This is a genomic window from Pseudoxanthobacter soli DSM 19599 (genome assembly GCF_900148505.1).
In the GTDB taxonomy this organism is placed as follows: domain Bacteria; phylum Pseudomonadota; class Alphaproteobacteria; order Rhizobiales; family Segnochrobactraceae; genus Pseudoxanthobacter; species Pseudoxanthobacter soli.
In genome coordinates this window covers 858,678-1,062,706 of sequence record NZ_FRXO01000001.1, presented here as the reverse complement: position 1 = coordinate 1,062,706, position 204,029 = coordinate 858,678, and the positions used below count along the sequence as shown (strand labels likewise).

Genomic DNA, 204,029 nt, shown 5'->3' with positions numbered 1-204,029 from the left:
GCGCGTTCCATCAGGGCGGCGATTGTGGCGGCGGCGGCGGTGTTGCGGCCGACGGGCTCCAGCACGACGGCGGCGGGCTCGACGCCCATCTCGCGCAGCTGCTCGGCGATGACGAAGCGGTGCTCGGCGTTGGTGATGATGACGGGGCTGCGATAGAGCGCGGGATCGGCGCAGCGGCGCACGGTTTCCTGGATGAGGGTGCGCTCGCTCGTCAGCGGCAGGAGCTGCTTCGGATAGGCCTCCCGCGACAGCGGCCACAGCCGCGTTCCCGTGCCGCCCGACAGCACCACCGGCGTCACGGACCCGGCCGCATCATCCGAAAGCCGCTTTCCCTCTCCAGACATCACAGCATTCCCTTCCGACAGACCCGAAGGCGTCGGCTCAAGGCGACGCCACTTCAAGAGCGCCGCGGACCATAAACCGGCCCGGCCGATCACGGAAGCGCCGAAGGCGGACCCGGCGATGACGCGGCAGGCCAAGGCCGCCCGCCGGCGCCGCCGCAGAGATCCCGGGCGCACGTCTCCCAAGCAGCCGGCCCGTCTCAGAGAGCCGGCGCTTGAGAGTCCCGGATCGAAGATCCAGGGGCATTGGTCCCCGCGCGGCGACGCCATGCTCAGATCCTGGCTGCAGACCCCTGCCGCCGATCCCAAGCCACAGATCTCACACCTCTTATTCCGGGGCGCCAATCCCGGTCGGCGTGCCAATGCGCGCAGGAGAACGCGACGTCAGTACCGGCGCAGCAGGGCGACGAGCTTGCCCTGAACGCGCACGCGGTCCGGCCCGAAGATCCGGGTCTCGTAGGCGGGGTTCGCCGCTTCGAGCGCGATGGAGGCACCCTTGCGGCGCAGCCGCTTCAGCGTGGCCTCCTCGCCGTCGACCAGCGCGACCACGATGTCGCCGGTGTCCGCGCTGTCCGAACGGCGGATGACGACGGTATCGCCGTCGAGGATGCCGGCCTCGATCATCGAGTCGCCACGCACTTCGAGTGCGAAATGCTCGCCCGGCGGCAGCATCTCGGACGGCAGCGTGATGCTGTGGCTTTGGGTCTGGATCGCGGCGATCGGCACGCCGGCAGCGATGCGGCCCATGACCGGTACGTCCAGCATGTTGACCGCGCGCTCCGGCTGCGCCCGTGTCGTGACGGGCGGAGGCGCGGGCTCGGGCGTCCGATCCCGCGCACCGGAGATGACGCTCGGCGAGAAGCCGCGCGGCCGGGCGGCCGGGCTTTGCGAGACCGAATCGGGTAGGCGCACCACCTCGAGCGCGCGGGCCCTGTTCGGCAGGCGGCGCACGAAGCCGCGTTCCTCGAGAGCCGTGATCAGCCGGTGAATGCCGGACTTCGAGCGCAGGTCGAGGGCCTCCTTCATCTCCTCGAAGGAAGGGGGAACGCCGCTTTCCTTGAGCCGCTCATGGATGAACATCAACAGCTCATATTGCTTGCGCGTGAGCATCTGCCCCTCTCGGCATGAGATCAGAACGAACGGCGGCACGTCGCGCGCGGAGATATGGACGACTGTCTTCCCCGCGCGCAGCCTTTGATCCGGAGCGGGGACGATTCAAGTCCGAGTCAAGATCGAAGGGTGTACAAATCAGGAACGAACGTTATTCGTTCCAGTTGTGTTCCGCAACGGTTAATTTCCGGTGTTCTTCAAGACGTTGTGGCTCGTGACACGCGTGAGCGGGACGTTTCGGCCGCGGTCGCCCTCATTCGCGCGAGTAGACTGATTTCAAAGAGGAATTTTAGATCGGGCGACGAGACGACGCGGCGCACGGCACAGGCTGTCAGTCGGGCTTCGGTTCGGCGGGTTGCCGAAACGTGGGTTTTCCAAGCGCACACGTCCCGCCATCCCGCCGTGGCTTTGAGACGCCCTGCGCAGGAAAATTCCGCCCCCACTTCCGGTCGCGCTGGCTTATCCTCCTCGTTCGTGCGGCGAAGGTTCACGCGCATTCGGGCTGCGATCGGCCAACAAGGGGGAAGGTGCTTCGATGGCTACGGCGGGGGTAATCCGCGGCCTGTGGCCGGATGCGCTCTCGATCGATATTGGCTGGCGGAACGTCGTTTACGCATTGCGGACAGCAGTGGCGGGGCTGGTCGCCCTCGCCATCGCTTACTGGCTCGGCCTGCAGGATCCGCAGTGGTCGATCCTCACCGTCTATCTCCTTGCCCAGCCGACCGCCGGCGCATCGATCGCAAAGGGTTTCTATCGGATCGCCGGCACGATCGCCGGGGCGATCGCCGGCCTCGTCGCCGTCGCGCTTTATGCGGAGGCTCCCGTCGCACTCGTCGGGTGTCTGGCCGTGTGGTACTTCGCCACGACATATGCGGCCACCAGAGCCCGCTACTTCGCGGCTTACGGCGTTCTCCTTGCCGGCTTCACTGCGCTTCTCGTCGGTTTCGAGGGCGCAGCCGCGCCAACGACCGCGTGGACCATCGCGCTCGATCGCTCGACCGAGATCATTCTCGGCATCCTGTGTTCGACAGCGGCGAGCGTGCTGGTCATGCCGCGCTATGCGAGCGACGTGCTGCGTGCCGCGCTCTATGCCAACGTCTCCGGGCTGGCTGCATTCGGCGTCGCCGCGCTGCAGCCGGGCACGCCGTTCGACACCCTGATGCGGATGCGGCGGCGGATGGTGGCGGATGTCGTCAAGTTCGATGCGCTGCGATCTTACACCGCGTTCGAGGGGCCGGACCGGCGCGTCGACGATGAGACGCTCCATCGGGCGCTCTCCGAGTTTCTCGCCGTGCTGGCCGTGGTGCGCGGTCTCTATGTCCGGCTGGAAGATATCCGCGGCGCACAGGACGAGGCGATCAACGACCGGCTGGAACCGGCGCTCCGCGATGTCCAGCGAGTGCTGCGGACGCTGTCAGACGACCTGCCGCGGTTCAGCGGCGCGAGGGAGGTCCGCCAGCGACTGCGCGACGCCCATCGAGATGTCGCGCAGGCCGCCGCGGATCTCGAAGGGCATGCCGGAACGTGTCCCCTTGAGCCGCTGGCGAATGCGCTCCTGATCCTGCGGCGTACTGGCGAGATGGTCCATGGGCTCGCCATGGTGATGACGGCGGAGGCGGCGAGCATGCGCGCGGCGGCACATCCCAAGCGCGGGCCTGCGCGCTCCAAGCCACGCGCGCCCGTCGACGACCGCGAGGCGATCCTGCAGGGACTGCGGGCGAGCCTCGGGCTCGTCGCGGTTGCCCTGTTCTGGAGCGCGACAACCTGGACCGCCGGATTCTCGGCGCTCGAGGGCTTCGGGATCATGATCTTCTTCGCGATCAACCAGGACGATCCCGCGCGGATCGGCCTGCCATACACCCTGTTCGTGGCCTGCGGGCTCGTCATGGCCTATGCCTACATGGTGCTGGTGCTGCCGTCCCTCGAAGGCTTCCTTTCGCTTTCGCTGGCACTGATGATCGTGCTCGTTCCGGCCGGGCTCGTCATGGGGACGCCGCGATACGCCTTTCCCGGCGCCGGGTTCACGTCGTTCTTCGTCGCCTACATGGGCAGCGGCAACGTCTACCGACCCGAACCCGGTGTGTTCGCGAACTCCGCCCTGGGGCTGCTGTTCGGCTTCGGCATCGGCCTGGTGTTCTTCAATCTCGTGCCGGTGACGTCGCGGCCCGCGCGGCGCAGGGCACTTGCTGCCGGCATGCGCCGCCTCGCCGCCGTGGCGGGTGGACGGGCGGCTCCGCGCAGGGCGCACCGCGAGGCGCTCGAAGACCTCGCCGCGTTGCTGCCTCGCCTCGATCTGGACCGGCCGGGCGACGAGACGTTTCTGCGCGGTTCGCTCGGCGTGGCCTCGTCCTGCCTTGAACTCGGCCTGCTGCGCCGCTTCATGAGCGATCCGGCGATGCCGCCGGATGGCCGGAGGGCGATCGATGCGTGCCTCAACAGCCTCGCCGCGGCGTTCGCCATGCTGGCGGACGCTCCCGCCGACGCCGATGCGGTCGTCTCGCGGGCCGAGGCCGCGGTCGCCGAAATGCGTGCGCGGCTGGCAGAGGTCGCCTTGGAACCGGCGTCCGATATGGCGGCGAGCGTCCTGCGCGCAGCCTCCTCGCTGCGCTTCATCGCCGACCGCTTCGGCTTCGACCGCCCCTATCTGCTGCGCGCATTTCCGAAGGATTGAGAGCAGACCCATGCCTCTCGCCGCAACGTCACCGCCCATCGCACCTTCGGCCGCCCTGCCGGTCGAGGTTCCACCATCAGTCTCCTGGTCCTGGCTGGAGCCGGGCAATTTCGGCAACATCGACCTGTTCGGCTTCTATCTCGCGCCGATGATGCTCTGGCTGGTGCTGGCGCTCGTGCCCTTCGGTCTCGCGCGACTAGTGCTGAAGCGGACCGGGTTCTATCGCTTCGTGTGGCATTCCACACTGTTCGATACCGCGCTTTACGTGCTTGCTCTGGGCGTGACAACGCTGGCGGGAGGTGTGCGATGGCTGTGACGAGCCGGGGCATTCGTATGGTCGTGACGCTCGTCGTGGTCGCGGCGGCCGTCCTCGTCGGCTGGCGGCTCTGGGCGTTCTACACGCTGGCGCCATGGACACGCGACGCCCGCGTGCTTGCGAACGTCGTGGAGATCGCCCCGGACGTCTCCGGCCTGATCGACGCGATCAACGTGAAGGACAATCAGGAGATAAGGAAGGGCGACGTGCTGTTCGTCATCGACCGGCAACGCTTCCAGGTGGCGGTTCAGCAGGCCCAGGCCGCCGTAGCTCAGCGTCGGCAGGCCCTGACGCTCGCCCAGGACGACGCCGACCGCGACTCCCGCCTGCGTGCGTCCGATACCTCCGCGATCTCGGTCGAGAATGTCGAGAAGTCGACGACCAGGGCCGCGGAGGCGGGCGCCGATCTGGCGGCGGCCGAGGCGACGCTCGCGAGCGCCGAGATCGACCTGACGCGGGCGGAGGTACGTTCGCCGGTCGACGGCTATGTCACGAACCTCACGGCGACGGTCGGGGACTACGCGCGCGTGGGCAACGGCGTGCTCGCGGTCGTCGACCGGCATTCATTCTATGTCTACGCCTACTTCATGGAAACGAAGCTTCCCTTTATCCGCGTCGGCGATGCCGCGACCGTGACGCTCATGGCCGGCGACGCGCAGATCGAAGGAAAGGTTGAGGGGATCAGCCGTGCCATCGGCGATGCCAATGCCACGGCGGGACTTCTGGCGAGGGTCGATCCGGAGTTCGAGTGGATCCGGCTGGCGCAGCGCATTCCGGTGCGCATCCGCCTGGGCGAGGTACCGGAGGGCGTCCCACTGATTTCCGGCCTGTCCGCGACCGTCGTGGTGCATCCGGGCGGTACAGGTCCGCAAGTGGCGGAGTGAAGCAAGCGGCGGAGTGAAGCGACCGCGAGGCGGGATCGAGCACGCCTGAAAGCGAAACTGCCCCCCGGATCGGGCGATCCGGGGGACAGTTTCATGCGCATCCACGTCTAGCGCGGTGTCCCTCAGTCGGGGCATCGCTGCGGACCGTCTTCGGAGCCCGGCGGGTTCCTGGGGCGGCCAGTGGCGCTCAGAAGAACGAGCGCCGCTGCCACCAGCCGGAGCGCTTCGGCCGGTCGTCGACCTCCGGTTCGGCGGCGGGTGCCTCGGGAGCCGGCTCCGGCGCCTCGGAACCGCTATCCCCGGCGTGGTGCTGCTCGGGCGCGTCGTTCCAGGATGCGGCCTCTTCGCTCGCGGTGGAGGTGTCCTCGGCCGCCGCAGGTGCTGCGGGCTCGGGTTCGGCAGGCGCGGACTCATGCGACGCTTCGGCTGAAGGCGACTCGGTCGCCAGTTCCGCGGTCTCCGGCTCCGCGGTCTGCGCCGCTACGACCTCGTGACCTTCTTCGGCCGGCGCCGCAGCGACGGTCTCGGGAGTGGCATCGTGCACGGCCTCCGGTGCGACGGCCTCGGCCGGCGTCTCGTCGGCAGCCGGGGAGGTGGCCAGGGCCGGTTCCTCGCCGCCCTGCACGGTCGCGGCGTTCGTCTCGGCAGCGTCGGTCTCTTCGGTCGTCTCGCGACGGCGGCGTCCGCCGCGACGACCGCGACGACGACGCGCGGCCGCGGCATCCTCTTCCGAGACCTCGGCAGACTGAGCTTCGGCTTCGGCGTCCGGGGAAGCGGCACCGGAAGGCTGACCTTCCGAAGCCTCGCCTTCCGACGACACGGTCTCCGCCGACATCGTCTCCGATGGGACGGCGATGTCCGGCGATGCCGGTGCCTCATCGGCATCCGTGTCTTCGGCTGTCACCGTCCCGGTTTCGATCCCGATGGCGGCCGTCTCGACGGCTTCGCCTGCGATCCCGGCCGGAGCGTGCTCGTCGCCCTCGTCGTCGCCGTCGTCTTCACCCTGCTCGACTTCACCCGAGGCGTTGGCCTCGCGGGCGCCGTTCTCGCCGCCACGACGGCGGCGGCGACGGCGGCGGCGCTTACGATTGCCTTCGCCGTTCTCGGAACCGGCCTGCTGGGGCGACGGCTGCTCCGGCGCCTCTTCGGCGACGTCTTCCGCCTCCTCCGGCTCCTCCTCGATCAGGGCATCCGGATCGACCGAATCGACGTGAACCACCGACGAGAGGCCGGGCGGGGGCGGCAGGTTCGGGTCGCGAACCGCGAGCTCGCCCTTTTCGACGGCGTGATGGTGCGTGCCGAGGCCCTCGTCAGCCGAGATGCTGATCTGGACACCGAAACGGGCTTCGATGTCGGCAAGGTGGCGGCGCTTCTGGTTGAGGATGTAAAGCGCGACGGCCGTGCGGGTGCGGACGTTGAGATTGTGCGCGGCGCTCTTCAGAAGCGCTTCCTCGATGGTGCGCAGCACATGGAGCGCGACCGATTCCGTGGAGCGCACGACGCCGGTGCCGAAGCAGTGCGGGCACACCTGGGTGGAGCTTTCCACCACGCCGGTGCGGATGCGCTGGCGCGACATCTCCATCAGGCCGAAATGCGAGATACGGCCGACCTGGATGCGGGCGCGATCGGACTTCAGCGCCTCCTTCAACCGGCGTTCGACTGCGCGGTTGTTCTTGTTCTCCTCCATGTCGATGAAGTCGATGACGATCAGGCCCGCGAGGTCGCGCAGACGCAGCTGGCGCGCGACTTCGTCCGCCGCCTCCAGATTGGTCTGGACGGCGGTGTCCTCGATGTTGTGCTCGCGGGTGGAGCGTCCCGAGTTCACGTCGATGGAGACGAGCGCCTCGGTCTGGTTGATGACGATGTAGCCGCCCGACTTCAGTGTCACCTGGGGCGAGAACATCGCATCGAGCTGCGCCTCGACGCCGAAGCGCGTGAACAGCGGCGAGGGGTCCTTGTAGGCCTTCACGTTCTTCGCATGGCTCGGCATGAGCATGCGCATGAAGTCCTTGGCCTCGCGATAGCCCTCGTCGCCGCCGACCAGGACCTCGTCGATGTCCTTGTTGTAGAGGTCGCGGATCGAGCGCTTGATCAGGCTGCCTTCCTCATAGACGAGGGCAGGGGCGGAGGAGCGCAGCGTCAGGTCGCGCACGTTCTCCCACAGCCGCAGCAGATACTCGAAGTCGCGCTTGACCTCGACCTTGGTACGGCTGGCGCCTGCGGTGCGCAGGATCACGCCCATCCCCTCCGGCACCTCTAGATCGCTCGCGATCTTCTTCAGGCGCTTGCGGTCCTGGGCGGAGGTGATCTTGCGCGAGATGCCGCCGCCGCGGGCGGTGTTCGGCATCAGCACGGAATAGCGGCCGGCGAGCGACAGATAGGTGGTCAGCGCCGCACCCTTGTTGCCGCGCTCCTCCTTCACGACCTGAACCAGCAACACCTGGCGGCGCTTGATGACTTCCTGAATCTTGTAGGTGCGGCGGTTGCGCTGCGGGCGGCGCTCCGGCACCTCCTCCAGCGCATCCTCGGCGCCGACGGACTCGACGATCTCTTCCTGTTCGCGAACCTCGCGAATCTCGCCATGGCCGCCGTCCTCGCCGTTGTCGTCCTCGGCATGGACGTCGGACGACACGGCGTCACCAGCGGCTTCAGAGGCGGCGACCTTCTGGGCTTCGGCCTTCGCAGCCTTGGCGGCGGCGCGTTCGGCGGCGCGCTCGTCCTCGGCTTCATCCTCGGCCTCGGCGTCGATCAGCGCCTGACGGTCGGCAAAGGGGATCTGGTAATAGTCGGGATGGATTTCGTTGAAGGCGAGAAAGCCGTGCCGGTTGCCGCCGTAATCGACGAAGGCTGCCTGCAGCGACGGCTCGACGCGGGTTACCTTGGCGAGATAGATGTTGCCGCGAAGCGGCTTCCGGCTTGCGGACTCGAAATCGAATTCCTCGACGCGATTACCGCGGACGACGACCACCCTCGTCTCTTCCGAGTGGGTGGCATCGATAAGCATCTTGTTGGCCATTGAAGAACATCTCCACGGCAGCGACGTGCCATCGCCGGCGAGAAACGCCGTGACGAGGCCCGGTCGGACATGCCGTCATAGGGGGTATGGAAAGAAGGAAAGAGGTCGGTATCGGAAAAAGCCTGGGCCGGGTGAGGCCGGGTCGTGCGCGTCGGAGCCAGGGTCACGGCGACGCCCGTCACGGCGGCACTGTCTGCCGTCGCGATATGCGGGGTGCGGAACCAGGCGAACCGGATCATCGAAATGCGCGCTCGAACCCTTTTTCGGCCCGTGAGGACCGGAAAATCGAAAGCCCGCGAAACGACGCAATGCCGCCTCTGCAGGCATGAACCGCGCCGGCCTGCGAAAAACCGCCTGCGGCACTGTCTGGCAATCGCACCGGATATCCGGCGGCCACATGTGAACGGCCCGGCGAAGGACACGAAGGTGGAACCCGCCGCCCGGAGGCCGCGCCGCCTGCAAGAGGCTGGTCCGTCCAACGCAGGCGCGGCACCCGACCTTTGATGTCCGAGCCGGCCGATCGGAAAGCCGCCGTGTCCACACGGATCTTCCGGACATCGGGATTTGTCTGCGATCCCCAGCGGCGTCGAAACGTAAGGCCGACACGCGCGGGCAGGATCAGGCAGAAGCCCTCGTCGCTGTGATCCGGTGCGATGGTGCTGCCGACGATGAATCGAGATACACCGGGACAGACGAGACTTATTTACGGGTGCGCACCTCTCTTGGCAAGAGTTCCGAGGCAGTGGCGCCGGCGTGACGGCACCCGGATACCAGTTTTCTGCCATGGGTTTGGCCGCGGATCCGCCTTCGCGCGCGACCTCGAACCCGCGACTGTGCCGGCGGGGCCGGATCAAAGGCGGCTATCGATCCGCGGTTCAGGCGCGCCAGGGCGTTCCATGCCGACTTCGGCGGCCACCGCCTTGCGGACGCAGCACAGCAGGTCGCTGGATCAGCGTACGAGACTGGCTTGTGACATCCGCTTGCGAGAACAAAAAAAGAACATATACTCTTGAAGCATCGTCGCGACGTGACCGTCCGATGGCCTTGCGAGCCCGCGCGCGGCGGGCGCTGTGGAAAAGACCGCCTTGCCCGGCGGTTTTCCACGGGGCGAGGGCCGTGCCTTTGGGGCCGGGGTGGTGTAGGAGTGTCGTTAACGAAACGTTAGCCGCGTCGGTGCCCGTTGTGAGCGCCGGTTGTGCTGGCGTCCGTCGGCTTTGCCGGCAACAGTTCGCCGGACCGACAGGTGTTCGCCTGAGCGGACCGCAAAAAAAGCCGTCGCGCCGCTGGCCGGGCCGGATACCTCGCCGGCGCGGCCGGTCACGATGGTCTCCGGCGACCGGTCCCACGCTTCGGCTTGGCCGTCGGCTGTGCGGTTGGTGCCGTCGGAATGCGGAATGTCTGAAATCATGCGGGTGCGGCGGGATCGATGGCCGCGTCCCTGCGAATCTGGAGGCTGATGATGGCCGGCAGCGTCAACAAGGTGATCCTCGTGGGCAATCTCGGAGCGGACCCCGAGGTGCGGCGCACCCAGGACGGGCGGCCGGTGGCACGGCTCAGGATCGCGACCTCGGAGAGCTGGCGGGACCGCAACAGCGGCGAGCGGCGCGAGAAGACCGAATGGCACACGGTCGTCATCTTCAATGAGGGCCTGTGCAAGGTCGCCGAGCAGTTCCTGCGCAAGGGCTCCAAGGTCTATCTCGAAGGCCAGCTTCAGACCCGCGAGTGGGAAGACCAGTCCGGTGCGAAGCGCTATTCGACCGAGGTCGTGCTGCAGGGCTTCAACTCGCAGCTGACCATGCTCGACGGGCGGGGCGAAGGCGGCGGTGCCATGGAACGCTCCGGCGAGCGTTCCGGCGGGGGCGATTTCGGCCGCTCTTCGCCCATGGAGCGCGGCGGCTTCGACCGCGAGACGCCGGCCCGCGGCGAAGGCGGCAGCCGTGGTGGCAGTGGCGGCGGCGGACAGTCGTTCTCCCGCGAACTCGACGACGAGATTCCGTTCTGATCGCCGTTGCGCGAATCTGTTCGTCCTGAGGTGGCGCGGCCTGGAGCGGAAGGAAGGCCTGACCCGCAGGCGTGTTCCGAACTGCGCCGGGGATCTCTGGCAGAGGAGGCGTCTTTTGAGCCTCGAGCCGCTTCTGAATGCCTCGTTGGCGATCCGCATCCATGCCTTCACGGCGTTCCTGGCGTTAGGTGTCGGGATCGTGCAGCTCTCGGCGCCGAAGGGCACCATTCCCCACCGGCTGGTCGGCTGGGGCTGGGCGGCGCTGATGATGGCCGTCGCGATATCCTCGTTCTGGATCCACGAATTGCGGATGATCGGGCCGTGGAGCCCGATCCATCTGCTGTCGCTCTGGGTGCTGATCGCGGTGCCGCTCGCCGCTTATTTTGCCCGTATCCACGCGGTCGAGCGCCATCGGCGCTTCATGCGTCACCTGTTCATGTGGGCGCTGGTGCTGGCCGGGCTGTTCACGTTCTATCCCGGACGGATCATGCACCAGGTGGTGTTCGGGTCTTAGATCGCTTCCCGTGCGGATGGACGGACATGACCGGCGCGGAAGCGCGGCCGGCCGGTCAGGATGGTCCGGACATCTGCCGTTCAGGTGGCCGTCGGGCCGGATCGCGAACGGGGGCGCATCACAGGCGATCCGCCAGGGGCTGGGACGCGACGCGGTGGTTCAAGGCCCGGTCTGCCGGCTGGTTGCCAGCGCCCCGCTGTCCTCGGCGAGATAGCCCTCATAGGTTTCGCGGCTGACGGGGCGCCGTGCGGCTGCGAACAGGATCGCGATCGAGAACGCCACCAGCAGGATGGTATCGAGGCCGCGCGGCAGGATGCCGACCCCGCCATAGGCGCTGCAATAGGAGGCGATGCCGAGCCCCGCGCAATAGGGCAGGAGCCACCAGGCCTGTGCCAGGTCGAGATCGTGAAGCCCGTGCTTCAGGCCGCGGCCGAGGAAAAGGACGAGGCCGACGAGAAGGCAAAGGCCGAGCCGCCAAACCGTGTCCCAGCCGCCCCAGTAGATGACGAGCGTCGCGACCGCGAAGGCAGCCGTCGCGACGATGGTTCCGGCCGGCACCCGGAAGGGCCGCGGGCGGTCGGGATCGATGCGGCGCAGGCCCAGCAGCACGACGGGTCCGACCGCGAACGACAGGGTGACGGCCGCGCCGCAGATCTGCAGCAGTTCCTCGAACGGGATGAACAGGAACATCAGCGTCGAGACGACGAGGTTGAGAAGCAGCGCCGCACTCGGGACGCCGCGGTCGGACAGGGTTGCGATGCGGCGCGGAAAGAAGCCGTTCTCGCCCAGCGCATAGGACAGGCGCGCATTGGAGCCGACGGAGACGAGCGCGCCGCCGAACGGCCCCACCACCGCGCCGAGATTGATGAGCCGCGCGACCCAGAGGAGCCCGAGCCCGGATGCGACCGCGCCGATGGCGCCGAACGTGCCGGTGACGTTGAGCTTGTCCCAGCCGTTGGCGATGTCCGCGGGGTTGAGCGCGCCGATGAAGGCGAGTTGCAGCCCGCCATAGACCAGAAAGCAGATGACGACCGACAGGAGCAGCGCGACCGGCACGGTGAAGCCGGGATTGCGGGTTTCGCCGGCGAGATCGATGGTGTGGCGGAAGCCGATATAGGACACGATCACGCCGCCGCTCGAGACGGCGCTGAACACGCCCTGCATGCCGTGGGGCGCGAAGCCGCCGGCGGCGGTGAAATTGGACGGCTCGAAGCTGGTGATGATCAGCATCACGATGACGACGACCGGAATGACCAGCTTGATCCAGGTCAGTCCCGAATTGATGCGGGCGAACAGCTTGACGCCGTAATAGTTGATGAGCGTGAACAGGCCGACCATCGCGATGGCGATCGTGAGGCCGAAGCCGGAAAGGCTGTCCGATCCGGCCTGCTGGAGCGCCGGAAAGTGCGGCCCGAGATAGCGCAGGGTCGCCTCGACCTCGAGCGGCGCCGTCGTGCTGTAGCCGACCCAGGCGCTCCACCCCATCACCATCGCCACCGTCTTGCCATGGCTGAACTGCGGCAGCCGGCCGAGCCCGCCCGCGACCGGCAGCATGGCCGAAACCTCGGCGAAGGTGAGCGCGAGAAGGAACATGGCCGCGCCGCCGACCACCCAGGCGAGGATCGCCGCCGGCCCGGCGAGCTGCACCGCCTGGAGCGGTGCGAACAGCCATCCCGAGCCGATCACGCCGCTCACGCCGATGAAGGTCAGGCCGAGAAGCCCGATCTCGCGCTGCATTTTCATCGCTGACTGTCCCAATCGCCCCGGCCCACGCGCCCCGGCACACGCGCGGCCTGGCGGGTCCCTTCGCCGTCACCTTAGTCGCGGCAACGCATCCCGTCGGCGCCGAAATTTGGTGGGATGGGCGTTCAAGACTGAAGAAAGGCGCGGACGCCATCGGCGACGATCTGCACCGCCAGCGCGGCGAGCAGCACGCCGAGCAGCCGTGTCGCGATCACGCGGCCGGTCTCGCCGACGAAGCGGTCGACCGGGGCGGCGGTGCGGAAGATCGCGTAGGTGATCGCCATCGTCAGCACGATGATCGCGATCAGCACGCTGAGACCGAGAATGCCGGGGAACTGGGTCGCGAGCACCACCACGGCGGAGATCGCGCCCGGGCCGGAGAGCAGCGGAACCGCCAGCGGAAACACCGCGATGCGGCGCAGTTCGTCGGCGCGGCCGGCCTGCTCGATAATGGGGGCCTTGGCGCGGTCCTCCCGACTGGAGAACACCATTTCGAACGCGATCCAGAACAGCAGCAGCCCCCCGGCGACACGGAAAGCCGGCAGGCTGATGCCGAGCAATCGCAGGATCGCCGAGCCGGCGACGGCGAACACGATCAGGATGATCCCGGCCGTCACCACCGCCCGCGTCGCGACCTGACGCCGTTCCCCTGGTTGCGCCCACGACGTCGTGGCGAGGAAGATGGGCGCCAGAGCCAGCGGGTCCACGATCACGAACAACGTCGTGAACGCGCTCAGCAACGCCTGCAAATCCATGTCTTCAGCCCCCGCCGGATCGTGCCATCTGGCCACTGGTAGAGACGATAGGACGAACCGCCGGCCCGCGTCGACGGCAGGCGGCGGAGGATGCTGCGGCGCATTGGCCGTCGCGCCGCCCCATCCCCGCCGCAAAGCCCCGTGAGCGGCTCTCGGCGTCGCCGATAAAATATTGAAAGTGATCGAATTTTTTCCTTAGCGGGCGTCGTCCGCAATATTTGGCCCCGGCGCCTGAATCGGCTATAAGGCGTGCGACCTCAAACGACGACGGAATAAGAACTTGGCCGATCCGGACAAGCCTGCACCGGAAGCTGATCCCTCCGACATCAGCCCGATCTCGATCACCGACGAAATGCGCCGGTCCTATCTCGATTACGCCATGAGCGTGATCGTGAGCCGCGCGCTTCCCGACGTGCGCGACGGACTGAAGCCCGTGCATCGCCGCATCCTCTATTCGATGCACGAGATGGGCTACGAGTGGAACAAGCCCTACCGCAAGTCGGCCCGCGTCGTCGGCGACGTGATCGGTAAATATCACCCCCATGGCGACCAGTCGGTCTATGACGCGCTGGTGCGCATGGCGCAGCCGTTCTCCATGCGGGTGCCGCTGATCGACGGGCAGGGCAATTTCGGTTCCGTCGACGGCGATCCGCCCGCGGCGATGCGATATACCGAGGTTCGCCTCGAAAAGGTCGCGCAGAACCTGACCGAGGATCTCGACAAGCAGACCGTCGATTTCCAGGAAAACTACGACAATTCCGAGCGCGAGCCGGTCGTTCTGCCGGCGCGGTTCCCGAACCTGCTCGTCAACGGCGCGGGCGGCATCGCGGTCGGCATGGCGACCAACATCCCGCCGCATAATTTGGGCGAGGTCATCGACGCCTGCATCGCGCTGATCGACGATCCCGCGCTGACGGTCGAGCGGCTGATGGAGATCGTGCCGGGCCCGGATTTCCCCACCGGCGGCATCATTCTCGGCCGCTCCGGCATCCGCCAGGCCTATCTCACCGGCCGCGGCTCGATCACCATGCGCGGCAAGGTGGCCGTTGAGACGATCCGCAAGGATCGCGAGGCGCTCATCATCACCGAGATCCCCTATCAGGTGAACAAGGCCTCGATGGTGGAGAAGATCGCCGATCTCGTGCGCGAGAAGCGCGTCGAGGGCATCTCTGATCTGCGCGACGAGTCCGACCGCGACGGCATGCGCGTGGTGGTGGAGCTGAAGCGCGACGTCGTCGCCGACGTTGTGCTGAACCAGCTCTACCGGTTCTCGCCGCTCCAGACCACGTTCGGCGCCAACATGGTGGCGCTCAACGGCGGCAAGCCGGAACTGATGAACCTCCGCGACATGCTGACGGCGTTCATCGCCTTCCGCGAGGAGGTGATCGGCCGGCGCACCAAGTACCTGCTCGGCAAGGCGCGTGACCGCGCCCATGTCCTCGTCGGCCTTGCCATCGCCGTCGCCAATATCGACGAGGTGATCCGGCTGATCCGGTCCGCGCCCGATCCGGCTTCGGCCCGCGCGGCGCTGATGGAGCGGAACTGGCCGGCGAAGGACATGGCCCCGCTGCTGACGCTGATCGACGATCCGCGCCACAAGCTGGCGGAGGACGGCACGTACAGACTGTCCGAGGAGCAGGCCCGTGCCATCCTCGACCTGCGCCTGCAGCGTCTGACCGCGCTCGGCCGCGACGAGATCGCCGAGGAACTGGAGAAGCTCGCGGTGGAAATCCGCGACTATCTGGAGATCCTGCGTTCGCGCGCCCGCGTGCTGGAGATCATCACGAACGAACTGACGGCGATCCGCAGCGAGTTCGCCAAGCCGCGGCGCACCGAGATCGTCGAGGGCGGCGCCGACCTCGAGGACGAGGACCTGATCCAGCGCGAGGACATGGTCGTCACCGTCAGCCACGCCGGCTACGTCAAGCGCGTGCCGCTGGCGACCTACCGGGCCCAGCGCCGCGGCGGCAAGGGCCGTGCGGGCATGGCGACGCGCGAGGAGGATTTCGTCACCCGCCTGTTCGTGGCCAACACCCACACGCCGGTGCTGTTCTTCTCGTCGCTCGGCCAGGTCTACAAGGAGAAGGTGTGGCGGCTGCCGCTGGCGGCGCCCCAGGCGCGCGGCAAGGCGCTCGTCAACATCCTGCCGCTGGAGCCGGGCGAGCAGATCACCTCCATCCTGCCGCTGCCGGAAGACGAGGCGAGCTGGGCGTCGCTCGACGTGATGTTCGCCACCCGGCGCGGCACGGTCCGGCGCAACAAGCTGTCCGACTTCGTCCAGGTCAATCGCAACGGCAAGATCGCGATGAAGCTCGACGAGGGCGACGGCATCGTCGACGTGCAGGTCTGCACCGAGAATGACGACGTGCTTCTGACCACCGCCGCCGGCCAGTGCATCCGCTTCGCCGTGACCGATGTGCGCGTGTTCAAGGGCCGCGACTCGGTCGGCGTGCGCGGCATCACGCTCGGTTCCGACGATACGGTGATCTCGCTCTCCATCCTCCGGCACTTCGAGGCGAGCCCGGCGGAACGCACCGCCTATCTCAAGATGAGCCGTGCGGTCGCCGGCGAGATCGAGGACGGTTCCGAAGCCGAAGCGGAAGATGCCTCCGCCGAGGCGAGCGGCGGCGCGCTGGCCGAGGAACTCGGCGGCGAGCGCTATGCCGCCATGAGCGCGGCGGAGCAGTTCATCCTGACCGTATCCGAGTACGGCTACGGCAAGCGCACCTCGTCTTTCGGTTACCGGATCACCGGACGCGGTGGCAAGGGCATCGTCGCCATGGCGGTGAACGAGCGCAACGGCCGCCTCGTCGCCTCCTTCCCGGTGGAGGAGAGCGATCAGATCATGCTCGTCACCGACGGTGGCCAGCTGATCCGCTGCCCCATCGCCGGCATTCGCGTTGCCGGCCGCGCCACCCAGGGCGTCACCGTCTTCAATACCGGCGGCGAGGCCAAGGTGGTCTCGGTCGAGCGCGTCAGCGAGGACGAGGACGGCGAGAGTGACGACATCGCCAACGGCGGTGCCGAGGGAGATATCCCGGAATAGGCGTCACCCCCGCGCATGTGACGGGCAGGGCTTTGGCTGTCGCCCGGCAAGCGGGCCAGACGGAAATCGAGTTGGAATTTTGCCAGGCGCGGGTGCGAAGCATCCGCGCCCGGTTTCGTTTCAGCATCTATACGCCTTTCGGAACCGGCTTGCGCAGGGAAGAGAGCGGTTCTTCGGAAATGGTGACCATCTTATAAGTCATTGTTTTATAAAGATTTTTGTTGACAGAAGTCCTGGAAGGGCGCAGTCTGATTTGGACATCAGAAGGCTGTGCTGGCTTTAAGAAGCGGACGCGACGGTAGTCTATGTTCCGGATGCCGGCGTCATTTCGATGCCTGGCGCCGGATGCGCATGTGCATGCGCTTTTGCGGGTATGGTCCGATTTGCCGCTTTGGCACGCCTCACATGCTTTGGAGCCTTGGAGCATCCGGCTGAAAGCGAGCCGATCGTCGTACATCGGCCGCGCGCGATGGCCGCAAGCGACTTGGCCGCAAGCGACTTGGCCGCCTCGATAGACGGCAGCGTTGAGCGGGGCGTCGTGCATCGTGCCGGACAGGTGCGGCTTCGCTGTCAGACACCGTCGATGTTCGCTCGGCACCCCGCGGAGGGCGCGTCGGGCGGGGAGGACCGTGCGGCGGGAGGGGACCGGCGCGCTTGTCTGCCGGTGTGCTGATGATCGGTCTGCCGACGTGCTGGTCCGCTGTCTGCCGGTGGCCGGGAGGCCGGTCAGGTCAGCCAGAATTCCTTCGGCGTCAGAGCGGGCGGCAGATCGGTGCGGCCGAGGGCGGCGAGAAGGTCGATCTCGATGCGGCGGCAGATGGCATCGAGCGGCAGGTTGTTCGGCATCATTCCGAACGGCTGTTCGATCTCGTCGCCGAGCGCGTCGAGGCCGAAGATGGTGTAGGACACGATTCCCACCACGAACGGCGTCATCAGCCCGGTGATCCCGGCAAGGCCGAACGGCAGCGCGAGGCAATAGAGATAGGCCGTGCGGTGCAGCAGCAGCGAATAGGCGAACGGCAGCGGTGTGGTCTTCAGCCGTTCGCAGCCGCCTTGGTCGGCGGCGAGCGCGGTCAGGCACCCCTCGATCGAGGCGACGTTCATCGGATCGATCCGTCCCTCCGCCGCCGCCTGCGCCAGTTCCCGGCTGATCAGGCCAAGGGCGGCATCGGGCGGGTTTGCGGCACCGGAGATAGAAGCGGCGATGTCGGCCGGTAAGAAGGCGCGGCCGTCGGAACCGCGGGCGTCGCCATCGGTGCCGTCCCGGAGGTGGCGCTTGAGCAGATAGGCGAACGCCACCAGCGCCATCGTCATCCGCTCGGCCTGTGCCGGGTCTCGGTCGGAGGGGTGGAGGTGCGACAGGATCAGGCGGGTGGCGGAGCGCGTTCGGATCACGACGTCGCCCCACAGTTTGCGGCCTTCCCACCACCGGTCGTAGCTCGCGCTGTTGCGAAAACCGAGGAAGATGGCGAGCGCCAGCCCGATCAGCGTGAACGGAACCGTGGTCAGCGTGAAGATGCGCGATGACGGCAGCAGCCAGTCGAGGCCGACGACAAGGCAGGCGAGCGCCATGCTGAGCGCAAGCTGGCACTTGATCCGCGGCAGCACGGAACCGCGCACGGTGAACAGAAGGTCGTAGAAGCCCGGGCGGTCGCGGATGATCATGGCGGTACCGGCAAGCGACGGCGGACGCGGCGGCATCTGACGCGCGGTGCGCCCGGACGCCGCGATCCGTCCGGGCAACATCACACCCCAGCGGGCAGCGTCGGCCTCTTGCTGTCGTCCGGATCGCCTCGATCCGGACCTGCCGTCATCTAGCGCGCGCGCCGGCGACGGCGGAAGGCACGCCGGGGCATGGCGGGGATGTCGGTTCGGGGGAGGTCAGTGCGGAGAGCGGCCGGGCGCTCCGGCTTCGCCATCAAGGCGCGCCTTAGGTCCCCGCGACCCGGCGGAGCGACGCCCACGACACCTGATCCCCCTTCACCACGGCTTGCCGCAATCGTCCCGCGCGGGCCGGTCCGCGAACCGTCCGGCGATCCATTCGGCGATGGCCGTTCCGTTCGACAGCGCGATGACATAGTGGTTCCGGGCGGGCTGGTAGAGCACCTCGACCGCCCGGCCGTCTGCGCAGGCCCGCTCGACATAGGTGCGGGTCTGGATGGCGGGAACGATGTCGTCCTCGCCCCCTTGCAGAATGAGCAGCGGAACGGCCTTCGGCAGCGGCTGCGCTGTGTTGCGCGCCAGCAGGCCCGGCCACGGCGCATGGCCGAACACCGACATCCCCGTGAAGCCGAGCAGATCGTCCGCGTCCGCGCCGGCGATCCGCTCGATCCGGGCGAGATCGTCGGCGGTCTCAAGGCAGCCTTCGAGCACGAGATCGGCGAAGGGTTTCGGGAACCGGCCGAGGATCGTGTGCTCGTCCAGGTGCTCTCCGCGGTAGACCCGGCTCCAGGAGGCCAGCGTCATGCCGATGATGGTGCGCCCGAGCGCCGTCTTCCGGCTCGCCGAAAGGGCGCTTTCCATGAGCGTGACGGGCGCGGCCGCGACGACGCCCTTGAGGTCGAGCTCCGGGGCGTAGCGCGCGGCGAGGAGGCCGGTGAACAGCGCGGCCTGACCGCCCTGCGAGTGACCGAACACGGCGAAGGCATCGCCCGCGCCGCTCCCGGATAATGAACGAACCGCTCGGACGGAATCGAGCACGGCGCGGCCTTCGGCATCCCCGACGAGATAGGCGTTCGTGCCCGGCGTTCCGAGCCCGGGATAGTCGGTCGCGACCACCACGTTGCCGGCGGCGATGAGTTCGGCGAGACCGGGAATGGTGCCGGCCAGGGCCGCGTCCCGCAGCGAGGGCGCGCAGGTTCGCGAGATGCCGGTGGTCGGATGCGCCCAGGCGACCACCGGACGCGGCTCGGCCGCTGGCGCGTCCGGCAGATAGGCGACCCCCGAGGACGCGATCGGCGTGCCGTTGATGCCCGTGGTGACATAGAGCAGCCGGTAGGCCCTTGCGCCGGGAAGGCCTCCGTCCATCGGCTCGGCGCGCAGCAGTTCGCCGGCGCGCGCGTTGAGGGACAGCGACGGTGGATCGTAGAAGGCCGTGAGCCTGGCCGCCGCTGTGGTCGCATTCTCGCCCGCGTTTCGCGCCGCGACCTCGCCCGGTCTCCAGAGCACGAGAACGACGAGAAGAGCGGCGGCGGCGTTGAGAGCCGGGCGGAAAGGGCGGCGGATTGCGGGCAAGGTGCGCCTCGGAGGACAGGGATATCGGCGGGGCGGGACGGGTTGGGAAGAGACGGGTTGGATGAGACGGATTGGGCGGGTTGCGTGGCATCCTGCATGGCCGGGCCACCATTGTCGACGACACGACGGCTCGCGCGGGGCGTCGCAATGCCGCTCTGAGGCAAGCCTGTGTCCGCTATCGGCATTTTGCCTTTGCCGTGGTCCTGACGCATGATCCGTGACGCGCGCCACACCGGGAGCGCGCGTGTAGCGTGACATGAAGGTGTGCCGTGGAGACAGGACGAGGCCAGAGCGACGTTCCGCAGGGGAAGGCCGAGACCGCCGTTGTCTGCGATCCACCCCCGGCGGCCTGGAATGCGTTCGGCCAGCCGATCGGGGTCGCCGTGCCGGGCTGGGTGACCCGTCCCCGGCCGCCGCGCACCGCCGTCGCCGGCCGCGTGGTGTCGCTGGAGCCGCTCGATCCCGCCCGCCATGGCGACAGTTTCTTCGCGAACCAGTCGCTCGACCTCTCCGGCCACAACTGGACCTATCTGTTCACCGACCAGCCGGCAGACCGCAGCGCGTTCGATCAGTGGCTTGCGGCAGCGTCGACCTCGGAGGATCCGCAGTTCCACGCCGTCGTCGACAATGCCAGCGGCGAGACGGTCGGCGTGCTGTCTCTGATGCGGATCGACCCGGCGAACGGTGTCATCGAGGTCGGCAGCATCAATTTCACGCCCCGTCTGCAGCGCACCGTGGGCGCGACGGAGGCGATCTTTCTCCTGATGCGCCGGGTGTTCGACGAACTCGGTTATCGTCGCTTCGAGTGGAAGTGCGATCACCTCAACGCCCCCTCGCGGGCCGCGGCGGCGCGTTTCGGCTTCCGTTTCGAAGGCATTTTCCGCCAGGCGCTCGTCTACAAGGGACGGAGCCGCGATACCGCCTGGTTCTCGATCCTGGACGGCGAATGGCCGCCGCTGAAGGCCGGGTTCGAGGCGTGGCTCGATCCAGCCAATTTCGACGCTGCGGGCCACCAGCGGCGGCCGCTTGGCAGCTTCATGCCCCCGGAATAAGAAGACGCTAACCAAACCGCCACGAGGCGCGGGAAAATCCGCCGTTCCGCTCCTGTTTTCCCTTGGACGCACAATATAATCGGTTCGAAGATCTGCCGACAGACTGCCGTGCCCGGTCCCGCCGGCGCTCTGTACGGTCCGGGCGAGAGCCGACCGCGAACGGGACCGCCGATCCCGGCGACGAGAAGACTGGGCTGGAGACCCTGACGATGACCAATCATCTCGCCTCGTCGATGCGGGAGCGGATGCCGGGGCCGGGAAAGATCTTCATCGATCCTGTGGGCGGCCGCCGTCTGACCTATGGCGACCTGATCGGCCTGTCCGGGCGCATGGCGAATGCGCTGGTTGATTATGGCGTGCGCCCCGGCGATCGCGTCGCCGTGCAGGTCGAAAAGAGCGTCGAGGCGATCGTGCTCTATATCGCCTGCGTGCGCGCGGGTGCCGTGTTCCTGCCCCTCAATCCCGCCTACACGCTGGTCGAACTCGATTATTTCATCGGCGATGCCGAACCGAAGCTCGTGATCGGCGCCCCCGGGGCCGAAGCGGGCCTCGAGACGGTCGCGCTCGCCCGCGGCGTCGATGCGGTCGCGACCCTCGGCACCGAGGCGGACGGCTCGCTCATGGAGCGCGCGGCGCACTTTCCGGCGGCGTTCGAAGATGTGGCGCGGGGGCCCGACGACATCGCGGCCCTGCTCTATACCTCCGGCACCACCGGGCGCTCGAAGGGCGCGATGCTGACCCACGACAATCTGTTGTCGAACGCGCTGACCCTGATCGACGCCTGGCAGATCGAACGGTCAGACGTCCTGATCCACGCGCTCCCGATCTTCCATACTCACGGCCTGTTCGTCGCCATCAACACGGTGATGATGGCCGGGGCGTCGATGCTGTTCCTGCCGAAGTTCGACGCGGGGGAGATCATCCATCTGCTGCCTCGGGCGAGCGTGCTGATGGGTGTGCCGACTTTCTATGTGCGGCTGTTGCAGCATCCGGGCCTGACCCGCGAAGCGGCCCGCCACATGCGACTGTTCATCTCCGGCTCCGCGCCCATGCTGCCGGAAACCTTCCAGGCGTTTTCCGAGCGCACCGGCCACGCCATCCTCGAGCGCTACGGCATGACCGAGACCGGGATGATCACCTCGAACCCCTCCGAGGGCGAGCGGATCGCCGGCACGGTCGGCCTGCCGCTGCCGGGCGTCTCCGTGCGCATCGCCGACACCGGCACCGGGCTGCCGGCCCTGCGCGGCGATATCGGCATGATCGAGGTGAAGGGGCCGAACGTCTTCAAGGGATATTGGCGGCTGCCGGAGAAGACAAAGGCGGAGTTCCGCGAAGACGGCTTTTTCATCACGGGCGATCTCGGCCGCCTAGACGACAACGGCTATCTGCGCATCGTCGGGCGCGGCAAGGACCTGGTGATCTCGGGCGGGCTCAACGTCTATCCGAAGGAAATCGAGGCCGAGATCGACCTCCTCGACGGCGTGGTCGAAAGCGCCGTGATCGGCGTCGCCCATGCCGATTTCGGCGAGGCCGTCGTCGCCGTGGTGGTGCGCGCGGAAGGCGCCGTCATCGACGAGGCCACGGTCATCCACGCGCTCGACGGCCGCGTCGCGCGCTTCAAGCTGCCGAAGAGGGTGGTATTCGTCGAAGGTCTGCCCCGCAACGTGATGGGCAAGGTTCAGAAGGCGAGCCTCCGCGAAACCTATCGCGATCTGTTCGCCAACGACCAGAAGGCCTGAGCACACGCGTTCACAGCGTGAACGCGACCTATGATGGTCTCTTTCCGCCGGCGTCTTCTATAGCGCCTGCTTTTCTCCGGGCAGAAGCCGGCGGCCAGCCTGGCGTGCGAAGGCGCCGGGCGTCAGGCCCGTGGCCTTTCGGAAGCGTTCCGTCAGATGGCTCTGGCTGGCGAAGCCGCAGGCTGCCGCCACGTCCGCGAGCGAGATGTCCCCGGGGCCGGCGATCATCTCGCGGGCGCGCGCCGTGCGCCGGGCGAGCACGAACGCATGGGGGCTCATCCCGGCCGTTGTGCGGAACATGCGGGCGAAGTGGAACGGGCTGAGCCCGGCCACGCCGGCGAGATCGCCGATGGTGATCGCTTCGGCGAGATTGGCCTCCACGAATGCCACCACCCGCGCCATGACCGTGGGCGCGAGGCCGCCCCGGACGGCAAGGGGCCTGCGCCGGTCGGTAAAGCGCGCGGCAAGGTAGGTGAACAGCATTTGCGCCGCTTGGGACACGGCGATGCGCTCGGCCGGTTCCTCCCAGTCGAGATCGAGGACGGCGTGGCGGATCACGTTCTCGAGCGTGGCGTCGCGGAAAAAGGACTCGTCCCTGAGTTCGACCGTGGCCGGATCGCGATCCAGCGTCTCCTCAACCAGCCGGTCGAACGCCGGCTTGGCGGCATAGAGGTGGAACAGCCGCACATGGCCGTTCACGTCCCAGTCCGTGGTGACGTCGCCCGGCATCAGGCACAGCGCGCCGGCGCCGGGCCCGGAAATGCGGTTACCGCCGCGCAGGCGCTGGATGCCGTCGCCGCCTTCGACATAGAGGCTGAGGGTATGATGGTTCGGCGCGAGATAGCGGGTGACCGCCGTCTCGTTGCGGTCCCACAACGCCGCGCCCATCGCCGGGCCGAAGCGGGTCGAGGCGCGAAGCGGCACGCCCGCGCCGTGCAGGTGCGCGAACACGCTGAAATCCGCGAGATCGGTCGCCGCGCGGGGCGCAATCGCGTCGCGCCGCCGGGCGGCCTCGCTGTCGGTTCGGTCGTTCATCGATTGCGGCTCGGATGTCCACCCCGGCGGACGATGCACGGAAGGCCCGGACGATCGCGAAAACCACATCACGGCATCGCCGCCGGCGCAAGGCCGGCCGCGCGCTTTCAAGGCCGGCGGCGCGCTTTGCAGCAAGGTTCTGACAAGCGCCGCACGGATCTGGAAGCGGGGCCATGCCGTTGTAGGGGATAAGGCGGTGAAGCCATCTTTCGCGCCGGTGCCGCAGCCGGCGACGCCCGCGGCCCGGACATGAATCGGGCTCCGGCCCCGGGGGCCGACGACTGGAGCCAGCGACCGCGATGAGCCGCAATTCCGTTACCGTCCTCCTCTTCGTCGTGATCGTCGTCGTCTGGGGACTGACGTGGTTCGCCATCCATCTCCAGCTCGGCACGGTACCGATGGAGGTTTCGATCCTGTGGCGTTTCACGCTGGCCGCGGTGGTGCTGTGGGGGGCACTGGCGGCGACCGGTCGGCTGCGCCGTGCACGCCTCGCCGATCACCGCTGGTTCTTCGTCCTCGGCGTGACGCTGTTCTCCGCCAACTTCATCTTCATGTATTCGGCGACGTGGTTCGTCGCGAGCGGCGTCGTCTCGGTGGTGTTCACCATGGCGACGGTGTTCAACGCCCTGAACCAGTGGCTGTTTCTTCGCCGGCAACCCTCGCTCCGCACGCTGGCGGGCGCCGGGCTCGGCCTCGGCGGCATCGCGCTCCTGTTCGCGCACGACATCGCCGGTGCCGGTCTCGGGGGCACGACCGTGATCGGCATCGGGCTCGCGCTCGGTGGCACCTATCTGTTTTCCCTCGGCAATCTCGCCTCGCTGCGCGCCACGGCGGCCGGGCTGGACCTTCCCAATGCCGTCGCGCGCGGCATGACATGGGGCGCGGTCCTGCTGGCCGCGGTGGTGCTCGCCCGCGGCGAGCGGTTCACCATCGATCTCTCCCCGGTCTATCTCGCCAGCCTGGTCTATCTGGCCGTGCCGGGCTCGGTGATCGGCTTCCTGGCCTACCTTTCGCTGGTCTCGCGGGTCGGCGCGGACAAGGCGGCCTATGCGACCGTGCTGTTCCCGGTGCTGGCGCTCGCGGTCTCGACCGCGTTCGAGGGATATGGCTGGACGCCGGAAGCGTTCGTGGGCCTCGCGCTGGTGCTTGCCGGCAACGTGGTGGTGTTCGCGCGTCTTCCCACGCGTCGCCCGGCCGCTGCCTGAGCGCCGCCGCGCCAGCCCGAACGCGCGCATCCGCGCTCTCGCCTTCGTCGCGGCGGACCGCTCTACTGTCGGCGCGGACAGTCTTCTGATTCGCACCGGTCCACCGCAGGGGAGAACAGCCGATGCCGACCATGCCCGCCATCCGAACGGCACTTGCCGCCGCGTTCGCCTCCGGGCTGAGAGCAGTGCGCGGCGCGGTGCTGCCGCTCGCGATCCTCTCGGCGGCGCTGGTTCCGGCGGTCGCGCTCGCGCAGGCGGAAGAGGACGGGCCGGCCGTCATCAGCCCGCGCGACCCCTCGGAGGAGAAGGCAGACGCGGTCTTGACGAGAATGTCGGATTTCCTGGCGGCCCAGCCGGGCTTTGCGTTCCGGGCGGCGAGCTTCTTCGACGTCGACACCAACGGCGACCTCGTCAAGCGCTTCGTGCTGCACGACGTGAAGCTGAAACGGCCGAACCGGGTCTATTTCCGCTCGGTGTTCGACGACGGCAACATCATGGAGGGCTGGTTCGACGGCAGCCGCTTCACGCTGGTGCATCCGTTGCAGAAGACCTATTCGGTCATCGACATCTCCGGCACCGTCGACGACCTCATTCTCTTCCTGCAGGAGCGCTTCAACATCCGCATTCCTCTCGGCGACGTGCTGTTCTCCAACTTCATGGAGCAGCATGATCCGTTCATCCTGCGCACGCGCTTCCTTGGCGAGCGCACCATCGAGGGGGCGAAGGTCGATCAGGTCTCGGCGGAGCTTCAGGAGGCGGACTGGCAGATCTGGATCACCGGCGGCGTGCAACCGGTGCCGGTGCGGTTCCTGACCACCTATCTCCGTCCCGCCTCCCGTCCCGAATACATGGTCACCTTCCTCGACTGGAAGTTCGGCGCCGGCCCGGATTCCGACTATGCCGGCAAGATTCCCGCCGACTTCAAGGAAACCGACATCGACGAGTGAGGGCGCCGCGTCGGCGCCTCCCGGATATCAGCCGGAGCCGTATCGCGACGCGTCGTCAGATGCGTCGATGGAACGAAGCGGAGGCTGGCGTGTTCAATGTTCAGTTCCTGTTCATGAAAACGCTGGCCTTATCCTGCCTCCAAGTGTGGCGCTGATACCGGGAGACAAATCGATGAAGAAGCTCGTTCTGGCCGCGGCCCTCGCGTTGGCTGTCGCTGGCTGCACGCAGGAGCAGACCAATCGCGGTGTCGTCGGCGGCGCGGTCGGCGCAGGTCTCGGCGCGGCCACCGGCGCGCTCATCACCCACGATGCCGGCGGCGCGCTCGCGGGCGCAGCGATCGGCGGCGTTGGCGGTGCTGCGATCGGCGCGGGCACGGCGCCGAAGCGGACCTGCACCGCCTATGACGCCTATGGCCGGCCCTATCAGGTTTCCTGCTGATCGGCTGCTTCCTCCGCGCGGGTGCCCCCCTATGACCAAGCCCGCTTTGACCCCTCCCGCCCAAGAGAATGCCGGCCGCTGTGCCGGCGTTTCTGCGCCTTCGTAGGCGGGGATGGTTCGGGCGCCGCGGTCTTCATCCCGGCCGCGGTTGCCACTGCCTGTACGCCGCGCTCCGGCCAATGTGAAAGCGCGGGCGGGGCGTGTGCTTTTCGAACAGAACCGAGCGGGATATAGCTGTGCCTGACGGGTGCGTGTCCATTGAACGGCCGCGTCCTCCCGACGAAAATTATTCAGACCACCCCGAATGGAACAGGATTCCGGGAGCGGTTGGAGCCGGTTGAACGGTCCGCCCGCCGGAGCTGGAGACAAAATCGATGAAGAAGCTCGTTCTGGCCGCCGCCCTTGCCCTCGCCGTCGCCGGCTGCACGCAGGAGCAGACCAATCGCGGCGTGGTTGGCGGCGCTCTCGGCGCCGGCCTTGGCGCGGCCACCGGTGCCCTGATTACCGGCGATGCCGGCGGCGCGCTCGCGGGCGCGGCCATCGGCGGCGTCGGCGGTGCCGCGATCGGTGCCGGCACCGCGCCCCAGCGCACCTGCACGGCCTACGACGCCTACGGCCGGGCCTATCAGGTCGCCTGCTGATATCGGCGCCGCGGGCGCCGTCTCGGCAGATCGAGCTATCGCGTGAATTGACGCCCGGCTGAAAAGGCCGGGCGTTCTCTTTTTTCGGCCGTGGGGCCGCTGAACCGCAGGGGAACACCGGCGGCGGTCTGGGTTGACGCGGCGGCGCCAAGCCCGGACCTTGCGAAACGAAGGCGGCGGGATATAGCTTGGCCCGGCGGGCGGCGGGCCTCTTTCGAGGTGTGGCCGGGCCCGTCAAGCATCATGCGGGCAGACGACAACCGGGCGGCAACAGCCCGGAAGCCGCCGGCTTCGAAGACATGGCGGAGCACGATCACCCGGCACCGGCCCGATTTCCGGGTGTGGCCCGCAGCCGTCGCGCCGGGGTGCCGTTCGTCTGCCGCTGAACAGAGGAAACGCCGTGAATTCCGTGTTCGCCGACCTGCCGACGACCATCTTCGAGGAGATGTCGCAACGCGCCCGTGACAATGCGGCCATCAATCTCGGCCAGGGTTTCCCGGACGATCCGGGTCCCGAGGATGTGCGCCGCAAGGCGGCCGAGGCCGTGCTCGACGGCTACAATCAATACCCCTCCATGATGGGCACGCCGGAGCTTCGCACCGCCATTGCCGCCCATTACGGCCATCATCACGGCGTGACGCTCGATCCGATGAGCGAGGTGCTGGTCACCTCCGGTGCGACGGAGGCACTCGCGGCCTCGATCCTCGGGCTGGTGTCGCCCGGCGACGAGGTCGTGCTGTTCGAGCCGGCCTACGACGCCTATCTGCCGCTGATCCGTCAGGCCGGCGGCATCCCGCGGATCGTCAAGCTGGCGCCGCCGGACTGGCGTTTCCGGCGCGAGGATCTGGCGCGGGTGATCGGCCCGAAGACGGGCCTCGTGATCATCAACAATCCCAACAATCCGGCCGGCGCGGTGTGGCCGCGCGAAGATCTCGAGGCGCTGGCGGCCGCGATCGCCGACACGCCGGCGATCGTGGTCTCGGACGAGGTCTGGGAGCATGTCGTGTTCGACGGCCGCTCCCACGTTCCCGTTCTGGCGGTCCCGGGCCTGCGCGAGCGGTCGGTGAAGATCGGGTCGGCCGGCAAGATCTTCTCGCTGACCGGCTGGAAGGTCGGGCTCGTCGCGGCGGCGCCGCCGATCCTCAAGGCCGTCGCCAAGACGCACCAGTTTCTCGCCTTCACCACGGCGCCGAACCTGCAAGCGGCCGTCGCCTACGGCCTCGGCAAGGACGATGCCTATTTCGCGGCGATGCGGCTGCGCCTCCAGGGACTGCGCGACCATTTCTCGTCCGGCCTGCGATCGGCCGGCTTCACGGTGCTGCCGAGCGCCGGCACCTATTTCGTGTGCGCCGATCTCGCCCCACTCGGCGTTACCGACGACCAGGCGTTCTGCCGCCGGCTGGTGAGCGAGGCCAAGGTCGCCGCGATTCCGGTCTCCGCGTTCTATTCGGGCGATGCCGTCCGCCATGTGGTGCGGTTCTGCTTCGCAAAGAACGAAGCGACCCTCGACGAGGCGATCGGACGGCTGGTGCAGGCGGCGCCGGCCCTGGCGGCCTGACCTACCCGGCGCATGCGGCTCCGGCCCGGCAAAGCAAAGGCCCCGGCAGCGGTTCTGCCGGGGCCTTGTTTTTCAGGGATCTTGTCTGAACGCAGCTTCTATGCGGCGGCCCGCAGGTGGCTGACGGGGCGGGCGCGGCGCAGCCGGCGCACGGCGCGCTCGGCGGCGAGTGCATCCGGGAAGCTCTCGCCTTCGAGCGCGCTGAACGAGGCATCGACGGCATGGAAGGCGAAGCTTCCGGTCGTTCCGCGGATCAGGATGCCGGCGGGATCGTCATCGATTTCGACAAGATACGTATTGAAAGTCGACATGGGCTCTTATCCTCTCGGTCGCGGGCCATAAACGCGCGGCGACGCAGGGTGTTCCATCTTCGAGGGGCTCGAAGAAAAGTCGGGTGACGGTTGGCAGCGCGGCGTCAGCCGCGTCGACAGCGCGTTCGACAACACCGCATTCGCGAGGCGGTGCGATCCCGGGAACCCAGCGTCCCGGCATCCGCCGGGCAGAGGACATGGTGCATTTCAATCATCGGCGGTCTCCAGACCGGAGCCACGACGCCGTCGTGACGCTTTAGCGTTTGGTTTCGCGGCGCAAGCTGCAGGTCAAATCACCGCGGCGCCGGATGTGTCCGGCGCGATCTCATAAGACGACAGATCGACGCTTCCCGCGAAGCATGGCGTTGCTTTTTTGGGCGGGTGTGCAGCAGATCATGCCACCGGCGGCTGCCTTCGTGCCGCGGCGGTCTCGGCTGCATTGCTACCCCGCATTGCAGGGCCGGCGGGCGGATGCCGATCGCCCAAAAGAAAACGCCGCCGGATAGGCACCGGCGGCGTAGCGAAGTCCGATCCGGGGGCTGGATCGAGTGCTTCAACCAAGTGGGGTTTTTATCAGTTCGGCAACTTGTCGTCGATGCCCTTGACGTACCAGTTCATCGACAGGATCTCCTTGTCGGCGAGATCCTTGCCGGCCGGGATCACTTCGGTGCCGTCCTGCTTGTAGATCGGGCCCTTGAACGGCTTCAGCGCACCGGAACGGATGTCCGCCTCGGTCTTCTCCGCGAGCGCCTTCACGTCGTCGGGCATGTTGGTGTAGGGGGCCATTTCGAGCATGTCGGAGGCGAGACCGCCCCAGGTGTCGTCGGCCTTCCAGGTGCCGTCGATTACGGCCTTGGCGCGGTCGACATAATAGCCGCCCCAGGTGTTCACGATGGCGGTGAGCTGGGCCTTCGGACCGAACTTGATCATGTCCGAGTCCTGGCCGAACGAATAGATGCCGCGGGACTCAGCGACCTGGGTCGCGGCCGGGCTGTCGGTGTGGGTGACGAGCACGTCGGCGCCCTGGTCGGCCAGCGCCTTGGCGGCATCGGCTTCCTTGCCCGGGTCGAACCAGGTGTTCACCCACACGATCTTGACCTTGAGATCAGGGCGGACCGACTGCGCGCCGAGCATGAAGGCGTTGATGCCGGACACCACTTCCGGGATCGGGAAGGAGCCGACATAGCCGACGATGCCGCTCTTCGACATCTTCGCGGCGAGCACGCCCTCGATATAGCGGCCTTCATAGAAGCGGCCGGAATAGATGCCGACGTTCTTGGCCATCTTGAAGCCGGTCGAGTGTTCGAACTTCACGTCCGGATGGCGCTTCGCCACCTTCAGCGTCGGCTCCATGTAGCCGAACGAGGTGGTGAAGATCAGCTTGTTGCCGTCGCGCACCAGGCCCTCGATCACGCGCTCGGCGTCGGGACCCTCGGGCACGTTCTCGACATAGCTCGTCTCGACTTCGGCGCCGAGCTTCTCCTCGAGCATCTTGCGGCCGACATCGTGCTGGTAGGTCCAGCCGTAGTCGCCGACCGGGCCGAGGAAGACGAAGCCGACCTTCAGCTTGTCCGCGGCCATCGCCGGGTTGAAGCTCGTCGCGGCGAGCGCCAGCCCGAGGCCGAGCGCGACGCCCTTCAAGAGGGTCTTCATGGATGGAGGCTCCTTGGTTGATGATGGGGGCGGCGCCGGCGGCTCGCGAGGCCGCTCAGCGGTCGGGAACGAAGGGAATGCCGAGCGTCGCCGGCGCACCGGTCCGGCTGCGGACACCCGAGATCAGCACCAGCACGAGGATGGTGGCAAGATAGGGCAGGGCCGACATCAGCTGGGACGGGATGCCGAGCCCCGTGCCCTGGGCATAGAGCTGCAGGATGGACACGGCGCCGAACAGATAGGCGCCGATGACGACGCGGCCCGGCAGCCACGACGAGAACACGACGAGCGCGAGCGCGATCCAGCCGCGGCCCGCCGTCATGCCCTGCACCCAGAACGGCGTGTAGGCCATCGACAGATAGGCCCCGGCGAGCCCGGAGCAGGCACCGCCGAACACGATGGCGAGGAAGCGCACCTTTAGCACCGGATGGCCGAGAGCGTGGGCGGAGACGTGGCTGTCGCCGACGGCCCTGAGCACGAGCCCGGCGCGCGTGCGGTTCAGGAACCACCAGACCAGCGCCACCAAGGCGAACGAGGCGTAGACGAACGCATCCTGGCCGAACAGCACCGAACCGACGAGCGGAATGTCCGACAAGCCGGGGATATGCAGCTTCGGCACGGCGCCGATCTGCTGGCCGACGAAGCTCGTTCCGATCAGCCCGGAAAGGCCGAGGCCCATGATGGTGAGCGCGAGGCCCGATGCCACCTGATTGGCGGCGAAGGTCAGCACCATCACGGCGAACAGCATTGCCATGAACACGCCGCCGGCGATGCCGGCGAGGACACCGACGGGAGCGGAGCCGGTCATGACGGTGGCGGCGAACCCGCACACCGCGCCCATCACCATCATGCCCTCGACGCCGAGATTAAGCACGCCGGAGCGCTCGCAGACGAGTTCGCCGATGGCGGCGATCAAGAGCGGCGTCGACGCGGTGATAACGGTCAGGAAGACGGCCTCAAACATGTCCACTGGACACCTCCGTGCCCGCCGCGGGCGTGACCTTGACCGGCTCGGGTGCCCGGGCGACCGGACGGGCGAGCTTGATGCGGTAGAGAATGAGCGTGTCGCAGGCGAGCACGTAGAACAGCAGCGATCCCTGAACGACCTTGGTCAGGTCGAGCGGGATGCCCATGGTGATCTGGGCCTGTTCCCCGCCGAGGAAGGTGACCGCGAGCGCGATGCCCGCGATGAGGATGCCGACCGGATTGAGGCGCCCGAGGAAGGCGACGATGATCGCGGTGAAGCCGTAGCCCGGCGAGATCGTCGGCAGCAGCTGCCCGATCGGGCCGGCGACCTCGATCAGTCCGGCGAGCCCCGCCAGCGCGCCGGAAAGCGCGAAGGTGGCGATGATGGTGCGCTTGTCGTTGAAGCCGGCGAAGCGCGCGGCGCGCGGCGCCTGACCGACCACCCGCACTTCGAAGCCCTTCAGGGTGCGGTTGAGGACGAAAGCGCCGACGATGACCACGACCAGCGTGATGAGAACGCCGACATGAAGCCGTCCGCCGTCGAGCAGCAGCGGCATGGTGGCCGCTTCGTCGAAGGTGGCGGTCTGGGGGAAGTTGAAGCCCATCGGGTCGCGCCACGGGCCGCGCACCAGATAGTCGATCAGGAGCTGGGCGACATAGACGAGCATCAGGCTCGTCAGGATTTCACTCGCCCCGAACACCACCTTCAGCAGCGCCGGGATCAGCGCACAGGCGGCGCCGCCGACCGCGCCGAGGACGAGCATCAGCGGCAGCACCCACCATTCGCCGCTCGGCCCGAACGTGAGCGCGGCCCATCCGCCGAGCAGCGCGCCGCAGATATATTGTCCCTCGGCGCCGATGTTCCAGTTGTTGGAGAGATAGCAGAACGCCAGCCCGACGCCGATCATCACCAGCGGCGATGCCTTGACCGCGAGTTCCTCCAGGCTCCAGACGCTCGTGAAGGGCTCGACGAAGTAGGTATAGAGCCCGCTGAGCGGTGACACACCGACAAGCGCCAGCAGGATCGCCGCGGTCACCACGGTCAGCACGACCGCGATCACCGGCGACAGCAGCGCCATCCTGCGCGAGCGCTCGGCCCTTTTCTCAAGCTCAATGCGCAACGGCCGCCTCCATGGTGTCCTGCTCGGGGTGCGCGCCGCCCATCAGCAGGCCGATGCGCTCCAGCGTCAGTTCCGCGGCAGGGTAGGTGTCGGACAGGTGGCCGTGGGCGATCACGGCGATGCGATCGGCGATCTCGAGGATCTCGTCGAGATCCTGGCTGATGACGAGCACGGCGGCGCCGCCCCGCGCGAGGTCGATCAGGGCCTGGCGGATGACGGCCGCGGCGCCGGCATCGACGCCCCAGGTCGGCTGATTGACGATGAGCACGCCCGGCTTCGCCAGCACCTCGCGGCCGACGACGAACTTCTGCAGGTTGCCGCCGGAGAGGCTGCCCGCCTCCGGGTCGCGTCCGCCCTTGCGGACGTCGAAGGCTTCGATCACGGCCTGCGACATCTGCCGGGCGGTGTTGCGCAGGAGCACGCCGCCCTTGATGAGGCCGGCGGTGGCGTAGCGCGTGAGCACGAGATTGTCGGAAAGCCGCTGGCGCGGCGCTGCGCCGTGTCCGAGGCGTTCCTCCGGCACGAACGCCGCGCCGCGCAGGCGCCGTTCCGTGATGCCGAGCGTGCCGGCCGGCTTGCCGTCGATGAGGATCGCTGCCGCCGGGCTGCGCCGCTCGCCCGAGAGCGCATCGAAGAACTCGCCCTGACCGTTGCCGGCGACGCCGGCGATGGCGACGATCTCGCCGCCGCGAACATCGAGCGAGACCGACTTCAGCGCCGTGCCGAACATGTCCGGCGGCGGCAGCGACAGGTCCTTGACCTGAAGCCGGATGCGGCCGCCGGCCGCCGAGGCCGGGCTGCGCTCGATCTTCTTGATCTCGCTGCCGACCATCAGCCGGGCAAGGCTCTTGGCGGTCTCGCGGGACGGATCGACATGGCCGACGACCTTGCCGTGGCGCAGCACCGTTCCGCCGTCGCAGAGCACACGCATCTCGTCGAGGCGATGGGTGATGTAGAGGATCGAGCGGCCCTCCGCGGCAAGCCGGCGCAACGTGGCGAACATCTGCTCTGCCTCCTGGGGCGTCAGCACCGATGTCGGCTCGTCCATGATGAGGAGTTGCGGGTCCTGAAGCAGGGCGCGGACGATCTCGATGCGCTGCCGTTCGCCGACCGAAAGGTCGTGGACGATGCGCGTCGGGTCCAGCGCCAGGCCGAACGAGGCCGAAACCGCCTCGATCTCGCGGGTGATGTCGGCGAGCGTGCGGTCGCCGGGCATGCCGAGCGCGACGTTCTCGGCGACTGTCAGCGCCTCGAACAGGGAGAAATGCTGGAAAACCATGCCGATGCCGAGGGCGCGCGCCTCGGACGGATTGGCGATGACGACGGGCGCGCCATGCCAGCGGATTTCGCCCTCGGTCGGCTGCAGGGCGCCGTAGAGGATCTTCACCAGCGTCGACTTGCCGGCGCCGTTCTCGCCGAGAAGGGCGTGAATCTCGCCGCGATGGATGGTGAGATCGATCGAATCGTTCGCGGTCAGCGCACCGAACCGCTTGGTAATGCCGCGTGCCTCGAGGATGACCGGTCGCTGGTTCTCCCCGGGGCTTGCCCCCTCAGCCATGTCACCATCCCTCCCACTCCGATTCGATCTTAATGGAGCGGAATTGAGCATGCCAACGGTTTGAGCAGTGCCGGATGCAGACTGCGCCGATTTGCGCGGGGAACGCGAACCCGCTCAGGGCGCGCGCGGGTTCGCGTGCTCCCCCGCGTTCAGGCCAGCGTCCTCAAGAGCCGCCTTCAGGATCGCGCGGGTCGTCCACCGGCAGAGATCGCGGATGCCGCTGTCGTCGAGATCGCAGACGTCACGTGCGACGATCACGGTCTCGACGCCCGTCAGCAGCGACAGCGAATGCAACACACGCTCGGCGAGTTCCGCGGGGAGAAAGGCGAGATCGGGGGCGACCGCTTCGTGCAGCCAGTCGCGCCGCCTCTTCCCGCGGACCTTGCTTTCCTCGCCGATGATGTGGGTGTGCAGATAGGAGCGGAACAGCACTTCGTGGGCGAGCATCATGTCGACGATCCGCACGACGAGCAGTTCGATGTGCTCGTCCCACGCCTCGGGCCGTGCGATGGCGAACTCCGCCTTCAGGGCCTCGACCCCGCTGACGACGCCGGACAGCGCCGCTTCCTGATAGAGCACCGTCAGGTCCGAATAATACCGGTAGGAGGTGGCGCGGGAAATGCCGGCGTGGTCCGCGATCTCCTGCAAGGTCGGCTGCTGGCCCGCTTCCAGCAGAGCCCGCGCCGCTTCGACAAGGGCGGTGCGGGTTTTGGCCTTCTGTGCCGCGCGGGAGCTGCGAGACGCGCCCATGGGTCAACCATCCTGCGATGAACGTCCGGTCGGTGGCCGTGTGCCGCCATAACGACATCGCGCGTACGGCCCCAACCCTACGCGATCATTTCCACGGGCGACGATGTGTTCCGGGATCAAAAGCGCCGGAGATCCCGGATCCATGTAGTCACGTCAAAATTCAGCGATGTGGAGTACCGCAGGATGCAGCGTCTTGCTGACGCGCTTATTGAGCGAAATTCAACAAGTACGGCAGAACGGGCGTCGTTATTCGGCTTCAGGCTTCAGGCGAAAACACCGCCACCTCGACAGTGTGCCGAGGCGGCGGTGCTTCGTCGTTCATGGACGTCAGATACAGGCGCGGCCGCGTTTCGTCTTGCGAGATCGAAGCACGGCCGCCGGGCGGTTGAACTGGAAATGGAACCGGCGGCGTCGGCCGCCGGTGCGGATCGTTGTGCTCAGGCTCTGGAAGCCGCGCCGGTGCGTCTCGACGGGACGATGCTGGCGACCGGGCAGCGCTCAGAGATCGAGTTCGCGGCGCAGGGCCTCCAGCCGGTCCATGGCGACGACGCCGTCGGCGATGGTCGGCGCAGGCGTTACCTCGCCGCACAGGGCCGGAACCACGTCGGCGAGCAGCGAATGGTAGCCTTTCGGGTCTTCGTTCGCCGCCGCGGTGAAGTTCGGCTTCCAGGTCAGGCTGTCGACCGCGTCGTCGAGCGTCGCGCCGGGGTCGTCGATCTTGAAGGGCGGGTTTCGGTGCCACCGGATCTCGATGACATCGTCGACCTCGATGCGCTGGTGGTCGCCCATCAGTTCGATCCGCTCCACCGGGGTGCCGCGGGACTGTATGGTGCCCATCGCGATGTTGCCGATGGCGCCGCATTCGAACTCGAATCCGACGTGGAACAGCACCCGGCCGGGTGTCTTCTCGACCTTGCGGGCCGACAGCGTCTTCACCGGCGAGACCAGGAACGACACGAGATCCATGTAATGCACGCAGTGGTGCAGGAAGAAGCCGGTATAATCGACGTTTCCGGCGAAGTAACCCGGTGCCGTCATGTAATAGCCGGTGAGCCCGAGAACGTCGCCGAAGCGGCCGGAGCGGACGATATTGGCCGCCATCCTGTTGCCGACCGAATAGCGCTTCATGAAGCCGACCAGCACGGGCTTGCCGGCCTTCTCCGAGGCGGCGAGCAGTTCGCGCGCGCCTGCGGCGGTACCGGCCGGCGGCTTCTCGATGAACACGGGCAGGCCGCGTTCCAGCGCCTTCTTGCCGAAGGCGAGGTGCTGGTCGGGGCCGACCGCCATGCCGATGGCATCAAGGCCGGAAGTGGCGAGCAGCGTCTCGACATCGGTGGTGAGATTGGAGACGCCGAACTGCCGGCCCGCACCGGCGAGCCGCTGGCCATCGATGTCGCACAGCGCCGCGATCTGCACATCGTGGCGCACGAGTTGAGGAAGCAGCATCTGCGTTGCATGGACGCCGCAGCCGATCCAACCGATCTTGAGGGTCATCGACGGTATTCCGTGAGCGTGAGGTGCGACTTCATGAAGGCGACGCTGGCCGAGAGGCGGTCGCTCTCGTCTTCGTGCGGCGCGCGCCACTGGGCGAAGGGCACGCCGAAACGGTCGTCGCGGCGGCGGAACGGTTCGAGGGAGATCGGGCCGGTGTAGCCGATCTCATGCAGGGCGCGGCACACGGCGACCCAGTCGGTGGCGCCGGTGCCGGGAAAGCCGCGGTGGTTCTCGTTGGCCTGGAAGTGGGCGACACGATCGCCCGCGAGCAGGATCGCTTCGGCGATCGAACTCTCCTCCATGTGCATGTGGAAGGTGTCGAGCATCAGCTTGACGGCCGGATGATCGACTGCATCGAGCAACTCGAGGCCTTGCTGCGTGGTGCAGAGCACGTCGCTCTCGAAGCGGTTGAGCGGCTCCACCGCGAGGACGATGCCGGCCTTCGCCGCGTAATCGCCGGCCTCGCGCAGCCCGTCGACGCACCGCTGCTTGCGGGCGAGACGCTCGCTTTCCTCCACCGGCTGGGGCGGGCGGCCGGCGAACACCAGCGGATTGCCGGTGAGCGGCCCGCCAACGACGGTGGCGCCGAGGGCGACCGCCTGATCGACGGTGTATTTCAGGTACTCGATGCCGGCGCGATGGGCGTCGGCATCCGCCGAGGCGAGGTTGCGCTGGAGATTGACGCGGGCGGCGAGCACGATGCCGAGCCCGGCCTCGTCCAGTGCCCGGCGGGCAGCGGCGGCGTCGATCTCGCCGACTTCCGGCACGAGCAGCTCGACGAAGTCGTAGCCGTGCTCGCGCATGGTGGCGAAGAGCGGGAAATGCTCGGCCGTGAACGGCCTCGCATATTGCATGGAGATCAACCCGATCGGGTTCATGACACAGGTCCTTGGGTATGGTCCGTCGTGGGGTCGGTGGGAGCCGAGCGCGGTCAGCCCTTCACCGCCCCCTGGGTGAGGCCGCCGATGAGCCGGCGCTGGACGATGAGGAAGAGGAGTGTGGCGGGCAGCGCGCCGACGACCGCACCGGCGGCGAGCAGACCCCATTCGATCTGGTATTCGCCGATCAGGGTCTGGATGGCGACGGTGACGGTGCGGACGTTCCGCCCGCCGAGCGTCAGCGCGTAGAGATATTCGTTCCAGGCGGTGATGAAGATGTAGATGCCGGTGGAGATGATGCCCGGCATCATCAGCGGCAGCACGATGCGCCGCAGCGTCGTCAGCCGCGAGCAGCCGTCGGTCATCGCCGCCTCGTCGAGGCTCTTCGGGATGGCGCCGACATAGCTCGTCAGCATCCACACCGCGAAGGGGATCGCGACGGTGGCGTTGGCGAGGATCAGCGCGAAATGGGTGTCGAGCAGGCCGAGCCGCCGCATCAGCACGAACAGCGGCAGGATCAGCAGCACGACCGGGAACATGTTGATGAGCAGGAACTGCAGCATCAGGAAACGGCGCCCGACGAACCGGAAGCGGGAGAACGCATAGGCCGCGCTGACCGCGACGGCGAGGCCGACGATCATCGTGCCGCCCGCCACGATCAGGCTGTCGAGCATGTTCTTCAGGAACGAGGTCTGCTCGAACAGGCGGACGTAGTTGTCGAGGCTCCAGCCCGACGGCGACAGCGACACGCCGCTCGCCGCGATCTCCGCCGAGGGGGTGAGCGAGGTCAGCACCATCCAGGCGAACGGCGCCATGGCGAAGAGGACGATGGCGGCCACCGGCAGGTCGGTGGTGAGGATGCGGCGCAGGGTGGACGGGCGGTTCATTTCTCCACCTCGCGCATGGTGCGGGCCAGATAGACGGCGACGAAGGCCCCGAGCAGGATCGTGAAGGTCACGGCGAGCGCGCTGCCGTAGCCGAAATCGAGGTTCTGCCGCGCCTTGATGAAGGCGTAGAGCGGCAGGGTGTGGGTGGAGTAGCCGGGGCCGCCGCCGGTCATCACGAAGATGACGTCCATCGAGTTCGCGACCCAGATCACGCGCAGCAGCCCGGCAGTGGCGAGCACCGGCATGATGCCCGGCAGCGTGACGTGGCGGAACTGGCGCCAGGCCGAGGCGCCATCGAGGGCCGCGGCCTCGTACTGGCTCCTCGGAATGCCCTGAAGGCCGGCGAGGATCATCACCGCGAAGAACGGGAAGCCCTGCCAGGTGAGGGTCGCGATGATGGCGTAGAGCGCCACATGCGGATCGGCCAGCCAGGGAACGGCCGACTGAACCACCGACAGATAGACCAGCAGGTCGTTGAGCACGCCGGTGTTGGGGTCGTAGATCCAGCGCCACATCAGCGCGATCACGACGCTCGGCAGCGCCCAGGGAATGATGACGAGCGCGCGGGCGAGACCCCGCCACGGGAATTCGCGGTTGAGCAGGATCGCGGTGACGAGGCCGAGGCCCATCTGCAACGGCACTGTGAGGCCGATCCAGATCACCGTGTTCCACAAGGCCACCCAGAACACCGGATCGGCCCAGAGCTTGACGTAGTTGCCGAAGCCGACGAAGCGGCTGGCGTTGGGCCGGAACAGCACGAGATCGTAGAAGCTCGTCACCACGGCCTGCGCCATCGGCAGGAACACGATGACGGCGGTGACGATCACGGCAGGCGCCAGCAGCCAGTAGGGCGTGACCCGGGCGCTGCGCCAGGACGGCACGGCCTTGCGGACCGGAGCGGTTGGACGCGGGCGGGCCGGCCCGGACGCGGGTATCGTTGAGGCGGCAGACATGGCGGTCTCTTCAGGTTCTCGCCGTGGGGCGCGCGCAAGGGGCATGTCGGTGACAGCGGCGCGCGGAGGAGAGAGACGGCACCCGGTTCGCCCGGGCGCCGTCCGACGGCGTCACTGCGTGAACAGCGTGTTGAGCTCGTCCATCATCTGCTGCGAGGTGATCTGCCCGGTCAGCGCCCGCTGCATCTGGGTCTGCCAGGCGGTGTTGACGAATTCGGAGGTCGCGGACGTCGCCGGCAGGACGTGGGCGAACGGCAGCGACTCGATGGTGGCGTCGACGAAGCGGCGCTCGTGCAGCTTCCAGTCCTTGGCGCCGGACTTGGTGACCGTCATCTGGCCGGTGGCGCTGTTGAAGTCGACATTGTTCTGGCCTTCGGCCAGGAACGAAATCCACTTCCAAGCCGCATCCTTGACGGTCGAAGAGGAGAAGATCGCCAGCGACTCGTCGCCATAGGAGGTCCAGCGGCCGTCCTCACCCTCGCCGCAACGCGGCACAGGCACGGCCGAGACCTTGTCGCCGAGCGCAGCGACGAGATCCTTCGACGAGCCGATGTGGTGGATCGTCATCGCGGTCTTGCCGGACTTGAAGGCGGCGATGATCTCCTGGAAGCCGTCGTTCGGGGCGGAGGGCGGGATTACCTTGTCCTTCTGGAACAGGTCGATGACCCACTGGTTGGCCGCGACCGCCTCGGGCGTCGTCAGGCCGCCGGCCTTGAACTTCGCGCCGCGCGAGAACACGAACGAACCCCACTGGTCCCAGCCGCCCTTGCCGCCGCGCAGGCCGAATCCGTAGCGCTCCGGCGCGTGGGTGAGCTTGATGGCCGCTTCGCGGAACTCGTCGCAGGTCGCCGGCGGCTTCAGGCCGGCTTCGGCGAACAGATCGGTGCGGTAATAGAGATAGAGCACGACATATTGCACCGGCAGATAATACTGCACGCCGTCCGGCCCCTTGTTGAGGGTCAGCAGGTTGTCGAGCAGGTCCGCCTTGCCCGGCCACGCGTCGATGCGGTCGCCGATCGGCTCAAGCGCCCCCATCTCGACGAGGCGCGGCTGGGCGAACAGCTTGACCATCGCCGCGTCCGGCGCATTGCCGCCGATCAGCGCCGTATAGAGATTGTCGTAGTAGCTGTTCCAGGGAACGTTCTCGGCTTCGATCTTGATGCCGGGATTGGCCTTCTCGAACTTCGCAACGAGATCCGACATCGGATTGGCCGGATTGTCGAAATGGTACCAGAAGCGGACCGTCTCGGCGCTGGCGGTGCCGGCGGCGAGGCCGGTCGCAACGGCCGCCGCGACGGCGAGACCCTTTGCGAGGCTTTTGAGGCGCGCGAAGCGCGTCGGGCTCTTCATGGTCGTTTCTCCCGTGTGAATGGCCGTTTTCGGCCTTGATGGTCTGTTGGCTCAGGCGAAGAAGCCGCGCGCGGCGCGCCCGGCGGCAGCGAGCGCCACGCGGGCGGCAGCGAGGTCGCGGGTGTATTGAAGGAAGCCGTGGACGACGCCCGGCACGATGTCGAAGCGGTCGTCGCGTCCGAGCGCGGCGAGGCGAGCGGCGAGGCGCGCCGTGTCCCCGAACAGCGGATCGACGCCGGCCGCCATCAGATAGAGCGGGGGCAGAGCGCCAAGCGCGGCATCGCCGGCATCGAGGGGGCAGGCGAGGGGATCACCGTTCAGCGCGCGTCCGCCGGCATACCAGGACCAGTAGCGGCCCATGCGGGCGGTGGTGAGCCCGGGCCCCTCGGCGAAGCGCACGTAGGCCTCGCCCGAGAGGTCGGCCGTGTAGTTGCCGTAGAACAGCAGCCCTCCGTCGGGCAGGGGGCGCCCCTCGCGCTCTTCGTGCAGCATCGCGGCGAGCGCGAGGTTGGCGCCGGCGGAATCGCCGGACACCAGCAGCGGCGCGGGGGCGACGGACGCCACCGTTCCCGCGGCAAGCGCGCGAAAGGTGGCGACGACGTCAAGTAGCCCTGCGGGATAGGGGTGCTCCGGCGCAAGCCGATAATCCGGCAGCACGACCGTCATGCCGGCTTCCAGCGCGAGCACGCGCGCACAACGCTCGTGGGTCTGCGGGCTGCAGAAGGCGAAGCCGCCGCCATGGACGTAGAGGATCGTTCCGGCGCCGGCATCCGGCGGCGTGATGATGAGAAGCGGCACCTCGGCCGAGCCGAGTGCGGGATTGGCCGGCACGCGGGCATTGGTCACGGCAGCCATCGGCGGCAGATCCACGTTCCAGCGGGCATTGGTCCGCGCCGCGAGAGCGCGGCCTTCGGCCGGCGGAAGAAGCGTGCCGTCCGGCACCGGTCCCGTTTCGGCCGCCACCGCGTCGAGCAGGGCGCGCATCTCCGGTGAGAGGATGCCGGGATCGGTCGAGCCGTCTCCGCGCGCGCTCATTGATTCGACCCCGGGAACAGCTCTGGCCCGAGATCGACGATGGTGGCGATGTGGTGCCGCATGGCCGCGCTGGCCGCGGCGACGTCGCCGCCGGCGATGGCGTCGATCAGGGTGCGATGGCGCATCGCCGTCGCGGTGAGGTTGCGGACGCCGAGGCTGCGGGAAATCTTGAAGCGGTGATTGTGGATCAGGCAGCGATGCAGGATCGGATCGAGCGCGGGAAGCCGCGCGTCCTGCAGGATGCGGCGATGGAAATCCCGGTCGATCGCAGCGAGCTGGAGTTCGTCGTCGGCTTCCGCCGCCCGCAGCATGTCGCCCAGCATGGCCTCGAGATCGGGAATGAGCGTCCGGCTCGGCGCCGCCATCGTGCGGGGCAGGCCGGCACTCTCGATGTGGTCGCGCAGGCGGAACATTTCCGCCGCCTCGTCCTCGGTGCAATCCGACACCTGGGTGCCGCGGTGGCCGCGGCGGTGGACGAGTCCTTCCTCCTGCAACTGCAGCAGCGCCTCGCGCACCGTGCCCTGGCTGCAGCCGAAATGGGCGGCGAGGTCGAGTTCTGTCAGACCGGCACCCGCCGGCAGCGTGCCGAGCATGATGTCGCGCTTCAATGCGTTGAACGCGGTGCTGGCCTTGGGCGGGCGGCCCGCCGACCTGCTCGTTGACTTGCCGGAAAGATACACCATGCGGACGGACCAGATCGCGGGTTGCCGGCTGTGAGCGGGGGTTGCCACAGGATCGGAATATCATTATCGATAATGATAACGATAATGCAGTCAAGCCCTAAACGGCGACCTTGGAGGAAACGGGATGTCAGCGATCGCTCTGAAGGGCGTGCGCAAGGCCTATGGCGACGTGGAAGTGATCCGCCGCATCGATTTCGAGATCGAGAGCGGCGAGTTCCTGGTGCTGGTCGGTCCGTCCGGCTGCGGAAAGTCCACGCTGCTGCGCATGATCGCCGGGCTGGAGGAGATCACCGGCGGTGATCTCGATATCGCAGGCGCCCGGGTGAACGACCTGCCGCCGGCCGAGCGCAACATCGCCATGGTGTTCCAGGATTACGCGCTCTATCCGCATATGAGCGTCGAGGAGAACATGTCGTTCGGCCTGAAGATGCGCGGCGCGAACGAGAACGAGATCGGCCGCCGGGTGGCTCACGCCGCGGGCATCCTCAAGATCGAGGACTTTCTCGGCCGCCGCCCGTCGCAACTCTCCGGGGGGCAGCGCCAGCGCGTCGCCATGGGCCGGGCGATCGTGCGCGAGCCGGCGGCCTTCCTGTTCGACGAGCCGCTTTCCAATCTCGATGCGGCGCTGCGGGTCGAGATGCGGCTCGAAATCGCCAAGCTGCACAACCGCATGAAGGCGACCACCGTCTATGTCACCCACGACCAGGTGGAGGCGATGACGCTCGCCGACCGGATCGTGGTGATGAATGCCGGCCACGTCGAGCAGATCGGGGCGCCGCTGGAGCTCTACCATCGTCCTGCGACGCTGTTCGTCGCGCGTTTCATCGGCAGCCCGACCATGAACACGCTGCCGGCCACCGTCGCGGGGCAGGGAAGCTCGCTCGCCATGCTGGGCGCGACCGTCGCCCTTCCCGACGCGGTGCGCCCGTTCCTGCGGGAGGGACAGAATCTCGTCGCCGGCATCCGGCCGGAGGACCTGGAACTCTGCGGTCCGGACGAGGCGTGGTTCGCCGGCGAGATCGCGGTCGCCGAGCGGCTCGGCAGTCAGACCTATGCCTATGTCGAGGTCGGGCATACGAGGATGCTGACCGTCGAATGCCCGCGCGCGGCCGATATCGCCGCCGGCCAGCGTGTGCATGTGCGCGGCGCCCCCTCGAAGCTGCACCTGTTCGATGCCGCAGGCGGTGCTCGAATCGGCTGACTCCGGCCGTCCGGGCCGGACGGTCGGGTGCGTTCCGAGATCGCACTCGAACCGACGCGGCCGCTCTCACCTCAGGGTGTCTGAGGCCCGGTCGCGGCAGGCAGGTGGTCCAGCGGTAACGCCCCGGCTGCCTTCACCGTCTGGATGGCGAAATTGCTGCGGATGTCGCTCACGCCCGGCAGCCTGAGCAGCGCATCGAGCAACAGGCGCTCGTAGGCGGCGAGGTCGGGAACCGCGACCTGGAGGAGGAAATCGGCCTCGCCGGAAACGAGATGGCATGAAATCACCTCCGGCAGCGACTGGACGGCCTCGCGGAAGGCCGCGGCCGCCTCGTCGCGATGCTGCTCGACCTTGATGCCGACGAACACCGTCAAGCCGAGGCCGATACCGCCCCGGTCGAGTGCGGCGTGGTAGCCGCGGATTACGCCCGCTTTCTCCAGCATCCGGACCCGCCGCAGGCAGGGCGACGGCGAGAGGCCGACTTCCTCGGCGAGTTCGACATTGGTCAGGCGGCCGTCTCGCTGGAGCGCGGCGAGGATTCGGCGGTCGATGGCATCGAGCTTCAATATTGGCATCTCCTGGCGAAATGGACCGTTCCTGCTGGCATGATATGCCAACAACAGGCCATTTCGAGGTGATATTCGCAAGGACTCACCATCGCATTCCCGGGTACGAACGTCTCCGTCGAACAAAGCGGAGGAAGTGAACGATGGCTGGCTTATGGGTCTTCGCCGGCGCGCTCTGCCTTGCCTATCTCGTGCCCGGGCCGGACATGGTGCTGATCCTGCAGACGAGCGCACTCAGCGGCAGGACCCACGCCTTCGCGGTAGCGGCAGGACTTGCGGCAGCCCGCGCGACGCATGTCGGCCTTGCCGCCGTCGGTCTTGCCGCGCTGCTGCAAGCGGCACCGACATTGTTCGATCTCGTGCGCCTCGCCGGTGCCGCCTATCTTGTCTGGATCGGTATCGGGATGCTTCGGGCTTCGGACTTATGGCGCGAAGCGGGCAGCCTGCGGGCGGCGGGAGCCCGCCGATCATGGACCGCGTCCCTGCGCCGGGGCCTGCTCACCAACCTGCTCAATCCCAAGGCGCTTCTGTTCTGTTCGGTTCTGCTGCCGCAATTCATCCGCGCCGATGATGGCAACTCTGCGGGGCAGTTCCTGATGCTGGGGGCAATCCTCGTCGCCGTCGGCCTTGTCTTCGACCTCGCCTATGCGGGCGTCGGCGCGGCGCTCGGGCGGTGGATGGCGAGGCACCCGATCGTCCAGCGCCTGCAGAAGTGGATCTTCGCCTGCGCGCTGATCGGCTTCGGCCTGCGGCTGGCACTCGGCCACCGTTCGTCGTGATGCGCGAAGGTGGCCTCCGTCCGGTTCCGGACGGCCATTGCCGGCGGCACACTACGCGGCATGACGCGGCCTTCGGTGCCTCCGCGTCGTCGACGGGCGTGCCTATGCCGCGGCATCTGGCGGCGCGGACGGGCAAATGGCCACGCATACCGGACTTCCGATGGCGAAAGGTCCGCCCAAAGGCGAGATAGCCCCTGTGTCGGGCTCAATCCGCAGGACGGTCAGCGAATGGCTGTCCTGATGGGCGACGATCATCGTTCGCCCATCGTCGGAGATCGCGAATTCACGCGGAGTGCGGCCGCCGGTCGGAACCGTGGCGAGAAACACCGGCAGGCCGGACGCGGTCTGCGTGTCGAAGACCGCGATGCTGTCGTCGCCCCGGTTCGACGAATAGAGAAACCGTCCCTCCGGGTGCAGCCGGATCGCGGCGGAGCTGCTCGGGACGGCATGTCCCGGGGCGAGCGTCGGGACGTGACCGAGAAGTTCAGGGCCCGACGGCCCGAAACGCCATGTCGAGACCAGATTGCCCAACTCGCTGACCACGAACAGCCGCGTACCGTCCCGTGAAAATGTCATATGCCGCGGCAGGGAGCCGGGAGGAGCCCGCAGCACAAGATCGGGTTCCGCCGCGACAGCGCCACCCTCCGTGAGCGGGTAGCGCACGATCTCGTCCGTGCCGGCGTCGCAGATCCACACGTGGGTGCCGCCGGTTGAGGCGAGGGCGAAATGCGCGTGCGGTCCGTCCTGCCGCTCGGGGTTGGGGCCGCGGCCCGTGCGACGCAGAACGGTGGGCGCGCCGTGGGGCAGGCCGCCTCCGTCCAAAGGCCATGTGACGAACGAGCCGTCGAGATAGTTCGAGAGAAACAGCCGCGTGCCACCGGCATCGAGGCCGATGTGACAGGGCCAGGCGCCATGGGCCGGCACCTTCGCCCGCTGCGCCAGCCGCGCCGCCGCCGTGTCGCAGGCGAACACGGTCAGCGTCGCTTCGTCCGCGTCCAGTTCCTCGACCGCGTAGAGAAGGTCTCCGTCGAGTTTCAGATAGCTGGGGTTCCGGATGTCGGGATGCGACGCCACCGGGGTGAAGCGGCCCGATTCCGTGTCCAGGTCGACGAACGAGATGCCTTCACCGCGGGCCTGCACATGGGGCAGGGAATGGGTGTAGGAGCCGATGATCAGGCGAAGCGTCCGGGTCATGGATCAGTCGAGTCCCTTCTCGAGGTGACGGTAGATGTCGTCCTGTGGGGCATAGCCGAGATGGCGGCGCGCGGCTGTCAGGCTCCAGTCAGAACCGGAATTGTCGGACACGCCATTGACGATCAGGCCCGGCGCCGGCCAGCCGGCGTCATCGGCCGTCAGGGCTGCGATCACCAGGCGTTCGAAATCGCCGTTCGAGATCCACATGTTGCGGAACCAGCGCAGGGCCCGCGCCTCATCGGGCGCCGCAGCCTCCGTCGCGCCTTGGCCCGTCGGCGAGCCGGAAACGCTGATGTCGCGCGGGTCGTTCTCGCCGGGCAGCGCCCAGCCGATCCGCAGAGATACCGCGGTCATCCGGCCCTCCGATTGCGCGGCGAGCATCAGGAAGAAGCGCTCGGCGATGGCCTTCGAGGCGCCGTAGGGCGTCGAATCGAGGTCGATATGCCCATTGTTCCAGCGCGTGCCGGGGGCCGGCGGCAGATCCTCGCTCATCCTGCCCCCGGAAACCGTCTCGGCGAGCGGCGCATCCTTGTAGCCGCCGATGGCGTGGTTGGACGAGCAGTTGACGAAGCGACCGACGCCGGCGGCAAGGGCGGCCAGACCGAGGTTGAAGGTCATGTCGGACGAGGCCATGGCGTCGGCCCAATCGCTTTCGGGTACGGGATTGACCGCCGCGAAATGCAGCACGGCATCGACACCGTCGAGATGGCCCCGCCACTCACCTTTGGCATCGGTCAGATCGGCGCCATGGGATGTGACCTTGCCGGAGGGCGGCGGGGGAGGCCGGCGCGGCGAGTGCAGGGCGGTGATGCGCCGGCACCATGGCAGGCGCGAGAGCAGCGCCACGGATTTGCCGCCGAGATTGCCGCCCGCGCCCGTGACAAGGACATGGCCGGGGAGCTTATGAATGCGGGTCACGCTTGCCCTCCGGAAATCGAATTGAAGACAGGGCGAAGGACTTCAGGGCCAAGGTTCCGGATGTCGGTGCATCCGAGCAGGGCGAGGACGCGGTCCACTTCCTGCGTCAGCAGGTGAATCGCCCGTGCCGCGCCCTTTTCGCCGCCGGCCGCGAGGCCATAAAGCGTCGCGCGTCCGAGGAGGACGGCGTCCGCCCCAAGGGCGCGGGCCTTGACGATGTCGCTGCCTCTGCGGAAGCCGCCATCGATCAGAACGGCCACGTGACCTTTCAGGAGGGCGGCGACGTCCGGGAGAATTTCCATCGGAGAGATGGCGCCATCCAGTTGCCGCCCACCGTGATTGCTGAGGATCACGCCATCGACGCCGAAATGCCGGGCCTGCTCTGCATCATGCGGGTCGAGAATGCCCTTCACGATCAGCTTTCCCGGCCACAGGTCGCGCAGCCATGCGATGTCCTGCCAGTTCAGCGAGGGGTCGAGCTCGCGCGCCAGGATGGCGGAGGCACCGGCCGCATGGTCCTTGCCCGGCGGCAGCAGGTCGCCAAGGTTGCGAAATCTCGGCATTCCGTCGGGCAGGAACACGTCGCACAGCCAGCGCGGATGACAGGCCGTGTCGATCAGGTTGCGAAGCGTGAGCCGGGCGCCTGAGCGGAAGTTGCGCGCATCCCATTCGCGATTGCCGTAGGCGGGGAGATCTGTTGTGACGATCAGTGCCTCGAACCCCGCACGCTCGGCGCGCTTGGCGATATCGTGCACGAATCGGCGAGACCGGTAGAGATAGACCTGCATCCAGAGACGGCCGCCCGCCTTGTCCGCGATGTCCTCGAGCGCGGTGTTCGAAACGTTGGAGAGGGTGAACGGTATCCCCGCGGCGGCGGCGGCGCGGGCCAGAGCCAGATCGCCCCGCCGCGTCAGCATGCCGTTGAATCCGGTCGGGCCGATCAGAAAGGGCGAGGCAATCGGCTGCCCGAACAGATCGACGGACCGGACGCGCCGGGTCACGTCGACCAGGGTCCGCGGCAGGAAGGCCCATCCCTCAAAAACGCTGCGGTTGCGCCGAAGTGTGACTTCGTCCTCGGCGCCGCCTTCCAGATATTCGCGGCAGAAATTCGGGATGCGCCGCATCGCCATGCGGCGCAGTTCTTCGATGCTGCGGGCGCGCTCCACATCGTGGCCGGAATAATAGCGTCGCATGTCAGGTGATCAGATAGCCGCCGTCGATCACCAGCACGGCGCCGGTGACGAAACTGGAAAGCGGAGAGGAGAGATAGGCCACGCCGCCCGTCAGTTCCTCGGGTTTGCCCCACCGCTCCATCGGCGTGCGCGACAGGATGGCGCGCGCCCGGCCTTCGTCCTGCTGAAGGGCGCGGGTAAGCGGCGTGTCGATCCAGCCCGGCGCGATGGCATTCACGCGAATCCCCTCTTTCGCGTAGGCGATCGCCAGTGATTTCGTCAGTTGGGCCACACCGCCCTTCGACGCCGAGTAGCCCGGCACCAGCCCGCCGCCGAAGAAGGAGAGCATCGACGCGGTGTTGACGATGGTCCCGCGGCTCTGCGCCAGCAAGGGCCGGGCAGCGGTGCAGGTGCGCATCGTTCCCGTCAGGTTGATATCGACGACATCGGCGAAGACCTCCGGCTCGCATTCGTCGCCGCGCCGGATGATGCCAGCGCAGTTCACCAGATGATCGAGGCGGGGCAGAGCGGCGAACAGAGCGCTCACGGCTGCGCCATCGCGAACATCGAGAACGCGGGCGTCGATACCGGGCATCTCATCGCGGGCGCGGGCGACCTCCGCCTCGGTCGCTCCGGTTACGACGACGCGGGCGCCTTCGCTCTGGAAGCCCCGGGCGATGGCGGCGCCTATGCCCGACGTCGCGCCGGTGACGACCAGAACCTTGTCGCGAAAACAATCGATCGGCCAGATAGCCATGGGTTCACCTCTCGCTAGAACGCCTTCCGATCTGATGGGATCATCGGATCGACAAGAAATCGCTCCAGCTTCAAAAGCTTGATCATATCCTTGCCGTTCAGAGCGGTTTGATCTGAACGGGACATGATCTGACCGGATTCAACGGATGAAACGCTCGACATAGTCGGAGCCAAGACCGACCTCGTCGAAGTGCTTTCGGCACATGTCGATCTTGGTGAAGACGTCTTCGTATCCGAGAACCTTTCCCCACGGGTCGACGTAACACATCACGCCATTGACCTGGAAATAGGTGATCATCTCCTCGACATCGTCGGGCACAACGAGCGTGTGGGTCTCGCCGGGCGGCTCGTAGACGTAGCCGCCTTCTTCTGCGACCCAGTCGTGTTCCAGATAGTACCAGCGCCCCTTCAACACCCAGCCATGGACCGGCTGCGGGTGACGGTGGCGGGAGAGCACACCCGCTTTGCGCACCTTCAGCAGGTTCATCCAGTATCCCTGCGAACGGTTGAGACAGAGCGGGCGGAACCACACGTTTTCGGCCTGCGGCACCCAGAGCCGTTCGTCGCAGTTTACGGCGTTGGGTATGACGATCTCTTCCAGCGCGTCCTTGGGAAAGGGGAGCTGATAGGGAGTTCTGGGATTTTCGTCTTTTTCCTGAAGGCCCATTTTTCTGCCCTTGTTGTGATAGGTAACAGGTTAGTTCAGGTCGCGTCTCGCTATCGCGTGGCCGTCTTCAGCCGGTTGCGAGAAACGCCTCGTAATAGGTTTCGGTGTGCTCCACATGCTCGCGCAGGATCGACTGCAGGCCCGGCAGATCGGCAGCGACCACGCGATCGCGAATTTCCTGATGCTGGCGGATGGAGAATTCGTTGTGCGGCCGCGCCTGGGAAAAGCGGTTGCGCAGCGCCGCGAAGGCCGACGAGACCCGCGCGCGGTAGGTCTCGTAAAGATAGGGGGAATCGGCCAACTCGAAGAAGATCAGGTGCAAAGCGGTGTCGAGCTGGTGGTAAGTGTTGCTGTCATCCCGACTGAGCGCCACCAGCATCTGCGCGTAATTCTCCGTCACCAGTTGCGATAGACGAAGCGGGGCGCGCTGTATCGACAGTCGGGCGGCCTCCAGCTCCAGCGCGATCCGCAATTCGCACAGGGAGCGCAATGCTTCATGGGTCGGGCGGAAGACATACGTCCCGGACTGAGGACGGATCTCCACCAAGCCCTCGGACTGCAGGCGTCCATAGGCGGCGCGGATCGGTGCCTTGGTGACCTCATAGGCATCGGCAAGCTGCTGTTCGGAAATCTTCTCTCCCAGTTGCAGGACGCCGTTCACGATGTCGTCGCGCAGGCGCTCGAGGACGATCTCGTTGATTGGCCTGGGGCGTTCGATCTTGCGTGAAAGGTTCATTGCGAAAGGTTCCCGTGTGGTCGCTCGCCGCGGGCCGGATCAGCCGACCATAACCGGCCGGTTGACCCGTCGCTACGCCGCAACCCAACCGGTTCGTTCCCGTTCCATCATCTCGCTTGAAATGTAAGATGTAACATGTCAGATGTGCAAGGCCACATCGCCGCTATCCCGGATTTTGTTCCGGATGACAGCCGGCGGGGAAGCCGGGCCCGTCGCGGCAGGCTTCACGACCAAGGCAATAAGGGAGGACATCATGAAGCTTTTGAAATACGCCGCCCTCGCGCTCGCCCTTTCGGCCGGAGCCGCCCGGGCCGATGACATCTCCATCGCCGGCGTCATCTTCCAGCAGGACATGTTCATGCGCAGCGTGGAGCTCGGCATGAAGGCCGCCGCCAAACAGGCCGGCGTCGAGATCCTGACCGCCAATTCCGACAACAAGCTGGAGAAGGAGGCCGCGCTGATCGACACCTACATCGCCCGCGGCATCAAGGCGATCGTGATCGCCCCGCTGGGTGAGGAGGCGTCGATTCCCGCCCTGAAGCGCGCCGTCGATGCCGGCATCAAGGTGGTAACCTGGACCACGGGCGTTAAGTCCGACCTGCCGGTCGCGACCGTCGGCTCTTCCGGCACCAACATGGGCAAAGGTACGGGCGAAGCTGCCGCCGCCTACATCAAGGATCATCTCGGCGGCAAGGCAAAGGTCGCGCTGATCGGCTTCCGCGCCCAGCTCGCTTCGCTCAGCGATGAGCGGACGAACGGCTTCCTTGATGCGGCCAAGTCCGGCGGGGAACTCGACATCGTGTCCCGGCAGGACGCCTGGCTCGCCGAGCAGGCCGTCCGCGTGGTGACGGATATGCTGACGGCCAATCCGGACATCCAGATCATCTACGCGGCCAACGAAGGCGGGACCGTCGGGGCGGTGCAGGCGGTGATGCGCGCCGGCCGTCAGGGCGAGGTCTATGTCTTCGGTACCGACGGCTCGGAGCAGATCGTCCGGTTCCTTCAGGACGAGAAGGGAGCGCTCTACGCCACCACGGCGGCCCAGCCGAAACTGATCGGCGAAGATGCCGTCCAGGCGGCTATCGCCGCGGTGAAGGGGGAGCCCGTCGAGCGTCACATCGAGGTGCCGGTCATTCCCCTGTCTCGTGCCAATCCCGAGGCCATCGCGGCCTATGCGGCGACGCTGACGAAGACCAACTGATGCCGCTGTCCGCCCCCGATTGCCCGAGGTGCCCATGACAGAGGCAAATTCCATAGAACTGCGCGGAGTCACAAAGGCTTACGGCGAGAACATCGCGCTGCGTGACGTCTCGCTGTGTTTTGGCGCCGGGCGCGTTCACGCCCTGATGGGCAAGAACGGCTCGGGGAAATCGACCCTGATCGAGATGATCGCCGGCTCCATCTCTCCGACGATCGGAGAGCTGTGGGTCGGCGGTCGCCGGGTGGAGCTGACGGGTCCCGGAGACGCGCTCGCGGCCGGGATCGCGACCGTCCATCAGGAATTGTCGCTGGTGCCGTCGCTGACCATCGCCGAGAACATCTTTCTCGGCCGCCTGCCCAGGCGCCGCCGGTTCGGGGTCAATTCGGTGGACTGGTCGCGCATCCGCCGCGAGGCGGCCGTCCTGCTGGCCGACATGGAGGTCGATCTCGACGCCGATCAGCGCGTCGACCGGCTGACCGTCGGCCAGCAGCAGGCGGTCGAGATCGTCAAGGCGGCGGCGAGCAATCCCAAGATCCTGCTTCTGGACGAGCCGACATCCGCACTTGCCGGCCATGAGGTCGGGCAGCTCTTCGCGCTGATCCGGCGTCTGCGCGACCGGGGCGTGACCGTCATCTACATCTCGCATCGCATGAACGAATTGTTCGAGATCTGCGACACCTGCACCGTCCTGCGCGACGGCATGCTCGTGGGTGCGGTCGAACTCGCGCGGTCCAGCCCCGCCGAGATCGTCTCGATGATGTTCGGCGAGCGGGCTACGCACCGCATCGCCCGGTCCGATGTGGTGCGGACGACGCCGGTCCTCGAAGTGCAGGGGCTGGGGCGCGGAGGCGTCTTCTCGGACGTCTCGTTTTCGCTCTATCCCGGCGAGGTTCTGGGCTTCGCCGGCATGCTCGGATCGGGTCGGACCGAGGTGCTGCGCGCAATCTTCGGGGCGGATCATCCCGACCGCGGGCGGATCGTGCTGGACGGGCGGGAGGTTCCAAACCCGACGCCGCGGCGAATGCGCGATCTGGGGCTGGCCTACACCCCCGAGGATCGAAAGCACCAGTCGCTGGTGCAGATCGCCTCCATTTCCGACAATCTCGTCCTGGCCAACCTGTCGCGCATCGCACCCGGCGGGATCCTGCAGCCCCGGCTGCAGCAGGGTCTGGTCGATCGCCGCATCCTCGATCTGCAGATCAAGGTCGCCGATCCTGGCCTGCCGGTCTCCTCACTTTCAGGCGGCAACCAGCAGAAGGTGGTGGTCGGCAACTGGCTGAACACCGGGCCGCGCGTCATCTTCTTCGACGAACCCACCCGGGGTATCGACCTGGCGGCCAAACAGCAGATCTTCGACATCGTCGCGGCGCAGTCGGCGGCAGGCGTGGCCTCGGTGTTCGTCTCCAGTGAACTGGAAGAAGTGCACAGCATCGCGCACCGGATCCTCGTGCTGCACCACGGGCGGGTCGTGGGCGAGGTCGATCCCGGCCGTGTCAGTCTCAGCGATCTCTACAGCTATTGCATGAAAGGAACCCTCGATGTCTGAGGCGGCGACCTTTCAGGGGCCGCCGCGCGCACGGCGCGGCTGGTCCCTGCGTTTCTACATCATGGAAGTCTGCCTGGTGGCGCTGATCGTGGCGCTGTTCCTGCTGGCGCCCGGCTTCGGCAGTTCGGCGAACCTGCTGAACGTGTTCCGCAGCGTGTCGATGCTGGGCATCATCGCCTTCGGCATGACGGCGGTGATCATCAGCGGCGAGATCGACCTGTCGGTGGGATCGGGCGTCGCGCTGGCCGGCTGCTTCGCGGCGTGGGCGGTGGACCTTCTGACGCCGGTGACGGGCGATGTGGCCGCCGTATCGCTCGGTGCCGTGGGCGCGCTGGCGATCTGTATGGCCTGCGGTCTTTTCACCGGCACGCTGCGGGCGCGGTTCAACGTGCCGAGCTTCATCACCACGCTCGGTCTCTTCACGGCGATGCGCGGTGCCGCCAACCTGCTGACCGACGGCTTTCCGCTGGCCAGTTTCCCCACCTGGTTCGGCTTTTTCGGCAACGGCAGCGTCTACGGCATTCCCTTTCCCGTCTTCGTGTTCGTGGCGGTGTTCGCGGGGATGCACTTCCTGATGTCCCACACGGCCTTCGGCCGCGCGGTCTACGCGGTGGGCGGCAATGCCGAGGCGGCGCGCCTGTCCGGGATCCGGGTGGGCGTGGTCAAGACGATGACCTTCGTCATCACAGGCGGCCTGACGGCGATCTCGGGACTGCTCATCGCCTCGCAGATCGGGTCGGGCACGGGATCGACCGCGGCAGGACTCGAGCTCGATGTCATCGCGGCGGTGATCATCGGCGGCACCAATCTGTTCGGCGGACGCGGGCGAATTACCGGCACGCTGATCGGCGTGCTGTTCCTGGGCTTCATCGGCAATGGAATGACGCTGATGAACGTGTCGGACTATTGGCAATATGTCGTGCGGGGAGGGCTGATCGTGGGCGCGATCTTGCTCAATCAGGTGCTTGAACGCCGCTGAGCACGCTGATGCTCAGCCCTTCGTGATGTCCTCCACGCCGATCTCATATGTCTCCTGGGTGCGCGCCAGATGCGCATCCAGGATCGCCGAAAGCCGCTCCATGTCGCGATCACGCACGGCGGCGACGATCTGCGTGTGCTCCGCCAGCGACAGCGATGTGTGCTGGGGCCTTACCGCGAGATGGGTGCGCAAAGCCGCGATCTTGCCCGAATAGAGCGCGTAGGCGCTCTGCAGATAGGGATTGCCGCAATGGGCGAAAAAGGCCAGGTGAAAGGCGGTGTCCAGGTCCAGATAGCGCCTCACGTCGCCTTCGCCGAGCGCCCGCAGCATCTCCCGTTCGATCCGCTCGAGATCGGCGAGCAGCGCGCCGGCATTTTCCGCCATGGCGAATTGCAGGGCCGCATTTTCGGTGACCCGGCGGAAGGCGCAGATCGCGCGCACCTCGCGTGAGCTGAGGGTGAAGACCCGCACGCCCGACTGGGGCACGATCGTCACCAGCCCTTCATTGCGCAACTGAGCCAGAGCTTCGCGCACAGGGGTCTTCGATACCTTCAGCTCCGCCGAAATGCTGCGCTCGGAGATCGACGCGCCCAGCGGCACTTCGCCCCGCACGATCATGTTGCGGACGTGCTCCGTCACCAGAGCCGTCAGGGATCTCGGGCGTTCGAGTTCGGTCATGGCGCCTCCTTTGCCGCACATCTAGTCGTACTTGGTGCACCAGATGTCAATTCTTCCCGCCGTTCGAGCTGTTTCCCCAACGATCTCAAGAAAAGCGTCCAGACAGACAGCTGCGAATTGACATCTGGTGCACCAGATGGCAGTTTGCATTCAGCAAGGGACGCGCAGACGTTCCGCGCGAATAATGGGAGGAAATTCATGTTGAGAACGGTCCGGGCCGCCCTTCTGGCGACCCTGTGCTTCGCTGCGCCCGCCTTTGCCCAGGACGTCAGCCTGATGGACGGAATGGTGCCGCGGGAGGGTGTGAATCCGGTCATCCCGGCCGGCAAGTTCACCAAGGCCCCTCCCTGGAAGATCGGATTCAGCATCTGGGGGTTCGGCAACACCTGGATGATCCAGATGGCGCAGGAGGCCGAGTACGCCGCCTCCCAGAATCCCAATATCCAGGAGTTCATCGTCACCAACGCCGATTCCAATCCGACCAAGCAGATCGCCGACATCGAGGACCTGGTCGCGCAGGGGGTCGACGCGCTGGTGGTCGCGCCGATCAGCCTCACCGCCGTCTCGCCGGTGATCGAGAAGGCGACGGCGGCGGGCATTCCCGTGGTCGTCCACTCGACTGCGGTGGATACCGACAAATATACGGTTGAGCTGCAGGGCGACCCCATCCATTTCGGCAAGGTGATGGGCGACTTCATCGTCCAGCAGTTGAACGGCAAGGGCCGGATCTGGGTGCTGCGCGGACAGGCGGGCGTTTCGGAGGATCAGCTGCGCTATGACGGGCTGGTCGAGGCGCTCAAGGGCACCGATATCGTCATCTCGTCCGAACAGCACGGCGACTGGTCCTACGACAAGGGCAAGCAGGTCTGCGAAGCGCTGGCCCTCAGCGATCCGAATCCCGATGGCATCTGGTCGTCCGGCGCGGCGATGAGCCATGCCTGCATCGAGGTGTTCCAGGAGCTTGGCCAGCCGATCCCGCCGATATCGGGCGAGGGCAACAACGGGTTCTTCGGCGTCTGGAAGGCGGCGAACGCGACGTCGATGGCCGCCGTTTTCCCGCCCGAGCAGGGTGCGGCCGCGGTGCGGGCGGCGGTGGCGCTGCTGGAAGGCAAGCCGCTCTATCACCGCTATGTCGGGCGTCCCGCCCCGATCCTGCAGGAACGTCGCGACAGCTTCTATCGTCCCGACCTGAACGACAACCTCTGGTTCCCCACCAGTCTTCCTGAAGAGAAGCTCAAGGAAATCTTCAAGAAGTGAAGCGCCGGCGCAGGCGGCTTCTGCCGCCTGCGCGGATGCCGACCGTGGAGGGGACGATGTATCTGCTAGAGGCGAGAGGCCTGACCAAGGCCTATGCCGGGGTGATGTGCCTCGGCGACGTCACGCTGCGGGGCCGTGCGGGCTCTGTCCACGCGGTGACCGGAGAGAATGGCGCGGGCAAGTCCACGTTGATGAAGATCATCGGCGGCGTGGTGCGCCCGGATGCGGGCAGCATCCTTCTGCGCGGCGCCGAGGTGGCCTTCGCTTCGCCGCTTGAGGCGCTGCGGGGAGGCGTCTCGACGGTCTTCCAGGAGCTCTCGCTGATCGAGAACCTCACGATCGCCGAAAGCCTGTTCCTGGGGCACGAACCCGCCACCTGGTACGGGGCGCTCGACCGGGCGCGGATGCTGCGCGAAGCGCGGCGTGTGCTCGAAGAGGTGGGGCTCGATCTCGATCCACGCCGCTTCATCGCATCGCTGACGGTCGCCGAACAGCAGATGGTCGAAATCGCCCGCGGCGTTTCGGCCAATGCCGATATCTTCATCTTCGACGAGCCGACGGCCGCGCTGGGCGCGGAAGACGTCGTGAAGCTGAAGCGTCTGATCCGCGACTTGCAGGCTGCGGGACGTCTGATCTTCTACATTTCACACCGGCTCGACGAGATCTTCGACCTCTGCGACACCGTGACGGTGCTAAAGGACGGCCGGCTGGTCGACACCCGGCCGGTCGCAAGTCTCGACCGCGACGGCCTCGTGTCGATGATGGTGGGGCGCAGTCTCGAGGATTATTTTCCGGGCGCCGGAACGGCGACCAATCAGGCCGCGCTGCGGGTGACGGACCTGCGCCTGCGGGAGGGGGTCCCTCCCGTCTCCCTGACGGTGCATAAGGGCGAAATCGTCGGACTGGCGGGCCTGGAAGGGCAGGGCCAACGCGAAATCTTGCGGGCTCTTGCCGGTGCCGAACCCTGCGCGGGCGTGACGGTCGAGACCTTCGCGGCCGATGGCGGTCTCCGTCGCCACGATCCCGCACGCGGGGTGGCCGCCCAGGTCGCGGACAACATCGTCTTCATGCCCGAGGATCGCAAGAAGGAGGGGCTCTACCTCTCGCTTCCCATCGACGAGAACATGGCCCTCGGCCTGCACCAGAAGCGGGGACTGGGGGCGGTGGCGCGCAGCCATGGCGCCGGCGTGGCAGGGATGATGCGGATGCTGCACGTCAAGGCCACCTCCGCCGTGCAGCCGGTTGGGACGCTATCGGGCGGCAATCAGCAGAAGGTGATGCTGGGCCGCTGGCTGATGTCGGGCGCCCGTGTCCTGCTGATCGAGGAGCCGACCCGCGGCGTCGACGTCGGGGCCAAGGCCGAGATCTACGCGATCCTGCGGGACTTCGTGGCCCAGGACGGCGGCGCGATCCTCCTGATGTCGCGCGAGATGAACGAACTGATTGGCCTTTGCGACCGCATCCTGGTGGTCCGCGGCGGCCGGATCGTCGCCGGGTTCTCTTCTGGTGGGGTGACCGAGGAAAGCATCCTTCATGCCGCCATCACCGACGGGCCTCATGAACCGCAGAGGAGGGCGTCGTGATGGCTGTGCTTTCGGCAGTGCGGCAGGCGCTTCGGGGTCAGGCTCGCTCACGCCGCGGCGCGCAAGGACTGGCGCTCCTCCTGCTCGTCATCGTTGCGCTTTTTCTGGCCGCGGTCAGTGACCGTTTCACCAGTGTCGCCAACCTGTCCAACCTGCTGATCCAGGCGGCGCCCCTGCTGCTGGTCGCGCTCGGGCAGACGGTGGTGATCCTCGCCGGCGGTCTCGATGTGTCGGTCGGTGCGGTAGTGGGCCTTGCGACCGCCATCGTCGCCAGCCCGCTGCCGCCCGAAATCGCCGTGCCGCTGGCGTTGGCGGCGGGCGCGGCGGTCGGCGCCGTGAACGGCATTCTGGTTGGACCTTTGCGGCTTCACCCGATCGTCGCCACGCTGTCGACGGGCTCCATCGTCACGGGGCTTGCCCTGACCCTGCGTCCCACACCAGGCGGGAATGTTCCCGGCTTTCTGATCGCCAGTGCCAACGAGCGGTTTCTCGGCATCCCGCTGGCGGTCTGCTGGAGTGCCGTCGGCCTTTTCGTAGCCTGGTGGATCCTGTCGCGGACACGTCTCGGGTTGCACATCCTGTCTCTGGGCGGGTCGACTGCGAATGCGCGGCTGAACGGCATTCCCGTCCAGCGGCGGGTGATCGCCGCCTATGTGATCTGCGCGATCTTCGCAGCTTTCGGCGGGTTGCTGCTGGCCGGCCGCATTTCGTCGGGCGATGCGACGGTGGGGCTTCCCTTGACGGTCAGCTCGCTCGCCGCGGTGGCGCTCGGCGGCACGCAGATGACCGGCGGGATCGGCGGAGTACTCGGCACCCTGATGGGCAGCCTGCTGCTCGCCATGCTGGCCAACGGCATGAACCTGATGAACGTCTCGCCCTTCCTGCAATCCATCCTCAACGGCGTGCTTCTGCTGATCGCGATCAGCTTCACCCGCCGTCGCCAGTTCGGCCTGTGAGGGAGACGATGATGGCCATGACAGAAACGGCTCCCGCCGCGCCGCGGCAGATTCGCCTCGTCGGTCTCATGCAGATCTGCCCACCATCCATCTGGTTGGTCGCCGGCCTGATCGCGGTGTCGCTGGCATTGGTGCCGACATTGCTTTCATCCCATTTTCAGTGGGTGATCCTGCGGCAGGCTGCCCCGGTCGGCTTTGCCATCTGCGCCCAGCTCCTGCTGATGCGGTGCAACAGCATCGACCTTTCGCTCGGCGGCATCTTTCTCCTGACGAACTACCTGACGACCAGTTCGCTCTTGTCGCAGATGAACACGGTGACGGTCGTGGCGGCGCCGCTTCTGGCCGGGATGCTGGTCGGCGGCGTCAACGGCTACTTCATCGCCGTCCGGCGCGCGTCCTCCGTGGTGGTGACGCTGGCGATGGGCACGATCCTGACCGGGCTGGTGCTCTATCTCTCCAGCGGCAATCCACCTGGGTCGGCTCATGCAGCCGTGGTTTGGCTCGGGCGCGATCGGGTGGCCGGCGTTCCCGTCGCCGTCGTCGTCTGGCTGGGCGTCATGGTCGTGATGGCGTTGTGCCTGCGCTGGCTCGTCTATGGCCGCATGGTTCGCGCCATCGGCGCCAACCCGACGGCAGCGCTGATTTCCGGCCTTCCGGTGGCGCGCACCTACTTCGCGTCGCATGTGCTGGCGGGCTTGCTCGCCGCGATCGGCGGACTGTTGCAGGCCGGCTATATCGGGATGGGCAGCGTACGGCTCGGCTTCGACGTGGTGATGGTCTCGATCGCCGGCGCGATCCTGGGCGGGGTCACCTTCGGCGGCGGACGGCGCTCGATCGTTGGGGCGGTCGCGGCAGCCTATGCGCTGATGTTCCTGATCAATCTCATGACGGCTCTGCGCTTCGCCGAACCCAGCAAGCTGATCCTGCAGGGTCTCGTCATCGCCGTGGCGGCGATCATCGCCAACCTCTCATCGCGGAACAGGGGCTGACATGGGACACGAGCAGTTCGATCACATCGTCATCGGCAGCGGTCCCGGCGGCAGCCTCGCGGCCAGCCGGCTTGTGACTGAAACAGGCGCGCGCGTCCTGCTGCTGGAGGCCGGGCCGAGGGACAAGGGCGTTCTGTTCCGAATTCCGGCCGGCTTCCTCAAGTACTACGTCACCAATCGCTTCTACTGGCCCTATGCCGGTGAACCCGAGCCGCAACTCGCCGGCCGTGCACCGCGCCTTCAGAACGGCAAGGTTCTGGGCGGCGGCAGCTCGGTCAATGCCATGGTCCACGTCCGCGGCAATCGCGGCGACTTCGACCTGTGGGAGGAAATGACGGGTGACGCGGCATGGGGGGCGGAAGCCGCCTGGCGCACCTATGCCGCCCTTGAGGCGAACGAGGTTCTGGGCGCGCCCCACCATGGCGTGAGCGGGCCGCTGCATGTCTCCAATCCCCGATACACGGACGTTCTGAGCCGCGCCTTCGTGGCGGCGGCACAGGGGGCGGGCCATGCCTTCAATGCCGATTTCAACGGCGAACGGCAGGCGGGTGTCGGCTTCTATCAGCTCAATACGCGCGACGCCCGGCGGTGGAGCGCAGTGGACGCCTTCCTGCGCCCGCTGGCTGCCGATGGCAGGCTGACCTTGCGCACCGGGGTCGAAGTGCAACGCATCCTGTTCGAGAAGGGCCGCGCCGTCGGCGTCGTGTACATCCGCGACGGCCAGCCGCACGAGGTGCGATCGCAGGGTGACATCATCCTCTCCGCGGGGGCGATCGCCTCGCCGAAGCTGCTGATGCTGTCCGGCATCGGTCCCGCCGATCACCTGCGCGCCAACGGCATTTCGGTCCTGCACGATCTGCCCGGCGTGGGCGCCAACTTCATGGATCACGTCGAGGCGCCGGTCGCCGCCTTCACCCGGGAGCCGCTGGGTTACTACAAGACCGACAGCGGCTGGCGCAGCTGGCTTGCGGGCCTGCGCTATCTCCTGTTCCGGGACGGCCCGGCCTCTTCCAACGGTGTGGAGGCCGGAGGCTTCATCCGGTCCGATGGAACGGCCGCGGAACCGGATCTTCAGCTCTTCGCGGTTCCGGGCATCTATCTCGACAAGGACACGCCGAACCCGCCGAAGGGCTACGGCATCACGCTCAACGCGTGCCTGCTGCGCCCCAAATCACGCGGCCGGATCGAACTTCGATCGGCCGATCCAGCCGACACGCCGCGCATCTTCACAAGCTTCCTCAAGGATCCGGAGGATATGGAGACCATGCTGCGCGGCCTCGGCCTCGTGCGGGAGATCCTGCGGCAGGAGCCACTCGCCTCGATGCTGCGCGCCGAGGCCCTGCCGGGTGCGGACGTGACCGGTCGCGAGGCGCTGATCCGGCACATCGGGGCGTTCGCCAAGACCGTCTACCACCCGATGGGGACCTGCCGGATGGGACGCGCCGACGATCCGATGGCCGTGGTCGACCCCGATCTGCGCCTGCGTGGGATCGATGGGCTGAGGATCGTCGATGCCTCGGTTATGCCCGGACCCATCAGCGGCAACACCGCCAGCGCCACCTATCTCGTCGCCGATACCGCCATGCGAAAGATGCTGGGCCGGAGCGCCCGCTCGGAGCGGGTCGCGGCATGAAGGAGGTCGTCGCGCTTCAGGCGGTCCCTGTGCTGGACTGCGCCAACCGCCACGGGGAGGGCATTCTGTGGAACCCCGCGGATCGCCGTGTGTGGTGGACCGATATCCACGGGCAGGGGATGTGGTGGTTTCGCCCCGATGACGGCCTTTCCGGGCGCGTCGCGCTGCCTGGCCGGCTCTGTGCGTTTGCGCCGCGGGCCCAGGGCGGCTGGATCATGGCGTTTGCGGACGGTTTGGAGCTCTGGTCGGCCGATTTCCGCTGCGAGAGCCGGATCCATGCCTTCGAGCCGGGCAACCCGCACACCCGGCTGAACGACGGCCACACCGACCGTGATGGCCGCTTCGTCGTGGGTGGGATGAATGAGGGAACCGGCGCGTTCGATTCCTCGGTCATCCGCGTCGACGCCGATCGGTCGGTGGAGGTGCTGTTCGGCGGGGTCTCGTGTGCCAATTCCATATGCTTTGCGCCCGATGGAGCGACGATGTTCTTTGCCGACTCGCCCCGGCGCCGGATCGAATCCATCGCCTATGACGATCTGGCGGCGCGCCGCGTGTTCGTCGAGATGCCGGGCATTCCCGACGGATCGTGCGTCGACGCCGAGGGCGGCCTCTGGAATGCCGTCTGGGAGGGTGCGGCCGTGATGCGCTTCGATGCGCAGGGGCGGGCGACCCACCGGATCGACCTTCCCGTGCGCCGGGCCACCTGCTGCGCCTTCGGCGGCGACGATCTGGCGACACTTTACATCACCACCTCGCAACTGGGCGCCGACGCAACGGAGCGCGCCGAGACCCCGCTGGCGGGAGGGCTGTTCGCCGCCCGCCCCGGCCTTGCCGGGCTCGCGGAGCGGCCCTTCGCCGGCTGATCGGACTGGAGATTTCACATGGACATGAAACTGAGCGGAAAGCGCGTCCTCGTCACGGGATCGGCCTCCGGTATCGGGCGGGCGACGGCAGAGACCTTTCTGGCAGAGGGTGCCGAGGTCATCCTGCACGGGCTGACCGAGGCCGAGGTGGCGGCCGTCTGCGAGCGGCTTTCCCCGCTGGGGCCCGTTTCCGGGCAGCACGCGGATCTCGGCACAGCCGAGGGCGCCGATGCGCTGATCGCCTTTGCATCCGGCCGCGGCCCGGTCGACATCCTCGTGAACAATGTCGGCATCTTCTCGGTCAAGGATTTCGCAGCGCTCACCGACGAGGATTGGTTTCACTACTTCAACGTCAACGTCATGACCGCGGTCCGCATGAGCCGCGCGCTTCTGCCGGAGATGCTGGCGCGCGGCACCGGTGCCGTCGTCAATCTCGCCTCTGAGGCCGGGGTGAAGCCGCTTCCGCAGATGATCCACTACTCCGTCACCAAGACGGCGATGATCGGACTGACCCGCGGCATGGCCGAACTGACCAAGGGCACCGCCGTCACGGTCAACGCCGTGCTGCCCGGACCGACCTGGACCGAGGGCGTCGCGGCCTATTTCGAGGGGCTGGCAGCCGCCAAGGAACAGCCCGTCGACGGCATCATCGACAACTACTTCCGCAACGACGAGCCGACCTCGCTGATCCAGCGCTTCGTGAAGGCCGAAGAGGTCGCACGCATGATCGCGTTCGTCGCGTCTTCCCCCGCCTCGAACGGTGCGGCCTACCGCATCGAGGGCGGCATCATCCGTAGCATTCTTTGACGTCAGAAAAGGGAGCCTTCCATGGCCGCCGTCACCTTCAGCCATATCGGGATTACCGTCCCGGACATCGAACGTGCCGTCGAGTTCTACTCGAAATGCTTTGATTTCTACGTGATCATGCCGCCGACAACCGTTCACCACGACGAGAGCGCCATCGGCCAGATGTGCGACGACGTCTTCGGTGAAGGCTGGGGCAGCTTCCGCATCGCCCACCTGGCCACGGGCGATGGCATCGGGATCGAGCTGTTCGAGTTCCCCACCACCGTTCAGGAAGAGCGCCCGTTCGAATATTGGCGCAAGGGCCTGTTCCACTTCTGCCTGCAGGACGAAAAACTGGAAGAGCGTGTCAAGCTGATCGAGAGCATGGGCGGTCGGCAGCGGATGCAACAGGTCCGCCACTACTATCCCGGCCAGAAGCCCTACCGCATGGTCTATGTCGAAGACCCGTTCGGAAACGTCTTCGAGCTCTACAGCCACTCGTACGAACTGACCTATTCAGCCGGCGCCTATGTTTGATCGGGTGCAGCGATGACAGCAAGACCGAAAGTCGTCATTACCGACTATGACTACGGCGACGTCGAGATCGAACGATCCATTCTCGAACCTGTCGGGGCGGAAATCGTGGCCCTGCAGGCAAAGTCGGAGGACGACCTGATCGAGGCGGCGCGCGACTGCGACGCGATCATGAACCAGTATGCCCGCGTCGGCGCACGCACCATCAGCGCCATGGAAAACTGCAAGGTGATCGCGCGCTACGGCGTGGGCGTCGATATCGTCGATGTCGCGGCGGCGGCCGAGAAGGGCATTCTCGTCACCAACGTGCGGGACTATTGCACCGAGGAAGTCGCCGATCACGCCATCAGCCTGTGGCTCGCCCTGGCGCGGGGGCTTTTTCCCTACGACCGTGCCACCCATCGCGGCATCTGGCGCTGGCAATCCGCCGCCCCGCTGCACCGGCTGCGGGGGCAGACGGTCGGCATCGTCTCCTTCGGCAGGATCGGGCAGGCGATCGCCACCCGCGCCGCGGGCTTCGGCGTCCGGATCGTGGTGTGCGATCCCTATCTCGCCCCCGGTGTCGCCGAAGCGCACGGTGCAAGGCAGGTCGACAAGGCCGAACTCCTGCGCATCTCGGACGTCGTGATGATGCAGGTGCCGATGACGGCGGAGACACGGCATTTCCTGTCCGAGGCGGAATTCCGGGCGATGAAGCCGACTGCACTGGTGATCAATACCGGGCGTGGGCCGACCATAGACAACAAGGCGCTCTACCGCGCCTTGACCGAAGGATGGATCGCCGGCGCCGGCCTCGATGACCCGGAAGAGGAGCCGGCGAAGAGAGCAGGGTGGAACCCCGCCGACAACCCGATCTTCTCCCTGCCGAACGTGATCGTCACGCCCCACGCCGCCTACTATTCCGAGGAATCCATCCGCGCCGCCCGCGAGATCGCGGCGTCGGAAGTGGCCCGTGTCCTGACCGGGCAGCCCCCTCGCAACCCCGTCAACGCCGCCGCCCTGGCACTCCGCGCCTGAGGAAGACCATGCTGAAACAATTCAACGACTTCGAGCGTCGCCCCGACCTTCTGGCCCGGTTCGACGCGGTCCTGTCCTGCTATTCCGCCGCAGCGGTGTTCGCCGACGTGCAGTACCGCACGGGCGTCATGGACAGCGGCATAAAGCCCGCCTTCCGCGCGAAGATCTGCGGGCAGGCAATCACCGTGCAACTCTCGAAAGGCGATCTCGTCGATCCGTTGCGGGCGCTGGAGATGGGCCATCCGGGCGACGTTATCGTGGTGGATGCCGGTGGCGACGTGAACACATCCGTCTGCGGCGCACTGATGGGCGGGCTCGCCCAGAATCACGGCATCCGCGGCATGGTCATCGACGGAGCCGGACGCGACACCGACGAACTCGAAGATCTGAACTGGCCGATCTGGGTGCGGGCGATCACGGCGCGCGGCACGCACACGATGTTCTCCGGCCGCAAGGAGGAGCTGTCGATCAACGTGCCCATCGCCTGTGGCGGCGTGGTGGTGAACCCGGGCGACTTCATCGTCGCCGATCTGATGGGCGTCGTGGTCGTTCCGCTCGCGCGAGCGGAAGAGGTGGTGCAACTCGCCTCGGAACAGGCGACGCGCGAGGAGCAGACACGCGCATTGGTGAAACAGGGCAAGACGGTCGAGGACCTTCTGGCCGAATTCGGACGGATCTGAACGGCGGCAGCGCGGATCGCCACGATCCGGAGACGATGTGTTGAAACCGAGCAGTCGGATCGGAGGAGACAGGCTCCCTCGGTTCAATCTGCGCCGATGTCCGTTCGCGTGAAAGCGTCGCGCGAGCGGAACACGCGATAGGTGCCCCGGCGGAGCCTTGCATAGGCTCGACCGGGGTGCCGGTGCGCGATCTTGAGGCCGCTCACACGTCGGCCGCGCGGAGACTATTGCGCTCATATCGCGCGTGTTCTCGCGCGGTTGGCCCGTCACCACTCCCGGCCTCTTCGGCATCGGCAAGAGGTTCCTGGCGATCGCGACGGCCGAAGCGTTTCGCCCGCCTTTCAACAATGCCGGGGGAAGGCGGAACCCCTCTCAAAAGCACACCTGGCTGCGGCGGGTCTCCGCATGCTCGATTGGTGGTGCGTGCCGGCTGACGACGCCGGTCAGAGAACGGTCTCTAGGTCCGAATAGATGATCGCGGCCGTCTGCGTGTAGTGCTCCTGCAGGAGAGAGACCGCGCGTTCAGTGTCCCGGTCGATGACGGCCTGGAGGATATTCGCGTGCTCGTCGCTGACCTTCCGCACCCGGAAGGCTTTCAGGATCGACATCATGCGATAGCGGTAGAGACGGTCCGCCAGTTGCTGGCAGAAGCCGATGAGCGGGCGCGAGCCGCACAGGCCGATCAGCGTGGCATGAAACGCCGCATGATGGGCCTCCCACTCCGGATTGTTCTCGAACTGCTCGTCATTGCGGGAACGCGGCGTTCGCGCCAGCCGATGATGGGCGACGAGCAACGACTCCTCCCACTCCCGGGTGGCGTTGTGCATGGATTCCCGCAGTGCGACGGCCTCGACCCAGCAACGCGTCTTGGTCAGTTCCTGCAGTTCCTCCCGGCTCACCGGCTTCACGTAGAAGCCGCGCTGCTCCATGCCGACCACGAGATCCTCGGTGGTCAGGCGATTGAGCGCCTCCCGCAGCGGCGTCTGGCCGACATTGTAGTGATCCATGAGGAAGCGCGACTGCAGCTTGCGCCCCGGTTCGAGCCGCGTGGCCAGGATGTCGGCCTTCAGCCGCTCATAGATGCTGGTCGCCATCGTCGCCGGGGCGTCCGCCTTCCGGTTGGTCAATTCGATGCTCATTGCAGTCCGTTCGCTTCGCGGGCGCTGATTTTATACACCACGCGACATCAGTCAGAAATTTATAAATTCCGGCTTTACGGAGCGATTTCTCCATATTATGGAATCCCATAAGGGAGAAACGCCATGCAACAAGCGCGGTCCGCCGATAAGAGCCGAAGCGCAAAGCCATGTCCGGGATGCGGGCTCGACGTGCATGCGCATGTGGTGCCGTCGTCCTTTCCGTCCGCCCGGCGCTCGCCGGCGCCGGCACACTGGCCGGCCATGGCCGCGCACGACGCCTGCCACGCGACGGTGACGATCGACGGGCGTCCCTATCGCACCGTGAGCGATGCCTGCTGGGTCGCCGAGCGCCGCATCGCGGCGATGGATGCGGCTGATATCGCCATGCAGGCACTGTCGCCGATGCCGGAGCTATTCAGCTACTGGATGGAAGCCAGGCCGGCGGCCGATCTCGTGCGCTACACCAATGACGTGATCGGCGCGCTGGTCGAGGAAGGCCGGGGCCGCTTCATCGGCCTTGGCGGCGTGCCGCTCCAGGATCTCGATCTTGCTGTGGACGAACTGCGCCGGCTGGTCGAGGTGCTGGGCTTCGCCGGCGTCGAGATCGGCAGCAACGTCAACGGCATCGCCATCGGCGACGCGCGGTTGGAGCCCTTCTTCGCCGAGGCGGAGAGGCTCGGCGCAGCGGTCTTCGTCCACGCGGTGCGCCCCACCGGCATGGATCGCCTGGTTGGACCTCCCCCGCTCCAGCAGGTGCTCGCCTATCCGACCGATGTCGGCCTGGCGGCCGCGTCCGCCATCACCGGCAACCTTGCGAAGAAGTTTCCCCGGCTCAGGATCGCGTTCAGCCATGGCGGCGGTACGCTTGCCATGCTCCTGCCGCGGCTCGAACAGGGTTACAGGCGCTTCCCGGCTCTGCGCGACGCCCTGCAGGCCCCTCCCGCCGAGCAGGCCCGCCGGTTCTATTTCGACTCGCTCGTCTTCGACGAGCCGACGTTGCGTCACCTGATCGCGCTGTTCGGCGAAACGCAGGTGATGATCGGCACCGACTACCCGTTCAGCTTTCAGGAGGCCGCACCGGTCGCACGCATCGAGACGGCCTTTGACGACCCGCTCCTGCGTAACCGGCTGAAATGGCAGAACGCCGCGACCTTCCTCGGACTGGAAGAGGAACCCTGATGACCGCCTTTCCCGTCACCGCCCTGCGCAGCGTGGAGATGTCGACGCCGGACCTCGTGCGGTCCATCGACTTCTACACCAAGATATGGGGGCTCGATTTCGCAGCCGAAGCCGATGGAAAAGTCTTCCTGGCCGCGACCGGCAGCGATTTCCATGTGCTGGAGCTGAAGGCCGGCGACCATCCGGCGCTGAGGAAGGTCACCTTCCGGGCGCGCTCGCATGAGGACCTTTTCGATCTCCATGCCCGGGCGCGCGCTGCGGGTTGCGTGGTGTTGCGCGAACCGGGGCCTTCGTCCGGGCCGGCGGGCGGGCAGAGCCTCGTGGTGCGCGAGCCGCAGGGCTGCTGCCTCGAATTCGTCTACGGCGACCGTCGCAAGGCCGGCAAGGTCGTGCCGGACCGACCCGAGCGCCTGGCGCACGTGAACATCAATACCGCCGACATCGACGCCCTCTCGTCTTTCTATCACGACGTCGCCGGGTTTCGCCTGACAGACCGGTCCAAGATGATGGCGTTCCTGCGCTGCAACCACGACCACCATGCGGTGGTGCTCGCGGAAGCGCCGGTCAACGGCCTCAACCACATCGCCTTTCTGGTGCCCGATATCGAATCGGTGATGCGTGCCTCGGGCCGCATGATCGACCACGGCTTCCCCATCGGCTGGGGCGTCGGGCGTCATGGGCCCGGCGACAACGTGTTCGCCTATTTCGTCGATCCGACCGGCGTCGTCATCGAATACACCGCCGAGGTGCTGCAGGTGGACGACAGCTATCGCGTCAAGGGGCCGGACGAATGGGTCTGGCCGCCCGGGCGGACCGATCACTGGGGCATCGCCCCGCCCAAGACCGAGCACTGCAAGAAGGCTCAATCGTCCGTCCCGTTCGCCGTGCCCCGCCGCGCGTGATCGACGAGGGAAGGGGAGGATTATGCGCATGAACGATCTTCGCAGAGATGAAGAGAGCTTCGATGTTCTCGTCGTCGGCTTCGGCCCGGCCGGCGCCACCGCTGCCGGCATTCTGGGACGCATGGGCCATCGCACGCTGGTCGTGGACAGGCTCGAGGGAATTTACGAAAAGCCCCGCGCCATTGCGCTCGACCATGAAATCTTCCGGCATTTCGACAATATGGGCATCGCCGAAGCGGTGGTGCCCCATGTGGCGCCCTTCACTGCATCGCAGCATTTCGGCGCCGAGGGGCAGTTGATCCGCCGGATCGACATGGTACCCGAGCCCTATCCGCTCGGCTACACGCCAAGCCTCGTGTTCACGCAGCCGCCTGTGGAAGCCGAACTGCGACGCCATGCGCAGAGCTTTCCCTCTGTCACGGTCGAGATGGGCGTCGAGCTCGTCGGCCTGTCGGACAGGGGCGGCCATGTCGAGGCGAGACTGCGCGGTGGGGATGGCGGGAGCCGCACCGTGCGAGCGCGCTACGTGCTCGGCTGCGACGGCGCATCCAGCAGCGTGCGCGAACTCGCCGGCATTCGGCTGGAGGATCTGATCTTCGACGAACCCTGGCTGGTCGTCGATGTGCTGGTGGACGACCTGGGTCTCGCGAAGCTGCCACAAACGTCCGCGCAGTTCTGCAATCCCGCGCGTCCCACCAGCTTCGTGATGGGACCGAAGAACCATCGGCGTTGGGAGATCATGCTCCTGCCGGGAGAGGACCCGCGCCGGATGGAGCAGCCGGACCAGGTGTGGGCGCTGCTGGCGCCGTGGCTGGAGCCCACGGACGGCACGCTGTGGCGTGCCGCGGCCTACCGCTTCCATGCGCTCGTTGCCGATGACTGGCGCCGCGGCCACATCCTGATCGCGGGAGATGCCGCGCACCAGCAACCACCCTTCTTCGGTCAGGGCATGTGCCAGGGTCTGCGCGATGTCACCAACGTTCTCTGGAAACTCGACCGAGTCCTGCGTGGTGCCTCGGACGAGGCTCTCCTCGACACCTACACCGCTGAGCGCAAGCAGCACGTGATCGAGCTGACCGGCAAGATCAAGGCGGTGGGGCGGTCGATATGCGAGCGCGACCCCGAGGCGGCGCGTCGCCGCGATGCGCAGGTTCTCGCCGAAGGCGGCGGGGCAGCACTCACCATCACCCGCCAGGAAATCATCCCCCCGCTCCGGGACGGCTTCATCGCGGGCGAAGACGCCCCGGCACGGGGGACGCTGTTCGTCCAGCCGCACATAAAAGCCGCCGCAGGGTGGCAGCTGCTCGACAGGGTCGCCGGTGCGGGTTGGCGCGTCATTCTGGACGGGCGCCGGGTCGCGCCCGGCTCGGTCGGTTCGCTGCCGGCGGGACTGGGTGATGTCGTCGTGAAGGCGGTCGCGCCGCCGGACCTCGCCTCGGCGGGTCAGGATCTCCTCATCGAACGCGACGGTGTCCTGGCCGACTGGTTCGACCGCCACGGCGTCGTCGGCGCGCTGATACGTCCGGATCACTACGTGTTCGGCGCCGCGCGGTCCGTGAGCGAACTCACGGGGCTCATCGAGGAAGCCGCGCGGCGCCTGGTTCCCGACCCGGCCCTCGCCGGCGCCCCGGCGCGCAGGGCAGCCGGCTGAGCCGGGCCCCATTGGTCATTTTCTGCAAGAACCTGGAGATGCAGCATGAAGCTGGCAACGGTCGCCATCGCCGGACGTGTCACATGGGGGCTCGTCGAAGCCGATCTGTTCTACGACGTCGGCGTGGCGCTGAGAGAATTTTATGCCGATCTGAAGGCTGCGATCTCCGCCGGCCTGGCAGGCGTCGCGGAGGCCAGAATCGGTGCGGCGGCGACGCCACTGACCGAGCTGACCTGGCTGCCGGTCCTGCCGAACCCGGACAAAATCCTGTGCATCGGCCTGAACTACGAAATGCATCGCCAGGAAACCGGTCGCACCGTTGTCGACAATCCCACGGTCTTTACCCGTTTCGCGAACAGCCAGACTGGGCACCTCGCCCCGATCATCCGGCCCAAAGTATCGACCGAACTGGACTATGAAGGTGAACTCGCAGTCATCATCGGCAAGAGCGGCCGCTATATCTCGCGCGATGACGCCATGAGTCATGTCGCCGGCTATTCCTGCTACAATGATGGCAGCATCCGCGACTTCCAACGTCATACGCATCAGTTTGCACCCGGGAAGAATTTTCCGGAAACCGGCGCATTCGGTCCCTGGATGATGACGCCGGACGAACTCGGCGATCTGTCCGACCTGTCCATCCAGACCCGCCTCAACGGTCAGGTGGTGCAGGAAGCCAGATTCAGTCAGATGATCTTCGATATCCCCCGGCAGATCGAATACTGCTCGTCCTTCACTCGGCTGGAGCCCGGCGATGTCATCGTCAGCGGTACGCCGGGAGGCGTCGGCGCCAAGCGGACCCCGCCCTTGTGGATGAAACCCGGCGACATCGTCGAAGTGGAAGTCGAGAACCTCGCCGTTCTCCGTAACCCCATTGTGGATGAAGTCCGCTGAGCGGCAAACCCGCGCCGATACGGTGATCAACGCACCGCATCTGAAGAACGGGTCCGCAATTACTTCCGGGAGGGAACGCCATGAACACCAGAGCCGACGTGCGGGACATCAGCGATCAATCGTCCACACAGCAGGTGACATCATCTTATCACAAGCTGGTTATCGCTTCGTCGCTGGGATCAGCGATCGAACACTATGACTTCTTCATCTATGCCTTCACCGCTCCGATCGTCTTCGACCGTTTCTTTTTCCCGAAGATGGATTCCGTGGCCAGCATGCTGGCGGTCTATGCGACCTTCGCCGTCGGGTTTGTCGCGCGGCCGCTGGGCGGGATCGTCTTCGGGCACTTCGGCGACCGCTTCGGCCGAAAGGCCATGCTGACCATCACCTTCGCCATGATGGGGGCCGCGAGCTTCATGATCGGGTGTCTGCCGAGCTATGACAGTATCGGCCTTCTGGCACCCATCTGCCTCGTGGCGCTCCGCTTCCTCCAGGGGTTCGCCTTCGGCGGCGAATACATGAACGCCGTCGCCTTGACGCTGGAAAATGCCCCATCGCGCAGACGCGGTTTCTTCGCCTCGTGGATCAACGCCTCCGGACCGGTCGGCGTGATCGCCGCGTCCGGCCTGATCGCACTTCTCGGCGTTTTCTTCAGCCAGGAAGTTTTCGCGAGCTGGGTGTGGCGGATTCCTTTCGTGTTGAGTTTCGTGCTCGTGCTTCTCGGCAGCTACATCCGACTCCAGGTCGATGAATCGACGCTGTTCAAGGCGACGCAGCGCGCGGGCCAGGGGCAGAAGGCACCGCTGCTGACCGTGCTCCGCTCCTGGAAGAAGCCTGTTCTGTTCGGATGCCTGGTCAACATGGCGCACAGCACCTTTCAATATATGAGCACTGTATTCGTACTCGGCTATGCGGTCAGAACTCTGTTGATGCCGCAATCGAGCGTCACCTTCGGCACAATGCTGGCCAATGTTCTGGAAATGTTCATGGTTCCGGTCATTGCTTATTATTCTGATCGGTTCGGTAGGCGCCCATTCATCGCGGCGGGTATCATTCTCGCGGCCCTCTGGTATCCGGTCTTCTTCCAGTTGCTGGCCACGAAGGATCCCTTGCTGCTCATCCTCGGACTGGTTGTTTCGATCGGCTTCATTCATGCGCTGATGTTCGCGCCGGAGGCCGCGTTCACCTCGGAGCTTTTTCCGACCGATGTGCGTGTCAGCGGTTCCTCTCTCGGCAAGCAACTCGGCATCATCCTGGGTGGCGGCATCGCTCCTTTGGTGGGAACGGCGCTGATAGGCTCGACAGGAAACTTCAGCAGCGTGATCGTCTACTTCGAAATCATCGCCGTTCTCGCGCTGATCGGCATTCTGTTCGCCCCGGAGGCATCGAAGAAGGCGCTATCGTGAGCGTTTAGACGCGCTCCCCGCTGATGCCGGATACTTGGAGTTCACGGGTCTGGAACCGTGTTCGGCGACGGCTCTGTGGTCGGGGCGGCAACGCCCCGCCCGCGATTGGTCCGCAGCTTCGCCTTGACCCGACGCTTGATGCCTTGGTTTGCGTGCCTCGGATTGGGCGCCTTGCCCCGGAGTTGCGGGCCTAACTCATTGCAGCCCCTTCGAGTCCGCTTCTGATTGGCGGGCCAGCCCTCGCGCGGGAGCAGGACGTCGACACAGCGACAGCCATAGTGGACGCGGGTCTCGCATACCGCCTTGATCCCGACCGCCAAGGGGCCCGGTCGAGCCGGTATGATTTGTAAGGGGCCGCCGCACGCCGGCGTGATCAGGGCAAGCTGGCCTGTTTCGGGCAGCTCATGCGTCAAATATCATCGAAGTCGAGGTGTCGTTCCGCAAAGCCTCTCTGCGGTCGCAGATCTGTGCGGTCTACATCGACCAGCACGTCGTCCGTATCAACGGATCAAGCATGGTGCTGAAGCCACCTGTGCCGCCAACCAAGCCACCCATCCGGGTGTTCGCGGTTTTGTCCGGAAGTGGCGCGCCCTAGGGGAATCGAACCCCTCTCTCCACCGTGAAAGGGTGGCGTCCTGACCGATAGACGAAGGGCGCTGGGAGAAGGGCTAGCCCTTCAAGCCGGTGCGGTGCGCGTTATAGCAGGCATTTCCAGCGGGGCAAGACGGCCCATGAATTTCGTTCTGGAAAACCTGTCTTTCCAATCGGTGCCGGCCGCGGCGCCGCCTGGAATCGTCTGCCGCCCGCCCGGCAGCCGGGCAGGCGGAGATTGAGGCTGCGCTTGGCAGCCGCGCCGCGATCACCAGTGGCCGGTGTTCGGCATCGAGGCCCAGGGCTCCGCCGGGGCGAGCGCGCCACCCTTCTGCAGGAGCTCGATGGAGATTTTGTCCGGCGAGCGGATGAACGCCATGTAGCCGTCGCGCGGCGGCCGGTTGATCGTGACGCCTTCCGCCTGAAGCCGGGCGCATGTCTCGTAGATGTCGTCGACCTCGAAGGCGAGATGGCCGAAATTGCGACCCTCGCCATAGGCCTCGGGGTCCCAGTTGTAGGTGAGTTCGAGACAGGGTGCCGCGCCGGCGCGGGCCGAGGCCTCGTCGCCCGGGGCGGCGAGGAAGACGAGCGTGTAGCGCCCCTTCTCGTTCTCGGTCCGGCGCACTTCCTTCATGCCGAACACGCGGCTGTAGAAGTCGAGCGAGGCATCGAGGTCGGAGACGCGGACCATGGTGTGGAGATAGCGCATCGGTGGGGTTTCCTCAGGATGGACTGTGTACCGCGACGGATAAGGCGGAAAGACAGGGCCGTCACCGCGCCTGCCGTGAAGCGGCGGATGCGGGGCATCCGCATCATTCGAGCCGTCGCATTCTGCGCCTGGGCGCCGCGGGGGCAAACGCCACCGGCCCCATCTCGTCTTTTAGACAGAAAGACGACGTTTGCGCGACGAAATCGGCAAGAAAACGCTGGCCGGGCCGGTTGTGGATGTTATCCTGCTTAACGGAATCCTAACCATCCGCCTTCGTGTCGAGGGGAGTGGAAAAAGTGGGGACGCAGCCGTGCAGATGGGGGTAAAGATCTCCGACGTCAATCTGCGAGACGCAGGCGTGACGTCCTCCGATTTGGCCGGTCGTGCCTGCCCTTCCGAAGGCTATGGAGACGATGCGTTCGCCGAGATGGGCGGGCAGCTGATCGAAGTCTCCGGTGTCATCAAGTGGTTCGACATCGCCAAGGGCTACGGCTTCATCGTGCCGGACAACGGCATGGCGGACGTGCTGCTGCATGTGAGCTGCCTGCGGCGGGACGGCTTCCAGACCGCCTATGAGGGCACGCGTATCGTCTGCGAGGTGCTCGACAGGCCGAAGGGGCTGCAGGCGCTGCGGGTGCTGTCGATGGACGTCTCCGAGGCCCCGCATCCGGCACAGCTTCCCCCCCAGCGCACCAATGTCCAGGTGGTGCCGACCAGCGGGCTGGAACGGGCCAAGGTGAAGTGGTTCAACCGCGTCAAGGGCTTCGGCTTCCTGACACGCGGCGAGGGAACCGAAGACATCTTCGTTCACATGGAGACGTTGCGCCGATTCGGGCTCACCGAGCTGCGGCCGGGTCAGGCGGTGCTGGTGCGATACGGCACGGGCCCGAAGGGCCTCATGGCCGCCGAAATCCGGCCCGAGAGCGGCGCCGCCATTCCCTCTTCCCACTGATATCTTCGCCGGACCAGGCGAGGCTGCAGCCGCGGATTCGCGTGCATTTATCCGGGGTTACGTCTATCTGGAGCCACTTCATTCCGGAGCGACGTCGTTCCGGAACCACGTCGGCATTGGCTCAGCCTGCGTAACGGAGCGGCGCATGGTCGCCGCCGCACCGGATACCCGGTGTCTGCCGCGTTCCAGCCCACGTCCGTGGTGAGGGCGCGATTCCCTCGCGTTGCCGCCTGCGGCGATCGCGTCCCACCCTTCAACTTTTCGAGGACATCAATTAAGCCGGTGGCGCGGCGTGACCGCGGGTTCGATTGAGGTTTCACGAAATGCGATCGCTGTCGGGTTTCGGGCGCGCCATCAAGGTTGCGCCGGCGCGGATTGTCGGCTTCTTTGCGGCGCTGGTTATCGCCGCGTCGCTCGTGATTACGGCCGTTGCGGCGGCTTCCGCGGACGAGACACTGGCGGTTTCCACCGCCAAGGGCCGTGCGACCATCACCGCCGAGATCGCGGACGATCCGGCCACCCGTGCCCACGGCCTGATGTTCCGCGAAAGCCTGCCCCAGAACCACGGTATGCTGTTCGATTTCGGTACCAGCGATGACGTGTCGTTCTGGATGAAGAACACGCCGCTGTCGCTCGACATGATCTTCATCCGCGAAGACGGCACGGTCGCGCGCGTCGTTCCGAACACCGTGCCCTATTCGACCACGGCGATTCCCTCCGGCGATCCGGTTCGCTTCGTGCTGGAACTGGAGGCCGGAAGCGCTCGCCGGCTCGGTATCGTGGCCGGCACCCGTCTGACGGGGCCTCGCTTCGCGGCCGACGGACAATGAGGGTTAAGTCGTCCAAGCGGCGGGGCTTGCGATGATTGCGCCGCCCGGCGGGATGGCCTATCTAGGGCGCGGGCCGGGAGATTTCCGGTCCGCTGGTCACGGGGCATAGCTCAGCCTGGTGGAGCACCGGTTTTGGGAACCGGGGGTCGCAAGTTCGAATCTTGCTGCCCCGACCAGTCCGCGGGCCTCTTTGGTGTCTCGCAGATTCCGGGCGGAACCATACGAGCTCCGATGAATTTTTGCCCTGTTTCGCGTGTTTCTCGCGCCAATGTGTTTCGGCCGGATCGATCCGGAATCGGCAGGATGCGGCCCTCTACGAGATGAAGCTCTCGAATCGTGCCGCACCTGCCGCGATGGCATCCTCGTATAAGGGCGCCATCGTTCGGTCGACCGGGCCGGCGCGGGGCGGGCTTGCGCGCTTCTTGGTCGCGTTGCGGTCGGGGGCGTTCGATCCCATAACAGGGCGAACGCGACGGAGTCGCCTTTTTGACGTTTCGGAGGAACCGCGGCCATGGTCGCACGCATCTACAAGCCGGCGCGCAACGCCATGCAATCGGGGCGCGCGCGGACGCATCGCTGGGTGCTCGATTTCGAGCCTTCGGAGCCGAGGACGGTCGAGCCGCTGATGGGCTGGACCTCGACGTCGGACGTGAACGGCTTCGTGCGGCTGAATTTCGCCACCAAGGAAGAAGCGGTCGCCTATGCCGAGCGCTACGGCATCGCCTACCAGGTCGCCGAACCCCACGAGGCCGCGGCGAAGAAGATCTCCTATTCCGACAATTTCCGCTCGGACCGCGTCGCGCCCTGGACCCATTGAGGTCGGCCCGGAGGCATCGCCTCCGGGACAGAAGCCGGGCCAGAGGCCGCCGCAGCCGCTTTAAGGCGCGCGGCCTGTGGACCGGACACCGGTACGAAGCCGGAATTCAACACAGCCGCAGCGAAGACGACCGGCTTATCGCGACCTGAGGTTCGCGGGTCTGGTATCTGGTGGCCGGTCGATCCGCAGCGTCTGCAAGGTCAGGGCGTCGTCGGGATGGACGAAGCGGGCCTTGTTGTGCCATTGCATCTTGCGCGCACGGCCTCTCGGTGTCCGCGCCGCTTGGCCCCGTAGCTCAGATGGATAGAGCACCAGCCTTCTAAGCTGATGGTCGCAGGTTCGAGTCCTGCCGGGGTCGCCAAAAGCCTTTATAATCAAAGGTTTGCGTCAGTTTGCATCGATGCGGCCGTTCGTGGTGCGCGAGGCGGCACTCTGCGCGAGCAACGGGCGGCGCCCCGTCGACAGCCGCCGTTGCCATGTGCGCAATTCCCCGTCCTCTGAAAGCCCTGCGAGCTGAAGAATGGCTCGGCCGGGTATATCCATGATACGGCGGATGGCGCGCAAATCGCCGGGCCGACAGCATGTTCCGGCTGTTCTGTCGGCCCGGGTGACGAACGTTCAGCGGGCGGGGTTCACTGCGGGCCGCAATTTGCGGGCAGAGAAGACCTGAAGCCCGGCCGCGACAAGCGCAAAGAGCGTGCCGAGCACGCTGACCGGCAGCCATCCCCCGGCATTCCACGCCAGTGTCGCCGTCGCGGAGCCGATGGAGCCGCCGAGAAACATCGTCCCCATCAGCACGGTGTTGAGCCGGGCACGCGCTTGAGGCCGCAGTGCGAACACGATGTGCTGGTTCGAGACGAGTGCGCTCTGGATGCCGAAATCGAGCAGGATGACGCCGACGATCAGGCCCGTCATCGATGTCCAGACGCCGAATACGACCCACGAGGCGAGGGTGACGATCGCGCCGATCACGACCACGCGGGACGGGCCACGCTTGTCGGCGAAACGCCCCGCGAGCGGTGCCGCCAGGATGCCGACGGCTCCGACAAGACCGAACAGGCCGGCGACCTCCGCGCCGTAGCCGAACCGGGGTTCGGCCAGGCGGAAGGCGAGGATCGTCCAGAACACCGTGAAGGCGGCGAACAGCGCGGATTGTGTCAGCGCCGCAAGCCGCAGGGCGGGAAATTCACGCCACAGATGCCAGATCGAATGCAGCAGGCGCGGATAGCTCATCTTCGAATCCGGGGCGCTGTGCGGCAGCACCGCGGCCATCAACCCGGCGGCCGCAAGCGACATCGGCACCGCCAGCCAGAACATCTCGCGCCAGCCGCCATGGCTCGCGATGAAACCCGCGAGCGTGCGGCTGAGCAGGATACCGGTGAGAAGCCCGGCCATGACGGTGCCCACCGTCGCGCCCCGCTTCGCCGGGGGCGCATGGTGGGCGGCGAACGGCACGATCTGCTGCGCCACGGTCGCCACGAGGCCGACGATGAGCGACGCGGCGATGAGGAGCGCGGCGTTCGGCGCGATCGCCGCCAGCGCCAGCGCCGCGGCCAGCAGCAGGAACTGCACCACGATGAGCCGGCGCCGCTCGACGAGATCGCCGAGGGGCACGAGCAGGAACAGTCCGACCGCGTAGCCGAGCTGCGTGGCGGTGGGAATCGCGCCCGTCAATGGACCCGGCAGGTCCTGCTCGATCAGTTCGAGCATCGGCTGGTTGTAGTAGATATTGGCGACGGCCAGGCCGGCGGCGGCGGCCATTGAGAACGTCGCCACCGCGCCGAGCGCGGGGCCGGCGTGTCCGCCGCTGGCTGCATTGTGCTTCGTGGTCATCTCTGCACCGTTGTCTGGGGTCGGTCGCTGCGGGCGCGAAGGCCTGCTTCATGTTCAAGAATGGCGATCAGGCTCTCCGCGTCGCGAGGGCCGTCGTAGCGCAGGCCGTTGACGAACAGGGACGGTGTGCCGTTGACGCCGCCGTGCAGGCCCCCGTCGAAATCCCGGCGGATCCTGTCGTCGTAACGGCCGTCGAAGCCTGCGAGCAGCAAGGCGCGGTCGATGCCGAGCTGCGTGCCGTAGCGCACGAGATCGGCGTCTTCGAGCGCGTCCTGATGCTCGTAGAGCATATCGTGCGCCTCCCAGAAGCGCCCTGCCGCGGCGGCGGCTTCGGCGAACCGGGCCGCGTTGCCGGCATGGGGGTGCATGTCGGTCAGCGGGAAATTGCGGAACACGAACCGCAGCCGCGCACCGAGCGCCGTCTGCACGGCCTTCAGCACCGGGTAGGCTTCACCGCAATAGGGGCATTCATAGTCGCCGTACTCGACCAGAGTGATGGGCGCATCATCCGGGCCCGCGCGGTGGTCGGCAGCGCCGACAGGGGGAATGGCGTGGCTCATGCTTCGGCTCCCTCGCTTCGGGCGGGTGCGGCGATCGCCTCAAGCGCGTCGAGAATGCCGTCGGCGCCCGGATTGATGCCGAGGGGCGAGACATGGTTCCAGCGGACGACGCCTTCGGCGTCCAGAACGAACAGCGCGCGCTCGGAAATGCCGTCGGCGGCGCGATAGACACCATAGAGGCGTGCGACGCGGCCCTTCGGTTCGAAGTCCGCGAGCAGCGGGAAATGCAGCTTGCGCGCCTCGGCGAACGCCGCGTGGCACCAGACGCCGTCGGTGGAAATCCCCACGAGCTGTGCGCCGAGCCGCTGAAACTCTGGCAGCACCTGGTTGTAGAGGCCCATCTGATCGCCGCAGACCGGGCTCCAGTCGGCCGGATAGAACGCGAGAATGACGGGGCTGCCCCGGAGATCCGATAGCGAGAGCTTCTGATCTGGGGTGGCCGAGAGCGTGAACTCGGGCGCCCGCTCGCCGGGTTGGATCGGACCGTTCGGCCCTGATTGCGATTGATCGGTCATCTCCATCTCTCCTCGTGGCATCTGCGCGTCGTCATGACCGGCTGGACGGCCCGCCTGGCATCGAACGCCGTGGCGGCAGCAAAGGGAGGGGGGCAGACCGGCGGTCCACGGCAACGCCTCCCGCGATTTCTGGTTCATGCTGGACGGCGCGGCCCGTTCGGGAAATCGGCCATTGGCATGGCGGGTTCATACGTTCGTTTGCGCGCCGCCATCCGGGCGGTCGATAAGGGCGTGACTTGAAGAAAACGCCGTGGAGACAAGGTGTTACGGCCGGGTGTGACCGGGGGCGCAGACGCTGGATACACCCGGCGGCCTCGGCCGCCGCCATCGCCATCCGCCGGCGCCGGCCAACGCCATACGAGTGTATGGTTTCCCGAGCGGTGCATTTCACGGACAGAGAATGCGGACGTCCGGCCATGATGCGGCGTCCGCCTGCAACACCAGCCGGCCGCAGCTCGACAGCGCCCGGCGACAAGGGAGCCCTGTCATGAGCCCGCGCATCCTCATTGTCGGCGGATCCATCGGCGGCCTGTTCGCCGCCGTGCTGCTCCACCGGGCCGGCTTCGACGTCACCGTCACAGAGCGTTCGGTGCATGGCCTCGAGGGACGTGGCGCCGGCCTTGTCGCTCAGCGCGAGGTGTTCGCCATCCTGCGCGAGGTCGGCTTCGAGCATCTCGCCCGCATCGGCGTCGTTGCCCATGAGCGGATCTATCTCGATCGCGAGGGCGCCGTGATCCACAGCCAGCATACACCGCAGACGCAGCTTTCCTGGGACGTGCTGTTCCGCAGCTTTCGCGCGCTTCTGCCGGACGAACGCTATCTCATCGGCCGGCAAGCGGTCGAGATTTCGCAAAACGACGCGGGCGTTCATGTTCGCTACGCCGACGGCGGCGAGGAACGGGCCGACCTTTTGATCGGCGCGGACGGAATCGGCTCCGCGGTGCGCGTGGCCGTCTCCGGTGCGCACTCCCAGCCCGACTATGTCGGCTACGCGACGTGGCGTGGCCTCGTCCCCGAAGAGACCGTGCCGCCGACCGCTGCCGGGCAGTTGTTCGAGCGCTTTGCCTTCTTCGAACTGCCGGGCTCGCACATTCTCGGCTATCTCGTCACCGGTCCGGACGGTTCCACCGCCGTCGGCCGCCGCCGGTATAACTGGGTCTGGTATCGCCGGTACACGCGCGCCGAACTTGATGACGTGCTTACCGATGTCGACGGCGTTCGCAGGCCGTTCTCGCTCGCTCCCGGCCGCGTTCGCTCCGATGTCGCAGCAACCATGCGGGCCGATGCCGGGCGCTTGCTTCCACCCTCGTTCGCCGCCGCCGTCGCTGCGGAGCCGCGCCCCTTCGTGCATGCCATCTTCGACTATGCGCCGGCGCGGATGGTGGCCGGCCGCATCGCGCTCATGGGCGATGCCGCGTTCGTGGCGCGGCCGCACACCGCGATGGGTGTCGCCAAGGCGGCCGGCGACGCGTTCGCGCTGCGTGACGCCCTTGTCGGCACGCCGGACCTCGATGCCGCGCTCTCCACCTACGAGGCCGCGCGTGAACCCGTGGACCGCGCGATCGTCGTCTACGGCCAACGCCTCGGGCAGTCGCTGGGCTGAGCGGCTGCCGTCAAACCAACGTATGACAGTCGACATCGGGCGTATAATTCCGTCTTCCGCGCGTTCCTCTATGGTCGGTTAAAGATCAGCATGTTCCCGCCCGGGAGGAAGATACGATGAGCGATCAAGACTATATCGGCTCCCGTGGCTTGCATGGCATCGCCGAGCCGGTGGAGAAGATGCTCATGCTCCTGTTGCCTTCGGCGCCGCGCCTGATGTTCGGTCTCCGTCTCGCGGCGTCGGTCTCTCTGGCGCTGTTCGTCACCTATTATCTGCAATTGCAGAACTCGTTCTGGGCGGCGACGACCGCGGCGATCGTCTGCCAGCCCAACCTTGGCGCCTCTCTTCAGAAGGGCCGCTTCCGGGCCATTGGCACGATCGTCGGCGCCTTCGTGATGGTCGGATTGCTGGCGATGTTCGCGCAGGACCGGAATACGCTGATCCTCAGCCTCGCGCTCTGGTGCGGCCTTTGCGGGTTCGCGGCGATCATGCTGCGGAACTTCGCGTCCTACGCCGCGGCACTGGCGGGGATTACGGCCACGATCATCTTCGCCGATACGATGAACGATCCGACCAATGCCCCTTTCCTCGCCATCATCCGCGTCAGCGAGATCTGCATCGGCATCGCATCCGCAGCCCTTGTGATGCTCGTCACGGATTTCGGCACCGCCCGGCGCCAGCTTGCCGGCATGCTGGCTCATTCCGCGATCCAGTTGTCCCGCGGGTTCCAGATGACCCTGGCGGCCGAAAGCGACACCCCTGCCACTCATGCCGCGCGATGCGAGGTCGTGCGCTCGCTCGGCCTCATCGAAACGGCGACCGATGCCGCAATCGGCGAATCCTCCTATCTCTATTCCCGTGCCGGCAATCTGCGCGCCGCTCTCGCCGCGCTGATGGACGCCCTGGTCGGGTGGCGCAATGTCGGCAATCACGACGATGCGGCGAGCGGATCTGCGGTTGCCATCAAGCGCGAAGTGTCTCCCATCCTCGCGCGCATCGACGCCACGCAGATCGAGCGCGATCCCCGCCGGTTCCGTGATGTCTGCCTTGAAGCCGCGTCGCAGATCGCTGCGATCCGCACGTTCGACTTTGCGAGCTGCATGATCGTCGATGCCGCGCGCGACGTTGCGGCGAGCCTCGCGAGAACCGCAGACAGCATCCTGCTGCTTGACGGCAAGGACGCCGCGCGGGTGCCGGGACCGGCGCGGAGGCCGATCGTCGCCGATCCGCTGCCTGCGGTGCTGGGCGGCGTGCGGGTGTTTCTCGCTGTGCTCTTCACGGCCACCTTCTGGGTTGCGACCGCGTGGCCGGGCGGCGCGTTCGCGGTGGTGTTCTCGGCTGTCGCGACCCTGATCTTCGGTTCGTTCGGCGATCAGGCAAGCGTGCTCGCGAGGGATTACACGCTCGGCGCGGCACTGATCGCGGTGATCGGTGGGGGGCTTTATTTCGGCGTGCTGCCGTCCCTCAGCGGCTTCCCGGCGCTGGCGGCCCTTCTGTTCCTGCTCTTTGTGCCGCTCGGGTACATGCAGGCCGGCAAGTGGCACAGCGTCGTGTTCCTCGCGATGTCGATCGCATCGCTGCCGCTGCTCGGTCTCGGCAATCCGATCACCTACGACGCGTCGGGCTATTTCAATCTGGCGCTTGCTGTGATCACGGGCAGCCTCGCCGGCACCCTGTTCTTCACAGCCCTGCCGGTGGTCGGTCCTGCCGTTCGCGCCCGGCGCCTGCTCGCCCTGTCGCTGCGCGATCTCCGCCGGCTGGCGGTGCAGCCGCTTCGGCGGGCAGCGCCGGTCGACGGCGCCGAAACCCTCGCCGATATCGGAACGGGCGTCCCGACAGCCGCGAACCCGGCATTCTTCGCACCCGTCTCGAGACCATCCGAACTCCATCACTGGAACGTGCTGATGGGGCGGCGCATCGAGGCGCTCTCGCCCCAGGCGGTCATGGAGGAGGCGGGAAACATGATGACGATCCTCGCCCTCGGGCAGGCCGTGATCTATCTCCGGCGCAACGTGGCCAGCGATGCCGGGCGGCGTCTGCTGACGGAGGCGCTCCACCATCTTGCCGCGGCACGTCTGACGGCCGCCGGCAAGGCATTCACGGCCCTCAGCCATGCGGCGGCGGAAGCCCAGCACCGGTCTGCCGAAACAGGACCATCACGCCCCGTTCACGTCCGCGCACAGGTCGCCGTCATCCTCGACGCGCTCGATCGCCACGCCGATCTGCTTTCGGCGCGGGCTACGCCCTGGCGTGTCCTGTTCCCGGCCGCGGCTTGAGAGGGCAGGGCGCATGTACACGGAAATCAACCTGTTCGGCGTCTACGTCGCACCGTTCATGGTGATGATGGTGATCGCCTGGTTCGTCACCATTCCCCTCAGGATGGTCGCCAATCGCTACGGCATCGCCCGGAAGGTCTGGCATCCCGGCCTGTTCAACCTCTGCATCTACATCATTGTTCTCTCCCTCATCGTCCTCGCCGCTGGAGGTCGCCTATGAGCGCCGTCGAAGCTTCCGGAAGCCGGGCCTCCCGCCTGCGCGGGCTTCTTCCCTTTGTTTTCACGCTGGTCGCGCTCGGCATCGCCGGCTTCCTCGGCTGGAAGATGTGGCAGGCTTACATGGCGACGCCGTGGACCCGCGACGGGACGGTTCGGGCCTATGTGGTGACCGTGACGCCGCAGGTCTCGGGCCGGATCGTGGACCTCGCGGTGAAGGCCGACCAGTTCGTGCACAAGGGCGATCTCCTGATGGAGATCGAGCCTGCCGACTATCAGAATGCGCTTGCCGACGCCGAAGCGGCGGTTGCGCGCGCCAAGGCCGATTTCGACAACAAGCAATTGCAGGCGCAGCGCCGCGCCGAGCTGACCTCCGTCGCCGTCTCGAAGGAGGAACAGCAGACTTTCGCCGCTGCGGCGGATATGGCGGGGGCGGTGTATCGGCAGGCCGTGGCGACAAGCGATCAGGCGGCGCTTAATCTCAGCCGAACCCGGATCGTCTCGCCGGTCGACGGCTACGTCACCAACCTGCTCATCCAGCCCGGAGACTATGCCCGATCCGGGCAGAGCGCGCTGTCGGTCGTCGATTCGAACAGCTTCTGGGTCGACGGCTATTTCGAGGAAACGGCGCTTCGCACGATCCGGATCGGGCAGCCCGCCACTGTGTCGCTGATGGCCTATCCTGAAACGCTGAAGGGCCGGGTCGAGGGCATTGGCCGCGGCATCACCGTTCCGAACGCGCAGGCCGACGCGTCGGGGCTGGCCACCGTCAACCCGGTGTTCACCTGGGTTCGCCTCGCGCAGCGCGTTCCCGTCCGCATCGCGCTGGACGATGTGCCGCCGTCCATCACGCTCGCGGCAGGGCTCACTGCGACGGTCACTGTGGACGCCGGGAGCGCGGTGGAGACTCAGGCGGTGGATGTGGCCGACGACGAGCGATAGGGCGATTCCATCGCGCGAGGGCGAGATCGGCCGGCGGCGCAGGTTCGCGCGCCGCGTCGAGTGTCCGATTTCCGCAGTCGATGAGGCAAAAAAAAAGACCGCAGCGAACGAGCGCGCGGTCTTAAGTCTGGGAGGAAACGCCCAAAGAGGGCACATCCTGTATATCGCGGTGCAGCAAGGAGTGCCATGCCGAATGCGGCAATGCAGCCATGTGATTTGTGCGGAGCAGCGAAAGACGAACTGACGGTCAAGCGCGGCCGGGAAGGGGACGCGCGTCGTCGAGCGCGGCAAGCTGAGCCATTCCGGCGAATCCGGCCATCAGTCAGGCAAAAAAAAGACCGCAGCGAACGAGCGCGCGGTCTTAAGTCTGGGAGGAAACGCCCAAAGAGGGCACATCCTGTATATCGCGGTGCAGCAAGGAGCACCATGCCAAAGCCGACAATGCAGCCATGTGTTTAGTGCGGAGCAAAGTGCACACTGTGTCTCGCGGGTGCCTTGGCGCGGCGCGACGTGGGCGGTCGGCATTTTTGAAAAGGACCCGCCGTGCAACCGATCCCGGAGGTGGCGGCGGGAAGGCGTGCCGCGCCCCAGAGTATGGTCGATCGAGGGGAACGCCTTCATCTGACGGAAAAATCCTGGTGCGGACGGCGGGGCTCGAACCCGCACTCCCTTTCGAGAAGCAGATTTTCTTGCCACTTCGGCTTTCGCCGCCGCCGGCTGCTGCCGGCGTTCGTGGTCTGGACTATCCCTTCACCATGGCCGGCGCATGGAGCACCGGCGGTAGGCGCCGCCCGTCTAGTCTCTACACCTTCCCGGATCGAGCCGGGGCATATGCCGGGCGGATCGGGCTTGGCTCGGGATTGGCCTGGGCGCGTGCGCCTTTAGCGTTCCCCGAATTTGGGCGGTTCTACGCCGCGGATTTCCCCGCGGGCACTCCAATTCAAAGTCTGCTGCGTCTACCGGTTTCGCCACGTCCGCTTCAGGTTGTCATCGCACCGGCCTCTACCACGGGGCGGCCGCGGTTGCGAGCCCGGCCGCCGTGTTGCCCGGAGAGGCAGGGAGAAAACGCCCCGGCGGGGAGCCGGGGCGGTCTCGTCAGACGGCCGCGATGACGGCGATCTCGACGGTGAAGGCCGGCGCGGCGAGCTTCGCCTCGACGGTGGCGCGGGCCGGGGCGTTGCCCTCCGGCACCCAGGCGTCCCACACGGCGTTCATCTCGGCGAAGGTGCCGATATCGGCCAGATAGATGGTGGCCGACAGGATGCGGGTCTTGTCGGTGCCGGCAGCTGCGAGCTGCGCGTCGATGCTGGCGAGCACCGAAGCGGTCTGCTCGGTCACGCTCTTGCCGGCGGCGGCTTCGCTCGCGACCTGGCCGGCGAGATAGGCGACGCCGTTATAGACGACGGCCTGGCTCATGCGGCGGCCGGTCTCGATGCGCTTGATGGACATGGGCGGAATTCCTCGGCGTTTGCAGGCGGGTGTTCCAGGGTCGGCTAGCGGAGCCGCCGTCGGAACAAGGTGCGGGCCGAGGCATAATCGCTCGGCTGCGCGCTGTCACCCATCGCATTGCGGCCGGCGGCGGTTTCGATGCGATCTGCCGATACGGCGGACGATGACGTTCGTCCGCGTGCCGCGCTCGGCCCGCTCAGGCGGCGGCGGGTATCGCGCTGCCGCAGAAGCCGGCGAGCGTCTCCGCGAGCCGCATCGCGGGCTGTCCCGCGCCGGGCGCAATCATCAGCGCCAGCTCGGCCGGCTCCACCGGTGGGAAGCCGTCGCGACCGTCGAGCACGCGATGGTCGGACGTCAGCACGCGGCGGTCGAGCAACGCGACGCCGAGCCCACCGGCGATGGCTGCCTGGATGCCGAGCAGGTTTGGGCTTTCATAGGCGACCGTCCAGCGGCGTCCAGCGGCCTCGAGCGCGCGGATCATCCGGTCGCGGTAGATGCAGCCTTGGGGAAACGCCACCAGCGGCACCGGATCGAGCGTCGCCGGCGCATCGTGCAGACGGCTCGCGATCCACACCAGGTGTTCCGGCCAGGCCGCGAACGCGGTGCCGGCACCCGGCTTGCGCTTGATCAGCGCCACATCAAGTTCGCCGCGTTCCAGCGCCGCCGTGAGCTGAACCGATAACCCGCACCGCACTTCCAGTCGGCAGTCCGGCCGGCTGCGGGCGAAGGCGGCGACGGTCTCGGTCAGGGGCGTGATGGAGAAGTCGTCGGGAATGCCGAGCCGCACCACAGGGGGCGGCGGGTCGCTGGCGAGCGCGGCGCGGGCCTCTCCGGCCAATTCCAGGATGCGGCGGGCATAGCCGAGCAACCGCTCGCCTTCCTCCGTCAATTGCACGGTGCGGCCGTCGCGGAGGAAAAGCTGCCGGCCGAGATCGTCCTCCAGGCGCTTGATCTGCTGGCTGACGGTCGACTGCGTGCGGTGGACCCGCTCGCCTGCCCGCGTGAAGCCGCCGGTATCCGCGACGGACACGAAGCTGCGCAACAGGTCGAGGTCCAGCATCCGGGCAACCCTTCGATCGGATGTCCTGCTTGAGATCGTCGGGCAGGGCGGACGCCCTCCAGCCGATCATCGCAGCGTGCTTGACGCGATCCTGCAGGTCAACCGGCTCGCCGTGGCGTCATCCGCCTGACGAGGTAGGCAAGAAGAGGCGGGCAAGACGAGGGGGGCAAGTGGAACTCCGTCCGCCGACAATATCGTCGGCGGACGGAATGAGACTGCACGGCCGCGACGCGAACGCAGGACAGATCGCGTCACGGCCTGCTGGCGCCGACCGCAAGGTCGCGGCGGGCGCCGATCCAGGTCATGCTGCGCGGACGGAGTCTACGAATTTGCGAACCTCGGCGCGCAGGGTCTCAGACTGGCGGGAGAGTTCGCTCGCCGAGGACAGCACCTGCGTCGCCGCCGCCGCCGACACCTCGGCCGCCTGGCTGACGCCGGCGATGTTGGCGGTCACCTCGCTGGCTCCGAGCGCCGCCTGCTGGACGTTGCGCGCGACCTCGGCCGTGGTCGCGCCCTGTTCCTCCACCGCTGCGACGATTGCCGCTGCAATGCCGCTGATGTCGCCGATGGTGCGCCCGATGCTTGAGATCGCGGTCACCGCCTCGGTCGTCGAGCCCTGCATGCCGCCGATCTGGGCGGAGATCTCGGCGGTTGCCTTCGCCGTCTGCTCGGCGAGGCTCTTCACCTCCTGGGCGACCACCGCGAAGCCTCTGCCTGCCTCGCCGGCGCGCGCCGATTCGATCGTCGCGTTGAGGGCGAGGAGGTTCGTCTGGGCGGCGATGTCGCCGATCATGCCGACGACGGCTCCGACCTTCTCGGCGTCGACGCGCAGGTTGCCCATCCGCGCGTTGGTCTGGTCGGCCTCGCCGACGGCGCGGCCGGCGATGGCGGTCGACTGCGATACCTGCTCGCCGATCTCGCTCGCCGAGGCCGACAGCTCCTCGATCGCCGCGGCGACCGTCTGCACGTTGACCGCCGCTTCCTCGGCGGCCGCGGCGACCGCCGCCGCCTGGGCCGTGGTCTGCTCGGCGGTCGCGGTGAGGTTCTGGGCGGCCGCCTGCAGTTCGGTGGACGCCGACGATACCATCTCGACGATGCCGCCGACCGCCGCCTCGAAGCGCTCGGCAAGTTCGTTCATCTCCGCCTTGCGCTGCGCCGCGGCGGCGCGCTCCGCTTCCGCCCGCTCCTGACGCAGCCGCTCCGTCTCGGCGAGGTTGTCGCGGAACACCGCGAGGGCGCCGGCCATGTCGCCGATCTCGTTGCGGCGTCCGTCATATGGGATCTCACGGGCGAGGTTGCCGCCGGCAACGTCCGTCATGGCGGAGGTCAGCCGGGAGATCGGGGTCGTTACGCCGACAATGATGTAGGCAAGGGTGCCGAGGCCAAGAAGCGCCACTACGCAAGTCGCGATGACCGTAATCGCCTGCACCGACGATGCCGTCACGACGCTCTGTTCCCGCGCGGCGGCGGCGCTCTTGTCGTTGAGTGCAACGAGGCTCTCGGCTGTCGCCATCGCCTCGTCGAAGGTGGCGCGCAGCTCGGTCCGGAACAACGCCGCGGCCGCATCATTCTGATTGGCGCGTGACAGATCGACGAGCGCGGCGCGGCGATCAATGTAGGCCTGCCACTGCTGGCTCAACCGCTCGTAGGTCTGGCGCTCGAAATCGGAGGAGATGAGGCGCTCGTACTTGGCGCGAACGGACGCGACGCGGGCGGCGGCAGCATCCATGTCCTTCTCCGCCCGCGCCATCTCTTCGATCGAGGTCGACATGACGTGGGCGCCCTCCGCGATACGCATCGCGGAGATCGCGACCTCAAGCTCTGTCACAGCCTTGACGCTCGGGAGCCAGTTCTCGGCGATCTCGTTGGTGTCGTCAGCCAGACGCGCCGTGCCGTGCAGCGCAGCCCACGCCAGACCTCCAGTCGCGGCCAGCAACAGAACTACGGCGGAAATCAACAATCTCTTCACCGTGAAGCGCATTATATAGACATCCCTATATTCATAAAAGTCGCGAAGCTCTTTGTATTATAATCGTATAGAAACGAATACAATACAGAAAGTGAAATAATACTAACGGTGCAATACCTTATTACTAATGAAAATTTGTTGACTATAAAACGAGGAAATTCTGGAATGGGGCATCATATCTTCGGCGCTGGATGTCGAAGAGGGGGTTTTCTCTATCATGTTCAAAGGCGTGACGATCAGGTCCATGGCGAAGCTCCTCGGCCAACTCTGCGCATCGACCTTGTCCGGGGGGCGGGCGGAGCGTTACCCTGTCCGAATTCACCTCGCGTCTCGGTCGCCGGAAAAACACATGAGACGTCGTTTCGCACCGGTCAATTTGGATCCATTCCAATTTGGATGCGGAAATGTCCTGCGCGCGTCGGGAACGCTTACGGCTACGCGCAGCGCCGCATCTCGGAGGTGGCATGGCGCGGCTGCAAAAGAGCCGATTCCATCCATTTTGGAGCAGATCGGCGGGAGATACCCTTCGAACCGGAAGCAACTCCCCCGGCTACGGCATGCAAATCCTCTACGTTTGTCGACGTCTGCGCCCAGTCTACGCCACCGGCCGCCGCGCGACGGCGAGGTGGTCGACATCTGTCCCGCGCGTCGTTCGATGGTGCGCGCCGACCCGGCGAAGGCACCTGAAACCGGAGGTCGGTGCCTTGACGTTCATCATCAGGCTCGCTTGCCTGTTCGCCATCGTCTTCGCCTGGACGGCCAACGCCTCATCGCAGGAGATCACGCTCGAATGGGCCACGGCCGACGGGCAGTTGCTCCAGTCGGAGACCCTCGACATGGCGGCGTTCGAAGCGCTGCCACAGACGACCGTTCAAACCGAGACGCCATGGACGAGCGGCGTGCAGACCTTCACCGGGGTGCTGCTGTCGGCGCTCGCCGAGCGCGGCGGGCGGCCGGTACGGGAGGCGCGCCTCGTTGCCCTCAACGACTACTCGGCGACCGTTCCGGCCGCCGACTGGAAGGCCTACGGTATCGTCATCGCCTCTCGCCACAATGGCGCGCTGATGCGCATACGCGACAAGGGGCCATTCTGGGCGATCTATCCGATCCACGATTTCTCGAAATTAGACCAGCAGATCTATCATGCTAGAATGGTATGGCAGATCAAATCCATTCTATTCATTGTGGAATAGATCGGTGCGACTGGGTAGCCGCGTCATTTTCGCGTCATTGTTGGCCGTAACCGTCGGGCTTTTTGCCGCGACCATGATGCTCTATTCATCCCTCATCCAGCAGCGCGCGTTGCTCGCGGTGACGGTGCGTACCTCCGGCTGGGTCGCCTACCAGGCTCAGCTTGAGTACGTGAAGGCGATGGCGGCGCTGGAGCATGCGTCTCATGATTCCAAGCCGGAAGCGCTGCAGCAGGTTGTGCTGCGACTGGAGCTGCTGAGTTCGCGCCTTGCGATCCTCTACGAATCGGAGGAGGGACGCATGCTGCCGGACATCGAGAGCTACGTTCCAACGCTGCAGGCGTTCGAGGCGCGCCTCGACGCCCTGCTCGCCGCTGCCGAAGGAATCGCGCCCGGCGACGCCGGGACGGCATCGACGCTGCGGACCTGGGTGAACGATCTCGTGCCGCTCGGCGTCCTGCTGCAGAAGCTCCTGATGACCTCCGTCGCGTACAACGAGGAACTCTACGCCCGGGAGCGGGAGCTTTCGACGACTACGGTGGTCGTTCCGATCGTCCTCATATTTCTTTGCGGCAGCGCCCTCGTCAGCATTCTGCTTGTCCAGGCTGCCCGCGACCGGCGGCACTTGCGCGAGGCGCTCGCGGCGCGTGCCGAGGAATCGGTGACGCGGCGCAGCCTCCGGGCAGCCCTCGACGCAATGCCGGCGGTGATCGTCATCTTCGACCCGGCCGACGACAGGGTCTCCTACGTCAACCCCGCTGCTGCCGAACTGGTCGACGGTTGCATCGAGCATTTCGCCTGGGCTCAGTTCATCACCGCGTGCAAGGAGCAGATGTCGGCGAGAGGCGAGGTGCCGTGGGGGGCGATTTCCGCAGCCGTGACATTGCCGAAAGGCGAAGTCGCCTCGCTGCGCGGGGCAGCACGCGAGATTTCCTGGGAGGGCCGCAACCGCGTCATGCTGGCGCTCGCAGACACGACCAAGATCCGCGACGCGGAGCTGCAAGTCATGCAGGCGGCCAAGCTCGCGACTCTTGGCGAGATGGCCTCTGCCATCGCCCACGAGCTGAACCAGCCCCTCGCCGTCATCAACATGGCGGCGGCGAACGCCTTGCGGCTCGTCACCGGCGGGGCGGAGCCCGCCGCCGTGGTTGCCAAGCTCAACCGTATCGCCGAGCAGGTGGAGCGTGCTCGCCGCATCACCGACCAGGTCCGCCGCCATGGCCGTATGCCCGCCCAGCACGCCGTGCCGTTCGCCCTTCGGGCGGCGATCCTCAACGCGATCGGCTTCGTCGCCGAGCAGTATCGCCTCGCCGGCATCCGACTGGAGATCGCCGTGGATCTTCCGCCCGATCTGCTCGTCCGTGGCGAACAGACGATGTTCGAGCAGGTGATCGTCAACCTGCTCGTCAACTCCCGCGATGCGCTCGTCGAACTCGACGGGCGCGAGACGAAACCGCTCGCTCGCATTGCCGCCACGACACACGCGGACCAAATCACCGTTACCGTCGACGACAACGCCGGCGGTATCCGCGCCGATATCATGGACCGGCTGTTCGACCCGTTCACCACGACGAAGCCCGCCGACAAGGGCACCGGCCTCGGGCTCGCGCTGTCGCGCACTGTCGTACGCGACATGCAAGGCACCATCGATGCTGCGAATCTCGGCGCGGGCGCCCGCTTCACCATCGTGCTGCCCGTCGCCGGAGACACCAACCGACGGGGCATGGTTGCATGACGGGCCACTCGATGCTGCTGTGCGACGACGAGCCGGCGCTCGCCGAGGAGATCGCCGAGTTCTTCACCTCGCTTGGCTGGAGCGTGCGGACGTGCGCCGATGGACTGGCGGCGGAGCGGCTGCTCAGCGGGGGGCTGGCGCCGTCTTGCCTCGTCACGGACCTGCACATGCCGGGCGGCGGCGGCGAAACGCTGCTCGCGGTGGTGCGCTCGTTGCCGCCCGAGAAACAGCCGGCCGTGGTCGCTGTGATGACCGGGCACGCGCTCGAAGGCACGACCGCAGCCGCCTTCGGCGCCGACTTGCTCTACCGCAAGCCGGCCGATCCCTTCGTCATGGCCGAGGATCTCGCCAGCCGGCTGCGGGCTTCGGCGATCCCGCCGTCGCCGCCAGCCGGCGCCGAACGCTCGATCCTCATCATCGAAGACGATCCCATGATCCGCAAGGAGCTTGCAGCCTTCCTCGAGGGGTTCGGGCATCAGGTCGCGACGAGCGCGGGCGTCGACGCACTTGATCAGCGGCCGCAAAGCGCCTTCGATGTCCTGATCCTCGACCTGCATCTCGTCGAGACCGATGGGCTCAAGATTCTGCACGGACTCCGGGACCGCGCGGTCGTTCCAGACGTCCTGCTGCTGAGCGGCCACGGCGAATCCGTGCTGAAGGCGGCGACCACCGTCGCCGAACGTCTGGGGCTCACTGTGCTCGGCGCCTACGGAAAGCCCGTCGATCCCGATGCGCTTGCCCGCAGTGTCGCGCGGCGCGGGCTTGACGCTGCGCCGCGCGACATCCGGACGAGCGATCCGGATGCGGTCCGTGGCGCTCTCGTCGCGGCGCTCGATGCGGGCGGCATTCCGATCGCCTTCCAGCCGAAGATGTGCGCCCGCACACTGGTGTTCGCAGGTGCGGAGGCGCTGCTTGCCGGAACTCTGCCGGGATTGGACCCGGTGCGGCCGCAGGACATCGTCGCCGCCGCCGCGGCCTCCACCGAGCTTCTCGTCCGCCTCACCCTTTCGGTCCTGGAGCAGGCGGTGGGCGGTTGCGTCCGTTGGCGGCATCTCGGCTGGCAGGGGCCGGTGAGCGTCAACCTACCCGTGGAGGTCCTGCTCGCGCCCGACGCGGTCGGCACTCTCGAGCGTGTCACCCGCGCCGGCGGCCTTCGTCCCGCCGACGTGACGTTCGAACTCATCGAGGACGCAGTCTACGATTCGTCCACCGCCGCGCTCGCGGCGCTGGCGCAGCTGCGCCTCGCGGGCTTCGGGCTTTCCCTCGACGATGTCGGCCGCCGCCAGAGCGGCCTGCTGCAACTCGCCAACCTTCCCGTCTCGGAAATCAAGATCGACATCGAGATCTTGCGGCAGGCCCGCACGTGGGGGAAGGCGCGGGAGATCTTCGCCTCCCTCGCCGCGCTCGGCCGCCGTCTAGGGGTCGCCGTTGTCGCAGAAGGCGTCGAAGAGGACGTGGATCTAGCGCTCGTCCGTGCGCATAGCGTGGACTACGTGCAGGGTTTCCTGATCTCGCCGAAGCGACCGCTGGACGATATGCTGGCACTCGGCCTAGAATTCGAGCAGCTGCGGCGACGCTATTGCGACGGCCGCGAAGCGGCGGGGGACGAAGATTGGGACAGCCGACGCCGGTGAATGAGCCGCGCCTGCTTCTGGTGGACGACGAGCCTCTGGTGCTGGAGGAGCTCAGCGAGGGATTGGCGGCCCTTGGCCTGCCGTGCAGGACCGCCGGCAGCGCCGCGGAAGCGCTTGAGCTGGTGCAGCGTTTCCCGAGCCTCGATGTCGTCGTCACCGACGTACAGATGCCGCAGATCGATGGCATCGAGTTGCTGCAGAAGCTTGCCGTCCGTCGCAGGGCGCGGCCCCTCGCCGCGATCGTTATTTCCGGCCGCGCCGCGCTCGACCGGGCCGTCGCGGCGCTGCGCCTGCATGCAGTCGACTTCCTGCAGAAGCCCTTGACGCCCGAGGAGGTCGCTCTCGCGGTTCGGCGTGCCTTCTCGATCATCGAGGACGCGGCGCCGGGCGCCGCGCCGGTGCAGAGCCGGCCGAAATATCTCGAGGCGCTCGTCGCCGCCCGCGCCGACCGCCAGGCCCTGTTCAAGGGCGACCTATTCTCCGATCCCGCCTGGGACATGCTGCTCGATCTCGCCCTTTCGGAGGCCACGGGACGGCAGATCTCCGTGACGAGCTTGTGCATCGCCGCCGGCGTACCGACGACGACCGCGATGCGCCGTCTTGAGGACCTGCAGACGGCCAATCTCGTCGAGCGGACGCCGGATGCGAACGATCGCCGCCGCATCCTGGTGCAGCTTACCGAGGAAGGGCGCCGGAAGATGGATGCCTTCCTCGAGCGTCAAGCGTCGCGCATGGGTGTCCGGCTCGGCTGACCGGCCAAAGCTGTCCGTCGAACGTCAGCCTACGAAGCAGTATCCGAGGCGGCGTCTACAGTCGATGACGTCGTGACCGAGGCGCTGGCGCAGGCGACGGCGCAGCTTGCTCACGTGCGACTCGATGACATAGTCGTCGACGCCGGTGGCGAGCGGGCCGTACAGCGCCTCGAAGACCTGGCGCTTGCTCATTCGCCGGCCGGCGTTCGCAACGAGATATTCGAGAATGTTGCGCTCTCGCCGCGGCAGGCAGAACGTCTCGCCGTCGATCTGCGGATCACTGCCGTCGGCAAAGACCGTGAGCCTTCCCTTGCGGACGCCTTTCTCCTCCCCTTGCGAGCGGCGCCAGACCGCATCGATGCGGGCGACGATCTCCCGCCCATGCGTCGGGAGCGGCAGCACGTCGTCGGCCCCGGCCGAGAGCCAGCGCAGCGTCTGTTTGAGGTCCTTGCGAACCACAACGGTCAAGACCGGCGCCCAGCTCGCCATCCTGATGCGCCGCAGGTCGTCGTCACACACCGCCACACCCGAGACGACGAAGCCCCGCACCGAGGCGATTTCGTCTGCTGCCGGCTCATCGAGCCATCGCGTCAGGTCGTGTCCGCTGAATTTTGCGATATCGGCCCCGGAAGATTTCAGATCGGAGCAGATGTTCGTCATCACTCGACATTCGTCATCGACTACTATGTACATCTTATTGATCCGGGGTATTAATTAGAGAATTTCGCCATGATTTATTGGATATTTATGCTTGTTAGATCATGGCGGAACAGTATTTTTTAGATTCATTTCAAACAAGCGCTGAAATGCACTGGGATGGAACCAAACATCCACCGAATTGGAGGGATCTCGGTCGTGGCGAGCGAGGCTGAATTGCGGGAAATGGCACGGAAGGGAGTTTTGTGACCCGAGATGCCGGCACGGCGGGGGCTGGCAGCGGATGATCGCCGTCTTGCGGTCATCTGCGCGAGCCTGTGACCGCCGCGGTGCTGACCGAACCGATCGGCCCGCAAACCGCGGCGGCCGACACCGCAAGTTCGGCCCGCGAACCAGCTCCTAGAGTGCTTTCCGAGCTGATGGATTCGCCGATTGCAGTCGCATCGAATACGTCTTCGGCGCGATCACCTGCTCAAGCCGGATCACGACCTGCTATGACGCGACCGCGTCCGGCTTCCCCGGTTCCATCCAGCGTACCGCGCCGCCAACGAGAAACAGGTTCGTCCACCCGATCGTGCGCGGGCTCGTGGGAAAATCAACGGCGCGGGTGATACGTCGTTCCGGCGTCGCTTGTGTGCGAACAACCTTGCCTGCGGAGAACGCGCGGTCGCATACACTTTCGCGCCATGCTCTTTCTCTGCGCAGATCTGTGACGATCTGCCCATATCACAATCTCGACGCAATTCGCCGGAGATGCGAGTTTCAATGACGCCGCCGGATATCGTTCGGGGTGCGGTGTTCCCGATTCCCGGGCCGCCGTCGCCGGGCCGGGCAAAAACAAGCGTATGTACCAGAGAAGAGCGGTTCAAAATGGGTAAGCACCGGCTGACGTTCTATATCGTCGTGGCCATGATCCTCGGCATCGCCGTCGGATATGCAAATCACAAGCTCTGGCCGGATCCGCAGACCGCCGCCGAAATCGCCGACCACATTTCCCTGGTGACGACGATCTTCCTTCGCCTCATCAAGATGATCATCGGGCCGCTGGTTTTCACGACGCTGGTGTGCGGCGTCGCCCACATGGGCGACATGAAGACGATCGGCCGCGTCGGCGGCAAGGCGATGCTGTGGTTTGTCTCGGCCTCGCTGGTGTCGCTCACCATCGGCATGGTGATGGTCAACATCCTGCGGCCCGGCGCCGATCTCGGGCTGCCGCTGCCGGCAATGGATGCCAAGAGCGGGGTTCAGACGACCTCGTTCAGCTTTGCCGACTTTATCAACCACATGATCCCGCAGAGCGCGGTTGGCGCGATGGCGGAGAACGAGATCCTCCAGATCGTGGTGTTCTCGGTGCTGTTCGGGCTCGCCGCGGCTTCGCTCGGCCCGAAGGCGCGCGGCCTCGTGCTGATGATCGAGGAAGCCTCGCATGTCGTCCTGAAGGTGACGGGCTATGTGATGGCACTGGCGCCGATCGCCGTGTTCGCGGCCATGGCCGCCACCATCACCGAGCATGGCCCGGGTATCCTCGTCACCTACGGCCGCTATATGGCGAGCTTCTATTTCAGCCTCGTGATCCTGTGGGTGCTGATGTTCGCCGTCGGCTACGCGCTGATCGGCAAGACGGCCCTTCGGGTCGCCGCGCTGGTGCGGGCCCCGTTCGTGCTCGCCTTCACCACAGCGTCCAGCGAGGCGGCCTACCCCGCGATGATCCGGCAGCTCAAGAAGGTGCCGGTGAGCGAGAAGATCATCTCCTTCGTGCTGCCGCTCGGCTATTCGTTCAACCTCGACGGGTCGATGATGTACTCGACCTTCGCGACGCTGTTCATCGCCCAGGCCTATGGCATCGAGATCCCGATCGAGCAGCAGATCGTCATGCTGCTGGTGCTGATGGTGACGAGCAAGGGGATGGCGGGCGTGCCGCGGGCCTCGCTGGTGGTGGTCGCGGCCACGCTGCAGATGTTCAACCTGCCCACCGCTGGCCTGCTTTTGGTGCTCGGCGTCGACCAGTTCCTCGATATGGGCCGCTCGGCGACCAACGTGCTCGGCAACGGCATCGCCACGGCTGTCGTCGCCAAGTGGGAAGGCGAGGACATCGATGCCGTTGTGCCGGACGAGGATGAGGAAGACATGCCCGCTGCGGCCTGAGAGGGCCGATCACGGAGCCCCGGACGTTGCCGTCCCGCCCGGTCGTAGAACCGCGGCGGGACGCGCGAGATGGGCAAGGGCAGGGGCGTTCAGGCGCCTCAGTGCGAGTCCCGATCGAACGGCGAGTCCCGATCGAACGGGCGCCGCGCGTGCTCAGGCGGCGGCGACCCGAAGCAGGAAATCCTCGATGGTGCGGCCGAGATCGGCGGTGCGCTGGTCGACGTGGCCCGACGCGCGTTCGACGTCGGTCGCCGAGCGACGGGTTTCCGAGACGGAGTTCGCGACACCCGCCACCCCGTCCGAGACGAGCACCGTGCCTTCCGATGCCCTCAGTACATTGGTGCTGATTTCCGCCGTCGCCGCGCGCTGCTGCTCCATGGTGGCGCTGACGGCGGCAGAGAAACGCTGCACCTCGTGAATCCGCTCGGAGATCGCCGAGATCGCGGCGACGGCGTCGGCCGTCTCGCGCTGGATCTCGGCCACCTGCCGGGCGATCTCCTCAGTCGCCTTGGCCGTCTGGCCGGCGAGTTGCTTCACCTCGCTCGCCACAACGGCGAAGCCCTTGCCCGCCTCGCCCGCCCGGGCGGCCTCGATGGTCGCATTGAGAGCGAGAAGGTTGGTCTGACCGGCGATCGCCTGGATCAGGCTGACGACGTCGCCGATGCGCGAGGCGGATTCCGCCAGCCGGCCGATCGTGGCGTCGGTCTCCTGAGCCCCCTCCGTGGCCGCTTCGACGACCTCCGTCGTGCGTGAGACCTGGGTCGCGATCTCCTCGATGGAGGCGACCAGTTCCTCCGTCGCGCTGGCGACGGTGTTGACGTTGTGAGAGGCCTCCTCGGATGCGTCCGCGACGGTGCGGGTCTTGCCCTCGGTTTCCACGGCAACGCGGCCGAGCGCCTCAGCGGTGGTTCGCATCTCCGTCATCGTGTTGCCGACCGAGGCGATCAGGGCGGTGGCACCGGCGCGGAACTCGCCGATCAGCCGATCGATCTCCGCCTGTCGCTCGGCCTTTGCGGCGCTCTCCTCTGCCTGCGAGGCCTCGAGTTCGCGGCGGCTCGCCTCGTTGTCGCGAAACACGGCGACCGCGCGCGCCATCTCGCCGAGTTCGTCGCCCCGTTCGGTCTCCGGCACCGGGGCGAGCTGGCCAGCGGCAAGCGCGGCCATCGCGCCGCGAAGCCGGCCGAGTGGACGGGTGATGCCGGTCGAGATCAGGAACGAGCACGCGGCGCCGCCGGCGACGATCGCGACGATGCAGACGGCAAGCGCGACCGTGATCCAGGAGCGCACCTCGGCGAGCCGTGCCCGCGCCAAATCCGCGCCCGCGCGAGCACGCTCCAGAATCGCGTTGGCGGAGGGGTCGGCGACATCGAAGGTGAGCAGCACGGTTTCGACGAGCGGCATCCGCGTGGCGACGAGCTTCGAATAATCCTCGAATGCCTTGCCGTAGGCTTCGGTCGAGGTCTTGAGGCTGTTCTTGATGGCCTCGTCCATGTCGATGCGGTCGACGGCGCGGGTCAGCCGGCTCGAGGCCGCGACGAAATTGCCGCTGCTGATGTCGTTGAAGGTCAGGGCGTACTGGGCGCGGGCCAAATCCATTTGCGCAAGAGCGGCGCCGACCTTGATGCCATCCGGGCCGAACAGGCCGCCCGGAACTTTCTTGACGTCCTTCGCGAGCGCGGCCGAGGCGGCGTCCATCTGCCCCCAGAGGCCGCTCTGGCCATCGAAGCCGATTTCCTTGTCCTTCTGCACCAGCTCGCCGAACAGCGGTCCCGCGGTCGCGATCATCTTCGCGAGCGTCTCGACCTCCTGGCCGGCATCGCCGACGGCGGCGAGGTTGGCGCGCAGGGCGGCCACCGCGGTGTTGATCTCCGCGAACCGCGCCTGCGCCGCCGCGGCTGCTTCCTGGCTCGGATCCGCGAGATAGGCCCTGACCGCGGCGATCGTGCCGGCCGTCGATCGGCCCATCACCAGCGCGGAGCGGGCGACCGTGCTGTAGGCAGCATCGTCTGCGACCGCGCGTGCGATCTCCTGCTCGCCGACCATGTAGCTTCCGACTACCACCACGAGCCCGACAAACCAGAGAATAGAGAGAGCGGCAATCCGTGTGCGGATCGACAGCGAACCGAGCCTCCGCGCGAGCGTCTTACCCGGCGCTGCCGGCTGTATGCCCGCCCCCGCATGTTCGACTTCGCTTGACGCAGGCGGCACGTGGACGATGGATGCGGCAGACGACATCAGACACGCCTTTCGACTGCTTGTAATCGTCCAATTTAAGCGCATGCCTATAAACGCGGCAAGGTGGGGTGATTACATCATTGCCGGAAATTTCACATAGCTAGCATGTCGATCTGATGACGGAAAAAGCATATCAGAAATAATATATTGAGCCCATATTGCTGGATAAATAAAAGATAAAATCTTACATAATTCTGGTGTGAATTTAGAGGTTTCAATCAATATATAATTATGGAAGTCTAATTTCGATGATGTTACAATTTTCAACGCTGTTAAATGCCGTCGTTGGGGCTGTCATGCTCGCCTGCTCAGACGCGCGTCGGCGCGAGCGCCCGCCGGCAGGCCCTGAAAGGCCGCTTCTTTCGCCGCCGGCAGATCCGTTCTGACGATCTGCCAGAGTGCGACCACAGATTGCGTTGGTGCGCGGTAAGGGCTGGCGATTTGGCGAAGGCGCGAGGCCAGAGAAAGGTCCGAAACTTCGTTGGTCTCGGCAGGCACGGCATCTCGATCAGTGAAACTCGCCCGCGTGCGCTTTAATCCTGCTCAAGCACCGAAGCGTTGAGGAATATGCCGAAGACGCGAAAAGCTCCGTCTTTCACCGCGCAGATGGATTCTGTGCTCATGAATATTGCGGTCCGGCCGGTAACCGCATCGGGAACGCGCCGCGATGCCGCAGCCGGCTAGCACGAAGGTAGCCGCGCGCGGACCTGCCTTCATTCGCTTGGGTCCGCACGTTCCGGCCTATTGTCTCGAATGCCGGCCCGCTCAGGGTACAGCGACGAGCGGCACCGTCGCGTAGCGCAGCAGCCGCGTGAACGCGGTGCCGAACACGAAGCCCGACACCGTTCCCATGTGGTGGGAGCCGGCGACGAGAACCTCGCCCTCGATCCAGCCGGTCGCCGCGATGGCCCGCTTCCAGTCGGGCCCGTCGCCGATGGTGGCGAAGGCCTCGATGCCGTCGGGCAAATCCTCCAGCGCGCGCTGCTGCGCTTCGACGGCCTGAACGCGCCAGGCGTTCGAGACGATGTTCTCCACGTCATAGCCGGCCGAGGTCGGGTACATCTGCTTGTCGCGCACCACGAAGGTGACGAGGCGCAGCGGCACTCCGTGCCTGAGGCTGAGATCGACCGCCGTGGCGAGAGTACGATGGCCCTCGCCGTCGTCGGTATAGGCGCAGGTAATGCGCCGCAGCCGTTGCGCGGCGTTCTGCTTGAACGTGCGCGGTGCGAGGACGACCGGCCGGTCGGTCAGCGCGAGCACTCCGGCGGCGACGGACCCGAGCGAGCAGCGCATGGTGCGGCCGTCCCGAGCCGAGCCGAGCACGATGAACTCTGCCGAGATGTCGTTGGCGACTTGCGAAAGGCCGAGCGCCGCAGTCCTTGCAGCCCGCGCGATGAACGTGGCCGGAACGTCCGGCCCGAGGGCGGCGCGGGCCTTCTTCAGGGCCTTGGCGGAATAGGCGTCGAGAAACGCCTTGTACTCCGCCTCGACATTGGCCGGCGAGGGATAGCCCCAGGTTTCCGGCACCACCATGCACACCGTCAGGTCAACGTCGCCGCTGGCGGCGAGCATGCGTCCGAGGGCGAGGGCATCGCCGCCGCTTCGGTCGGGCGCGTAGCCGACGAGATATGTCATCGTCTGCTCCTTATTGCCCGCTGCGGCCGAGCACCGAATTCCGGTGAGAATAGCCGAAATAGATGATCATCGCCCCCGTGAGCCACACGGCAAACAGGGCGTAGGTGTCCCAGGGCAGTTCGATGATCAGATAGACGCAGAAACAGACGCTGATGATCGGAATCACCGGGAACAGCGGCACGCGGAAGCCCCGCGGCAGATCCGGCCGCGTGCGGCGCAGGATGATGACACCGAGCGAAACCACTGCGAAGGCAATCAGAGTGCCCATGCTCGTCAGATTGGCGAGCACGTCGAGCGGGATCATCGCGGCCAGTACGGCGATGAAGACGGCCACGATATAGGTGTTGTAGGTGGGCGTCATTGTCCGTGGGTTCACCTTCTGGAACAGCTTCGGCAACAGGCCGTCGCGGCTCATGGCGAACAGGATGCGGGTCTGGCCGTACATCACCACCAGCGTCACGCTGAAGATGGAAATGATGGCGCCCACGCAAAGCACCAGCGACGGCCAGTCCGAGCCGGTGACGTTGCGCATGATGACCGCGAGGCCGGCATCCTGTCCGGCGAACTCGGTCCAGGGCTGCGCGCCGATGGCGGCGAACGCGACCAGCACATAGGCGGCCGTCACCAGCAGCAGCGAGATGATGATGCCGAGCGGTAGCGTCTTCGCCGGGTTCTTCACCTCTTCGCCCGCCGTCGAGACCGCATCGATGCCGATATAGGAGAAGAAGATGGTGGAAGCGGCAGCGCCGACGCCGAGCCAGCCCTTCGGCGTGAATGGCGTGAGGTTGTCGGCCTTGAAGGCCGTGAGCGCCACCACCACGAACAGCGCCAGCACGCCGAGCTTCACCACCACGAGGATCGCGTTGATGGTGGTCGATTCGCGAGCGCCGCGCAGCAGCAGCAGCATGCACATCGTGACCAGGATCACCGCGGGCAGGTTGAAATAGCCGCCGGCACCGGGCGGCTGACTGATGGCGTCCGGCATCTGCCAGCCGAAGATGTCGAGGAACAGCTCGTTCAGATACTGCCCCCAGCCGACCGCGATCGCGGACGCCGAGACCGCGTATTCGAGCAGCAGGCACGCGCCCACCACGAAGGCGACGAACTCGCCGAGCGTGGCGTAGGCGTAGGAATAAGACGAGCCGGAGACGGGGATCGTCGAGGCGATCTCGGCATAGCAGAGCGCCGTCAGCGCCGCGGTAATGCCCGCGACCATGAACGAGACGAGGACGCCCGGTCCGGCCTCCGGAACCGCGGCCGTCAGCGCGACGAAGATACCGGTGCCGATCGTGGCGCCGACGCCAAGCATGACGAGTTGGAAAAGCCCGATCGAGCGCTCCAGATGAGCGCCGCCGTGGGCGGAACTGCCGTCCGACTCCTCTACCAGCGAGCGAACAGGCTTGCAGCGGAAGAGGCTGCTGCCGAACGAATCCACCGAACTCATGAACGGGCCCCCAACTCTGGCGAGTGTCTGGAATTATTGTATGTAGACGTCTGAAATCATCGCCGCCCGCCCCAGTGTTTCCCCGGCTACCGGCGACGATAAACAGCAATCCCCATGCCAACGATAGAACAGGATCGCCCGGACGAGGATGGGCGACTGGTCGCAGGGCGAAATTTAAGCCGGCTTTGTCTTGCACGGACCTCACCCTGGTGCAGCTGATCGGGACTCGGCCGCGCCAAGGCAAGTTTTAGGGCCGACCGCGTCCGAGTGGCCGCGTCACGCGATCGCAGACCGGACGCCGCTTTCCGAGGCACGAGGCGAGCATTGCCCGCGCCCCTTGCGCCGTTGCACGCCTCTTTGCTGCTCAATCCGTTAGCAGCTTGCCTTTTCGGTCCGCCAGGGGCACGGCGCCTGCGATTTTGCCGATCACCTTGCCCGGCCAGGCATAGGTCTGGCTGTGGCGGGCGAACAGCACGCCGTCGGTCGCCGCTGCGACGGGGACCGATTCCCCGAGGGGGTCGATGACGTCGGCGACGATCTCACCGAGGTAGATGAACTCGCCGAGGCGGCGGCGGTAGCAAACCACGCCGGCGGCGGGCGACTTGATCTGCTGCATCGCCTCGAGCGGCGTCGCCTCGCAGAGAAGCTTCGGCAGCGTGCCGCCGCTTCCGGAAATGACGCCGCGCCGCTCCAGGAAGCGGTAAAGCGCGCGGGCGTCGTCCTCCGCCAGCCGGTCGTCCACGTCGTCGTTGGAGCGCAGCTCGATGGTGGCGGACAGGCAGGCCGGCGGGATCGGCAGGCCGGGATAGCGCTTCGCGAGCGCCCACCATAGACCTCCGCAGGCCTCGTCGAACGGGTTGCCGCCGGAAATCTCGGCGAGAAGGACGGCCCGGGCGTCGATCTCGCTCGCAAGGTCGAGCGCCGAAGGCCACAGCGGCGTGCCGACATAAAGGTGCAGCGCCGCTTCGTTGTCGGCGTGAAGGTCGAGCACGAAATCGGCATCGTGCGCGAGCGTCAGCAGGTGGTGGCGGAGCACGTCGACGGCGGTCGCTGGCGTGAGGCCCGCCAGCGCCTCGGCCATCGCCGCGCGAATCGCCGCCACGTTGGATGCTTCATCGTCGCCGAGTTGGCCGTCGAGCGAGGACCCGATCAGTGCGGCGAGGTCCGGATAGTCGCGGTTGTAGTTGCCGGCGGTCGCGAAGTCGTATCGCCCGAGCAGGAAGCCATTGATCTGCTGGCCGAGCCCGATCGGATTGGCCACCGGCACCACCACGATCTCTCCTACGATTTCGCCGCGCGCGGCGGCTTCACCGAGGCGCGCGGCGAGATGGCGCAGGGTCAGCATGCCCGGGAACTCGTCGGCGTGCAGCCCGGCCTGCAGATAGGCCTTCGGCCGTGCGCCCGGGGTGCCGAAGCGCAGCACGGTCAAGGCCCTGCGCGTGCCGGGCGAGGTGACCGGCAGCTCGATTTCCGTCCGGGTCGTGGGATTGGGGGCGATGTCGGTCATCGGACCGGGCCTCTCTGTCAGGCGTAAAGGCGGGGAAGGGTGTCCGCTTCACCGGGCGGGACGGGACAGCCTGCCGCTTCCCGCGCAGGCATATTGCTAGGCCGTCTTAATCCGGTCTAGTCTCCGCTCAGGGGCATGCCTTTCGACGGGAATGAGCGTTTGCTTGGGGAATTTGCCGACGGGGCCAGCGGTCGCGGGATGATCTTCCGCCACCGGACATTGCCGGATCAGTTTTTCGAACTACCAAGCGCAGCTTTGCTCGCATCGCACAGATCCGTCTTCTTCGAGCCTATACGGTGCGCCATCCTCCCAGACGCGCCGTCGACGGCTCGGTCATCGTCCGCACGCTCGCGCGTGTTCTCTAAAAACCACAACGACAAAACCTTCATGACAGTCCAGCCCTGATTCATCAGGGCACGGGCGAGAGACACGATCTTCTCGTCCAGGTTCGGGGAAAACGTTTATGGATATCGTCTCGACTTCCGCCTATGTCGGCCCGAATGTGTATGCAAAGCTGCCGCTGATCCGCCTCACGGTGGACCTTCGGCACCGGTCGACAGCCTCCGTCGCGAGCTACGGCGAGAGCGTTCTTGAGACGCTGACCAAGCTGCTGCCCGGTCTCGCCACCGACAAGCTGCCCGATGGCAGCCTGTGGCTCGACCGCGCGCGCACGGCGGAGGATTGCGGTCTCGGCGAACTCATCGCCCATGTCGCGCTCAACCTGCAGCGACTGGTGGGTTCGCCGACGGCGTTCGCCCAGGCGATCCCGGTTCCCGATTCAGACGATGTCGAGGTGCTGTTCGGCTACGAATCCGACGAGATCGGCCTGGAGGCCGGGGACCTCGCCTGCGATATCCTCATCGAACTGGTGGCGCCGCGGGAGTCCGACGACGAGGCCTACGATTTCGACGGCGAGATCGCGCGCTTCGTCCGCTTCGCCCAGCGCCGCTCGCTCGGTCCGTCGGCGATGGAACTTGTCCGTTCGGCCGAAGCCCGTGACATCCCGTGGTTCCGCCTGAACGACGCGAGCCTCATCCAGGTCGGCCAGGGCAAGTACCAGCGGCGCATCGAGGCCGCGCTCACGAGCATGACCTCGCACATCGCCGTCGAGATCGCCTCGGACAAGAACGTCTGCAACAAGATCCTCCAGGATCTCGGCCTGCCGGTGCCGCAGCAGCGGCTGGTTTATGATGCCGACGAAGCGATCTCGGCCGCCCGCCGCATCGGCTATCCGGTCGTCGTGAAGCCGCTCGACGGCAACCACGGCCGCGGCGTGACCGTCAACGTCACCACCGACGAGGGCGTCGAGGCCGCCTACGCGATCGCCGACGAGGAAGGCTCCGCTGTCGTCGTCGAAAGCATGATCCTCGGTGAGGACCATCGCCTGCTGGTGGTGAACGGCGAACTCGTCGCCGCGGCACGCCGCGTGCCCGGCCACGTCGTCGGCGATGGTACCCGCACGATTGCCGAACTCGTCGAGATCGTGAACCAGGATCCTCGGCGCGGTGTTGGCCACGAGAACGTGCTGACCAAGCTCGAACTCGACGAACAGGCGTTCCGCCTCCTCGGCGAGAAGAACTACACGGTTGAGAGCGTGCCGCCGGAAGGCGAGGTCGTCTATCTGCGCAAGACCGCCAACATCTCCACCGGCGGCACCGCGGTCGACGTGACCGACACCATCCATCCCGACAACAAGATCATGGCCGAGCGCGCCATCAAGGCCGTCGGCCTCGATCTCGGCGCGGTGGATTTCCTGACGACCGACATCACCCAGAGCTACCGCGACACCGGCGGCGCCATCTGTGAGATCAATGCCGGCCCGGGCCTGCGCATGCACATCTCGCCCTCCGAGGGCAAGCCGCGTGACGTCGGCGGCAAGGTCATGGAGATGCTGTTCCCGCCGGGAACCCAGAGCCGCATTCCGATCGCGGCGCTGACCGGCACCAACGGCAAGACCACTTGCGCCCGTATGCTCGCCCACATCCTGAAAATGGCCGGCCACGTGGTGGGCCAGACCTCGACGGATGCCGTCTATATCGACGGCAACGTAACGGTGAAGGGCGATATGACCGGCCCGGTGTCGGCCAAGATGGTGCTGCGCGATCCTTCGGTCGACATCGCGGTGCTCGAGACGGCGCGCGGCGGCATCGTCCGGTCCGGCCTCGGCTACATGTATTGCGATGTCGGCGCGGTGCTGAACGTCACCTCCGACCATCTCGGCCTCGGCGGCGTCGACACGCTCGACGGGCTCGCGGAGGTCAAGCGCGTGGTGGCCGAGGTCACCCGCGACACCGTGGTTCTCAATGCCGACAACGAATATACGCTGAAGATGGCGTCCTATTCGCCGGCCAAGAACATCACCTACGTGACGCGCAATCCCGAGCACACGCTGGTGCGCGAGCACATCCGCCTCGGCAAGCGCGCCTTCGTGCTGGAGCAGGGCCTCAACGGCGACCAGATCGTCATCTACGAGAACGGCACCCAGATCCCGCTGATCTGGACCCACCTGATCCCGGCGACCATCGAGGGCAAGGCGATCCACAATGTCGAGAACGCCATGTTCGCGGCGGCGATGGCGTTCGCGCTCGGCAAGACGCTGGACCAGATCCGCAACGGTCTGCGGACGTTCGACAACACCTTCTTCCAGTCGCCCGGCCGCATGAACGTGTTCGACGAGCACGGCTTCCGCGTCATTCTCGATTACGGTCACAACGAGGCCGCCGTCGGCGCGATGGTCGATCTCGTCGAGCGGCTGAAGCCGCGCGGCAAGCGCATCGTCTGCGTCACCTGCCCGGGCGACCGGCGCAACGAGGACGTTACGGCGATCGCGGCCAAGGTGGCTGGCAAGTTCGACACCTATATCTGCCACCGCGACGACAATGTGCGTGGCCGGGCGCCGGACGAGATTCCCCAGCTGATGCGGGCCGCGCTGATCGAGCTCGGCGTGCCCGAGAGCGCGATCCAGATCGTTCCGGAGGAGATCGAGGCGGTCGATACCGCGCTGAAGATGGCGCGGCGCGATGACCTCGTGCTGATCTTCTGCGAGGGCATCACCCGCTGCTGGAAGAAGATCATCTACTTCAAGCCCGAGGGCGGGGACGAGGCCGATGCGCAGACCGGCCAGCGCCCGGTCGAGATCGCCTTCGACGTGCCTGAGGGCTACAGGATCGTTACCGACGAGCGCGGTGTGCTGCTGGCACCTCTCGCTTAAGCGACGGCGGGTTCATGTCCATCCTTGGTTGGTTCTCCCCGCCGCAGAGCGAGGGGACGCGCAAGCTCGCCGTGATCGGCGGACGCCTGGAAGACGGCAATGCGGCGATCTACGGTGAGATGCACCGTCTCGCCGCGGGCCGCATTCTGGTGTTCCCGACCGCGTCGTCCGAACCGGAGGCCGTCGGGCCGGAGACCGTTCAGGTGTTCCGGGCCTACGGCTTCGAGGCGGAGCTTTCGCCGGTCCACGGGGCGGGGGCGGTTGCCGCCGCCAACGACCCGGCGACGGTCGAACTCGTGCGCCAGTATGGCAGCGTCTACTTCACCGGCGGCAATCAGGCCCACATCATCAATGCACTGGCGCCCGGCGGCGTCGAGACGCCCGTTCTCGCCGCCATCCGTGCGGTCAACGAGGCCGGCGGGCTCGTCGCGGGGTCGAGTGCCGGCGCAGCGATGATGTCGAGCGAGATGATCGTCGGCGGCACCTCGCTCGACGCCACCGTGTTCGGCGTCACCGACGATCCCGAACAACCGGGAATGCTGATCGGCAAGGGTCTCGGCTTCTTCAACTGGGGCATCGTCGACCAGCATTTCATCAAGCGCGGCCGGCTGGGCCGTCTGATCGTCGCGATGGCGGCAACGGGCGTTCAGCGCGGCTTTGGCATCGACGAGAACACGGCGCTGTTCGTCGACGGCAAGCGCGCCCGCGTCATCGGCGAATATGGTGCCTTCTATGTCGACATGACCGGGGCGGAGAGCGACGGTCGCGGACGAACGTTCGAGAACGTCAGGATCAGCTATCTCGATGATGGCGACGCGTTCGACCTCTCTCGTTTCCGCGTCGTGCCCGGCCCCCATAAGCGGCGCGTGCGCCTGAGCGAGATCGCCTATCGCGCGCCCGCGCGCTCGCAACGCAATGTCTTCGGCGCCTATACGCTCTATGATCTGCTCGCACGCCTCGTTCTGGGCGATCCGCTGACCTACACCACCGACCGCGCCACCGCGGTCGAGCCGAAGACGGGCATGGCGGTGACGGTCGAACTGGAGCGGCTGCGCGGAATATCGCGCACGCTGATCGCCATCCAGGAATCCGGCCTCAGGATGACGGCGGTGAACTTCCGCGCGACGGTGATGAGCGAGCGGCTCAGTGCGGCGCGGCTCGCCAACCGTGCCACGAAGCTGTCGCGCGATTACGGCGTGAAGCCGGGACCGCAATCGCGGCTGATGCTGCTCGGCTCGTCGCCGCTGCAGGGCGACCCGTCGCTGATGGCCGAGATCGTCCGTCATGCCCAGGGGCCGGTCGGCGTGATCGCCTCGGCCTCTGCGGAGCCGCACAACACCGCGGAAAGCCACATCGCCGCACTGCGGGAGCACGGTATCGAGGGCATCGATTTCGGCATTACCATCGACAATGTCGAGCGTATCTCGCGCGACAAGGAGGTGGTCGAACAGATTGCGGCGCTGAAGACGATCCTCATTCCGGGTGGAAACCAGATCCGCCTCGTCGAGACGCTCCTGCACCGGGGAGAGGAAACGGCGGTGCTGCTGGCGATCGCGCGGGCCCACGCGGCCGGCGCGACCGTGATCGCGGCGAGCGGCGCCGCGTCGGCACTGTCCGGCTTCATGATCGCGGGCGGCTCGTCCTACGAGGCGTTCCGCTACGGTGTCTCGTCGGATACCGGTCACGGCGGTCTCGTCATCCAGGAAGGCGTCGGGCTGTTCGGCGCCGGCATCATTGACCAGAACCTGTTTTCCTCCCGCCGGCTCGGGCGCCTGATCGTGGCGTGCGCGGAGGAGGGCGTGCGCTACGGATTCGGCATCTGCGAGGACACGCTGCTGATCGCGACCGGTGACAACGCGCCGATCGAGGTGGCAGGCCGTCATGGCGTCGTTCTCATCGAGATCGACCACGCCAATCTCGTGCTCCAGAGCGACAGCTTCGTCGCGCGCGGCATCAAGCTGTCGTTCGCGCGGCCGGGCGACCGCATCGACATCGCCAGTGGAACCATCCAGCGCAATTCGCCACCGGAAGCGGCATCGGCGGCGCTGGAGCGGCTGATCAATGAACTTGCTGCCGAATGCGGCGCGCTGCGCGGCGTGGACGGCTCGACCGATCACCTGCGCAACAAGGCGATCGTGATGGGCTTCGTCGCGTCCGGCGACGGCACGGCGCTGCTCGACGTGGAAAGCGCCCGCGACGACCGCTCCTAGTGAATATCCGTTCAGATCGAACCGGTCTGAACGGATACGATCAAAGGCTTGAATTTTCAGCGATTTCCCCTCGGTCGGATGAGTGCGTCCGACCGAGGGGACTATGCGCCAATCGGTTCAGGCCGCCTTGGTCATGACATAGCGGCCGGGCGCGTCCTCGATGACGCCCACGCGCTCGCCCGGAACGCGTGCCGGGACCATCTCGGAATCGTGCTTCTTTAGCCAGGCATCCCAGTCCGGCCACCATGACCCGGGATGCTCCTTGGCATTGGCGATCCAGTCCTCGAACGCGCCGGACGGGGCGGGACCGGTCCAGTACTGGTACTTGCCGAGCACCGGGGCGTTGCACACGCCGGCGATGTGGCCCGAACCGGCGACGACCATACGCACCGGTCCGCCGAACATCGCAGCGCCGGTGAACACGGACTTTGCCGGCGCGATGTGATCCTCGCGGGTCGCGAGATGATAGGCGGGCACCCGGATCTTCTTGAGCCGCAGCGGTTCGCCGTCGATGGAGAGCTGGCCCTTGGCGAACGCGTTCTCCAGATAGAAGCGGCGCATGTAGAAGATGTGGTTCGCCGCCGGCATGCGCGTGGAATCGGAGTTCCAGAACAAGAGGTCGAACGGAAACGGCTCCTTGCCGCGCATGTAGTTGTTGATGACGTAGGGCCACAGCAGGTCGTTGGAGCGCAGCATGTTGAAGGTGCGCGCCATCACGCTGCCGTCCAGATAGCCGCGCTCGTTGATGCGCGTCTCGAGAATCTCAAGCTGGCGATCGTCGACGAACACCTTGAGATCGCCGGCATGGGAGAAATCGGTCTGGGCCGTCAGGAACGAGGCGGTCTTGATGCGGCTGTCGCCGGCATTGGCCATGTGTGCCAGAGCGACGGCGAGCAGCGTGCCGCCGACGCAGTAGCCGGTGACATCGACGCCGCTCTCCCCGGTTGCCTTCTCGATGTCGTCCAGGGACGCGAGGATGCCCTCGCGCATGTAGTCCTCGAAGGTCTTCTCGGCGAGTTCGGCCCCCGGATCGACCCATGACACCATGAACACGGTGTGTCCCTGGTCGACGAGCCATTTGACGAGCGACTTCTCTGGATTGAGGTCGAGAATATAATATTTGTTGATCCAGGGCGGCACGATCAGCAGTGGACGCTTCCGCACCGTCTCCGTCGTCGGCGAATATTGGATGAGCTGTCGCAGCGCGTTCTCCGCGATCACCTTGCCTGGGGTCACGGCGAGGTTCTCGCCGACCTTGAACTTGGTCGTATCGGTCTGGCGTAGCTTCAGGTCGCCCTTGCCCTCCCGGATGTCCTCGGCGAGCATCTTCATGCCGCGCACGAGGTTCTCGCCGTTGCTCGAAACGGTCTCTCGGAGGAGTTCGGGGTTGGTCAGCACGAAGTTCGACGGCGAGATCGCGTTGGCGATCTGGCGGATATAGAACGCGGCCTTCTGGCGGGTGTGGCCGTCCAGCCCGTCTGCGCCCTCGACGAGGGAATCGGCCCACCGGGTGGTGATGAGATAGGCCTGCTTCAGGAAGTCGAAGAACTGGTTCTCGCTCCACTCCGGATCGCGGAACCGCCGGTCGCGCTGATCCGGTTCGGCGGCGGGGCGCGAGCGCTCGCCCATCATCCGCCTCAGCGACTGGTCCCAGAGATCCATGTAGCCCGACCAGAGCCGCGCCTGAGCCTCCACCGCGCGCTGCGGATCCGACAGCCAATATTCGCTGATCTGGCCGATGGTCTTCATCACCTCGGCGATGTCGTCCGCGACGCGGGTCCGGGCTTCGCCTTTCTCGCGCGGCTCGATATAGGCGGCGACAGCCTTGCCGCCCTCCTCGATGAACCGTGCCAGGTTCTGGGCGAACGCCTCCGGATCCTGCACGATATATTTGTACAGCGGATTGTCGTTCCGCTCGTTCATCGCTCGCCGCTCCTCAATCGCCGGGCCCGACGGCGGACGGCGTCCGCCGCGCGCCGCAACCGGCCCGCCTTCGCCATCATATAGTGCCGCATGACGCTGTCCTGACAACCGTCGCGCCATGTCACAACCGCGAACAGGGTCAAGATTGCGACGCTTCCTGCCTTCGCATCGCCAGGTTTCTGGGGAAATTGTAGTGGAGTCGGAATGGTCCGACCGACTATAATAGGCTCAAGCCCTTGAATCCGGCAGGGTTTCCTGCCGCTCAGACGCTGTCCCCGGACGAGGGGGCACGTCAGGTCGGGGCTCCGATCGAGAAGGAGATGGTCCCGTGGATAGCCGGATGAAAAACGCGCGTCGCCTGTTTTCGTCCGCCTGCACGGTTTGCCATGTCTTCATCTCCTTCTGCCGCCCTTCTCACGCTGACGTCGGTCTGTGCGGCGACGCCTGACCGCAGGCCTCTCTTCAGCGGCCTCACCCTCTCCATCGGGCGCGAGCGCGTCGGGCTCGTCGGCCGCAACGGGTGCGGCAAGTCGACCCTGTTGCGTATCGTGGCCGGCACCGCCGAGGCGGCCTCCGGCAGCGTGACGCTTTCCGGCGCCACCGGAACCCTCGTCCAGGAATGGCGGGCCGACGAGAGCGTTGCCGAGGCGCTCGGGATCGAACGGGCAATGGCCGCGATCGCGCGCGTGTTGGCCGGCGAGGGTCGTGCCAACGATTTCGAACTGGCGGACTGGAGCATCGAGCCCTGCGTCGCAGCAGCGCTGGCGGAGGTTGGCCTCGCTGGGCTACCGCTCGACCGGGCGATGGGGACGTTGAGCGGTGGTGAGCGCACCCGCGTGGGTCTCGCGCGGCTCGCCGTCGAGGCGCCGGATCTTCTCCTGCTGGACGAACCGACCAACAACCTCGATGCGGCCGGGCGCGCAGCCGTCCACGCCCTCGTCGCCAACTGGCGGGGCGGCGTTCTCGTCGCGAGCCACGACCGGGCGTTGCTTGAGGGAATGGATCGCATCGTCGAACTTTCGCCCATCGGCATCGCCGTCGTGGGTGGCGGCTGGTCCGCGTTCGCCGAGGCACGGGATGCACGGCGTGCGGACGCGGCCGGGGAACTCGAGCGTGCCGCTGCAGGCCTCCGCGAGGCAAAGGACGCGGCCCAGCGCCGGCGGGAGGCCCGCGAGCGGCGTGACGCCGCCGGGCGCGCCTTCGCCGCGCGGGGCTCGGAGCCGAGGCTCCTGCTCGGTGCCCAGGCCGAGCGGGCCGAGAACACCGGCGCCAGGGGCGGGCGCGTCGACAGGCGGCTGATGGACGCGGCTTCGGCGCGGGCGGAGGAAGCCCGCTCGAAGGTCGAGATCGCTACCCCCCTGAAGATAGTCCTGCCGCCGAGCGGCCTGCCGTCCGGCACTGAACTGCTGACGATGGAGGCGGTGACGGTTGCGGTGGAGGAGCGCGTGCTCGGTCCGTGGACCCTTCACATCCGTGGCCCGGAACGGGTGGCGGTCTCCGGCGCGAACGGCGTCGGCAAGACGAGCCTGCTGAAGGTCGCGACCGGCATCGTCTCGCCCGCGGGTGGAACGTTGCGGCGGGCTGAGGGGCGTATCGCCATGCTCGACCAGCATGTCGGGCTGCTCGACAGCGCCACCAGCATCCTCGCCAATGTCCGCCGGCTCAATCCGGCGCTCGACAGCGAGGCGGCCCATGCGGCGTGCGCGCGCTTCGCGTTCCGCAATCGCGATGCGCTCCGCCCGGTCGGCGTACTTTCCGGCGGCGAGCGCCTGCGGGCCGGATTGGCATGTGCGCTGGCGGGCGACCGTCCGCCCTGGCTTCTCGTTCTCGACGAGCCGACCAATCATCTCGATCTCGATTCCGTCGAGGTGCTGGAAGCCGCGCTGAAGGCATTCGATGGCGCGCTGCTGGTGGTCAGCCACGATCCGGCCTTCCTTGAGGCCATCAGCATCGAACGGACGATCCGGCTCGGTGGATGACGGCGTCGGTCGGAGGTGGAGCGGGCAGGGCGCGCCGGACCGCAACCGCACCCCGAATCGCACGGCTTTATCGAGGGCGGCATCTTTTCCGCGCCGCGTTGTGAAACGGCTAACCGGAGGATGACATGCTTTGCTCCGGCGTTCCGGCAGCGTATGGTCCCGCGCATCTCCGCTGCCCGGTCGCCCGGGGCCGTCGGTGTGCCGAAAACCGTATTTGGATAACGAGCGACATGCAGATCGTGCGTCTTCGTCCGGCCGGCAAGGCCGCACCCTCCGCTTCGCGCCGGCTGGCAAGCGCAGCTTCGGCCCTTGCCGCCGCGTCGCTGGCGTTCGTGCTCGCCGGCTGCAGCGACGATCCGACCTCGCGCGTCATTCCGTATACGATGACGCACGGCACGGTTCCGCCCGGCACAACGGTGCCGGAAACCCAGAAGAACGGCTTCCCCAATCTCGCCTACAAGGCCGTCACCACCCATCCGGTGATGATGACCCAGGGCGAGCAGCAGATTTATCAGGGGGACCTGCAGAAGACGCTCGATGCCGAGACGGGCAAGGCGACGGCACTGGCTTCCCATCAGGACACGACAGCGGAACTGACCGCGCTCGGCGCGACCCACGCCGAGGACGCGCGCAAGATCATCGAGAGCGGCACGAAGCCCGCCGAGGGCGCCGAACCGGACGCCGACGCCGGTGCCACCAACTGACGTGCGGCGTGCGCCGTTCTGCAAACGGTGATAGAGTCGCGCCTGCAAACTGACGGCTGAGCGATTTCTTTCCGATCCGAAGATTTCTTGCGATCGGAAAGTGCTTGAGGCCGGCTGGGCGCCCAAAGGGCGCCGTAATCGGCGCCGATCACGGCATCCATCCCGAGCAGGGAAACTGCCGCGTCCGTTCATTCTGGCGCGGGAGGGAGAAGAGCGATATCCGCGGCCCGGCGGCATTGACAGGGAATGCAGCCGCCGGAACAAACATGGATTGAGGTTGAGGCGATGGACGAGTTCCATAAAATCCGGCGCTTGCCGCCCTATGTCTTCGAGCAGGTCAATCGGCTGAAGGCGAGCGCGCGAGCTTCGGGCGCCGACATCATCGACCTCGGCATGGGCAATCCCGACCTGCCGACGCCGCAATACATCGTCGACAAGCTTTGCGAGGCGGTGCAGCATCCGCGCACCCACCGTTATTCCTCGTCGAAGGGTATCCCCGGCCTGCGCCGCGCACAGGCGGCCTATTACGACCGCCGGTTCGGCGTGAAGCTCAATCCCGACACCCAGGTGGTGGCGACGCTGGGTTCCAAGGAAGGCTTCGCCAACATGGCCCAGGCGATCACCGCGCCGGGCGATGTGGTGCTGGTGCCGAACCCGAGCTACCCGATCCATGCCTTCGGCTTCCTGATGGCCGGCGGCGTGGTGCGCTCGGTGCCGTCCGATCCCGGGCCCGAACTGTTCCAGGCGCTGGAACGCGCCGTGGTGCATTCGATCCCGAAGCCGATCGCGGTCGTGCTGTGCTACCCGGCAAATCCGACCGCCGCCGTGGCCGATCTCGACTTCTACCGCGATGTGGTGGCGTTCGCCCGCAAGCACGAGATCTTCGTGCTGTCGGACCTCGCCTATTCGGAAATCTATTTCGACGGCCCGCCGCCGCCTTCGATCCTGCAGGTTCCGGGCGCCAACGACATCGCGGTCGAGTTCACCTCGATGTCGAAGACCTTTTCCATGCCCGGCTGGCGCATGGGCTTCGCGGTCGGCAACGAGCGCCTGATCGCAGCCCTGACACGGGTGAAGTCCTATCTCGATTACGGCGCGTTCACGCCGATCCAGGTCGCCGCCACCGCCGCACTCAACGGCGGCGACGCCGCGATCCAGGAAGTGCGCGACGTCTACCGCAAGCGCCGCGACATCCTGGTGGATTCGTTCGGCCGTGCGGGTTGGGAGGTTCCGTCCCCGCGCGCCTCGATGTTCGCCTGGGCGCCGATCCCGGAGCCCTACCGCGCGCTCGGCAGCCTGGAGTTCTCCAAGCTGTTGCTGGAGAAGGCGGACGTGGCGGTTTCGCCGGGCATCGGCTTCGGCGAGCACGGCGACAGCTTCGTGCGTATCGCGCTCGTGGAGAACGAGCAACGCATTCGCCAGGCTGCCCGCAACCTGCGCCGCTTCCTTGAAACGTCCGAGGAAACGTTGCACAACGTCATCCCGATCAGCGCCCACCGCTGATCGCTTCCCGCCCGGTGCGCGGCACTCGATCCGTCGATCGCACCGCAGCCTGACGGGGATGATGCGTCGTGTTCGCCGCGACGCGGCGGTTCGCGGGATGCCGCGGCCGACCGCGTCGCGCGCGTTGTGTTTTCTCGAAGGTCTCGCGACCGGTCCCCAGGCTGCCGGTCGCGTGATCGCGATAGGATCCGCTGTCCCGATGGTTGAACCCCTGCGCGTTGGCCTTGCCGGCCTCGGAACCGTCGGCATCGCGGTCCTCCGTTTGCTCGAGCGCCGCCGGGCGGATCTGGAAGCGCGCTGCGGCCGGCCGATCGTGGTGTCCGCCGTGAGCGCGCGCTCGCGCGGCAAGGACCGCGGCGTCGATCTTTCCGACGTCACCTGGTACGACGATCCCGCCGATCTCGCCCACGACAATTCCATCGATGTTTTCGTGGAGGTCATCGGCGGCGAGGACGGACCTGCGCGGCGTGCTGTCGAAGCGGCCATCGCCCGGGGGCTGCCGGTCGTGACTGCCAACAAGGCGCTGCTCGCGCGCCATGGCAACGCACTCGCCCGCGCGGCCGAGGCCCACGACACCGGCATCGGCATCGGGTTCGAGGCGGCGGTCGCCGGCGGCATTCCCATCGTGCGCACGCTGCGCGAGGCGCTGCCGGGCAACGCGATCAGCCGCGTCTACGGCATCCTGAACGGCACCTGCAACTACATCCTCACCCGGATGGAGCGCGAAGGCCTCGACTTCGCCACCTGTCTCGCGGAGGCGCAGCGGCTCGGCTACGCGGAGGCCGATCCGACCTTCGACATCGAGGGCTACGACACCGCCCACAAGCTTGCGCTTCTGACCGGACTGGCCTTCGGCACCGAGGTCGATGCCGACGCTATCCTGATTGAGGGCATCTCCGCCATCACGCCGGAAGACATCGCGGCGGCCGACGAACTCGGATACCGGATCAAGCTGCTCGGTGTCGCCAGCCGTGCCGGCGACGGCATCGAGCAGCGCGTGCATCCGACGATGGTGCCGAAGTCCTCGGCCATCGCCCGCATCGACGGCGTTCTCAACGCCGTCGCCGTCGACAGCGATGCGCTGGGAGAGATCGTTCTGGTCGGTCCCGGCGCCGGCGGCGAGGCTACGGCGTCCTCGGTCATCGCGGACCTTATGGACGTGGCGACCGGCCGCCATATCCCGACCTTCGGCCGCCCGGCCTCGGCGATGCAGCCCTATAGTGCCGCCCGGATCGCCCGCCATGCAGGGGGATATTATCTCCGGCTCCTGATTGAGGACCGGCCGGGAGCGCTCGCAACCATCGCCCGGCACATGGCCGACCACGGCATCTCGCTCGAGTCGATCGTGCAGCGCCGCCGCGCGCCGCGCGCCGATGCGCCCGGCGCGGCCGTGCCCTCGGTGGTGCAGCCGATCGTGCTCATCACCTACGAGACCACCGAAGAGGCCGTCCGGGCCGCGATCGGCGCGATAGCGGCCGAGAGCGTCGTTGCCGGCCCCCCGAAGATGATCCGAATCGAAAAGCTCGCGTGATGCCGGCCAGGCCGGCCCGCGCGATTGACCGAGAGGCCCACATGTCCACGATTGAAAAGCCGCGCAGCGCCGTGCTTGAGCGCATCCTCACCCTCGAGGTGGTGCGCGTGACCGAACGCGCTGCTGTCGCCGCCGCCCGCTTGCGTGGCCGCGGCGACGAAAAGGCCGCCGATCAGGCCGCGGTCGACGCCATGCGGCGCGAGCTCAATGTTCTGCCCATCGACGGTGTCGTGGTGATCGGCGAGGGCGAGCGCGACGAGGCGCCGATGCTCTATATCGGCGAGACGGTCGGGACGGGTGGCGGCGTGAAGGTCGATATCGCCCTCGATCCGCTCGAAGGCACCACGCTGTGCGCCAAGAACCAGCCGAATTCGCTGGCGGTGCTGGCGATCGCCGAGCGCGGCGGCCTCCTGAACGCACCCGACGTGTACATGGACAAGATCGCCATCGGGCCGGGCTACCCCAAGGGTGTCGTCGATCTCGACGCCACCCCGGCTGAGAACATCAAGGCCCTCGCCAAGGCCAAGGGCGTCGCGCCCGAGGACATCACTGCGCTCATCATGGACCGGCCGCGCCACGCCGCACTGATCGAGGCTGTGCGCGCCACCGGCGCTGCGGTGCAGCTGATCTCCGACGGCGACGTCGCGGGCGTGATCCACACGACCGAGCCGGAAGAGACCGGCGTCGACATCTATCTCGGCATCGGCGGTGCACCGGAGGGTGTGCTGGCCGCAGCCGCGCTGCGCTGCATCGGCGGCCAGATGCAGGGCCGGCTGATTCTTGACACCGAGGAAAAGCGCGCCCGTGCCAAGCGCATGGGGATAGCTGAGGCCGACAAGAAGTACGAGATGCACGAACTCGCCTCTGGCGACGTCTACTTCGCCGCGACCGGTGTCACCGATGGCAGCCTGCTTTCGGGCGTGCGCTTCGGCCGCCATGGTGTCTCGACAGAGACCCTCGTGATGCGCTCGGCGACCCGCACCAAGCGGTGGATCAAGGCCGTGCATCCGCTGGTGGAGAAGTTCCGCACCGAATGAGCACCGGCTCCGGCCGGGCCGGGAATGGCATGACGTGACGATCAGCGGGCGGGGCCGGAAGGCGCCGCCCGTTTTGCGTTGCGGCCTGTGGGCCGAGAAGCGGCGCCACTGTTTGCCGCCCATGCTCATGCGCACTCCGGCGCAACCGAGCGATGGCCGCACCATCGCTTGCCGTCGTAGTTTAGGATTGTTCTTATTCTATTGAAATTGCAGGGCGTTATGCGCCTGCGTTCTGGCTCTTTTGCATTTGAAACACTTGCATATGGCTCGCAAAAGCCCAATTGTGTCGACGGCCCGCAATGTCCTCGTGATGCGCGCCATGTGCGCCTCAGGCTCGCGAAGGACCCACGGGACAGATGATCGTTTGTTCGTGTAACCGGCTTTCCCACCGGACGCTCGCGAAGGCGGCGGCCGAGATCGCTTCGGAGCCCGATCGCGGCATCATCACCCCCGGCGCCGTATTCAAGTCGCTCGGCTGCCGCCCCGAATGCGGCGGTTGCTTCCCCCTCGTGGTCGACGTGATCCACCGTGCTGCCGTCGAGGCGGAGATCGCCGACGTCAGGCTGGAGCGCACCACCCGAAGCGGCCGCATCCTTCTTGCTCCGAGGCTGGCGACGGCACTCGGCCTTGAGGGGACCGCCAAGCCCGCGGAGGCGGCTTGCGGCTGTCAGTCCTCGCATGATCACGATGACGTGCGGAGTTTGCCGGCCGTTCACGCGCCTGTCGCCGAGTCTGAGATGGACAAGGCGACCGCTGCAACGTCGAGCGGTGGCGTCGTCATCACGCTCGCCCTCGCGGCCGTGGCGCACGCGGATGGCGCCGCGCAGGCCGAAGCCGCGGAGGTGCAGGCGGCTGATGGTCGCCGGGGCGTTGCGGATTCGAATGCTCCAGATGGGGCTGCGACCATTCCCGATCTAGCCTTCCGCCGCACGGCGTGAGTTGATGCTCCGACAGATGTCGGGGCCTCTATGGATCTTCCCCTATTGCGCTCCCGGAATTGGAATGATTAAAACTCATGCACCGTCCGGCCAGACAGCGGGCGCGATGCGTGTGTGCCGAGGAGAAGACGATGAAGGGCGATCCAGAAGTTCTGGAGATACTGAACAAGTCGCTCAAGCATGAGCTTGCTGCGATCAATCAGTATTGGCTGCACTATCGCCTCCTCGACGATTGGGGTTTCACGCTTCTTGCAAAGAAAGAGCGCGAGGAATCGATTGAGGAAATGCACCACGCTGACAAGCTGGTGACGCGCATCATTTTCCTCGAAGGCCATCCCAACCTCCAGACGCTCGATACGCTGCGAATCGGCGAGAACATCAAGGAAGTTCTCGAGTGTGATCTCGCGGCCGAATATTCCGCCCGTGCGCTCTACAAGCAGGCCCGCGAGCTCTGCCGCGACAAGGGCGACTATGTGACGATGGAGCTTTTCGAGGACCTGCTCGAGGACGAGGAAAGCCATATCGATTTCATCGAGACCCAGCTTCAGCTGCTCGAGTCGATCGGCGTGCAGAAGTACGGCCAGCTTCAGGCCGCGCCCGCCAACGAGGCCTGATCGCCGCAACGGCTTTCAAGGATCGAGCGGCCGGGTCACTCCCGGCCGTTTTGCTTTTTGGCCTCCTGCAGCACTTCTTCGAGCAGGGGATGCGGGGGCAGGTCGGCGGGCGAGCCCCTGCGGAAGCTGCTGAACAGACTGCCGATGCAGGCGCAGCTCGCATTGCACTCGCCGGGATTGAGCGGGTCTCGCATCCACTCGTCCAGAAGCCCCGTCATGCAGGCGCGCAGCGTCAAGCATGCCACCTCGGGCGTCCAGGCCGCCGCGAGCTGGCCGCGCCGGGAAGCCTCTCGAAATGCATCCAGAAACATCACCCAGAGCCGGCTCTTGGCTTCCTCGAGTCGGGCGAGTGCTTCGGCCATGTCGCCGACATACTCGCAGCGGTGAAACAGGATCGAGAGCACGCGCTGCTTCTGCTCGTCCTGGAAGAGGGATGAGAGCGAGGCGACCACCGACTCCTCGATGACATCCAGCGGCTCGGCGTCCTTCCTGGACATCGTCCGTTCGAGCAGTTCCTCGTGGGGTAACCGGACGCGGTGCTCCATGGCGCAGAACAGATCGAGCTTGTTCTTGAAGTGCCAATAGACGGCGCCGCGTGTGACGCCTGCAGCCCGCGCGATATCGTCGAGCGATGTGCCCGATACGCCACGCTCGAAAAACAAGGCTTCCGCGGCATCGAGCAGGTCGTTGCGGGTCTGCTCGGCTTCTGCTTTCGTTCTACGCGCCATGGGTCCTTCGCGCCGTCCGGGTTCCGTTCGCCCGGTTTCGTGGCTTGCTTACATACGATCGTGAATGTATATAGCTCGGGTCGTGGTGCCGTCGAGTCCGGTTTTCCCTCCCGAGCCGCCGCGTCCGCCTGTTTCGCCGTTTTCCGGTTCTGCGTGGGCCGAAGGGGCGGAACGACCCGAAGGGGCGGGTGCGTCCGTCAGACCGGCGGCATCCACGCGCTTGCATGAAAACGAGACCGAGCGGTGCCTGATTGCGGGCCGCCGGTGATGGTTTGCAAAGGACAGAGAGATGAGGACGAAGTCGCTGGTTTTGGCCGTCGGCGCGGCGCTTCTTGGACTGGCTCCTGTTGCCGTGTCCGGTCTGCTCTCTCCTGCGCCTGTGTTCGCTCAGGGTGCTCCTCCGCCGCCGGCCGTCACCATTGCCACCGTGGAACGCAAGAACGTGCCGCTTTCCTACGAATATGCCGGCCGCGTGTCGGCATTTCGCGAGGTGGAGGTGCGCGCGCGCGTCGCCGGCATCCTGATGTCCCGCAACTTCACGGAGGGCGCGACCGTCAAGGAAGGCGACGTGCTGTTCCGCATCGATCCGGCCACCTACGAGGCCGAGGTCGCCCGCGCCTCCGCGCAGGTGCAGCGTGCTGAGGCCGCCCTGAAGCAGGCCGAGAACGACAGCGGCCGTGCCTCGGCGCTCTTCGACCGCAAGTTCGGCACCGAGAAGGCGCGCGACGACGCCGCATCCGCCGTCGAGACGGCGAAAGCCGACCTTGCTGTTGCTCAGGCGCAGCTCAAGACCGCCGAAATCAATCTCGGCTATACCACTGTTCGCGCGCCGATCACCGGCGTGACGAGCCTCAAGGTGGTGCCGGAGGGCGGTCTCGTCGGCACGGGCTCCAACGACAGCCTGCTGACGCGGATCACCCAGCTCAATCCGGTCTATGTGAACTTCTCGTTCACGGACGCGGAAGCCGCCGAAATCCGCCGCCTCATCAGTTCCGGGCGCGTGATTGTCGCCAACAACGGCCGGCTCAGCGTGAAACTCAAGCTGGCCAACGGCGAAACCTATCCGACCGAGGGCATCGTCGACTTCACCGACCGCAATGTCGACCTGCAGACCGGCACCGTGCGGGCGCGGGCGGAGTTCGCCAACCCCGACGGGCTTCTGCTGCCCGGCCAGTTCGTGCGCGCCACCATCAGCGGCATCACGCTGAAGGACGCGGTCGTCATTCCGCAGGAAGCCGTGATGCAGGGGCCGCAAGGCACCTTCGTCTATGTGGTGGACGGCGAATCCGACGCGCAGATGAAGCCGATCGAACTCGGTCGCGAACTGGGAGACGGCTGGATCGTTCGCTCCGGGCTTGAACCTGGCGACCGCGTGATCACCCAGGGTGTCATGAAGGTGCGCCCCGGCAGCCCCGTCACGGTCGCGACCGCAGCGTCCTCGACCCCCGTTTCCTCCGTTGCCAAGGCCGACTGATGGGCTCGCGTTTCTTCATCGAACGGCCGGTCTTCGCATCGGTCATCTCGATCGTGATCGTGCTCGCCGGCCTTGCCGCGATGCGCGTTCTTCCGATCGCCCAATATCCCGAGATCGTGCCGCCGCAGGTGGTGGTCAACGCCACCTATCCGGGCGCAAGCGCCGAGGTGGTCGCGCAGACCGTCGCGGCGCCGCTCGAACAGCAGATCAACGGTGTGGACGGCATGCTCTACATGCAGTCGTCCAACTCCGCCGCGGGCACGATGACGCTCACCGTCACGTTCCAGATCGGCACCAACCCCGATCAGGCGACCATCAACGTCAACAATCGCGTGCAGCGTGCGTTGTCGACCCTGCCGCAGGAAGTGCAGCGGCAGGGCGTGAAGGTCGACAAGCAGGCGAGTTCGATCCTGGCGGTCATCACCATGACCTCCGAGAACCCGCAATATGACGCGATCTTCGTGTCGAACTATGCGCTGCTGAATGTCATCGACGAACTGAAACGCGTGCCGGGCATCGGCAACGCCTCGCTGTTCGGCGCCAAGGACTACTCGATGCGCGTCTGGCTCGATCCGGACAAGCTCGCACAGTTCGACCTGACGCCGGCAGACGTCGATGCTGCGATCCGCGAGCAGAACGCGCAGTTCGCCGCCGGCCGCTTCGGCAACCCTCCGCTCGACGAGCACCGGGCCTTCACCTACTCGGTGACGACGGAGGGCCGGCTGCCGGATGCCGCGGCGTTCGAGAACATCATCTTGCGGTCCAACGCCAACGCGGCGACGCTGCGGCTGAAGGACGTCGCGCGCGTCGAACTCGGCGCCCAGGACTATAATTTCGTCGCCACCCAGAACGGCGAGACGACGGTTCCGATCGGCATCTATCTGCAGCCTGGCGCCAACGCGCTCGCGACCGTCGAGGCGGTGCGCGCGCGGATGGACGAACTCGCGCATCAGTTCCCGCAGGGCATCAAGTACGACATCCCGTTCGACACGACCCGCTTCGTGCAGGTTTCCATCGAAGAGGTGATCCACACCTTCATCGAGGCGATGGTGCTCGTCGTCTGCGTCGTGTTCGTGTTCCTGCAGAACTGGCGGGCGACGCTCATTCCGCTCATCGCCGTGCCGGTCTCGATCATCGGCACCTTCGCCGGCATGCTGGTGCTCGGCTTCTCCATCAACCTCCTGACGCTGTTCGGCCTCGTGCTCGCCATCGGTATCGTCGTCGACGACGCCATCGTGGTGCTCGAGAACGTCGAGCGCATCATGTCTCAGGAGAAGCTGCCGCCGAAGGCAGCGGCCATCAAGGCGATGAAGGAAGTCACCGGACCCGTGATCGCCATCGTGCTGGTGCTGATTGCGGTGTTCGTGCCCGTGGCGTTCATGGGCGGTCTCGCCGGCGAGATGTATCGCCAGTTCGCCGTTACCATCGCGGTCTCGGTCGCGATCTCCGGCATCGTCGCGCTGACGCTGACGCCGGCGCTCTGCGCGGTGATCCTAAAGCCGGGACACAGCCGGCCGTGGCTGCCGTTCCGCCTGTTCAATCGCTTCTTTGACGCCGTCACGGTCGGCTACACCGCCGGCGTGCGCTTCTTCCTGAAGCGCGTCATCGTCGGCCTCGTGCTGGTCGCCGCCATGCTCGGCGTGACCTACATGCTGTTCGAGCGCGTGCCGGGCGGCCTCGTGCCGGACGAGGACCAGGGCATTCTGTTCGCGGTGGCCATCCTTCCGCCGGCCGCTTCGCTCGACCGCACCGCGGCGGTGATGGATCAGGTTTCCAAGAATCTGCGCACCCACCCGGCCGTGCAGACGGTGACGAGCTTCGCTGGCTACGACCTCCTGTCGGGCGCCGCCAAGACCTCGGCTGGCGTGGCGTTCATCACGCTGTCCGACTGGGCGCAGCGCCGCGACCCGTCCCTCGATGCCCGTGCCCTGCCGATGACCTTCATGGGCATGAACGCCGGCATCCAGGACGCGCTGGTGCTGTTCTTCAACCCGCCGCCGATCATGGGCATGAGCACGACGGGTGGCTTCGAGGCGTTCGTGCAGGATCGTTCCGGCGGCTCCATCGCCGACCTGCTGAAGGCGACCGACGCGCTGGTACAGGCCGCGGCGAAGCGCGCTGAACTTGCAGGCGTGCGCTCGACCTTCAGTGCGGACGTTCCGCAGTACAAGATCGAGGTCGACCGGGAGAAGGCGAAGGCGCTCGGCGTGCCGATCGGCTCGATCTTCTCGACCATGCAGGCGACCTTCGGCAGCCTTTATGTCAATGATTTCACGCTCTACGGCCGAAATTATCAGGTGACGCTGCAATCGGAATCGGGCTTCCGTTCGAAACCCGACGACCTGAAGCAGGTCTATGTCCGCTCCGACAGCGGCAACATGATCCCGATCTCGACGCTGCTCAATGTCGAGCGCATCATCGGCCCGGACCAGATCGACCGCTTCAACGCCTTCACCGCCGCCAAGGTGATGGGCGGACCGGCGCCGGGCTACTCGTCCGGGCAGGCGATCGAGGCGATGCGCCAACTCGCTGCCGAGGTGCTGCCGCAGGGCTATCAGATCGCTTGGACAGGCGAGGCCTTCCAGGAAATCCAGAGCGGCGGCAGCGGCTCCCAGGCGTTCATCTTCGGCATCATCATGGTGTTCCTGATCCTGGCCGCCCAGTACGAGCGCTGGTCGCTGCCGTTCGCCGTCATCCTCGCCGTGCCGTTTGCCTTGTTCGGCGCGCTGGTTGCGGTCTATCTCAGGGGCATCAACAACGACGTCTATTTCCAGATCGGCCTCGTCACCTTGATCGGTCTCGCGGCCAAGAACGCCATTCTGATCGTGGAGTTCGCGGTGCTGAGACGGCGTGAGGGGCTTTCGGCAGCGGAGGCGGCGCTCGATGCCGCCCGGCTTCGCTTCCGGCCGATCGTGATGACGTCGCTCGCCTTCATCCTCGGCGTGCTGCCGTTGGCGCTATCGACCGGCGCGGGCTCAGCCAGCCGCCACTCGATCGGCACGGGCGTCGTCGGCGGCATGCTCGCGGCGACCTTCATCGCGATCTTCTTCATTCCGATGTTCTATCGGCTGATCGCATGGAAGGCGCCGAAGCCGAAGGAAGAGGTCACTGCGCACGGCACATCCGGCGACCACCATTCGGTCGCCGGTGAATAGCGGCTCCGGTCGCGCGAGACTGACGCATTGCGGCCATGGCGGCGGGGCAACCTGCCGCCATGTGCGTTTCGCGCGCGCATTGCGCGACAGGTCTCGCGCAAATCCGGTCGCGGATTTCGAACGGGACCGCTAGGCTGGTGCCGTCCGTGCGGGGGATTCGAGCCCGCCCCGTTTCGATTCGCCCGTGCGTTCGGGACTGCCTGGAGACTGGAATGCCGGCTCGCAACGACGCCGCGAAATCTGCTGCTGTCCGGCTGCGCGCCCGTAAGCCCGGGTCCATGCAGGATTCGACCGCGCATGTTGCCGCCGTGCCGGAAGCGGCGGGGCAGGAATCACAGAGGCAGGAGTCAGTGGTGCAGGAGTCGCCCGGACAGGATCTGCTGCGGTTCGCTGCCGGCCGGCGGTTCGCCACCGTGATGGCCGATCCGCCGTGGCAGTTCGTCAATCGCACGGGAAAGGTCGCGCCGGAGCATCGCCGGCTGTCGCGTTACGGCACCCTCTCGCTGCCGGAGATCGCGGGGTTGCCGGTGGCGGATGTGGCCGCACCCACCGCTCACCTCTATCTCTGGGTTCCGAATGCGCTGTTGCCCGAGGGGCTGCAGGTGCTGAAGGCATGGGGCTTCACCTACAAGTCCAACATCGTCTGGCACAAGGTGCGCAAGGACGGCGGCAGCGACGGCCGTGGCGTCGGCTTCTATTTCCGCAACGTGACCGAGCTCATCCTGTTCGGCACCCGCGGCCGCAATGCCCGGACCCTGGATCCCGGCCGTACCCAGGTGAACTATTTAGCGACGCGCAAGCGCGAGCATTCGCGCAAGCCGGACGAGCAATACGGCATCATCGAGTCGTGCTCGCCCGGTCCCTATCTCGAGATGTTCGGCCGAGGCGTGCGCAAGGGCTGGGCGACCTGGGGCAATCAGGCCGACGAGAGCTACGAACCGACTTGGGATACCTACGCCCACAATTCCGCAACCACGCGCGCCGACGCTGCGGAATGATCCGATAACGTTTGACTTGCGTTGCCGAAAGCCGAGACTGGATTGCTGGGCTGATCAGGTTTTCGGGACGGGGTGACGCGGAACCTAAGGATACGGCATCGCGCTCGCGTCCAGTTGAGTACACGGCGTTGCGGATGAGCTGGGGAGGGGGACGGCGATGTCGCAGACGATCGTCGATCAGAAATATTGCGTGGGATGCGGGCAACTGTTGCACGCTTCCGCCCGGGCGTGCCCGCATTGCGGCGCGGTACAACCGGGTGCCATAGGCCGCAAGAGCCGCGTTACGGCCGCGTTGCTCGCCTTTTTCCTCGGCGGCTTCGGCGTCCATCGCTTCTATCTCGGCCGGCCTTGGACAGGCTTGCTCTATCTTTTGTTCTGCTGGACGTTTATTCCGGCCATCTTGGCTTTCATCGAGTTCATCATCTACTTGACGATGAGCGACGAAGCTTTTGCGGCGAAATACGGCTAGAGCGCTTTCCGATCTGATGGACTCTTCAGATCGGAAAGAAATCGCTCCAGATTCAAAAGCTTGAGCATATCCTTGTCGTTCAGATCGATCCGATCTGAACGACAAGGATATGCTCTAAGCAGCATTAGCCTGCGGGCATTCGAATCGCCGGGCATGTGTGGCGGCCCGTCGCGCTTGAGGGCAGGCGGGTCTATGCTCTCTCGGCCTCGCCCCGGGCCACTGCGCCCGTCCGATCGAGTTCGGGCAAGAGGTCGGTCAGGGACAACTGATCGGGATCGTCGCCGGCGAGCGGCGCGTCGAAGGATACGATAGCGGCGGGCAGGCCGATCAGAAGCAGCGGGCAGGGATTGCCCACGCCGCGCTTCACACGGTCCTCCAGCTTGCGCCAGTGCGTCGTGGCGGCGCCATACTTGTCGGCGCAGAACACCGACGCCCACGCATCGACGAACGATCCACCAGACGCTGAGGCGCGACGGACGATGTCCGCGCTCTGGCGCGGCGTCGGGTTGAGGCCGAGTGCGCGAATCTGGTCGAGCGTCTCCAGGCCCTGCTCGCGGGCGAAGCGGCGAACGAGCGTGGGTAGTTCATCCTGCAGCGACGCGCCTCGGGTGACGATGATGCCGACCGAAATGGCGCCCTCGGCGTGCAGCCGCTTGAAGTTCTCCAAGTCGCGGTCGAAGAACGGATCCTTGTTGTTCCATTCGATCTCAAGTGCGACGACCCGCCCGTCCGGGAAGGTTCGGACGTGGTCGACCTCGTGGCTGATGGATTCGCGCGGGACGCCGTTGATGCGCTTCTCGATGGTGAACTTGGTCTTCACCCAGTGGCTCGCGGCCAGTGCCTCTCGCAGCCGCCGCGTGCCCTTGGCCTCGCCGCCGCCCGACCCGACGATCTCCGCAATCGGAATCGACAGCCCCGCGAGCGCGGCCTCGAGCTCCGCCAGCGCGTCGGGGAAATCGACCCCGAGAATGGCCTTGGCATGGGACAGGAACGCGATCTGGAAGCCGCGTTCGGCGAGCGATTCGAACATCGGGAGATGATAGAGCACGGGCCAGAGGGGCTGTGAAGCGGCGGCGGCGGAAGGGCGAAAGGCGCACGACGCTGCAATGCAGACAAAAAAAAGACCGCAGCGAACGAGCGCGCGGTCTTAAGTCTAGGGAGGAAACGCCCAAAGAGGGCGTGTTCTTGATACCGCGATGCAGCATTGGAGGCCAGCCAAATGTCGGCATCCCTGCCATGCATTTTGTGCGTAGCAGCAAAAATCATACTGATCGGCGGTTCCAAACGTATCAAACGGCCCGGAAAGCGCCTCTGGGAGCGTTGCCGGCTTTGGAATTCCGCGGCTTCCCAACGCTTCGAACAGGAAAATCGCGGCGCGCAACAAGGGCTGTGAATTCCGTGCCGATGGCGCTTGCAGCCGTCGGCGCCCCTCGCTATAAGACCGGCGCGGCAAACACCGCGGGACGGAGTGTAGCGCAGCCTGGTAGCGCACCTCGTTCGGGACGAGGGGGTCGCAGGTTCAAATCCTGCCACTCCGACCAATATTATCAAGTGCTTGGCGCCAGTCCCGAAATGGCGCGGCAACTGGACGGCCGCATGTGGCCGTTCTCCTCCGACGATCATCTCAGGATGCTAGTCCGCTGCGGCGGGTCTGCTGCGAGCGCGTTCGCCGGTTCCGGTTTGAGGCGCGCCATGGCTCTCGTTCACGACCGTTCGTTCGATCCGGCCTATGGGCAGCCCGTCGTCCTTGGCGGCGGCATCCGGCGCATCACGGCCCGCAATCCGGGTCCGTTCACGTTTCATGGCACCAACACCTATCTCGTCGGCGACGGTGAGATCGCCGTGATCGATCCCGGTCCGGATGATCCGGACCATATCGCTGCGATTCTCGCCTCAGCGGGCCGCGCGCGCATCACGGCGATTCTCGTCACCCATACCCATCGTGACCATTCGCCCGGCGCAGCGCGGCTCAAGGCGCTGACGGGGGCGCCGACGGTGGGGGAGGGGCCGCATCGCCCGGCGCGGCCGCTCAAGGCCGGCGATGAGGCCGCCAGGCTGGATGCCTCCGGCGATCTCGCCTTCCGGCCCGATATCGTGGTCGGCGACAACGGCGCCGTCGAAGGCGCCGGGTGGCGGCTCACGGCCGTTGCCACGCCCGGCCATGCCGCCAACCACCTCGGGTTCTCGCTCGCAGGCCCATCCGGGGTGCTGTTTTCCGGCGACCACGTGATGGCCTGGTCGACCTCGATCGTCGCGCCTCCCGACGGCGCCATGAGCGACTATATGGCGTCGCTCGACCGGCTCGCCGCCCGTTCCGATCGACTTTACCTACCCGGTCACGGCAACCCCGTCACCGATCCGGCCGCCTATGTCCGTGCGCTGAAGCAGCACCGGCTCGAACGCGAGCGGTCGATCCTCGACAGCATCGGCGCCGGGCATGGCACTGCCGATGAGATCGTCGCAGAGGTCTATGTGGGGCTCGACCCGGCGCTGAGGCCTGCGGCTGCGCTGTCCGTGCTCGCTCATGTGGAGGATCTCGCCGCCCGCGGGCTCGTGCTGGCGGAGGGGGGAATTGGCCTCACGTCCCGGTTTCTGCCGGCAGCCTGAGTGACAGCAGCCCGCATCCTCGGGGAGGCGTGGTGAGGCTCGCCGTATGGTCGGCGGCGCGCTTCGGCCCTGCGGCGCCAGAATTGATAGTAGATCCTGACGATCAGGCTTCATTGCATAAAAACGGTCAGGCCAGTCGATGTCATGGGTCGCCATGGGGAGGTAAATGGTAAACGCCCCGTGCATTCCCATCGCATGTGGATTGTTTCAAGGCGTTATAGATCGTGATCAGCGCTGCAGTTCCGCAGCTTCGATTTTCCAATATCTTGCCGCAATCGAGGTTTCTAACGAGAAAAGGGAACTCTTTGGTCGTTCCCGAGTGGATTCGACCATGGTCTTCCAAAACGGCAAGGAGGCTCCGGTGCGTTTTACCGGAGGGAAAACGAGCGATGAAACACGATCACGACAAGCCCCGACGGGCCGAGCACCAGATGAGTCAATCGCCCGCCAGCCAATCCGATCTGGCGAACAAGTATAAGCCGATCGGCATTCCGGTGCTGAACGCGGTTGACACGGTAAAGACGAAGCCCGCTGCCAAGCGCGCGGATGGACACTCCGCCATTATCGGGCGCTTCGAAAGCGATTCTCACCACTGAGGCGCCTCGACTACGCCGGCTTACCAACGGCCCGGCGAATCGGGCCGTTCCAAGAGGCCGCCGCGGGAATCCCGCGGCCTCACGGGTAGAGCCGCGCCTTATCCCAGGCCGCGCCGGGATGCGGGCGTGTGAAGCTGATGCGGTCGTGCAGGCGGAATGGGCGGTCGTGCCAGAATTCGATGGCGACCGGCGCGATGCGGAACCCGGACCAGTGCGGCGGGCGCGGGATCGTGCCCAGGCCGAACTTCGCCGTGTAGCGCGCGACCTCCTTCTCGAGCGCGAACCGGCTTTCGAGCGGCTGCGACTGCTTCGAGGCCCACGCGCCGATGCGGCTTCCGCGAGGGCGCGACGCGAAATAGGCGTCCGCCTCCGCGCCGTCGACGGGCGTCACCGGCCCCCGCACACGCACCTGGCGGCGCAGGCTCTTCCAGTGGAAGCACAGCGCCGCCTTGGGATGCCCGAGGATCTCCCGGCCCTTGGCGCTTTCATAATTCGTGTAGAACACGAATCCTTCCACGTCGGCATGCTTCAAAAGCACCATCCGCACATCCGGCAAACCATCGTTGTCCACCGTGGCCAGTGCCATGGCGTTCGGATCGTTGGGCTCGGAGGCCGTGGCATCGGCGAGCCACTCGGCGAACAGGGCGAAAGGCTCGTCTGCGGCCGAGAAGTCACCACTCATTAACTCGGGCATGGGACGCTCGAACTCGTTGGACATGATGGCGGGTCTCAGGTGCTTGCGTTTGCCCGTACATACTCCCGGTCCTCCCGGCAGGGCCAGCACGCGATGCTGGAATTGATGCCGGCGTGCGCCTTCGATCGTGGCCATATCGCCACGGGCTTGCGGCATGCGTCGCGCGTCTCTCGCTTCTGTGTGCCGGTTGTCGTGTCGATATGTCTCGCCGGCTGCACCGCTTCGCTCGGTCTGCCGCTCGGCCCCGACGGCGATCTCGACACCGCATCCACTATGGGATCGCCGGTCGGTGCCGCCACGGCCCGCGATTCGGGGCTGACGCCGGGCGATCTCGCGTCCATCGGCAGCGCGCTCGGCCTTGGCGTCGAAGGGCCGCTGATGTGGTCCAACCCGCAAAGTGGCGCCCAGGGGCGCGTGACCAACGTCGCCTCGATCTCCGATCCGGACGGCACGCCGTGCCGCTCGTTCGACACGACCATCAATGCGGTCGACGGCTTGCGCGCCATGCACGGCATTGCCTGCCGCCGCGCGGACGGAGCATGGACTGTCGACGGACTGGCGCCGGTGGGGAAGGCGGTGCAAAGCCCCGGCTCCGCCGCAACCGGGGATGAGACATCCACGCTTTGAGGGTCAATTCGGCCACAAATCCGTGCCGCGACGTCTGGCATTTATTCCTACGCTTCCTACATACGGCAACGAGCTTTGCCTTCTGGTGAAGCGCCGTCAGGGCCGTGATGCCGCCATCCCCCGATTTCCCCGTTTCGCTGCATCTGCCGGATGCGCAGGCGTCGGGATGTGGCTTGCATCCGGGCCTTGGCCGCGCAACAAACCGGAGGACAACGCGGGGATGTTATCAGCGTTCCGGCCGTGCGGCGGGACGTTACGGGCGGCCGGATAGGTCGCCTTGTCGGGAGTGTTTCATGCGGGATCCGTATCAGGTTCTGGGTGTGGCGAAGGATGCGAGCGAAGGCGACATCAAGTCTGCCTATCGCAAGCTCGCCAAGCGCTACCATCCGGATCGAAACAAGGACGATCCCAAGGCGCAGGAGCGTTTTTCCGAGATCAGCTCTGCCTATGAGATCGTCGGCGACAGCGAGAAGCGGGGCCAGTTCGACCGCGGCGAGATCGATGCCGACGGCAAGCCGCGCGCGCCGAATTTCGAAGGCTTCGGCTTCGATCCCAGGGCTGCATCCGGCGGCTTCCGTGGCGGCAGCACCGGTGGGTTCTCGGGGTTCAATTTCCGTGGCGGTGGCCGCGGTGCGCGGGAAGAGGTCGATATCGACTCCATCCTGAACGACATGCTCGGCGGCCGCGGGCGCAGCGGCGCCCGGGCGCGGACATCCGCCGAGCCGGCGCCTGCCGGCGAGGACCTCGCCGTCACCGTTCCCGTCAGCCTCGAAGATGTCGCCGCCGGCAACAAGGTGCGTGTGACCCTGCCGACGGGCAAGACGCTCAACGTCTCGCTGCCGGCCGGCGTTCAGCCGGGCGAGAAGATCAGGCTGAAGGGGCAGGGCGAGCAGAGCGCGTTCGGCGGACCGGCGGGCGACGCCATCGTGACGGTCGAGTTCGCGCCGCATCCGCTGTTCAAGGCGGAGGAGGGCGGCAATCTCCTTCTCGAACTGCCGATCACGCTCGACGAGGCGGTGCTGGGCGGCAAGGTCCGCGTGCCGACGCTGTCGGGCGCGGTGGATCTGACAGTGCGCCCGGGCTCCAGTTCCGGCCGCACGCTGCGCCTGCGCGGCAAGGGCCTGCCGATCAAGTCGGGCGGCCATGGCGATCTCATGGTGTCGCTGCGCATCGTGCTGCCGGCTGAGGACGATCCCGAACTGTCCGCGCTGATGCGGCGCTGGCGCGAGACCAAGCCCTACACTGTGAGAGGGCCGGCCTTCGGGGGCTGATCGGTTGCAGCATGGCGCGGAGGGCGGCGATGTTCGAGGCCATTCTCATCGAGAACGGACCTGAGGGCCGCAGGGCCGGCTTGACGCGGCTTGAAGAAGACGCTTTGCCGCCCGGTGATGTGACCGTCGCCGTTTCCCACTCCACGCTGAACTACAAGGATGCGCTTGCCATCACCGGCCGCGGGCCGGTGGTGCGCAGCTACCCGATGATCCCGGGCATCGACTTCGCCGGCACGGTCGTCGACAGCGCGTCGGAAGCCTTCCGGCCGGGAGACCGGGTCGTGCTGAACGGCTGGGGTCTCGGTGAGAGCCGCTGGGGCGGCCTTGGGGAGAAGGCCCGCGTCCAGGGCGAATGGCTGGTACCGCTACCGGCCGCCTTCACGCCCGCTCAGGCCATGGCGATCGGCACCGCCGGTTATACCGCCATGCTGGCGGTGCTTGCGATCGAGCGCCACGGCGTGGAGCCGACATCGGGCGACATACTCGTCACTGGCGCCAGCGGCGGGGTCGGTTCCATCGCCGTCGCCCTCCTCAGCACGCTCGGCTTTCGGGTGGTCGCCTCCACGGGCAGGCCGCAGGAGGCGGATTTCCTCACCCGCCTGGGGGCGGCGGAGATCGTCGACCGCGCGCAGTTTTCCGCGCCGTCGAAGCCGCTCGGCAGCCAGAGATGGGCCGCGGCGATCGATAGCGTCGGCAGCCACACGCTCGCGAATGTCTGTGCCACTATGTGCTATCGCGGCATCGTTGCCGCATGCGGGCTCGCGCAGGGGATGGATTTTCCCGCGACGGTCGCGCCGTTCATCCTGCGCGGCGTCACCCTCGCCGGCATCGATAGCGTCTACCGCCCGCAAGCCGATCGCATCGAGGCGTGGTCGCGGCTGGCGCGTGACCTCGATCCGGCGAAGCTCGCTTTGATCACACGCGAAATCGCGCTCGCGGAGGCCGTGGCGGCTGCGGACGATCTTCTGGCGGGGCGGTTGCGCGGTCGCTGCGTGGTTCGCATCGCCAGTTGAGGCTTCGTCCTCCCTGACCGGATAGAACCCCTCTGCCCATGCCAGCCGGCGACCTGCTTCTTCGCCGCTTCGAGGCGGTACCCGGCCTGAACCGGGTTCAGCCGCTCGACCGTGCTCGCCGGGCCGCACTTCGCCGGATTATGGCGTTTTGGCGGCATGCTTTTCCCGATTGTCCCCGCTCGGCACTTCCCCATCACGGGCGGAGCCGGCTACGGTTTCGCCGGGGCTGAACGTCGCGCGCACCGCCGATCCGCGGTGCCGCCATTGGGGGTAGACAAACGCATGAGCGAGGCAACTGCGGCGGCCGACAGCGGCCGGGGATGGCTATTGTCCGGACATCCGGCCGGCTTCTGGTACGTCTTCTGGGCCGAGCTCGCGGAACGCGCGAGCTTCTATGGCATGCGGGTGCTGCTCGCGCTCTATCTCGTCAATGTCTTCCAGTTCCGGGAGGACGATTCGGGCTCCATCGTCCAGCTCTTCACGGCAGCCTGCTATCTGACGCCGCTGCTGGGCGGCTTCATCGCCGATCATTTCCTCGGCCGCTACCGCACCATCGTGTGGTTCTGCATTCCCTACATCGCCGGGCACCTGATCCTCGGCTATTTCCGTCAGGAATCGTTCCTGTTCCTGGCGCTCGGCCTGCTCGCGCTCGGCTCCGGCACCATCAAGCCCAACACCTCCACGCTGATGGGGCTGATGTACGAACGCCTCGGCAAGGGGCATCTGCTCGACGACGCCTTCGCCTATTATTACGCGGCCATCAATATCGGCTCGACCATGGCCTCGCTCGGCCTGCCGCTGGTGCAGGTCTATTACGGCTACGAGGTCGCGCTGATGATTCCGGCGCTTCTGATCGCCGTGTCGATGCTCGTGTTCATGACCGGCCGCCGGCACTTTCCGCCGGAGACCATCGGGTGGCGCAGCGTCGAGAAGAAGAGCGCCCTGCAGAAGAAGGAGGAGCGCGCCGTCCTCAGCCGGCTGATCGGCATCTTCGCGCTCGTTGCCGTCTACTGGTTCCTGGCGGACCAGGCGACGTCGACCTGGGTTTTCATGGCGCAGGACAGCATGAATCTGGATCTCTGGCCGTTCGGCGTGTCGATTACCGCCGCCCAGACGCAGGGCCTCAACCCGCTGATCATCATCTGCATGACGCCCGTCCTGGCCTGGGGCTGGCGCAGGCTCGATGCCGCGCGCGGGCGGCCGCTGATGCCGACGGACAAGATGGTCATCGGCTTCGTGCTCACCGTGATCGCGCTCGCCGTGATGGCGACCGCCGGTCTTCTGGCGGGTGACGGCAAGGTCTCGATCTGGTGGCTGGTTGCGGCAACCGTGTGCATCACCATCGCGGAACTCTGTATCTCCGTCGTCGGCTTGCAACTGTCCTTCATGGTGGCGCCGATGTCGATGAAATCGCAGATCACGGCGCTCTTCCTGCTGACATCGTTCTTCGGCGACAGCTTCGGCGCGCTGTTCGACCAGCTTTTCGGCCGGATCAGCGATGCGCTCTATTTCGGCGTTCAGGCGGCGATGGCCGCTGCGGCGACCTGGGCGATGATCCGCGTCGCCAAGGGATTGCTCAACCGCGAACGGCGCGAGATCAGAGCCGAGACGGGCGCCTGAGATCAGCCCGCCGCCGGCCTCACCGCGCAGCGTGGTGAGCGCTCAAGATCTAAAACCTTGAGCATGGCCCGTTCAGATCGGTTCGATCTGAACGGCTATGTTCTAGACGGGTTTGGTCTGACCGGGGCATGCGCGAGCGGGACGGATTCACGCTTCGCAATCATACGAACGTTTAGGGCATGCACCCCGATGCAATAGGCATCGGACCGTGGGGATGAATTGTCGAAGGGCGGCCATCCGGCAAGAATGGTCTCCGGAAGACAGCTTCAACCTTCTGAAAACACGGAGACAAATCATGCCCTTCGTCACCACCAAGGACGGCGTCGACATCTTCTACAAGGACTGGGGTCCGAAGGATGCGCAGCCGATCGTGTTCCACCACGGCTGGCCGCTCTCCTCCGACGACTGGGATGCGCAGCTGCTGTTCTTCCTGGGCCACGGCTATCGCGTCGTCGCTCACGATCGCCGCGGCCACGGCCGCTCTGCGCAGGTGAGCGAAGGGCACGACATGGACCACTACGCCGCCGACGCAGCGGCTGTGGCCGAGCATCTCGACCTGCGGAATGCCGTTCATATCGGCCATTCCACCGGCGGTGGTGAGGTCGCGCGGTATGTGGCCAGGCACGGCCAGCCGGCCGGCCGCGTTGCCAAGGCCGTGCTCGTGAGCGCCGTTCCGCCGCTGATGCTCAAGACCGCCTCGAATCCCGCGGGTACGCCTATCGAAGTGTTCGACGGCTTCCGGTCGGCGCTTGCCGCCAACCGCTCGCAGTTCTTCCTCGATGTCGCCTCCGGCCCCTTCTACGGCTTCAATCGTCCGGGCGCGGCTGTGTCGCAGGGTATCATCCAGAACTGGTGGCGGCAGGGCGTGACCGGCAGTGCCAAGGCGCACTACGAGGGCATCAAGGCCTTCTCCGAAACCGACCAGACCGAGGACCTGAAGGCGATCAGCGTGCCGGTTCTGGTGCTGCACGGCGAGGACGACCAGGTGGTGCCGATCGATGCGGCCGGCCGGCTCTCGGTGAAGCTCGTGCAAAACGGCACGCTGAAGACCTATCCGGGCTATCCGCACGGCATGCTCACGACCCATGCCGACGTCATCAATCCTGACCTGCTCGCCTTCGTCCGGAGCTGAGCACGCGAACGCCGGCTGCACCCCTGGTGCGGCCGGCTCCGCCCGCGATCAGTCCGCACCCGTGCGGGCATTTTGCCGGGAGGAACAATAATGTGTGCAAGTCCCTGATGATTTTGCGGATTTAGCGCATGCCGGAATTGTTCCATCCTGCCTGAAAGCACTCTAGGCTGATCGAATGTGGGGCGAACCATATGGCCGGCATCGCCGGATCGCCTGATTTCGTCACGCCGATGTCGGACGCAACGTCCTGTCCCGCCCGCTGCCAATCCGCAGGGCCGGCCAGACCGATGGAGAGGGAGAGATTTCGTGGCTGATTCCCCGATCAAGGGCGTTGCGCCCTATGGTGGCCCGGCCGGCGGCTGGGGCGCGCTTCAGGCCGTTGCCAATGCGGTGCGCAAGGAGATGGGCGCGAGCGCCAACACCCGTGCGCTCCTCGAAATGAACCAGCCCGACGGGTTCGATTGCCCGGGATGCGCCTGGCCCGATCCCAAGCACACGTCGTCGTTCGAGTTCTGCGAGAACGGCGCCAAGGCCGTCACCTGGGAGGCGACCTGGAAGCGGGTGACGCGGGAGTTCTTCGCCGAGCACACGGTTTCCGAACTCCGCGGCTGGTCCGACTACGAGATCGAGGACGCCGGGCGCCTGACGGAGCCGATGCGCTACGACGCCGAGACGGACCGGCTGGTGCCGGTGACCTGGGACGAGGCCTTCGCCGGCATCGCCGCGCGCCTGCACGCGCTCGACCATCCCGATCAGGCGGAGTTCTACACCTCCGGCCGGTCATCCAACGAATCGGCGTTTCTCTACCAGCTTCTCGCGCGCACGTTCGGTACCAACAATTTTCCCGATTGCTCGAACATGTGCCATGAGCCGACCAGCGTCGGCCTGCCGCAATCCATCGGCGTCGGCAAGGGCACCGTGATGCTGGAAGATTTCGACCAGGCCGACGCGGTGTTCTGCATCGGCCACAATCCCGGCACCAACCATCCGCGGATGCTGACGACGCTGCGCGAGGTCTCGCTTCGCGGCAAGCCGATCGTCGTTCTGAACCCCCTGCGGGAGCGTGGTCTGGAGCGCTTCGCCGCCCCGCAAAGCCCGGAGACGATGCTGACCCTGTCGTCGACGCCGCTGGCGTCCGCCTATCACCAGGTGAAGGTCGGCGGCGACGTCGCGGTGTTGAAGGGCATGATGAAGGCGCTGCTCGCGGCTGACGCGGCGGACATCGCGGCCGGTGGCGCGGGCCTGCTCGACCGTGCCTTCATCGCCGAGCACACGGTCGGCTTCGACGGCTTGGTCGCCGATCTCGATGCGATTTCCTGGGATGCCATCGTCCGCCGCGCGGGGCTCGCGCGCGATGCCATCGAGGAGATGGCGCGGACCTACTGGTCTGCGGAACGCGTGATCGTCTGCTACGGGATGGGCATCACCCAGCATCGGCACGGCACCGAGAACGTCCGGCAGATCGCCAACCTGCTGATGCTGCGCGGTAATATCGGCAAGCCGGGTGCCGGCATCTGCCCGCTGCGCGGCCATAGCAACGTGCAGGGCGACCGCACCGTCGGCATCACCGAAATTCCGGCCGAGCCGTTCCTGGCGCGACTCGACAAGGCGTTCGGCATCGCCGCGCCGCGCAAGCACGGCCACAACGCGGTCGAGGCGCTTGCGGCCATGGCCGAGGGCTCGTCGCGTGCCTTCATCGGCCTCGGCGGCAACTTCGCCGTCGCGATGCCGGACCCGGAGGTGGCGTTCGCCGCGTTCCGCAAGCTCGACCTCAACGTCCAGATCATCACCAAGCTGAACCGCACAGCGCTGCTCGTCGCCAAACACTCCTACATCCTGCCGTGTCTCGGCCGTACCGAGCGCGACATGCAGAACGGCGTCCGGCAGGCGGTGACGGTCGAGGATTCGATGTCGATGGTCCACGCCTCGCGCGGCGGGTTGAAGCCGGCATCGGAAAACCTGCGTTCCGAGGTCGCCATCGTCGCGGGCATCGCGCGGGCGACCTTCCCCGACAGCCCGGTCGACTGGGAGGGCATGACCGCCGATTACGACCGGATCCGCGACAAGATCGAGGAGGTCTTTCCCGATTTCTTCGATTTCAATGCGCGCATCCGCCAGCCCGGCGGCTTCCGCCTGCGTGTCGATGCCTCGAACCGCAAGTGGGACACCCCGGATGGAAAGGCGCACTTCCTGGTGGCGCCGGGCATCGCGGAAGATGACGGCCGCGACGAGGGCACGCTGATCTGCACGACGCTGCGTAGCCACGATCAGTACAACACCACGATCTACGGGCTGAACGATCGCTACCGTGGTGTCACCGGCCGGCGCGACGTGATCTTCATGAATGCCGAGGACCTCGCCGCGCTCGGATTCGCTGAGGGTAGCAAGGTCGACCTCGTCACCCCGGACGAGCGCGTGCTCGCGGGGGTGACGGCGGTCGCCTATCCGATCGCGAAGGGTGTGGTGGGCGCCTATTATCCGGAAGCGAACGTGCTGGTGGCCGCCGCCGACTACGACCGCGAGTGCGGCACGCCAGCCTACAAATCGATCCCGGTCAGGCTGCGCGCCCACGTAGCCCAAGCCGGGTCCTGAGCTCCGGCAGCATCGCCGTCTCCGCTCCGGCGGAGGCGGCCCGCACTCTCCCTACGGTCTTCATTGCGCTTGTCCGAAAGCACCAGGAGCCGAATGACGGAGAAGAAGTGGCGTGGAGGCCCGCACCCGCGCCGGTCTCGCCGATATTGGCGTCGGGTTTGCGCTCGAGAAAATGGTGAGCCCGATGGGATTCGAACCCATGACCCCATGATTAAAAGTCACGTGCTCTACCGGCTGAGCTACGGGCTCATCGTGCCCCGAGGGACGACGACGGGTTTCGGGTAGTGGGTTTCCGTCCCGCCGTCAACCTTTGAAGGGCGATGCCGGCGGATCGCGCCGCCGGAACTGGGGATGAGGGCGGTTATGCCGCCTTCGCGACCGCGTCGAACGCCTGGAGCGTCGCGACAAGGCGCTCGAAATCCTTCAGCGGCACCATGTTCGGGCCGTCGGAGGGGGCGTGGTCCGGATCGGGATGGGTCTCGATGAAGACGCCCGCGACGCCGACCGCGACCGCAGCGCGCGCCAGCGTTTCCACGAAGCGGCGCTCGCCGCCCGACGTGCCGCCGCGGCCGCCCGGCTGCTGCACCGAATGCGTCGCGTCGAAAATCACGGGCGCGCCGATCTCAGCCATGATCGGGAGCGCGCGCATGTCGGAGACGAGCGTGTTGTAGCCGAAGCTGACGCCGCGCTCGGTCGTCAGCACGCGCGAATTGCCAGCGCCGGTGAGCTTGGCGACGACGTTCTTCATGTCCCAAGGCGCCAGAAACTGGCCTTTCTTCACGTTCACCGCCCGCCCGGTCTCGGCGGCGGCGACGAGAAGATCGGTCTGCCGGCACAGGAAGGCCGGGATCTGCAGCACGTCCACCACCTCCGCCACCGGCGCGCACTGCTCGCGCTCGTGAACGTCGGTCAGAACAGGCAGCCCGGTGCGCGCGCGGATCTCGGCGAAGATCGGCAGTGCCTCCTTGAGGCCGATGCCGCGCTCGCTGGAAAGGCTGGTGCGATTCGCCTTGTCGAACGAGGTCTTGAACACGAGACCGAAGCCGCGCCGCTCTGCGATCTCCTTCAGCGCGAACGCCACTTCAAGAGCGTGGTCGCGGCTTTCGAGCTGGCAGGGGCCGGCGATCACCGCGAGCGGCAAGGCGTTGCCGAAGCGAGCGGAGCCGATTTCGACGGTGGTGGCCGGGGTGACGGTGGCAGAGGCGGTCACGGCATGGTCCTCGACTGGCTTTCCGCGCCGCGATCCGTTCCTGCGACGGCGCAATGCCTGCAAGGCGCGTGGTCGCGCGGCGCGCGTGGTCGCGCTGTCATGCGCCGGAACGGCGGCTACGGCAAGGCCGGGCCGCGAATGGCCGTCATTCCATCGGTGCGCGCCGCTGCACCCGTCCGTGGGCCTCTCATCAGCCGTGATGATGATCCAGCACGGCGACGGCGTAGAACGGCACGCCGAAGGCCGCCGAGAAGCCGAAGCAGGCGAGGCTGTGCAGTGGTCCCATACCCTCCATGACCGGCATCACATCCTGCAGCGGCCACTCCGGTCTGCCGACGGCGTAATCCGACATCGAGCGGACGCCCGACCGGAACTCGATCGAGGGATCCGTGCGGGCGAGGGGGCCGATCGACGGGTGCAGCCGCGCCATGCCGACCATCGGAAAGGCGAAGGTGTCGTAGGCAAGGCGCAGGGGCCTGTCGGCGAAGCCCACCGCGAGTTCATCGAGGAGGCCGGCGACGCAGTCCCACGTGAGGTAGGGCATGATGCCCTCCGCGATCACCAGGAGCGGACCCGGAGGGAGCGACAGACCTCTGGTCCACCCCGGCCGGCCGATATCGCCGACGACGAGGCGGCGGGCGGGATCCGGGGCAATCAGCGCGCGATGCAGCGCCGCCGGCTCGGCGAGGTCGAGGTCGAACCAGGCGAGGTCCGCGCGACCGGCACGCTCGAACGTGGTCGAAAGCCCGGCCGCGAGATTCAGGACAGTCGCGGCGCCGTGCTCGTCTGCGAAGCGCGCGACAATGTCGTCGATCACCATCGACCGACGCACGACGCCGTAAACGCACTCCGCGGTGCGCGCAAATTGCGCTGGATCAATGCCGAGCGCATCGCACACCGCTTCTGCTGCCGGGTCTTGGAAGCCAAGGTGAGGAAACAGCGCCGCCCCTCTCGCCCGCGCCGCAAGCGTGACGAGCAGGGTTCGCGAGACGCCGTGGAGATGGGGTTCGCTTAAGGCCATGTGCACTGCATGCCTTTGGCCGACCTCAGATCCGTCAGCGTAACGCACGCGTGCGAGAATCAAAAACGATTTAGAAAACAGATGTTATTTCAGGATCTTGCCATTTCGGTCCCAGACCGTCCCCCCGCGCCGGGCGCACGGAAGGACGGTTGTCGGCGGGACGGCCTGTCCTCAGGGCACGAGTTCCCAGGCGACATCCACCGTGGCGCGGATATCGAGTTCCCCGGCCTCGACAGGGACGGAGGACATCATCTTGGCACTGTCCGGCGACACCGGCATGGCGAACGCACGCGGCGACATAGCCCCCTGTTCCGCGATGCGGAGCACCCGGCCGAGCTTCACGCCTGCCGCCTCCGCATAGGCTTCCGCCTTCTTGCGAGCATCGGCGATCGCGGCGCGGCGGGCCTTGTCGGCGAGCGGTGCAGTGTCGGCGAGCGTCATGGAAAGGTTTCCGACGTCGTTCGCGCCGGCGGCGACCACGCTGTCGAGCAGCGGGCCGAGCGCCTTCATGTCCCGCACCTTGATCGTTACCGCATTGCGCACCTCGTAGCCGACGATCTTCGGTGCCTGCTGCTCCCCACCATTGTTGTTCTGGCCTGGATAGGTGTAGCGCGGCTGCACCGAGAAACCGGACGTCGAGATGTCGTTGCCGGCGATTCCGGCTCCCCGGACTGCGGCGACCAGCGCCTCCATGGTCGTGGAATTGGCCTTCAGGGCGGCCGCGGCATCGTCGGCCTGACTCACGACACCGGTGGTCAGCACCGCCATGTCGGGCGGGGCGCTCGCGGTGCCTTCGCCGCTGACCGTGATGGTGGCCGGGGCCGGCGCAGGCTGGGCGAGCGCCGCCGTGGTGGAGAGGGCGACGGGCGGCAACATCAGAAGGCCGAGGCAGGCGAACGTGGCGGGGATGCGCATTGGGGGTCTCCTGAAGCAGGCAAAAGCCGTTGCGGCCGGCATGGGGCACGGACGCAGATGGTTCGGCGGGCATCAGGACCTGCAAATCGGGCAACAATACGCGGCGCCATCACGCGGTCCTTCCCGGGCTTTTCCCGCGTCGCGAGGGGTTTGTGCGGCGCGCACCGCATTTCCCTCATGACGAGGCATTTTGCCTCACATCTATCGCGCCTGCGTAGGCGGTGAGGCGTTTGCGCCACTGTGGCAGTCTTACGCATTGCCCTTTCCCGGGCCGTGCGCCTAAGAGGTGTAAATTCGGTTAGGAATGTATGCGACCGCTATTCGGTGCGCCTGAGTTTAAACAACTCCAGACTACAATCCTGAGCGTTTGTCTGAGTGCTTACAGTGTCTTAGGGTCTGTCGAAGAAAAAGCGAGCAGAACCTGAGGTAATATCTTGGCGGGCTTAAGGATAACGGTTTTCCTGCCGGCACGTCCGCATGAGAGGTGATCGATGAGTTTGATCCGGGGCCTCCTTTCGCGCGTCGCGAAAGCTGTGCGCGAACCGATGCTTGGGAATGGATTGCTGCGTCGCAATAGAATGCGTGCGGCCTCCACTTTGGCATTGCTGGCGCTGATGCCGCTTCTGGCAGGGTGTCAGGTCGCGCTGCTCGACCCCAAGGGTCCGATCGGCGATGACGAAAAGTGGCTGATGCTGGTGGCGACCGGCCTGATGCTGATCGTCGTGATCCCGGTGATCCTGATGACGCTGTGGTTCGCCTGGCGCTACCGCGCCTCGAACACCGCGGCGACCTATCGCCCGAACTGGGAGCATTCGACGCGCATCGAGCTCGTCGTCTGGCTCGTGCCCTGCATGATCATCATTGCGCTCGGCACGCTCACCTGGATCTACAGCCACCGGCTCGATCCCTACCGGCCGATCGCCTCCAGCGAGAAGCCGCTCGAGGTTCAGGTCGTCTCCCTCGACTGGAAATGGCTGTTCATCTATCCGGAGCAGGGCGTCGCGACGGTCAACGAACTGGCGATGCCGGTGAACCGGCCGGTGCATTTCAACATCACCTCCTCGGGCGTGATGAACGCGTTCTTCATCCCCGACCTCGGCAGCATGATCTACAGCATGGCGGGCATGAACACCCAGCTCAGCCTGCTGGCGGACGAGGTCGGCACCTATCGCGGCATCTCGGCGAACTACAGCGGCGCCGGCTTCTCGGGCATGCACTTCGAGACCAAGGTTCTCGACGCGGCCGACTTCGACAAATGGATCGAGGACGTCCGGTCTAGCCAGGGCAAGCTCGATCTCGCGACGTATCAGCAGCTGGTGAAGCCGAGCGAGAACAACCCGGTGACGTTCTACGCCTCGGTCGCCCCCTCGATGTTCCACGACATCCTGAATAAGTGCACCGACGGGTCCGTCTGCACGGACGCGGCCATGAACATGGCGATGGCCAAGGAGCTCGGCTCCGGCGGCCCGCTGTGCACTCCCGAAAATCCGAAGGGTCTGTGACGATGTTCGGCAAGTTGACGCTTGAGGCGATCCCTTACCATGAGCCGATCATCATGGGGGCGGTCGGCTTCATGGTGCTCGGCGCCCTTCTGGTGCTCGGCACGATCACCTATCTCGGCCGCTGGAAGTGGCTCTGGGACGAGTGGCTGACCTCCGTCGATCACAAGAAGATCGGCGTGATGTACATCATCCTGGCTACCATCATGCTGCTGCGCGGCTTCGCCGATGCCATCATGATGCGCTCCCAGCTGATGCTGGCCTCCAACGGCGGCGCCGGCTACCTGCCGCCCGAGCACTACGACCAGGTGTTCACCGCCCATGGCGTCATCATGATCTTCTTCATGGCGATGCCCTATGTGATCGGCTTGATGAACGTCGTGGTGCCGCTGCAGATCGGCGCCCGCGACGTCGCGTTCCCGTACCTCAACTCGCTGAGCTTCTGGCTCACGGTGTCGGGCGCGATTCTCGTCAACCTGTCGCTCGGCGTGGGCGAGTTCGCCCGCACCGGCTGGCTCGCCTATCCGCCGCTGTCGGGCTCGGAATACAGCCCCGACGTCGGCATGGACTACTATCTCTGGAGCCTGCAGATCTCCGGCATCGGCACCCTGCTGGCCGGCGTGAATTTCATCACGACAATCCTGAAGATGCGCGCGCCGGGCATGTTCCTGATGCGGATGCCGATCTTCACCTGGACCACCCTCTGCGCCAACATGCTGATCGTGGCCGCGTTCCCGATCCTGACGGCGACGCTGGCGATGCTGCTGCTCGACCGCTATCTCGGCTTCCACTTCTTCACGGTGGCTGGCGGCGGTAACCCGATGATGTATGTCAACCTCATCTGGGCCTGGGGCCATCCTGAGGTCTACATCCTCATCCTGCCTGCGTTCGGCGTGTTCTCGGAAGTGATCGCGACGTTCTCGGGCAAGAGGCTGTTCGGCTACAAGTCGATGGTCTACGCGACCTTCGCGATCACCATCCTGTCGTTCATGGTGTGGGTGCATCACTTCTTCACCATGGGCTCCGGCGCCAGCGTGAACGCCTTCTTCGGCATCACGACGATGATCATCTCGATCCCGACGGGCGTGAAGATCTTCAACTGGCTGTTCACGATGTATCGCGGCCGGGTTCGCTTCGAGCCTGCGGTGCTGTGGACCATCGGCTTCATCATCACCTTCACGATCGGCGGTATGACCGGCGTGCTGATGGCGGTGCCGCCGGTGTCCTTCGTGCTCCACAACAGCCTGTTCCTGATCGCCCACTTCCACAACGCCATCATCGGCGGCGTGGTGTTCGGCTGCATGGCGGGCTTCAATTACTGGTTCCCGAAGGCGTTCGGCTTCAAGCTCGAGCCGCGGCTCGGCCGCATCTCGTTCTGGTGCTGGTTCGTCGGCTTCTATCTCGCCTTCATGCCGCTCTACGTGCTCGGCCTGATGGGCATGACCCGTCGTCTGAACCACGTCGACAACCCGGTGTGGCACGTCTACCTGATCGTCGCCTTCATCGGTGCCGTCGTCATCCTCGTCGGCATCGGCGCCCAGATCGCCCAGATCGCCGTGAGCATCATCAATCGCGACAAGCTGCGCGACGTCACCGGCGATCCGTGGAACGGCCGCACGCTGGAGTGGGCCACGTCCTCGCCGCCGGCGTTCTACAACTTCGCCAAGACGCCGGTGATCGACGGTCGCGACAGCTTCTGGGAGATGAAGCAGAAGGGTGAGGCCCACAAGCCGCTGGCGGTCTATGAGAAGATCCACATGCCGCGCAACACCGGCACGGGCTTCATCATCGGTATCGTCAGCGTCGGCTTCGGCTTCGCGATGATCTGGCACATCTGGTGGCTGGCGATCCTCACCCTCGTCGTCATGTTCGTCGTCGGCATCGGCCACACCTTCAACAGGGACCGCGACTATTACGTCCCGGCGTCCGAGGTGGCGGAGATCGAGGGCGAGTATTTCAAGCACATCGCGTCGAAGGCCGCCTGACATGAGCACACATTCGTCCATCATCTCCGACGCGCACGACGAGCATCACGACGACGGATCCAAGACCACGCTGGGGTTCTGGATCTACCTGATGAGCGACTGCGTGCTGTTCGCGTCCGTGTTCGCGGCGTTCGCGGTGCTGCGCAACAATGTCGATGGCGGGCCGACCGGACAGGAGCTGTTCGAACTGCCGTTCGTGGCCGTGGAAACGGCGCTGCTGCTGCTCTCGAGCGTGACCTATGGCATGGCGATGGTCGCGGCCGACGGCAACCGGCGCGCTGCGGTTATGCGCTGGCTCGGCATCACCTTCCTGCTCGGCGCCGGCTTCCTCGCCATGGAAGTCTACGAGTTCCACAAGATGATCGAGGAAGGCGCGGGACCGGATCGCTCCGCGTTCCTGTCCGCGTTCTTCACGCTGGTCGGAACCCACGGCTTCCACGTGCTGTCGGGCCTCGTGTGGATGGTGGTGCTCGTCGCGCATCTCCTGCGTGACGGTCTCACCTCGGCCAATCGCACGCGCCTGATGTGCCTCAGCCTGTTCTGGCATTTTCTCGACATCGTGTGGATCGGCGTCTTCACGATCGTCTACCTGATGGGAGTCGCCTGATGGCTCACGAGCACGCCTCCGCTCATCACGAAGACGGAGCCGCACACGGCACCGTGAAGTCGTACATGACCGGCTTCATCCTGTCGGTGATCCTGACCGCGATTCCCTTCGGTCTGATCATGTCGGGTGCCCTGCCGGCCTCGACCTCGATCCCGATCATCCTGATCCTCGGGGTGATCCAGATCGTGATCCACCTGATCTACTTCCTGCATATGAACACCTCGTCGAGCCAGATGTGGAACGTCGCGGCGTTCGTGTTCACGCTGATCATCGTGGCGATCACCGTGGTCGGTTCGCTGTGGATCATGGCGCATCTCGACATGAACATGATGCCCGGCATGATGCCGGCCGAGTGATCGGTGCGGGTCCTTAGAGCACAACCCGTTCAGATCGAGCCGATCTGAACGACAAGGATATGCTCAAGGTTTTGAATCGGGAGCGATTTCTTGTCGATCGGATGATTCCATCAGATCGGAAAGCGCTCTAGCCCGCTCCGCCGCAAGTACGTTCAGCCCGTCCCCGCCATGCGGGGGCGGGCTTTTTCATGGAGTGGGGGGGGGCGGCTGTCGGAGGAAGGCTTTGGCCCCCTGCTGTGGATCGGAAAGCGCTCCAAAACGAGAAAAGGCCCGGCGGATGGCGCCGGGCCTCGATATTACCCTGTCCTCGATCTCCGTCTTGATCCAGACCTGCCGACCTCAGGCATGCGTCGTTCGCCGGGCGATCTGGCAGTCAGACGAGAAGATCGTGCGAGGGGACGACCTTCACCACCATGTCGTTGTAATCGAAGTCGGAATTCTGCGAGGCGGTGAGATCCTCGAAGCCGAAGGTATTCTCACCGAACAGGCGGATGTGTTCCTGTCCGTCGCTGTTGGCGCTGCCGATGACGAACACATCGCCGTTCTCCGTCAGCAGGACCGGCGCGTAGTACCCGGTGTCGCCCTGGACGGTCCACTGCAGCGTGTCGGTAAAGTGGCTGCCGCCGCCGGACACGGTGACCTCGCCGACGAGATGGCTGCGCACCGCATCCGTGAACGCAGTGGTGTTGCCATAGTCAACGCCGCCGACGCTCCACTGACCGGTGGTGGGGTCGGCCTCCATGTGGACGAAACCCAACTGGTTGGTCATCGCACTGCTGCCGGTCACCTCCAGTTGGAGCGATTCCCCGTGGTTCAGGTAGACGAGAGCCTCGTTGAGGTTGCGCTGCGTACCGGCGAGTTCCGCCGCGCTGCCGAGGGTATTTTCAACCTGGGCCGTGACCTGCACACCTCCGACATCGATGTTGAGAGTGCCATTCGCCGCCTCGCCGATATTGACACTCGCCGACGAGTCGATGACCTGCCCGCCGCTCAGCACGGCGAAGCGCAGCTGCTGGCCAACGGGAAGGTAAGCGGACTGGGCCGTGTCGAGCAGGGCATCGCCGCTGTCGGAGACGACACCGCCGATCGAGGCGATGGTTGCGTCCTGGATGGTCACGCCGCCACCGACCTGGCCGTCGCGCCCGATGAGGTTGCCGCTGGAATCGACCGCATAGAGCAGCAGTGTCGCGCCGTGCAGGCCCGTGATCCCGGCGGAGGAGAAGTGGATCCAGTTGCCGTCCGTCGACGAACTGCCCTGGTCGAGCACGAGCGAGGAGCCGTCGCTGCCGGCGTGCAGGCCGAGCTTGTCGAGCGAGACGGTCAGTGCCAGGGCACTGCTCGTCTTGCCGACGACGGTGCTTCCGTCAGGGGCGTATTCGGTCATCGTCACGGTGTAGGTGCCGTTGCCGAGCGCCGCAGCCTTCGCCGTCTGCCATGCGCCGTCGAGGTCCGCGACTGCGGTCACTGGCTGGTAGTGCGTGCCGCCGCCAGACGTGGCGAAAGAGACCTTGGCGACGTCCAGCGCGCCGATCTTGTTCGTATAGGCCGAAATCCACGATGACGTATCGACGGTGCTGTTGTTCTTGCCTGTCCAGGCGAAGAACAAGGCGCCCGTCGTGGCCGTGACGGTGTTGGTAGTCGCGGAATCCTGACCGGCGAGGGCCGTGAAGTTCGCCCCGGCGCCCTTGCCGACGACGGGAGCGTCGGGCGTGGCGAGCGTGGACAGGAATGTCGCGTTGGTATTCTCCGTGAGCAGCTGCGGATCGAGCGACGTCGTCGTGCTGTAGAGGAAATTCACCGTGAAGGTGTTGATCGTCGCCGCGCTCGACTCGCTTGGCGTGATCGTCGCGAGCCCATCGATTGCGAGCGCACCCTCCTGACCCGAATAGGCCGGGTTCTGGAACAGGGAACCGGTCGTTGTGGTGTAGAGATTGTAGGTCTTCGAGATGTCGTCGCCGACGGTGATCTTGTACCAGGAGACGCCGCTGTCCGCCGTCGGCAGGTTCGAAACGACCATCGAGCCGTAGGTCTGCTCCGTGCCCGGAGCCGCGGCGGCGCTGTAGCTGTCCGTCGCGGCATTGTAGGTGAGGGTCCAGTTCTGCCAGAGATTTCCCTTGATGGTCACCGAATACCACGCCTGCTGGCCGCTGGGATTGGTGCCCATGAAGGAGATCGTGATCGGCGTGTCCGCCTTCAGCACCATGTACTGGGTGGCGAAGTTCAGCGTGATGTTGGTATTGAGCGTGTTCTGGCTGGTCGCCTCGTAACCACCGGCAGCAGGCGCGATATAGTTGTAGATCGTCGGGTCGACATAGCCGGCCGGGGTCTCGGAGTCCGCATAGAGCGTCAGGCCGATATTCGTGACGTTCTGGCCCGTTCCGCTGTCGTACACCGGAATCAGGGGGCCGCCGGTGGAATAATGCTGCATCAGGTTATCCGAATAACCTGAGCCGTAAGAGTTGCTGTGCTTGTAGAAGACTTCGGAATAGTGATCGAAGTAGGTTGGAGCGGAGCCCGACAGATTGTTGCCGAAGGCGTATGTCGGATCCCAGTTCCAGGTCTTGTCGAGATCGATCGTGCCGGCGACGCTGCTATTGTTCTGCGCGCCCTTGACGCCGTAATAGCCGCCGGTGAATCCGGTCAGAAACTGCGTGAAGACGGCACCCCACTGGTTGTTCTCGCCCGTATTCATCGTCATATAGGGCGTGGCGTCCGTCGGCTTGTTGTAGATTTCAGCCGTGCCGAGCGTCGAATAGATGCTTTCCTCAAGATCGCTTTGGGAGATCTTGATGTAGCCCTTCACCTGACTCTGCTCCGTGGGCGCGAGCCAGAAGTTCGAACCGTCCCATTCGACCACGTATGAGAAAAAGGCCGCATTGTGCCAGACGTTGCTGGCGTCCGCGGTGCCGTCGAAGAATCCCGTGACGACGATATCGGGCCGGGTCTGCGTCGCGGCCTCCGCCCCGATTTCGCCGACGGTCTTGACGGTCGGAATCACATTGTCCGTCACAAGTGTCGTCAGATAGCTCGTCCAGTCGGACTCGCTGAACGATGTCCCGCTGGTCGTCGTGTAGGGTGTGACTGCGAGGGTCGGCGAGATCGCCGCCCTCACAGTGTTCGCGAGCGGTCCTGATGTATAGTCATAGGTATAGACGTAGCCGGCCTTTGTGTTGATCGCCGCGATGTCGGAGAAGATGGTGCTGCCGCTGACGCCGTAGCCACGCGTTGTGGTGGAGCCGTCACTGTAGGTGACGCTCGCCTGCATCGGAATTCCGAAACCGTTGACGGACGTCAGGTTGCCGGCATCACCCGGCTGGTCCAGCAGGCTCACCTCGAAACTGTCATAGCGGAAGTCTTTTGCCGCCGCGTTGTTCCAGTTGATGTCGCTTTCTTCGCTGATCGCTGTCGTCAGGTCGGTGTAGTGCGCCGTGTCCGCGCTCTGGATCAGGAAGTAGACCTTGCCGCCGTTGTCCGGATAGGGGAGCGTGATGGAAGCCGCGCCCGTTCCACCTGTCAGGGTGCCGTTGTCGGCGATCGTCGTCCAGTTCGCGACGCCGCCGCTGAAATAGACCGCATAGGCCCAGATACCCGTCTGGCTCAGCTGGGTTTGAAGCTGTGTGCTCAGATTGACGGTCAGAACGGTCATAATCTATTCCCCCATAGGCGCCCCACCTGTTGCATATCACGGTCGATGCCGTCCGACAAAGACACTCCCGTGAAATAGAGCTGGCAAAGATTGCCAGCATCCGTCGGGTTTTCGGCAATCTGAGGTGGAGATGCGAACGGAAGGGTCGCATTTGTGGAAGGCGCAATATTCCTTGACCTGAGACCCGGGCGAGCTGGTTTCTTCAGAATGAACTGCCGAAATAGCCGAGACGCAGCTTCTCCAGGGTGCCGTTCTCCCGAAGAGCCAGAATCTGGAGTGTGATCGGCGCCTCGAGTCGGCTGCCACGAGGCAGGCCGAAGCCATACTTGTCGGGATGGAAGATGTTGCCGACGACGGTGAGCTTCTGTGCCGGGTTGTTGTGCGCGTAATATTCCAGAATGGGTGCATCGCCGACGATCGCGTCGACGCTGCCGTTCTTGAGCGCGACGACGGCTTCGTCGATGCTGGGGTAGGATCGCGACGCGATGCCGAGTTCCCCGACATATTCTTCCGACACGCTGCCGGTGAAGACGCCGACCGTCTTGCCGGGCAGGTCGGCGAGGGACGAGATCCCCTGATTAAGCGAAACCGCCGTCATGACGCTCGTCACCGACGAGGTGACGTAGGCGATCGTGGCCACACCGCACACCATCCAGAATGCCGACCAGATGCGCCCCTTCCAGCCGAACAGGTTCTTTCGCGCCGTCTTGCCCGACGTGGCGATTGAGACGACATGGAACAGGCTCTCGGCGATGCCTTCGTGCCAGCGTTTCGGAAAGGCCGGGTCGAACCTGCGGTCGAAGATCGTCAGCGCCACTGTTGCGACGCCGATCACGAAGGCAAGCCACGCATAGGCCCTGAGGTGCCCGGCGTCGCGCAAGCCGGTGACGAGGCCCCAGAAGCCGCGCTCGCCGTCGTCGGCGACCATGATGCGCAGGCCCGCGTCGTACCAGGGTTGTGTGAACTCGATCAGCTCGGCGCGACGATGGGTGATCGTCAGGTTCGTCACCGCCACGTCGATGCGGCCGGTTCGCGTCGCGTCCACGAGATCGCGGAGCGTGGAGTAGCGCTCGTACTTGAAGGCGAGCCCGCCATGCAGGGCAACATCCTCCCACAGGTCGATCGCCATGCCGGAATAGCCGCCATCCGGCCGCACCTGCACGAAGGGCGGGCTGACATAGAGGCCGACGTTCAAGACCCGCGATTGCTGCGCGGTCGGAGAGGCGGGCGTCGGCGACGGCTGCGGGAGTGCGGGTTCGGCGGGTGCGATCCCGGAGGGCGCGGGCTGCGGGGGTGCAGCTTGCCCAGCGCCTTGCGCGGGCATGGCCTGTGGACTTGATGATGCCGCCGGCTGTGCGAATGCTCCATCCAATGGAAAAACGATGAGGACGAGCACGGTTACGGCCGCAATGATCGCCGCCACGATGGATGTCCGACCAATCCGGCGTACTGACAGTGGACCATGCGGCGGCGTTTGGGTAATCGCGCGTGGCCGTGGAGGTTGCCGCAGCCGGCATGTCATGTCGTCGTCCCCAAACTCGTCAGCATTCCAGGCGCGGTGACCAGAGGGCATGCGTCAGAGCACGCTCGTTATGCCGCCGTCGATATAGATGGTCTGGCCGGTCATGAAGCTCGCCGCGTCGGAGGCGAGGAACACCACCGCGCCGCCGAGTTCCGCAGGATCGCCCCATCGCCCAAGCGGGGTGCGTTTTTCGAGCCATTCGGAGAACGTCTTGTCGTTCACCAGTGCCTCGTTCAGCTCGGTGCGGAAATAGCCCGGTCCGATCGCATTGACGCGGATGCCGTACTTGCCCCAATCCCCCGCCATCGCCTTGGTCAGCATCTTGATCGCGCCTTTCGAGGCCGCATAGGGCGCGATGGAGGGCCGGGCAAGTTCGCTTTGCACCGAGGCGATATTGATGATCGTTCCCGAGCGGCGGGCGATCATCCCGGCGACAACGGCACGGCTGACGACGAAGACCCCGTCGAGATTGATGCTCATCAGCCGGCGCCAGTCGGCGTCGGTGAAGCTCTCTAGCGGTGCACGATGCTGGATGCCGGCATTGTTGACGAGGATGTCGATCGGGCCGACATCGCGCTCGATATCCGCGACAGCCGCCGCCACGCCGGCGCTGTCGGCGACGTCGAACGCGCTGACGGTTGCCGAGATGCCGTCTTCTTGCAGGACGGCCGCGGCCTGCGCTGCCTTCCCCGCGTCGCGGGCGTTGAGGATCACGTCGGCGCCAGCGCCGCCGAGGGCACGGGCGAACGCGAGCCCCAGTCCGCGGGAAGACCCGGTGACGAGGGCGCGCTTGCCGGTGAGGTTGAACAGCGCAGGGATGGTCTTGCTAACGGACGGCAATGCGCACCTTCATCGTCTGGCTCCCATGGTTTCGCTCCCGAGGTTTCGCGTCCATGGTTTCGCTTCCATGGTGTGGTCGCCTTGGTCCGGAACCGCCGCGTAACGGGCAGTTGGCATTGTTCCGTGCAGGCGCGACGTCTTCAAGCCGCCGCTTCAGGCGGGCAGAGAGGATGGCTCCCCGGTGAGGCGGGCCGCCGAACTCATCGCCCGTCCAGATAGGCTTTGAAGCGGTCGGCATAGTCCGGGTGCCAGCGCGACAGCGGCGGCCGGTTTTCCACGATGTCGCCCGCTGCCCAGGCGATGCGCTTTTCGTCCGTTGCCCGGTCGACATCCCCGTCCGGGCACAGCACGTAGAAATCGCCCGCGTCGACGTGTTCCAGCATGAAGGCAACCGTCTGTTCCGGCGTCCACGCTCCGGCCGGCTTCTCGGTGCGGCCGTTGGCGGCGAGCGGCGTGAACACGAAACCGGGGATGAACAGGTGTGCCCGGACCCGCCCGGCGGCCGGACCGTTGCGCAGTTCGTGCTCCAATGCCTCGGTGAACACCTTCACGCCGGCCTTCGACACATTGTAGGCGGGATCGCCGGGAGGGGTGGTGATGCCCTGCTTCGAACCGGTATTGATCACGAGCCCCGGCTCGCCGCGTTCGATCATGCCGGGGACGATGGCGCGGGTGCCGCGGATGACGCCGCCGAGATTGACGGCAAGCACCCACTGCCAGTTCTCCTCAGGGCCGAAGAGGCTGGATCCCGGCTGCACGCCTGCGTTGTTCATCAGCACGTTGATGCCGCCGAAGGCGCCCACCACGGCCGCGTCGAGCCGCGACGGGCCGTCCTTGTCGGTGATGTCGACGGGAACGGCAAGAACGTCGCCGCCTCCGCCGGCGGCAAGCGCGGCGACCGCGGCGGCGGCACCGTCCAGCGTCTCGCCCGGCAGGTCGGCAAGCGCCACCTTCATGCCGAGCGCGGCATAGGCCTTGGCGGCCGCGAGGCCGATGCCCGAGGCCGCGCCCGTGATGACCGCGACACGGCCCGGTCCGAAGGCGGGATGGGACGGCACGTAGGACGGGGTGGCTGACATGGCATTCTCCTCGACTGAACTCTCGCGCCGGTTCCTGGCAGGGCGGACGTTCCGCCGACGCCTTCCGGCCGAGCGCCGGCAGCGCCGCGAACGGCCGGCGGCAGCGGAGGATGCTCACAAAACCGAGGCTTTGACGAGGCCGGCCTCCCCAATCGGCTGTTGCTGAGGGCCTCGCCTTTCGCGCGAATCGGCGAGATGGACTCAATCACCCATCGGCTCAGCCGCAATTGCATGGCCGACCGGCGAGAATGTCGCTTGCTTTACAGACGATCAGTGCGTCATGCATTCAGGCGGCGCAGAAGACGCCGAACGACGAACCGGGAAACGCCGGAGCCCCGATCCCCATGAGTAACGCCGCCCCCGCCGCTGGCCGGTCCGCCGACCGCGTTGCCGCCGATAGCAGCAACACCGAAGGAACGGTGTTCGCGATCCTGTTCGCCATCAGCTTCTGCCACATGCTGAACGACATGATGCAGTCGCTGCTCGCCGCGCTCTATCCGATTTTCAAGGAGAGCTACGGCCTCGATTTCGCGCAGATCGGCCTGATCACGCTCGCGTTCCAGATGACCGCGTCGCTGCTGCAGCCGGCCATCGGTCTCTATGCCGACAAGCGCCCGATGCCGTTCTCCCTGGCGGTCGGCATGGGTTCGACGCTGGTCGGCCTGGTGCTGATCGCGCGGGCGGAAAGCTTTCCGGCCATCCTGTTCGCGGCCTGCCTCGTCGGCCTTGGCTCGGCGGTGTTCCATCCGGAATCGTCGCGCGTGGCGCGCATGGCGTCCGGCGGCCGTCCGGGTCTGGCGCAGGCGCTGTTCCAGGTCGGCGGCAATTTCGGTTCCGCTGTCGGTCCGCTCGCGGCGGCCTTCATCATCGTGCCGCGCGGGCAGGGCAGTGTCGCCTGGTTCTCGCTCGCCGCGATGGTCGCGATCATCATCCTTGCGGTGGTCGGCCGGTGGTACAAGAACCACGGCATGAGCCGGATGAAGGCCTATCGCCGCCGCGGCAACGCGGTGACGCTGCCGCGCCGCACGGTGATCCTGGCCATCACGATCCTGATCGCGCTGGTGTTCTCCAAGTTCATCTACATGGCCAGCCTGTCGAGCTACTACACCTTCTACCTGATCCATCGCTTCGGGGTCTCGGTGGAGGAATCGCAGATCTATCTCTTCATCTTCCTCGGCGCCGTCGCCGCGGGCACCGTCATCGGCGGGCCCATCGGCGACCGCATGGGGCGCAAGAAGGTGATCTGGTGCTCGATCCTCGGCGTGCTGCCGTTCTCGCTGGCGCTGCCTTATGCCAGCCTGTTCTGGACAGCCGTCCTGTCGGTTCTGATCGGCGCGATTCTGGCCTCGGCGTTCTCGGCCATCATCGTGTTCGCGCAGGAACTGCTGCCCGGCAAGGTCGGCATGGTCGCGGGCCTGTTCTTCGGTCTCGCCTTCGGCCTCGGCGGCATCGGTGCCGCCGGCCTCGGCGAACTCGCGGATGCGACCTCCGTTGAGTTCGTCTATCACGTCTGCGCCTTCCTGCCGGCGATCGGCATCCTCACCGTGTTCCTGCCGAACATCGAGGGGCCGCGCGCCAAGGCGGCCTGAGGCGCAAGGCGGCTAACGCAATCGGTACGCCGGCCCGTTCGCCTGACAGCGGCAGGCCGGCGCGTTTGCGTTTGGCCATTCTCGCTGTCACCGACTCATGCTCAACTTCGGCGCGAGGCGGATCGGGATCATGATGGGCGAGATACGCGCCGCAACGGCGGCGGAAGTCGAGGAGATGGTGGGCTGGGCCGCCGCCGAGGGGTGGAACCCCGGCATCGGCGACGCCGCCGCGTTCCGGGTCGCCGACCCGGATGGCTTCCTCGTTTCGACCGACCGTCGCGGTCTCGCGGCCTGCATCTCCGCGGTCGTCTACGGCGACACCTTCGGGTTCATCGGCTTCTACATCGTCCGGCCGGACCTGCGGGGGCAGGGGCACGGTTGGCGCATCTGGCAGGCGGCTCTTGCCCGCCTGGACGGCCGCACCACCGGTCTCGATGGCGTCGTTGCGCAGCAGGACAATTATCGCCGGTCCGGCTTCGTCTATGCCCACCGCAATGTGCGTTTTGCCGGTGTGCCCGTCGCTCGGGCTGGTGCACCGGGCGATGCCTCCGGTCTCCACCTCACGCCCGTCCTTCCCGATCTCGTCGAGACGATCGTGGGCTATGACAGGCCGCTGTTTCCGGCAGACCGCGCCACCTTCCTGCGATCCTGGCTGTCGCCGCCGCGAACCGCGATGGCACTCGTCGGCCAGCGCGGCGTGTGCGGCTATGGCGTCATTCGCAGGACGTTCGACGGCCACAAGATCGGTCCGCTGTTCGCCGACGATGCCGCTGCTGCAACGTTGCTGTTCGACGCCCTGGCGGCGACGGTGCCCGGCGGGACGGTGATCCTCGATCCGCCGGGTACCAATCCCGCCGCGATCGCGCTCGCGGAAGAACGCGGCCTCCGCCCGGTTTTCGAAACAGCGCGGATGTATCGCGGTCCAGCACCCGCCATCGATTCCGCGCGGATATTCGGCATCACGACGTTCGAGCTGGGGTAAAAATTATGGAGAGAGATCTATTTGACCAAAATATTAACGATAAATCTCATGAATTCTTCAATAATATGAAGAATCCAAAATCGGAGGATGCGGAGAGGTGTCGGAATTTCTGCAGTGAAGTTTATCGGAAATTCTGTAAGTATTTTGATAAAGATTTCAAATTGAGATTTCCAATGGAGACGCCGGCCAGATTCTCGGAGATGTTTTTTATGCAGGCGTTTGTCTCGGCGGGATGGGATCCCGTCATGCCGTCAAGACGGATAGATTTCCGATTTCAGCGTGGCGGTAGCAGGGATCTGGTTGTAGAAGTCGTTACACCTGAGCTTGTTGATGGGCAGGGTCACGTGACCGCCTTGCCGAATGGGATGATTTCACGAGAGTGGGATGGAAGTCACAGGGAAAAGGCCCTGTTGAGGCTAACATCAGCATTCTATTCGAAATACAAGATTATTGAAGAGGCCATTTCTAAAAATTATATTGATGAAAATGATTACAGAATTATCGGGATAAGTGGCCTTAGAGTAAGAGTCGAAGGCGGCTGGTCTTTGGGGTATTGGGGGAATCCGCCCGATTTTGCGGAGGCTTTTCTTCCAATAGGGAAGCGGTATTACTACATACCATTAGTCGGTGGTTTGCCGGATTTAAATGAGAACCGTGCGAATTATTCGTACTCTGATACTATAAAACGAGATTTGCGCGCTGATGTGAGAAGAGATGCTTTCGTTAGCGGAAATTTTCCAAAAGTAAATGCGATTGCGTACGCAAATCCAGATTTGCTAGATTTTGAAGACGTCTCTAAGAATTTCGCTGTTCTTCATAATCCGTCTTCATGCTGGCGCCACGGAGATTATGTCATCGGCTGCGGACAAGAATATTTTGTGGTTGCCTCCGAGGGTAGCTTTTCTATAACCAGGAAGCTGCGTCCCGATCTTGTTGATGAATGAGGTCACCACGACCTCAGCGCGCGCAACTGCGCCGTCTTCTTGAACGCATGGCTGTCCATGCGGCCGAGGAGGTGGTCGAGCAGTTCGATGGCGGTGCCGACCGCCGGGCCCTTGTTGAGCATCACGCATTCGGCGCGGGCGGCCATCGCGGCATCCGTCATCTCGCCGCGTGAGGGAACGCCGTCCTTCACGAGATCTTCCAGCACCTGCGTCGCCCAGATCGCGGGCACCGCGGCAGCCTCGCAGAGCCACAGCAGTTCCTCCTGCATCTCGGCCAGCCGCTCGAATCCGATCTCGGCGGCGAGGTCGCCGCGTGCGATCATCACGGCGAACGGCCGGGCACGCAGCGCGCGGGCCATCAGCGCCGGCAGATTGGTCACCGCCTCCGGCCGCTCGATCTTGGCGACGAGGCCGAGCGGGCGTTCACGCGTGCCATGGCGGGCGAGCGCGGCCTCGAGCAGGTCGATATCGTCCGGCCGGCTGACGAACGAGTAGCCGATCATGTCGGCGCATTCGATGACGGTGGTGAGGTCGTCCTCATCCTTGGCGGTCAGCGGCGACAGCCCGAGCGCCGTGTCGGGCAGGTTGAGGCCCTTCTCGGGTCGCAGCTTGGTGCCGCCTGCCTTGACGGTGGTCACGCGCACCACCGCTTCGCCATCCGCGACGCTCTCCACCACGCCTTCGAGCTTGCCGTCGTCGTAGCGCACGCGGTCGCCGGGGGTGAGGCGCGTCACCATTTCCGGCAGCGACACGGCGGCGGAGAACGGGACGGCCTCGCAGGCCCTCGGCTCGCCGCCCGCGACGAGGCGCAGCCGGTCGCCGGGCTGGAGCTTCGCCTTCTTGGGAGCCGTCACCGCCTCCGTGCGGATCTTCGGCCCGGCGATATCCATCAGCACCTTGATGTCGCGGCCGACGACCGTGGCGGCCGTGCGCACATTGGTCGCCATCCCGCGCCAGGCGATGTTGCCGTCATGGGCGCAGTTGATGCGCGCGATGTCCATGCCGCGCCGGGCGAGGTCGAGAACGAGCGCCGGATCGCCTGCGGCCTCCGACGGCAGCGTCACCATGATGCGGGTGCGGCGCATTGCCGGCGCCGGACCGAACATGGCATCGGTCGCGGCCGTCAACCGGGCCTCGCCGGCGAAGAACGCGGTCTTATCGGGGGCAGGGAAGGGCGAGGGATGGCCGGTCACGGCGCCGAGTGTTGCCGCGACGGCATCGAGGGTGGGGAGGACGCGGCTCTCCAGCCGGCCGAGCGATGACAGCCCCCGCCACATCAGCTCGCGCTGCAGCGGGCGCAGGTCGTGATGGCGCAAGGCGAGATAGTGGGCGAGGTTGGCGATCGCGGCATCGTCCGGCGTCGCGCCGATATGCGCGGCAATCCTCTTCGCGTCTCCGGTAACGGCCGTCCGCAGCAGCAGCACGGCCTGCATCAGCACGTCGGCGGTGAGCGGCTCCTCACCGAACGGGATGGCCTCGAACGCCTCCGCGGCCGAAGGCAGCGGGAGCGCGTCGTCGGAGATCGTCATGGGTCGTCCTCGGCGGTCGTGTCCATTGCGGGGCGCCCGACCGGCCGATATCCAGGGCCCGATCGCTGGTGCATCCCACTGGTTCGAAAGCCAAATTCCGCGCAGGCGGCTTCGCGCGTGCTGCGCGCGCTTTCAAACCAGACCGCGAAGCTAGACGGCCCGCATTACGGTGCCATGACGTGGCGCAACACGACGGTGGATAGCCGCCTCATGGCGGCACCCACCCCTCGGGGGCAGCGGGGAACCGGCCGGCGACAGCCGCCGCCGGTCAGTGCGTCCATTCCTCGGACTTGGCGACGATGAAGTCGCGGAAAGCGCGGACGCGGGCCGTGCTCTTCAGCTCGGCCGGGTAGACGAAATAGGTGTGGTACTCGGGCAGGTCCGCCTCGGGAATGAGCTGCACGAGGCCGGCTTCCGGCTCGACGAGATAGTCCGGCAGGAGCGCGATGCCGATGCCGCGCTGCACGGCGCGCTTGATGGCGACGACGCTGTTGATCTTCAGCGTCGGCCGGCGCGGCTGATCGGGGGAGCGGCCCGCCGTTTCCGCCCAGTTCATCTCGCGCAGGTAGGTCGCGCCCTGCTCGCCGAAGGTGATGAGGCGGTGGTGGTCGAGATCGGCCACCGCCGAAGGGCTGCCGTAGCGGCGCAGATAGGCCGGCGAGGCATAGAGATGGAAGTGGACGGTGAACAGCCGCCGCTGGATCAGGTCCGGCTGAACCGGCTGTCGCAGGCGGATGGCGACGTCCGCCTGCCGCATCGAAAGGTCGAGCTCGCTGTCGTCCAGGATGACCTGGAGTTCGACGTCCGGATAGAGTTCCAGGAACTCGTGCAGCCGCGAGGTGAGCCACGATGTGCCGAGGCCGACCGTGGTGGTGACGCGCAGCACGCCGGACGGCTTCTCGCGGGAATCGGCGAGGCGCGCCTGCACGGCATCGAGCTTCATCATCACGTCGCGGGCGGTGCGGAACAGGAGATCGCCCTGCTCCGTGAGCAGGAGCCCGCGCGCGTGGCGATGGAACAGCGGAATGCCGAGTTCCATTTCAAGCGCGCCGACCTGCCGGCTCACGGCCGACTGGCTCATGTTCAGCATCTCGCCGGCGTGGGTGAAGCTGCCGGCCTGCGCCGCAGCGTGGAAGATCCGCAACTTGTCCCAGTCCATTGGCCCTGCGGCGCCCCTGTCACGCCCTGTTCCCGCGGGCGCGGAGCCCGGTGGTCTCTGGTTGTGCCGGCCGTTGCCGTGCATGTGAATATCCGGCCCTTGCTCCCGGCCGGTTTTCGTTGCGTCCCGGGCGCCAGCAGCGTCCGGAACGATGGTGTCGGCACCGGCCACGGGGGCCGGCGCCGGCGTTCATTCCGCCGCCTGGGTTTCGGCCCCGTCGTGAGCGGCTTCGCCGTGGCTCAGACCGGCGAGATAGCGCTCCGCCTCCAGAGCCGCCATGCAGCCCATGCCGGCCGCGGTGACGGCCTGCCGGAACACTTCGTCGGTGACGTCGCCGGCGGCGAACACGCCCGGAACCGACGTCGCGGTCGAATCGGGCGCGGTCCAGATATAACCGGAGGGCTTCATCCGCAGTTGTCCGGTGAACACCTCGGCCGCCGGCTTGTGGCCGATCGCGATGAACACCCCGTCGACGCTGCGCTTGTCCAACGCCCCGGTCTTGAGGTTGCGCAGGGTGACCGAGCACACGGTCTCGGGCGTGCCCTCGCCGTGGATCTCGGCGATCTCGCTGTCCCAGACGAGTTCGATCTTGGGATGGTCGAACAGCCGCCTTTGCAGGATGCGCTCGGCGCGCAGCGAATCGCGGCGGTGAACCAGCGTGACCTTCGAGGCGTGGTGGGTGAGATAAAGCGCCTCCTCGACGGCGGTGTTGCCGCCGCCGACCACCAGAACTTCCTTGCCGCGGTAGAAGAAGCCGTCGCAGGTGGCGCACGCCGACACGCCGAAGCCCTTGTAACGCTCCTCCGATGGCAGCCCGAGCCAGCGGGCCTGGGCGCCGGTGGCGATCACGAGCGTGTCGGCGGTGTAGTTCAGGCCCGAATCGCCGACGAGGCGGAACGGCCGAGCCGAAAGGTCGGCGGATATGATGTGATCGTAGATGATCTCGGTGCCGACATGCTCGGCCTGGGCCCGCATCTGCTCCATCAGCCAGGGGCCCTGGATGGCCTCCGAAAAGCCGGGATAGTTCTCGACTTCCGTGGTGATGGTCAACTGGCCGCCGGGCTGGATTCCCGCCACGATCACGGGCTCGAGCATTGCGCGTGCCGCATAGATCGCCGCCGTGTAGCCGGCCGGGCCGGACCCGATGATCAGCATCTTGAAATGCCGGGCGTCGCTCATGTCGTCCTCATTGTTGCGCGGAGCGCATGGCTCCATCATGGCGCGATTGGTCACCAGATGTGCAGACAAAGCGTCGGGAACAAGTCGGTAACCGTCGATTTACTGTGGGAAAAAGGCCGGTGTTGCCCGTCGGGCGCAGTTGCCCGCCTTGATGGCTGTCAAAGCGGGTGCGAATCGGCAGGCGCATATCGGTACGGAGCCGGCCCCGCTCGACAGCGGCCGGCGCATGGCCTATGGAAGTTGTTGCGAACGGCTTTCAAACTCTCCGCCGCTCGTCAGCGTCTCCGCGAAACGGCCATGATTTCGCGGTCGAGATGTCATATGAACGGCTGGCTGTGGGGACACCCGTTCCTGGCGCGGCCCGCTCCTGAACGGAAGACAGTCCCATGACCATCCACCAGCCCCTTTCGAGCGCGAATGAGGTCAAGGCGACCTTCCTCTCCGCGCTCGGCGGCACGGACCCCAACGACTCGCCTTATCGCCACTGGCTGCTCGACGGTCTTTTCCCGGGCGAGGCGGTCACGGCGCTGCAGGAACTGCCGTTCCCCGCGCCCTCGCTGGATGGCGTCTCGGGTACTCGTGAAGTGCACAACGCGACCCGCGTCTATTTCGACGTGAAGAACCGGGCGGAGCATCCCGTTTGCGATGCGGTCGCGGTGGCGTTCCAGGATCCGGAAGTGGTCGGCGCCATCGAGAAGGGGTGCGGCTGCGATCTCGACAATACCTATCTGCGCATCGAATACGCCCAGGACGTCGAAGGCTTCTGGCTCCAGCCGCACACCGACATCGGCGTCAAGCGCTTCACCATGCTGATCTATCTGTCCGGCGAAGCCGGCCAGGAAGACCTTGGCACGGACATCTATGCCGACGCCCAGACCTGGGTCGGCCGTTCACCCTTCGCGCCGAACAAGGCGATGATCTTCGTGCCGTCCAACAACAGCTGGCACGGCTTCGAGCGTCGGCCGATCAAGGGCGTGCGCAAGTCGCTGATCATCAACTACGTCACGACTGACTGGCGCGCCCGTGAGCAGCTGAGTTTCCCCGAGGCCACCGTCCACAGCGCGTGATAAGGCGCCGGGCTTACGCCGGCACCGGATGTCGCCTTTATCCGGCGAGAAATCTCGAAGGCGGGTCCCCCTCGGACCCGCCTTTTTCGTTCAACGGACTTTTTCGTCTCGTTGGGGCAAAAAACAGGGCCTGAACCCAAAAAGGCGGGAACCAACGAGCGCGGCGGACGTTATGGGCGGGTGTACGAGTTCCCCCCATCGTACGCAGGGCACCCGCCGCCGGAACCCCTGATTTCGGCGGTGGGTAACCCTATTTCCCTGTCAGCCGTGGCTCCCGGTCGCCGAACACGATGGTTTCCTCGTGGGGGCGCCATTCTCCGGTCGCCTCGTGACGCCCCTGCAGCACATATCGCGGCGCCTCTGTGCCGATCGTCTCGGCAGCCTCTCGGCAGAGCCGTCCGGCGTTGCCGCCCGGCAGGCGATTGACGAAGAGCGACAGCCGGGTGTCGGCGAAGGCCGACATCATGTCGTAATCGCCGTTGCTGTCGCCGAACACCATGAGCGGACCGAAACCCTTGCGCGCCACCAGAGTGCGGTTCAGCGCCTCCACCTTGCCGGCTGCATAGGTCAGCGGCCAGTCTCCCCGGTCCTCGATGCTGTAGGCGCCTTCCACCATCGCGGTGCGCACGCCGATGATGTTTTCCCGCGGCAGTCCATAGCCATAAGCCCGATCGGTGGCGAAGGCCGCGATCAGTTCCTCGATGGAGGCGGAACAGACGTGGACCTCGATGCCGTTGGCCATCAGCACGCGGTGCAGATCCGCCATTTCCGGCGTCAGCCGCAGGCACTGGAATGCCGTATGACGCACCAGACCGGCGCGGCCGGGACGGCTCGCCGGGGTCTCCATTCCAACCTCGGCGATGGCCGCGCCGAGGTGCCAGGCGTTGGAAGCGTGGGCAAGGGCCGCCAGGCTTTCCGGGGTGTGCCCGGCGAACAGCCACACGATCCAGCGGTAGCCGAGCGTCTCGCCGTAGGTGTCGTTGATGGCGTCGTAGGTAGCAAGCAGCTTGGCGCGGAAGGAGAGGAAGGCCGGATCGTTGCCGAGCCGGGCCCAGCTCTCCGGCGGTGCCGGGATGCCGTAGCAGCCGGCGAGCTCTGCATAATCGTCGTCGAGATCGGCCGCGAGGTCGTCGAACTCGACCGGTCCGGCGGCGCCGTCGCGACGAAGGCCGTGGAGCGGGCCGGGCGGTACGCGGTTCCGGATGGCGCGCGAGAATGCCGCCGGCGTCATCCGCAGCGCGAAGCGGTCCACCATGTAGCGCAGCAGCGTCTCCTCTGCGTCGCCCATGATGCACGTGTTATCCCAGTCGAACACGGCATAAGGCGCGCGCGCGGCGTCGTAGCCCGGGCTTGCGACGCCGTGGGCGGCAATGACGCGGTGGAGCGCGGCGCGGGTCGCCGGCGCCCATTTCAACGGACTGAGAGTGATGGCAAGCCCGGCGCCGACATCCTGTCGCGGCGGTGAGGCATCGATCGCTGTGGTCGGCATCGCGGTTCCGGTCGCGGGAGGGTGTCGAGGGCGGTCCGGCCACGGGGAGATGGGGATCGCGGCCGATATCCCGACAATAAGACGCCGCCCGTCCCGATGCCATCGGTCCGTGCGGCGTGCCTGAACGCGGCGGAATGAGAAGCGACTCAGCCGGCCTTGCGGAAGGGGTTGAGCTTCTTCACGGCCGTCGAGATGCGGTGACGGCGCTGCTCGTGGGCGACCACGTCGGCGTCGGTCACCCAGTTCATCTGGATGGCGCGGCGGCGGCCCTCGAACGGCTCGTGGCCATGCCAGGAGTTCTCGGCCCGGCGGAACACCAGCAGCGTGCCGCCATGGGGCGGAACTTCGGCGACATAGTCATCGAGATTGTCGCCGGACCGCAGGATCCGCAGCCGGCCGCCGTCGGAATCCCACGCCTGGTTCATGTACACGAGGACCGTGATGACCTTCGTGGTGGAATCGGTGTGGATCTTGCCGTCGGTGCGGCGGCAGTAGCCGCGGACCGTGTACATCGTCGGCCTGTCCGACAGGTCGAGATCGAACTTCTGCTCGATGAGTTCGCGAAAGCGCGGACCGTCGAGCTCCTTCATCAGCGCGGCGAAGTTGCCGCGGATTTCCAGCTCGGACGGCGGATGCGACCCGGGGCCGGGCACTTCCGGATAGTCGGCGATCACGCCCTGAAGCTGATCCGCCTGCACGAAGTTCGGCACGACGAGAAAGTCGTAGGGATCTTTCTGCAGCGGAGTCGCGGCCAGCGCGTCGTAATCGAGATAGCTCATGTGCGTCGCGCGGCTCGTTCTGCCGCGCCTCCCGTTGGAGGAGCCGCAAGCCGGCCGAAGGGCGGTTCGCAGGCCGCCCGGATGCCGTTCGTTGGCAACCGACGGGACCGGCGGACTTCAGGCCGCGGCGCCGCGCCGTCCGGCGCGTTCGGCGAAAGCCCGGCGCACCGCGTCGACGACGACAGCATTCGCATTTAAGGGATGGTAGGTCCAAGCCGCAAGGGCGACTGATGCCGATTGCTCTTGCGAAGCGCTTTCAGATGCGCCGGTGGGAGGCCAGTCGAGCCAGCGCATCGCGCCGGAAGCAATCATCCCCTCGTGGAAGGCATTGAACTTGGAAGAGCCGCCTTCGAGCTTCCACGCATGGATCGGCTTTCCGGTGAACGCCGCCTCGCCGAGCATGTTGACCGAATCGCAGGTGACGATGAAGCGATCGGCCGCGCCGAGGATGCCGAAATAGGGGTTCTCGCCAGTCTCCAGATCCCACACCCAGGATGGCGTGGCGCCGAGCGCCGTCTTGAGCGCGGCGAGCGGCGCGGCACCCGTGCGCCGGGACGGCGTGACGATCAGGCTGCCGCCGGTCGTGCGGGCAATGGCGGCCAGCGTCTTTCCAAGACGGTCCGCATCGGCCGCTTCGAACCGGTAGGCACCGCTCGCGCCGCCGACGATCACCCCGATCCACGGCCGCGGCAGGGACTGCCACAGCGGCGAGAACCGCGCGGCGCCTTCGACGAGGCGCGTGGGCGTGAGGGTGTTCGGCGACGTCAGCGTGCGGACGACGTTCGGGCCGGATATGCCGTCGTGCTCGTTGACCCAGACGAGATCGAACTGCGACGGAGACACCACCGGGTTCTGCAGGGCGAGCACGAAGGTCCGCGCACGCGAAGCGCGGCGAATGTGCCGTGCATAGGGGATCGCCTGCCGGCCCGATACGACGACGAGATCCGGCCACGGCGGCGCGATCGACGCGTTCGGCTGCGCCGGCCCCCATGGCGCTAGCCACGACCAAGGCGGCGACGGCGACACCCGCTTTAGCACCGGCTCGATGCCGAGCGCCTCGATGATGCCGCGGCACTGCACCTCGTGCCCGGCGCTGCCGGGCGTGAGCGACCACGCCGTTCGCGGCGCGGAGGGAAGATCGACAGCCACCTGATCAGACCGGCTTCAGCAGCACATGCTTCTTTCGGCCGACCGACAGCTTCACCACGCCCTCGGGCGTGAGGCTCGCCTCCGTCAGCACGGCGCGGTCGTCGGTTGCCACGACATCGTTGATGCGGATGCCGCCGCCCTGGACGTGACGGCGCACTTCGCCGTTGGAGGCTGCGAGGCCCGCCCTGACGACGGCGCTCAGAAGGCCGATGCCGGCGGCAAGCTCGGCGGCGGGCACCTCGACCGTCGGGAGGCCGGCGACGAGCGCGCCTTCCTCGAAGGTGCGCCGCGCGGTCTCGGCCGACGCTTCAGCGGCCTCGCGGCCGTGGATCATCGCGGTCGCCTCGGTCGCGAGGATCTTCTTGGCCTCATTGAGTTCCTGGCCGCCGAGAGCGGCGAGCTTGGCGATCTCCGCCAGCGGCAGTTCGGTGAAGAGCTTCAGGAAGCGCTCGACGTCCGCGTCGGCGGTGTTGCGCCAGAACTGCCAGTAGTCGTAGGGCGACAGCAGGTCCGCGTTCAGCCACACGGCGCCGGCGGCGGTCTTGCCCATCTTGGCGCCGGAGGCGGTGGTCAGCAGCGGGGTCGTCAGGCCGAACAGCGAGGCGTCGATCATGCGACGGCCGAGTTCGATCCCGTTGACGATGTTGCCCCACTGGTCGGAGCCACCCATCTGCAGCACGCAGCCGGTGCGCTTGTGCAGTTCCACGAAGTCGTAGGCCTGCAGGATCATGTAGTTGAATTCGAGGAAGGTCAGCGGCTGCTCACGGTCGAGCCGCAGCTTGACCGAATCGAAAGTCAGCATTCGGTTGATGGTGAAGTGCCGGCCGACCTCACGCAGCAGCGGGATATATTTCAGCTCGTCCAGCCAGTCGGCATTGTTCGCCATGATGGCGTCAGACGGACCGCTGCCATAGGCGAGGAAGCGGTCGAACGCCTTGCGGATGCCGAGGATATTGGCCCCGATCTCGTCGTTGGAGAGGAGCTTGCGCGCCTCGTCCTTGCCGGAAGGGTCGCCGATCTTGGTGGTGCCGCCGCCCATCAGCGTGATCGGCCGGTGGCCGGTCTGCTGGAGCACGCGCAGCATCATGATCGAGATGAGATGGCCGACATGCAGGCTCGAACCGGTGGCGTCGAACCCGATATAGGCCGTGATCGGGCCCGCCGCGGCCTTCGCGTCCAGCCCTTCGAGGTCGGAGCACTGGTGAATGTAGCCCCGTTCGGACAGGGTGTTCAGAAACTCGGACTTAAACGTCGTCATGCGATCTCGATCCCGATACGCCGAAGCGGCCGCGTGCGGGCTCCGGCTGGTCGTTCGGCGGCTCTATAGCGTGGAATGGCGCCGACCGCCATCTTTCGGGCGGCGCGGAAGGGCGAGGAACCCATGGCGGAAACGATGCGGGCGATCGGGCTGATGAGCGGCACGTCGATGGACGGGGTCGATCTCGCCCTTCTGGAGACCGACGGGGAGGAGATCGTCCGTCCGGTGACGGCGGCCTTTCGACCCTATCACGAGGACGAGCGCGCCATTCTGCGCCGCGCCCTCGAAGAAGCCGCCACGCTTTCGGACCGTGATGCCCGTCCGCCTGCGCTTGCCGAGGCCGAAGCGGTGGTCACCACCGCCCACATCCAGGTGGTGGCGGACTTCCTCGGCGCGCGGCAGATGACGCCTGACATGATCGATATCGTCGGCTTCCACGGCCAGACGGTGTTCCACGCCCCCGGAAGGGGCCTGACGATCCAGATCGGCGACGGCCAGCGGCTTGCCGACGAGATCGGCATTCCCGTTGTCTATGATTTTCGCGCGGCCGATGTGGCCGCCGGCGGGCAGGGTGCACCGTTCGTGCCGGCCTATCATCGTGCGCTGGTGCGATCGAGCGAGCTGCCGCTGCCGGTCGCCGTTCTCAATATCGGCGGGGTCGCCAATGTGACCTTCATCGGACGCGACGGCGATCCGGTCGCCTTCGACACAGGACCGGGAAATGCGCTGATCGATGACCTGATGCGCGAGCGCACCGGTGCCGCCCTCGACAAGGACGGCCGCCTTGCCGCCGAGGGGCGGGTGGACGAGCGCGCGCTCGCAGCGCTGATGTCTCATCCATATTTCGAGGAAAGCTATCCGAAGTCGCTGGATCGGAACGCTTTTTCAAGGTCCGCCGTTTCATCTCTGTCGACCGCGGATGCGGCGGCGACTCTCACCGCCTTCACCGCCGCTTCCATCACGGCGGCGCTTCGGCTGCTGCCGGCGCAACCCGGCCGTCTTGTGGTGTGTGGCGGCGGCGCCAGAAATCCGACGCTCCTTTCCGCGCTTCAGGAGCGTGCGGGCGTCAAGGTGTCGACGGCCGAGGAGTTCGGCTGGTCGGCGGATTCGGTGGAGGCCGAAGCGTTCGCCTATCTCGCGGTGCGCTCCAGGCGGGGGCTCCCGCTGACCTTTCCGGGGACCACCGGCGTCGAACTGCCGACCCGCGGCGGGGTATTGGTGCGCCCGCGCTAGAGCATATTCCGTTCAGATTGAGCCGATCTGAACGACAAGGATATGGTCAGGAAACGAGAATGGGCGCCCGCGGGCGCCCATTCGAATCGTCTGAAAGGACTGCGTGGCCGCGATCAGATCGGGCTGATGGCAGCGAGGCGTCGGTCGAGATATTCGGAGCATTCCTCGATCAGCACGTCGGTGTGGTCTTCGAAGAAGTGGTTCGCGCCGGACACGACCTTCTGCTCGATGACGATGCCCTTCTGCGTCTTGAGCTTGTCGACCAGCGTCTGAGCGTCCTTCAGCGGCGCGACCTTGTCGACGTCGCCGTGGATGATCAGGCCGGAGGCCGGGCAGGGCGCGAGGAACGAGAAATCGTACAGGTTCGCCGGCGGGGCGATGGAGATGAAGCCCTCGACCTCGGGGCGGCGCATCAGGAGCTGCATCCCGATCCAGGCGCCGAACGAGAACCCGGCGATCCAGCAGAAGCGCGCGTCCGGGTGGGCGCTCTGGGCCCAGTCGAGCGCGGCCGCCGCATCCGAAAGCTCGCCCTGGCCGTGGTCGAACGAGCCCTGGCTGCGGCCGACGCCGCGGAAATTGAAGCGCAGCACCGCGAAGCCGCGCTTCGCGAACATGTAGAACAGTTGATAGACGACCTGATTGTTCATCGTGCCGCCGAACTGCGGGTGGGGATGAAGCACCAGGGCGATCGGGGCGTTGCGCTTCTTGGCCGGCTGGAAGCGGCCTTCGATGCGTCCGGCCGGGCCGTTGAAGATGACCTCGGGCATGGGCGGCAAAGGACTCCTTGGAGAGTGCGAACCTTACGGCGGTTCGTGGAGGCCGGTCGGGCCTGCGCCCGCCGGCCATGTCACGGCCGCCGCTAGCGCGCTTCGGCCGCTATTGCGCGAGCCGAAACACGCCGGAGGGCGACCACATGGCATAGAATCGGGAGCGATTTCCACGGAAATGTAGAATGACGGCTTGCTTCAAGCGGTTGGGGTACCGCACTTCAAGCGAATCGTCTTCTTCGGACGGCCGGGTTTCAGCGGCTTGCGGCCGAAAGAACCTCGCGCCTGGCCGCATCCGGCTGGCCCAGAAAGCGGACCTTGCCGCGCTCGTCGAGCAGACCCCACGCCTGCGAGCCGTCCGGTGCAACGAGGATGTAGAGCTGATTGTCTCCGCAATCGTGCTGCTTGCAGGCGTTGTAAAGCGTGAAGCGGCCCGCCGAGCCGGTGACGGCCTGCGGAGCGCTCGCGACATAGGGGCCGCCGGCCGGAATGCCGGTCACCCATTTCGGCAGGCCTTTCTCGGCCTTGAAAAGCCGTGCCAGTGCCGTCTTCACCGCTGGCTCCGTCTTCACCACGTCGAACAGGTAGGGCTTGTCGATATCGCCGTCCGAAATGTGGATCTGCGCCAGCGCCGGCGTGGCGGCGATGCAAAGCGCGAAGGCCGCCGACAGGAGACCGGACTGCAGAGCATGGATCGGGCGGAAGGACGGAAACGGCGCCATTGCGGGCTCCCTCGGGGACGGGACGATGTAGCGGACGAACCTTAGGACGCTTCCGCGGCGACGGCGAGGCGGTCCGTTCCGGTCCTCGAACCGCGTCTCGCGTCACCGTGCGTCCGCGAGGCCATGCCTCAATCGCCCGGCAGCCGCGCGACGGCCCGACTTCTGCGGCGGCGCTGGATCGTGCACTATGGACGAAAATTCAGGTTGTCGGCCGGATGCCCGAACGGATCGGGGGGCAGATCGGTCACGGGCGTCCGGTCGGGGCGCGTCAACGGAGCGGGAAATGTCCGACACCGGCGGAAACGAGCATGGGATGCGGCCGATGGGTATCGCGCCAGGCGGAGCCGTCGCAGGCGGAACCTCCGAACGCGTCTATCTCGACTGGAATGCCTGCGCGCCGCTCCATCCCGATGCGCGCGAGGCCATGATCGCCGCCTTCGACCTGGTCGGCAATGCCTCGTCCGTCCACCGCGAGGGGCGTGCGGCCAGGGCCGTGGTCGAGGAGGCCCGCGCCCGCGTCGGTGCGCTGGCGGGCGTGGAGCCGGCCCGTATCGTGTTCACCTCCGGCGGCACGGAAGCGAACGTCGCTGCGCTGTCGCCGGACCACCGCATCGAGGGCCGCCCGGCGGGGACCACCCGGCTGATCATCTCGGCGGTCGAGCACCCCTCGGTGATGGCCGGTGGTCGGTTTCCGCCGGAACGGGTCTCGGTCGCGCCGGTCGACGGTGCGGGCCGCATCGATCTTGCCCGGCTGGAGGCGATGATCGCGGCGGAAACGGCGGCGGGCGGCCGGGTGATGGTGTCGCTGATGGCGGCTAACAACGAGACCGGCATCATCCAGCCCGTCGTCGAGGCCGCTCGGCTGGTCCACGCCCGCGGCGGACTGCTCCATGTCGATGCCGTGCAGGCCGCGGGACGGATGAAGACGGAGGCCGGCGCCTTCGGAGCGGATCTCGTCAGCCTGTCGGCTCACAAGATCGGCGGGCCGAAGGGCGTCGGCGCGCTTGTCGTGGCCCGTTCGGATCTCGATCCTGCCCCGCTGATCACCGGCGGTGGCCAGGAGTTCCGGCGCCGCGCCGGAACCGAGGCCGTTCCCGCCATCGCCGGCTTCGGCGCAGCCGCTTTGGCGGCCCAGGCCGATCACGTCAAGATCGATCACATTCGCGCGCTCCGGGACTGGCTGGAACGGGAACTCGTCCTTATCTATGGCGGGACGGTGGTGTTCTCCTCGACGGGGGAACGTCTGCCGGGTACGACGTGTTTCGCCATCCGGGGGATGGCCGCGGAAACGGCGATGATCGCGCTCGATCTGGCGGGCATCGCAGTCTCCTCCGGTGCGGCGTGCTCGTCTGGCAAGGTGGCGCCGTCCCACGTGCTTCTCGCGATGGGTGTCGATGCGGCTCTGGCGAAGGCCGCGCTGCGCATCAGCCTCGGGGCCGGGAGCACGCGGGAAGACGTCGAGCGGTTCGTGGCGGCGTGGCGCGGCATCATCGGCCGGTTCCTGGCGAAGGGCGGGCCGTCGACAAGGGTTGCTGCAAACCCGCGCGAATTAGTCTAAGTTCAATCAAGTGCGTGAAGTTGGATCGAGCGTCCGAGTTCGAATGGCTTCTGCAACCCGCGGTCCTTGAAACCGCTGTGGATGGAGAGAGCAATGCCGGCAGTCCAGGAGACGATCGATCGCGTCAAGGCGATCGACGTCGATCAGTACAAATATGGCTTCGTGACCGACATCGAGTCGGAAAAGGTCCGCAAGGGTCTCGACGAGGAGATCGTGCGGTTCATCTCGGCCAAGAAGGCCGAACCGGCATGGATGCTCGAGTGGCGCCTTGAAGCCTTTCGGCGCTGGAAGACCATGACCGAGCCCACGTGGGCGCGGGTGGATTATCCCCCGATCGACTTCCAGGACCTGCATTATTATTCCGCGCCGAAGTCGACGTCCGGACCGAAGAGCCTCGATGAGGTCGACCCGGAGCTGCTCGCGACCTATGCCAAGCTCGGCATTCCGCTGAAGGAGCAGGCGGTGCTGGCGGGCGTGGAGGGCGCGCGCGTCGCGGTCGACGCGGTGTTCGATTCGGTTTCGGTTGTCACGACCTTCAAGGCGGAGCTCGCCAAGGCCGGCGTGATCTTCTGTTCGATTTCCGAGGCCATCCGCGAGCATCCGGATCTTGTGCGGAAATATCTCGGCACGGTGGTGCCGACCACGGACAATTTCTACGCCACGCTGAACTCGGCGGTGTTCTCCGACGGCTCGTTCGTCTACGTGCCCGAGGGCGTGCGCTGCCCGATGGAGCTGTCGACCTATTTCCGCATCAACGAGCGCAACACCGGCCAGTTCGAGCGCACGCTGATCATCGCCGACAAGGGGGCCTACGTCTCCTATCTCGAAGGCTGCACGGCGCCCCAGCGCGACGAGAACCAGCTTCATGCCGCGGTGGTCGAACTGGTCGCGCTCGACGACGCCGAGATCAAGTACTCGACGGTGCAGAACTGGTATCCCGGCGACGTGGAAGGCCGCGGCGGCATCTACAACTTCGTCACGAAGCGGGGCGACTGCCGGGGTCGGAACTCCAAGATCTCCTGGACCCAGGTCGAGACCGGCTCGGCGATCACCTGGAAATATCCGAGCTGCATCCTGCGCGGCGACAATTCCCGCGGTGAATTCTATTCGATCGCGGTGTCCAACGGCCGCCAGCAGATCGATTCCGGCACCAAGATGATCCATCTCGGCAAGAACACGTCGAGCCGCATCATCTCCAAGGGCATCTCGGCGGGCAACTCGTCGAACACCTATCGTGGTCTCGTCCAGGCGAACCGCAAGGCGGAGAACGCGCGCAACTACACCCAGTGCGACTCGCTCCTGATCGGCGACACGTGCGGCGCGCACACGATTCCTTATATCGAGGCCAAGAGCCCCACCGCGGTGTTCGAGCACGAGGCGACGACGTCCAAGATTTCGGACGCGCAGCTGTTCTATTGCCGCTCGCGCGGCATCGGCGCGGAGGAAGCGGTGGCGCTCATCGTCAACGGCTTCGTCAAGGACGTGATCCAGCAGCTTCCCATGGAGTTCGCCGTGGAAGCGCAGAAGCTGATCGGCGTCAGCCTCGAAGGCTCGGTCGGCTAAGGCCGGCGCCTCCCGCGTTTCGTTCGAATATCCCTGCCGCCAAGGCCCCGGGCGCGCCGTTTGAGCCTGCGCCCGGCCGGCGGCCGATACAGGAAGACCATCATGCTGGAAATCCGCAACCTGCACGTCACCGTCGAGGACCGCGAGATCCTGAAGGGGATCGACCTCACCGTCCCGGCCGGCGAAGTCCACGCCATCATGGGGCCGAACGGCTCCGGCAAGTCGACGCTCTCCTACGTGCTCGCCGGCCGCGACGGCTACGAGGTGACCGAGGGCACGGCGACGCTCGACGGCGAGGACCTGCTGGCGATCGAGCCGGAGGAGCGCGCCGCCGCGGGCCTGTTCCTGGCGCTGCAATATCCGGTCGAGATCCCGGGCGTCGCCAACATGACGTTCCTGAAGGCCGCGCTCGCGGCGCAGCGCAAGGCGCGTGGCGAGCCGGAACTGACGACCGTCGAGTTCATGAAGCGCGTGAAGACTGCGGCAGAGAAGCTTGGTATTTCACCGGAAATGCTGAAGCGCGGCGTCAATGTCGGGTTCTCGGGCGGCGAGAAGAAGCGCAATGAGATCCTTCAGATGGCCGTGCTCGAGCCGCGGCTCTGCGTGCTCGACGAAACCGATTCCGGCCTCGACATCGATGCCCTGAAGATCGTTTCGGAGGGCGTCAACGCGCTGCGCAGCCCCGATCGTGCGATGGTCGTCATTACCCACTATCAGCGCCTGCTCGACCACATCGTGCCGGACGTGATCCATGTGCTCGCCAACGGCCGGATCGTGAAGAGCGGCGGTCGCGAACTCGCGCTGGAGCTGGAAGCTCACGGCTATGCCGATTATGTCGGCCAGGCGGCCTGACGGGAGGTGGCAGCCATGACCATCGAACCCCGCCGTCTCGCGACGGCTGCGGAAACGGCGATCGCCGAGCGCTTTGCCGCCCGGCCTGCCGGCGGACCCGGCGCGCTCGCCGCGCGCCGTGAGGACGCCTACCGCGCCTTCGAGCGCACCGGCCTGCCGAGCCGGCGCGTCGAGGCCTATCGCTACACCGACCTCAAGGCGGCGTTGCGCACGCTTGCCCCGGCGCCCACCGGCGTTGCGGCCGCGGCGTTGTCCGCGCCGTGGGACTTCGCCGGCCTCGCCCGCCACCGCATCGTGTTTGTCGACGGCCGCTATGCCGCTGCGCTGTCCGATGTGTCGCAACTCGACGGCGCCGTCGCCGTCGCGACCTTCGGCGCCCTGATCGCGGCCGGTGATGCCCGTGCCGAGACCGCCGGCGCGCTCATCGAACGGTTCCCCACGCCGTCGGGCGATCCCATCGTGCAGCTCAACACGGCCCTGTTCGACGACGGCGCCCTGATTTCTGTCGCGCCCGGTTCGACGATCGCCGAGCCCGTGGCCATCGTGCACGTCGTCACGAAGGCGGAGCCCGTTTCGGTGCATACGCGCCATGTGGTGACGGTGGCCGCGGGGGCGACGGTGCGTTTCATCGAGCACCACGTCGGCCCGGAAGGCGTCGCCTACCAGAGCGACAGCCTCGTCGAACTCGACATCGCCGATGGCGCGAAGGTTGCCTGGGCAAGGCTGCAGGAAGAGGGCGAGGCGGCCGTTCATCTCGGCGGAGCCGTGGTGCGGCTCGGCGCGAAGGCACGACTCGATTCCCTGTCCGTCGTGTTCGGCGCGCAGCTTTCGCGCAACGAGGGCTTCGTCACGTTCGCCGGCCCCCATTCGGAAGCGGTGTTCGAGACGGTGAGCCTGCTCGACGGCCGCCGACAGGCGGACGCCACGCTGGTCGTGACCCATGCCGTTCCAGACTGCGCCAGCCGCGAGCGGTTCCGCGCCGTCGTCGATGACGCGGCGCGTTCCGTGGTCCAGGGCCGCATCGAGGTTGCCAAGGACGCCCAGCACACCGACGGGCGGATGATGACGCAGGCGCTCATCATCGGCGACGAGGCGGAGTCCATCAACAAGCCGGAACTCGAGATTTTCGCCGACGACGTGCAATGCGCCCACGGCGCGACATCCGGCCGGCTCGATGATAACGCGGTGTTCTATCTGCGCTCGCGCGGCATCCCGCAGCATGAGGCGGAGGCGCTGCTGCTGGAGGCGTTCCTGGCCGAATCCATCGAGGCGTTCGCCGACGAGGCGATCGCGGAGGTGCTGTCGGAGCGGCTTCGGGCGCGGCTCGCCCAGCGCCGGGCGCGGGAGGCGGTGCGATGAACACCTTCGTCCGCCCGGCCGACGCAGCGGCCTACGATGTTCAGTCGGTGCGCGCCGATTTCCCCATCCTGTCGCGCACGGTTTACGGCAAGCCGTTGACCTATCTCGACAACGGTGCATCGGCGCAGAAGCCCCAGGCGGTGCTTGATCGCATGATGCGCGCCTACACGGAAGAATATGCCAACGTCCACCGCGGGCTGCACTTCCTGTCGAATGCGGCGACGGACGCCTATGAGCAGGCGCGCGAATCCGTGCGCCGGTTCTTCAATGCCGCGTCCACCGACGAGATCGTGTTCACCCGCTCGGCGACCGAGGCGATCAACCTCGTGGCGTCGAGCTTCGGCGGCATGGTGATCGGCGAGGGCGACGAGATCATCGTCACGGTGATGGAGCACCACTCCAACATCGTGCCCTGGCACTTCCATCGCGAGCGGCGCGGCGCGGTCATCAAATGGGTGCCGGTCCGCGCGGACGATTCGTTCGACCTCGAAGCGTTCGAGGCGATGATCGGCCCGCGCACGAAGATGGTCGCCGTGACCCACATGTCGAACGTGACCGGCACGGTGACGCCGGTCGCCGATGTCGTGCGGATCGCGCACGCCCACGGCGTGCCGGTGCTGGTCGACGGCAGTCAGGGCGCGGTGCATCTCGATGTCGACGTGCAGGCGCTCGATGTCGATTTCTATGTCGCGACCGGCCACAAGCTCTACGGGCCGACCGGCATCGGCGTGCTCTATGCCAAGCGCGCCCATCTCGAAGCGATGCCGCCCTACCAGGGCGGCGGCGAGATGATCCGCACGGTGTCGCAGGATGGCGTGGTCTACGGCGATCCGCCGTTCAAGTTCGAGGCGGGCACGCCGGCGATCGTGCAGGCGATCGGCCTCGGCGCCGCGCTCGATTATATCGACGCGCTCGGCCGCGACCGCATCCGCGCCCACGAGGAAACGCTGCGGGACTATGCCCACCAGCGCCTCGGCAAGCTGAACAGCGTGCGGATCTACGGCAACGCCCCGGGCAAGGGGGCCATCGTGTCGTTCGCCGTGGAGGGCGCCCATGCTCACGACATCGCTACGATCCTCGATCGCGAGGGCGTGGCGGTCCGGGCTGGCACCCACTGTGCCATCCCGCTGCTCGATCACTACGGCGTGACGGCGACATGCCGGGCGTCGTTCGGCCTCTACAACACGGTCGAGGAAGTCGACCGCCTTGCAGAGGCGATCGAGAAAGCCCATAGATTCTTCAGTTGACGGAGTGGCGCGATGGACGATGGCGCAGCCGCCGTTAAGACCGGCGACCTGACAGCGAGCGAATCCGGTGCGGTGCCGGCCCATGGTCCCTCTGACGAGGCCGTGGCCGCCGCAGCTGCATCGCTCGCCTCAGCGATTCCCGTTCCCGAGCTGGAGCGGATCACCGACGACATCATCGCCGCGCTGAAGACGGTGTACGATCCGGAAATCCCGGCGGACATCTACGAGCTCGGCCTGATCTACAAGATCGACATCGACGACGACCGCACCGTGCTCATCGACATGACACTCACCGCGCCGGGCTGTCCGGTCGCCGGCGAAATGCCGGGCTGGGTGGAAAACGCGGTCAACACCGTCGAGGGTGTCGGCGACGTGAAGGTGAACATGGTGTTCGATCCGCCCTGGGATCCGAGCCGGATGTCCGAGGAAGCGCGGGTCGCGCTCGACTGGTACTGAGCAAACGGGGTCGCGGTGGGCCTTGCGGCCCGCTCTTCCCCTTGTCCCGGGCCTTCCGCGCAGGTGGGAGGTTTGCCGGTGAAGCGGAGAACGACGACATGAACGCTCCAGCCAATACCACCGCCCGTCCGCGCCGCAGGCTTGCGGTGATGTCCGTGACGACGGCCGCGGCCGAGCGGGTCAGCGAGATTCTGGAGAATGCCGATCTTCCGGGCGGCGGCCTCAGGGTCGGCGTGCGCAACGGCGGCTGCGCCGGCATGTCCTACACCATGGATGTCGTCGCCGAGCCGGGCGCCGGCGACGAGGTGATCGACTTCGAGGGCGGGCGTGTGTTCGTCGATCCGAAGGCGGTTCTGTTCCTCCTCGGCACCACGATGGATTTCCGCGTCACCAAGCTTGCGGCCACGTTCGTGTTCGAGAATCCGAACCAGGTGTCGGCCTGCGGCTGCGGTGAGTCGGTTTCGCTCAAGGCGGCAGATCCGGCGGCGCTGGAGGCCTGATCCTGCGTCGGCGGGCCGGGGGCGGCCCGCCCGATCGTGTGTTCTTTCGTGAGTGCCCGGGGGGCCGATGTCCAGCAACCTTTTCGACGCCCTGAAGGAAGCCTGCACACCGGAATGGCGGGCCTATGTCGAGCATCCATTCGTCAAGGCCATCGGCGATGGGTCCCTGCCGCTGGCATCGTTCCAGCACTATCTCGTCCAAGACTATCTGTTTCTCATCGCGTTCGCCCGCGCCAAGGCGCTCGCGATTTACAAGAGCGAGACGCTCGATGAGATGCGCATTGCCAATGCCGGTCTCGATGCGCTGCTCGAGACGGAAATGGCGCTGCACGTGCGGCTTTGCGCTGGCTGGGGCATCGGCCAGGACGTGCTGGAGCGAGCGCCAGAGGCGCTCGCCACCGTCGCCTATACCCGCTATGTGCTCGATACCGGCTTCAAGGGCGACCTGCTCGATCTCTATGTGGCAATGGCGCCGTGCCTGATCGGCTACGGCGAGATCGGTCGCTCGCTCGCGGCTGTCCCGGGGGCGCTCGATCCCGGCAATCCTTATGCCGCCTGGATCGCGGAATATGCCGGAGACGGCTATCAGGCGATCGCCGAGCAGGCCAAGGCGGATCTCGACCGCATCGCCTTGCCACGCGTCTCGATGGCCCGGCTGGAGCGGCTGACCGGCATCTTCCGCACCGCGACCCGGCTGGAAGCCGATTTCTGGCAGATGGGCCTCGATCGGGCGGACTGATCGCAGAGAGGGGCGGGGATGCTCGACGAAGATTATCTCCGCGACCTTTTCGAGCCCTTCGGGCGCGTCTCCATCCGCCGCATGTTCGGTGGGCAGGCGCTCTATCTGGACGGCGCGATCATCGCGCTCGTCCTCAGCGACGATACGCTCTATCTCAAGGCGGACGGGCAAACGGCTCCTGCGTTCGAGGCTGCGGGATCGCGGCAGTTCGTCTACGAAGCGTCCGGCCGCATCGTCCAACTGCCCTATTGGCGCATTCCCGAGGAGGCCCTGGACGACCGCGACGAGATGCGGCCCTGGGTCGAGCGCGCCCGCGCCGCTGCCGCGCGCAACCCCACCAAGCCGAAATCCCGCAAGCGTAAGCAAGCCGAAATCCCGGAAGCGTAAGAAGGACTGACGCGTGGCCTGTTGGCGACCGAGAGGCCTCAGCCCCTCCGGCGCAGGTCGATGTCGAAGTCGGGATCGGTCTCGCACATCACGCGGTCGCCGCCGGCCCATTGCGCCTCGCCGAGGCAGCACGAGACCCGCTCCATCAGGCTCGCCACATCGTCCTCGTGCGAGAGGGCCGACGCGCCGACGGAGATCGACAGCCGTTCGCCGTCGCGGCCGAGTTCGGGCACGTCCGCCTGATGGGCGATCCCCCGCCTCAGGTGCTCGCCGACGGCGACGGCCTGGCGCAGGTTGCTGTCCGGCAGGATCACCGCGAACATGTCCGCCGAATAGCGGTAGACCACGCCGAGGTCGGCAACCCCCGCGACGAGCGTGCGGCCCACGGCGGTGAGGGCGGCTTCGGTAGCAACCGTGCCGTCCGAGGCCTCGATCTCCGCGAAGCGGTCGACGCCGACGATGAGCACGGCAAGGCGACGGTCGGTTTCGACGGCACAACGCACGGCGGTCGCGATGGCGCGGTCGAACACCGGCCGTTCCGGCATCGGTTCGTCGTCGGGCGGCAGTATCGGGTCGGCGTCGGGGGGCGTGATCAAATCCGCGAGTTCGGCGCGGTGGTCGCACAACGCGGTCGCAAGGCGCCGGGCGCCGCGGTCCGCGGTCTCGAGCTTGTCCATCAGCGCGACGATGGTGGCCGCGACGGCATGAGCCGTCGGTCCTTCATGCGAGAGCTGGTCGAGCAGCGGGCCGGTTATGGCCACGCGCAGCGCCCGGAGCGTCTCGATCTGCTGGTCGAGCACGTCCGTCACGGTGTCGACGATGTCGACCAGGGCCGCGGCCTCTCCCGAGGCGAGGCCGCCGGTCTGACGCGTGACGAGATCGGAAATCTCGCGCTGCGCGCCATCGACGGCCGCGAAGGCGGCCTCAAGGCTGGGGTTCAGGCCACCTTCGAGCGCATTGCTGCCGCCGGGGCCGCGATCGTCCCTCGGCAGGCGGGCTTCGGCATGGTTGGCGCCGGCATCCATGGCTTCGTCCTCGGTGCGTTCGCGCCGTGCGCGCGTCCAAACTGCATCGTCGACGAAGAAAATTAAGGCGGGGTGAAATGCGGGCCGCTGCGATGGCGAGCCGGGCTGGCCGGGAGACCGTCGCCAGCGAACCGGCGATGTGGAGGGGCAGGGCGGATTTCTCCGCCCCGCCGTTGACGTGTGCTTATTCCGCGGCCTGGATCTCGCCGGGCACGCGGGTGCCGGTGAGGCGGGCGACGCCGATGCCGTATTCCGGGTCCGCGCGCCAGAAGTGCGCGACCTGGCGCTCGATGATGTCCTTCGGCACACCATTCATCGCGGCGGCGATGTTCTGGAACAGCGCCTGCTTCTGGGCCGGCGTCATCAGGCGGAACAGGTTGCCGGGCTGCGTGTAGTCGTCGTTGCCCTCGCGGTGGTCGTAGCGGGCGGCGTCGCCATGGAGCTTGAGCGGAGGTTCCGCCACGGTCTTGTCTTCCACCGGGCCACCGAACGAGTTTGGCTCATAATAGGCGTCGGTGCCCTTCGGGGCATCGAAACGCATCGGCCCGTCCATGTGGTAGGTGTGCACCGGGCAGCGCGGCCGGTTGACGGGAAGCTGCTCGTAATGCGTGCCGACGCGGTAGCGATGGGCATCCGCGTAGGAGAAGATCCGCGCCTGCAGCATCTTGTCGGGCGAGAACGAAATGCCCGGCACCACGTTCGAGGGCGAGAACGAGGCCTGCTCCACCTCGGCGAAATAGTTCTCCGGATTTCGGTTGAGCTCGATATAGCCGACGTCGATGAGCGGGAATTCCTTGTGCGGCCAGACCTTGGTCAGGTCGAACGGATTATACGACGTCTGGTCGGCCTGCTCCTCGGTCATGACCTGGATCTTGAGCGACCAGCGCGGGAACTCGCCGCGCTCGATGGCATGGAACAGGTCGGCCTGGGCGCTCTCGCGATCCTTGGCGACGATGGCTTCCGCCTCGGCATTGGTGAGGTTCTTGATGCCCTGCTGGCTCTTGAAGTGGAACTTCACCCACACCCGCTCGTTCGCCGCGTTGATCAGCGCATAGGTGTGGGAGCCGAAGCCGTGCATGAAGCGATAGCCGTCCGGCAGGCCGCGGTCGGAGAACAGGATCGTAACCTGATGCAGGCTCTCCGGCGACAGCGACCAGAAATCCCACATCGCAGTTGGCGAGCGCATGTTGGTCTTCGGATGGCGCTTCTGGGTGTGGATGAAGTCCGGGAACTTCAGCGGATCGCGCACGAAGAACACGGGCGTGTTGTTGCCGACGAGATCCCAGTTGCCTTCCTCGGTGTAGAATTTCAGCGCGAAACCGCGCACGTCGCGTTCGGCATCCGCCGCGCCGCGCTCGCCCGCCACGGTGGAGAACCGCAGCAGCATGTCGGTCGTGGCGCCGGGCTGCAGCGCCTTCGCCTTGGTGTAGGCGGAGATGTCGTGGGTGACGACCAGGGTGCCGAAAGCGGCGGAACCCTTGGCGTGCACCACGCGTTCGGGAATGCGCTCACGGTTCTGATGCGCCAGCTTCTCGATCAGCTGGAAATCTTCCAGAAGCACCGGACCGCGCGGACCGGCGGTGATGGAGTTCTGGTTGTCGGCGACCGGCGCGCCTCCGGTCGTGGTCAATGTCGGACGGGTCATGCCGCTGCCTCCTCGGTGGCTGGACTGGCGGCAGGATGCACGGCTGATTGGATCAGGTCTAATTCGATTGTATCGCGCGGCCGATAAGATATTCTTATCGCCATGGTCACCTTGCGACAGCTCCGCTATTTCGATGCCCTCGCGCGCCACGGCCATTTCGGCCGGGCGGCGGCGGAATGTGCCGTCACGCAGCCTGCACTGTCCCAGCAAATCAGGGACCTGGAGGCGTTTCTGGGCACGGCGCTCGTCGAGCGTCATCCCGGGCGGATCGTCATCACCGATGCGGGGCTGGAATGCGCCCGCCGCGCCCGCGCCGTCCTTGAGGATGTCGGCGATCTCGTGGAAGTGATCCGGCGGCAGGAAACCGGGCTCGGCGGCAGGCTGCGCCTCGGCATCATTCCTTCGGTCGCGCCATACCTGCTGCCGGCGGTTCTGCCGGAGATCCACCGTCGGCATCCGGCGCTCGATCTGGAAATCCGTGAGGCGCTGACCGGCCTCCTGACGGAGGATCTTGTCGCCGGTCGGCTCGACGCCGTGGTGGTGGCCCTGCCGGCGGAAGGCACCGGCCTGATCGAGGCGCCGCTGTTCGAGGACCGCTTCCTGCTGGCGACGCGGCGCAATGCCGGACGCGCCGAGGCGGAACTTGCCGATGTGTCGACGCTCGCGCAGGAGCGGTTGCTGCTGCTGGAGGAGGGCCACTGTCTGCGCGAGCAGGCGCTGACCTATTGCCGCGCGATCAATCCTGTGGTCCGCAACGAGTTCGGTGCCACGAGCCTTGCCACCATCGTGCAGATGGTGGCGAACGGCTACGGCGTGACGTTGCTGCCGGAGATCGCGGTCCGCAGCGGTGTCGCGGGGGATCCCCGCATTTCGGTGCTGCCGTTCCGCGATCCGCAGCCGAGCCGAACCGTCGGGCTGGTGTGGCGCCGTTCGAGCCGTCGCACGAAGGACTTCCGCGAGTTCGCCGCACTGGTTCGCGATGCGCTGGCGCCGAAGGGGGCAAAGGGCGCTCGTCCGCTGCAGCGCGCGGTATAGCCGTGACCGACGGGCGTCATCGGCAGGAACGCCACAGTCCGGCCGGATAACGCCGATAATGAACGCGGTGTCTTCTTACCGGCGGCTGGATGCTTTGCCCGCAACGCGACGCGGTGGTAAGGGGACGGAATCGGCGGGACGGCCGGAGTGTTGCGAGCGTGAGTGGTGCGGTGAAAGCAGGGCGCGCGGGATTGGCAAATATCCGTATGGCGGGGCTCGGCACGGCGCTGTGCGTCGCAGGCGCCGGCATGTCCGTGCTTTCGGCCAATGCCGCCTTCGCTCAGGCGTTCTCCGATCCGCCGATGCAGGGCGAGATGGCGCCGGCACCAGGCCAGCCGGTGCCCCTCGGTCAGCCGGTCCCTCTCGGTCAGCCGATGCCCCTTGATCAGCAGGCGCCGCAGGGCCAGCCGATGCCGCAGGGCCAGCCCGCTCCGCAGGCCGCGCCCCAGCCCGCACCGCAGCAGCCCGCGCCTCAGCCCCAGCCTGACCCGACGACCCAGGCCGCGCCGCCCCAGGAAACCCGGCTTTCGAACCCCGTGGCGGTGTTCTCCGGCCTCGACAAGATCACCGGCCGCATCATCTCTTTCGATGCCTATATCGACGAGACCGTGCAGTTCGGCGCCCTCAGGGTGACGCCGCGCGCCTGCTACTCGCGCCCGTCGACCGAAGCGCCGCGAACCGACGCCTTCCTCGAGGTCGACGAGATCACTCTCGACAATCAGGTCCGCCGCATCTTCACCGGGTGGATGTTCGCTGCTAGCCCGGGTCTCAACGCCGTCGATCACCCGATCTACGACGTGTGGCTGACGGATTGCCGCGTCTCCTCCGAGGTGCCTCCGCCGGACGGCTTCGATGCCAGCCGCTTCACCAAGGAAGGCCTCGATCTCATTCCCCGTCCGGAAGGCTGGGTCTCCGAGCCGTTGCCGAAGCCGACCATGGGCGGCGCCGGCACCGAGGTCGGCGGCGGGACCGATCAGGACCAGCCGAGCACCGATCAGCCGGAAGACTGATCCCCCGCTATTGCGGGGAGCGGTGGCAAAGGCGGGATAAAACCCTTCGGTGGTCCACCGCGTGAGCAGCCTCATCAGGGCGTGGGCGGCCGCTTCATTGCGGGGCGATTGCCGGGCGCGTTTTTCCCTATGGCCGGACGCTATCGTGCCGTTACGAAGCGCACTGATACCGTTCGATCACGGCGAGCACCTCGGCGCCGCTCGCGTCATGCGGCAGGCGCTCGAAATCGCCGATCCCCAGCATGGCCGCATCGAGCCGGGCCTGATAGTCGCGCCGCCCGATTTCCACGGCGCCGAACCGGCTCAGATGCTCGGTGATGAACTGGGTGTCGAGCAGGGTGAAGCCACCTGCGACGAGCCGCGCGACGAGGTGGACAAGCGCGACCTTCGAGGCATCCCGCTCGCGCGAAAACATGCTCTCGCCGCAGAAGGCGAGGCCGAGCCTGACACCGTAAAGCCCCCCGACGAGACGCCCGCCTTCCCAGCATTCCACGGTGTGGCAGTGTCCGATATCGAACAGGTCGCGGTAGAGCCGGCGGATGCGGCGGCTGATCCAGGTCTTGCGGCGTCCGGGCGCCGGTTCCGCGCAGGCCTCGATCACGGCGTCGAAATCATGGTCGACGCGGACCTCGAACACGTCCTGCCGGACGGTGCGGGCGAGCCGGCGGGGAATGTGGAAGGTGTCGAGCGGCAGCACGCCGCGCTGATCGGGCTCGATCCAGAACAGGCTCGGATCGTCCGCGGCCTCGGCCATCGGGAAGATGCCGCACGCATAGGCCTTGAGCAGGACCTGCGGCGTGATTTCCAGGACGGCGTCGTTCTTCATGGGCAGTGCTCCCGGATGCCGTCGCCTCCCCGAACGCCTGCCGGCCGGACGGAATCATCGGGTCGGCAGCAACGGGAACAGCGTACCGCACCGGAGCCGGTCGCGAACAGACGGAATTACCCGTCGGTTCGCCAACGGCTCCGGCGGCCCGCCGGAAGGGCGGCGGTAGCCGTCGGCCCCGGGGTCACGCCTTGGCGGCGGCCTGCCGGGCGAGGAAGCCTTCGAGCCAGTGGATATCGTAGTTGCCGGAGGCGATATCCGGATCGTTCACCAGGGCCCGGAACAGCGGGATCGTGGTGTTGATGCCGTCGACGACGAACTCGTCGAGGCAGCGTCGCAGCCGGTTCATGCACTCTTCGCGATTGCGGCCATGCACGATCAGCTTGCCGATCAGGCTGTCGTAATAGGGCGGGATCAGATAGCCCTGATACACGCCCGAATCGACGCGCACGCCGAGGCCGCCGGGCGGATGGAAATAGGTGATCCGGCCGGGCGACGGCGTGAAGGTGGCCGGGTCCTCGGCATTGATGCGGCATTCGATGGCGTGGCCGTTGAAGCGCACGTCCGACTGCGAGAACGAGAGCTTCTCGCCCGACGCCACCTTGATCTGCTCGTTAACCAGATCGATGCCGGTGATCATCTCGGTCACCGGATGTTCCACCTGGAGGCGGGTGTTCATTTCGATGAAATAGAACTCGCCATTCTCGTAGAGGAACTCGATGGTGCCCGCGCCTTCGTAGCGAAGGATGCGCATCGCCTCGGCGACGCGCTCGCCGATCTGCTCGCGCTGGGCCTGGGTGATGGTCGGGGCGAGGGCCTCCTCCCAAACCTTCTGGTGCCGGCGCTGGAGCGAGCAATCGCGCTCGCCGAGATAGACCGCATTGCCCTGGCCGTCGCCGAACACCTGGATTTCGATGTGGCGCGGCTTGCCGAGATAGCGCTCGAGATAGACGGCATCGTCGCCGAAGGCGGCCTTAGCCTCCGAGCGGGCGGTCGAGAGCGCGTGATCGAGGTCGTTCTCGGTCATCGCGACCTTCATGCCGCGCCCGCCACCGCCGGCGGCGGCCTTCACCAAAAGCGGGAATCCGATCTCGGCGGCGACCCGGCGGGCCTCTTCCTCGGTACGGATCTCGCCTTCGGACCCCGGCACAACCGGCAGGCCGAGGCGCTTCGCGGTGCGCTTGGCCTCGATCTTGTCGCCCATGATGCGGATGTGGTCCGCGCTCGGCCCGATGAACTTGATGCCGTGGGCGGCGAGGATCTCGGCGAACCGGGCGTTTTCCGACAGGAAGCCGTAGCCCGGGTGAACGGCCTCGGCACCGGTGATCTCGCAGGCGGCGAGCAGCGAGGGAATGTTGAGATAGCTGTCGCGCGCCTGCGGCGGGCCGATGCACACGCTCTCGTCGGCGAGGCGGACGTGCATGGCGTCGGCGTCGGCCGTCGAATGCACGGCGACGGTCGCGACCCCGAGCTCCTTGCAGGCCCGCAGGATGCGCAGCGCGATCTCGCCGCGGTTGGCGATGAGGATCTTCGAGAACATGGTCACTCGACGATCACGAGCGGCTCGCCGTACTCGACCGGCTGGCCGTCCTCGATGAGGATCTTCGTCACCGTTCCGGCGCGGGGCGCGGGAATCTGGTTCATGGTCTTCATCGCCTCGACGATCAGCAGGGTCTGGCCCGCCGCGATCTTGTCGCCGACTTCGATGAACGGCTTCGCGCCCGGCTCCGGCGCGAGATAGGCGGTGCCGACCATCGGCGACTTCACCGTGCCGGGATTGGTCGCGGGATCGAGCGCAGCCGGCGCAACCGGGATCGCAGCCGCCACGGCGGGAGCGGCGAGGGGGGAAGCCGCCGCCGGCGCCGCCATCACGGTGGTCGGCTGGGCATAGCGCGCGATGCGGATGCGCAGGTCGCCCTGCTCGACCTCGATCTCGGAGAGTGCGGTCTCCGTCAGCAGGTCGGCGAGTTCACGGATCAGCGACTGGTCGATGGTCGGTTTCTTGATTGTCATGAGCCTTCGGAAAAATTGGGGCCTTCGGAAAGTCGGGCCGATGCGTGGTTCGCATCCGGGGGCGCGTCAGGCGGCATCCGGTATGAGGATCGCCGCCAGCGCCTCCAGGGCGAGGATGTAGCTGTTCGGGCCGAACCCCGCGATCACGCCTGTCGCGGCGGGCGCGATGTAGGAGTGGTGGCGGAAGCTCTCTCGGGCATGGACATTGGATAGGTGAAGTTCGACGGTCGGCAGTCCCACGGCGCGAATGGCATCGTGCAGCGCAACCGAGGTGTGGGTATAGGCGCCGGCATTGAGCGCGATGCCCTTCGCGCTGTCGGCCGCTTCGTGGATCCAGTCGACCAGCACGCCTTCGTGGTTCGACTGGCGGAAGTCCACACTGAGGCCGAGCCGCGTTCCCGCCGCCTTGCACCGCTCCTCGATCTCCGCGAGCGTGGTGGCGCCGTAGATGCCGGGCTCGCGCTTGCCGAGGCGGTTGAGGTTCGGTCCGTTGAGGACGAGGATCGGAACCATAAGCCGGATCACCAGAAAGGCCGGGCCGGTCTGTGCCGCCGGCCATAACGTCGAACTCGGTCGCGACACCGTCCCCGGCGAAGCGGCCGCATGCTTGTCGGTCGAAGCGCCGCGGACGATCCGTCGCGCCACCGGCCTCCGTGGAGGCGGCTATCTTATAGGCGCAAGCGGGCCGCGAGGAAATGGGGTACTCGCGGTGCTCCTGCCGCGCCGCGCGGCGGTTGTGCCGACGAAAAAGGGCGGCCCGACGGCCGCCCGATCCCAGTCGCGCCGAGGCGCCGCATCAGCAGGACGAGGTACCCCCGCACTTGCGGACGGTGTCGATGCGCTCTTTCAGCGCCGCGACGCCCACGGCGCCGGGCAGGACGGCATCGCCGATCACGTAGGAAGGCGTGCCGGAGATCTGGAGAAGCTGCGCGAGATTGTGGGTTTCCTGGAGGGTATCCTCCACGTCCGGCCCCTTCATCGCCGCTTCGAGCTTGCTGCCGTCGATCCCGAGCTTTTCGGCGACCTGGAGCGCGCGCTTGCCGTCCGCCTGGCCCTTCATCGCGAACATCGCGCGATGGAATTCGGCGTAACGATCCGGCGCCACGTCCTTCACGGCGATCGCGACGCGCGCGGCTTCGACCGAGCCTTCCGTCAGGATGGGGAATTCCTTCAGCACGACGCGCAGCTTCGGATCCTGGTCGATCAGCGCGAAGGTGTCTTCCACCGCGCGCCGGCAGTAGCCGCAATTGTAGTCGAAGAACTCGACCAGCGTGACGTCGCCCTGCGGGTTGCCGAGCACGACCTGGTTCTTCGAATTGAGCAGCGTGTCGCTCTGCGCCTTGATGACGTCCTTCTGCGCTTCCTCCGCGGCAACTTCCTGCCGCTTCTGCAAGGCGCTGCTGACCTCGACGAGGATGTCGGGGTTGGCGATCAGATAGTCGCGCACGATCTTCTCGATGTCGGCGCGCTGCTTGGCGTCGAACGACGTCACCGGGCCGGAATCGGCCGCCAGCACCGGGGCGGCGGAGGTGAACGGAGTGGCGAGCGCCAGCACGGCGGCGAGCGCGACCGCTCCGGTGGTGTGCCGACGACGCTTCGACGGGATCAGCATGGGTGTTCTCACATCGGGGAGGAAAGGGAGGCAAATAGCAGAAAGCCTGCCGGAAGCAATAAGTTGCGGCAGGATCTTCATATCAGTTCTTGCCGGACTTGCTGGACGGCCGGGTCACGAGGTCATCAGCCTGCAGCCAGGCCGGCGTTCCCATCTTCAGCCCCATCTTCGCGCGCTGGGCATAATGGCTCGCCTGCTTGAGCTGGCCTTGAGCCGCCATGCCGCGTGCCGTTGCGAGGTCCGCCATCGCGGTCTGGCCCTGCGCGCCGTAGGCCATCGCGAGGAAACGGAAGGCCGACGCATCGTCCGGATCGGCCTGGACCACGCGGTTGAGCTCGGTCACGGCTTGCTTGGCTGAGGCCGGATCGCCGGCGCCCACCAGCGCCTGCCCATAAAGCGCACGGATCGGCGTCGCGCTTGGCGCGAGCGAGACGGCCTTCTGCAACGGCGCGATCGCGCCGCGCGGATTGCCGAGATCGAGCATCGCCTGCCCCTTCAGTTCCCAGAAATAGGGGTTGGAGGGCTGGCTTTTGATCAGGGCGTCGACCTGTCGCTGGGCTTCCTGCGGGTCACCCATGCGGTAGGCGACGACGGCGCGGGCATAGCGCGCGGGCAGGCTTGTATTCGACGGCGGGTATTGCCGCAGCGCCGTCTGCGGGGACGACGTGAAGGCGATCAGCTTGGCGCGCACCATGTCGTGCCGGGCCTGCAGCGCCGGGGGATCCTTGACGTCCCAGTAGGGGCTCGCCTCCGCCTTGGTCTCGAGGTTGGCGATGCGATCGCGCGCCATCGGGTGGCTTTGGGCATAGGGATCGGCATAGCGCGCGATCATCAGCTGCTCGTTGGCGAGCCGCTTGAACGTGTCGATCATGCCCTTCGCGGATTGCTTGGTGCGCTGAAGGAACGTCAGCGCCGAACGGTCGGCGGCGTCTTCCTCGCCGCGCTGGTAGGACAGCAGCGAGCGCTGGCCGAGGCCGATGCCGCCGGTGATGGCCGCGGCACCGCCGCCCGCCACCGATCCATTGCCCGCGGCCGCGCCGGCGACCAGCGCGCCCGCGCCGGCGATCATGCCGATGGCGGCGATGATGCCGGCCTGCGAGGCCGCCTGGTGCATGCGCGCCAGATGATTGCCCGCGATGTGACCGGTCTCGTGGGCGAGAACGCCGATCACCTCGTTCGGCGTCTTGGCCTGGGTGATCACGCCCGTGTTGATGAAGATGCGGTGGCTGTCCGCCACAAAGGCGTTGAAGCTCGAATCGTTGACGAGCACGACCTCGGTCGCCCCGCTCGGAAGCCCGGCGGCGCCCAGAATCGGCCTCAGATAGTCCCGCATCAGCTGCTCGGTCTCGGCATCCCGCACGATCGCGATGCTGCGCCCGGGCGGCGATTCCTGCGCCGAAGCCGGCAGCACGGCGAAGTGCGCGGCGGCGACAAGCGAGAAGCCCGCCGTGTAACGGTGCCTGAGCGCGCGGGGCGGTGCGGCGATACGCAGTCCCGCCCCACGCCCTGCGGCGAAAGGCTTCCAAGCGGCTCTCAGCCGGGATAGGCATCGGTCGAACATGGATCCTCGATCGGCGCTTGCCGGCTGTGCCGCCGGTGTGTGTGTGCCGCCCCCCTGCGGGCGCGAACTTTGCCGAAGGGCAAACGCTCCGCACATCGATAGATCCTCGATAGGAAGACAGCAAATGCGGCGACACGGCGGCGGCCCCGTCTTCGCCCGGGAGTGCCGAATGACGATTTCGCGACCGGAACCCTCCGCCCGCAGCGCAGTGGACCCGTTCATCGCCATGGACGTGATGAGCGCGGCGGTGGCACGGGAGGCGACCGGGGCCGACGTCGTGCGCATGGAAGTCGGCCAGCCTTCGGCGCCGGCGCCGAAGGCCGTGGTGGCGGCGGCGAGGGCGGCGCTCGATGGGGGGCGCATCGGCTACACCGAGGCGCTCGGCCTTCGTGCCCTGCGCGAGCGCATCGCCCGGCATTACGGAGAGCGGTACGGCGTTGACGTCTCGCCTGACCGCGTGGTGGTCACCACCGGTTCCTCCGGCGCGTTCAACCTGGCGTTCCTCGCCGCGTTCGATCACGGCGCCCGCGTCGCGCTGCCGGTCCCCGGCTATCCGGCCTACCGCAACGTGCTCGGCGCGCTGGGGATCGAGGCCGTGGAGATCGAGACGACGGCCGAGACGCGCTGGTCGCTCGACCCGCACACTCTCGCGGCCCACCATGCCGCGCGACCGCTCGCCGGCGTGCTGGTCGCAAGTCCGAACAACCCCACCGGCACGGTGATGGAGCGTGCCGCGCTTGCCGCGCTGATCGAGGCCGCGCACGAGCGCGGTCTGTGGTTCATCTCCGACGAGATCTATCACGGCCTCGTCTATGACGGCGAGGAGACCTCCGCGCTGGCGCTTTCCGACGATGCCATCGTGATCAACAGCTTCTCGAAATATTTCTGCATGACCGGGTGGCGTGTGGGCTGGATGGTGCTGCCGGAGCGGCTGGTGCGTCCGGTGGAGCGAATCGCGCAGAATCTCTTCATCTCCGTGCCGGAACTGTCCCAGCGCGCGGCGCTGGCGGCCTTCGACGCGACGGAGGAGCTGGAGGCGGTGAAAGCGGGCTACCGCACCAACAGGGATATTCTGCTCGCCCGGCTGCCCGGTCTCGGCTTCGACGAGATCCTGCCGGCCGACGGCGCGTTCTACGTCTATGCGAGCGTCCGCCGCTTCGCCAACGACTCGCGGGATTTCGCGCGCTCGATGCTCGACCATGCGGGTGTCGCGGCGACGCCGGGCGTCGATTTCGACCGCTCCCGCGGCCACGGCTACATCCGGTTCTCCGTCGCCGGCTCGTCCGAGGAGATGGAGCGCGCGATGGACAATCTGGAGCGTTGGCTCGGGAAAGCCGGGATCTGATCGCCACGAACGTTCGTGGCGGGGCGGGCAGGGCGCGAGCGGAACAACAGAGGCCGCCGCGGCGCCCATCGCCGAAACCTGGGAGAATGCGATGCCGCTTCGATTCGGTCTTGTCGCCTTTCCGGGCGTGCAGTTGCTCGATCTAGCCGGGCCGTGCGACGTCTTCTCGGCGGCTCCCGACACCGAGGTCCATATTCTGTGGAAGGACCCGGACCCGGTCATCTCCTCCTGCGGACTGCCGCTGATACCGACGACGATTTTCGCGGACTGCCCGCCGCTGGACGTGCTGTGCGTGCCCGGCGGCGCTGGCGTCAACGCGTTGCTCGTCGACGAGGATGCGCTCGGTTTCGTCCGCCGCCAGGCGGCCACCGCGCGTTACGTGACGTCCGTCTGCACGGGGGCGATGGTGCTCGGCGCGGCCGGCCTGCTTCACGGCAAGCGGGCGACGACGCATTGGAATGCGCTCGACTTTCTCGACCGGCTGGGCGCGATCCCGGTCGAAGCCCGAGTGGTGCGCGACGGCAACCTGATCACCGCCGGAGGCGTGACGGCGGGGATAGATTTCGGCCTCACCGTGATCGCCGAATTGTTGGGACGGGAGCAGGCCGAAGCGATCCAGCTGGCGCTCGAATATGCGCCCGCGCCGCCGTTCTCAGCCGGCACGCCGGCAGAGGCGCCGCGAGCGGTGGTGGAGTCCGTTCGGGCGAAATACGCCGCGCTGCGCGCCGCGCGCGAGAAGCTGCTGCCGTTGGCGTGAGTGGCCGCGCGGTCGGTCGCCAGACGGCCCTCTCCGAGATCTGTCCGATCTCGGGGACGCGCCGCTTCGCGACGCAGCCGATATTCGGAAACCGTGATTTCCGAGTGATGGCGTTGGAAAAATGTGGCTGGGGGAAATGGTCGGAGCGAGAGGATTTGAACCTCCGACCCCCTGCACCCCATGCAGGTGCGCTACCAGGCTGCGCTACGCTCCGATGGCGGCTTTCCTATCGCCTCCCGGAGTCGAGGGCAAGCGGAAACGCCTGCATTAGTCGTGGATGACGCGGTCCAGGCCGGGAGGGCGTCGCGCAGGCTCATTTACCAGCATCCCGGTGAGCGGGAGGGTGGGGTGCGACCCATGCAATGGACGCATGGCTGCCTTGCTTCCGCCCCACTTCTGAACCCGAAGGCGAACGGCTAGAAGATCGCCGTGCCCCCGAACGGAGGCACCTCCCAAGTGAAGACCTTAAAAGGCCGCTGTCGCTTCCGCGAGCGGCCTTTTTGCTTTTTGCCTGCCGGATGCGGATTCACGTTTCGCCCGGCGTGTCGGCAGAGGAAAACGTCGGATCCGGGCCTTCGGACAGAGCAGCGTTAACCTGCTGCTTACCGGGGCGGAGTCACCCTTGCGGCATGAGCAGGGTGGAGTCGCTTGATATGGTCGATCTGGCCGTTGAGGTGCCGCTGGCGAGGACGCACACGGTTCGCCGGATGCGTTCTACGGCTGGCGCCGGCTGGATTGCGGCTGCCGCACTCGGCGTCGGCATGATGGTCTATGGCGTCGCCGACCGGATGGTGCCGGTTTCGACCGCCTCCGCGCGCCTGGCGGTTGCCCAGGGCGTCGACGACGGCGGCTCGCGCGAAGCTCGTGTGGCCGCTGCGGGGCAGATGCTGCATTCCCCGGAATTCCTGCGAACCGTCATCCGACGGCTCGACGCGACCGCGGCGGCACGGCTCGACGACGATGTTCTCGTGCCAGACAGCCTCGCGGCCCGCCTGTTCGCCGCTCTCGGCCCCGATGGCGCGACTGCGGCGACCGCTGTCGAAGAACGCCGGGTGGCCGCCCTCGGCGCGGCGCTCGCCGTCAGCCGTTCCGCGCCCGAGACGGTCTCGATCTCACTGGCCGCCGATACGCCCACAGCGGCGGCAACGACGCTGAACGCGGTGCTCGACACCTATGTGTCGCTGGCATCGAGCGCTTCCGGCGCTGGCAGCGCACGAATCGTGACGCCCGCCGTCGCGTCCGAGCCGCGCAGCGGCGGAACGCTGTTCGGCCTTTCGGTTCTCGCCGGCCTTGCCGCGGCCCTCGCCACCGCAGCTGTCCTGCGTCGCCGTTCGGCCACCGACCGCCATGCCGACATCTCGCCGGTGCCCTCGGCTCCCCCGGTGGTGGGCGCGATCCCGGTCGATTTCCGCCTGCCGTCACGGCCGGCGGTGGGCCAGCGGCGTGAGTCGCTCGGCGGCGAGCGATTCTGGGCGCCGGGCAGCACCGGCCCCCGGCGTTGCCTGGCCGTCATCGGCGTCGGCGGAACCGAGGCCTCGCGCGAGGTTGCCCGTCTTGCCGCCAGCGCGGCGGAAGACAAGCCCGCGGTGATGATCGATCTCACCGGCGACACTGCGTTGCCCCCGCCGGCGAATGCGCTCGGCTTCGGCGGTCTTCTTTCCGGCGAGGCATCGTTCGCGGAAGTGATCGTGCGCGATCCGCAGCTGCGCTTCCACGTCCTCAGCGGGCGGCCCGACGATCTGACGATGGCGCCCGAGCGATTCGACGCGGTCATCGAGGCGCTGGTTCATGCCTACGAGCGGGTGGTGATCCATCTCCCGCCGGGCGATATCGATCATCTCGCAGGCCGGGCCATCGCCCACCTCGACGGCATCGTGCTTGCGACCGACCGCGATGCGTGCGCGCCCGGCGTGCGTTCGGCCTTCGACCGCCTCACGCATGCGACGCGCCGTCCTGTGACGGTGGTCGCCACCGAGGCGCGCGGCGCGGCCTTCCACGTGCGTCAGGAAATCGATCCGCGGATGGAGGCGTTCGCGCCCGCGGCCTGATCGACGTCAGAGCCGTCCGCGTTCCATCCATTTGATGATCAGGCCGGCCGGCAGCACCCAGCCCAGGCCGGCGACGACATAGAACACAAGCGCCACGAACCCGCTGTGGTTCGGCACCAGAACCGCGCCGATCGCCATCGCCACCAGGGCGTAGACGATGACGAACAGCACCAGTGCGACGGTGCCGATGAGCTTGCGCACGCGGTGCAGTCGCCGCCCCTGAATATCCGTCGCCATGTTTCCTCCACTGGGCCGCCTCGTCGGGCGGGCTTCCGGTCCGGCCTGACGCGAACCCCGCCGGTTCCGGGTCCCGCTCCAGGCGGGCTGGCCCTTGCGCGCATCATGGTTCGCGACCGGGTGTCGCGCCAGCGCAAAGAGACGCGCGGTCCGACGTTCGAAGCCTTATAAGATCACGTTCCATGGAACGCTCACTGACATCCGCCTCCTCGGCGCCGGGCGCCCTTCCGCGGGAAGGCGACGTGCGCCATGCACCCGGCCGCGGCCTCGCCGCCGTCCGGATCTGGCTCCTCGTCGTCGCGGCGATGATCATCGCCATGGTGGTCGTCGGCGGCGCGACGCGCCTGACCGAGTCGGGTCTGTCGATCACGGAGTGGAAGCCGATCCACGGCACCATCCCGCCGCTGACGGATGCCGAGTGGCAGGAAGAGTTCCTGAAATATCAGCAGATCCCCCAGTTCAAGCTGATGAACCCGGACATGGACCTTTCAGGGTTCAAGTTCATCTTCTGGTGGGAGTGGAGCCATCGCCTGCTCGGCCGCGTGATCGGGCTCGTGTTCGCGGTGCCGCTCGTGTTCTTCTGGTGGCGGGGCTGTCTGCCGCGACGGCTGCGCTGGCCGCTTGCCGGGCTGTTCGCGCTCGGCGGTCTCCAGGGCGTGGTCGGATGGTGGATGGTCGCCTCCGGGCTCGTGGAGCGCACCGAGGTCAGTCAGTACCGACTGGCCATCCATCTGACGCTCGCCTGCCTGCTGCTTGCCGCCGTCGTCTGGGTCGCGGAGGGGCTGGCGCCGCCGCGCCGGCGGTCGGCGGCCCTGCCGTCGCGCGTTCCGACGATGGCCCTCGTGATCGTGGCGGCGGTCCTGGTGCAGATCTTCCTCGGCGGTCTCGTCGCCGGGCTACGCGCCGGCTGGACCTTCAACACCTGGCCCCTGATCGACGGGACACTTGTGCCGGGAAACCTGTTCGTTCAGCAGCCCTGGTGGGTCAACCTGTTCGAGAACCCGCTCACGGTCCAGTTCGACCATCGCATGGTCGCCTATGGCGTGTTCCTGCTGGCACTGGTCCATGCGGTCCGGTCGCGCGGCACCGCGGCTGCGACGGGAGCGTGGGGGCTGTTCGCGGCGGTGACCGCTCAGGCGACCCTCGGCGTGCTGGCGCTCGTGCACATGGTGCCGTTGTCCCTCGGCCTGGCGCATCAGTTCGGTGCCGTGGTGGTGCTGACCATCGCCGTGGCCCATGCCCGGCACACGGTTCCTGTTTCCGCCACCTGATTCCACCGGCATCTCCGATCGCCGTCGGGCAGACAACACGACTAGATCCGTTCACCCGTCGAGTTACGGTGGCTATCCGGACCGTGTTTTCGTTCTTTGCCCCGGCCGTGCTATTCCTACGCCCAGTGACGATGCGGCAGAAGGATGGCTGTTCTCGATGCGGTTTCTTTCTTATTCTTGCGTTCTGATATCTGCAGTCGGAGTCTTTACAAGTCTGACGGGTGCAATGGCGGCCGACTGCACGCAGTCCGGCATGAGGCTCGTCTGCAAGGATGCGTTCGGCAACATCTATACGGTCGATAACAACGCGTCGGGATCGAGTTACTTCAAGACCAATCCGGGCGGCGCAGACCCGTCTTCCAACAGCAACCACGCGAAGCCGAAATCGCAGCCCTGGCAGCAGCCGGCGACGCCCTGGAACCCACAGGGAATGCCGGGGAACGCCGTTGCGCTGCCGAGTTGGTCCGACGGCGACAGCCTCGTCGTCCGGCCGGGCAACGGGATGCCGTCGAAGGGAAGCGATCCCTATTCCTATTCCGGCGCGCCCGGCCTGCCCGGTGTGAAGGTGAAGACACCGCCCACGGGCGGAGCGGCAAAGCCACAGGCGAAGGTGCCGGCCACTGCCAAGTCGACGAATACGGCGACGGCCGGGAAGTCCCCGGCCGCCGCCCCGAAGTCCAAGCCGATCAAACCTGTGCCAGCGCCTGCTCCAGGTCAGCAATGATGTCGGCCTTCTCCTCGATGCCGACCGAGAGGCGCACCACCTCGGGGCCGGCGCCGGCCGAGCTCTTCTGGGTGTCGCTGAGCTGGCGGTGGGTGGTCGAGGCCGGATGAATGATCAGCGAGCGGGTGTCGCCGACGTTCGCAAGGTGGGAGAACAGCTTCACCTTCGAGACGAGCGCGACGCCCGCGTCGTAGCCGCCCTTGAGGCCGAAGGTGAACACCGCGCCCGCGCCCTTCGGCGCATATTTCTGCGCCCGCTCATGGGACGCGTCGCCGGGCAGGCCGGCATAGCTCACCCACGACACCTTGTCGTGCCCGGCGAGATATTCGGCCACGGCGAGGGCATTCTCGCTGTGGCGCTGCATGCGCAGCGGCAGCGTCTCGATGCCGGTGATGATCAGGAACGCGTTGAACGGCGACAGCGCGGGACCGAGGTCGCGCAGGCCGAGCACACGCACGGCGATGGCGAAGGCGAAGTTGCCGAAGGTCTCGTGCAGCACGATGCCCTGATATTCCGGGCGCGGCGCCGTCAGCACCGGGAAGCGCTCCTTGTGGGCGCTCCAGTCGAACGTGCCGCCGTCGACGATCAGGCCGCCGATGGAGTTGCCGTGGCCGCCGAGGAACTTCGTCGCCGAATGGACGACGATATCGGCACCATGCTCGAACGGGCGGACCAGATAGGGCGTCGCCAGCGTGTTGTCGACGATGAGCGGCACACCGGCCTTCTTCGCGACGGCGGCGATGGCTGCGATGTCCGTGACGCTTCCGCCGGGATTGGCGAACGATTCGATGAAGATCGCCTTGGTCTTCGCCGTCACCGCGCGCTCGAACGAGCCGGGATCGGCCGCATCGGCCCACACCACGTTCCAGCCGAAGCTCTTGAAGGCGTGGTTGAACTGGTTGATCGAGCCGCCGTAGAGCTGGCGGGCCGCGATGAATTCGTCGCCCGGCTGGAGCAGCGCATGGAACACCAGTGCCTGGGCCGCATGGCCGGAGGCCACGGCGAGCGCGGCGGTGCCGCCTTCGAGTGCCGCGATGCGCCCCTCGAGCACCGCATTGGTGGGGTTTCCGATGCGCGTATAGATGTTGCCGAACGCCTGGAGGCCGAACAGCGACGCCGCGTGGTCGACGTCGTCGAACACGAACGAGGTCGTCTGATAGATCGGCGTCGCCCGCGCCTTCGTGGTCGGATCCGGCTCGGCGCCGGCGTGGATGGCGAGGGTCGCGAAGCCCGGGACGTGTTCTGCCGTCATTCTTCTGATCCTTGGGTAGGCAGTTGTTTCAGCCACCCCGATGGTCGTCGATCGGAGGGGCCGCCGTCAAAGCCGGCAGGGGATGCCGGCTGGCAAGACGGAGTATACCGTTCCGAAAGTGCCGCCTATAGAGGAATGACGTTGCCGCTTATGCCGCCAGGCGCTTTGCGGCCGCACCGTCAGTGCCGGCTGCGGCCGAGGCGGGCATATTCGATGGCCGGGCAGCGATCCACCACCACGTCGAGCCCAGCCGCCCGCGCGCGTTCGGCGGCGGCCTCGTCGATCACGCCGAGCTGCATCCAGATCGATTTCGGCTTCGGATCGAGGGCGAGCGCTTCCTCCACGATGCCGGCGACGGCGTCGGAGGCACGGAAGATGTCGATCATGTCGACCGGCTCGGGAATGTCGGCGAGCCGCGCGTAGACGGTCTGGCCGTGGATGGTCTTGCCGGCCTGCCCGGGATTGATCGGGATGACGCGGTGCCCGTGCGCCATCAGCGTCGCCATGACGTTGTAGGACGGGCGCTCCGGATTGGGGCTTGCGCCGACGACGGCGACGACGCGGCCCTCCGCAAGCACGGTGGCGATGAAATCGGCGGCGTTCGGGTCGTGGCTCATCATGCGTCCTTTCTGCTCCGGTGGCGGTGCAAGGCCGGCTGCGGCGCTCAGTCCGCCTCGCCCTGGTCGGCGTTTATGACTGCGCCGATGCGGTCCATGAAGGGCTCGATCACGGCCCGGTTGCCGTCGAGCGGCTTGCCGGCCGCGGCATCCTCGGCCTGCTTGTGGACCTGGGCGATCAGGCTGTCCTTTTCCTGCCGGCTCATGCCCGGCGTCGCCTCGATCTCGCGCACGGCATCGGCGATCTGGGCGGGATCGGTCAGGCTTTCATCGTAGTCGTAGGCAAGCAGCACGCTGTTGGCGACCTTCGCCCATTCGTCGAGCCCGCTGAAGCCGTGCTTCGTCAACACCGCATCGATCTTGGTCTTGGCTTCCGGCCGCTCGGCCCAGACCTGGAAGGCGCTGGCGGGATCGGTGGCATCCTCGTCGACGCCGTACTGGTCCGCGAACTGGTCGCCAAGGGTCGAGAGCTCCGGCCAGCTGTCGAGGAAGCGCTGCACCAGGGCGGGCGTCAGCGGAACCTGGTTGTCGGGGGTAGGTGCCAGCAGCTCGGGCGCCGGTGGCGCGTCGGAACCGGCCGTATTCGCCTGCGCCGCGCCGGCGTCTCCCGGATCCGTCTGTGCCAGCGCACTGCCGCTCCCGGCGATCGCGGCGAAGGCCGGCGCACCGAGGATCAGCACGAAAGCGAGAGAGCGGACGAGAACGCGAACCATGGCAAGCCTCGATGACGGATGGCGTCCTTATAGATGGGCGACCAATCGCAGCGAAGAGAGGGCGAGATCGGGAAGAACGCCAATTTATCGCGCCGATGATCCGGCGATGGCGCTATGGCCGGAAGCGCCCGGATGGGGCGGGGGGAAGGGGCTGGCGAGCGAATTTCGGCGGGCCGCGACGCTTTTTTGGTCGAAATCAACGCATTGCGTAGCGGTATTATGATACCTCATTTGTAAAACCTTGTTTTTGCTGACAAAATTGCTCTAAGCTTGCGCGGGGTGCTCTTGACGTGGCGGACGAGTGCGGTTAGAGGAAGCGCCAATCTGCGGCGCTGCGGCGTTCGGCGGACACGATCCCCGCGAAAGACCTTCGCGAGTTGAGGAAGCGGTCGTGCTCTCGGGTGCGGCTGCCCAACGGAAAAGCGAACGAAACGATGAAGACCTACACGGCGAAGCCCGAAGAGGTCGAGAAGAACTGGATCCTGATCGACGCCGAAGGGCTCGTCGTGGGCCGGCTTGCTTCCATTATTGCCATGCGCCTGCGCGGCAAGCACAAGCCGACCTTCACGCCCCACGTCGACTGCGGTGATAACGTGATCGTTATCAACGCGGACAAGGTGGTTCTGACCGGCCAGAAGTACTACGACAAGAAGTACTATCATCACACCGGTTTCATTGGCGGCATCAAGGAGCGCACCGCGCGCTCCATCCTCGAAGGCCGTTTCCCTGAGCGCGTTGTCGAGCTCGCCGTGAAGCGCATGATGCCGGGCGGTCCGCTGACCCGTCAGCAGCTGCGCGGCCTGCGCGTCTATGCCGGTTCCTCGCATCCCCATGAGGCGCAGCAGCCGTCGACCCTCGACGTCGCCGCCCTCAACCCCAAGAACGTCAAGGTGGGCTGACCATGGCAGACATCCAGTCCCAGCTCGGCGCTCTCGGCACCTCTGCCGCTGAAGAAGCTCCGGTTCACGTCCAGAAGCTCGACGCCTATGGCCGCGCCTATGCGACCGGCAAGCGCAAGGACGCCGTTGCCCGCGTGTGGATTTCCCGCGGCACCGGCAAGATCATCGTCAACGACAAGGACTACACCGCCTATTTCGCGCGGCCGGTCCTGCAGATGGTGATCCGTCAGGCGATCGGCATCGCCAACCGCGAAGGCCAGTACGATGTGAACGCCACCGTTTCCGGCGGCGGTCTGTCCGGCCAGGCGGGCGCGCTGCGTCACGGCATCTCCAAGGCGCTGACCTACTACGAGCCGGAGCTTCGCGCCGTGCTCAAGAAGGAAGGCTTCCTGACCCGCGATTCGCGTACCGTCGAGCGCAAGAAGTACGGCCGCGCCAAGGCCCGCCGCAGCTTCCAGTTCTCGAAGCGCTGATTTTTCGCGGCCTTGTGGCCGCGTCGGTCAGATACCAAATTCAGCGGGGCGGTCCTTCGGGCCGCCCCGTTCTGCGTTCTGGACATGACCGCCGCTCCCCATCGCCACGGCTCGCCATGGCATGTGCGGCTTGAGCCGGCGCGCAGTGCTGCTAGACTGACGGCAACGAGAGCGAATTTGCGAGGCCGGCGCCGCTCCAGCCGCGGCCGGCCCGATGAGGACGTGTGGGAATACCCGTATTCGACCAGCCGGCGGAAGGCCCGGCGGGAACAGCGGGTTCGTGGAGCGGCGGCAGCAGTCCGCCGCCCCGCGAGCCGTTCGCGGCGACCGATTCGGACGATGCCTCCTCAGCGGGCGTCGACGATGATGGGCGCCTTCCGTCCGGGCCGCGCCCATGGACCGGTGACGCATTCGCGCCGGCAGGCGCCGCGGCGCCACCAACCGCCGGCGATATAGCGGCTCACGGCCATCGCCACGCCGAGCATCCCCACCCAGGGTCCGGCGAATACGGCCAGCGCCGCTATGCGGCGCTCGATCTCGGCACCAACAACTGCCGGCTTTTGATCGCCGAGGCGCGGGGCCGAAATTTCCGTGTCATCGACGCCTTCTCGCGCATCGTCAGGCTCGGCGAGGGCGTCTCGCTGTCCGGCGTCCTGGCGGATGCGGCGATGGACCGGGCGATCGACGCGCTCAAGGTGTGCCGCCGCAAGCTGACCGACCGCCATGTCGACCGCTTCCGGCTGATCGCGACCGAGGCCTGCCGCGCGGCTTCGAACGGTGACCTGTTCCTCCAGCGGGTCCGGCAGGAGGCCGATCTCGAACTCGAAGTGGTATCGCGCGAGACGGAGGCCCGGCTCGCCGTCGTTGGCTGCGCATCGCTGGTGGACCGCGAGGGCGACGGCGCCATCCTGTTCGATATCGGCGGCGGCTCTTCGGAACTCGTCTGGCTCGACCTGCGCCGCAAGAACGGACCGGTGGCGGTGGCGCGGGCGATTCGTGCCTGGACCTCGCTCCCGGTGGGCGTAGTCGGGCTCGCGGACCGGCACGGGGGCGTCGCCGTCACACCGGACACGTTCGAGCGGATGGTGGACGAGGTGTCCGGTCTGCTCGCGGCCTTCGATCCCGGCCACGAGCTCGATGCGGCGGTGGCGTCCGGAAGGGTGCACTTCCTCGGCACCTCCGGCACCGTCACCACGCTCGCCGGCGTCTATCTGGGTCTCGCCCGCTACGACCGCCGCCGGGTCGACGGCACGTGGCTCGACGCCGCCGAGGTCGAAGGCATGATCGACCGCGTGCGCGCGATGGATTACGACGAGCGCGTCGCAAGCCCTTGCATCGGCCGCGACCGGGCCGACCTCGTGATCGCCGGGTGCGCGATCCTGGAGGCGATCCGCCGCCGCTGGCCGTGCCGCCGGTTGCGCGTCGCCGACCGCGGCCTTCGGGAGGGTATCCTGACGGAGTTGATCTCGGCCGATCGCGGCCACGGACAGGGCGGCATGAGCGGGGCAGGGCGGTCATGAGCGGCGGCAAGGGCAAGGGCGTTTCCGGCGGTGGAACGGGCGGCGGACGCGCGCTGAAGGTCAAGGTGAAGACCGCGCGCCGGCGCACGAACTCCTCGAACCGCTGGCTGGAGCGCCAGCTCAACGATCCCTATGTGCGTCGCGCAAAGGCGGAGGGCCTGCGGTCGCGCGCGGCCTACAAGCTGATCGAGATCGACGAGAAGCATCATCTGCTGAAGCCCGGCATGCGGGTTGTCGACCTCGGCGCGGCACCGGGCGGCTGGTCGCAGGTCGCGGTCTCCCGCACCGGATCGAGCGATGCCGGCCCGCGCATCGTCGCCATCGACTATCTGGAGATGGACCAGCTTCCCGGCGTGATCGTGCTTGAGAAGAATTTCCTCGACGATGACGCGCCGCAGGTGCTGCAGGATGCGCTCGGCGGTCACAAGGCCGATCTCGTGCTTTCCGACATGGCCGCGCCGACGACCGGCCACAAGAAGACCGATCACCTGCGTATCATGCATCTCTGCGAGGTCGCGATCGAGTTCGCGCGCGATGTGCTCGCGCCGGGCGGCGCCTTCCTCGCCAAGGTGTTTCGCGGTGGCACGGAACACACGCTGCTTGCCGATCTGAAGCGCGATTTCGCCCAGGTGATGCACGTCAAGCCGGCCGCCAGCCGGCAGGATTCGGCCGAACTTTACGTCCTCGCAAAGGGGTTTCGCGGCCGGGCGGTAACGCTCGGTGACGACGGCGACTTGGGCGAGGTCCTTGGCGATGACGAGGACATCGCAGTCCGTCCCGATTTCTGAGCGTCCGTCACCGCCTGTCGTTACTGCGCCGCTTGCGGCCGCGCATCCTCCTCGTCCGCTCGGCGCGCCATGTGGGCACCGGCATCGGCAGGAAGCCGCGCGAAGATGAACGGCGCGATCAGCGCCGAGGTGCCGACGGTCGCGAACCCGACGAAGAAGTCGTGGGCCGTCAGGCTGTGCGTCGGGCTGCCGGCCCGCAGGATCTCCAGCACCAGCGCGCCGATGGCGACGCCGCACGACAGCGACACCTGCTGGGCGACGCTCGAAAGGCTCGTGGCGCTGCTCATCGCTTCGTGGGAGACGTCGGCATAAGCGACGACATTGAGGCTGGTGAACAGGAGCGAGCGGAAGAATCCGCCGGTGAGCAGCACCAGGATCATCACCCACGTCGGCAGGCCGAACGCGAAGCCGCCGATGGCGAACACGAACAGCGCGCTGAGGAAGCCGTTATAGACCAGCACCCGGCGGAAGCCGAACCGGCGTACGATCCGTGCGACCGTGAACTTCATGGCAAGCGCGCCGGCAGTCGACAGGAACGTGAGGCTGCCCGACTGGAACGCCGTCATGCCGAGCCCGAGCTGCAGCATCAGCGGCAGCAGAAACGGAATGGCGCCGATGGCGACGCGGAAGGTGAAGCCGCCGACCACGCTGGCGCGGAAGGTGGCGAGCTTCAGAAGGTCGAGGTCGAGGATCGGCCGTGCCGCGCGCCGGTAGTGGGCGACATAGCCCGCCATCGACAGGGCTCCGGCGACGAGGAGCGCGGTCGACACCCAGACCGGCACCAGTCCGTGGCCCACGACGGCGAAACCGAACACCAGCCCCGACAGCCCGAGCCCCGACAGCACGAAGCCGGCGGCGTCGAATGGCGGCGGTTCCTGCGCCCGCACAACCGGCACGAACAGGAGCGCGAGCACGATCCCGAGAACGCCGACGGGAACGTTGATCCAGAAGATCCAGCGCCAGTGCCAGTAGGTGGAGATGAAGCCACCGAGCGGCGGGCCGATCAACGGGCCGATCAATGCGGGCGTCGTCAGCCACGCCATCAGGTCGACGAGCTGGTGTTTCGGCGCGCTGCGCAGCACGACGAGCCGGCCGACCGGCGTCATCATCGCGCCGCCCGCGCCCTGCACCATCCGCGCCACCACAAAGCCCTCGAGGCTCGACGAGAGGCCGCACGCGATCGAGCCGACGGTGAAGACGAGGATCGCGCAGGAAAACACGGTACGGGCGCCGAAGCGGTCCGCCGCCCAGCCGCTCACGGGAATGAACACCGCGAGGCTGAGCAGGTAGGCGGTGAAGGCGAGCTTCAGCGAGATCGGGTCGGCGCCGATGTCGCGCGCGATCACCGGCAGCGACGTGGCGATCACCGACGAATCGATGTTCTCCATGAACAGCGCCGAAGCGACGATCACGGCGATGAGCCGGGGCGGGGGAGTGGATTCCATGTCCGGGCGGCCGTCTGGACTGCGGGAGGGCGGCTTCGGGATCGGAACGCGAGGGATCGCGGTTTCGTTGCCCGGCTTTTTCGCGCCGTCGCTGCGATCCGCACTGCGCGCCAATCCGGGCGAGGATGTGGCGCCTCGGGTCATTGGACGCCGCGAGCCTGGCCAGCGTTGCAAAAAGCGCTGGTGTGCCCTGCTGCGCAACTCCGCTTTTGCTTCCGTGCAATCCTCGTGTTAAAGACCGGCGCCATCTTCAAGGAGATGCCGGTGCAGGGACGACACCGGGTCCGGCTTTGGCCTGGACCCGGGCACGGCATTCTCAATTCATTGCTCGTTCGGAGATGGCGCATGGCTCAAATCATCGAAACCCTGACCGGACGTGACGCGCTGACTTTCGACGACGTGCTGATGTTGCCCGGTCCGTCCGAGGTGATGCCGGCCGAAGTCGATATCCGCACCCACCTGACGCGCGACATGGAACTCAATCTGCCGATCATCTCGGCGGCCATGGACACCGTCACCGAGGCCCGCCTCGCCATCGCGATGGCCCAGGCCGGTGGCATCGGCGTCATCCACCGCAATCTCGAGCCCGAGGATCAGGCCGAGCAGGTGCGGCAGGTGAAGAAGTTCGAATCCGGCATGGTGGTGAACCCCGTCGTGATCGGGCCGGATGCGACCCTCGCGGATGCCCTCAGCCTGATGAAGCAGTACGGCATCTCCGGCATTCCGGTGGTGGAGAACGGCGGTCCCGGCGGTTTCCACACCGGCCGCCTCGTCGGTGTCCTGACGAACCGCGACGTGCGCTTCGCCTCCAATCCGAACCAGCGCATTTATGAGCTGATGACGCGCGAGAACCTTGTCACGGTTCGTGACGGCGTCAGCCAGCAGGAGGCCAAGCGCCTTCTGCATTCGAACCGCATCGAGAAGCTTCTCGTCGTGGACGATGCCTATAACTGCATCGGCCTCGTCACGGTGAAGGACATCGAGAAGGCCCAGCTCAATCCCCACGCCTCGAAGGACGCCCAGGGTCGCCTGCGCGTCGCCGCAGCGACGAATGTCGGTCCCGCCGGCCTGGAGCGCGCCGAACGCCTGATCGCGGCCGGCGTCGATCTCGTCGTGGTCGACACCGCCCATGGCCACTCGGCCCGGGTGCTTGAGATGGTCACCAAGGTCAAGAAGCTGTCGAACAGCGTGCAGGTCCTGGCCGGCAACGTCGCGACCGCCGACGCCACCCGCGCGCTGATCGATGCCGGCGCCGATGCGGTGAAGGTCGGTATCGGCCCGGGTTCGATCTGCACCACCCGCGTGGTGGCCGGCGTCGGCGTGCCGCAGCTCACCGCGATCCTTGAGGCCGCCTCCGCCGCTCAGGGCCGGGACGTTCCCATCGTCGCCGACGGCGGCATCAAGTATTCCGGCGATGTCGCCAAGGCGCTCGCCGCAGGCGCCTCCTGCGCCATGGTCGGTTCGCTCCTCGCCGGCACCGAGGAAAGCCCCGGCGAGGTCTACCTGCATCAGGGCCGTTCCTTCAAATCCTACCGTGGCATGGGCTCGATCGGCGCCATGGCCCGCGGCTCGGCCGACCGCTATTTCCAGGCCGAAGTGCGCGACACCATGAAGCTCGTGCCCGAAGGCATCGAGGGGCAGGTGCCCTACAAGGGCCCGATCAGTGCTGTGCTGCATCAGCTCGCCGGCGGTCTGCGTGCCGCGATGGGCTATGTCGGGGCGCCCACGATCCCCGAACTGCAGGAGCGGACCCGCTTCGTGCGCATCACCAACGCCGGCTATCGCGAAAGCCACACCCACGATGTTGCCATCGTGCGCGAAAGCCCCAACTATCCGTCCTCGCTCTGAGCGGTGTTCCGCTCCGGGGATGGCGGCATCGCTCCGCCTCTCCGGAGACGCCTTTCCGCCCGGGCCACCTTTGTTTGCAGCGCCGCTCACCGGCTTTCGACGAGTTTTCATGACGGTCGACCAATCATGACGCCGGCCGCACGCATCGCCGCCGCCATCGACGTGCTGACGGATGTCGAGACCAACCGCCGGCCCGTCCAGGACGCGCTGAAGGCGTGGGGCCTCGCCCACCGTTTCGCCGGGTCCGGCGACCGGGTGGCCATCGGCAACCTCGTGTTCGACGCCCTTCGCCGCCGCGCCTCCATCGCCTGGCGGATGGGTTCCGACAGCCCGCGCGCGCTGGCGCTGGGTGCGTTCCGGTGGTGCTGGGGTAAGGACGTTGCCGAGATCGACGACCGGTTCGCAAGGGAGGCCCACGCCCCGGCCCCGCTGACGGCGGACGAGCGCGTTGCGCTCTCCGAAGGCAGCCTGGATACGGCGCCCGGGTGGGTGCAGGGCGACGTGCCGGAATGGCTCATGCCCTCGCTGGAGCGCACCTTCGGCGAGC

Annotated in this window: 172 protein-coding genes, 6 tRNA genes and 1 pseudogene (1 of these 179 only partly in view); 100 read left to right on the top strand and 79 right to left on the bottom strand. The window is 66.5% G+C overall.

All coding sequences use genetic code 11. The features are described 5' to 3' along the window. Positions 1–344, bottom strand: a 344-nt coding sequence (locus BUF17_RS04500; RefSeq protein ID WP_244530750.1) for a sugar phosphate nucleotidyltransferase, incomplete at its 3' end; no start/stop codon positions are given. A gap of 381 nt (positions 345–725) precedes the next feature. After that, on the bottom strand, positions 726–1,451 hold the full coding sequence (lexA, locus tag BUF17_RS04495; protein WP_073625912.1) for a transcriptional repressor LexA: 726 nt from the start codon (positions 1,449–1,451) through the stop codon (positions 726–728). Positions 1,452–1,986: 535 nt separating this feature from the next. On the opposite strand from lexA, the gene BUF17_RS04490 reads away from it, so the two are divergent. The 3 genes from BUF17_RS04490 to BUF17_RS04480 are packed head-to-tail and all read left to right on the top strand — an operon-like array spanning position 1,987 to position 5,322. Beyond that, positions 1,987–4,122 (top strand): FUSC family protein, encoded by a 2,136-nt coding sequence (locus tag BUF17_RS04490; RefSeq protein ID WP_073625911.1) that lies wholly within the window; start codon positions 1,987–1,989, stop codon positions 4,120–4,122. 10 nt (positions 4,123–4,132) lie between these two features. After that, positions 4,133–4,438, top strand: coding sequence for a DUF1656 domain-containing protein (locus BUF17_RS23175; protein WP_084563916.1), 306 nt, complete (start codon positions 4,133–4,135; stop codon positions 4,436–4,438). Further along, entirely contained in the window at positions 4,429–5,322 is an 894-nt protein-coding gene (locus BUF17_RS04480) for an efflux RND transporter periplasmic adaptor subunit (RefSeq protein ID WP_073625910.1), read from the top strand. Before BUF17_RS23175 ends, BUF17_RS04480 begins: the two co-directional genes overlap by 10 nt. A gap of 187 nt (positions 5,323–5,509) precedes the next feature. Here the strand turns inward: BUF17_RS04480 and BUF17_RS04475 are convergent, their stop codons facing one another. Next, positions 5,510–8,338, bottom strand: coding sequence for a ribonuclease E/G (locus BUF17_RS04475; protein ID WP_073625909.1), 2,829 nt, complete (start codon positions 8,336–8,338; stop codon positions 5,510–5,512). Positions 8,339–9,797: 1,459 nt separating this feature from the next. Here BUF17_RS04475 and BUF17_RS04470 point away from each other — a divergent pair. Together BUF17_RS04470 and BUF17_RS04465 are read left to right on the top strand one after the other, a co-directional pair. After that, positions 9,798–10,340 carry a single-stranded DNA-binding protein gene (locus BUF17_RS04470; protein ID WP_073626093.1) on the top strand — a complete coding sequence of 181 codons (543 nt, stop codon included), beginning with the start codon at positions 9,798–9,800 and terminating at the stop codon, positions 10,338–10,340. Between the two features lie 115 nt (positions 10,341–10,455). Beyond that, positions 10,456–10,854, top strand: coding sequence for a DUF2306 domain-containing protein (locus BUF17_RS04465; RefSeq protein ID WP_073625908.1), 399 nt, complete (start codon positions 10,456–10,458; stop codon positions 10,852–10,854). Positions 10,855–11,013: 159 nt separating this feature from the next. Here the strand turns inward: BUF17_RS04465 and BUF17_RS04460 are convergent, their stop codons facing one another. Together BUF17_RS04460 and BUF17_RS04455 are read right to left on the bottom strand one after the other, a co-directional pair. After that, positions 11,014–12,597: an APC family permease gene (locus BUF17_RS04460; RefSeq protein ID WP_244530749.1), complete on the bottom strand. Its 1,584-nt coding sequence runs from the start codon at positions 12,595–12,597 to the stop codon at positions 11,014–11,016. Between the two features lie 125 nt (positions 12,598–12,722). After that, positions 12,723–13,352, bottom strand: coding sequence for a MarC family protein (locus tag BUF17_RS04455; protein ID WP_073625907.1), 630 nt, complete (start codon positions 13,350–13,352; stop codon positions 12,723–12,725). Between the two features lie 352 nt (positions 13,353–13,704). On the opposite strand from BUF17_RS04455, the gene gyrA reads away from it, so the two are divergent. Beyond that, a complete protein-coding gene (gene gyrA / locus BUF17_RS04450) occupies positions 13,705–16,398 on the top strand; it encodes a DNA gyrase subunit A (RefSeq protein ID WP_139282416.1) in 2,694 nt (897 codons plus the stop codon). 726 nt (positions 16,399–17,124) lie between these two features. On the opposite strand, the gene BUF17_RS04440 is transcribed toward gyrA, so the two are convergent. Beyond that, on the bottom strand, positions 17,125–18,099 hold the full coding sequence (locus tag BUF17_RS04440; RefSeq protein WP_210215384.1) for a bestrophin family protein: 975 nt from the start codon (positions 18,097–18,099) through the stop codon (positions 17,125–17,127). 279 nt (positions 18,100–18,378) lie between these two features. Continuing rightward, entirely contained in the window at positions 18,379–19,632 is a 1,254-nt protein-coding gene (locus BUF17_RS04435) for an alpha/beta fold hydrolase (protein WP_175563604.1), read from the bottom strand. Positions 19,633–20,015: 383 nt separating this feature from the next. Here BUF17_RS04435 and BUF17_RS04430 point away from each other — a divergent pair, with 383 nt between their 5' ends. Both BUF17_RS04430 and BUF17_RS04425 read left to right on the top strand, forming a co-directional pair. Then, the gene (locus tag BUF17_RS04430) at positions 20,016–20,684 is read left to right on the top strand and encodes a GNAT family N-acetyltransferase (RefSeq protein WP_210215395.1); all 669 of its coding nucleotides are present in this window, start codon (positions 20,016–20,018) and stop codon (positions 20,682–20,684) included. A 209-nt stretch (positions 20,685–20,893) separates the two neighbouring features. After that, positions 20,894–22,423 carry a malonate--CoA ligase gene (locus BUF17_RS04425; protein WP_073625904.1) on the top strand — a complete coding sequence of 510 codons (1,530 nt, stop codon included), beginning with the start codon at positions 20,894–20,896 and terminating at the stop codon, positions 22,421–22,423. A gap of 57 nt (positions 22,424–22,480) precedes the next feature. Here BUF17_RS04425 and BUF17_RS04420 read toward each other — a convergent pair whose 3' ends face one another. Beyond that, entirely contained in the window at positions 22,481–23,458 is a 978-nt protein-coding gene (locus tag BUF17_RS04420) for a helix-turn-helix domain-containing protein (RefSeq protein WP_244530748.1), read from the bottom strand. A gap of 299 nt (positions 23,459–23,757) precedes the next feature. Here BUF17_RS04420 and BUF17_RS04415 point away from each other — a divergent pair, with 299 nt between their 5' ends. The 5 genes from BUF17_RS04415 to BUF17_RS04395 all read left to right on the top strand — a co-directional run bounded on the left by BUF17_RS04415 (position 23,758) and on the right by BUF17_RS04395 (position 28,248). Then, positions 23,758–24,663 carry a DMT family transporter gene (locus tag BUF17_RS04415; RefSeq protein WP_073625903.1) on the top strand — a complete coding sequence of 302 codons (906 nt, stop codon included), beginning with the start codon at positions 23,758–23,760 and terminating at the stop codon, positions 24,661–24,663. 122 nt (positions 24,664–24,785) lie between these two features. Then, complete coding sequence (locus BUF17_RS04410) at positions 24,786–25,610, top strand: DUF2092 domain-containing protein (RefSeq protein ID WP_073625902.1); 825 nt, start codon at positions 24,786–24,788, stop codon at positions 25,608–25,610. A gap of 172 nt (positions 25,611–25,782) precedes the next feature. Beyond that, on the top strand, positions 25,783–26,049 hold the full coding sequence (locus tag BUF17_RS04405) for a YMGG-like glycine zipper-containing protein (RefSeq protein WP_073625901.1): 267 nt from the start codon (positions 25,783–25,785) through the stop codon (positions 26,047–26,049). 374 nt (positions 26,050–26,423) lie between these two features. Continuing rightward, on the top strand, positions 26,424–26,690 hold the full coding sequence (locus BUF17_RS04400; protein ID WP_073625900.1) for a YMGG-like glycine zipper-containing protein: 267 nt from the start codon (positions 26,424–26,426) through the stop codon (positions 26,688–26,690). Between the two features lie 400 nt (positions 26,691–27,090). Continuing rightward, entirely contained in the window at positions 27,091–28,248 is a 1,158-nt protein-coding gene (locus BUF17_RS04395) for an aminotransferase (RefSeq protein WP_073625899.1), read from the top strand. A 98-nt stretch (positions 28,249–28,346) separates the two neighbouring features. Here BUF17_RS04395 and BUF17_RS04390 read toward each other — a convergent pair whose 3' ends face one another. The 13 genes from BUF17_RS04390 to BUF17_RS04330 all read right to left on the bottom strand — a co-directional run bounded on the left by BUF17_RS04390 (position 28,347) and on the right by BUF17_RS04330 (position 41,887). Continuing rightward, complete coding sequence (locus BUF17_RS04390; RefSeq protein WP_073625898.1) at positions 28,347–28,559, bottom strand: hypothetical protein; 213 nt, start codon at positions 28,557–28,559, stop codon at positions 28,347–28,349. A 573-nt stretch (positions 28,560–29,132) separates the two neighbouring features. After that, positions 29,133–30,212 (bottom strand): BMP family ABC transporter substrate-binding protein, encoded by a 1,080-nt coding sequence (locus tag BUF17_RS04385; protein WP_073625897.1) that lies wholly within the window; start codon positions 30,210–30,212, stop codon positions 29,133–29,135. A gap of 55 nt (positions 30,213–30,267) precedes the next feature. Then, a complete protein-coding gene (locus BUF17_RS04380; RefSeq protein WP_175563603.1) occupies positions 30,268–31,182 on the bottom strand; it encodes an ABC transporter permease in 915 nt (304 codons plus the stop codon). After that, complete coding sequence (locus BUF17_RS04375; protein ID WP_073625896.1) at positions 31,169–32,299, bottom strand: ABC transporter permease; 1,131 nt, start codon at positions 32,297–32,299, stop codon at positions 31,169–31,171. The genes BUF17_RS04380 and BUF17_RS04375 overlap by 14 nt, the downstream gene beginning before the upstream one ends. Next, on the bottom strand, positions 32,289–33,857 hold the full coding sequence (locus tag BUF17_RS04370; protein ID WP_073625895.1) for an ABC transporter ATP-binding protein: 1,569 nt from the start codon (positions 33,855–33,857) through the stop codon (positions 32,289–32,291). The genes BUF17_RS04375 and BUF17_RS04370 overlap by 11 nt, the downstream gene beginning before the upstream one ends. A 114-nt stretch (positions 33,858–33,971) precedes the next feature. After that, complete coding sequence (locus BUF17_RS04365) at positions 33,972–34,607, bottom strand: TetR/AcrR family transcriptional regulator (RefSeq protein WP_073625894.1); 636 nt, start codon at positions 34,605–34,607, stop codon at positions 33,972–33,974. Between the two features lie 498 nt (positions 34,608–35,105). After that, positions 35,106–36,101: a Gfo/Idh/MocA family protein gene (locus tag BUF17_RS04360; RefSeq protein ID WP_073625893.1), complete on the bottom strand. Its 996-nt coding sequence runs from the start codon at positions 36,099–36,101 to the stop codon at positions 35,106–35,108. Continuing rightward, entirely contained in the window at positions 36,098–36,979 is an 882-nt protein-coding gene (locus tag BUF17_RS04355) for a sugar phosphate isomerase/epimerase family protein (protein ID WP_073625892.1), read from the bottom strand. Before BUF17_RS04355 ends, BUF17_RS04360 begins: the two co-directional genes overlap by 4 nt. A gap of 53 nt (positions 36,980–37,032) precedes the next feature. Next, complete coding sequence (locus BUF17_RS04350; RefSeq protein ID WP_073625891.1) at positions 37,033–37,866, bottom strand: carbohydrate ABC transporter permease; 834 nt, start codon at positions 37,864–37,866, stop codon at positions 37,033–37,035. Then, positions 37,863–38,819, bottom strand: coding sequence for a carbohydrate ABC transporter permease (locus BUF17_RS04345; RefSeq protein WP_073625890.1), 957 nt, complete (start codon positions 38,817–38,819; stop codon positions 37,863–37,865). The genes BUF17_RS04350 and BUF17_RS04345 overlap by 4 nt, the downstream gene beginning before the upstream one ends. A 111-nt stretch (positions 38,820–38,930) precedes the next feature. Beyond that, entirely contained in the window at positions 38,931–40,169 is a 1,239-nt protein-coding gene (locus BUF17_RS04340; RefSeq protein WP_073625889.1) for an ABC transporter substrate-binding protein, read from the bottom strand. A gap of 51 nt (positions 40,170–40,220) precedes the next feature. Then, positions 40,221–41,204, bottom strand: a complete 984-nt coding sequence (locus tag BUF17_RS04335) for an alpha/beta hydrolase (RefSeq protein ID WP_073625888.1) — start codon at positions 41,202–41,204, stop codon at positions 40,221–40,223. Next, a complete protein-coding gene (locus BUF17_RS04330; protein ID WP_073625887.1) occupies positions 41,201–41,887 on the bottom strand; it encodes a GntR family transcriptional regulator in 687 nt (228 codons plus the stop codon). The genes BUF17_RS04335 and BUF17_RS04330 overlap by 4 nt, the downstream gene beginning before the upstream one ends. A gap of 124 nt (positions 41,888–42,011) precedes the next feature. Here BUF17_RS04330 and BUF17_RS04325 point away from each other — a divergent pair, with 124 nt between their 5' ends. Beyond that, a complete protein-coding gene (locus BUF17_RS04325; RefSeq protein WP_073625886.1) occupies positions 42,012–43,088 on the top strand; it encodes an ABC transporter ATP-binding protein in 1,077 nt (358 codons plus the stop codon). Positions 43,089–43,159: 71 nt separating this feature from the next. On the opposite strand, the gene BUF17_RS04320 is transcribed toward BUF17_RS04325, so the two are convergent. Continuing rightward, positions 43,160–43,663 carry an Lrp/AsnC family transcriptional regulator gene (locus BUF17_RS04320; protein ID WP_073625885.1) on the bottom strand — a complete coding sequence of 168 codons (504 nt, stop codon included), beginning with the start codon at positions 43,661–43,663 and terminating at the stop codon, positions 43,160–43,162. 134 nt (positions 43,664–43,797) lie between these two features. Between BUF17_RS04320 and BUF17_RS04315 the strand changes: the two genes are divergently transcribed. Beyond that, entirely contained in the window at positions 43,798–44,433 is a 636-nt protein-coding gene (locus BUF17_RS04315) for a LysE family translocator (protein ID WP_073625884.1), read from the top strand. Positions 44,434–44,535: 102 nt separating this feature from the next. Here BUF17_RS04315 and BUF17_RS04310 read toward each other — a convergent pair whose 3' ends face one another. From BUF17_RS04310 to BUF17_RS04285, 6 genes are all read right to left on the bottom strand, one after another. After that, positions 44,536–45,627, bottom strand: a complete 1,092-nt coding sequence (locus BUF17_RS04310) for a lactonase family protein (RefSeq protein ID WP_073625883.1) — start codon at positions 45,625–45,627, stop codon at positions 44,536–44,538. Between the two features lie 3 nt (positions 45,628–45,630). After that, positions 45,631–46,545, bottom strand: coding sequence for an NAD-dependent epimerase/dehydratase family protein (locus BUF17_RS04305; RefSeq protein WP_210215383.1), 915 nt, complete (start codon positions 46,543–46,545; stop codon positions 45,631–45,633). Continuing rightward, positions 46,542–47,738 carry an alpha-hydroxy acid oxidase gene (locus BUF17_RS04300; protein ID WP_073625882.1) on the bottom strand — a complete coding sequence of 399 codons (1,197 nt, stop codon included), beginning with the start codon at positions 47,736–47,738 and terminating at the stop codon, positions 46,542–46,544. Before BUF17_RS04300 ends, BUF17_RS04305 begins: the two co-directional genes overlap by 4 nt. Before the next feature lies 1 nt (position 47,739). Then, positions 47,740–48,474, bottom strand: coding sequence for an SDR family NAD(P)-dependent oxidoreductase (locus BUF17_RS04295; protein WP_073625881.1), 735 nt, complete (start codon positions 48,472–48,474; stop codon positions 47,740–47,742). A 138-nt stretch (positions 48,475–48,612) separates the two neighbouring features. Next, positions 48,613–49,140, bottom strand: a complete 528-nt coding sequence (locus tag BUF17_RS04290; protein WP_073625880.1) for a 2,4'-dihydroxyacetophenone dioxygenase family protein — start codon at positions 49,138–49,140, stop codon at positions 48,613–48,615. Between the two features lie 67 nt (positions 49,141–49,207). Beyond that, entirely contained in the window at positions 49,208–49,876 is a 669-nt protein-coding gene (locus BUF17_RS04285; protein WP_073625879.1) for a GntR family transcriptional regulator, read from the bottom strand. A 253-nt stretch (positions 49,877–50,129) separates the two neighbouring features. On the opposite strand from BUF17_RS04285, the gene BUF17_RS04280 reads away from it, so the two are divergent. From BUF17_RS04280 to BUF17_RS04270, 3 genes are read left to right on the top strand one after another with little or no spacing between them, the layout of a single operon-like run. After that, positions 50,130–51,077 (top strand): substrate-binding domain-containing protein, encoded by a 948-nt coding sequence (locus BUF17_RS04280; protein ID WP_073625878.1) that lies wholly within the window; start codon positions 50,130–50,132, stop codon positions 51,075–51,077. Positions 51,078–51,111: 34 nt separating this feature from the next. Further along, positions 51,112–52,623, top strand: coding sequence for a sugar ABC transporter ATP-binding protein (locus tag BUF17_RS04275; RefSeq protein ID WP_073625877.1), 1,512 nt, complete (start codon positions 51,112–51,114; stop codon positions 52,621–52,623). Then, on the top strand, positions 52,616–53,602 hold the full coding sequence (locus BUF17_RS04270) for an ABC transporter permease (protein ID WP_073625876.1): 987 nt from the start codon (positions 52,616–52,618) through the stop codon (positions 53,600–53,602). Before BUF17_RS04275 ends, BUF17_RS04270 begins: the two co-directional genes overlap by 8 nt. Positions 53,603–53,614: 12 nt before the next feature. On the opposite strand, the gene BUF17_RS04265 is transcribed toward BUF17_RS04270, so the two are convergent. Beyond that, on the bottom strand, positions 53,615–54,280 hold the full coding sequence (locus BUF17_RS04265; RefSeq protein ID WP_073625875.1) for a GntR family transcriptional regulator: 666 nt from the start codon (positions 54,278–54,280) through the stop codon (positions 53,615–53,617). A 198-nt stretch (positions 54,281–54,478) separates the two neighbouring features. Here BUF17_RS04265 and BUF17_RS04260 point away from each other — a divergent pair, with 198 nt between their 5' ends. The 10 genes from BUF17_RS04260 to BUF17_RS04215 are packed head-to-tail and all read left to right on the top strand — an operon-like array spanning position 54,479 to position 64,578. Next, positions 54,479–55,537, top strand: coding sequence for an ABC transporter substrate-binding protein (locus BUF17_RS04260; protein ID WP_073625874.1), 1,059 nt, complete (start codon positions 54,479–54,481; stop codon positions 55,535–55,537). 56 nt (positions 55,538–55,593) lie between these two features. Next, complete coding sequence (locus BUF17_RS04255) at positions 55,594–57,120, top strand: sugar ABC transporter ATP-binding protein (protein WP_139282398.1); 1,527 nt, start codon at positions 55,594–55,596, stop codon at positions 57,118–57,120. Further along, positions 57,120–58,076, top strand: coding sequence for an ABC transporter permease (locus BUF17_RS04250; RefSeq protein WP_073625873.1), 957 nt, complete (start codon positions 57,120–57,122; stop codon positions 58,074–58,076). Before BUF17_RS04255 ends, BUF17_RS04250 begins: the two co-directional genes overlap by 1 nt. 11 nt (positions 58,077–58,087) lie before the next feature. Further along, entirely contained in the window at positions 58,088–59,065 is a 978-nt protein-coding gene (locus BUF17_RS04245; protein WP_073625872.1) for an ABC transporter permease, read from the top strand. Between the two features lies 1 nt (position 59,066). After that, complete coding sequence (locus BUF17_RS04240; protein ID WP_073625871.1) at positions 59,067–60,698, top strand: GMC family oxidoreductase; 1,632 nt, start codon at positions 59,067–59,069, stop codon at positions 60,696–60,698. Further along, the gene (locus BUF17_RS04235) at positions 60,695–61,561 is read left to right on the top strand and encodes an SMP-30/gluconolactonase/LRE family protein (protein WP_073625870.1); all 867 of its coding nucleotides are present in this window, start codon (positions 60,695–60,697) and stop codon (positions 61,559–61,561) included. Before BUF17_RS04240 ends, BUF17_RS04235 begins: the two co-directional genes overlap by 4 nt. 18 nt (positions 61,562–61,579) lie before the next feature. After that, complete coding sequence (locus BUF17_RS04230; protein ID WP_073625869.1) at positions 61,580–62,368, top strand: SDR family NAD(P)-dependent oxidoreductase; 789 nt, start codon at positions 61,580–61,582, stop codon at positions 62,366–62,368. 21 nt (positions 62,369–62,389) lie between these two features. Beyond that, positions 62,390–62,884 (top strand): VOC family protein, encoded by a 495-nt coding sequence (locus tag BUF17_RS04225; protein WP_073625868.1) that lies wholly within the window; start codon positions 62,390–62,392, stop codon positions 62,882–62,884. 12 nt (positions 62,885–62,896) lie between these two features. After that, positions 62,897–63,898: a C-terminal binding protein gene (locus BUF17_RS04220; RefSeq protein WP_073625867.1), complete on the top strand. Its 1,002-nt coding sequence runs from the start codon at positions 62,897–62,899 to the stop codon at positions 63,896–63,898. An 8-nt stretch (positions 63,899–63,906) separates the two neighbouring features. Next, positions 63,907–64,578, top strand: coding sequence for an RraA family protein (locus BUF17_RS04215; protein WP_073625866.1), 672 nt, complete (start codon positions 63,907–63,909; stop codon positions 64,576–64,578). Positions 64,579–65,021: 443 nt separating this feature from the next. Here BUF17_RS04215 and BUF17_RS04210 read toward each other — a convergent pair whose 3' ends face one another. Continuing rightward, positions 65,022–65,717 carry a GntR family transcriptional regulator gene (locus tag BUF17_RS04210; protein ID WP_073625865.1) on the bottom strand — a complete coding sequence of 232 codons (696 nt, stop codon included), beginning with the start codon at positions 65,715–65,717 and terminating at the stop codon, positions 65,022–65,024. A 123-nt stretch (positions 65,718–65,840) separates the two neighbouring features. Between BUF17_RS04210 and BUF17_RS04205 the strand changes: the two genes are divergently transcribed. The 5 genes from BUF17_RS04205 (at position 65,841) to BUF17_RS04185 (ending at position 71,749) form a co-directional block, all read left to right on the top strand. After that, the gene (locus BUF17_RS04205; protein WP_073625864.1) at positions 65,841–66,896 is read left to right on the top strand and encodes an amidohydrolase family protein; all 1,056 of its coding nucleotides are present in this window, start codon (positions 65,841–65,843) and stop codon (positions 66,894–66,896) included. After that, positions 66,896–67,798: a VOC family protein gene (locus tag BUF17_RS04200; protein ID WP_073625863.1), complete on the top strand. Its 903-nt coding sequence runs from the start codon at positions 66,896–66,898 to the stop codon at positions 67,796–67,798. Before BUF17_RS04205 ends, BUF17_RS04200 begins: the two co-directional genes overlap by 1 nt. Before the next feature lie 28 nt (positions 67,799–67,826). Then, positions 67,827–69,449 (top strand): bifunctional 3-(3-hydroxy-phenyl)propionate/3-hydroxycinnamic acid hydroxylase, encoded by a 1,623-nt coding sequence (locus BUF17_RS04195; RefSeq protein WP_073626075.1) that lies wholly within the window; start codon positions 67,827–67,829, stop codon positions 69,447–69,449. Between the two features lie 45 nt (positions 69,450–69,494). Continuing rightward, the gene (locus tag BUF17_RS04190; protein WP_073625862.1) at positions 69,495–70,343 is read left to right on the top strand and encodes a fumarylacetoacetate hydrolase family protein; all 849 of its coding nucleotides are present in this window, start codon (positions 69,495–69,497) and stop codon (positions 70,341–70,343) included. Positions 70,344–70,423: 80 nt separating this feature from the next. Continuing rightward, positions 70,424–71,749, top strand: coding sequence for an MFS transporter (locus tag BUF17_RS04185; RefSeq protein WP_073625861.1), 1,326 nt, complete (start codon positions 70,424–70,426; stop codon positions 71,747–71,749). Between the two features lie 101 nt (positions 71,750–71,850). Here BUF17_RS04185 and BUF17_RS23170 read toward each other — a convergent pair. The 3 genes and pseudogenes from BUF17_RS23170 to gloA all read right to left on the bottom strand — a co-directional run. Then, a pseudogene (locus BUF17_RS23170) lies at positions 71,851–72,081 on the bottom strand (hypothetical protein); the annotation flags it as partial. 250 nt (positions 72,082–72,331) lie between these two features. Then, positions 72,332–72,406 (bottom strand) — tRNA-Glu (locus BUF17_RS04180). 202 nt (positions 72,407–72,608) lie between these two features. Next, entirely contained in the window at positions 72,609–73,049 is a 441-nt protein-coding gene (gene gloA, locus BUF17_RS04175) for a lactoylglutathione lyase (protein WP_073625860.1), read from the bottom strand. A gap of 427 nt (positions 73,050–73,476) precedes the next feature. Between gloA and BUF17_RS04170 the strand changes: the two genes are divergently transcribed. The 5 genes from BUF17_RS04170 to BUF17_RS04150 all read left to right on the top strand — a co-directional run bounded on the left by BUF17_RS04170 (position 73,477) and on the right by BUF17_RS04150 (position 76,009). Beyond that, positions 73,477–74,001, top strand: coding sequence for a cold-shock protein (locus BUF17_RS04170; RefSeq protein ID WP_073626073.1), 525 nt, complete (start codon positions 73,477–73,479; stop codon positions 73,999–74,001). 323 nt (positions 74,002–74,324) lie between these two features. Next, complete coding sequence (locus tag BUF17_RS04165; RefSeq protein WP_084563904.1) at positions 74,325–74,831, top strand: DUF192 domain-containing protein; 507 nt, start codon at positions 74,325–74,327, stop codon at positions 74,829–74,831. 99 nt (positions 74,832–74,930) lie between these two features. Further along, a tRNA-Pro gene (locus tag BUF17_RS04160) sits at positions 74,931–75,007 on the top strand. A gap of 335 nt (positions 75,008–75,342) precedes the next feature. Further along, entirely contained in the window at positions 75,343–75,648 is a 306-nt protein-coding gene (locus tag BUF17_RS04155; protein WP_073625859.1) for an ETC complex I subunit, read from the top strand. Positions 75,649–75,932: 284 nt separating this feature from the next. After that, positions 75,933–76,009 (top strand) — tRNA-Arg (locus tag BUF17_RS04150). 257 nt (positions 76,010–76,266) lie between these two features. Here the strand turns inward: BUF17_RS04150 and BUF17_RS04145 are convergent. Genes BUF17_RS04145 through BUF17_RS04135 form a run of 3 tightly spaced genes read right to left on the bottom strand, consistent with a single transcriptional unit; the run spans position 76,267 to position 78,562 of the window. Continuing rightward, the gene (locus BUF17_RS04145) at positions 76,267–77,481 is read right to left on the bottom strand and encodes an MFS transporter (protein ID WP_073625858.1); all 1,215 of its coding nucleotides are present in this window, start codon (positions 77,479–77,481) and stop codon (positions 76,267–76,269) included. Then, positions 77,478–78,041, bottom strand: coding sequence for a DsbA family protein (locus tag BUF17_RS04140; RefSeq protein WP_073625857.1), 564 nt, complete (start codon positions 78,039–78,041; stop codon positions 77,478–77,480). Before BUF17_RS04140 ends, BUF17_RS04145 begins: the two co-directional genes overlap by 4 nt. Next, positions 78,038–78,562, bottom strand: a complete 525-nt coding sequence (locus tag BUF17_RS04135; RefSeq protein ID WP_073625856.1) for a redoxin domain-containing protein — start codon at positions 78,560–78,562, stop codon at positions 78,038–78,040. Before BUF17_RS04135 ends, BUF17_RS04140 begins: the two co-directional genes overlap by 4 nt. A gap of 481 nt (positions 78,563–79,043) precedes the next feature. Here BUF17_RS04135 and BUF17_RS04130 point away from each other — a divergent pair, with 481 nt between their 5' ends. The 4 genes from BUF17_RS04130 (at position 79,044) to BUF17_RS04115 (ending at position 83,593) form a co-directional block, all read left to right on the top strand. Further along, a complete protein-coding gene (locus BUF17_RS04130) occupies positions 79,044–80,159 on the top strand; it encodes an FAD binding domain-containing protein (protein WP_073625855.1) in 1,116 nt (371 codons plus the stop codon). 116 nt (positions 80,160–80,275) lie between these two features. Further along, a complete protein-coding gene (locus BUF17_RS04125; RefSeq protein WP_073625854.1) occupies positions 80,276–82,435 on the top strand; it encodes an FUSC family protein in 2,160 nt (719 codons plus the stop codon). 13 nt (positions 82,436–82,448) lie between these two features. Then, positions 82,449–82,655, top strand: coding sequence for a DUF1656 domain-containing protein (locus BUF17_RS04120; protein WP_073625853.1), 207 nt, complete (start codon positions 82,449–82,451; stop codon positions 82,653–82,655). Further along, a complete protein-coding gene (locus tag BUF17_RS04115) occupies positions 82,652–83,593 on the top strand; it encodes an efflux RND transporter periplasmic adaptor subunit (RefSeq protein ID WP_073625852.1) in 942 nt (313 codons plus the stop codon). The genes BUF17_RS04120 and BUF17_RS04115 overlap by 4 nt, the downstream gene beginning before the upstream one ends. A gap of 1,095 nt (positions 83,594–84,688) precedes the next feature. On the opposite strand, the gene BUF17_RS04110 is transcribed toward BUF17_RS04115, so the two are convergent. The 3 genes from BUF17_RS04110 to BUF17_RS04100 form a co-directional block, all read right to left on the bottom strand. Beyond that, on the bottom strand, positions 84,689–85,042 hold the full coding sequence (locus BUF17_RS04110; RefSeq protein WP_073625851.1) for a RidA family protein: 354 nt from the start codon (positions 85,040–85,042) through the stop codon (positions 84,689–84,691). A gap of 196 nt (positions 85,043–85,238) precedes the next feature. Beyond that, the gene (locus tag BUF17_RS04105) at positions 85,239–86,102 is read right to left on the bottom strand and encodes a LysR substrate-binding domain-containing protein (protein WP_073625850.1); all 864 of its coding nucleotides are present in this window, start codon (positions 86,100–86,102) and stop codon (positions 85,239–85,241) included. Between the two features lie 301 nt (positions 86,103–86,403). Further along, positions 86,404–88,083, bottom strand: coding sequence for a methyl-accepting chemotaxis protein (locus BUF17_RS04100; protein ID WP_073625849.1), 1,680 nt, complete (start codon positions 88,081–88,083; stop codon positions 86,404–86,406). Between the two features lie 692 nt (positions 88,084–88,775). On the opposite strand from BUF17_RS04100, the gene BUF17_RS04095 reads away from it, so the two are divergent. The 4 genes from BUF17_RS04095 to BUF17_RS04080 all read left to right on the top strand — a co-directional run bounded on the left by BUF17_RS04095 (position 88,776) and on the right by BUF17_RS04080 (position 93,382). Then, a complete protein-coding gene (locus BUF17_RS04095; RefSeq protein WP_139282397.1) occupies positions 88,776–89,264 on the top strand; it encodes a putative pterin-binding protein in 489 nt (162 codons plus the stop codon). A gap of 76 nt (positions 89,265–89,340) precedes the next feature. Beyond that, positions 89,341–90,996, top strand: coding sequence for a sensor histidine kinase (locus tag BUF17_RS04090; RefSeq protein ID WP_175563601.1), 1,656 nt, complete (start codon positions 89,341–89,343; stop codon positions 90,994–90,996). After that, the gene (locus BUF17_RS04085) at positions 90,993–92,630 is read left to right on the top strand and encodes an EAL domain-containing protein (RefSeq protein WP_073625847.1); all 1,638 of its coding nucleotides are present in this window, start codon (positions 90,993–90,995) and stop codon (positions 92,628–92,630) included. The genes BUF17_RS04090 and BUF17_RS04085 overlap by 4 nt, the downstream gene beginning before the upstream one ends. Next, the gene (locus tag BUF17_RS04080) at positions 92,627–93,382 is read left to right on the top strand and encodes a response regulator (RefSeq protein WP_084564000.1); all 756 of its coding nucleotides are present in this window, start codon (positions 92,627–92,629) and stop codon (positions 93,380–93,382) included. The genes BUF17_RS04085 and BUF17_RS04080 overlap by 4 nt, the downstream gene beginning before the upstream one ends. A 24-nt stretch (positions 93,383–93,406) precedes the next feature. Here the strand turns inward: BUF17_RS04080 and BUF17_RS04075 are convergent, their stop codons facing one another. Next, positions 93,407–94,042 carry a response regulator transcription factor gene (locus tag BUF17_RS04075; protein ID WP_175563600.1) on the bottom strand — a complete coding sequence of 212 codons (636 nt, stop codon included), beginning with the start codon at positions 94,040–94,042 and terminating at the stop codon, positions 93,407–93,409. An 867-nt stretch (positions 94,043–94,909) separates the two neighbouring features. Between BUF17_RS04075 and BUF17_RS04070 the strand changes: the two genes are divergently transcribed. Next, positions 94,910–96,184 (top strand): dicarboxylate/amino acid:cation symporter, encoded by a 1,275-nt coding sequence (locus BUF17_RS04070; protein ID WP_073625844.1) that lies wholly within the window; start codon positions 94,910–94,912, stop codon positions 96,182–96,184. Between the two features lie 153 nt (positions 96,185–96,337). Here BUF17_RS04070 and BUF17_RS04065 read toward each other — a convergent pair whose 3' ends face one another. From BUF17_RS04065 to BUF17_RS04050, 4 genes are all read right to left on the bottom strand, one after another. Beyond that, positions 96,338–98,419, bottom strand: coding sequence for a methyl-accepting chemotaxis protein (locus BUF17_RS04065; protein WP_175563599.1), 2,082 nt, complete (start codon positions 98,417–98,419; stop codon positions 96,338–96,340). Between the two features lie 765 nt (positions 98,420–99,184). Next, positions 99,185–100,054, bottom strand: coding sequence for a universal stress protein (locus tag BUF17_RS04060; RefSeq protein WP_073625842.1), 870 nt, complete (start codon positions 100,052–100,054; stop codon positions 99,185–99,187). Between the two features lie 10 nt (positions 100,055–100,064). After that, a complete protein-coding gene (locus BUF17_RS04055; RefSeq protein WP_073625841.1) occupies positions 100,065–101,498 on the bottom strand; it encodes an amino acid permease in 1,434 nt (477 codons plus the stop codon). Between the two features lie 364 nt (positions 101,499–101,862). Beyond that, the gene (locus BUF17_RS04050; protein WP_073625840.1) at positions 101,863–103,005 is read right to left on the bottom strand and encodes a succinylglutamate desuccinylase/aspartoacylase family protein; all 1,143 of its coding nucleotides are present in this window, start codon (positions 103,003–103,005) and stop codon (positions 101,863–101,865) included. A gap of 463 nt (positions 103,006–103,468) precedes the next feature. Here BUF17_RS04050 and cphA point away from each other — a divergent pair, with 463 nt between their 5' ends. Both cphA and BUF17_RS04040 read left to right on the top strand, forming a co-directional pair. Further along, complete coding sequence (gene cphA / locus BUF17_RS04045) at positions 103,469–106,216, top strand: cyanophycin synthetase (protein WP_073625839.1); 2,748 nt, start codon at positions 103,469–103,471, stop codon at positions 106,214–106,216. A 14-nt stretch (positions 106,217–106,230) separates the two neighbouring features. Beyond that, the gene (locus tag BUF17_RS04040) at positions 106,231–108,426 is read left to right on the top strand and encodes a cyanophycinase (protein ID WP_073625838.1); all 2,196 of its coding nucleotides are present in this window, start codon (positions 106,231–106,233) and stop codon (positions 108,424–108,426) included. A 117-nt stretch (positions 108,427–108,543) separates the two neighbouring features. On the opposite strand, the gene BUF17_RS04035 is transcribed toward BUF17_RS04040, so the two are convergent. After that, positions 108,544–110,349, bottom strand: a complete 1,806-nt coding sequence (locus BUF17_RS04035) for a PHA/PHB synthase family protein (RefSeq protein ID WP_073625837.1) — start codon at positions 110,347–110,349, stop codon at positions 108,544–108,546. 386 nt (positions 110,350–110,735) lie between these two features. Between BUF17_RS04035 and BUF17_RS04030 the strand changes: the two genes are divergently transcribed. The 7 genes from BUF17_RS04030 to bfr all read left to right on the top strand — a co-directional run bounded on the left by BUF17_RS04030 (position 110,736) and on the right by bfr (position 118,655). After that, positions 110,736–112,328, top strand: coding sequence for an ABC-F family ATP-binding cassette domain-containing protein (locus BUF17_RS04030; protein WP_073625836.1), 1,593 nt, complete (start codon positions 110,736–110,738; stop codon positions 112,326–112,328). Positions 112,329–112,558: 230 nt separating this feature from the next. Beyond that, positions 112,559–113,032, top strand: coding sequence for a hypothetical protein (locus BUF17_RS04025; protein ID WP_073625835.1), 474 nt, complete (start codon positions 112,559–112,561; stop codon positions 113,030–113,032). A gap of 285 nt (positions 113,033–113,317) precedes the next feature. After that, the gene (locus BUF17_RS04020; protein ID WP_073625834.1) at positions 113,318–114,535 is read left to right on the top strand and encodes an LL-diaminopimelate aminotransferase; all 1,218 of its coding nucleotides are present in this window, start codon (positions 113,318–113,320) and stop codon (positions 114,533–114,535) included. A gap of 199 nt (positions 114,536–114,734) precedes the next feature. After that, on the top strand, positions 114,735–116,066 hold the full coding sequence (locus BUF17_RS04015; protein ID WP_073625833.1) for a homoserine dehydrogenase: 1,332 nt from the start codon (positions 114,735–114,737) through the stop codon (positions 116,064–116,066). Positions 116,067–116,107: 41 nt separating this feature from the next. After that, positions 116,108–117,103 (top strand): class II fructose-bisphosphatase, encoded by a 996-nt coding sequence (gene glpX / locus BUF17_RS04010; RefSeq protein WP_073625832.1) that lies wholly within the window; start codon positions 116,108–116,110, stop codon positions 117,101–117,103. A gap of 356 nt (positions 117,104–117,459) precedes the next feature. Beyond that, positions 117,460–118,041, top strand: a complete 582-nt coding sequence (locus tag BUF17_RS23075) for a (2Fe-2S)-binding protein (RefSeq protein ID WP_073625831.1) — start codon at positions 117,460–117,462, stop codon at positions 118,039–118,041. 131 nt (positions 118,042–118,172) lie between these two features. Continuing rightward, positions 118,173–118,655: a bacterioferritin gene (bfr, locus tag BUF17_RS04000; RefSeq protein WP_073625830.1), complete on the top strand. Its 483-nt coding sequence runs from the start codon at positions 118,173–118,175 to the stop codon at positions 118,653–118,655. Positions 118,656–118,690: 35 nt separating this feature from the next. Here bfr and BUF17_RS03995 read toward each other — a convergent pair whose 3' ends face one another. Continuing rightward, positions 118,691–119,383, bottom strand: a complete 693-nt coding sequence (locus tag BUF17_RS03995) for a TetR family transcriptional regulator (RefSeq protein WP_073625829.1) — start codon at positions 119,381–119,383, stop codon at positions 118,691–118,693. Between the two features lie 289 nt (positions 119,384–119,672). Here BUF17_RS03995 and BUF17_RS03990 point away from each other — a divergent pair, with 289 nt between their 5' ends. From BUF17_RS03990 to BUF17_RS03975, 4 genes are all read left to right on the top strand, one after another. Further along, positions 119,673–120,857 (top strand): efflux RND transporter periplasmic adaptor subunit, encoded by a 1,185-nt coding sequence (locus tag BUF17_RS03990; RefSeq protein ID WP_084563898.1) that lies wholly within the window; start codon positions 119,673–119,675, stop codon positions 120,855–120,857. Then, positions 120,857–124,012, top strand: coding sequence for an efflux RND transporter permease subunit (locus BUF17_RS03985; RefSeq protein ID WP_073625828.1), 3,156 nt, complete (start codon positions 120,857–120,859; stop codon positions 124,010–124,012). Before BUF17_RS03990 ends, BUF17_RS03985 begins: the two co-directional genes overlap by 1 nt. A gap of 353 nt (positions 124,013–124,365) precedes the next feature. Then, on the top strand, positions 124,366–125,010 hold the full coding sequence (locus tag BUF17_RS03980) for an MT-A70 family methyltransferase (protein ID WP_244530747.1): 645 nt from the start codon (positions 124,366–124,368) through the stop codon (positions 125,008–125,010). 157 nt (positions 125,011–125,167) lie between these two features. Further along, complete coding sequence (locus tag BUF17_RS03975; protein WP_175563598.1) at positions 125,168–125,479, top strand: TM2 domain-containing protein; 312 nt, start codon at positions 125,168–125,170, stop codon at positions 125,477–125,479. A gap of 190 nt (positions 125,480–125,669) precedes the next feature. Here the strand turns inward: BUF17_RS03975 and BUF17_RS03970 are convergent, their stop codons facing one another. Beyond that, positions 125,670–126,527 (bottom strand): BglII/BstYI family type II restriction endonuclease, encoded by an 858-nt coding sequence (locus BUF17_RS03970; protein ID WP_244530746.1) that lies wholly within the window; start codon positions 126,525–126,527, stop codon positions 125,670–125,672. A gap of 416 nt (positions 126,528–126,943) precedes the next feature. Here BUF17_RS03970 and BUF17_RS03965 point away from each other — a divergent pair. The 3 genes from BUF17_RS03965 to BUF17_RS03955 all read left to right on the top strand — a co-directional run bounded on the left by BUF17_RS03965 (position 126,944) and on the right by BUF17_RS03955 (position 128,682). Then, positions 126,944–127,020: transfer RNA gene (locus BUF17_RS03965), tRNA-Pro, on the top strand. Positions 127,021–127,171: 151 nt separating this feature from the next. After that, complete coding sequence (locus BUF17_RS03960) at positions 127,172–128,086, top strand: MBL fold metallo-hydrolase (RefSeq protein WP_073625826.1); 915 nt, start codon at positions 127,172–127,174, stop codon at positions 128,084–128,086. Between the two features lie 389 nt (positions 128,087–128,475). Next, entirely contained in the window at positions 128,476–128,682 is a 207-nt protein-coding gene (locus tag BUF17_RS03955) for a hypothetical protein (RefSeq protein ID WP_073625825.1), read from the top strand. A 79-nt stretch (positions 128,683–128,761) separates the two neighbouring features. On the opposite strand, the gene pdxH is transcribed toward BUF17_RS03955, so the two are convergent. After that, a complete protein-coding gene (pdxH, locus tag BUF17_RS03950) occupies positions 128,762–129,376 on the bottom strand; it encodes a pyridoxamine 5'-phosphate oxidase (RefSeq protein ID WP_073626061.1) in 615 nt (204 codons plus the stop codon). A 192-nt stretch (positions 129,377–129,568) separates the two neighbouring features. Here pdxH and BUF17_RS03945 point away from each other — a divergent pair, with 192 nt between their 5' ends. From BUF17_RS03945 to BUF17_RS03920, 6 genes are all read left to right on the top strand, one after another. Beyond that, positions 129,569–130,003, top strand: a complete 435-nt coding sequence (locus tag BUF17_RS03945) for an RT0821/Lpp0805 family surface protein (RefSeq protein ID WP_175563597.1) — start codon at positions 129,569–129,571, stop codon at positions 130,001–130,003. A gap of 293 nt (positions 130,004–130,296) precedes the next feature. Then, positions 130,297–131,274, top strand: coding sequence for a DnaJ C-terminal domain-containing protein (locus BUF17_RS03940; RefSeq protein WP_073625823.1), 978 nt, complete (start codon positions 130,297–130,299; stop codon positions 131,272–131,274). A gap of 29 nt (positions 131,275–131,303) precedes the next feature. Then, positions 131,304–132,287, top strand: coding sequence for an acrylyl-CoA reductase (NADPH) (gene acuI / locus BUF17_RS03935; RefSeq protein WP_073625822.1), 984 nt, complete (start codon positions 131,304–131,306; stop codon positions 132,285–132,287). Between the two features lie 282 nt (positions 132,288–132,569). After that, positions 132,570–133,907, top strand: a complete 1,338-nt coding sequence (locus BUF17_RS03930; protein ID WP_175563596.1) for a peptide MFS transporter — start codon at positions 132,570–132,572, stop codon at positions 133,905–133,907. Between the two features lie 295 nt (positions 133,908–134,202). Continuing rightward, positions 134,203–135,039: an alpha/beta fold hydrolase gene (locus BUF17_RS03925; RefSeq protein ID WP_073625820.1), complete on the top strand. Its 837-nt coding sequence runs from the start codon at positions 134,203–134,205 to the stop codon at positions 135,037–135,039. Positions 135,040–135,345: 306 nt separating this feature from the next. Next, positions 135,346–137,631 carry an FdhF/YdeP family oxidoreductase gene (locus tag BUF17_RS03920; protein WP_073625819.1) on the top strand — a complete coding sequence of 762 codons (2,286 nt, stop codon included), beginning with the start codon at positions 135,346–135,348 and terminating at the stop codon, positions 137,629–137,631. A gap of 173 nt (positions 137,632–137,804) precedes the next feature. Here BUF17_RS03920 and BUF17_RS03915 read toward each other — a convergent pair. From BUF17_RS03915 to BUF17_RS03900, 4 genes are all read right to left on the bottom strand, one after another. Next, a tRNA-Lys gene (locus BUF17_RS03915) sits at positions 137,805–137,880 on the bottom strand. 112 nt (positions 137,881–137,992) lie between these two features. Further along, a complete protein-coding gene (gene kdsA / locus BUF17_RS03910) occupies positions 137,993–138,841 on the bottom strand; it encodes a 3-deoxy-8-phosphooctulonate synthase (RefSeq protein ID WP_073625818.1) in 849 nt (282 codons plus the stop codon). Positions 138,842–139,031: 190 nt separating this feature from the next. Continuing rightward, a complete protein-coding gene (locus BUF17_RS03905; RefSeq protein WP_084563890.1) occupies positions 139,032–139,862 on the bottom strand; it encodes a class I SAM-dependent methyltransferase in 831 nt (276 codons plus the stop codon). A 171-nt stretch (positions 139,863–140,033) separates the two neighbouring features. After that, complete coding sequence (locus BUF17_RS03900; RefSeq protein ID WP_073625816.1) at positions 140,034–140,777, bottom strand: SIMPL domain-containing protein; 744 nt, start codon at positions 140,775–140,777, stop codon at positions 140,034–140,036. A 578-nt stretch (positions 140,778–141,355) separates the two neighbouring features. Here BUF17_RS03900 and cyoA point away from each other — a divergent pair. The 4 genes from cyoA to cyoD are packed head-to-tail and all read left to right on the top strand — an operon-like array spanning position 141,356 to position 145,224. Next, positions 141,356–142,279: a ubiquinol oxidase subunit II gene (gene cyoA / locus BUF17_RS03895; RefSeq protein WP_073625815.1), complete on the top strand. Its 924-nt coding sequence runs from the start codon at positions 141,356–141,358 to the stop codon at positions 142,277–142,279. Positions 142,280–142,281: 2 nt separating this feature from the next. Beyond that, positions 142,282–144,261 carry a cytochrome o ubiquinol oxidase subunit I gene (cyoB, locus tag BUF17_RS03890; RefSeq protein ID WP_073625814.1) on the top strand — a complete coding sequence of 660 codons (1,980 nt, stop codon included), beginning with the start codon at positions 142,282–142,284 and terminating at the stop codon, positions 144,259–144,261. A gap of 1 nt (position 144,262) precedes the next feature. Further along, positions 144,263–144,868, top strand: a complete 606-nt coding sequence (gene cyoC / locus BUF17_RS03885; RefSeq protein WP_073625813.1) for a cytochrome o ubiquinol oxidase subunit III — start codon at positions 144,263–144,265, stop codon at positions 144,866–144,868. Then, positions 144,868–145,224: a cytochrome o ubiquinol oxidase subunit IV gene (gene cyoD, locus BUF17_RS03880; RefSeq protein WP_084563886.1), complete on the top strand. Its 357-nt coding sequence runs from the start codon at positions 144,868–144,870 to the stop codon at positions 145,222–145,224. The genes cyoC and cyoD overlap by 1 nt, the downstream gene beginning before the upstream one ends. 373 nt (positions 145,225–145,597) lie before the next feature. On the opposite strand, the gene BUF17_RS03875 is transcribed toward cyoD, so the two are convergent. The 4 genes from BUF17_RS03875 to BUF17_RS03860 all read right to left on the bottom strand — a co-directional run bounded on the left by BUF17_RS03875 (position 145,598) and on the right by BUF17_RS03860 (position 152,290). Then, positions 145,598–148,870 (bottom strand): DUF4114 domain-containing protein, encoded by a 3,273-nt coding sequence (locus BUF17_RS03875; RefSeq protein ID WP_073625811.1) that lies wholly within the window; start codon positions 148,868–148,870, stop codon positions 145,598–145,600. 202 nt (positions 148,871–149,072) lie between these two features. Then, the gene (locus BUF17_RS03870; RefSeq protein WP_073625810.1) at positions 149,073–150,065 is read right to left on the bottom strand and encodes a transporter substrate-binding domain-containing protein; all 993 of its coding nucleotides are present in this window, start codon (positions 150,063–150,065) and stop codon (positions 149,073–149,075) included. Between the two features lie 381 nt (positions 150,066–150,446). Further along, a complete protein-coding gene (locus BUF17_RS03865) occupies positions 150,447–151,232 on the bottom strand; it encodes a glucose 1-dehydrogenase (RefSeq protein WP_073625809.1) in 786 nt (261 codons plus the stop codon). A 200-nt stretch (positions 151,233–151,432) separates the two neighbouring features. Next, positions 151,433–152,290 carry an SDR family NAD(P)-dependent oxidoreductase gene (locus BUF17_RS03860; protein ID WP_428977625.1) on the bottom strand — a complete coding sequence of 286 codons (858 nt, stop codon included), beginning with the start codon at positions 152,288–152,290 and terminating at the stop codon, positions 151,433–151,435. 365 nt (positions 152,291–152,655) lie between these two features. On the opposite strand from BUF17_RS03860, the gene BUF17_RS03855 reads away from it, so the two are divergent. The 3 genes from BUF17_RS03855 to BUF17_RS22480 all read left to right on the top strand — a co-directional run bounded on the left by BUF17_RS03855 (position 152,656) and on the right by BUF17_RS22480 (position 155,826). Further along, complete coding sequence (locus BUF17_RS03855; RefSeq protein ID WP_084563882.1) at positions 152,656–153,900, top strand: MFS transporter; 1,245 nt, start codon at positions 152,656–152,658, stop codon at positions 153,898–153,900. Between the two features lie 130 nt (positions 153,901–154,030). Further along, the gene (locus BUF17_RS03850; protein ID WP_073626059.1) at positions 154,031–154,882 is read left to right on the top strand and encodes a GNAT family N-acetyltransferase; all 852 of its coding nucleotides are present in this window, start codon (positions 154,031–154,033) and stop codon (positions 154,880–154,882) included. A gap of 5 nt (positions 154,883–154,887) precedes the next feature. Beyond that, a complete protein-coding gene (locus BUF17_RS22480) occupies positions 154,888–155,826 on the top strand; it encodes a hypothetical protein (protein ID WP_139282395.1) in 939 nt (312 codons plus the stop codon). 2 nt (positions 155,827–155,828) lie between these two features. Here the strand turns inward: BUF17_RS22480 and BUF17_RS03845 are convergent, their stop codons facing one another. From BUF17_RS03845 to trxB, 3 genes are all read right to left on the bottom strand, one after another. Beyond that, positions 155,829–157,355 carry a pyruvate kinase gene (locus BUF17_RS03845; protein ID WP_084563880.1) on the bottom strand — a complete coding sequence of 509 codons (1,527 nt, stop codon included), beginning with the start codon at positions 157,353–157,355 and terminating at the stop codon, positions 155,829–155,831. A 268-nt stretch (positions 157,356–157,623) separates the two neighbouring features. After that, positions 157,624–158,514, bottom strand: a complete 891-nt coding sequence (locus BUF17_RS03840) for a LysR family transcriptional regulator (RefSeq protein ID WP_073625806.1) — start codon at positions 158,512–158,514, stop codon at positions 157,624–157,626. Between the two features lie 189 nt (positions 158,515–158,703). Continuing rightward, positions 158,704–159,693, bottom strand: coding sequence for a thioredoxin-disulfide reductase (gene trxB, locus BUF17_RS03835; protein ID WP_073625805.1), 990 nt, complete (start codon positions 159,691–159,693; stop codon positions 158,704–158,706). 386 nt (positions 159,694–160,079) lie between these two features. Between trxB and BUF17_RS03830 the strand changes: the two genes are divergently transcribed. Continuing rightward, entirely contained in the window at positions 160,080–160,760 is a 681-nt protein-coding gene (locus tag BUF17_RS03830) for a 2OG-Fe(II) oxygenase (protein WP_073625804.1), read from the top strand. A gap of 250 nt (positions 160,761–161,010) precedes the next feature. On the opposite strand, the gene BUF17_RS03825 is transcribed toward BUF17_RS03830, so the two are convergent. The 4 genes from BUF17_RS03825 to tyrS form a co-directional block, all read right to left on the bottom strand. Next, on the bottom strand, positions 161,011–162,249 hold the full coding sequence (locus BUF17_RS03825; protein WP_084563878.1) for a haloacid dehalogenase-like hydrolase: 1,239 nt from the start codon (positions 162,247–162,249) through the stop codon (positions 161,011–161,013). A 146-nt stretch (positions 162,250–162,395) separates the two neighbouring features. Beyond that, on the bottom strand, positions 162,396–163,028 hold the full coding sequence (locus tag BUF17_RS03820) for a 2OG-Fe(II) oxygenase (protein ID WP_073625803.1): 633 nt from the start codon (positions 163,026–163,028) through the stop codon (positions 162,396–162,398). 117 nt (positions 163,029–163,145) lie between these two features. Then, positions 163,146–164,177: a mitochondrial fission ELM1 family protein gene (locus BUF17_RS03815; RefSeq protein WP_073625802.1), complete on the bottom strand. Its 1,032-nt coding sequence runs from the start codon at positions 164,175–164,177 to the stop codon at positions 163,146–163,148. A 4-nt stretch (positions 164,178–164,181) separates the two neighbouring features. Further along, entirely contained in the window at positions 164,182–165,435 is a 1,254-nt protein-coding gene (gene tyrS, locus BUF17_RS03810) for a tyrosine--tRNA ligase (RefSeq protein ID WP_073625801.1), read from the bottom strand. A gap of 123 nt (positions 165,436–165,558) precedes the next feature. Between tyrS and BUF17_RS03805 the strand changes: the two genes are divergently transcribed. Continuing rightward, a complete protein-coding gene (locus BUF17_RS03805) occupies positions 165,559–166,668 on the top strand; it encodes an anhydro-N-acetylmuramic acid kinase (RefSeq protein WP_244530745.1) in 1,110 nt (369 codons plus the stop codon). 113 nt (positions 166,669–166,781) lie between these two features. On the opposite strand, the gene BUF17_RS03800 is transcribed toward BUF17_RS03805, so the two are convergent. Together BUF17_RS03800 and BUF17_RS03795 are read right to left on the bottom strand one after the other, a co-directional pair. Next, positions 166,782–167,435, bottom strand: coding sequence for an alpha/beta hydrolase (locus tag BUF17_RS03800; protein WP_073625800.1), 654 nt, complete (start codon positions 167,433–167,435; stop codon positions 166,782–166,784). A 254-nt stretch (positions 167,436–167,689) separates the two neighbouring features. Beyond that, a complete protein-coding gene (locus BUF17_RS03795; protein ID WP_073625799.1) occupies positions 167,690–168,157 on the bottom strand; it encodes an Ivy family c-type lysozyme inhibitor in 468 nt (155 codons plus the stop codon). Positions 168,158–168,479: 322 nt separating this feature from the next. Here BUF17_RS03795 and BUF17_RS03790 point away from each other — a divergent pair, with 322 nt between their 5' ends. The 9 genes from BUF17_RS03790 (at position 168,480) to BUF17_RS03750 (ending at position 176,818) form a co-directional block, all read left to right on the top strand. Then, entirely contained in the window at positions 168,480–169,715 is a 1,236-nt protein-coding gene (locus BUF17_RS03790) for a cysteine desulfurase family protein (RefSeq protein ID WP_073626050.1), read from the top strand. A 93-nt stretch (positions 169,716–169,808) separates the two neighbouring features. Continuing rightward, complete coding sequence (gene sufB, locus BUF17_RS03785) at positions 169,809–171,278, top strand: Fe-S cluster assembly protein SufB (RefSeq protein ID WP_073625798.1); 1,470 nt, start codon at positions 169,809–169,811, stop codon at positions 171,276–171,278. 102 nt (positions 171,279–171,380) lie between these two features. Next, positions 171,381–172,130, top strand: a complete 750-nt coding sequence (gene sufC, locus BUF17_RS03780; protein ID WP_073625797.1) for a Fe-S cluster assembly ATPase SufC — start codon at positions 171,381–171,383, stop codon at positions 172,128–172,130. Positions 172,131–172,145: 15 nt separating this feature from the next. Continuing rightward, positions 172,146–173,489, top strand: a complete 1,344-nt coding sequence (sufD, locus tag BUF17_RS03775; protein ID WP_073625796.1) for a Fe-S cluster assembly protein SufD — start codon at positions 172,146–172,148, stop codon at positions 173,487–173,489. Continuing rightward, entirely contained in the window at positions 173,486–174,736 is a 1,251-nt protein-coding gene (locus BUF17_RS03770; RefSeq protein ID WP_073625795.1) for a cysteine desulfurase, read from the top strand. The genes sufD and BUF17_RS03770 overlap by 4 nt, the downstream gene beginning before the upstream one ends. A 12-nt stretch (positions 174,737–174,748) precedes the next feature. Beyond that, positions 174,749–175,192, top strand: a complete 444-nt coding sequence (locus tag BUF17_RS03765; RefSeq protein WP_084563876.1) for an SUF system Fe-S cluster assembly protein — start codon at positions 174,749–174,751, stop codon at positions 175,190–175,192. 98 nt (positions 175,193–175,290) lie between these two features. Then, positions 175,291–175,692: a HesB/IscA family protein gene (locus tag BUF17_RS03760; RefSeq protein WP_073625794.1), complete on the top strand. Its 402-nt coding sequence runs from the start codon at positions 175,291–175,293 to the stop codon at positions 175,690–175,692. A 67-nt stretch (positions 175,693–175,759) separates the two neighbouring features. Beyond that, the gene (gene tenA / locus BUF17_RS03755) at positions 175,760–176,431 is read left to right on the top strand and encodes a thiaminase II (RefSeq protein ID WP_073625793.1); all 672 of its coding nucleotides are present in this window, start codon (positions 175,760–175,762) and stop codon (positions 176,429–176,431) included. Positions 176,432–176,449: 18 nt separating this feature from the next. Beyond that, a complete protein-coding gene (locus BUF17_RS03750) occupies positions 176,450–176,818 on the top strand; it encodes a TfoX/Sxy family protein (RefSeq protein ID WP_073625792.1) in 369 nt (122 codons plus the stop codon). A 38-nt stretch (positions 176,819–176,856) separates the two neighbouring features. On the opposite strand, the gene BUF17_RS03745 is transcribed toward BUF17_RS03750, so the two are convergent. Then, positions 176,857–177,843, bottom strand: coding sequence for a diguanylate cyclase domain-containing protein (locus tag BUF17_RS03745; RefSeq protein WP_073625791.1), 987 nt, complete (start codon positions 177,841–177,843; stop codon positions 176,857–176,859). A 184-nt stretch (positions 177,844–178,027) separates the two neighbouring features. Next, entirely contained in the window at positions 178,028–179,488 is a 1,461-nt protein-coding gene (locus BUF17_RS03740; RefSeq protein ID WP_073625790.1) for a catalase, read from the bottom strand. Between the two features lie 102 nt (positions 179,489–179,590). Here BUF17_RS03740 and BUF17_RS03735 point away from each other — a divergent pair, with 102 nt between their 5' ends. Next, entirely contained in the window at positions 179,591–180,523 is a 933-nt protein-coding gene (locus BUF17_RS03735) for a hydrogen peroxide-inducible genes activator (protein WP_073625789.1), read from the top strand. A 191-nt stretch (positions 180,524–180,714) separates the two neighbouring features. Beyond that, positions 180,715–181,533: a DUF2155 domain-containing protein gene (locus tag BUF17_RS23505; RefSeq protein ID WP_428977618.1), complete on the top strand. Its 819-nt coding sequence runs from the start codon at positions 180,715–180,717 to the stop codon at positions 181,531–181,533. Between the two features lie 151 nt (positions 181,534–181,684). Here BUF17_RS23505 and aat read toward each other — a convergent pair whose 3' ends face one another. From aat to BUF17_RS03700, 6 genes are all read right to left on the bottom strand, one after another. Beyond that, positions 181,685–182,359 carry a leucyl/phenylalanyl-tRNA--protein transferase gene (aat, locus tag BUF17_RS03725; protein ID WP_073625788.1) on the bottom strand — a complete coding sequence of 225 codons (675 nt, stop codon included), beginning with the start codon at positions 182,357–182,359 and terminating at the stop codon, positions 181,685–181,687. Positions 182,360–182,543: 184 nt separating this feature from the next. Then, positions 182,544–183,899 (bottom strand): acetyl-CoA carboxylase biotin carboxylase subunit, encoded by a 1,356-nt coding sequence (gene accC, locus BUF17_RS03720; RefSeq protein WP_073625787.1) that lies wholly within the window; start codon positions 183,897–183,899, stop codon positions 182,544–182,546. Positions 183,900–183,901: 2 nt separating this feature from the next. Beyond that, positions 183,902–184,372 carry an acetyl-CoA carboxylase biotin carboxyl carrier protein gene (gene accB, locus BUF17_RS03715; RefSeq protein WP_073625786.1) on the bottom strand — a complete coding sequence of 157 codons (471 nt, stop codon included), beginning with the start codon at positions 184,370–184,372 and terminating at the stop codon, positions 183,902–183,904. Positions 184,373–184,438: 66 nt separating this feature from the next. After that, positions 184,439–184,885 (bottom strand): type II 3-dehydroquinate dehydratase, encoded by a 447-nt coding sequence (gene aroQ / locus BUF17_RS03710; RefSeq protein ID WP_073625785.1) that lies wholly within the window; start codon positions 184,883–184,885, stop codon positions 184,439–184,441. A 283-nt stretch (positions 184,886–185,168) separates the two neighbouring features. After that, positions 185,169–185,984, bottom strand: a complete 816-nt coding sequence (locus BUF17_RS03705; RefSeq protein WP_073625784.1) for a DsbA family protein — start codon at positions 185,982–185,984, stop codon at positions 185,169–185,171. Positions 185,985–186,066: 82 nt separating this feature from the next. After that, positions 186,067–187,395 carry a M48 family metalloprotease gene (locus BUF17_RS03700; RefSeq protein ID WP_244530744.1) on the bottom strand — a complete coding sequence of 443 codons (1,329 nt, stop codon included), beginning with the start codon at positions 187,393–187,395 and terminating at the stop codon, positions 186,067–186,069. A 319-nt stretch (positions 187,396–187,714) separates the two neighbouring features. Between BUF17_RS03700 and BUF17_RS03695 the strand changes: the two genes are divergently transcribed. Both BUF17_RS03695 and BUF17_RS03690 read left to right on the top strand, forming a co-directional pair. Next, positions 187,715–188,890 (top strand): pyridoxal phosphate-dependent aminotransferase, encoded by a 1,176-nt coding sequence (locus BUF17_RS03695; RefSeq protein WP_073625783.1) that lies wholly within the window; start codon positions 187,715–187,717, stop codon positions 188,888–188,890. A 91-nt stretch (positions 188,891–188,981) separates the two neighbouring features. After that, positions 188,982–189,647, top strand: coding sequence for a DJ-1/PfpI family protein (locus BUF17_RS03690; protein ID WP_073625782.1), 666 nt, complete (start codon positions 188,982–188,984; stop codon positions 189,645–189,647). A 137-nt stretch (positions 189,648–189,784) separates the two neighbouring features. On the opposite strand, the gene BUF17_RS03685 is transcribed toward BUF17_RS03690, so the two are convergent. Further along, positions 189,785–189,861 (bottom strand) — tRNA-Pro (locus tag BUF17_RS03685). 148 nt (positions 189,862–190,009) lie between these two features. On the opposite strand from BUF17_RS03685, the gene BUF17_RS03680 reads away from it, so the two are divergent. Further along, positions 190,010–191,695, top strand: a complete 1,686-nt coding sequence (locus BUF17_RS03680) for a P-loop NTPase family protein (RefSeq protein WP_139282391.1) — start codon at positions 190,010–190,012, stop codon at positions 191,693–191,695. Positions 191,696–191,701: 6 nt separating this feature from the next. On the opposite strand, the gene BUF17_RS03675 is transcribed toward BUF17_RS03680, so the two are convergent. Beyond that, a complete protein-coding gene (locus BUF17_RS03675) occupies positions 191,702–191,932 on the bottom strand; it encodes a DUF2842 domain-containing protein (protein WP_073625780.1) in 231 nt (76 codons plus the stop codon). Positions 191,933–192,114: 182 nt separating this feature from the next. Here BUF17_RS03675 and BUF17_RS03670 point away from each other — a divergent pair, with 182 nt between their 5' ends. Together BUF17_RS03670 and BUF17_RS03665 are read left to right on the top strand one after the other, a co-directional pair. After that, entirely contained in the window at positions 192,115–193,203 is a 1,089-nt protein-coding gene (locus BUF17_RS03670) for a COX15/CtaA family protein (RefSeq protein WP_073625779.1), read from the top strand. A gap of 226 nt (positions 193,204–193,429) precedes the next feature. Then, on the top strand, positions 193,430–193,927 hold the full coding sequence (locus BUF17_RS03665) for a hypothetical protein (protein WP_073625778.1): 498 nt from the start codon (positions 193,430–193,432) through the stop codon (positions 193,925–193,927). On the opposite strand, the gene BUF17_RS03660 is transcribed toward BUF17_RS03665, so the two are convergent. The 3 genes from BUF17_RS03660 to BUF17_RS03650 all read right to left on the bottom strand — a co-directional run bounded on the left by BUF17_RS03660 (position 193,890) and on the right by BUF17_RS03650 (position 196,509). Next, a complete protein-coding gene (locus BUF17_RS03660) occupies positions 193,890–195,179 on the bottom strand; it encodes an O-acetylhomoserine aminocarboxypropyltransferase (RefSeq protein WP_073625777.1) in 1,290 nt (429 codons plus the stop codon). The two genes, BUF17_RS03665 and BUF17_RS03660, sit on opposite strands and share 38 nt — an antisense overlap. Before the next feature lie 179 nt (positions 195,180–195,358). Next, positions 195,359–195,796: a CoA-binding protein gene (locus BUF17_RS03655; RefSeq protein ID WP_073626044.1), complete on the bottom strand. Its 438-nt coding sequence runs from the start codon at positions 195,794–195,796 to the stop codon at positions 195,359–195,361. A gap of 47 nt (positions 195,797–195,843) precedes the next feature. Further along, positions 195,844–196,509 (bottom strand): hypothetical protein, encoded by a 666-nt coding sequence (locus BUF17_RS03650; RefSeq protein WP_073625776.1) that lies wholly within the window; start codon positions 196,507–196,509, stop codon positions 195,844–195,846. Between the two features lie 434 nt (positions 196,510–196,943). On the opposite strand from BUF17_RS03650, the gene rplM reads away from it, so the two are divergent. The 4 genes from rplM (at position 196,944) to BUF17_RS03630 (ending at position 200,189) form a co-directional block, all read left to right on the top strand. After that, positions 196,944–197,408, top strand: a complete 465-nt coding sequence (rplM, locus tag BUF17_RS03645; RefSeq protein WP_073625775.1) for a 50S ribosomal protein L13 — start codon at positions 196,944–196,946, stop codon at positions 197,406–197,408. A gap of 2 nt (positions 197,409–197,410) precedes the next feature. Further along, positions 197,411–197,881: a 30S ribosomal protein S9 gene (gene rpsI / locus BUF17_RS03640; protein WP_073625774.1), complete on the top strand. Its 471-nt coding sequence runs from the start codon at positions 197,411–197,413 to the stop codon at positions 197,879–197,881. A gap of 224 nt (positions 197,882–198,105) precedes the next feature. After that, positions 198,106–199,401 (top strand): Ppx/GppA phosphatase family protein, encoded by a 1,296-nt coding sequence (locus BUF17_RS03635; RefSeq protein ID WP_139282390.1) that lies wholly within the window; start codon positions 198,106–198,108, stop codon positions 199,399–199,401. Next, entirely contained in the window at positions 199,398–200,189 is a 792-nt protein-coding gene (locus tag BUF17_RS03630; RefSeq protein WP_084563870.1) for an RlmE family RNA methyltransferase, read from the top strand. The genes BUF17_RS03635 and BUF17_RS03630 overlap by 4 nt, the downstream gene beginning before the upstream one ends. A gap of 20 nt (positions 200,190–200,209) precedes the next feature. Here BUF17_RS03630 and BUF17_RS03625 read toward each other — a convergent pair whose 3' ends face one another. Further along, positions 200,210–201,634 carry an MFS transporter gene (locus BUF17_RS03625; protein ID WP_073625772.1) on the bottom strand — a complete coding sequence of 475 codons (1,425 nt, stop codon included), beginning with the start codon at positions 201,632–201,634 and terminating at the stop codon, positions 200,210–200,212. 345 nt (positions 201,635–201,979) lie between these two features. Here BUF17_RS03625 and guaB point away from each other — a divergent pair, with 345 nt between their 5' ends. Further along, complete coding sequence (gene guaB / locus BUF17_RS03620; RefSeq protein WP_073625771.1) at positions 201,980–203,482, top strand: IMP dehydrogenase; 1,503 nt, start codon at positions 201,980–201,982, stop codon at positions 203,480–203,482. Between the two features lie 126 nt (positions 203,483–203,608). Next, a protein-coding gene (locus BUF17_RS03615; protein WP_073625770.1) for an RsmB/NOP family class I SAM-dependent RNA methyltransferase crosses the window boundary here: on the top strand, positions 203,609–204,029 show its start. Its footprint extends 914 nt past the window's final position; the window shows 421 of its 1,335 coding nt (coding positions 1–421); its start codon is at positions 203,609–203,611; the stop codon falls past the right edge of the window.

What these genes read in the sequence shown, in the direction of transcription:
- lexA (WP_073625912.1), bottom strand. Translation starts at nt 1,451, where the DNA reads ATGCTCACGCGCAAGCAATATGAGCTGTTGATGTTCATCCATGAGCGG.
- BUF17_RS04490 (WP_073625911.1), top strand. Translation starts at nt 1,987, where the DNA reads ATGGCTACGGCGGGGGTAATCCGCGGCCTGTGGCCGGATGCGCTCTCG.
- BUF17_RS23175 (WP_084563916.1), top strand. Translation starts at nt 4,133, where the DNA reads ATGCCTCTCGCCGCAACGTCACCGCCCATCGCACCTTCGGCCGCCCTG.
- BUF17_RS04480 (WP_073625910.1), top strand. Translation starts at nt 4,429, where the DNA reads ATGGCTGTGACGAGCCGGGGCATTCGTATGGTCGTGACGCTCGTCGTG.
- BUF17_RS04475 (WP_073625909.1), bottom strand. Translation starts at nt 8,338, where the DNA reads ATGGCCAACAAGATGCTTATCGATGCCACCCACTCGGAAGAGACGAGG.
- BUF17_RS04470 (WP_073626093.1), top strand. Translation starts at nt 9,798, where the DNA reads ATGGCCGGCAGCGTCAACAAGGTGATCCTCGTGGGCAATCTCGGAGCG.
- BUF17_RS04460 (WP_244530749.1), bottom strand. Translation starts at nt 12,597, where the DNA reads ATGAAAATGCAGCGCGAGATCGGGCTTCTCGGCCTGACCTTCATCGGC.
- BUF17_RS04455 (WP_073625907.1), bottom strand. Translation starts at nt 13,352, where the DNA reads ATGGATTTGCAGGCGTTGCTGAGCGCGTTCACGACGTTGTTCGTGATC.
- gyrA (WP_139282416.1), top strand. Translation starts at nt 13,705, where the DNA reads ATGCGCCGGTCCTATCTCGATTACGCCATGAGCGTGATCGTGAGCCGC.
- BUF17_RS04440 (WP_210215384.1), bottom strand. Translation starts at nt 18,099, where the DNA reads ATGCCGCCGCGTCCGCCGTCGCTTGCCGGTACCGCCATGATCATCCGC.
- BUF17_RS04425 (WP_073625904.1), top strand. Translation starts at nt 20,894, where the DNA reads ATGACCAATCATCTCGCCTCGTCGATGCGGGAGCGGATGCCGGGGCCG.
- BUF17_RS04420 (WP_244530748.1), bottom strand. Translation starts at nt 23,458, where the DNA reads ATGAACGACCGAACCGACAGCGAGGCCGCCCGGCGGCGCGACGCGATT.
- BUF17_RS04415 (WP_073625903.1), top strand. Translation starts at nt 23,758, where the DNA reads ATGAGCCGCAATTCCGTTACCGTCCTCCTCTTCGTCGTGATCGTCGTC.
- BUF17_RS04410 (WP_073625902.1), top strand. Translation starts at nt 24,786, where the DNA reads ATGCCGACCATGCCCGCCATCCGAACGGCACTTGCCGCCGCGTTCGCC.
- BUF17_RS04405 (WP_073625901.1), top strand. Translation starts at nt 25,783, where the DNA reads ATGAAGAAGCTCGTTCTGGCCGCGGCCCTCGCGTTGGCTGTCGCTGGC.
- BUF17_RS04400 (WP_073625900.1), top strand. Translation starts at nt 26,424, where the DNA reads ATGAAGAAGCTCGTTCTGGCCGCCGCCCTTGCCCTCGCCGTCGCCGGC.
- BUF17_RS04390 (WP_073625898.1), bottom strand. Translation starts at nt 28,559, where the DNA reads ATGTCGACTTTCAATACGTATCTTGTCGAAATCGATGACGATCCCGCC.
- BUF17_RS04385 (WP_073625897.1), bottom strand. Translation starts at nt 30,212, where the DNA reads ATGAAGACCCTCTTGAAGGGCGTCGCGCTCGGCCTCGGGCTGGCGCTC.
- BUF17_RS04370 (WP_073625895.1), bottom strand. Translation starts at nt 33,857, where the DNA reads ATGGCTGAGGGGGCAAGCCCCGGGGAGAACCAGCGACCGGTCATCCTC.
- BUF17_RS04365 (WP_073625894.1), bottom strand. Translation starts at nt 34,607, where the DNA reads ATGGGCGCGTCTCGCAGCTCCCGCGCGGCACAGAAGGCCAAAACCCGC.
- BUF17_RS04360 (WP_073625893.1), bottom strand. Translation starts at nt 36,101, where the DNA reads ATGACCCTCAAGATCGGTTGGATCGGCTGCGGCGTCCATGCAACGCAG.
- BUF17_RS04355 (WP_073625892.1), bottom strand. Translation starts at nt 36,979, where the DNA reads ATGAACCCGATCGGGTTGATCTCCATGCAATATGCGAGGCCGTTCACG.
- BUF17_RS04350 (WP_073625891.1), bottom strand. Translation starts at nt 37,866, where the DNA reads ATGAACCGCCCGTCCACCCTGCGCCGCATCCTCACCACCGACCTGCCG.
- BUF17_RS04345 (WP_073625890.1), bottom strand. Translation starts at nt 38,819, where the DNA reads ATGTCTGCCGCCTCAACGATACCCGCGTCCGGGCCGGCCCGCCCGCGT.
- BUF17_RS04340 (WP_073625889.1), bottom strand. Translation starts at nt 40,169, where the DNA reads ATGAAGAGCCCGACGCGCTTCGCGCGCCTCAAAAGCCTCGCAAAGGGT.
- BUF17_RS04335 (WP_073625888.1), bottom strand. Translation starts at nt 41,204, where the DNA reads ATGAGCGCGCGCGGAGACGGCTCGACCGATCCCGGCATCCTCTCACCG.
- BUF17_RS04330 (WP_073625887.1), bottom strand. Translation starts at nt 41,887, where the DNA reads ATGGTGTATCTTTCCGGCAAGTCAACGAGCAGGTCGGCGGGCCGCCCG.
- BUF17_RS04325 (WP_073625886.1), top strand. Translation starts at nt 42,012, where the DNA reads ATGTCAGCGATCGCTCTGAAGGGCGTGCGCAAGGCCTATGGCGACGTG.
- BUF17_RS04320 (WP_073625885.1), bottom strand. Translation starts at nt 43,663, where the DNA reads ATGCCAATATTGAAGCTCGATGCCATCGACCGCCGAATCCTCGCCGCG.
- BUF17_RS04315 (WP_073625884.1), top strand. Translation starts at nt 43,798, where the DNA reads ATGGCTGGCTTATGGGTCTTCGCCGGCGCGCTCTGCCTTGCCTATCTC.
- BUF17_RS04310 (WP_073625883.1), bottom strand. Translation starts at nt 45,627, where the DNA reads ATGACCCGGACGCTTCGCCTGATCATCGGCTCCTACACCCATTCCCTG.
- BUF17_RS04300 (WP_073625882.1), bottom strand. Translation starts at nt 47,738, where the DNA reads ATGCGACGCTATTATTCCGGCCACGATGTGGAGCGCGCCCGCAGCATC.
- BUF17_RS04295 (WP_073625881.1), bottom strand. Translation starts at nt 48,474, where the DNA reads ATGGCTATCTGGCCGATCGATTGTTTTCGCGACAAGGTTCTGGTCGTC.
- BUF17_RS04290 (WP_073625880.1), bottom strand. Translation starts at nt 49,140, where the DNA reads ATGGGCCTTCAGGAAAAAGACGAAAATCCCAGAACTCCCTATCAGCTC.
- BUF17_RS04285 (WP_073625879.1), bottom strand. Translation starts at nt 49,876, where the DNA reads ATGAACCTTTCACGCAAGATCGAACGCCCCAGGCCAATCAACGAGATC.
- BUF17_RS04280 (WP_073625878.1), top strand. Translation starts at nt 50,130, where the DNA reads ATGAAGCTTTTGAAATACGCCGCCCTCGCGCTCGCCCTTTCGGCCGGA.
- BUF17_RS04275 (WP_073625877.1), top strand. Translation starts at nt 51,112, where the DNA reads ATGACAGAGGCAAATTCCATAGAACTGCGCGGAGTCACAAAGGCTTAC.
- BUF17_RS04270 (WP_073625876.1), top strand. Translation starts at nt 52,616, where the DNA reads ATGTCTGAGGCGGCGACCTTTCAGGGGCCGCCGCGCGCACGGCGCGGC.
- BUF17_RS04265 (WP_073625875.1), bottom strand. Translation starts at nt 54,280, where the DNA reads ATGACCGAACTCGAACGCCCGAGATCCCTGACGGCTCTGGTGACGGAG.
- BUF17_RS04260 (WP_073625874.1), top strand. Translation starts at nt 54,479, where the DNA reads ATGTTGAGAACGGTCCGGGCCGCCCTTCTGGCGACCCTGTGCTTCGCT.
- BUF17_RS04255 (WP_139282398.1), top strand. Translation starts at nt 55,594, where the DNA reads ATGTATCTGCTAGAGGCGAGAGGCCTGACCAAGGCCTATGCCGGGGTG.
- BUF17_RS04250 (WP_073625873.1), top strand. Translation starts at nt 57,120, where the DNA reads ATGGCTGTGCTTTCGGCAGTGCGGCAGGCGCTTCGGGGTCAGGCTCGC.
- BUF17_RS04245 (WP_073625872.1), top strand. Translation starts at nt 58,088, where the DNA reads ATGGCCATGACAGAAACGGCTCCCGCCGCGCCGCGGCAGATTCGCCTC.
- BUF17_RS04240 (WP_073625871.1), top strand. Translation starts at nt 59,067, where the DNA reads ATGGGACACGAGCAGTTCGATCACATCGTCATCGGCAGCGGTCCCGGC.
- BUF17_RS04235 (WP_073625870.1), top strand. Translation starts at nt 60,695, where the DNA reads ATGAAGGAGGTCGTCGCGCTTCAGGCGGTCCCTGTGCTGGACTGCGCC.
- BUF17_RS04230 (WP_073625869.1), top strand. Translation starts at nt 61,580, where the DNA reads ATGGACATGAAACTGAGCGGAAAGCGCGTCCTCGTCACGGGATCGGCC.
- BUF17_RS04225 (WP_073625868.1), top strand. Translation starts at nt 62,390, where the DNA reads ATGGCCGCCGTCACCTTCAGCCATATCGGGATTACCGTCCCGGACATC.
- BUF17_RS04220 (WP_073625867.1), top strand. Translation starts at nt 62,897, where the DNA reads ATGACAGCAAGACCGAAAGTCGTCATTACCGACTATGACTACGGCGAC.
- BUF17_RS04215 (WP_073625866.1), top strand. Translation starts at nt 63,907, where the DNA reads ATGCTGAAACAATTCAACGACTTCGAGCGTCGCCCCGACCTTCTGGCC.
- BUF17_RS04210 (WP_073625865.1), bottom strand. Translation starts at nt 65,717, where the DNA reads ATGAGCATCGAATTGACCAACCGGAAGGCGGACGCCCCGGCGACGATG.
- BUF17_RS04205 (WP_073625864.1), top strand. Translation starts at nt 65,841, where the DNA reads ATGCAACAAGCGCGGTCCGCCGATAAGAGCCGAAGCGCAAAGCCATGT.
- BUF17_RS04200 (WP_073625863.1), top strand. Translation starts at nt 66,896, where the DNA reads ATGACCGCCTTTCCCGTCACCGCCCTGCGCAGCGTGGAGATGTCGACG.
- BUF17_RS04195 (WP_073626075.1), top strand. Translation starts at nt 67,827, where the DNA reads ATGAACGATCTTCGCAGAGATGAAGAGAGCTTCGATGTTCTCGTCGTC.
- BUF17_RS04190 (WP_073625862.1), top strand. Translation starts at nt 69,495, where the DNA reads ATGAAGCTGGCAACGGTCGCCATCGCCGGACGTGTCACATGGGGGCTC.
- BUF17_RS04185 (WP_073625861.1), top strand. Translation starts at nt 70,424, where the DNA reads ATGAACACCAGAGCCGACGTGCGGGACATCAGCGATCAATCGTCCACA.
- gloA (WP_073625860.1), bottom strand. Translation starts at nt 73,049, where the DNA reads ATGCGCTATCTCCACACCATGGTCCGCGTCTCCGACCTCGATGCCTCG.
- BUF17_RS04170 (WP_073626073.1), top strand. Translation starts at nt 73,477, where the DNA reads ATGGGCGGGCAGCTGATCGAAGTCTCCGGTGTCATCAAGTGGTTCGAC.
- BUF17_RS04165 (WP_084563904.1), top strand. Translation starts at nt 74,325, where the DNA reads ATGCGATCGCTGTCGGGTTTCGGGCGCGCCATCAAGGTTGCGCCGGCG.
- BUF17_RS04155 (WP_073625859.1), top strand. Translation starts at nt 75,343, where the DNA reads ATGGTCGCACGCATCTACAAGCCGGCGCGCAACGCCATGCAATCGGGG.
- BUF17_RS04145 (WP_073625858.1), bottom strand. Translation starts at nt 77,481, where the DNA reads ATGACCACGAAGCACAATGCAGCCAGCGGCGGACACGCCGGCCCCGCG.
- BUF17_RS04140 (WP_073625857.1), bottom strand. Translation starts at nt 78,041, where the DNA reads ATGAGCCACGCCATTCCCCCTGTCGGCGCTGCCGACCACCGCGCGGGC.
- BUF17_RS04135 (WP_073625856.1), bottom strand. Translation starts at nt 78,562, where the DNA reads ATGGAGATGACCGATCAATCGCAATCAGGGCCGAACGGTCCGATCCAA.
- BUF17_RS04130 (WP_073625855.1), top strand. Translation starts at nt 79,044, where the DNA reads ATGAGCCCGCGCATCCTCATTGTCGGCGGATCCATCGGCGGCCTGTTC.
- BUF17_RS04125 (WP_073625854.1), top strand. Translation starts at nt 80,276, where the DNA reads ATGAGCGATCAAGACTATATCGGCTCCCGTGGCTTGCATGGCATCGCC.
- BUF17_RS04120 (WP_073625853.1), top strand. Translation starts at nt 82,449, where the DNA reads ATGTACACGGAAATCAACCTGTTCGGCGTCTACGTCGCACCGTTCATG.
- BUF17_RS04115 (WP_073625852.1), top strand. Translation starts at nt 82,652, where the DNA reads ATGAGCGCCGTCGAAGCTTCCGGAAGCCGGGCCTCCCGCCTGCGCGGG.
- BUF17_RS04110 (WP_073625851.1), bottom strand. Translation starts at nt 85,042, where the DNA reads ATGTCCATCAAGCGCATCGAGACCGGCCGCCGCATGAGCCAGGCCGTC.
- BUF17_RS04105 (WP_073625850.1), bottom strand. Translation starts at nt 86,102, where the DNA reads ATGCTGGACCTCGACCTGTTGCGCAGCTTCGTGTCCGTCGCGGATACC.
- BUF17_RS04100 (WP_073625849.1), bottom strand. Translation starts at nt 88,083, where the DNA reads ATGCGCTTCACGGTGAAGAGATTGTTGATTTCCGCCGTAGTTCTGTTG.
- BUF17_RS04090 (WP_175563601.1), top strand. Translation starts at nt 89,341, where the DNA reads ATGCTCTATTCATCCCTCATCCAGCAGCGCGCGTTGCTCGCGGTGACG.
- BUF17_RS04085 (WP_073625847.1), top strand. Translation starts at nt 90,993, where the DNA reads ATGACGGGCCACTCGATGCTGCTGTGCGACGACGAGCCGGCGCTCGCC.
- BUF17_RS04075 (WP_175563600.1), bottom strand. Translation starts at nt 94,042, where the DNA reads ATGACGAACATCTGCTCCGATCTGAAATCTTCCGGGGCCGATATCGCA.
- BUF17_RS04070 (WP_073625844.1), top strand. Translation starts at nt 94,910, where the DNA reads ATGGGTAAGCACCGGCTGACGTTCTATATCGTCGTGGCCATGATCCTC.
- BUF17_RS04065 (WP_175563599.1), bottom strand. Translation starts at nt 98,419, where the DNA reads ATGTCGTCTGCCGCATCCATCGTCCACGTGCCGCCTGCGTCAAGCGAA.
- BUF17_RS04060 (WP_073625842.1), bottom strand. Translation starts at nt 100,054, where the DNA reads ATGACATATCTCGTCGGCTACGCGCCCGACCGAAGCGGCGGCGATGCC.
- BUF17_RS04055 (WP_073625841.1), bottom strand. Translation starts at nt 101,498, where the DNA reads ATGAGTTCGGTGGATTCGTTCGGCAGCAGCCTCTTCCGCTGCAAGCCT.
- BUF17_RS04050 (WP_073625840.1), bottom strand. Translation starts at nt 103,005, where the DNA reads ATGACCGACATCGCCCCCAATCCCACGACCCGGACGGAAATCGAGCTG.
- cphA (WP_073625839.1), top strand. Translation starts at nt 103,469, where the DNA reads ATGGATATCGTCTCGACTTCCGCCTATGTCGGCCCGAATGTGTATGCA.
- BUF17_RS04040 (WP_073625838.1), top strand. Translation starts at nt 106,231, where the DNA reads ATGTCCATCCTTGGTTGGTTCTCCCCGCCGCAGAGCGAGGGGACGCGC.
- BUF17_RS04035 (WP_073625837.1), bottom strand. Translation starts at nt 110,349, where the DNA reads ATGAACGAGCGGAACGACAATCCGCTGTACAAATATATCGTGCAGGAT.
- BUF17_RS04030 (WP_073625836.1), top strand. Translation starts at nt 110,736, where the DNA reads ATGTCTTCATCTCCTTCTGCCGCCCTTCTCACGCTGACGTCGGTCTGT.
- BUF17_RS04025 (WP_073625835.1), top strand. Translation starts at nt 112,559, where the DNA reads ATGCAGATCGTGCGTCTTCGTCCGGCCGGCAAGGCCGCACCCTCCGCT.
- BUF17_RS04020 (WP_073625834.1), top strand. Translation starts at nt 113,318, where the DNA reads ATGGACGAGTTCCATAAAATCCGGCGCTTGCCGCCCTATGTCTTCGAG.
- BUF17_RS04015 (WP_073625833.1), top strand. Translation starts at nt 114,735, where the DNA reads ATGGTTGAACCCCTGCGCGTTGGCCTTGCCGGCCTCGGAACCGTCGGC.
- glpX (WP_073625832.1), top strand. Translation starts at nt 116,108, where the DNA reads ATGTCCACGATTGAAAAGCCGCGCAGCGCCGTGCTTGAGCGCATCCTC.
- BUF17_RS23075 (WP_073625831.1), top strand. Translation starts at nt 117,460, where the DNA reads ATGATCGTTTGTTCGTGTAACCGGCTTTCCCACCGGACGCTCGCGAAG.
- bfr (WP_073625830.1), top strand. Translation starts at nt 118,173, where the DNA reads ATGAAGGGCGATCCAGAAGTTCTGGAGATACTGAACAAGTCGCTCAAG.
- BUF17_RS03995 (WP_073625829.1), bottom strand. Translation starts at nt 119,383, where the DNA reads ATGGCGCGTAGAACGAAAGCAGAAGCCGAGCAGACCCGCAACGACCTG.
- BUF17_RS03990 (WP_084563898.1), top strand. Translation starts at nt 119,673, where the DNA reads ATGAGGACGAAGTCGCTGGTTTTGGCCGTCGGCGCGGCGCTTCTTGGA.
- BUF17_RS03985 (WP_073625828.1), top strand. Translation starts at nt 120,857, where the DNA reads ATGGGCTCGCGTTTCTTCATCGAACGGCCGGTCTTCGCATCGGTCATC.
- BUF17_RS03975 (WP_175563598.1), top strand. Translation starts at nt 125,168, where the DNA reads ATGTCGCAGACGATCGTCGATCAGAAATATTGCGTGGGATGCGGGCAA.
- BUF17_RS03960 (WP_073625826.1), top strand. Translation starts at nt 127,172, where the DNA reads ATGGCTCTCGTTCACGACCGTTCGTTCGATCCGGCCTATGGGCAGCCC.
- BUF17_RS03955 (WP_073625825.1), top strand. Translation starts at nt 128,476, where the DNA reads ATGAAACACGATCACGACAAGCCCCGACGGGCCGAGCACCAGATGAGT.
- pdxH (WP_073626061.1), bottom strand. Translation starts at nt 129,376, where the DNA reads ATGCCCGAGTTAATGAGTGGTGACTTCTCGGCCGCAGACGAGCCTTTC.
- BUF17_RS03940 (WP_073625823.1), top strand. Translation starts at nt 130,297, where the DNA reads ATGCGGGATCCGTATCAGGTTCTGGGTGTGGCGAAGGATGCGAGCGAA.
- acuI (WP_073625822.1), top strand. Translation starts at nt 131,304, where the DNA reads ATGTTCGAGGCCATTCTCATCGAGAACGGACCTGAGGGCCGCAGGGCC.
- BUF17_RS03930 (WP_175563596.1), top strand. Translation starts at nt 132,570, where the DNA reads ATGAGCGAGGCAACTGCGGCGGCCGACAGCGGCCGGGGATGGCTATTG.
- BUF17_RS03925 (WP_073625820.1), top strand. Translation starts at nt 134,203, where the DNA reads ATGCCCTTCGTCACCACCAAGGACGGCGTCGACATCTTCTACAAGGAC.
- BUF17_RS03905 (WP_084563890.1), bottom strand. Translation starts at nt 139,862, where the DNA reads ATGGCCTTAAGCGAACCCCATCTCCACGGCGTCTCGCGAACCCTGCTC.
- BUF17_RS03900 (WP_073625816.1), bottom strand. Translation starts at nt 140,777, where the DNA reads ATGCGCATCCCCGCCACGTTCGCCTGCCTCGGCCTTCTGATGTTGCCG.
- cyoA (WP_073625815.1), top strand. Translation starts at nt 141,356, where the DNA reads ATGCGTGCGGCCTCCACTTTGGCATTGCTGGCGCTGATGCCGCTTCTG.
- cyoB (WP_073625814.1), top strand. Translation starts at nt 142,282, where the DNA reads ATGTTCGGCAAGTTGACGCTTGAGGCGATCCCTTACCATGAGCCGATC.
- cyoC (WP_073625813.1), top strand. Translation starts at nt 144,263, where the DNA reads ATGAGCACACATTCGTCCATCATCTCCGACGCGCACGACGAGCATCAC.
- cyoD (WP_084563886.1), top strand. Translation starts at nt 144,868, where the DNA reads ATGGCTCACGAGCACGCCTCCGCTCATCACGAAGACGGAGCCGCACAC.
- BUF17_RS03875 (WP_073625811.1), bottom strand. Translation starts at nt 148,870, where the DNA reads ATGACCGTTCTGACCGTCAATCTGAGCACACAGCTTCAAACCCAGCTG.
- BUF17_RS03855 (WP_084563882.1), top strand. Translation starts at nt 152,656, where the DNA reads ATGAGTAACGCCGCCCCCGCCGCTGGCCGGTCCGCCGACCGCGTTGCC.
- BUF17_RS03850 (WP_073626059.1), top strand. Translation starts at nt 154,031, where the DNA reads ATGATGGGCGAGATACGCGCCGCAACGGCGGCGGAAGTCGAGGAGATG.
- BUF17_RS22480 (WP_139282395.1), top strand. Translation starts at nt 154,888, where the DNA reads ATGGAGAGAGATCTATTTGACCAAAATATTAACGATAAATCTCATGAA.
- BUF17_RS03845 (WP_084563880.1), bottom strand. Translation starts at nt 157,355, where the DNA reads ATGACGATCTCCGACGACGCGCTCCCGCTGCCTTCGGCCGCGGAGGCG.
- BUF17_RS03840 (WP_073625806.1), bottom strand. Translation starts at nt 158,514, where the DNA reads ATGGACTGGGACAAGTTGCGGATCTTCCACGCTGCGGCGCAGGCCGGC.
- trxB (WP_073625805.1), bottom strand. Translation starts at nt 159,693, where the DNA reads ATGAGCGACGCCCGGCATTTCAAGATGCTGATCATCGGGTCCGGCCCG.
- BUF17_RS03830 (WP_073625804.1), top strand. Translation starts at nt 160,080, where the DNA reads ATGACCATCCACCAGCCCCTTTCGAGCGCGAATGAGGTCAAGGCGACC.
- BUF17_RS03825 (WP_084563878.1), bottom strand. Translation starts at nt 162,249, where the DNA reads ATGCCGACCACAGCGATCGATGCCTCACCGCCGCGACAGGATGTCGGC.
- BUF17_RS03820 (WP_073625803.1), bottom strand. Translation starts at nt 163,028, where the DNA reads ATGAGCTATCTCGATTACGACGCGCTGGCCGCGACTCCGCTGCAGAAA.
- tyrS (WP_073625801.1), bottom strand. Translation starts at nt 165,435, where the DNA reads ATGACGACGTTTAAGTCCGAGTTTCTGAACACCCTGTCCGAACGGGGC.
- BUF17_RS03805 (WP_244530745.1), top strand. Translation starts at nt 165,559, where the DNA reads ATGGCGGAAACGATGCGGGCGATCGGGCTGATGAGCGGCACGTCGATG.
- BUF17_RS03800 (WP_073625800.1), bottom strand. Translation starts at nt 167,435, where the DNA reads ATGCCCGAGGTCATCTTCAACGGCCCGGCCGGACGCATCGAAGGCCGC.
- BUF17_RS03795 (WP_073625799.1), bottom strand. Translation starts at nt 168,157, where the DNA reads ATGGCGCCGTTTCCGTCCTTCCGCCCGATCCATGCTCTGCAGTCCGGT.
- BUF17_RS03790 (WP_073626050.1), top strand. Translation starts at nt 168,480, where the DNA reads ATGGGTATCGCGCCAGGCGGAGCCGTCGCAGGCGGAACCTCCGAACGC.
- sufB (WP_073625798.1), top strand. Translation starts at nt 169,809, where the DNA reads ATGCCGGCAGTCCAGGAGACGATCGATCGCGTCAAGGCGATCGACGTC.
- sufC (WP_073625797.1), top strand. Translation starts at nt 171,381, where the DNA reads ATGCTGGAAATCCGCAACCTGCACGTCACCGTCGAGGACCGCGAGATC.
- sufD (WP_073625796.1), top strand. Translation starts at nt 172,146, where the DNA reads ATGACCATCGAACCCCGCCGTCTCGCGACGGCTGCGGAAACGGCGATC.
- BUF17_RS03770 (WP_073625795.1), top strand. Translation starts at nt 173,486, where the DNA reads ATGAACACCTTCGTCCGCCCGGCCGACGCAGCGGCCTACGATGTTCAG.
- BUF17_RS03765 (WP_084563876.1), top strand. Translation starts at nt 174,749, where the DNA reads ATGGACGATGGCGCAGCCGCCGTTAAGACCGGCGACCTGACAGCGAGC.
- BUF17_RS03760 (WP_073625794.1), top strand. Translation starts at nt 175,291, where the DNA reads ATGAACGCTCCAGCCAATACCACCGCCCGTCCGCGCCGCAGGCTTGCG.
- tenA (WP_073625793.1), top strand. Translation starts at nt 175,760, where the DNA reads ATGTCCAGCAACCTTTTCGACGCCCTGAAGGAAGCCTGCACACCGGAA.
- BUF17_RS03750 (WP_073625792.1), top strand. Translation starts at nt 176,450, where the DNA reads ATGCTCGACGAAGATTATCTCCGCGACCTTTTCGAGCCCTTCGGGCGC.
- BUF17_RS03745 (WP_073625791.1), bottom strand. Translation starts at nt 177,843, where the DNA reads ATGGATGCCGGCGCCAACCATGCCGAAGCCCGCCTGCCGAGGGACGAT.
- BUF17_RS03740 (WP_073625790.1), bottom strand. Translation starts at nt 179,488, where the DNA reads ATGACCCGTCCGACATTGACCACGACCGGAGGCGCGCCGGTCGCCGAC.
- BUF17_RS03735 (WP_073625789.1), top strand. Translation starts at nt 179,591, where the DNA reads ATGGTCACCTTGCGACAGCTCCGCTATTTCGATGCCCTCGCGCGCCAC.
- aat (WP_073625788.1), bottom strand. Translation starts at nt 182,359, where the DNA reads ATGAAGAACGACGCCGTCCTGGAAATCACGCCGCAGGTCCTGCTCAAG.
- accC (WP_073625787.1), bottom strand. Translation starts at nt 183,899, where the DNA reads ATGTTCTCGAAGATCCTCATCGCCAACCGCGGCGAGATCGCGCTGCGC.
- accB (WP_073625786.1), bottom strand. Translation starts at nt 184,372, where the DNA reads ATGACAATCAAGAAACCGACCATCGACCAGTCGCTGATCCGTGAACTC.
- aroQ (WP_073625785.1), bottom strand. Translation starts at nt 184,885, where the DNA reads ATGGTTCCGATCCTCGTCCTCAACGGACCGAACCTCAACCGCCTCGGC.
- BUF17_RS03705 (WP_073625784.1), bottom strand. Translation starts at nt 185,984, where the DNA reads ATGCTGATCCCGTCGAAGCGTCGTCGGCACACCACCGGAGCGGTCGCG.
- BUF17_RS03695 (WP_073625783.1), top strand. Translation starts at nt 187,715, where the DNA reads ATGACGATTTCGCGACCGGAACCCTCCGCCCGCAGCGCAGTGGACCCG.
- BUF17_RS03690 (WP_073625782.1), top strand. Translation starts at nt 188,982, where the DNA reads ATGCCGCTTCGATTCGGTCTTGTCGCCTTTCCGGGCGTGCAGTTGCTC.
- BUF17_RS03680 (WP_139282391.1), top strand. Translation starts at nt 190,010, where the DNA reads ATGGACGCATGGCTGCCTTGCTTCCGCCCCACTTCTGAACCCGAAGGC.
- BUF17_RS03675 (WP_073625780.1), bottom strand. Translation starts at nt 191,932, where the DNA reads ATGGCGACGGATATTCAGGGGCGGCGACTGCACCGCGTGCGCAAGCTC.
- BUF17_RS03670 (WP_073625779.1), top strand. Translation starts at nt 192,115, where the DNA reads ATGGAACGCTCACTGACATCCGCCTCCTCGGCGCCGGGCGCCCTTCCG.
- BUF17_RS03665 (WP_073625778.1), top strand. Translation starts at nt 193,430, where the DNA reads ATGGCGGCCGACTGCACGCAGTCCGGCATGAGGCTCGTCTGCAAGGAT.
- BUF17_RS03660 (WP_073625777.1), bottom strand. Translation starts at nt 195,179, where the DNA reads ATGACGGCAGAACACGTCCCGGGCTTCGCGACCCTCGCCATCCACGCC.
- BUF17_RS03655 (WP_073626044.1), bottom strand. Translation starts at nt 195,796, where the DNA reads ATGAGCCACGACCCGAACGCCGCCGATTTCATCGCCACCGTGCTTGCG.
- BUF17_RS03650 (WP_073625776.1), bottom strand. Translation starts at nt 196,509, where the DNA reads ATGGTTCGCGTTCTCGTCCGCTCTCTCGCTTTCGTGCTGATCCTCGGT.
- rplM (WP_073625775.1), top strand. Translation starts at nt 196,944, where the DNA reads ATGAAGACCTACACGGCGAAGCCCGAAGAGGTCGAGAAGAACTGGATC.
- rpsI (WP_073625774.1), top strand. Translation starts at nt 197,411, where the DNA reads ATGGCAGACATCCAGTCCCAGCTCGGCGCTCTCGGCACCTCTGCCGCT.
- BUF17_RS03630 (WP_084563870.1), top strand. Translation starts at nt 199,398, where the DNA reads ATGAGCGGCGGCAAGGGCAAGGGCGTTTCCGGCGGTGGAACGGGCGGC.
- BUF17_RS03625 (WP_073625772.1), bottom strand. Translation starts at nt 201,634, where the DNA reads ATGGAATCCACTCCCCCGCCCCGGCTCATCGCCGTGATCGTCGCTTCG.
- guaB (WP_073625771.1), top strand. Translation starts at nt 201,980, where the DNA reads ATGGCTCAAATCATCGAAACCCTGACCGGACGTGACGCGCTGACTTTC.